Here is a 226,665-nt window from a genome sequence, read left to right on the forward strand (position 1 = left end):
CCGTGCCGCCTCCGGATACGGGCCCCGGACCGGGGCTCACTGCGCCGCCGCGAAGACCTCCCACGCGAAGCCGGCGACCCGGATCACGGGCCCACCGGTCGCCTTACTGTCCCGGACGGCGACGGTGCCGACCACGTTGGTGGCCACCTCCACGCAGTCGGAATCGATCCTGTCGCCGCTGTAGCTGGACTTCACGAACTCGAACTCGGCCATACCCACACACCTCCGGTGAATGCTGCCCAAGCGTTCGGGGCCAGGCGAAGCACAGGCCCGTTGTTCCTCTTACTGTCCCGCACCGCGACGGTGCCGACCACGTTCGTGGCTACCTCCACGCACTCGCCGCTGGAAGCGCTGTAACTGGACTTCACGAACTCGAATCCGCTCATGCCCGCACACCTCCGGTGAAAGCCACCCAAGCCTCCGGCGCCACACGAAGCACAGGGCCCCCGGTGCTCTTACTGTCCCGCACGGCCACGGTGCCCGCCACGTTGGTGGCCACCTCCACGCAGTCGGAATCGATCCTGTCGTCGCTGTAGCTGGACTTCACGAACTCGAACTCGCTCATGGGCTTACATACCTTTGCTGATGGCATCGATCAGGTTCACGGAATCGTGCGGTGCAAGGCTCAGGCGTGACACACGGTTGAACGACTGGCTGTATGCCTCGTTGGTCTCCGCCCCTTCCGCCCACACAGTAGCGACGATGCCTTCGGCGTACCCGACATCCAGCGCCCCGGGTTCCGCGAACGACACGATGTTGAACGCGCCCCCAGCACCATGGTTCGCCCCTGCCCGAAACGGCAGTACCTGTACATGGACGTTAGGCAGCCTGGCCATCTCCACCAAGTGATTGAGCTGCGAGCGCATCACTTCGGGACTGCCAATCTGCTGGCGCAACGCGGCTTCCCAGAGCACCACGTGGAACTCCAACGGGCTGTCGTCCCACAACCGTGATTGCCGCTTGAGTCGGGTCTCCACCAGCACCTCGATCTCGTCGGGGTGCGTCCAGTCCGACGTGACACCCAGTGCCCTTACATAGTCCGCGGTCTGGAGCAGTCCAGGTACGAGCGCAAGCTGCCACGTACGGATGTGGGTCGCGATCTCCTCCATCGCGATGTACTCACCCAGACTTCCTACCCGAGGCACTTGCTGCCACCACCCCTTCGCCTTGCGGCGCTCCCGGTCCAGCCGGGCCAGGCTCAGCAGGCCGCTCACCACCTGCGGGTCCGTCACGCCGTAGAACTCGCACAGCACGCGGAGGTCCGGGTCCCGCATGGGGACCCAGCCGCTCTCCATCTTCACGACCTTCGTCGGCGTCGCGGTGATCTCCAGGGCCGCCTGTTGCTGCGTTCTGCCCGCCGCCGTACGGAGTTTGTACAGCTCTCCGCCCAGCCTGCGTCCCAGCACGGTCGACACCCGGTTGCCCCGGTCTTCTCGCATCCCACGGTTCACGGCGCCAGTTTCGCGGCATGCGGCGGCGAAAGTCGAGACAGTCATCCGTTCGGGGAACATCTTCCCCGAACCACTTGTCGCTTTGACTCCTCAGCTCTACCTTCGGTGACGAACTGCTCACTGAGCAGCGCCAGTTGGCGGAAGCGCACCGGGCTGCCCGCACGGCACCGGCATGCCACCGCCCGCACAGGAGGTGCACGGATCATGGACATGGACGTGAACATGGACGACGAGCCCACGCGACGCGACGTACGGAACTACCCGCCCCGGCAGGACTCGGTGCCCAAGGCGCGGCGGCGGGCGGCGTGGCTGGCCGTGGCCTGGGGGTGGCCCGAGCTGGCGGCGGACGCGGCACTGCTGACCAGCGAGCTGACCACCAATGCCCTGGTCCACGGCTCGCTGCCGGACCGGCAGCTGCGGGTGGAGCTGCGGCTCACGGGGGCGGTGCTCCGGATCGAGGTCACCGATCCGAAAGGCGAGCGGCTGCCCGAACCGCGGGAGGCCGCCGACGACGAGCAGTGCGGGCGCGGCCTCCAGATCGTCAGCGCACTCGCGGACCGGTGGGGTGCCTCGGACCGGATCGTGGGCAAGACCATCTGGGCCGAACTGCCCCTGCGCCCTCCGGTCTGACCCCGGGCGCGCAAGGCTCCGTACAACGGCTGTCGCCCATGCCGTCCCGTACGGCCTCACGGCCTCCGCAGCCGCGGGGCCACGCCCCGGAACGCCCCGCGCGGGCCCCCGTATAGGGTCCCGGTATGGATGGCTGGACGGCGCCGAGCGCGATCGAGCGAGAGCTGTACGGGGCGAAGGCGCGCGGCGACTGGGCGGCGTACCTCGACGTCCTGGCCCGCGCCGAACTCTTCCTCCCCCAGTCCCGCGCCCAGGTGGACGCCGAGCCGCAGCAGGCCCGGTTCCACCCCGGACCGGGCGGCGCCTCGCTCGCCGTCTACACCCGGGGCATGCTGCCCGCGCCCACGGACGGCACCGTCTTCCTGCGGCAGAGCCTCGCCTGGTTCGCGAACGCCTGGGACGCCGGGGACCCCGCCCACCTGGCCGTGAACCCGGGCAGCCCCTCGGAGGCGTACCTCACCACCACCCCCGCCGACCGCGACCGCTGGCGCGCGCACTGGGACGCCGCCCCCGCCTGGGGCCTGACCCCCGGCGCCGTGCACGCCCTGCACACCGGCGGCGCGCTGCACGGGCCCGTCGCCCACGGGCTCGCCGTGGGCGCCCACCTCGCCGTCTCCAACGGCGAGTTCTGGAACGCCCTCGCCTACCACGGCACCGGCTACACCCGCGAGCGCGAGCGGCTCCGCAAGGCGTGGGGCATCACCGGCCGCGAGGGCTGGCTCGACGTGCTCCACCGCATGCTGGGCGCCGAGATCGTCAGCCCGGTCTGGGAGTTCGCCCTGCGCGTGCGCCGGGTGCTCGCCTCCGACTTCGCCGGGCCCGTCGACGTCGAGCACTGGCGGCACGCCGCCGAGACCGGGCTGCGCCGCAGCGCCGAGCGTTCCGCCGAACCACAGCTCACCCCGGACGGTGTCACGGTCGCGCAGCCGCGCCCCGCCGCCGAGGTGGAGGGCGAGATCGCCGGCGTGCGGCGGCTGATCGGACGCATCACCCGCTACGAGCAGCGGTTCCGGGCGGACGGGCTGCTCCCCGAGGACGGCTGGGTCCGGTCCGTGGAGGGCTGGGACCACGGCCGGGCCTCGCAGATGGCCCGCTGGGGCGTCGGCACCCGGTACGGGAGCATCGACGAGGCCGAGCGCGCCGTCCTGCGCGCGAGCGGCGCGGCGCGGGAGACGTACCGCTCCTGGGAGGAGTTCTCCGCCGGGTACCTGCTCGGGCGGTGCCTGCACTTCGACGAGGAGGAGTTCGGCGAGTGGTACGCGACCTCCCTCGCCACCCACCTGACGCTGACGACGGACCCGGCGAGCCCGTGGGTGCACATCCCCTGGCGGTGACGCGGACCGTGCGGACCGGGCGGTGGGCCGGGCTTCGGACCAGATGCCGGACCGGGTGGTGGGCCGGGTGGTGGGCCGGGCCTCGGCTGTCCTCGGCTGTCCTCGCGTGCCGCTCGAACCCCGGCGTACGGGCAACGGACGGCGACGGGCGGCCAACTACCCTTTCCGGCATGACGATTGCACTGAACGACACGGTCCGCGAGCTGCTCGACGCCCCGCACCCGGCGGTCCTCGTGACCCTCGATCCCGACGGCAGCCCGCAGAGTTCGGTGGTCTGGGTGATCCGCGACGGCGACGAGCTGCTGGTCTCCACCGAGCGGAGCCGCCGCAAAGCGCGCAACGCCGTCCGTGACGCGCGGGTCGGCCTGACCGTCTTCGACCTCGCCGACCCCTCCCGCTACGCGGAGATCCGGGGCACCGCCACCGTCACCGAGGACACCGGCCGCGCCACCGCCGTCCGCATCGCCGAGTCGTACACCGGTCCGGGCGGCGGCAAGCCCTTCCTGGAGGCCCCGGCGGACCAGGTCCGCGTGATCGTCCGCATCACCCCGGCCAAGGTGCTGGGCAGCGCCGCCGCGTGAGGGGGCGAGGGCCGGGGCGAGGCGGGCTGGGCGGGCACTCTGCTGCGGGTCGCGTAGGGCGGGTGGCCGCCGGACGCCTCCTCAGGCGACGGTCGACCGGCGCTGGTGCGGCATGTTCCAGCCCTCGGCGAGTCTCGACGGGTGAACGTTGTGTCCACCGCCGAAGAACTCGCAGAACTTCATGATCAACGGGTCCCAGCCGAGCGGGTCCACGTAGTGCGTCCCCGGGATGACCAGGTCCTCCTCGACATGGGCGCGAAGGACCTCGACCTCGAAGGCGGTGGCGTGCGGCTCGGTACCGCCGAAGGGGCGGGCCGAGACGACCTTGCATTCCAGCTGGACCGGACATTCCGCGACCCTGGGGGCCCGGACCAGGTCCGATGCCTGCTCGGTCAGCCGTGCGGTCGAGAACTTGTCCGGCTCGTGCCGGTAGCCCTGCTTCTCCTTGTAGTCCGGCACGGCCCGCTTCCCGGTGGTGAGCGCGATCCGGTCCACGGCGTCGACCATCGCCGACGAGGGCAGGTTGAGCACGCATTCGCCTTCTCGCAGCAGGTTCACGGTGGTCTGGGCGTTGTTGCCGAGACCGAGCATGCACGACTGGCCCAGCCACCACACCGAGGACATCGGCGCGAGGTTCGCCGTGCCGTCCTCGTTGAGTGAGCTGATCAGCACCACCGGAGTTCCGAAGTACAGGACCTTGAGTCCGGGGACGACGTGCATGCGCTTGCCTTTCGCAGAGTGCCGGACGGCAAGGCCCGCGATCCATCAGGAACAGGAACACGGGCCTCGCCTGACCCTCTCGTGAGCGGGACACCGGCGCTGGCCGGAATGCGACATCACGTTTCGGACGAGCGGAGCGATCGACCGATGACAGAACCAACCCGGCGCTGATCACCGGAACACACCCCCGCCGGATCAGGACCAGTTCAGCACCAGGTAGCCGCCGGTTCCGGGGGACCCGGCGTTCGCAGGCTCGCCCGGGTATCCGTTCCCACCACCCCTACCGCCGGTCGCGAGGGTCCGGGGGTTGACCGTGCCCAGGTTCACGGGAAGACCCCCGGCTCCGTTGCTGACGGAGCCGTAGGAGCCATCGCCTCCGGGGCGGACATAGCCCCCGCCGCCCACCTCCGTGTCGGCGGGGGCGGTACCCGACCCACCCTTCCCTGGCAAGCCGAAACCACCGCCACCACCACCCGCCGTAAGTAGTACAGACGTGTCGCGCTGGATGGTGGTGGATGTTCCTTCGGCGCCCGAAGCAGCACGTTTGTCCTTGGAGTCAGTCCCGGCACCCCCCGCGCCTCCGGTACCGATGGTGAGGGTGAGGGTTTCACCGGGGGTGACGGTGATCGCTCCGTGGACGTATCCACCGGCGCCACCACCTGCCCCACCACCGGTTTTTTCGCTACCTGGTCTCCTCAGCGAGCCGCCCTCACCCCCACCGCCCGCACCCCAGGCGTCGATGGTCAGCCCGGTGACGTCCGCCGGGACGACGAAGGTGGCGGTCGTGGTGAACTCGCGGACGCCGGAGGTCGGGATGGCGGCTCCAGCCGGGGTGAAGCCCGCCGAAGTGGTGAGGGCGGTGAGCGCCAGGACGGCGGCGCCCGAGGCCAGCCTCCGCCGGAGGTGGTGGTGGCGGTGGTCCGGTGCGGCGGCGGCGAGGGTCATGGCGGGCCTTCCGGTGCGGGTACGGATGCGGTTTCCGGAACGACGGGGACGCCCACCCCACGACGGACACAGGGTGATCGCCCCTCACCCGGAGCATCCGTTCGTCCCCCTGCGCCCGGCAACCGGACAGACCCACCCGGACCTGCCGAACGACCCGCCCGGGGGCCATCGCCTCACCCCGCGTCAGGGCAGCAGGTGACGGACGGCCGCCCAGGCGTCGACCGTGCGCGCCAGCGGCCCGGCGGGCGGGAGGTGGGGGCGGACGAGGACCATCCAGGGGATCAGGTTCTTGACGCGGCGCAGGTGGACGATGCGGGCGCGCGGCAGCTCGCGCCAGACGCGGGCCTCCCGCGCCGCCGCCTCGGGGGTCAGCCCGACCAGGATCAGCAGGTCGCGGCAGAGCGCCACAGGGTCCCGTACCGGATCGGCCGGGTCCGGGGCCGGGTCGGGGCCGAAGGTGTCGATCAGGTACCCGCGTACCTGTCCCTCCAGCGCGGCCCTGGCGAGCGCGTCCCCGCTCCACAGAACGGCCCCCACGAGCCGGTTCCCGCCGCACGGCCCGTCCTCGCTCCCCAGCCGGGGAGCGGTGAAGCCGTCCGCCGGCCCGGATGTCCGGCGGATGGCGGCCAGCGCGACCCGGCCCCAGCGCAGCCGCACCGCGTCCGGGAGCCGGTCCGACCGCATCCGGCTCACAGCCAGGATGCGCAACGGCACCGGAAGCGGCTCGTCCAGCAGCGGCGGGCCGGTGGCCAGCCACGCCTCCAGCTCCTCCAGCGCGTGCCCGTCCGGCGGGACGGAGGTCAGCACCTGGCCCCGGGTCAGCAGCGCCACCACCGCGCCGGCCAGGTGGACCCGGGCCGCGTGCCCGGCGTCGAAGAAGGCCACGGGCCGCCCGTACCGCTCGATCCGGCGCAGGCTCAGCCGCAGCTCGCCCACCGCGTAGACCTGCCCGGCCCGCGCCACCCCGCCCACGCACCGGACCACGCACACGCCACCCGTGACATCGGCCTCCTCTACGGAGTACACCTGCAACTCGGCGATGGCCACCGCGCCCCCTTCCCGCGCCCCTCAGTGCGCGAGGCTACCGCCCCCGTCGGCGAGGTTTCACGTGAAACCTCGGCCCGTGTTTCACGTGAAACACGGGCCGGATCAGCCGCCGAGTTGGGCGAGCGCCTCGGTGGCGATCGCCTCGAAGACGTTCTGGTCGGCGGCGAAGTCGGAGTCGGGGATCGGCGCGTGGATCACCAGTTCGGTGAAGCCCAGCTCAAGGTGGCGGCCCGCGAAGTCGACGAACGCGTCCACGGACTCCAGCAGGGTGTTGCGCTCGGGGGTGAAGCCGGTCAGCAGGATCTTCTCCACCGCTCCGGGCTCCCGCCCGATCTCCGCGAGCGCGTGATCGAGCCGTCCGAGCTGGCCGCGCAGGGCCTCCAGCGACTGGTCGGGCGTGCCGTCCTCGAACAGCTTCGGGTCACCGGTGGTCACCCATGCCTGGCCGTGGCGGGCCGCGAGCTTCATCCCGCGGGGCCCGGTCGCGGCCACCGCGAACGGCAGCCGGGGCCGCTGCGCGCAGCCGGGAATGTTGCGGACCTCTTCGGCGGAGTAGCGGGTGCCGTGGTGGCTCACCACGTTCTCGGTCAGCAGCCGGTCCAGCAGCGGTACGAACTCGGCGAAGTGATCGGCGCGCTCACGCGGGGTCCAGGGCTCCTGGCCCAGGGCGGTCGCGTCGAAGCCGTTGCCGCCCGCGCCGATCCCGAGGGTGATCCGCCCGCCGGAAATGTCGTCCAGGGTGATGAGTTCCTTGGCGAAGGGCACCGGGTGGCGGAAGTTCGGCGAGGTGACGAGGGTGCCCAGGCGCAGTGTCCCGGTGGCGGCTGCGGCAGCGGTCAGGGTGGGTACGGCGCCGAACCACGGGCCGTCCCGGAAGGTGCGCCACGACAGGTGGTCGTAGGTGTACGCCGTGTGGAACCCGAGCTGCTCGGCCCGCAGCCACTGGTCACGACCGCCCTCGCGCCACGGGCGTACCGGAAGGATCACAGTGCTCAGGCGCGGAGTCATGGCTTCGAGCCTACGGGGGCCGCGGACGGGCCGCGTCTACCGGACCCACGGCCCCGGGGCCGTGCCGCACCAGGGCGGGTGTTTCACGTGAAACATCACCTCCGGGCCCGTGTTTCACGTGAAACACGTCCGTCCAGCTCGTGTTTCACGTGAAACACCAGCCGTCCCTGCGTGCTCTCCCGGCCATGATCGGGCCGAGGTCCGGCCGTCCGGGGCCCATGGGCGAAGATGGAGCGGTGACCCCGGCTTCCCAGCGCCCGGACGGGCCCGTGCCCGCTCCCCGGCTCATCGCCACCGACCTCGACGGCACCCTGCTGCGCGACGACCAATCCGTCTCGCTCCGCACGGTCGCCGCGCTCGCCGCCGCCGAGGAGGCCGGGATCGAGGTCTTCTTCGTCACCGGCCGCCCGGCCCGCTGGATGGATGTGGTGAGCGACCATGTCCACGGCCACGGCCTGGCGATCTGCGCGAACGGCGCCGCCGTGGTCGATCTGCATGCCGGTCGGAAGTTCGTCCAGGTCAGGGCATTGCCCCGGGCCGCCGCGCTCGCCGTCGTGAAGGCCCTGCGGACGGCTGCGCCGGGCAGCTCCTTCGCGGTCGAGCTGACGACCGGGATCAACTACGAGCCGACGTACCCACCGTTCTTCCAGGACCCGGGGGCCAACGTCGCCGTCGCCGAGAAGCTCCTGGACGAGGAGACGGACGACAGTGCCGCCCCTGTGCTCAAGCTGCTCGCACACCACGCCGAACTGGCCCCGGACGAGTTCCTGACGCTGGCCCGCTCCGCCGCCGGCGCGTACGCCTCGATCACCCGGTCCAGCCCCACCTCCCTCCTGGAGATCAGCGGGCCGGGTGTCTCCAAGGCGAGCACGCTGGCCCTGTGCTGCGCCGAACGCGGCATCTCTCCGGCCGAGGTCGTCGCCTTCGGGGACATGCCGAACGACGTGGAGATGCTCAGCTGGGCGGGAACCTCCTACGCCATGGGCAACGCGCACCCGGATGTGATCGCGGCGGCGTCCGGCCGCACCACCGCCAACAACGAGGACGGGGTCGCCGTCGTCATCGAACGCATCCTCGCCGAGCGCGCCGCACGGCTGCCGTAGCGCGCCGCGCCGCAAGGACCGGGACGGGAAACCGGACAGGCGGAACCGGACGCGCGGGACAGGGCGCGGGGCAGGGCCCCCGGTGCGGTGCGCGGGGGATTCACCGGCCTGCGGGTCTTCCGGCCACGGTCTACAGCGGGGCCTCCCAGACCAGGGTGGTCCCGCCGCCGTCCTCACCGATGCCCGGGCCGTAGCAGCTCGCGCCGCCCAGCGACTCGGCGCGACGGCGCAGGTTCCGCAGCCCGCTGCGCCGCCCGCCCTCCTGGATGCCCACACCGTCGTCGGCGACCTCCAGCCGTACCCCGGGCCGCCCGTCGGCGAGGGTGACGGTGGAGTCCACGACCACCTCGATCCGGGACGCCCCGGCGTGGCGGAACGCGTTCGACAGGGCTTCGCGGAGCGCGGCGATCAGGTTCTTGCCCACCAGCTCGCCGACGATCGCGTCGACCGGGCCCAGGAACCGGTGCGCGGGTTTGAAGCCCAGGGGTACGGCAGCCATGTTGATCTCCCGCAGCACCCGGGTGCGGAGCCCCGACGGGGCCTCGGCCGGGCCCTGCTGAAGGGCGAAGATCGCGGTCCGGATCTCCTGGATCGTCACGTCCAGTTCGTCCACGGCCTTGCCGACCCCGTCGCGGACCTCGGGGACGATGGAGCGGCGCTGGGCGCCCTCCAGCATCATCCCGGTGGCGAACAGCCGCTGGATCACCAGGTCGTGCAGGTCGCGGGCGATGCGGTCGCGGTCCTCGAAGACGGCGAGCCGCTCCCGGTCGCGCTGCGCCTCGGCCATCATCAGCGCGAGCGCCGCCTGCGAGGCGAACTGCGTGGCCAGGGTCCGTTCGGCCTCGCTGAACGGGCGCCTGCCACGGGCCCTGGGCGTCACCAGCGCGCCCAGCACCCGCCCGCCGCTGTGCAGCGGCAGCATCATGCAGGGCCCGTACTGGTCGGTCAGCCGGCTGACCATCCGGGGGTCCGAGGCGAGGTCGTCCACGAAGACCGGTTCGCCCCGGAGCAGTTTCTCCACCACCGGGCTGTCGGCCGGGATCATCACGCCGAGCGAGGTGGCCGGGTTGTCGGCGGAGACGGCGACGATCTCCATGCCGCCGTCCTCGGACGGCAGCATCACGATCCCGGCGGAGGAGTCGGCCAGGCGGCGGGCCTGCTCGGCCACCACCGAGAGGGCGTCGTCCGCGTCCCCGCCGGACAGCAGGGCGGTCGTGACGGCCACGGAGCCGTCGATCCAGCGTTCGCGCTGAGTGGCGGCCTCGTAGAGCCGGGCGTTGCCGATGGCGATGCCCGCCTCGGTGGCCAGGACCCGGACCATGTGGACGTCGTAGTCGTTGAACTCCCCGCCACCGTTCTTCTCGGCGAGGTACAGATTGCCGAAGATCTCGCCCTGCACCCGGATGGGGACGCCGAGGAAGGTCTTCATGGGCGGGTGGTGGGCCGGGAAGCCGGCCGCGCGGGGGTCCTTGGTCAGGTCGGTGAGCCGCACCGTGTCCGGATGGGAGATCAGGGCGCCGAGCAGCCCCCGCTTCCCGTCCGGACGGTGCCCGATCTTCCGGGCCAGTTCGGGGCTGATCCCGTACGTGACGAAGTCCGAGAGCCCCCGGCCCTCGGTGTCGACGACGCCGATGGCCGCGTAGCGGGCGTCCGCGAGCTCGGCCGCGGTCTCGCAGATACGGTCCAGCGTGGAGTGCAGTTCGAGGCCGGTCCCGACCGATCGCATGGCCTCCAGCAACTGGGGCACCCGGGCGGTGAGCTCGGTGGAGAGGCCCTGGAGACTTCTGGTGGCCTGGGTGGCGGCCTCCAGCGGGTCCGGTGTGTGAGGTGGTTCCGGTGGTGGCTCCGGCGATTCCTGAGACTCCTGCACTGACATGCCCTTGAGCCTAGTTAGTCCCTTTTACTGGGGAAAGTCGGCCAACCTTCGCTCCACCCCCTGTTCCCGCTCCAGCAACCGCCGCAACGGCCCGTCGGTACCGGCCAGCTCCGCGTACCCGCCGCGCTGGACGACCTCGCCTCGGTCCAGCACGATCACCTCGTCGACGGCCTCCAGACCGGCCAGCCGGTGGGTGATCAGTACGGTGGTGCGGCCCTCCGTGGCGGCCAGCAGATCGGCCGTCAGGGCGTCCGCGGTGGCCAGGTCCAGATGCTCGGCCGGCTCGTCCAGGACCAGGACGGGGAAGTCCGCGAGCAGCGCGCGGGCCAGGGCCAGCCGCTGACGCTGGCCGCCGGAGATCCGTTCGCCGTGCTCGCCGACCAGCGTGTCCAGCCCGTCCGGCAGTCCGTCGGCCCACTCCAGGAGCCGGGCCGAGGCCAGTGCCCGCCGCAGTTCCGCGTCGCTCGCCCCGGGCCGGGCCAGCCGCAGGTTCTCCCGTACCGAACTGTCGAAGAGGTGCGCGTCCTGGGCGCACAGGCCCACGACGGCGCGTACCTCGTCGCTGTCGAGGGCGCGCGCGTCCGTCCCGCCCAGGGTGTACGTCCCTTCGTGCGGGTCCAGGAACCGCAGCAGGACCTGGGCCAGTGTGGTCTTCCCGGAGCCGGAGGGGCCGACGACCGCGATGCGGCGGCCGGGCTCCAGGGTCAGGTCCAGCGCGTGCAGTGCGTCGCGCTCCTGGCCGGGATACCGGGCGGCGAGCCCCGTCAGCCGCAGCGGGAACGGCGAGCCGGGGAGCGCGGACGGCTGCTCCGGCTCGACGACCGGGACGGGCGCGTCGACGACCTCGTAGACGCGCTCGGCGCTGCGGCGGACCCGCTGGCGGTACTGGACGGCCAGCGGGAGCCCGTTGACGGCCTCGAAGGCGGCCAGCGGGGTCAGTACCACGACCGCCATGACCACTCCGGACAGCCTTCCGTCCACGACGGCCCCGGCCCCGGCGGCTGCGGCGAACACCACGGTCAGCCCGCAGACGAGGGCGGACAGTCCGCTGCCGAGCCCGGTCACGGCGGACCCGCGCGCGGTGATCGCGGTCAGTACCCGGTCGCTCGCGCGCACGCGGCCCCTCCGCTCGTCCAGCGCGCCGGCGACGGTCAGTTCGGCCGTGCCGGTCAGCAGGTCGGCCACCTGGGTCGCGAGTTCGCCCCGGGCGGGCGCGAGCCGCCGCTCCGCGCGGTGGGCGCAGGCGGCGCTGACCAGCGGCACCCCGATGCCCGCGGCGAGCAGTCCGACGGCGAGCGCGGCTCCGGCCTCGGGCAGCAGCCAGGCGGTGAAGGCGACCGACCCGGTGCCGACGAGCACCGCGGTGCCGACCGGCAGCAGCCAGCGCAGCCAGTAGTCCTGGAGGGTGTCGGCATCGGCCACCAGACGGCTGAGGAGGTCCCCGCGCCGCTGCTCGCGCAGTCCGGCGGGCGCGATGCGCTCCAGCTGTCGGTACACGGAGACCCGCAGGTCGGCGAGGATGCGCAGCACGGCGTCGTGCGACACCAGCCGCTCGGCGTACCGGAAGACGGCCCGGCCGATCCCGAAGGCCCGGGTCGCCGTGACGGCCACCATCAGGTAGAGCACGGGGGGCTGTTCCGAGGCGCGTGAGATGAGCCATCCGGAGACGGCCATCAGGCCGACACCGCACCCGACGGCGAGCGCTCCGAGCAGCAGGCCCAGCCGGAACCGGCCCTGCCAGGCCCTGGCCACCGCGCGGACCCGCCGCAGCGGGTCGGCGCCGCCCGTGTCGGTGCCCCCGTCGGCCCGTGCCCGCTCCGGCACGGGCCCGAGAATCCACTCGCCCGGATCGGCGGGGCCGGTGCCGGCGGCGGGTGCGCTCCGGGGCGGCGCGACGGCACGTGAGGCGGCGGCGGGGGACGCCCCGGGGCGGGGGCCCACCGGCACCACCCGGTCCGCGACCGCCAGCAGCGCCGGCCGGTGCACGACCAGCAGCACGGTCCGTCCCGCCGCCAGCCGCCGGACCGCGTCCACGATCCCCGCCTCGGTCTCGCCGTCCAGCGCGGCCGTCGGCTCGTCCAGCAGCAGCAGTGGCCGGTCCGCCAGGAAGGCCCGGGCCAGGGCCAGCCGCTGACGCTGGCCTGCGGAGAGACCGGTTCCGCCCTCGCCCAGCGGTGTCTGCGCACCGTGCGGCAGCGCGGCCACGAACTCCCGGGCCCCGGCGTCCTCCAGTGCCCTGGCCACGGCGTCGTCGGACGCGTCCGGCCGGGCCAGTCGTACGTTCTCCGCGATCGTGCCCGCGAACAGGTGCGGGCGCTGCGGGACCCAGGCGATCCGGCGGTGCCAGTCCTCCCGCGACAGTTCGGCCAGGTCCACCCCGCCGATCCGCACCCGGCCCTCGGCCGGGGTCACGAAGCCGAGCACGACCTGGAGCAGGGTGGACTTGCCCACGCCGCTCGGCCCGGTGAGCGCCACGCACTCCCCGGGCTCGACCGTCAGCGAGAACGGTCCGGGGGAGTCCTCAGCGCGGCCCTCGTAGCGGACGGCGACCGCGTCGAACTCGATGCGCGGCCCGGCCTTCCCGTCCGGGACGGCGGCCGTCGCGCCCGTGGCGTCCGCCGGGGTCTCCAGGACCTCGAAGATCTCCTGCGCCGCCGCCAGCCCTTCGGCGGCGGCGTGGTACTGCGCTCCCACCTGACGCAGTGGCAGGTACGCCTCGGGTGCCAGGATCAGGATGACCAGCCCGGTGTAGAGGTCGAGTTCCCCGTGGACCAGCCTCATCCCGATGGTGACGGCGACGAGCGCCACCGACAGGGTCGCCAGCAGTTCCAGCGCGAAGGAGGAGAGGAACGCGATCCGCAGGGTCCGCATCGTCGCGTGCCGGTAGTCGTCGGTGATCTTCCGGATCGATTCGGCCTGGGCCTTGGCCCGTCCGAAGACCTTCAGGGTCGGCAGGCCCGCGACCACGTCGAGGAAGTGTCCCGACAGCCGTGACAGCAGCCGCCACTGGCGGTCCATCCGGGACTGGGTGGCCATGCCGATGAGGACCATGAAGAGCGGGATCAGTGGCAGCGTGACCACGATGATGGCCGCCGACACCCAGTCCTCGGTGACGATCCGGGCGAGGACCGCCACCGGTACGACCACCGCCAGGCCCAGTTGGGGCAGGTAGCGGGAGAAGTAGTCGTCGAGCGCGTCCACGCCCCGGGTGGCCAGTGCCACCAGCGATCCGGTCCGCCTGCCGCTCAGCCAGCCGGGCCCGAGCACGGTCGCGCGCTCCAGCAGCCTGCCCCGCAGTTCCGACTTGACCGCCGCGCCGGCCCGGTGCGCGGCCAGCTCGGTCAGCCAGGCGACCAGTGCGCGTCCGAGCGCCACCGCCGCGAGCAGCAGCAGTGGCGTCCGGAGCGCCTGGCCGTCCATCCCCTTCTCGAAGGCGCCGACCACGATCTCGGCGATCAGCATCGCCTGACCGACGACCAGCCCGGCCCCGGCGAGCCCCAGGGCCACCACCGCCCCGAGGAAGAGGCGGGTGGAGCGGGCGTACCGCAGCAGGCGCGGGTCGATCGGTTTCACGTGAAACATCCCCCAGGCAGGGTCAGGCGGTCGGGTCGGGCGCGGTGGACGTCAGGCTGCGTCGACGATGTGCTGGGTGCCGATCCGCTTGCGGAACACCCAGTACGTCCAGCTCTGGTAGAGCAGGACGAGCGGCGTCGCCACTCCCGCGCACCACGTCATGATCTTCAGCGTGTACGGGGTGGACGAGGCGTTGGTGACCGTGAGGTTCCAGGCGTCGTTCAGCGAGGAGGGCATGACGTTCGGGAAGAGCGTCAGGAAGAGCATCGAGACGGCAGCCGCGATGGTGACTCCGGAGAGGGCGAACGCCCAGCCTTCGCGGCCGGCCAGGTTGAACCCGAGGGCGCCGACGAGCGCCACCACCGCGACGGTCATCGCGATCAGGCTCCAGCCGTCACCGTGCGCGAGCTGGGTCCAGATCAGGAAGGCCAGTGCCAGCACGGCCGTGACCACGCCCAGCCGGGCCGCGAGCTTGCGCGAGCGGTCCCGGATGTCACCGACCGTCTTGAGCGAGGTGAAGACCGTGCCGTGGAAGGTGAACAGGGTGAGGGTGACCAGGCCGCCGAGGATCGAGTAGACGTTGAGCAGGTCGAAGAGGTTTCCGACGTACTCCATGTCCTGGTCGATCTTCACGCCCCGCACGATGTTGGCGAAGGCGACGCCCCAGAGGAACGCGGGGATGAGGGAGGTCCAGAAGATCGCGTGTTCCCAGTTGGTCTGCCACCTGTCCTCGGGCCGCTTGTGCCGGTACTCGAAGGCGACCCCGCGGACGATGAGGCAGCCCAGGATGATCAGCAGCGGCAGGTAGAAGCCGGAGAAGAGGGTGGCGTACCACTCGGGGAAGGCGGCGAACATGGCACCGCCCGCGGAGAGCAGCCAGACCTCGTTGCCGTCCCAGACGGGCCCGATCGTGTTGATCAGGACCCGCTTCTCCTTGCGGTCGCGGGCGAGCAGCTTGGTCAGTACGCCGACCCCGAAGTCGAAGCCCTCCAGGAAGAAGTAGCCGATCCACAGGACGGCGATGAGCACGAACCAGACGTCGTGGAGTTGCATGGTGTGGTCTCCTCAGCCTCAGTACGAGAAGGCCATCGGCCGGTCGGAGTTCTTGTCGTCCCCGCCGATCTTGGTGGGCGGGTTGAGGTCGGACTCGGTGAGCTCGGGCGGCCCGAGCTTGACGTACTTCACCAGCAGCCTGATCTCGATGACCGCGAGGACAGCGTAGAGAAGGGTGAAGCCGATCATCGAGGTGAGCACCTCGCCCTGGGACACGTTGGGCGAGACCGCGTCCTTGGTCCGCAGGACTCCGTAGACCACCCAGGGCTGGCGGCCCATCTCGGTGAAGATCCAGCCCCAGGAGGTGGCGATCAGCGGGAAGCCCAGGGTCCAGAGCGCGAGGTTCCAGTACCAGCGGGTGAACCTGGAGCCGAGCGGTTTCTTGAAGAGGACCAGGTGGGGGACTTCGCTCTCACCGGTCCGCAGCGCCGAGGGGAGCAGGAACTTCCTGCGGGTCAGCCAGAGCCCCAGCAGGCCGATGCCGACGGAGGTCATGCCGAAGCCGATCATCCAGCGGAAGCCCCAGTAGGCGACGGGGATGTTGGGCCGGTAGTCGCCGGGCCCGAACTTCTCCTGCTCCGACTTGTTGACGTCGTTGATGCCCGGGACGAACGAGGTGAAGTCGCCGTTGGCCAGGAAGGACAGCAGCCCCGGGATCTCCAGGGCGACCGTGTTGTGGCCCTTTTCGACATCGCCGTAGGCGAAGAGGGAGAAGGGCGCGGGCGCCTCGCCGTCCCAGAGCGCCTCGGCGGCGGCCATCTTCATCGGCTGCTGCCTGAACATGACCTTGCCGAGCAGGTCCCCGCTGATGGCGGTGCCCAGTCCGGCGATGATCAGGGTGACCAGGCCGAGGCGCAGCGAGGTCCGCATCACGGCGATGTGCTTCTTGCGCGCCAGGTGGAAGGCGGAGATTCCGACCAGGAACGCGCCGCCGACCAGGAAGGCGGCCGTGATGGTGTGGAAGAACTGGGTGAGGGCGGTGTCCTGGGTCAGCACGCGCCAGAAGTCGGTCAGCTCGGCCCGGCCCCGCTCCTCGTTGATGCGGTAGCCGACCGGGTGCTGCATCCAGGAGTTCGCCGCCAGGATGAAGTAGGCGGACAGGATGGTGCCGATGGACACCATCCAGATGCAGGCCAGGTGGATCTTCTTCGGGAGCTTGTCCCAGCCGAAGATCCACAGGCCGATGAAGGTCGACTCGAAGAAGAAGGCGATCAGCGCCTCGAAGGCCAGCGGGGCCCCGAAGATGTCACCGACGAACCGTGAGTAGTCGGACCAGTTCATACCGAACTGGAACTCCTGGACGATTCCGGTGACGACGCCCATCGCGATGTTGATCAGGAAGAGCTTCCCCCAGAACTTCGTGGCCCTGAGGTACTTCTCGTTCTCACTGCGCACCCATGCGGTCTGCAGGCCGGCCGTGAGGGCGGCGAGCGAGATCGTCAGGGGGACGAAGAGGAAGTGATAGACGGTGGTAATACCGAACTGCCATCGCGCCAGCGTCTCCGGCGCCAAAGCTTGGTCCACGTCGTCGTCTCCTTCGGGTCGCCGTGGTCACAGCGGCAGTCTGCCTGTTGTGTCCCACTCAATCCGGGAGGAAGCGGGACACGCTTGTGAACGCGTTCACATTCACAAGCATTATGTCGTACCGAGATCCCACCCTTTCAGGCGGGGTCCCCTGCGGACGGCGGCACAACCGGGCACGCCGGGCACGGCGGACGGCCGCGCCGGGCACGCCCGCCACACCGGCGAAGGCGCGTTCCCCGCTCACCCGCCCGGCGCCCCCCGCACGGACGGGGGGCGCGCGCCGGGGACTACAGCTCCTTGAGGAACGCCTGCGCCGCGCTCAGGAAGATGTCGTTCGCCTCGGTCTCGCCGATCGTGACCCGAAGGCCCTCGCCCGCGAAGGGCCGGACCACCACACCGGCCTTCTCGCAGACCGCCGCGAACTCCGCGGTCCGCTCCCCCAGCCGCATCCACACGAAGTTGGCCTGCGTCGGCGGAACCACCGTCCAGCCCTGCGCGAGCAGCGCCCCGTGCACCCGCTCCCGCTCGCACACCAGCGACCCGACCCGCCCCATCAGCTCGTCCTCCGCGCGCAGCGAGGCCACGGCCGCGTCCTGGGCGAGCTGGCTGACACCGAACGGCACCGCCGTCTTGCGCAGCGCCGCGGCCACCGGCTCGTGCGCCACCGCGAACCCGACCCGCAGCCCGGCGAGCCCGTACGCCTTGGAGAACGTCCGCAGCACCGCGACGTTCGGCCGGGTCCGGTAGAGCTCGATCCCGTCCGGCACCTCGGGGTCCCGCACGAACTCGCGGTACGCCTCGTCCAGGACCACCAGGATGTCCGAGGGCACGCGGTCCAGGAAGCGTTCCAGCTCGGCACGGTGCACGGCGGTACCGGTGGGGTTGTTGGGGTTGCAGACGAAGATCAGCCGGGTCCGGTCCGTGACCGCGGCGGCCATGGCGTCCAGATCGTGCACATCGTCCGAGGTCAGCGGGACCCTCACGGACGTGGCGCCCGAGATCTGCGTGATGATCGGATACGCCTCGAAGGAGCGCCAGGCGTAGATGACCTCGTCACCCGGACCGGCCGTCGACTGGATCAGCGACTGCGCCACGCCCACCGAGCCGGTGCCGGTGGCGATGTGCTCGACCGGGACCCCGAACCGCTCGGCGATCTCGTTCACCAGGCCCGTGCAGGCCATGTCGGGGTAGCGGTTGAAACTGCCGGCCGCCGCCACCGCGCTCTCCAGCACCCCCGGCAGCGGCGGGTACGGGTTCTCGTTCGAGGACAGCTTGTAGGCGACCGGCCCGCCCGCCGCGGCGGGCCTGCCGGGCTTGTAAGTGGGGATTCCGTCCAGCTCGGCGCGCAGCTTCGGGCTCTTCTCGCTCACCGCAGGTCCTCCTCGACCGTCCCGTACGACGTCGCCGTCGACTCAATGCTCCTCACCTTATGAGGATTCCGGCCGCCCGAGAACGGCGGACGCCAGGATTACGGGGGAGCGCACGCATATATGCACGCGCTGGTGGCCTGCGCCGTGGCGCGCGTCCCTCGTACAGGTGAGTTGAGACCCCTCCCGGACCCCACTGTTTTGGCATGCCCGTACCCGTCTATGGGCGCCCCCCGCCCTCACAGCGATCAAATACCTTCATTTTCAAGGTCATTGAGGGAGACGAACCATGCAGAATCGTGTCTGTCAACGCGTGCATATGCATCCGGACCACCCCGCACTCAGAGCCCTACTATCGGCACGCCATGACAGCAGCAGGGAAGCACCAGGTGAGCCGGACCGAGACCACCCGGCGGGCCGCCGGCCGACAGAGCCGGGCCGGCATCAGGGACGTGGCCGCCGCGGCGGGCGTCTCCATCACGACCGTCTCCGACGCGCTCAATGGCAAGGGACGGCTGCCGGACGCCACCCGACGCCATGTCCGTGAGGTCGCCGACCGGCTCGGCTACCGGCCGTCGGCCGCCGCCCGCACCCTCCGTACCGGCAAGTCCGGCCTCATCGGCCTGACGGTGACGACGTACGGGGATGAACCTTTCACCTTCACCGAATTCGCGTACTTCGCCGAAATGGCCAGGGCCGCCACCTCCGCGGCGCTCGCCCGCGGATACGCCCTCGTCATCCTCCCCGCCACCTCACGACACGACGTCTGGTCCAACGTGGCCCTCGACGGCACCGTCGTCATCGACCCCTCCGACCACGATCCCGTCGTCAGCGAACTGGTCCGCCAAGGACTCCCCGTGGTCTCCGACGGCCGCCCGGCCGGCTCCCTCCCCGTCACCGCCTGGGTCGACAACGACCACGAGGCCGCCGTACTCAACCTGCTCGACCACCTCGCGGCCGCCGGTGCCCGCCGGATCGGACTGCTGACCGGCACCACCACCGACACCTACACCCGGCTCTCCACCACCGCCTACCTCAGCTGGTGCGAGCGCGTCGGCCAGGACCCCGTCTACGAGTCCTACCCCGCCCACGACCCGTGCGCGGGGGCCGTCGCCGCCGACCGGCTGCTCGCCCGCCCCGACCGGCCCGACGCCGTCTACGGGCTCTTCGACCCCAACGGCACCGACCTGCTCGCCGCGGCCCGGCGCTACGGCCTGCGCGTCCCCGAGGACCTGCTGCTCGTCTGCTGCAGCGAGTCCACCGTGTACGCGACCACCGAGCCGCCCATCACCACGCTCTCCTTGAAACCGCGCCGCATCGGCACCGCCGTCGTGCAGTTGCTGATCGACGCCATCGAGGGAGTCGACACCGGACGCCCCGTCGAACAGGTCATCCCGACCGAACTCATCATCCGCACCTCCTCCCAGCGCAGGCAGCCCCGTACGACCGTCAGCCCTCCCCGCTCCCCGGCCCAGGACTGACCGCCCCGGCGGGGCCCGCCGCCCCGCCGGGCATTTCCGCAACACCTATTTCGGGAGAAAACGGCTGGAAGGACCGGCTCCGGCCAGGATTCACCACCCCTGGTGCGTCACAGAGCGCGAGCCGCATTCCTATGATGGGCGCACGACATCACGGACCCTCCGCCCCGGAGGTCAGGAAGGTCCGCAGATGTACGGCAGCGCGACGGTGGTGGAGGGGTCGATGACTCAGGGGGCCGGTCAGGGACCCGCGACGCGGACGGAGACGCTGCGGGACTTCCAGGTCCCGGTCACCGCACCCGCCCTGTACGCCGTATCCGACGGGCATTCCGGCGAACCACCCGTGTACGGCGAGTACCCGGCGTACTACGGCCAGACCTCGCCGCCCGTGCCCCCACGGCCCGACTACGCCCCGGAGCCGGCCCCGGCGCACCCCGCGGCCGTGAGCCAGGAAGCGCCGGAGAGCCACCCCGAGGGGTACACCCCCACGCAACGCGACCTTCCCGTCATCGGCCGCGGCGCGGAAGGCGACACCGTCCAGCTCCACCACGTCCCCCAGGACTCCGCGGCGACCGGCCCCGGCCCGCTCTACGTCGTCGGCGACGTCCACGGCTACCTCGACGAACTCGTCACCGAACTCCACGCCCAGGGGCTCATCGACGCCGACCGCCACTGGTCCGCGGGCAACGCCCGGCTCTGGTTCCTCGGCGACTTCACCGACCGGGGCCCCGACGGCATCGGCGTGATCGACCTCGTCATGAGCCTGTCCGCCGAGGCCGCCGCCGCCGGCGGCTACTGCAAGGCGCTCATGGGCAACCACGAACTGCTGCTCATCGGGGCCAAGCGGTTCGGCGACACCCCCGTCGCCTCCGGTGCGGGCACCGCCACCTTCCAGGCCGCCTGGCTCCTCAACGGCGGACAGCGCACCGACATGGAGCGCCTCCAGGACGTCCACCTGCAGTGGATGTCGCGCCTGGACGCGGCCGTCCTGGAGGAGGGGCACCTGCTGCTCCACTCCGACACCACGGCCTACCTGGACTACGGCGACTCCGTCGAGGACGTCAACGACACCATCCACGAGCTGCTCACCCGCAACGACGCCGACGTCACCTGGGACCTCTTCCGCAAGTTCACCAGACGGTTCGCCTTCCGTGACGAGGAGACCGGCCCCCAGGCCGTCCGCGAACTCCTCGGGACCTACGGCGGCAGCCGCGTCGTGCACGGTCACAGCCCCATCCCCTACCTGCTCGGCGAGGCGGGGGCCGAGGACGGGGACCACGCGCACGGCCCGGAGTCGGTGGACGGCCCGCACGTGTACGCGGAAGGCCTCGCCATCGCCGTGGACGGCGGAGTGACGATGGCGGGCAAGCTGCTCGTCGTACGACTCCCCCTGAACGACTGAGTCTCAGCGGAGCGGGGTATCTCAAGAAAGTCCCTGTCACCTCGTGGCGTGGGCGCTCTACCATCGCTCTGTCCGTAGCAGGCTCTCCTCCGTCTGTGCCGACGCCCGCCCCCATCGGGCACACCGGCCCCACGGAGCATCGGGGGACGCACATGACCAGCGCTCCGCATCTGCTGACCGAAGACCGACCGGAGTTCGACCGGATTCTCGACGAGGTACTGCGCACCGCGGACGAACGGCCCGAGCTCGCCACCCTGGGCGAACGGCTGAACGCCGAACAACTGCGCACGATGGCCATGGAAGCCAGCGCTCTGCTGACCGCCGCGGCGGCGGCCGAGTACGACCACTACGTGAAGATCCGCGAGGAACAGCGCGACGAGACCCTGACCTCCCCCGGGCCCCCGGGAGAGGAGGACGGCGGCCGGGGCCGTCGGGGGAAGGGCGCCGGCGCCGCGGTCGTCGTCCTCGCCCCGGTCCTGGCGGGCACGGCCATGCTGATCTTCCTGCTGGTGGGCTACGCCCTGAAGATGGTGGAGCCGGAACCGGCCTTCGCCACGACCATCCTGACGACGGGCTGGTTCTTCGGCGCGCTCACCGCGGCGGCCCTGCTCCTCGCGGTGGCCGGACTGCTGGTGACCGCTGTCCGCAACAGCTCGACCGAGGTGGTGGCCCAGGAGGCGCAGACCGTCCCGGACGAGGTCGCGCGGGCCCGCGAAGCCTGGCGGAACGCGCTGCTGGAGCGGGGCATCGTCCCCTTCCTCCGGGATGCGCTCGCCGACCCGGGCGCGGGCCTGGGCTATCCGGTGCCCCTCCATCCCGGCGACCGGGCAGCGGGCCCGGGACACTCCTCACCCGGCTCCACCGGTCCCGGGACCTCCCAGGACCCACGGACCGGCTTCGGCTCTCCGGACTTCACGAGCCCGGACTTCGGGGGCCCCGGGCGCGAGCCGGAGTAGCCGCCCGGACGCCCGCCCGGCATGTTTCACGTGAAACGTCCGTCCATGTTTCACGTGAAACACGTCGGCGCCCGTGCCCGTGTACCCACCGGGGACGGGTCGACGGCCGCCGCTCCCGGTGCATGGGACCGGGAGCGGCGGCGTCCTTCACCGGTGCGTCAGTCGGCCAGCGGCAGGTAGACCCGGTTGCCCGCGGCCGCGAATTCGGCGGACTTCTCCGCCATGCCCGCCTGGATCTCGTCGGCCTTCAGATCCCCTCCGTGCTCACGGCGGATGTCGTGCGAGATCTTCATCGAGCAGAACTTCGGACCGCACATCGAGCAGAAGTGCGCGGTCTTGGCGGGCTCGGCCGGCAGGGTCTCGTCGTGGAACTCGCGTGCCGTGTCCGGGTCGAGGGCCAGGTTGAACTGGTCCTCCCAACGGAACTCGAACCGCGCGTCCGACAGGGCGTCGTCCCACTCCTGGGCACCCGGGTGCCCCTTGGCGAGGTCCGCCGCGTGTGCGGCGATCTTGTAGGTGATGACACCGGTCTTCACGTCGTCACGGTTGGGCAGGCCGAGGTGCTCCTTGGGCGTCACGTAGCAGAGCATCGCCGTACCCCACCAGGCGATCATCGCGGCGCCGATGCCCGAGGTGATGTGGTCGTACGCGGGCGCGACATCCGTGGTCAGCGGGCCGAGGGTGTAGAACGGCGCCTCCTCGCAGATCTCCTGCTGGAGGTCGATGTTCTCCTTGATCTTGTGCATCGGGACATGGCCCGGACCCTCGATCATCGTCTGGACCTGGTGACGCTTGGCGATCGTGTTCAGTTCACCCAGCGTCTTCAACTCCGCGAACTGCGCCGCGTCGTTGGCGTCCGCGATCGATCCGGGGCGCAGACCGTCACCGAGGGAGTAGGTGACGTCGTACGCCGCGAGGATCTCGCAGAGTTCCTCGAAGTTCGTGTAGAGGAAGTTCTCCTTGTGGTGCGCCAGGCACCACGCGGCCATGATGGACCCGCCGCGCGAGACGATGCCGGTCTTGCGCCGGGCGGTCAGCGGCACGTACGGCAGCAGCACGCCGGCGTGGACCGTCATGTAGTCGACGCCCTGCTCGGCCTGTTCGATGACCGTGTCCTTGTACGTCTCCCAGGTCAGGTCCTCGGCGCGGCCGTCGACCTTCTCCAGCGCCTGGTAGAGCGGCACGGTGCCGATCGGCACCGGGGAGTTGCGGAGCACCCATTCACGCGTGGTGTGGATGTTGCGGCCCGTCGAGAGGTCCATGACCGTGTCGGCGCCCCACTTGGTCGCCCAGGTCATCTTGTCGACCTCCTCCTCGATGGAGGAGGTGACGGCGGAGTTGCCGATGTTGGCGTTGACCTTCACCAGGAACCGCTTGCCGATGATCATCGGCTCGATCTCCGGATGGTTGACGTTCGCCGGCAGCACCGCGCGGCCCGCCGCGATCTCCTCGCGCACCACCTCCGGGGAGACGTTCTCGCGGATCGCGACGTACTCCATCTCCGGAGTGATCTCCCCCCGGCGTGCGTACGCGAGCTGCGTGACGGCGACGCCGTCCCGTCCCCGGCGGGGCTGGCGGGGACGGCCCGGGAAGACCGCGTCGAGGTTCTTGAGGCCACCGCGCGGCGAGGTGTGCTTGATGCCGTCGTCCTCGGGGCGCACGGGACGGCCCGCGTACTCCTCGGTGTCCCCGCGGCCGATGATCCAGTTCTCGCGCAGCGGGGCCAGTCCCCGGCGCACGTCCGTCTCGATCTGGGGGTCGGTGTACGGCCCGGATGTGTCGTAGAGCGTCACGTCCTTGCCGTTGGTGAGATGTACCTGGCGGACCGGCACCCGGAGGTCGGGGCGGGAGCCCGCCACGTACCCCTTGTGCCAGCCCGGCTGGCGCTCGGCCCGGCCGTCGGCGTCCTGGCTGACGGCAGGCGTGCGTGCGTCCTGAACGGTCATGAGACCTATCTCCCTACGCCGGCATTACCCGGTAACAGGTTCGGCGGTCGACGCAGCCTCGTTCCGTACGCAATTGCTGTGGTGCGTACGGTGGTCAGCGCCCTCTCAGCCCGGTGCTCCGAGCTCCCGCGATGTGCAAAGGTGCCCCCACGCTAGCGCCATCTGTGGCGTGCTGAACAGTGGCCCCTCTCATCTCTTGCGATGATCGGCCGGTGACGTCCTCGCCGCATCCTCCCACTGAGCCCACATACCCCACTGGTCACACAGGCCACACGGACCCGGGCCATGCGTCCTCCGGTCCCGGGCACACCTCTGGGCACTCCCACGGGCACAGCCACAGCCATGGCCCGGCCGCCCCCGTCTCGAAACACCTGCGCAAGGTCATCGCCGCCGTACTCATCCCCTTCGCCACGGCCGTTCTCGTCGGCATGGCCGTGCTCTGGCCCGGCGGCACCCCCGCTCACGAACGCAGCGGCGTCGGCTTCGACCGGCAGACCCAGCAGGGCAAGGTGGTCTCGCTCGCGCGGGTCGACTGCAAATCCGTCAACGCCGCCCAGGTACCGCCCACCGGCGACACCTCCACCCCGCAGGGCCGCGAGGCGGTGGCCGCGCAGAACGGGGAGTGCAAGAAGGCCACCGTCGAGGTCGGCACCGGCCCGGACAAGGGCCGCACCTTCGTGGAGATCGTCCAGCCGGGCGCACCGAGACAGCTGGCGGACGGCCAGGAGGTGGTGGTCGCGTACGCGCCGAACGCGCCGCACGACCTCCAGTACTCGGTGATCGACGTGAACCGGAAGCTGCCGATGGCGCTGCTCGCCGGCATCTTCGCCGTCGCGGTCGTCCTGGTCGGCCGGATGCGGGGGCTGTTCGCGCTCGTCGCGCTCGTCATCAGCTTCGCCGTGCTGACCCTCTTCATCCTCCCGGCCATCCTGCAGGGGTCGAACCCCCTGGTCGTCGCGATCGTCGGGGCCAGCGCCATCATGCTCATCGCGCTCTACATGTGCCACGGCCTGACCGCGCGCACCTCTGTGGCCGTCCTCGGCACACTCGCGTCCCTGCTGTTGATCGGCCTGCTGGGCTCGCTGTTCATCGGCTGGGCGTTCCTCAGCGGCAACACCGACGACAACACCGGGCTGATCCACGGGCTGTACCCGGAGATCGACATGAGCGGCCTGCTGCTCGCGGGCGTGATCATCGGATCGCTGGGCGTGCTGGACGACGTGACGGTCACCCAGACCTCGGCCGTGTGGGAACTCCACCAGGCCGACCCGTCGATGGGGCCGCGCGCCCTCTACCGGGCGGCCATCCGGATCGGCCGGGACCACATCGCGTCGGTGGTCAACACCCTGGTGCTGGCCTACGCGGGCGCCGCGCTCCCCCTGCTGCTGCTGTTCTCGATCGCGAACAGCAGCATGGGGTCGGTGGCCAACAGCGAACTCGTCGCGGAGGAGATCGTACGGACCCTCGTGGGCTCGATCGGGCTCGTGGCCTCGGTGCCCATGACCACGGCACTGGCCGCGCTGGTGGTCTCCGCGGACCGTCCGGGCTCCCCGGGCGCCGCTCCGGCGGCCGGGCCGGCCCGCGGTGGCCGGGGCCGGCGCCGGCGCAAGCGCTGAGGAGGCCGGCAGGTACGGGCGGGCCGCGCCTCAGCCCGCGTTCTGCTCGTTCTGCTGCTGCGACTCGGTGAGGATCTTGGAGAGTGCCTCGTCGAGGTGGTCCTCGAAGTCGCCCGAGTTGCGCTCCTGACCGAGCGGAACAAGCCGGTCGGTGCGGTCGAGGAACGCGACGAGGGGTGCCGCGCTGGCGCGGAACAGGGCCCGGTCACCACCGACCTGAAGCCGGATGTGGACGTCGGACAGCTCCTCGGGGTCGGTGGGTGCGATGCGTACGTCGCCGTCACCGCACGGCTTGTTGATGCCGTCGAGGAGGAGTTCCCGGCCGAACGCCCAGGTCACAGGGGCATCGCCGGGAAGGTGGAAGGTCAGACGGATGGCGTAGGGGTCACGCGCGTCGTACCGGAGTTCCACGGGAATCCGGAACGAGAGCTCCTCGGAAACGAGGAAACTCATCATGACCTCTGCCTGTACCGACTCGCGCATTGCCTACCCCGCTGTAGTGGAAGTGGCCAGGAATGATCCCCCAAAGCCCTCTTGACAAGAGTGGTGGAAGCGCCAGCAGATCACAAGGAGTGAGTTTTCAGATACTGATAGAGAGCGGAAGGGTGTTCAGCAAAGTATCCACTTCGATCCGTAGCTGATCAATTGCAGTCAGCAACCGGTCTTCCTGGTGCAAGGGGAGGGAAATCGCCAGGGTCGCGGCCGTATCACCGGTGGCGACCGGGATGGCCGCGCACACCGTGCCGAGCGCGTATTCCTGACGCTCGGTCACGGGCCGCGTCCGTTCGAGGGAGCAGATCCGGCGCTCCAGTGACCGGAGATCCCGCACGGTGTAAGGGGTGACGGCCTCGACGGGATGACGTTCGTAGTGGTCCCTGCGCGTCTTCTCGTCGAGCTGGCCGAGCAGGCACTGGCCGACGGCGTGCGCGTGGGCGGTCTCCCGGAAATCGGCCCACTCCTCGCAGGCGGGGGCGGCCTCGGAGGCCGAGACGCCCAGGACCTCGATCTCACCCTCGCGGTAGACCGCGAAGTAGACGGGGGCCCCGACCGCGTCGCGCAGGCGTGCGAGGGAGTCGAGGATCATGCCGCGACGTTTCTGCTGGAGTCCGCCGCCGACGAGCCGCCCGGCGGCGGCGCCCAGCACGAAGACCCCGGCCTCCCGGCGCAGATAGCCCTCGTGCGTCAGGGTCCGCAACAGGTGGTACGCGGTGGACAGCGGCAGCCCGGCCTCGCGCGCCAGCTGTTTCGCCGGGGCTCCCCCGTCGTGGGAACCCGCTGCTTCGAGCAGCCTCAGCGCCCTGCGCACCGAACCGATCAGAGTCGGCACACCGGCGTTGTGAACCGGAGACAAAGCTCACCCCCAGGCGTGGCGGCGGGCATCGGGGGCCCGCCTTGCGGGGGCCGCCCCCGCGTGTGCCGTGGCCCCTGGGGTCGTACTCGGCGATTGTTGTGCATCACCGCAGTTCAAAGCGGTGTCACCAGCGTTCGGTGCCCAGGTGGCGGCAGAGAGCGCCACTCTATCCACCGGCTCTTGAGGTGGAGGTGGTTTAACACCGTACGTTCCCTCGGCTGGCTCAACGCCGGAGCCGACCGGCCCGGACCGCCCCGCCCGCCGCTCCTACCACTGGCCGGAGGAGGACTTCTCACCACCGCTCTTGACCTTCTTCACGACGAAGACCAGACCACCGACGAGCGCGACGAAGAGCAGCGCCTTGAAGGCCAGACCGATGATGGCGCCGAGCACGCTGGTGATCACTCCACCGAAGACGAACAGCGCCAGCAGCGGTACGGCGACCCACCTGACCCACCAGGGCATGCCCGCGAATGTCTTCCGGATGCCGTCCATGTCCATCTCCTCGTCCTCACCCTCGTCCGTGACTTCCTGCTCACGAGGGTAGGAGGCCACGGCCCGGGGCGGGGGCCCGTGAGCCCCCGGACTCCCCTGACCCGCCCCCTAGGGGGATCGGGGGAGCGACCCTCAGCCGACGGCCCGGTCAGCCGGCCCGGTCAGCCCTCCGGAGGGGAGAAGACCACCATCACCCGCAGGTCCTCGGAGATGTGGTGGAACTTGTGCGCCACCCCCGCCGGGACATAGACCACGCTGCCCCGCGCGACCGCCGTCGTCTCCTCCCCGACCGTGATCGCGGCCCGGCCGCTCACGACGAAGTACACCTCGTCCTGACGGTGCGGCTGCTGCGGATCGACCTGCCCCGCGTCGAGCGCGTACAGCCCGACCGACATGTTCCGCTCACGCAGGAACTGGAGGTAGGCGCCGTCGTTCGCGACGCGCTCCGCTTCGAGCTCGTCGAGCCGGAATGCCTTCATCGTCGTTGTGCCCCTTGTGCTCGTGCTGTGCTGCGGCATCCACTGATGTGCTGATGTGCCACCAGGATCTTCTCTGCAACGATCAGACACATGACGAATTTCGTAGTCAAGACGCTCGCCAACGCGGCGGCCCTGGCCGTAGCGGTCTGGCTGCTCGCCGGCATCACCCTCGACGACGGCAGCCTGGGCCGCCAGACCCTCACCCTGATCCTGGTCGCGCTGGTCTTCGGCCTGGTCAACTTCATCGTCAAGCCCGTGGTGAAGCTGCTCTCGCTGCCGCTGTTCATCCTCACCCTCGGCCTGTTCACCCTCGTCGTGAACGCCCTCATGCTGCTCCTCACCTCCTGGCTGGCCGAGCAGTTCGACCTCAGCTTCCACGTCGACGGTTTCTGGACCGCGGTCGTCGGCGGCCTGATCATCTCCGTCGTCTCCTGGGCCGTGAACATGGTCCTGCCCGACAAGGACTGAACGGACAGCCCCGCACGGCGTCCCGGCAGCCGCCCGGTAAGGGCCACCACCACCGGACCGGTGGCTTCCGCCCTCCGGGACGCCGGGGCGCGAGGCCCTGAAGGAGCCCAGCACGTGAACACGTACGACCACGAACAGGCCACACCGGGCAGAGCCACCGGAGCCCCGGGGGCCACCCCCGCCCACCGGCTCGGCGACAGCACCCTGGCCGTCCGCGCCGGACTGCCCGAGCCCGTCAAGAACGAACCGACCCTGCCCGGCCCCGTCTTCGCCGCCCACTTCCACCTCCCCGGCGACGTCGAGGGCCCGTACACCTACGGCCGTGACACCAACCCCACCTGGACCCTGCTGGAACGGGCCGTCGGCGAGCTGGAGGCCCCCGGCCAGGAGGTCGACACCGTCGTCTTCGCCTCCGGCATGGCCGCGATCTCGGCCGTCCTCCTCTCCCAGGCACACACCGGCGACACCGTCGTCCTGCCCGACGACGGCTACCAGGCGCTGCCGCTGCTACGGGACCAGCTGGAGGCGTACGGCATCCACGTACGCACCGCCCCCACCGCCGGGGAAGCCCAGCTCGCAGCGCTCGACGGAGCCCGGCTGCTGTGGATCGAGACCCCCTCCAACCCCGGCCTCGACGTCTGCGACGTACGGTGCCTCGTGGACGCCGCGCACGCGGGAGGGACCCTGGTCGCCGTCGACAACACCCTCGCGACCCCGCTCGGGCAACGCCCCCTGGAACTCGGCGCGGACTTCTCCGTCGCCAGCGGCACCAAGGGCCTCACCGGCCACGGCGACCTGCTCCTCGGCTACGTCGTCTGCCGCGACCGGCAGCTCGCCGCCCGCGTCCGGCAGTGGCGCAAGATCGTGGGAGCGATCCCGGGTCCGATGGAAGCCTGGCTCGCCCACCGCTCCCTGTCCACCCTCCGGCTGCGCGTCGAACGCCAGTGGGCCAACGCCCTGTCCGTCGCCGAGGCGCTGGCCGGCCGGCCCGACGTGAGCGGGCTGCGCTACCCGGGCCTGCCCGCGGACCCCGCCCACACCACGGCCACCCGCCAGATGCGGGGCTACGGGTCGGTGGTCTCCTTCACCCTGCCCGACCGCGCGCACGCGGAACGCTTCATGACCGCCCTGCACCTGGTCGAGGACGCCACGAGCTTCGGTGGCGTACGGTCCACCGCGGAACGGCGCGGACGGTGGGGAGGCGACGCCGTACCGGAGGGATTCATCCGCTTCTCCGCCGGGGCCGAGGACGCCGAAGACCTCGTCGCGGATGTCCTGCGCGCCCTTGACCGGGCAGGTCACCACCACTGACAACCGCGAGGAAGGGCGGTCCGGGCCTCCCCCCTGGTGACTCGGACCGCCTCGGGTTCCGCACGTGAAGAACCACGCGGTCAAGGCTAATTGACTCTGCGTCAGAGTCCAATCACGGTAACGACAGGGGTCTATCGGCATATTTATAGTTGAAGGCCCCACCGAGAGGGCCCGCCATGGACCTCGCCCTGCTGCGCACCTTCATCGCCGTGCACCGGGCCGGCTCGTTCACCCGCGCCGCCGCGCTCCTCGGGCTGTCCCAGCCCGCCGTCACCTCCCAGATACGCACCCTCGAACGCCAGCTGGGCCGACCCCTGTTCCACCGCCGCCCCCGCGGCGTCACCCCCACCGCCGTCGGCGACGAACTCGCCCACAAGACCGCCCCTCACCTCGACGCCCTGCTGCGGATCACCGAGGCCGAGCAGGAGGCCGCCGGCGCGTCACGCACCCTGCACATCGCCGGGCCGCCGGAGTTCCTGTGCCTGCGCGTACTCCCCGCCCTCGCACCCCTCGTCGGCCAGGGCCACACCCTGCGCACCACCCTTCGGGCCGACGCCGAGGAAACCCTCGACGGACTCGCCGCCGGACACCACGACCTCGTCGTCACCACCGCCCACCCCCGCGGCGGACTGTTCACCGCCACCGCCCTGTGCGACGAGGAACACGTTCTGGTGGCCGCGCCCTACTGGGCCGCCCTCGTCGACCCGGACCAGCTGCGCGACAAAGGACCCGCCGCCGTCGACGGCATCCCGCTCGTCGAGGTCCACGAGAGCCTGCCGCTCTTCACCCGCTACTGGACCGCCGTCTTCGACACCCCGCCCGAGGCCGCCGCCACCGTGGTCGCCCCCGACCTGAGAGCCGTACTGGAATGCGTACGGGCCGGCGCCGGACTCGCCGTCCTGCCCCGCTACCTCTGCCAGGGCCCCCTCTCCCGCGGCGAGATCGTCGCCCTGCTGGAGCCCCCCGTACCACCGCTGCGCACCTGGTTCCTCGTCGTACGGACCGGCGGTCTCGCCCTCGCGCACCTCGCCCGGGCCCACGACCGGCTGCTGCGCGCCTCCGTGCACTGGTGAGCCCCTCCGGTTTCCGGCCCTGGCGCGTTTCAGAACCGGAGCCACGGGCCACTCTTCTCCCATGACCGAACGTCCCGTGGTCAAACGCACCGCCCGCGCGATCCTGCTCGACGGTGACGACCTGATCCTCATCAAACGCACCAGGCCCGGCGTCGATCCCTACTGGCTCACCCCGGGCGGAGGGGTGGAGCCCTCGGACACCACCGTCGTCGACGCCCTCCACCGGGAGGTCCACGAGGAACTCGGCGCGAAGATCACCGATGTGGTGCCCTGTTTCGTCGACACCGTCGAGCACATCGCCGACGGGGGAGTGACCGGCGTGAAGGTGCAGCACTTCTTCGTCTGCCATCTCGAATCGATGGACCCGGACCAGCGTCACGGCCCCGAGGTGGAACAGCCCGAAGGCGAGTACGAGATCGTCCGCGTGCCCTTCAGCCGGATCGGCATCGCCGCCGTCCACCTCGTCCCGCTGTCCCTGCGCCACTACCTCGACGGCAACATCGAGGGCGTGCGCGCCATGCACGCGCCCGACCTGGGCTGAACTCCACCGGCCCGCACCACGGACGGCCCCCGGCAGGCGGATCAGCGGCTTCCCCGAGGGGGAACGGGGATGTTCCCGCGCTCAGCCGGCGACGCCCGCCAGCTCCTCGACCGCGTCATGCCGAATCCGCTCACCCGGTATCCCGATCCGCTTGAGCTCGTCCACACCGCTGCGGATCATCGCGGCGGGCCCCGACACGAACGCGTCGTACGAACTCCACGGCCCGTGCTCACCGACCGCCTGCGGAAGTTGCCCGGCCAGCCCGTCCCCGACCACCGGACGCACCGAGAGCCAGGGGTGCGAACGCTGCAACTCCAGCAGCGTGTCCTTGTCGTACAGCCCGTTGTCGCTGCGCGCCCCGAAGAACACCTCCATCGGACGCCGCGCCCCGTGCTCGGCCACATCTTCGATCAACGCCTTGATCGGGGCGATCCCGGTGCCGCCGCCCAGACAGAGCATCCCGTTGTCCGTGCTGTGGTCCACCACCATCGACCCGGTCGGCGGCCCTAATCGCAGCACGTCCCCGGGCCGGGCCCGGCGCACCAGCGCGTTCGAGACCCAGCCCGCCGGAACGGCCTTGACGTGGAAGGACAACAGGCCGTCCGGGCGCGGGGCCGAGGCGAAGGAGTAGTGCCGCCACACCCTCGGCCACCAGGGCGTCTCCAGGCTCGTGTACTGGCCCGCCAAAAACGCGTACGGCTGGCCGGTCCGGACCGTCAGCACCGCGATGTCCGGCGTGCGCAGTTCGTGGGAGACCACTTCCGCGTGCCACCACGCCGGGGCCCGCATCTCGTCCTCGGCCGCCGCGTCGATCATGATCTGGGAGATCGCGGTGTACGCCCGCACCCACGCGGCCTGCGCATGCGGCCCCCAGCTGACCGTCGCGTACCGGGCCAGCGCCCCGATGAGGGCCTCGCCCACCACCGGATAGTGGCCCGCCAGTGTGCCGTACTTGCGGTGCCCGGCGCCCAGCCGGCGCAGGTAGGGGACGAGCACGGCCGGGTTGTCGATGTGCTCGGCCGCCGTCAGCAGGGCCTTCAGCAGCCGGTCGCGCTGCGCGTCCATCGCGACGGGGAACAAGCCGCGCAGGTCCGGGTACCCGGTGAAGACCAGGGCGTAGAAGTACGAGGTCACCCTGTCGGCGACGGGCGCGACCTCCGCGAGGGTCCGGCGGATGAGCAGGGCGTCCGGGGAGGGGTCGGCCGCGCCGCCTCCGGAAGGTACGCGGGCCGTCTCCCATCTGTCCGGTCTGGTGGGCGGAGCGTCCATGGGGTGCCTCGCTTCGAACATCTCGGTCAGTCTGCACGCGCCACGGCCTTCGGCTCCGTGGTTCCGGGTTCCACAGCGTGCCAGCCGGTCCGGAGGGCCACAGGCAAACACCGAAAACCAGGTTTCGAACCCGCTTTCCCCTTAAAATGCCTCCACTCCCCGACACTCCCGGCGTCGAAGCTCCGCACCGGTGGGCACCCGTAGCTCCCGGCCGGCCCCGCAGACCGGGCGAAGTACCCGTCCTGGCGGGCCGCGTCATCCCCGGCCGGTGTTTCACGTGAAACACACCGCCGGTTTCACGTGGAACACCGGCCGGGGCGGTTCCGGGGCCGCCGCACTCCACGTGGAAGCCGTCGTGTTTCACGTGAAACACGAAGGCTGAACGGCACTGTCACCCGATGCCACGCCAGCCCTGCGGGTCCGTCCCGCCGGGCACCGGAGCCTGTGCGTCGTACGGCTCCCTGGTGAACACGAAAGAGCCGAGATCGAGATGGCTCACCGAACCGTCCGGCCGACGCACGGCCCGCAGCACCTCACCCGCGTAGTAACCGGACAACCCCGTCCAACTGCCGTCCGGCTCCGCCCGGAAACGGGCCGTGCGCCCGGCCGCACCCATCGGACCGAGCTCCAGCAGCCCGTCAGCCGTCAGCCGCACCGCGTACGCCGTCGTCCCCCAGTACCAGGGCCCGCACAGTTCCAGCGCCACCGGACCGGCCCCGGAGAACGGCCGCCACGGCTCCGGGAACCGCGGTTCCGCCTCCGCCACGATCGCCATCAGCTCGGCGGCCACCGCCGTGACCGGCAGCCCGGACGTGCAGTTCGCCAGGACCACCACCGCCACGTCGTCCGCCTCGCTCAGCCACAGACCCGCGAGGAACCCCGGCAGCGAACCGCTGTGGCCCACGAGCCGACGCCCGCCCCCGTCCATCAGCTGCAGGCCCAGCCCGTACCCGGCCTCGGCGACACCCGGCTCCGGAGGAGAGGCCGCGGTACGCATCTCCCGTACCGTCTCCGCGCTCAGCACCCGCTCGTCGCCCCGCAGCAGGAACTCCGCGAACCGGGCCAGGTCCCTCGTCGTGGACCACAACTGACCCGCCGGAGCCATCAGCCCCAGATCCTCCACCGGCTCCGCCATCATCACGTCCGCCCAAGGGTGCACCGCCCACCCGTCCTCATGGGGGGCCTGCGGGTCCGGCGTCGTACGGTCCAGCCCGAGCGGTTCGAGCACCTCGGCCCGCAGCACTTCGCCCCACGGCTTCCCGCGTACCGCCTCCACGAGCGAACCCAGCACCGTGTAGCCCGGGTTGGAGTAGTGATGGCGCCGTCCGGGCTCGTGCCGGAACGGCTCCTCACCCAGGACGTCGGCGAGTCCGGGCCTCAGCAACCCGGGCGTCCGCTCCCACCAGGCCCCCGGAGTCTCCGCCGCCAACCCGCCGGTGTGAGCCAGGAGCTGACCCACGGTCACCTCTCCCACACCCGTCCCCTGCAGGTGCTTCTCCACCGGATCACCCAGGGCCAGCAGCCCCTCGTCACGCAGCCGCAGCACCAGAACCGCGGTGAAGGTCTTGGTGATCGACCCGATCCGGTACTGCACGCCCCCGGCCGGGCCCCGGCCCTCGGCAGAACCCCGGGCCCCTTCCCAGAGCACCCTCCCGCCCCGCGCCACGGCAGCGACGACCGACGGCGCCCGCCCCTGACTCTGGGCGACGGCGATCCGGTGCCGCAGCGCGCGCCGGGTGGCAGGGAGCAGTTCCAGTTCTTCAGAGAGAGCATCCATGACCGGATGCTACGTGTTGGCCATGTCCACGAAACGGGAGTAATGCCCCTGGAAAGCCACCGTGATCGTCGCCGTGGGACCGTTTCGGTGCTTCGCCACGATCAGGTCGGCCTCACCCGCGCGGGGGGACTCCTTCTCGTACGCGTCCTCACGGTGCAGCAGGATCACCATGTCCGCGTCCTGCTCGATCGAGCCCGATTCACGCAGGTCGGAAACCATCGGCTTCTTGTCGGTGCGCTGCTCCGGACCACGGTTCAGCTGGGAGAGCGCGATCACGGGGACCTCCAGCTCCTTCGCCAGAAGCTTGAGGTTTCGGGACATGTCCGAGACCTCCTGCTGACGGCTCTCGGGACGGCGCGAACCGCCCGACTGCATCAGCTGGAGGTAGTCGATGACGACGAGCGACAGGTCGTTGCGCTGCTTGAGCCGCCGGCACTTCGCCCGGATCTCCATCATCGACAGGTTGGGGGAGTCGTCGATGTACAGCGGGGCGGCGGAGACGTCCGGCATCCTGCGGGCCAGCCGGGTCCAGTCGTCGTCCGTCATCGTGCCCGAGCGCATGTGGTGCAGTGCCACCCTGGCCTCCGCCGAGAGCAGACGCATCGCGATCTCGTTGCGCCCCATTTCGAGGGAGAAGATCACGCTGGGCAGGTTGCTCTTGATGGAACAGGCCCGCGCGAAGTCCAGCGCGAGCGTGGACTTTCCCATGGCCGGGCGGGCGGCGATGACGATCATCTGCCCGGGGTGCAGGCCGTTGGTCAGCGAGTCGAGGTCCGTGAAGCCGGTCGGGACACCCGACATCTGGCCGCTGCGCGACCCGATCGCCTCGATCTCGTCGAGGGCTCCCTCCATGATGTCGCCCAGCGGCAGGTAGTCCTCGGAGGTCCGCTGCTCGGTGACGGCGTAGATCTCGGCCTGGGCGCTGTTGACGATCTCGTCGACGTCCCCGTCGGCCGCGTAGCCCATCTGTGTGATCTTCGTACCGGCGGCGACCAGGCGGCGCAGGACAGCCCTCTCGTGAACGATCTCCGCGTAGTACTCGGCGTTCGCGGCGGTCGGCACGGACTGCACCAGGGTGTGCAGGTAGGAGGCTCCGCCGACCTTGCTGATCTCGCCGCGCCGGGTCAGTTCGGCGCCGACGGTGATCGGGTCGGCCGGCTCGCCCTTCGCGTACAGGTCGAGGATGGCCTGGTAGATCGTCTCGTGCGAGGGACGGTAGAAGTCGTGGCCCTTCAGGACCTCGACCACGTCGGCGATCGCGTCCTTCGAGAGCAGCATTCCGCCCAGCACGGACTGCTCGGCGTCGAGGTCCTGCGGAGGGACGCGCTCAAAGCCGCCGCCCCCGTCCCAGGAGCCGCCTCCCTCGCGGCCGCGGTCCTGCTGTCCGTCCCCGCCGCCGTTGCGGCGCGGACGGGCGGGCAGACGGTCACCTGGACCGCTGTCGGCCCAAGGGTCGTCCATGGGCTCGGGCATGTTCACCGGGCCACCTCCTCCCGTCCGCAACGCGGACCTCGCCGTGGCACTCTTTCTACGACACGGCTCTGACATTTGGGACACCCGGATCGGCTCTCGGCGAGTCGGGCAACGAACCACGGTAGAGCCGGGAGCGGCGTCAGCCAATCTTGTTATCCACAGGCTGTGTGGATGAGGTGTGGACGACCACGCCAATGCTGTGGGTAAGTGCCGGGAAGCTGTGCACGGACCGGGGGACGACACTGTGGACAAAATCACCTGCCCCACCCCGTTACCCCACCTGACCTGGACTTTCTTTCTCCACCCCCTGTGGGGAAGAAATTTCTTGCCCGTAGTTCCGAGATCGCCTCGAACGGGGTGCGAGGAAGACGCACGTCAGCACCCCAGTAAGGGTTCAGACAGCCTTGTATCTATTACCTGTGGAAGATTAGGTTGAGCGCATGACACAGGTGTCCGACCCACCGAAGGCCACACCGGGCCGACACGACCGGGAGATCATCGCACTCGCCGTCCCAGCCTTCGCCGCGCTGGTCGCCGAACCCCTCTTCGTGATGGCCGACAGTGCCATCGTGGGGCACCTCGGCACACCCCAGCTGGCCGGCCTCGGCATCGCCGCCGCTCTGCTCACCACCGCCGTGAGCGTCTTCGTCTTCCTCGCCTACGCCACCACCGCGGCCGTCTCCCGGAGGGTCGGGGCGGGAGATCTCCAGGCGGCTGTCCGGCAGGGCATGGACGGCATCTGGCTCGCCCTCCTCCTCGGCGCGGCCGTCATCGCCGTGGTCCTGCCCACCGCGCCCTGGCTGGTCTCGCTCTTCGGGGCCTCCGACACGGTCACCCCGTACGCGGTCACCTACCTGAGGATCTCCGCCCTCGGCATCCCGGCCATGCTCGTGGTGCTCGCCGCCACCGGAGTCGTACGCGGCCTCCAGGACACCCGCACCCCGCTCTACGTCGCGGTCTGGGGCTTCACCCTCAACGGGGTCCTGAACGTCGTCCTCGTCTACGGCGCGGACCTCGGCATCGCCGGATCGGCCTGGGGCACGGTCATCGCCCAGTGCGCCATGGCCGCCGCCTACCTGCTCGTCGTCCTCCGCGGCGCCCGGCGCCACGGGGCCTCTCTGCGCCCCGACCCCGCGGGCATCCGGGCCTGCGCCCGGGCCGGCGCACCGCTGCTGGTCCGTACCCTGTCGCTGCGGGCCGTCCTGATGACCGCGACGGCCGTGGCCGCCCGGCTCGGGGACGCCGACATCGCCGCCCACCAGATCCTGCTCTCGCTCTGGAGCCTGCTGGCCTTCGCCCTGGACGCCATCGCCATCGCCGGACAGGCGATCATCGGCCGCTACCTGGGAGCGGGCGACACCGAGGGCGCCAGAGCGGTCTGCCGCCGCATGGTGCGCTGGGGGATCGTCACCGGCACCGTGCTCGGTCTGCTGGTCGTTCTGGCCCGCCCGGTGTTCATCCCGCTGTTCACCAGCGATCCGGCGGTCGAGGCCGCCCTGCTGCCCGCCCTGCTCGTGGTGGCCGTCTGCCAGCCGGTCTCCGGCATCGTCTTCGTCCTCGACGGAGTTCTCATGGGCGCGGGCGACGGCCGTTACCTGGCCTGGGCCATGCTCCTGACCCTCGCCGTGTTCGCCCCGGCCGCACTGCTCGTCCCGGCCGTGGGCGGAGGCCTGACGACGCTCTGGTGGGCCATGACCCTGATGATGCTGGTCAGGATGGTCACCCTCCAGCTCCGTGCCCGCTCCGGACGGTGGCTGATCACCGGGGCCAGCCGCTGAGGGCGTTGTTTCACGTGAAACAGCGTCGCCGACCCCGTTCTCCGCACCGTTTCACGTGAAACATCCGCGCCGTTTCACGTGAAACAACGCCCTCGGTCCGCCCGGAGAACGGCGAAGGGCCGCACCCCAGCGGGGTGCGGCCCTTCACGTGCGGCACTCAGGCGGCGATGACCTCGACACCCAGGTTCGCAACGACCTCGGCGTGCAGACGCACGGAGACCTGGTACGAACCGAGGGTCTTGATCGGGGACGCCAGCTCGACGCGACGCTTGTCGACCTTCGGACCACCGGAAGCCTCGATCGCCGTGGCGATGTCGGCCGGGGTCACGGAACCGAAGAGGCGGCCGGTGTCACCCGAGCGGGTGGCCAGACGCACCTTCACGGTTTCGAGCTTGGCCTTGAACTCGTTGGCCTGCTCGATGGTCGCGATCTCGTGGATCTTGCGGGCGCGGCGGATCTGCGCCACGTCCTTCTCGCCACCCTTGGTCCAGCGGATCGCGAAACCACGCGGGACCAGGTAGTTGCGAGCGTAACCGTCCTTGACGTCGACGACATCGCCGGCGGTGCCGAGGCCAGAGACCTCGTGGGTAAGGATGATCTTCATTATTCGGTCACCCTTCCTTATCGCGCGGTGGACGTGTAGGGCAGCAGCGCCATCTCACGGCTGTTCTTCACGGCCGTGGCGACGTCACGCTGGTGCTGCGTGCAGTTGCCGGTGACGCGGCGGGCACGGATCTTGCCGCGGTCGGAAATGAACTTCCGCAGCATGTTCGTGTCCTTGTAGTCCACGTACGCGGTCTTGTCCTTGCAGAAAGCGCAGACCTTCTTCTTAGGCTTGCGCACAGGCGGCTTCGCCATGGTGTCTCTCCTGTGTGATCAAGAAGTGGGGGTGCGAGCTGCCCTAGAAGGGCGGCTCGTCCGAGTAGCCACCGCCGGAGCCGCCGGAGCCGCCGGAGCTTCCGCCCCAGCCGCCACCGCCGCCGCCGCCCTGCGGCTGACCGCCGGCCGGCGCGCTGGACGCCCACGGGTCGTCGGAAGGTGCTCCGCCGCCCTGCGGGGCGCCGCCACCGGGGGTTCCGCCCCAGTTGCCGCCGCCGCCCTGCGGCTGACCGCCGCCGTACCCGCCCTGGCCACCCCGGCCCGTGGTCTTGGTGACCTTGGCCGTGGAGTTCTTCAGGCTGGGGCCGACTTCCTCGACGTCCAGCTCGTAGACCGTGCGCTTGACACCCTCACGGTCCTCGTACGACCGCTGCTTCAGCCGGCCCTGCACGATGACGCGCATGCCCCGCTGAAGGGACTCGGCGACGTTCTCCGCCGCCTGACGCCAGACCGAGCAGGTCAGGAACAGGCTCTCGCCGTCCTTCCACTCATTGGTCTGCTTGTCGAAGGTGCGGGGAGTGGACGCGACACGGAACTTCGCGACCGCCGCACCCGAGGGGGTGAAGCGCAGCTCGGGGTCGTCGACGAGATTGCCGACGACCGTGATGACGGTCTCGCCTGCCATGGGTGAACCTCTCGGCGGGGATTGCTGCTGGGCTGCTGTGCTACTCGATCCCGATTACCGCTGAACCGAAGTTCAGTGGGTCTCGGGGCGAAGGACCTTGGTCCGGAGAACCGACTCGTTCAGGTTCATCTGCCGGTCGAGCTCCTTGACGACCGCAGGCTCGGCCTGAAGGTCGATGACCGAGTAGATGCCCTCGGGCTTCTTCTTGATCTCGTAAGCGAGACGACGACGGCCCCAGGTGTCGACCTTCTCGACCTTTCCGTTGCCCTCACGGACGACGGAGAGGAAGTTCTCGATCAGCGGGGAGACAGCGCGCTCCTCGAGATCGGGGTCGAGGATGACCATCACTTCGTAGTGACGCATGTGGAACCCACCTCCTTTGGACTCAGCGGCCACGGTCGTTCCGTGGCAGGAGGGTCGTGATGCGTGCCGCACGATGTCCGAGAACAGACACCGCGCAGACCGTACAGACTACCTGCTCACCTCCTTCCGGTTGAAATCCGGCGGTGGAAGGCCACAATCTGTATCCATCGGGTGTGCTCGGTGCTATGCCCCCGGCTCCTCCGGAGGCGGCCCCGCAGCACCGCTCTGCTTCAGCCAGGAGGTGCCTTCCGATGGCACAGGCAATGCGACGCCAGTCCTCCATCTCGCTCTTCGCGACCGACGGCAAGCCTCACCCGCTGCAGGACGCCCTGCTCGCGGTCACCCTGATCCTCGGCGCCGTGGCGTTCGTCACGGCGTTCTTCCACAATCTGCACCTGCTCAGCTCCTGGACCGGGCTGATCGGAATCCTGACCGGCGCGTACGGACAGTTCATCTCCGTCACGACACGCGAGCGCTTCGCACTGATCGTCGGCCTTGGCGCCTCTGCCATCGGCTTCTTCCTCGGCATGGCGCACGGCGGCCTCTTCGGCGGCGTGCTGGGCTGACCCGGGACACCTCCGCGACGGGAGCGCCGGCCGACGCCCGGCCCGGGCCCCCGGCCCGTCCCCCAGATGGGTGGCGCCCCCGTCGCAGTAGGCTTCGCGCCATAGCCAGCGAAGCCGCCGGAGGAGACGCCCCGCATGAGCCTGTCCCTGAGGACCATCAGCCGAGAGCAGCATCTGGGTTACCTCCAGAGCCTGCCCTCGGCGAGCCACTGCCAGGTCCCGGCGTGGGCCGACGTGAAGAACGAGTGGCGTTCGGAGAACCTCGGTTGGTTCGACGGCACCGGCGAACTCGTCGGCGCCGCCCTCGTGCTGTACCGGCAGCTGCCCAAGGTGAAGCGGTACCTGGCGTACCTTCCGGAGGGCCCGGTCATCAACTGGTACGCCCCGAACCTGAACGAGTGGCTCCAGCCGATGCTGGCGCACCTCAAGCAACAGGGCGCCTTCACCGTGAAGATGGGCCCGCCGGTCGTCATCCGCCGCTGGAACGCGACCGCCATCAAGGCCGGCATCCAGGACCCCGACGTCAAGCGCCTGCGTGACGTGGAGGCGTCGGTCATCGAGCCCCGCGCCTTCGAGGTATCCGACAAACTCCGCCGCATGGGCTGGCAGCAGGCCGAGGACGGCGGCGCCGGTTTCGGTGACGTCCAGCCCCGCTACGTCTTCCAGGTACCGCTGGCCAACCGCTCGCTGGACGACGTCCTCAAGGGCTTCAACCAGCTGTGGCGCCGCAACATCAAGAAGGCCGAGAAGGCCGGCGTCGAGGTCTTCCAGGGCGGCTACGACGACCTGCCGACCTGGCAGCACCTGTACGAGATCACGGCCGTGCGCGACAAGTTCCGCCCGCGCCCGCTCAGCTATTTCCAGCGCCAGTGGACGGCCCTCAACTCCGAGGACCCCAACCGGATGCGGCTCTACATCGCCACGCACGAGGGGGAGCCGCTGGCCGCCGCCACGATGCTGACCGTCGGCCAGCACGTCTGGTACTCCTACGGCGCCTCCGCCAACCACAAGCGCGAGGTCCGGCCCTCGAACGCGATGCAGTGGCGCATGCTCCGCGACGCGTACGCGCTCGGCGCCGGGGTCTACGACCTGCGCGGCATCTCTGACACTCTGGACGAGAACGACCACCTGTTCGGGCTGATCCAGTTCAAGGTCGGCACGGGCGGCGAGGCCGTCGAGTACGTCGGCGAATGGGACTTCCCGCTCAACAAGATGCTGCACAAGGCGCTCGACATCTACATGTCGCGCCGCTGACCCCCTTCACCCCATCCCCACACACCGCTGCACCACGCAGCCACCCACGAGAGGTCCCGGACGGGCATGGCGCTCACGCTCTACGTCGACACCGCGCGCTGGCGTGCACACCAGAAGCAGATCCAGGACCAGTTCCCCGGGATGATCCCGGTCTGCAAGGGCAACGGCTACGGCTTCGGCCACGAGCGGCTGTGCGAGGAGGCGACCCGGATGGGCGCCGACGTACTGGCCGTCGGGACGACGTACGAGGCCGCCAGCATCAAGGACTGGTTCAGCGGCGACCTGCTCGTCCTCACCCCGTTCCGGCGGGGCGAGGACCCGGTTCCGCTGCCCGACCGGGTCATCCGCTCGGTCTCCTCGGTGGACGGGGTCCGCGGCCTGGTCGGCGCCCGGGTGGTCATCGAGTGCATGTCCTCGATGCGCCGCCACGGCATCTCCGAGCAGGACCTGGGGCAGTTGCACGCGGCGATCGAGGACGTCCGCCTGGAGGGCTTCGCCCTGCACCTGCCGCTGGACCGCCCGGACGGCTCGGACGCCGTCGAGGAGGTCATCGGCTGGATGGACCGGCTGCGGGCGGCCAGGCTGCCGCTGCACACCATGTTCGTCAGCCACCTGCGCGCCGCTGACCTGGCAAGGCTCCAGCAGCAGTTCCCGCAGACCCGCTTCCGGGCCCGGATCGGTACCCGGCTGTGGCTGGGCGACCACGAGGCGACCCAGTACCGCGGTGCGGTCCTCGACGTCACCCGTGTCGCCAAGGGGGACCGGTTCGGCTACCGCCAGCAGAAGGCCGCGTCCGACGGATGGCTGGTCGTGGTCGCCGGCGGCACCTCGCACGGAGTGGGGCTGGAGGCTCCCAAGGCGCTCCACGGGGTGATGCCCCGTGCCAAGGGCGTCGCCCGCGCGGGCCTGGCCACCGTCAACCGGAACCTGTCGCCGTTCGTGTGGGCGGGCAAGCAGCGCTGGTTCGCGGAGCCGCCGCACATGCAGGTCTCGATCCTGTTCGTGCCTTCGGACGCGACCGAACCGAGGGTCGGCGACGAACTGGTCGCCCACCTGCGCCACACCACCACGCAGTTCGACCGGGCACTCGACAGCTGAGCCGCCCCGGCAGACCGGGCCCGGCCCGCCGGATCACTTCCGGGAGCCGGTGCCCCAGTCGACCCGCTGTCCCCCCGAGGGCGCCGCTTCCCGCGGCGCCCTCGCCGCGTCCGACAGCACGAACACGTCCTCGGCCCCGTCCAGGACACCGCCGGACGGGTCGTCCGAGCCGTCCCGGCGCACGACGTCGCGTTCGGGCATCAGGATGTCGCGGACGACGACCGCGCACAGGTAGAGGGTGGCCAGCAGATGGGCGGCGATCGCCAGCTGGTAGCCCTCCACGGGCAGCCCCTGGTGCTTGTCCCCGCTGGTCGTGTAGGCCAGGTAGAACCAGATCCCGAAGAAGTACACGACCTCGCCGGCCTGCCAGATCAGGAGGTCCCGCCAGCGCGGCCGGGCCAGCGCCGCGAGCGGGATGAGCCACAGCACGTACTGGGGCGAGTAGACCTTGTTGAACAGGATGAAGACGGCGACGACCAGGAAGGCCAGCTGCGCGAAGCGCGGGCGGCGGGGGGCGGTCAGGGCGAGCAGTCCGACGGCCGCGCACAGCAGCAGCGTCAGGCCGGTCGCGTAGGTGTTGGCGTCCTCCAGGGGGTTGCCCGAGCGCTGGGAGATCAGCAGCCACACGGACCCGAAGTCGATCGGCCGCTCCTGGCTGAAGGTGTAGAACTTCTTCCAGCCGTCCCAGGCGAAGATCATGACCGGCAGGTTCACCACCAGCCAGGTACCCGCCGCGCCGAGGACGGCGGCGCCGAACTCGCGCCACTTCCCGGCCCGCCAGCACAGGACGAACAACGGCCCGAGCAGCAGGACGGGGTAGAGCTTGGCGGCGGTGGCGAGGCCGATGAGGACGCCGAAGAGCACGACCCGGCCACGGGACCACATGAGCATGGCGGCGGCGGTCAGGGCGATGGCCAGCAGATCCCAGTTGATCGTCGCCGTGAGCGCGAAGGCGGGCGCGAGGGCGAAGAGCAGGGCGTCCCAGGGCCGGTGGCGGTGGGTGCGGGCGACACAGACGGCGATGACCGCGACGCAGGCCATCAGCATGCCCGCGTTGACCATCCAGTAGATCTGCTCGCGGTACTGCAGCGATCCGCCGCCCGGGGTCATCCAGGAGGCGATCTCCATGAAGAACCCCGTGAGCACCGGGTACTCCAGGTACTCCATGTCTCCGGGGAGCCGGTCGAAGTAGGGCGTCAGGTTGTCGGCGAAGCCGCGTACGGCGTACAGGTGCGGGATGTCGGAGTAGCAGGCGTGGGTGTACTGCGAGCCGGCCCCCTGGAACCACGCCCAGTTGTAGCAGGGCAGCTTCTGCACCATGCCGAGGGCGAACATGCCGAGGGCGACGAGGGCGACGACGCGCACCGGGTTCAGCCAGTGGCCGCCGAGGCGGGCATGGCGGCCGAGCGGGCCTCCGATGAGTTCGCTGCCCGCCGCGGCGACCTCGTCCTGCCGGGTGGGCGTTACCGGGCGGTCCTCGTGCACCTTCGTCATGCGCTCATCCTGCCGTACCCGGCCGGACACGGGGCGAGGGCCGCCGCACGGATGCGACGGCCCTCGTGGACCGGCCCTCGTGGGGCGGAGGGAGCGGGCGGACGGACGGATCAGCCGAGGCCACCGGTGGGCACCCAGCCACTGGCGCCGCCCGGCCGGCCGGGCGGACGGCCCGAGTTCGACGGGGACGGGTGCCCGGTGGGGCGGCCGTCGCCGCCGCCGATGAGCCCGCCTTCGTCACCGTCGTCACCGCCGCCGGTGTTCCCCCCCGTGGGGTTCTCCGGGTCGCAGTACAGCTCCCACGGCTTGCAGGACGGCGTGGCGCCCTTGGAGGGGGTCGGGGTCGGCGAGGGCGTGGAGGGCGTCGGGGTCGGCGAGGGAGAGGAGGGGGAGGGCGTCGGGGTCGGCGAGGGGCTGGGCGAGGGTGCGCCGGAGGCGTCCGCGGTGACGCCGATGGCCTCGGCCTTCGGGAACGATCTGACCGGGGTGCCCTTGAGCGCGGCGCGCATGTACTCGGTCCAGATCACGGCCGGGATGTCGCCACCGTGGATGGAGTCGGTGCCGCCGACCCCGTTCATCGAGATCAGCTTCTTGTCCGCCGAGTTGGGGTCGGTACGGAACAGGGTGACGGCGGTGGAGAGCTCCGGGGTGTAGCCGACGAACCACGCCGACTTGTTCTTGTCGGTGGTGCCGGTCTTGCCGGCGGCGGGCCTGCCGAGCTTCTTGACCTTGATGCCGGTGCCCTTCTGGACGACGTTCTCCAGGACCTCGGTGAGGTTGTCCGCGACGGAGTTGTCCATGGCCCGTTCGGGCTTGGGGGCGTCGAAGCCGGGGAGCTCCTTGCCGTCCTTCTCGACCTTGGTCACCGAGTACGGCTCGTGGTGGGTGCCGGAGGCCGCGAAGGTGGCGTACGAGCTGGCCATCCGGATCGCGCTGGGGGTCGAGGTGCCGAGGGCGAAGGACGCGTTGTTGTTCGGGTCCATCGACGCGTCCAGGATGCCGGTGGACCGGGCCACCTCACGCACCTTGGAGTGGCCGACGTCGAAGACGAGCTGGGCGAAGGGCACGTTGATGGACTTCTCCATCGCCGTGTCGAGCGTCACGTACCCGAAGGAGGAGGGGTCCTCGTTCTTCTGCCGGAACGGCTTGCCGGAGGCGTCGAGCAGCGGCTTGCCCTGGCGGTTGTTGATCACGGTGAGGTCGTCGGCGTTGTACTTGCTGGCGACCGACAGGCCGCGGCCCTTGGAGTTCTGGGTGCCGTACTCCATCGCCGCCGCCAGCACGTAGGGCTTCCAGGTCGAGCCGACCGGGACGCCGGTGGTGTTGGCGTTGTTGGAGAAGTACTTCTTGTCCATGCCCGGTCCGCCGTACAGGGCGACGATCGCCCCGGTCCTGACGTCGATGGAGGCCGCCCCGAACTGGACGAAGGTGTCCAGTTCGGGGCGCTTCTTCTCGTCGAGGAAGTCGTTGCGGGTCTCCTCGACGGCCTTGACCAGGTCGTCCACCTTCGGCTTCTGGAAGGTGGTGTGGATCCGGAAGCCCCCCCGGGCCATCTCGTCGGCCGTGCCGCCCTTGGCCTTCATCACGTACTGCTTGGCCGTCTCGACGAGGTAGCCGGTCTGGCCGGACAGGCCCCGGGCCTGCTCGGACTCGACGCGTGCGGGGAACTCCTTGTGGGTGTCCCGTTCGGTCCTGGTCATCCGGCCCACCGCGACCTCGCGGTCCAGCACCCATGCCCAGCGCTCCCGGGCCCGCTTCTCGTTGGCCTCCGGGGTGGCCGCCGTACCGATGCCGCCGTCCGGGTTGTACAGGTTGGGGCCCTTGAGCATGGCGGCGAGGAAGGCGCTCTCCGAGGGGTTCAGGTCGATGCAGTCCTTGCCGAAGTAGGCGCGGGCGGCGGCCTGGATGCCGTAGGCGTCCCGGCCGTAGTAGGCGGTGTTGAGGTAGCCCGCGAGGATCGTGTTCTTCTCCTCGGAGACGCCCAGTTTGATCGAGATGAAGAGTTCGGTGACCTTGCGCTTGAGCGTCTGGTCGGGGTCCAGGTAGGTGTTCTTCACGTACTGCTGGGTGATGGTCGAGCCGCCCTGGGTGGAGCCGCCCTTGGCCATGTTCACCACGGCCCGCGCGATGCCCATCGGGTCGACGCCCTTGTCCGTCTCGAAGGACTCGTTCTCCGCCGCGATCACGGCGTCCTGCATCGACTTGGGGATCTTCTCGATGGGGACGATCTGCCGGTTCATCGAGCCGCCGGTCGCGACCATCTGGCTGCCGTCGGCCCAGTAGAAGACGTTGTTCTGTGCCTGGGCCGCCTTGTTCGCGTCGGGCGTGTTCACCATGGCGATGCCGATGCCCGACCCGGCCGTGATGATCGCGAAGCAGCCCAGGGCCGTGCCGCCGACCAGCTTCCAGGACGGCATGAAGCGCTTCCAGCCGCCCTTGTCGGACCGCGGGTAGTTGATGAAGCGCTGGTCCGGGCCGCCCCCGGCCCCGGTCGGCCCCCGGCCCGGCCGGCCGCCGCCGCGTCCTCGGCCACCGGACCCCCGGCGGTCGGCGAGGCGGGCCTCGGCGCGGCTTCCGCGGGGGGGGTGTGCCGCGTACGGGCCGCCGGGGGACGCGGTGGGAACGTCGCGTCCGGTCCCGGCATCACGGTCCGGGCGCTGCTGGGCGGCCCGGCGGGCCGCGGCGCGTCCGCCGCCTTGGGGCTGTGGCGGCTTACGACGGTGCTCGCTCATCGAACGACTACTCCTCGGGCAGGCCAGTGGCCTGGAAGCGGCAGGTGAGTTCCGGTTCCCCCGGTGTCATGGCGCACAGACTACGCACGCTCAAAACCCGATCAGTGCCGAAGTTCACCCCAAATCAGGCAACTTGCCTCGTCCGAATTGATGATGTGACGCCGGTCACCACGCCACCTCTTGTCGCCGGAGGTCACCCGTTCTATCGTCTGGATGTATCGAGCCGATACATCAGCTCGGAATAAAGACTTCAGAGGCGGAGGAGGGGCGGGCGGATGAGCAGACGCTCAGGCATCCTCGAATTCGCCGTCCTCGGCCTGCTTCGCGAATCCCCCATGCACGGCTACGAGCTGCGCAAGCGGCTCAACACCTCGCTGGGGGTGTTCAGAGCGTTCAGCTACGGAACGCTCTACCCCTGCCTCAAGATGCTGGTCGCCAACGGCTGGCTGATCGAAGAGCCGGGCAACGCACCGGAGGACGCCCTCGCCGCTTCACTCGCAGGGCGCCGCGCCAAGATCGTCTACCGGTTGACGGCCGCGGGTAAGGAGCACTTCCAGGAGCTCCTCACCCACACGGGTCCCGACGCCTGGGAGGACGAGTCCTTCGCCGCCCGCTTCGCCTTCTTCGGCCAGACCGAACGAGACGTACGCATGCGGGTGCTGGAGGGCCGCCGCAGCCGGCTGGAGGAGCGCCTGGAGAAGATGCGCGCCTCACTGGCCCGGACGCGGGAGCGGCTCGACGACTACACGCTCGAGCTGCAACGGCACGGCATGGAGTCCGTGGAGCGCGAAGTGCGCTGGCTGAACGAGCTCATCGAGAGCGAGCGGGCGGGACGGGATCGCAGACGACCCGGGCCGCCCGACGGAACCACGAAATGAGGTCCTGCGCCTCGCAGGCCTCGTCCGAGAACAAACAGGGAGCAACCGGAATGGGTTCGGTTCGCGTAGCCATCGTCGGCGTGGGCAACTGCGCCGCCTCACTGGTGCAGGGCGTCGAGTACTACAAGGACGCCGACCCGGCGGCCAAGGTCCCCGGTCTGATGCACGTCCAGTTCGGCGACTACCACGTGCGTGACATCGAGTTCGTCGCCGCGTTCGATGTCGACGCGAAGAAGGTCGGCCTCGACCTCTCGGACGCCATCGGCGCCAGCGAGAACAACACCATCAAGATCTGTGACGTCCCGAACGCGGGTGTCACCGTGCAGCGCGGCCACACCCTGGACGGTCTGGGCAAGTACTACCGCCTGACCATCGAGGAGTCGGCCGAGACCCCGGTCGACGTGGTCCAGATCCTCAAGGACCGTCAGGTCGACGTCCTGATCTGCTACCTGCCCGTCGGCTCCGAGGCCGCGGCGAAGTTCTACGCCCAGTGCGCCATCGACGCCAAGGTCGCGTTCGTCAACGCCCTCCCGGTCTTCATCGCCGGTACCAAGGAGTGGGCGGACAAGTTCACCGCGGCCGGTGTCCCGATCGTCGGCGACGACATCAAGTCGCAGGTCGGCGCCACCATCACGCACCGCGTGATGGCGAAGCTGTTCGAGGACCGCGGTGTCCGTCTTGAGCGCACCATGCAGCTCAACGTCGGCGGCAACATGGACTTCAAGAACATGCTGGAGCGTGACCGGCTGGAGTCGAAGAAGATCTCCAAGACGCAGGCCGTCACCTCGCAGATCCCCGACCGGGACCTCGGCGAGAAGAACGTCCACATCGGCCCGTCCGACTACGTCGCGTGGCTCGACGACCGCAAGTGGGCCTATGTCCGCCTTGAGGGCCGCGCCTTCGGAGACGTCCCGCTGAACCTTGAGTACAAGCTGGAGGTCTGGGACTCCCCGAACTCCGCGGGTGTCATCATCGACGCCCTGCGCGCCGCGAAGATCGCAAAGGACCGCGGCATCGGCGGCCCGATCCTGTCGGCGTCGAGCTACTTCATGAAGTCCCCGCCGGTGCAGTACTTCGACGACGAGGCGTACGCGAACGTCGAGAAGTTCATCACGGGCGAGATCGAGCGCTGACCGAACCCCAGGGTCCTTTCGGACACCTGGACTTCGGCCGGTCTTCCGCGGAGGGTCCCCGGGCAATGTGCCCGGGGACCCTCCGCGTATGTGACCCTTGCCCTCATGCCTGTCGTACGTGATCTGCGCGTACTCCTGCGCCTGAAGGACTTCCGCGACCTGCTCGCCGTACGGCTGCTCTCCCAGGCGGCGGACGGCGTCTACCAGGTCGCGCTCGCCACCTACGTCGTGTTCTCCCCGGAGAAGCAGACCTCTCCCGCGGCCATCGCCTCGGCCATGGCCGTACTGCTGCTGCCCTACTCCCTCGTCGGCCCCTTCGCCGGAGTGCTCCTGGACCGCTGGCGCCGCCGCCAGGTCTTCCTCTACGGCAACCTGCTGCGGGCCTTCCTCGCCTGTGTCACCGGTGTCCTGATCGTCACGCACGTCCCCGACTGGCTGTTCTACGCCTCGGCGCTGTCCGTGACGGCCGTCAACCGCTTCGTCCTCGCCGGGCTCGCCGCCTCCCTTCCCCGGGTCGTCGGCCCCGGCCAGCTCGTCACGGCGAACGCCCTGTCCCCCACCGCGGGCACCCTCGCGGCGACCGCGGGCGGCGGGCTGGCCTTCCTCGTCCAGCTGCTGGCCGCCGACTCCAACACGCTCGTCGTCCTGCTCGGAGCCGGCCTCTACCTGTGCGCGGCCCTCGCCTCGCTGCGCCTGCCCGCCGCCCTCCTCGGACCCGATCAGCCTCCCGGCCGGGTCCATCCCTCCCTCGCCGAAGGCGCCGCCCTGACCGTCCGGGGCATGGTGGAGGGCTTGCGCCACCTGGCGGCCCGCCGGGAGGCCGCCCGGGCTCTCACCGCGATGACCATGATGCGGTTCTGCTACGGGGCCCTGACCGTCATGCTGCTGATGCTCTGCCGCTACTCCTGGTCGGACGACGAGGCCGGCGGTCTGGCCCTGCTCGGGGTCGCCATCGGTGTCTCCGGCGCCGGATTCTTCGCGGCGGCGGTCATCACGCCCTGGGCCGTCGGCCGGCTGGGCACCCGCGGCTGGATCGTCGTCTGCGCCGCCGGGGCAGCGGTCCTGGTCCCCGCGCTCGGCCTGTTCTTCGCTCCCGGCCCGATGCTGGTGGCGGCTTTCGTGCTCGGCCTCGCCACCCAGGGCGCCAAGATCTCCACCGACACGGTCGTCCAGTCCCGGGTCGACGACGAGTTCCGGGGCCGGGTCTTCTCCGTCTACGACGTCCTGTTCAACATCGCGTTCGTCGGCGCGGCGGCGGTGGCCGCCCTCATGCTCCCCGCGGACGGACGGTCCGTGCCGCTGGTCCTGTGCGTCGCCGCCCTCTACGCCGCGACCGCGGTGCTCCTGGGACGCCCCCGGCGTGTTTCACGTGAAACGAGCCGACGACGTTTCACGTGAAACCGGGAGGCGGCGGTGTTTCACGTGAAACACCGCCGCCTCCCGCCCCGTGTCACGCCTGCGCGGCCCACCATTGTCTGAGGGCCGCGACCGCCACGTCACGGTCCATCGGGCCGTTCTCCAGCCGCAGCTCCAGCAGGAACGCGTACGCCTTGCCGATCACCGGGCCGGGGCCGACGTCCAGCACCCGCATGATCTCGTTGCCGTCCAGGTCGGGCCGGATCGCGTCCAGCTCCTCCTGCTCCTGGAGCTGCGCGATGCGCTCCTCCAGCCCGTCGTAGGTGCGGGAGAGGGCGTTGGCCTTGCGCTTGTTGCGCGTGGTGCAGTCCGACCGGGTCAGCTTGTGCAGGCGCTCCAGCAGGGGACCGGCGTCGCGGACATAGCGCCGCACCGCGGAGTCGGTCCACTCCCCGTCCCCGTAGCCGTGGAAGCGCAGGTGCAGCTCCACCAGCCGGGACACCTCCTTGACCAGGTCGTTGGAGTACTTCAGCGCGGTCATCCGCTTCTTGGTCATCTTCGCGCCCACCACCTCGTGGTGGTGGAAGGAGACCCGGCCGTCGTGCTCGAACCGGCGGGTACGGGGCTTGCCGATGTCGTGCAGCAGGGCCGCCAGCCGCAGCACCAGGTCGGGGCCGTCCTCCTCCAGCGCGATCGCCTGTTCCAGCACGATCAGCGAGTGGTCGTAGACGTCCTTGTGCCGGTGGTGCTCGTCGCTCTCCAGCCGCAGCGCGGGCAGCTCGGGCAGGACCCGGTCGGCCAGCCCCGTGTCCACGAGCAGACCCAGGCCCTTGCGCGGGTGGGCGGAGAGCAGCAGCTTGTTCAGCTCGCCCTGCACCCGTTCCGCCGAGACGATCTCGATCCGGCCGGACATCTCCTTCATCGCCGCCACGACCTCGGGGGCGACCTCGAAGTCCAGCTGCGCGGCGAAGCGGGCGGCCCGCAGCATCCGCAGCGGGTCGTCGGAGAACGAGGCCTCCGGGGTACCGGGGGTCCGCAGGACACCCGCCTGGAGATCCTCCAGGCCACCGTGCGGATCGACGAACACGTTGCCGGGCAGCGCGACGGCCATCGCGTTCACCGTGAAGTCCCGGCGGACCAGATCCTCCTCGATCGAGTCGCCGTAGGAGACCTCCGGCTTGCGCGAGGTCCGGTCGTACGCCTCCGAGCGGTAGGTGGTCACCTCGATCTGGAAGCCCTGCTTCTGCGCACCGACCGTGCCGAAGGCGATACCGACGTCCCAGACCGAGTCGGCCCATGGCCGGACGATCTTCAAGACCTCCTCCGGACGCGCGTCGGTGGTGAAGTCGAGGTCGTTGCCGAGACGCCCGAGCAGCGCATCGCGGACGGACCCTCCGACCAGGGCGAGGCTGAAGCCCGCCTCCTGGAATCGGCGGCCGAGCTCGTCGGCGACAGGGGCGACCCGCAGCAGTTCACTCACCGCGCGGCGCTGCACCTGACTCAGGGCACTGGGGTTGTCTTCGTTGGCGTTCGGCACAACAGAAAAGGGTACGTGCCCGGCCCGGCCGGAGCTCACTCGTTTCCCGGCGACCCCGGCACACGGCGCCCGAAGGGCTGTGCCGATCATGTGGGGCAAGGCGCGGCACTCGCGCACAGCGCGTCTCGTTACCATGCGTGGACGCACAGACGACGACCACTGACACTTCGAGGAACGGGCGAGCGCGTGGCCGAGGCGGCAGAGATCCAGGGGGCGGTCCCCGTCCTCGTCCGGCGCCGATGGCTGCGGCGCACGGCCGTCCTGCTCGCCGGGACGCCGGTGCTCGCCGCTCTCGTCTGCTCTCCCGTTCCACCGGCCCAGGCCGCCGAGGCGGCCGGCGTGGACGTCCAGCTGGTCTCCATGGCCCCCACCGCCCCGGTCAAGGGCGACACCCTCACCCTCTCCGGCACCGTGGTCAACAACGGCCGCGAGACGATCACCGAGGCCCGTGTGGGGCTGCGGGTCGGCCAGCCGCTGGCGGACCGGTCCGCCATCAACGACGTCACGGAGAAGCAAGGGTTCCGGGCCGGTTCCGACCCGGGCGAGATCGATCGCGCCTATGCCGTGAAGATCCCCTCGCTGCCCTCGAAGAGCAGCCAGGAGTTCACCCTCAAGGTGCCGGTGAACAATCTGCCCCTGGGCAAGGACGGCGTGTACCCGCTCGGCGTCTCCCTGTCCGGGACCAGCGAGAGCCGCCCGTCCGAGCAGGTCCTCGGTATCAAGCGGACCTTCCTGCCCTGGCAGCCGGAGACCTCTTCCAAGCGCTCCCAGCTCACCTACGTGTGGCCGCTGATCTCCACCACCCGGGTGACCGCGGAGACCGGCTCGGACGAGCAGCAGACACCCGTCTTCCTCGACGACTCCCTCGCCGACGACCTGCGGCCCACCGGACGCCTGGGCCAGATGGTCGCTCTGGGCAGGGAGCTGCCCGTCACCTGGGTCATCGACCCCGACCTGCTCTACACGGTCGACGCGATGGCCAAGGGCTACCGGGTCCGCAGCCCTGACGGGAAGCCCGTCCAGGGCAGGAACAAGGCCGTCGCCGAGGAGTGGCTGAGCTCCCTGGAAAACGCCGTCCAGGGCAAGAAGGTCGTCGCCCTGCCCTTCGCCGACCCCGACATCGCCTCTCTCGCCCATCACGGCAAGGACGTCTCGGGCACGCTGGGCCAGCTGCGGCCCGCCACCGACAAGGCGAAGCAGGCCGTCGAGACGGTCCTGCACGTACCCGCCTCCACCGACTTCTCCTGGCCGGTGGAGGGCGCCATCGACCCGTCGATCGTCAACGTCGCCACCTCGGCCGGCGCCCACAACATCCTGACGCGCAGCGACAGCCTCCAGGAGACCGGAGCCCTGGGCTACACGCCCTCGGCCGCCCGCCCCATCGGCGCGGGCACCACCGCCGTCGTCGCCGACACCGCGCTCTCCACCGCCTTCGAGGGCGACATGCTCCGCGCCGAACCCTCCACCCTGGCCGTGCAGCGGTTCCTCGCCCACAGCCTCGCCCTCAACCTGCAGAACACCGACGAGCAGCGCAGCTTCGTCATCCTCCCGCAGCGGATGCCGTCCGCCGGTCAGGTCCAGTCGATGGCCACCGCCCTGCGGGGCCTCCAGGCCGGCCGCTGGACCCAGCCCTCGGACCTCGAAGCCGCTGCCGCCGCCAGGCCCGACCCCGGCGCCGCCACCCAGGTACCGGGCGCGGGCCAGTACCCCGAGGCCCTGCGCAAGCAGGAGCTGCCGGTCTCCGCCTTCGAGGAGATCCGCACCACCCAGACCACCCTCGACCACTTCAAGGTGATCCTCGCCGCGCCCGACCGCGTCGAGATCCCCTTCGGCAACACCACCAACCGGGAGATGTCCACCTCCTGGCGGGGCCGCCCCGAGGAGGCCCGGCTCTACCGGGCCCAGGTGCAGGCGTACCTGATCGGCCTCACCGAGAAGGTCAAGGTCATCCCCAAGTCCGACGCCACCCTGTCCGGACACAGCGCCACGATCCCGGTCAGCGTCCAGAACAGCCTCGTCCAGGACGTCCACAATCTCGTCCTGCGGGTGAAGTCCGCCAACCCCACGCGCCTGATGTTCGGCAACAGTGGTCAGGCCGAACAGGAAGTCACCGTCCAGGGCGGGCACAGCCAGGCCGTAAAGTTCACCGCGAACGCCACCGCGAGCGGCCCCGTAGAGGTCACCGCGCAGCTCTTCACCAAGGACGGCAGCCCCTACGGCAAGGCACGGACCTTCACCGTCGATGCCACCGAGATCACCCCGACCGTCATGCTCGTCATCGCCGGCGGCGTGCTCCTCCTCGTCCTGGCGGGCATCAAGATGTACGCCAGTCGCAAGCGTGTCGCAGCGCGCGCGGCCTCCGAGGAGAACACGCAGCAGAGTGACGAGTCCCCGGACACCGGACCGCAAAGCGCCGACGGGTCCGGGACGGGTGAGACAGTGGACCGTTGAGCGATGCCGTGGCCGGTCGGCCTGGGGACGATGAGGTGGGGTTTCGATGAACGCGCCGTACGACGGTGACCGTGCGCAGGGCACCGGTGGGCCAGCGCCCTACCAGGGTGCTGCCCCGGGTGCCCCGGTGCCCGGACAGGTTCCCGCGCCTGTGCCCGCGCCGGAGCGTGACCCGTATGTCCATGACGCCTACGACCACGACCCGTACCGGTCGCAGGACCTGTCGGCGCAAGACCCCGTCGCCGAGGTCCTCTACGACCGGGCCGCGCACCCCCCGCCGCCGCCCGGCACCTACCAGGAGCCCGGCCCGCTCTACGCGGCCCCGGCCACCCCCTCGTACACCCCCGACCCGCGCGTCTGGGCCCAGACCCCGCCGCCCGAGCCGGACGGCCCCTCACGTCATCTGCCCTACGGCGACCACGCCACCACCACGCAGTTCGTCGGCGTGGACTCCCTCGTCACCAAGGCCGCGGACCCGCAGCCCGGACCCGATGCCTTCACCCATCTCTACCGGGACCAGCAGACGGCCCCCCGTACCCCCGTCGAGGACGCCCCGGTCGCCGCACCGGCCCCGGGCAAGCCCGCCGGCCGGGCCTCCGGCCTCCTCAAGTCCAGCGCCCTCATGGCCGCCGGCACGATCGTCTCCCGCATCACCGGCTTCCTGCGGACCCTGGTCATCGCCGGGGCCATCGGCGTCGGCACCTTCAACGACACGTACCAGATCGCCAACACCCTGCCCACGATGATCTACGTCCTCGTGGGTGGAGGCGCCCTCAACGCCGTCTTCATCCCGCAGCTGGTACGGGCCATGAAGAACGACAGCGACGGAGGGGAGGCGTACGCCAACCGCCTCCTGACCCTCGTCGTGGTCCTGCTCGCGGCCGTCACCACCGTCTGCGTGCTCGCCGCACCGGTGTTCATCACGATGATGTCGCCGAAGATCGCCTCCGACCCCCACCAGATGGAAGTCGCGGTCGCCTTCGCCCGCTACTGCCTGCCCACCATGTTCTTCATGGGCGTCCACGTGGTCCTCGGCCAGATCCTCAACGCCCGGGGCCGCTTCGGCGCGATGATGTGGACCCCCGTCCTCAACAACATCGTCGTCATCGCCACCTTCGGCGCCTTCATCTGGGCCTTCGGCGGCTTCACCACCTCCGGCGTGAACGCCGCCACCGTCACCACCGACGGCATCCGCCTGCTGGGCCTGGGCACCCTCCTGGGCCTCACCGTCCAGGCCCTCGCGATGCTCCCCTACCTGCGTGACGCCGGGTTCACCCCGCGCCTGCGCTTCGACTGGAAGGGCCACGGCCTCGGCAAGGCCGCCCGCCTGGCCAAGTGGACCTTCTTCTTCGTCCTCGCCAACCAGGTCGGCCTCGTCGTCGTCACCCAGCTCTCCACCTGGGCCGGAGCCGTCGCCGAGAAGCAGGGCCACCCCGGCACCGGCATCACCGCCTACAACTACGCGCTGCTGCTGTGGCAGATGCCGCAGGCCATCATCACCGTCTCCGTCATGACGGCCGTCCTGCCCCGCATCTCCCGCTCCGCCCACGACGGGGACGCCGCCGCCGTACGCGACGACATCTCCTACGGACTGCGCACCTCGGCCGTCGCGATCGTGCCCTGCGCGTTCGCCTTCCTCGCCCTCGGCGTCCCCATGGCCACCCTGCTCTACGCGGGATCGGGCGCGGGCGCCCAGAACATCGGCTACGTCCTGATGGCCTTCGGCCTCGGACTGATCCCGTACTCCGTCCAGTACGTCGTCCTGCGCGGCTTCTACGCCTACGAGGACACCCGGACCCCCTTCTACAACACCGTCATCGTGGCCGCCGTCAACGCCGCGGTCTCCGCCGCCGCCTTCTTCGTGCTCCCCGCGCGCTGGGCCGTCGTCGGTATGGCCGCCGCGTACGGTCTCGGCTACGCCGTGGGCGTCGGTGTCGCCTGGCGCCGCCTGCGGACCCGTCTCGGCGGTGACCTCGACGGCGCCCACGTGATGCGCACCTACGCCCGCCTCACCGGCGCCTGTGTTCCCGCCGCCGTCGTCGCGGGCGCCGCCGCCTACGCGGTCACCCAGTGGCTGGGCAGCGGAGTCACCGGCTCCGCCGCGGCCCTCGCGGCCGGCGGTGTCGCGCTGGTGGCCGTCTTCCTCATCGCCGCCAAGCGGATGCGGATCGAAGAGCTGAACGCCATGGTCGGGATGGTTCGCGGACGACTGGGGCGCTGATGCGCACAACCGTCACCCCCCATCATGTGTCGTGCATAGGGGCGGACTGTGGGCACAATTGGCTTGGCTTCGCAGACTGGCCGACAGCGTGCAACGGATGGGGAGGCAGGAACGACGGTGGCGGAACGTAGCACGGCTGCCGTCGACGTGGCCGACAACAGCGGCGATGAGCCGCCGGCCGCGCAAGCGGCCCAGGCCACGGCCGACGGGGTGGACACCCAGGACGGACGAGCCGCGGACGGACCCGTGCCCGAGAAGGACGGCGAGCACAAGAACGCGGCCCCCGCAGCCGCACCCGAACTCCACAGCGGCCACAAACTGGCCAGGCGCTACCGCCTCGAAGAGTGCGTCACCCGCTTGGACGGATTCAGCAGCTGGCGCGCGATGGACGAGAAGCTGCGCCGCGCCGTCGGGGTCCACCTCCTGCCCTCCGACCACTCCCGGGCCCGCGCCGTCCTGGCCGCCGCCCGCTCCTCCGCCCTGCTCGGCGACCCCCGGTTCGTCCAGGTCCTGGACGCCGTGGAGGAGAACGACCTCGTCTACGTCGTCCACGAGTGGCTGCCCGACGCCACCGAACTCACCACGACCCTGGCCGCCGGCCCCCTGGAGTCCCACGAGGCGTACCAGCTCGTCAGCCAGATCTCCCAGGCCATGGCCGCCGCGCACCGCGAAGGTCTCTCCCACCTGCGCCTGACGCCCAGCGCGATACTGCGCACCTCCACGGGCCAGTACCGCATCCGCGGCCTCGCCGTGAACGCCGCCCTGCGCGGCATCACCAGCGACACCCCCCAGCGCGCCGACACCGAAGCCATCGGCGCGCTCCTGTACGCCGCCCTCACCCAGCGCTGGCCGTACGCGAACGACGCCTACGGCCTCACCGGCCTGCCCAAGGGCGTCGGCCTGATCGCACCGGACCAGGTCCGCGCCGGCGTCCACCGGGGTCTGGGCGAACTCGCCATGCGCGCCCTCGCCAACGACGGCGCCACCGCGTCCCGGCAGGAACCCGCCTGCACCACCCCGGAGGAGCTGGCCAAGGCCGTCGCCGCGATGCCCCGCATCCGGCCGCCGGAGCCCGCGTTCACCGCCCCGCCGGAGTATCAGCACACCACGTACCAGCAGGGCGCCTACGGCCGCCCCACGACCCCCGGCATGGCCTCCGCCAAGCCCCTCCCGGTCGTCCCCCCGCCGCCCCCGCTGCAGAGCCGTACCGGCCGGGCCCTCAAGTGGGGCGTGGCCGCTCTGCTGATCGCCGCGCTCGGCCTGGGCAGTTGGCAGCTCGCGGACACGCTTCTGGACCGCATGAACCAGGGCAGCAGTACCAGTGAACAGCCCCCGGCCCCCAAGGGTGACGACGCTCCGAAGAAGGAACCGACTCCGCTCACCGTCAAGACGGCCGTCGAGTACTACCCCGACGGCAAGGCTCAGAACCCGGACCTGGTCCCCAGGTCGTACGACGGGGACACCTCCAGCTACTGGCGCACCAAGAGTTTCAAGAACGGTCCGGAGATCCAGCTCAAGCCCGGCGTCGGGATCATCTATGACCTCGGCGCGGAGCACGAGGTCAGCGACGTTTCGATCGGGCTCAAGTTCCCGGGGAACCACACCACCCTGGCGCTGTACGCGGCAGACTCCCTGCAGCCGAACAAGTCGGTCGGGGAGATGAAGAAGATCACGGGCACCAAGACCGAGGAGACAGAGGTGCACCTGACCGCGGAAACCCCGGTCAAGACGCGCTACGTGCTCCTGTGGATCACCGCGATGCCGGACGCCCCGTACGCCGATTACAGTGACGCCGGCTACAAGCAGGGCATCACGGACGTGAAGTTCAAGGGCTGACGCACGCCAGGGGGGCTCACCGTTGGACGAAGCCGCGACCGGCGACCGCAGTGACCAGGAACTCCTGGCCCTGCACGTCGCCGGGGACCCCGACACCTTCGGTGAGCTCGTACGCCGCCACCGCGACCGGCTGTGGGCCGTGGCCCTGCGCACCCTCGGCGACCGGGAAGAAGCCGCCGACGCCGTCCAGGACGCCCTCGTCTCCGCCTACCGGGCCGCGCACACCTTCCGCGGCGAGTCCGCCGTCACCACCTGGCTGCACCGCATCACCGTCAACGCCTGTCTCGACCGCGCGCGCAGGACGGCCTCCCGCAGAACCTCCCCCCTGGACGACACCGACCGCCTGGAACACCTCCTGGAGCCCCATGAGTCCGCCGCGGCTCCGGCGGAGCGCCGGGACCTCCACCGCCAGCTCCTGGCGGCGCTCAACACCCTCCCGGCCGAACAGCGGGCCGCCCTCGTCCTCGTCGACATGCAGGGCTACCCCGTCGCCGAAGCCGCCCGCGTCCTCGACGTGCCCGTCGGCACCGTGAAGAGCCGGTGCGCCCGCGGCCGGGCGAAACTCGCCCCGATCCTCACCCATCTGCGCATGAATGCCGGGGATAAGACCGCCGCCGAGCGGGGAAGGAACCGGACGCCGGGGACACCCGTCCCACCAGCGGCAGAACCCAGGGACCCCGACACAGTGAAGGGCGGAGGTGGACGGCCGTGAGCCCCACACCCGGTACGACCGGCACGATCCGGCACCCGGACGTCTCGGAGATCTCCGACCTGACCGAAGGACTCCTCCCCCCGTCCCGGACGGCGGAAGTCAGCCGCCACCTCGGCGACTGCGCCCTGTGCGCCGACGTCCGCACCTCCCTGGAGGAGATCCGGTCCCTCCTCGGCACCCTCCCGGGACCCCCCAGAATGCCCGCCGACCTGGTCGGCCGTATCGACGCGGCGCTCGCCGCCGAGGCACTCCTCGACGCCACCTCACCCCGTGACCGGACGACGCCTCCTCTGCGCCTGCGCACGGAAGACCACGGTGTTTCACGTGAAACATCGCCCTTCCCCCTCACCGGACAGGCCGTCCGGAGGCCCTCCGGACGGCCCCACGGCGTGGGCGGCCCCGGTCGGCGCCGGGCCCGCCGCCGTATCGCCGTGATCGCGGGCACGGCCGGAGCCGCCGCCTGCGCCCTCGGGATCTTCCTGTTCAGCGGCTTCTCGGGAACCCCCGCACACCACGCCACCTCCCGCAGCAACGCCGCGAGTGCCGCCGCCCAGCCACCCTCCGACGGCGCGTACACCTCCCAGAGCCTCCGGAGCAGCGTCCACCGGCTCCTGGCCTCCGGGCCCGGCGCCCGGAAGGCCGCCCCCGAGGAGCGGAGCAGCACCTACGGGGAGAACACCGGACCCGCCTCCGGACTGGCACCCGAAGACGCCCGGACATCCCCGGTCCCCTCCTGTGTCCAGGCCGCCACCGGCCGCTCCGACACCCCCCTCGCCACCGAGCGCGGAAGCTACCAGGGCACCGACGTCTACCTCCTCGTCCTCCCCCACACCGGCGACCCCACCACGGTGGACGCCTACCTCGTCGACGCCCACTGCGGGAACAGCACCCCCGCCACCCCCGGAAAGACCCTTCTGACCAGTAGCTATCCCCGAAGTTGACACGTTGGGACCGGGACAGGAACGGGCAGGGAATGCATGCGCCGTAGGATCAGTTGGGGTGGATGAGAGTCCACACCGGCCCCCGGTAGGCAGCAGGCAGTCCGCAGAGACGAGGAATTAACCCGTGAGCGACGTACGAAACGTGATCATCATCGGCTCCGGGCCGGCCGGCTACACGGCTGCCCTGTACACCGCACGCGCCTCGCTCAGCCCCCTGGTCTTCGAGGGCGCCGTCACCGCCGGTGGCGCGCTCATGAACACCACCGAGGTCGAGAACTTCCCCGGCTTCCAGGACGGCATCATGGGCCCGGACCTCATGGACAACATGCGCGCCCAGGCCGAGCGCTTCGGTGCCGAGCTGGTCCCGGACGACATCGTGGCCGTCGACCTCACCGGTGACATCAAGACCGTCACCGACACCGCCGGTACCGTGCACCGCGCCAAGGCCGTCATCATCACCACCGGCTCCCAGCACCGCAAGCTCGGCCTGCCCAACGAGGACGCGCTCTCGGGCCGCGGCGTCTCCTGGTGCGCCACCTGCGACGGGTTCTTCTTCAAGGACCAGGACATCGCCGTCGTCGGCGGCGGCGACACCGCGATCGAGGAGGCCACCTTCCTCTCCCGGTTCGCCAAGTCCGTCACGATCATCCACCGCCGGGACAGCCTGCGCGCCTCGAAGGCCATGCAGAACCGTGCGTTCGCCGACCCGAAGATCAAGTTCGCCTGGGACAGCGCGGTCGCCGAGATCCACGGCGAGAAGAAGCTCTCCGGCCTCACCCTGCGCAACACCAAGACCGGTGAGACCTCCTCGCTCCCCGTGACCGGCCTCTTCATCGCCGTCGGCCACGACCCGCGCACCGAGCTGTTCAAGGACCAGCTGGAGCTCGACGACGAGGGCTACCTCAAGGTCACCGCCCCCTCCACCCGTACCAACCTCACCGGCGTGTTCGGCGCAGGCGACGTCGTGGACCACACGTACCGTCAGGCCATCACCGCCGCGGGCACCGGCTGCTCCGCCGCCCTCGACGCGGAGCGCTTCCTCTCCGCCCTCGCGGACGTCGAGCACGCCCACGCGACGGTCTGACCCCGTACCACCCCCGCACCACACACCCCGCAGGAACAAGAAGGAGGCCGCTGTGGCCGGCACCCTGAAGAACGTGACAGACAAAGACTTCGACGAGAAGGTCCTCCAGAGCGACAAGCCCGTCCTGGTGGACTTCTGGGCCGCCTGGTGCGGCCCGTGCCGCCAGATCGCCCCGTCTCTTGAGGCCATCGCGAAGGAGTACGGCGACCAGATCGAGATCGTCAAGCTCAACATTGACGAGAACCCGGCCACGGCCGCCAAGTACGGCGTCATGTCCATTCCGACGCTCAACGTCTACCAGGGCGGCGAGGTCGCCAAGACCATCGTCGGTGCCAAGCCCAAGGCCGCCATCCTGCGCGACCTCGACGGCTTCATCGAGGTCAAGACCGCCTGACAGCAGCAATGTTTCACGTGAAACGGGGCCGCTCCCTCTGACGAGGGGACGGCCCCGTTCTCATGTCCGCTCACAGCGGGCGCAGCACCGGCTCCTTGCGGGCCCCGCCCAACAGCCGGTCCAGAGCCAGCTCCACGTCTTCCTTCCATGACACCGCCGACCGCAAATCCAGCCGCAACCGTGGGTGCACGGGATGCGGCCGGACCGTCTTGAAGCCCACGGCCAGCAGATGGTCCGCCGGAAGCAGACAGGCCGGCCCCTCCCACCGCGCGTCCCCGAACGCCTCGATCGCCCGGAACCCCCGCCGCAGCACATCCTTCGCCACCGTCTGGACCATCACCCGCCCCAGGCCCTGCCCCTGGTAGCCCGGCGCGATCCATGCCGTGATCAGCTGCACCGCGTCCGGCGACACCGGACTCGTCGGGAACGCCGTGGCCCTCGGCACGTACGCCGGTGGCGCGTACAGCACGAATCCCACCGGAACCTCGTCCACGTAGACCACCCGCCCGCACGAACCCCACTCCAGCAGGACGGCGGAGATCCACGCCTCCTTGTCCAGCGCCGGAGTACCCGCCTTCACGGCGGCCTCACCACGGACCGGGTCCAGTTCCCAGAACACACAGGACCGGCAACGCCGGGGCAGATCCTTGAGGTTGTCCAGCGTGAGCGGTACCAGCCGACGACCCATGACCGCATCGTATCCACTGCCCGAATCAGCCGAAACCGCAGCACGGCAAAGGGCGGGCCGTACCGGTTCCCACCGGTACGGCCCGCCCTCGGCAGACCGGGGATCACTCCCCGGGAACGCCCGGCTCCAGTACCCGGCCCTCACCCGGCGCCAGCGTCCCCAGAATCCGCTCCAGATCGTCCATCGACGCGAACTCGACCGTGATCTTGCCCTTCTTCTGGCCCAGATCCACCTTCACCCGGGTCTCGAACCGGTCCGACAGCCGCGTCGCCAGCTCACTGAGCGCCGGAGCCACCCGGGCACCCGCCCGCGGGCCCCTCGGCTTCACCCCGCTCGACGACTGCGAACCCAGCAGCGTCACGATCTCCTCGACCGCACGCACCGACAACCCCTCGGCCACGATCCGGTGGGCCAGCCGGTCCTGCTCCCCGGAGTCCTCCACCGACAGCAACGCCCTCGCGTGCCCCGCCGACAGCACCCCGGCCGCCACCCGGCGCTGTACCGAAGGCGACAGCCTCAGCAGCCTGAGCGTGTTCGACACCTGCGGACGCGAACGCCCGATCCGGTCCGCCAGCTGATCGTGTGTGCAGCTGAAGTCCCGCAGCAGCTGATCGTAGGCCGCAGCCTCCTCCAGCGGATTCAACTGTGCCCGGTGCAGGTTCTCCAGCAGCGCGTCCAGCAGCAACTTGTCGTCGCCCGTGGCCCGGATGATCGCCGGAATGAACTCCAGCCCGGCCTCCCGGCAGGCCCGCCAGCGGCGCTCGCCCATGATCAGTTCATAACGGCTCGCAGCCGCCTGCCGCACCACCACGGGCTGAAGCAGGCCGACCTCCTTGATCGAGGCCACCAGCTCCGCCAGCGCGTCCGCGTCGAACACCTCACGCGGCTGCCGCGGGTTCGGTGTGATCGCGTCGATCGGAAGCTCCGCGAAAGCCGCTCCCGCCGCGCCCGACCCGGCCACGGCCGTCGGCTCTCCCGCCGAGGCCGGTGTTTCACGTGAAACATCGGCCTGAGCCAGCGCAGCGAGCTTCGCCGCTGTCGTCCCACGCTCCGACGTCAGCGTCGGCACCGCCGACGGAGACGTCGACCCCGCGCCGATCGCCGATGTCGCCCTCTCCTGCGGAGCTGCGGGAATCAGCGCACCGAGCCCCCGTCCCAGCCCCCTGCGTCGCTCGCTCACTGGATCCCCTCCACCGCACTCTGCGTGCTGTTCATGCCCGCGCCCAGATGGACGTGACGGGCGTCGTACTCCATCCCGACCCCTCGGAACGCGATCTCCCGCGCCGCCTCCAGATAGGAGAGGGAACCACTGGAACCCGGGTCATACGTGAGCACCGTCTGCCCGTAGCTCGGCGCCTCCGAGATACGCACCGACCTCGGGATGCTCGTCCGCAGCACCTCCTTGCCGAAGTGGCTGCGCACCTCCTCCGCCACCTGCGAGGCCAGCCGGGTCCTGCCGTCGTACATCGTCAGCAGGATCGTCGACACATGCAGCGACGGATTCAGATGAGCCCGCACCAGATCGACATTGCGCAACAGCTGCCCCAGCCCCTCCAGTGCGTAGTACTCGCACTGGATCGGGATCAGCACCTCCGCACCGGCGACCATCGCGTTCACGGTCAGCAGGCCCAGCGAGGGCGGGCAGTCGATCAGGATGTAGTCGAGCGGCTGCTCGTACGCCTGGATCGCCCTCTGGAGCCGGCTCTCCCGTGCCACCAGCGACACCAGCTCGATCTCCGCACCCGCAAGATCGATCGTGGCCGGAGCGCAGAACAGCCCCTCCACGTCCACCACCGGCTGGACGACCTCCAGCAACGGCCGGCTGTCCACGAGAACGTCGTAGATCGACGGCACATCCGCATGGTGGTCGATACCCAGCGCCGTGGACGCGTTGCCCTGCGGGTCGAGGTCGATCACCAGGACCCGGGCGCCGTTCAGGGCCAGTGACGCCGCCAGATTCACGGTCGTCGTGGTCTTGCCCACGCCGCCCTTCTGGTTGGCGACCACCATGACCCGGGTCTGCCCCGGCCGGGGCAGCCTTCCACCGGAACGCCCCGGCCCAGCCGCGTACGGATGGGCCGGCCGGCCGATGGGTTCGTTGTCCACCAGGGGCGGAGACGATGTTTCACGTGAAACATCCTCGCCCGGTGATTCGGATCGGGGACCGGGGACCGGATCGGCCATCGGCCCCGCGAGGTTGGCTTCGGACCGCACGGTGTCACTCTCCTCGGCATCAGGCTCGCGATGAACAGAGCCTGCCATGGCGCCCGGGCCACGAACCAGCGGGGCCCGTACTTCTGTGGATGAATCCCCCGTTGTGGACAACTCCGTCCCCCCCAAGGGCCTACGCGGCCGGGGGGACGCAGCCGCACGACCGCGGCTGATGATTCCGTGCAGCAGAGAGCGACGTTTCACGTGAAACACGATGCCCGGACGGAGACAGCAGGCCGCTACGACACTCCGAAATCCGTACCTATAGGACCCGACCCACCCAGAACTCCGCCATCCGCCAGAAGATCCCGGAAGATCAGCGACGTCGGCGCGTACGGCTCACCCGGGCCGCCTTGGCCCGCTTGGCCGCGAACCTCACCCCACCGGGGCTCTCCCCGACCTCGACGCGCACCACCGTCGACAGCGGATCGACCACGCCCTCGCCCACGTGCAGCACCGAGGTCTTCACCACACCGAGCTTCGTCAGCGCGGCCTTCGCCGCCACCAGCTCCTCATCGGCGGTGTCGCCCTTCAGCGCCAGCATCTCCCCGTACGGACGCAGCAGCGGCACACCCCAGCCCGCCAGCCGGTCCAGCGGAGCCACCGCGCGCGCCGTCACCACATGCACGGGCTGCAGCTTGCCGAGAACCTCTTCGGCCCGCCCACGCACCACCGTGACATGGTCCAGTCCGAGCAGCTCCACGACTTCCTGAAGGAAGTTCGTCCGCCGCAGCAGCGGTTCCAGCAATGTGATCTTCAGGTCCCGCCGGACCAGGGCCAGCGGGATACCGGGCAGGCCCGCGCCCGAGCCCACGTCGCACACGGTGACGCCTTGGGGCACCACCTCCGAGAGCACCGCGCAGTTCAGCAGGTGCCGCTCCCACAACCGCGGCACCTCACGCGGCCCGATCAGGCCCCGCTCGACTCCCGCGTCCGCGAGCAGCTCCGCGTACCGCACAGCTTCCGGGAAAAACTCACCGAACACCGCACGCGCCTCTTCAGGCGCCGGGGGAAGCTCCGCTGCCTCCGTCACGGGGACCGTCCTTCCGTACCGCACTGTTTCGAAACTGGCTGGAGCCCCGTCGTCCTCAGGAACGTCGCACCCCCACGGCCAGGCTGACAAACTTCGGCCCCGTCTGCGACACAGACGGGGCCGAACACTCGTGTCTTCCGGTCAGGCCGGGAGCACAACGACGAAGCGCTGCGGCTCTTCACCCTCGGACTCGCTCCGCAGACCGGCCGCCGCCACCGCGTCGTGGACGACCTTCCGCTCGAACGGGGTCATCGGCGCCAGCTCCATCGGCTCGCCCGACTCCTTCACGTCAGCCGCCGCCTGCGCACCGAGCGCCGCCAGCTCCTCACGCTTCTTCGCCCGGAACCCGGCGATGTCCAGCATCAGCCGGCTGCGGTCCCCGGTCTCCCGGTGCACCGCGAGGCGGGTCAGCTCCTGAAGAGCCTCCAGGACCTCGCCGTCGCGGCCCACGAGCTTCTGCAGGTCACGGCCGGAGTCGCTGACGATGGACACTGCGGCCCGGTCGGCCTCGACGTCCATGTCGATGTCGCCGTCCAGGTCGGCGATGTCCAGCAGACCCTCAAGGTAGTCGGCCGCGATCTCCCCCTCCTGCTCGAGGCGGGTCAGGGTGTCGCCGCCCTCAGCGGCAGTGGTGGTGGTGCCTTCCGTCACGGGAGAGACTCCTTCTTACTTCTTGGGAGAGGGCTTGCTGGGCGTCTGACGCTGCGACTTCGACTGCCGCTTCGGCTGCTGCCGCTTCGCGGCACTGCCGCTGCTCGCCGCGTCCGAGTCGGCCGTGGCCTCAGAACTCTTGATCACAGAGCCGTCCGCCTGCGCGGCCATACCCTGCTTCGTCAGCGCGGTGATGAACTTGCGCTCGTTGTCGTTACGGTCCGGTCCCTTGGCCACGATCGCCGCGACGATCTTCTTCCGGCCCCGGCCCTTGACGTCACCGTGCGAGCTGACGCGCTTCAGCAGACGGGTCAGGTACTGGTCCTGCGCCGTGCTGCCCGGCGTCGGGTTCTGGCTGATCACGTACATCTGCTGGCCCATGGTCCACACGTTGGTGGTCAGCCAGTAGACGAGGACACCGACGGGGAAGTTGACACCCATGACGGCGAAGATGACGGGGAAGATGTACATCAGCATCTTCTGCTGCTGCATGAACGGCGTCTTGACCGAGAGGTCGACGTTCTTCTGCATCAGCTGGCGCTGCGTGTAGAACTGCGACAGCGACATCAGGATGATCATGATGGCGGTCACGATGCGCACATCGGTGATCGAGGCGTTCAGGCCGGCGACCTTCTCGGCGCTGTCCGTGAACTTCGCCGCCAGCGGGGCACCGAAGATGTGCGCCTGACGCGCGCTCTCCAGCAGCGACTGGTTGATCACACCGATGGTCTTGCCGCTCGCGATGGACGAGAGCACGTGGTAGAGCGCGAAGAAGAACGGGGACTGCGCCAGGATGGGAAGGCACGAGGAGAGCGGGTTGGTACCCGTCTCCTTGTACAGCTTCATCATCTCTTCGGACTGACGCTGCTTGTCGTTCTTGTAGCGCTCCTGGATCACCTTCATCTTCGGCTGGAGCGCCTGCATGCCCCGTGTCGCCTTGATCTGCTTCACGAAGAGCGGGATCAGACAGATACGGATCAAGATCACCAGGGACACGATGGACAGGCCCCAGGCCCACCCACTGTCCGCTCCGAAGACCGCGCCGTACAGCTTGTGGAACTGAACGATGATCCACGAGACGGGTGTGGTGATAAAGCTGAACAGACTGGCAATCGTGTCCACTAATCAGGCTCCTTGAGCATTGCGAGATCTACGCAACGCACTGCGCAGCTGCTCGTGCCAACGCGGGCGTTTACGGGGTGGGACATGGTCCACACCACCCGGGGACCACGGATTGCACCGCAGAATCCGCCAGGCGGTCAGAACCGTCCCCTTCACCGCACCATGCCGGTCGATGGCCGCGTACCCGTAGTGCGAGCACGACGGGTAGTAGCGGCACACCGGCCCGAGCAGCGGACTGATCGTCCACTGGTACAGCTTGATCAAAGCGAGCAGCGGGTACTTCATCGAGCTACGCCTCCCAGAAGCCGCGCCAGAGCGGCATCCAGGTCCCGGGCCAGTTCGTCGGGACCGGCGTCACCCGCTCCGGGCAGGGCACGTACCACCACCAGGCTACCGGCGGGCAACTGGGAGAGCCGTTCGCGCACGAGATGGCGCAGACGGCGCTTCACCCGGTTACGGACGACGGCGATGCCGACAGCCTTGCTGACGACGAAACCCGCACGCGTCGAGGGATCGATCTCCCCCGGCTCGTGCGGGTCCGTTGCACCGCGTGTACGTAGATGGACGACGAGGAGCGGGCGACCAGCCCGACGACCTCGGCGTACCGCGCTCGCGAAGTCCTCGCGCCGCCTCAGCCGATGATCGGGAGACAGCACGACGTCACGACCTGCGCGCGGTTACGCGGAAAGGGCGGCGCGGCCCTTGCCACGACGGTTCGCGAGGATCGCGCGACCGGCACGGGTACGCATCCGCAGGCGGAAGCCGTGGGTCTTGGCACGACGGCGGTTGTTCGGCTGGAAGGTGCGCTTGCTCACTCGGGGGCTCCAGAGAATGAATCGTTGTGGCGGGACATCGCCTGGCTGTCACCGTGCGCCCACGAGGAAACTCGCGTGTACGCCCGAGTGGCACCGCTAAATGATCACGACTAGTGACCTTCGCCCATCGGTAGGCAGGCGGCAGCAGCCATCGACAACTCGACCTCGTTACGGTACGCGCGGCTACGCCATCCGGTCAAACCGAGTCGATGCGGCCCCACACTGTGCACAGGCTGTGGACAACGACTTGAACCGTACCCGCCGCCCTGACTACCGTTGTCTGATCCCGGATTTTTGTCCCGACCGTCCCAAAGAACCACACATTCGTGGGACCCCCACCCCCCTGTGAGAGAGCGTGCTCTGTGGCTGACGTACCTGCCGATCTTGCCGCAGTGTGGCCAAGGGTGCTCGAAAAGCTCCTCGGGGAGGGACAGCAGGGCATCGAGCCCAAGGACAAGCAGTGGGTCGAACGCTGCCAGCCCCTGGCCCTCGTCGCCGACACCGCACTGCTCGCCGTCCCCAACGAGTGGGGCAAGCGGGTCCTCGAAGGCCGGCTCGCCCCGCTGATCAGCGACGCGCTCAGCCGGGAGTGCGGCCGTCCCATCCGGATCGCCATCACCGTCGACGACTCCGCCGGCGAACCCTCGCCCCCGGCCCCGCCCGGCCCGCAACGCGACGCGTACGAGCCCTACGGCGGCCAGCGCGGCGACGACGACCAGCTCCCCACCGCCCGCCCCGCCTACCCGGACTACCAGCAGCCGCGCTCCGAGCCCGGCGGCTGGCCCCGCGGCGGCCAGCAGGACGACTACGGCTGGCAGCAGCCCCGCCTCGGCGGCTTCCCCGAGCGCGACCCGTACGCCTCCCCGCAGCCGGGCTACCTCCAGCAGCCCGAGCCCTCCGGCTACGACCAGGGTTCGTACGAACAGCAGAAGTACGAGCAGTCCCCGTACGAACCCCAGCACTACGAGCAGCCCGCGCCGCGCCAGCCCACCGGCCGGCCCGCGCCGCCCCCGGCCCCGTCCGGCGGTTCCACCTCCGGGCCGCTGGAGCCGACCGCCCGGCTGAACCCCAAGTACCTCTTCGACACCTTCGTCATCGGGGCTTCCAACCGCTTCGCGCACGCCGCCGCGGTGGCCGTCGCCGAGGCGCCCGCGAAGGCGTACAACCCCCTCTTCATCTACGGGGAGTCCGGACTCGGCAAGACGCACCTGCTGCACGCCATCGGGCACTACGCGCGGAGCCTCTACCCCGGCACCCGCGTGCGGTACGTGAGCTCGGAGGAGTTCACCAACGAGTTCATCAACTCCATCCGCGACGGCAAGGGCGACGCCTTCCGCAAGCGGTACCGCGAGATGGACATCCTGCTCGTCGACGACATCCAGTTCCTCGCGAGCAAGGAGTCGACGCAGGAGGAGTTCTTCCACACCTTCAACACGCTCCACAACGCCAACAAGCAGATCGTGCTCTCCTCCGACCGGCCGCCCAAGCAGCTCGTCACCCTGGAGGACCGGCTCCGCAACCGCTTCGAGTGGGGCCTGATCACCGACGTCCAGCCGCCCGAGCTGGAGACCCGCATCGCGATCCTGCGCAAGAAGGCCGTCCAGGAGCAGCTCAACGCCCCTCCGGAGGTCCTGGAGTTCATCGCCTCCCGGATCTCGCGCAACATCCGCGAGCTGGAAGGGGCGCTGATCCGGGTCACGGCCTTCGCCAGCCTCAACCGGCAGCCGGTCGACCTGGGGCTGACCGAGGACGTCCTCAAGAACCTCATCCCGGGCGGCGAGGACAGCGCCCCCGAGATCACCGCGTCCGACATCATGGCCGCCACCGCCGACTACTTCGGCCTCACGGTGGACGACCTGTGCGGCTCCTCGCGCAGCCGGGTCCTGGTCACCGCGCGGCAGATCGCCATGTACCTGTGCCGGGAGCTCACCGACCTCTCCCTGCCCAAGATCGGGGCCCAGTTCGGCGGGCGGGACCACACCACGGTCATGCACGCGGACCGCAAGATCCGGGCGCTGATGGCCGAACGGCGCTCCATCTACAACCAGGTCACGGAGCTCACCAACCGCATCAAGAACGCCTGAGCGGGCTCCTCAGGAGCCGCGTCAGGGCCCCTTCACGCACGTTCAGAGGGCGCTCCCGGACCGCAACGGGGGCGCCCTTCTTCGTCCGCGCGCCCCTGACCTGTTCGAATACGCCCCCCAGACCCGAAGTTGTCCACAGATTCGCCGACTTTCTTCCGTCCACACCCTGGGGACGGTCTCCGTCATCCACAATCTGTCCACAGGCAAGGCGGGTGATTCGCCATCAGGGCAGTTCAGGCCCCTGTGGAATTGTGAGCATCCTCTGTCCACAGGCTGTGGACAGAGGAGGTGCGCACAGGGCGGTCCGCAGCTCTGTCCACCGTCGACCCACAGGTTCCCGGATGCTGTGCACAGGATCCGATGACTTCTCCACACCGTTGTCCACTGTTCGGCAACATCGGGCCCTCTGTCACCGCCCCGAGTGAAAGCGGTCACACGGAGGTGGACGTTTGGGCTGTGGACTACTGGGGAAAAGCTGGGGACACACCTGTGGAGTAGTCCGGGTCACCTGGGGACAGCCTGTGCAGAACTTTTTGTTCTCCACAGACCCACTGAGTTATCCACCGGCTCCACCCACAGGCCCGGTGGATAAAAAACGGGGTCTGACCTGCGAAAATGGGGTTATCCACTGTATCCACAGCCCCTACTACTACCTCCATAGATAGAGAGCCCGGAATCGGTTTTCAAGCAGGTCCTGTGCACAACTCGGCGGTCGGCCTCCCCGACACCTCGCTCCCGACTTGACCTCCGGCCGCACCGACTGTCGGCGCCGTACGTCAGACTGGTCACCGGCATCGAGTCATCGAGCCGACGACGAAGGCCGGCAGACGAGCGAGCAACAGCAGGAGGCGGTTCCGGTGAAGATCCGGGTGGAGCGCGACGTACTCGCGGAGGCGGTGGCCTGGGCTGCTCGTAGCCTCCCGGCCCGGCCGCCGGTGCCCGTTCTCGCGGGACTGCTGCTGAAGGCCGAGGAGAGCACGCTGTCCCTCTCCGGCTTCGACTACGAGGTCTCGGCCCGTGTCTCCGTCGAGGCCGACGTCGAGGAGGACGGCACCGTCCTGGTCTCCGGCCGGCTGCTCGCCGACATCTGCCGCGCCCTGCCCAACCGCCCGGTGGAGATTTCCACGGACGGTGTGCGGGCCGTCGTGGTCTGCGGTTCCTCCCGGTTCACCCTCCACACGCTGCCGGTGGAGGAGTACCCCGCGCTGCCGCAGATGCCGACCGCGACCGGGACCGTCCCGGGTGAGGTCTTCGCCTCCGCCGCCGCCCAGGTCGCCATCGCCGCCGGCCGCGACGACACGCTTCCCGTGCTCACCGGTGTCCGCATCGAGATCGAGGGCGACCGCGTCACCCTCGCCTCCACCGACCGCTACCGCTTCGCGGTCCGCGAGTTCCTCTGGAAGCCGGAGAACCCGGACGCCTCCGCCGTGGCCCTGGTGCCCGCGAAGACGCTCCTGGACACCGCCAAGTCGCTCACCAGCGGTGACACGGTCACCCTCGCCCTGTCGGGCTCCGGCGCCGGTGAAGGTCTGATCGGCTTCGAGGGCGCGGGCCGCCGTACCACCACCCGCCTGCTCGAAGGCGACCTGCCGAAGTACCGCACGCTCTTCCCGACGGAGTTCAACTCCATCGCGGTGATCGAGACCGCCCCGTTCGTCGAGGCCGTCAAGCGCGTGGCCCTCGTCGCCGAGCGCAACACCCCGGTCCGTCTCAGCTTCGAGCAGGGCGTCCTGATCCTGGAAGCCGGTTCCAGCGACGACGCACAGGCTGTGGAGCGCGTGGACGCGATCCTGGAGGGCGACGACATCTCGATCGCCTTCAACCCGACCTTCCTGCTGGACGGCCTGAGCGCGATCGACTCGCCGGCCGCGCAGCTCAGCTTCACCACCTCCACCAAGCCCGCGCTGCTCAGCGGGCGCCCGGCGGTGGACGCCGAAGCGGACGAGGCATACAAGTACCTGATCATGCCGGTGCGTCTGTCCGGTTGATTCTTCGCAGGTCAGGCCCGGTCCCGCTGCCCGCAGGACCGGGCCTGACCGCGTCCCGGCCGCACCGCGCCCGTGGGGCCGGGCGGCGCGGCCGGGCGTAGGCTCGGGGCCGAGGGGTGTCCCCGGGAAGCGGGGAAACCCCGGCACAGACGGCCACAACGCTTAAGGAACCACCTGATGGAGCTTGGTCTCGTCGGTCTCGGCAAGATGGGCGGCAACATGCGCGAGCGCATCCGCCGCGCAGGCCACACCGTCATCGGATACGACCGCAACCCGGACCTCGCCGATGTCCACAGCCTGCGGGAACTCGTGGACGGCCTGCAGGCCCCCCGCGTGGTGTGGGTGATGGTCCCGGCGGGCGCGGCGACCCAGTCCACCGTCGACGAGCTCGCCGAGCTGCTCTCGCCCGGTGACATCGTCGTCGACGGCGGGAACTCGCGCTGGACCGACGACGAGAAGCACGCCGAGGAGCTGGCGGCCAAGGGCATCGGCTTCGTCGACTGCGGCGTCTCCGGCGGCGTGTGGGGCCTGGAGAACGGCTACGCGCTCATGTACGGCGGCTCCACGGAGGACGTCGCCCGGGTCCAGCCGGTCTTCGACGCGCTCAAGCCCGAGGGCGAGTTCGGCGCCGTGCACGCGGGCAAGGTCGGCGCGGGCCACTTCGCGAAGATGGTTCACAACGGCATCGAGTACGCCATGATGCAGGCGTACGCCGAGGGCTGGGAGCTCCTGGAGAAGGTGGACTCGGTCACCGACGTCCGCGAGGTCTTCCGCTCCTGGCAGGAGGGGACGGTCATCCGTTCCTGGCTGCTGGACCTGGCCGTGAACGCCCTCGACGAGGACGAGCACCTGGAGCGGCTGCGCGGCTACGCGCAGGACTCGGGCGAGGGCCGCTGGACGGTGGAGGCGGCGATCGACAACGCCGTGCCGCTGCCCGCGATCACCGCCTCGCTGTTCGCGCGGTTCGCCTCGCGCCAGGACGACTCCCCGCAGATGAAGATGATCGCCGCGCTGCGCAACCAGTTCGGTGGCCACGCGGTGGAGAAGAAGTAGCCGTCGTCACGGCTCCACAGCACCACGCAGAGCAGTAGGAAGCCGGGGGAGGTCGGCGCTGTATGCATGTCTCGCATCTCTCGTTGGCCGACTTCCGCTCGTACGTCCGGGCCGAGGTTCCCCTCGACCCGGGCGTGACGGCTTTCGTGGGCCCCAACGGGCAGGGGAAGACCAATCTCGTCGAGGCGATCGGCTATCTGGCGACCCTGGGCAGTCACCGGGTCTCCTCCGACGCCCCGCTGGTGCGGATGGGCGCGGAACGGGCGATCGTCCGCGCGGCCGTCATCCAGGACCAGCGCCACCAGCTGATCGAGCTGGAGCTGAACCCGGGGCGGGCCAACCGTGCCCGGATCAACCGGTCCTCGCAGGTCAGGCCCCGGGACGTGCTGGGGATCGTCCGGACGGTGCTGTTCGCGCCGGAGGACCTGGCCCTGGTGAAGGGCGATCCGGGCGAGCGGCGCCGGTTCCTGGACGAGCTGGTCACGGCGCGTTCGCCGCGGATGGCGGGGGTCCGTTCGGACTACGAGCGGGTGCTGAAGCAGCGCAACACCCTGCTGAAGTCGGCGGCGATGGCGCGACGCCACGGCGGCCGGTCGATGGACCTGTCGACGCTGGACGTGTGGGACCAGCACCTGGCCCGTACCGGTGCCGAGCTGCTGGCGCGGCGGCTGGACCTGATCGCGACGCTGCTGCCGCTGGCGGACAAGGCGTACGAGCAGCTCGCGCCCGGCGGCGGCCCGCTGGGGATGGCCTACCGGTCCTCGGCGGGCGAGGCCGGCGAGAGCGTGGACAGCGGTGCGGCGCGGACGCGGGAGGCGCTGTACGAGGTGCTCCTCGCGGCCCTGTCGGAGGTGCGCAAGCAGGAGATCGAGCGGGGCGTGACCTTGGTGGGCCCGCACCGGGACGACGTGCTGCTGCGGCTGGGGGAGCTGCCGGCGAAGGGGTACGCGAGCCACGGGGAGTCCTGGTCGTACGCGCTGGCGCTGCGGCTGGCCTCGTACGAGCTGCTGCGCTCGGAGGGTTCCGAGCCGGTGCTCGTCCTGGACGACGTCTTCGCCGAGCTGGACGCGCGGCGCCGGGAGCGGCTGGCGGAGCTGGTGGCTCCGGGCGAGCAGGTGCTCGTGACGGCGGCGGTGGGCGAGGACGTCCCGGGCGTGCTGACGGGGACGAGGTTCGGGGTGTCCGGCGGTGAGGTGACCCGGTTGTGAGCGAACGGCGCAAGGAGCCGCCGGCGGCGGACGGGCCGGGTGGGGCGCGTGAGCCGGGCGGGAGCGGTGAGCCGCGCAAGGCGCCGGAGCCCTCCGGGGTGGATCTGGCGCGGCAGGCGCTGGCGGCGGCGCGGGAGCAGGCGCGGGCCCGGGGCACGGCGCCGGGCGGGAAGAGGCGTCACCAGCAGCCGGGGCTGCGTTCGGGTGCCCGTGCGGACGGCCGGGACCCGATGCCGCTGATGGCGGCGCTGGACCGGTTGCGGACGGAGCGCGGCTGGGAGATGCCGATGGCGGTGGCGGGTGTGATGGAGCGCTGGCCCGAGATCGTCGGTCCGGAGATCGCGGCGCACTGCGTGCCGGAGCGGTACGAGGACCGTGAGCTGGTGGTGCGGTGCGATTCCTCGGCGTGGGCGGCGCAGCTGAAGCTGCTGGCCCCGCAGCTGGTGGCGCGGCTCAACGCGGACCTGGGGCAGGGCACGGTGCGGTTGATCAAGGTGCAGGGGCCGGGCGGACGGCCGAAGAGCTACGGGGCGTGGCGGGCGCCGGGGAGCACGGGTCCGGGCGACACGTACGGATGAGCCGCGGGGCGGGCGCGGTGGCCCCTCCGTCCCGGCCGTGAGGGTGTCCGGCCGCGGCCGCGGCCGGTCGTGGGCGGGGCCCCGGGCGGGGTGTCGGCGGGCCGGTGGTGCCTGGTCGCGGGTGGTGTCCCTCACGGTAGCGGGAAGTTGACAGGCCGAAGCGCTGGATGCCCGTGTGAGCCTCTTTGAGCCCCTTCCCGGATATGGGGAGTCGGAGAGTGGAGGTTCAGGGCGGCACATGCGGACTCAGGTACCGGCAAACCCCCATTCATGTCGGTGGTACCGGTAGACTGGAAGCAATCCCGCCCGCTTGCGGGATTCCGCTGACAAACGCTGACAACGCAGATCGACGCAGCCGCTCCTGCTTGCATGCCTGCTGGCCCGGAGTACGGCCTGTGCTGTGCCAGAAAGGGCGCTTCGTGGCCGATTCCGGCAACCCCAACGAGAACATCCCGTCCACTGACGTCGAGAAGAGCGAGGGCAAGGCGTACGACGGCGATGCCATCCAGGTTCTTGAGGGCCTGGACGCGGTCCGCAAGCGGCCCGGCATGTACATCGGTTCGACCGGTGAGCGCGGCCTGCACCACCTGGTGTACGAGGTCGTCGACAACTCCGTCGACGAGGCGCTGGCCGGGCACGCGGACACCATCGACGTGACGATCCTGGCGGACGGCGGCGTCCGCGTCATCGACAACGGCCGTGGCATCCCCGTCGACATCGTCAAGTCCGAGGGCAAGCCGGCCGTGGAGGTCGTGCTCACGGTCCTGCACGCGGGCGGCAAGTTCGGCGGCGGCGGGTACGCCGTCTCCGGTGGCCTCCACGGCGTGGGCGTCTCCGTGGTGAACGCCCTGTCGAGCAAGGTCGCGGTCGAGGTCCGGCGTGACGGCTACCGCTGGACCCAGGACTACAAGCTGGGCGCGCCGACGGCCGAGCTGGCGCGGAACGAGGAGACGTCCGCGACCGGCACCACGGTGACGTTCTGGGCCGACGGCGACATCTTCGAGACGACCGAGTACTCCTTCGAGACGCTTTCGCGGCGCTTCCAGGAGATGGCCTTCCTGAACAAGGGCCTGACCCTGACGCTGACGGACGAGCGCGAGTCGGCGAAGGCCACGGTGGGCGCGGACTCGGCGGACGAGGCCGACGACGGCCGTCCGCGGACGGTGTCGTACTTCTACGAGGGCGGCATCGTCGACTTCGTGAAGTACCTGAACTCGCGCAAGGGTGAGCTGATCCACCCGACCGTCATCGACGTCGAGGCCGAGGACAAGGAGCGCATGCTCTCGGTCGAGATCGCGATGCAGTGGAACTCGCAGTACACGGAGGGGGTCTACTCCTTCGCGAACACGATCCACACGCACGAGGGCGGTACGCACGAGGAGGGCTTCCGGGCCGCGCTGACGGGCCTGGTGAACCGTTACGCGCGCGAGAAGAAGCTGCTGCGCGAGAAGGACGACAACCTGGCGGGCGAGGACATCCGCGAGGGTCTGACGGCGATCATCTCGGTGAAGCTGGGCGAGCCGCAGTTCGAGGGCCAGACCAAGACCAAGCTGGGCAACACGGAGGCGAAGACCTTCGTGCAGAAGGTCGTGCACGAGCACCTGAACGACTGGTTCGACCGCAACCCGGTCGAGGCCGCGGACATCATCCGCAAGTCGATCCAGGCGGCCACGGCGCGCGTCGCGGCCCGCAAGGCGCGTGACCTGACCCGCCGCAAGGGGCTGCTGGAGAGCGCTTCGCTGCCGGGCAAGCTCAGCGACTGCCAGTCGAACGACCCGACGAAGTGCGAGATCTTCATCGTCGAGGGCGACTCGGCCGGCGGCAGCGCGAAGTCGGGCCGCAACCCGATGTACCAGGCCATCCTGCCGATCCGCGGCAAGATCCTGAACGTCGAGAAGGCGCGGATCGACAAGATCCTCCAGAACACCGAGGTCCAGGCGCTGATCTCGGCGTTCGGCACGGGTGTGCACGAGGACTTCGACATCGAGAAGCTCCGCTATCACAAGATCATCCTGATGGCGGACGCCGATGTCGACGGCCAGCACATCAACACGCTGCTGCTGACGTTCCTCTTCCGTTTCATGCGTCCGCTGGTCGAGGCCGGGCACGTCTACCTGTCCCGCCCGCCGCTGTACAAGATCAAGTGGGGCCGCGACGACTTCGAGTACGCGTACTCGGACCGTGAGCGCGACGCCCTGGTCGATCTCGGCAAGCAGAACGGCAAGCGGATCAGGGAAGACTCGATCCAGCGCTTCAAGGGTCTGGGCGAGATGAACGCCGAGGAGCTGCGGATCACCACCATGGACGTGGACCACCGCGTGCTCGGCCAGGTCACCCTGGACGACGCCGCGCAGGCCGACGACCTGTTCTCGGTGCTGATGGGTGAGGACGTCGAGGCGCGGCGCTCCTTCATCCAGCGCAACGCCAAGGACGTCCGCTTCCTCGACATCTGAGTCGGCTCCCACTGACCGCCCGAAAGGACTTCTGACCGGCAATGGCCGACGAAACCACCCCCACCGCGGAGAACCCCGCACCGGAGCAGCCCGTCATGCGGATCGAGCCCGTCGGGCTCGAGACGGAGATGCAGCGCTCCTACCTCGACTACGCGATGTCCGTCATCGTCTCGCGTGCGCTGCCCGATGTCCGGGACGGCCTCAAGCCGGTCCACCGGCGCGTGCTGTACGCGATGTACGACGGCGGCTACCGGCCCGAGAAGGGCTTCTACAAGTGCGCCCGTGTCGTCGGTGACGTCATGGGCACCTACCACCCGCACGGCGACTCCTCGATCTACGACGCGCTGGTCCGCCTGGCCCAGCCGTGGTCGCTGCGGATGCCGCTGGTGGACAGCAACGGCAACTTCGGCTCCCCGGGCAACGACCCGGCCGCCGCGATGCGCTACACCGAGTGCAAGCTGATGCCGCTGGCCATGGAGATGCTCCGGGACATCGACGAGGAGACCGTCGACTTCACGGACAACTACGACGGCCGCAACCAGGAGCCCACCGTCCTTCCGGCGCGGTTCCCGAACCTGCTGGTCAACGGCAGCGCCGGTATCGCGGTCGGGATGGCCACCAACATCCCGCCGCACAACCTGCGCGAGGTCGCGGCGGGTGCGCAGTGGGCGCTGGAGCACCCGGGGGCCTCGCACGAGGAGCTCCAGGACGCGCTGATCGAGCGGATCAAGGGCCCGGACTTCCCGTCCGGTGCGCTGGTCGTGGGCCGCAAGGGCATCGAGGAGGCGTACCGGACCGGGCGCGGCTCGATCACGATGCGCGCGGTGGTGGAGGTCGAGGAGATCCAGAACCGCCAGTGCCTGGTGGTCACGGAGCTGCCGTACCAGACCAACCCGGACAACCTGGCGCAGAAGATCGCCGACCTCGTGAAGGACGGCAAGATCGGCGGCATCGCCGACGTCCGGGACGAGACCTCCTCGCGCACCGGTCAGCGTCTGGTGATCGTCCTGAAGCGGGACGCCGTCGCCAAGGTCGTGCTGAACAACCTGTACAAGCACACCGACCTGCAGACGAACTTCGGCGCGAACATGCTGGCGCTGGTGGACGGCGTGCCGCGGACGCTGTCGATCGACGCGTTCATCCGGCACTGGGTGCAGCACCAGATCGAGGTCGTCGTCCGGCGGACCAGGTTCCGGCTGCGCAAGGCGGAGGAGCGGGCGCACATCCTGCGCGGCCTGCTCAAGGCGCTGGACTCGATCGACGAGGTCATCGCGCTGATCCGGCGCAGCAACACGGTCGAGATCGCGCGCGAGGGCCTGATGGGCCTGCTGTCGATCGACGAGATCCAGGCGAACGCGATCCTGGAGATGCAGCTGCGGCGCCTGGCGGCGCTGGAGCGGCAGAAGATCGTCGCCGAGCACGACGAGCTCCAGGCCAAGATCAACGAGTACAACGCGATCCTGGCCTCGGAGGAGCGGCAGCGCTCGATCGTGAGCGAGGAGCTGGCGGCGATCGTCGACAAGTTCGGCGACGACCGGCGCTCCAAGCTGGTGCCCTTCGACGGCGACATGTCCATGGAGGACCTGATCGCCGAAGAGGACATCGTCGTCACGATCACGCACGGCGGTTACGTCAAGCGGACCAAGACCGAGGACTACCGCTCGCAGAAGCGCGGCGGCAAGGGCGTGCGCGGGACGAAACTGAAGCAGGACGACCTGGTCGACCACTTCTTCGTCTCCACCACCCACCACTGGCTGCTGTTCTTCACGAACAAGGGCCGGGTCTACCGCTCCAAGGCGTACGAGCTCCCGGACGCCGGGCGCGACGCGCGCGGGCAGCACGTGGCGAACCTGCTGGCCTTCCAGCCGGACGAGAAGATCGCGCAGATCCTCGCGATCCGCGACTACGAGGCGGCGCCCTACCTGATCCTGGCCACCAAGGCCGGCCTGGTGAAGAAGACGGCGCTGAAGGACTACGACTCGCCCCGTTCGGGTGGTGTCATCGCCATCAACCTCCGGGAGACGGACGACGGCGGTGAGGGCGCGGCCGACGAGCTGATCGGCGCGGAGCTGGTCTCCGCCGAGGACGATCTGCTGCTCATCAGCAAGAAGGCGCAGTCGATCCGCTTCACGGCGACCGACGAGGCGCTGCGTCCGATGGGCCGTGCGACCTCGGGCGTGAAGGGCATGAGCTTCCGCGAGGGCGACGAGCTGCTCTCGATGAGCGTGGTCCGGCCGGGTACGTTCGTCTTCACCGCGACCGACGGCGGCTACGCCAAGCGGACCCCGGTCGACGAGTACCGCGTCCAGGGCCGTGGTGGTCTGGGCATCAAGGCGGCGAAGATCGTGGAGGACCGCGGGTCGCTCGTCGGGGCGCTGGTGGTGGACGAGACGGACGAGATTCTCGCCATCACGCTCGGCGGTGGTGTGATCCGTACGCGCGTCAACGAAGTCAGGGAGACCGGCCGTGACACCATGGGCGTCCAGCTGATCAATCTGGGCAAGCGGGATGCCGTCGTCGGCATCGCCCGCAACGCCGAGGCCGGTCAGGAAGCTGACGAGGCCGACGAGATCGAGGCGGTCGCAGGACAGGCCGCCGAGGCCGCCGAGGGCACGCCGCCCTCGGCCGGGGAGCACGAGGAGTAAGCGTGAGTGGAGCCACGGGCGCCGGACCGGCAAAGACTGGAGCGGACGGTGCCCGTGGCCCCGCCGCGGACTCCCAGGGGGGAACCGTGACGGACACCCGAGGACCGAAGCAGAAGGGCGGGGCCGGTACTGACACCAGTGCCGACGCCGGCCAGGACCGGTCCGCACCGCCGTATCAGCCGCCGCAGGCCCACCCGACGCCCTCGGGCCCGGGTGCGCCGCGCGGCGGCGGGGGAACCGGTACGCAGCACAAGCCGCGTACGGGGGCCCATCCGACGCCCAGGACGCGCAAGGCGCGGCTGAGGGTGGCCAAGGCCGACCCGTGGTCGGTGATGAAGGTCAGCTTCCTGCTGTCGATCGCGCTGGGCGTCTGCACGATCGTGGCGGCTGCCGTGCTGTGGATGGTCATGGACGCCATGGGCGTCTTCTCGACCGTCGGCGGCACGATCAGCGAGGCGACCGGGTCGAACGAGAGCAACGGTTTCGATCTCCAGTCGTTCCTGTCGCTGCCGCGCGTACTGATCTTCACCTCGGTGATCGGGGTGATCGACGTGGTGCTGGCGACGGCGCTGGCGACGCTGGGCGCGTTCATCTACAACCTGTCCGCAGGCTTCGTCGGCGGCGTCGAGCTGACGCTCGCCGAGGACGAGTGACGGGCTGAATGACCTGCGGGGACACCCTTCGGGAGCGTCCCCGCAGGGCCCGCGCCAGAGGATTTTGGCGTGACCGGCTCCGTGCGCTAATCTTCAGAGGTCAGCGCGCAGCGCAGATGGGGCTATAGCTCAGTTGGTTAGAGCGCATCCCTGATAAGGATGAGGCCACAGGTTCAAATCCTGTTAGCCCCACAGTGTCGAAGGCCCCCGGACCTCACGGTCCGGGGGCCTTCGTCGTTCCGGCGACGGACGGGCTCCCAGGTCACCGATCGGTATCGGTCGGTGTGTATTGTTGGGCGCCAGAAGTCCCCTACGTCAACGAAAGACGAGGTCGCGCGGTGAAGAAGCTGCTCCTGGTCGCACTGGCCGCCATCGGCGGGCTCCTCGTGTACCGCCAGATCCAGGCGGACCGCGCCGAGCAGGACCTGTGGACGGAGGCAACTGACTCCGTGCCTTCTGGTTCCGGTGTGTGAGACCCAAAGCTGATCTCATGAAGCCCCGGTCGCCGCTGCGGCCGGGGCTTTGTGCTGCCCCGTGACGGATTGTTTCGCTATGCGAATCGTTTGGTTGCGTTGGTGAATTCGGGGTGGGGTGGGGTGGGGTGGGTGTCGCGGGGCGGTTCGGCTGCCGTCCGGGCGCGGGGTGCGCGGGGTGCGCGGGTGTGCGTGGACGAGGGGCGAGCGGGGGTGGCGGCCCTGTGGCCTCCGCAAGGGCCGTGCGGGGCCCTGTGGGCGCCCGGAGCCCGACCCGGCGGTTGCGGGGCCGTACCGCGGGGACGGCGCCCCAGCGCGGCGTGGGTGGCCTCGGGGGTGGGGGCGGTGCGGGGTGTCCACGGAGTGTTCGTGGGGTGCCCGCGGGGTGTCCGTGGGGTGTCCGCGGGGTGTCCGTGGGGGCGGAAGTCGGCTCCGGCGCCGGGAAGTTGTCCGGGGGCGGCGGGCCGGGTGCGCGGCGTTCGAGCCGCAGGGCCCGCTCCCGTGCGAGCCGCAGGGGGCGCGGGTGCCGTTCCGGCGGTGGGGACGGGAGCGGGCCCTGCGGCGGGCGGTCGGCGGCGAGGCGCCCGTACCGCCGCCTTCGGTGGTCCCGGGCCCGTCGTGCGGTGCCCGGGCCGCCGTGCCCGGCCGGATCGGCCAACTCGCGGCGGGAGGCGAGGGTCTGACCCCTCACCGCGCCGTCCGGCCCGCCCGTTCCCCCGTTCCCCCGTTCCGCCTGTCTCCCTGTCTCCCTGTCTCCCTGTCCCCCGTCCTCGCGTGTCGTGCGTGTGGTGCGCGGGTCAGTTCTGGTGGGCCTCGTAGTGGGAGACCGCGTCGGCGGTGCGACCCGCGCCGTACACCCGGAGGAACTCGGCCAGTTCCGGGTGGCTGGGAGCGAGGGTGTCCGCCGCGTCGATGATGTCGCCGGCCGCGGAGACCGAGCGCAGCAGCGACTGGATCTCGCGGACGACCCGCTTGACGGTGGGTGCGCCGGAACCGGTGGCGCTCTGGGCGGTGTTGCTGAGGACGGACCCTCCCTGGGTCTTCTTGATCTCGTCCATCCGGTCGGTGGCCTCCACCGCGCTGACACTGCCGTCCGCCACCTGGCCGGCGAGATCCTGGAGTGCCTGGACGCGCTGGACCACGGCCGGATTCCCGATCTTGGCGCGCTGGCCGCTCATCAGCTGGGACAGCATGGGTGCCGACAGTCCGAGGACGGCAGCGAGGCGAGCCTGGTTCAGGCCGAGGTCATCTATGAGCCTGCGGAAGAGCGCTCCGAGCGGTTCCCCGTACCAACTGCGCTGAAGCTCTCTGGCTCTGGCCGTGGCCTCTTGCTGTACTGCGTCCACTCTTACTACTCCCCTTCGCTGGTGCGAACCTCGCGAGCATCTTACGGAGCGTGGTCGCGGGGCGGGAGTCCCTATCATTTTGCGGGATGAGGGGGTACACCCGGTACTCTGTTCTGCGGAACGGCCTCTCCTTCCGAGGGGACGGTCGCGTCCATTTCCTCGGGGCCTTAGCTCAGTTGGTAGAGCGCTGCCTTTGCAAGGCAGATGTCAGGAGTTCGAATCTCCTAGGCTCCACAGCGAAACTCCCCCTGACCTGCGTAGATGCGGGTCAGGGGGAGTTTTTTCGTCAGGCTGTCTTTGTCAGGCTGTCTTTGTCAGGCTGTCTTCGTCGGGCGGCGAGGTGGCGGTGGGGGCTGTTTCACGTGAAACAGCGGTCCGGGTCCGGCGGAGGGGGTGCTCCGCTGCGGAGGGGCCGTGCCCGTCGCGAAGCGGGCCCTGCCGGGCGCCGGTGGGTCAGAGCGGCCTGTCCTCCGGGGCTGTTCCCGGCTCCGTCTCCCGTTCCTTCTCCGCCAGTTCGTCGTCGAAGTTCGCCGGTTCGCCGTCCCGCGCCGACAGCTCGGTGGCCTCCGGGGGCTCGACGAGCCAGTCCGGGTTCGACTGCGTGTCCCACCACTTCCACGCCGCGAAGGCGACGCCCGTCAGGACGCCGGCCAGGGCGACACCGCGGAGCACCCGGCCCGTGCGGGCCCGGCGCTCGTGGCGGCGGATCAGCTTCCGGACCTCTTTCGCGGACACCTGGCCGCGCAGGGCCGCCAGCGCCGCCGTGGAGCGGGAGGCGGCCTCCTCGGCGACCGGTGCGGCCGCCGCGATCGCGCTCTCGATCCGGGGCTGGGTGGAAGCGACGGCCTGCTGCGCCGCCCGGCACGTCTGCTGCACGGCCTTCGTCGCCGCCCGGTCCACCTGGGGCGGCACATGGGAGCGGGCCGACGAGAGCAGGGGATGCACATGGCTGTCGTAGGTCGTGCGTGCGTGCCGCGCTGCCTCGGTGGCCGCGTGCGAGACCTTCGGCACCAGCCGTTCGTTCGCCTCGTGCGCGTAGTGCGCAGCGGCGCACCTGGCGGATTCCGCGTACGGTGCCACCGCCTCCGCCGCGTACCGCACACTCTCCCTGGCGCTCTCGGCGGCCAGGCGCGCGCTGTCCTTGCGGGTCACGGGATTCCTCCTCCTCGGTGGCGGACACAGTTCACCTTTCCACCCTCTGTCGGATCATGCCTGTGATCCGGTCGACCGGCATGCGTGACGGGGCATACGGGTGGACGATTTCCGTGCGGTGGGGCCCTCCGTGGGAGGATCGGGGACCGACAGTGACGACTATGGAAGGCAGAACCGTGGCCGAGAAGCTCTACGCCACCCTGAAGACCAGCCACGGCGACATCGAGATCGAGCTGCTGGAGAACTTCGCCCCGAAGACCGTGAGGAACTTCGTGGAGCTCGCCACGGGCGCCCGTGAGTGGACCCGTCCCACGGACGGCCAGAAGACCACGGACCCGCTGTACGACGGCACCGTCTTCCACCGGGTCATCAGCGGCTTCATGATCCAGGGTGGCGACCCGCTCGGCAACGGCACCGGTGGCCCCGGCTACCAGTTCGCCGACGAGTTCCACCCCGACCTGGCCTTCACCAAGCCGTACCTGCTGGCGATGGCCAACGCCGGTCCGGGCACCAACGGCTGCCAGTTCTTCATCACCGTCGCGCCGACCGCCTGGCTGACGCGCAAGCACACCATCTTCGGCGAGGTCACCGACGCGGCCGGCCGGAAGGTCGTGGACGCGATCGCGGCCGGTGCCACCAACCCGCGCACCGAGCGTCCCCTCGACGACGTGATCATCCACTCGGTCGCCGTCGAGAAGCGCTGACCGCACGGCCGCCGGGAACTTTTCCGCCCCGCCCGTCCGTCCTGGATACGTACCGGACCGGTGGGGTGCCCCGTGTCCCGCCGCCGACCGAGGGGACCGATGGACACCGACCGTCTGCCGGGCTGCTACCGCCACCCGGACCGTGACACGGGGATTCGCTGCACCCGCTGCGAGCGTCCCATCTGCCCCGAGTGCATGATCAGTGCCTCGGTCGGCTTCCAGTGCCCCGAATGCGTCCGGGAGGGCTCCGGTACGGGCCACCGTCCGGCCCTGGGGCCTCTTCGCCGGGGGCAGGGGAGCAACGCACCGCGCACCCTCGCGGGCGGGGTGGTCGCCGCGGACCCCCACCTGGTCACCAAGGTCCTGATCGGGATCAACGTGGCGGTGTTCCTCGCGGCTCTCGCCGTTCCCGGGCTCGTGATCCAGCTGGAGCTGCTGGGCCGGTACGTCGAATTCTTCGGCGCTCCGCTGGAAGGGGTCTCCACCGGCCAGTACCACCGGCTGCTGACCTCGGTGTTCCTGCACGTCGAGTGGTGGCACGTGATCAGCAACATGGTCGCGCTGTGGATCATCGGCGGCCCGCTGGAGGCGGCGCTGGGACGCTCCCGCTATCTCGCCGTCTATCTGCTGTCGGGCCTGGGCGGCAGCGCCCTCGTCTATCTGCTGACCGCGCCGAACACCGCGACCCTCGGTGCTTCGGGCGCCGTCTTCGGGCTGCTCGGGGCCACCGTCGTCCTGGTGCGCCGGCTGCGGTACGAGATGCGGCCCGTGATCATCATGGTCGTGCTGATGCTGGTGCTGACCTTCGTCCCGTTCGGCGGCGCGCTCACGGTGTCCTGGCAGGCCCATGTCGGTGGTCTGGTGACCGGTGCGCTGCTGGGGGCGGGCATGCTGAGTCCGGCCACCGGCAGGCGCCGCGCGTTCGTCCAGTGGGGGAGCTGCGCGGCGGTGTTCCTGCTGGCAGTCGTGGTGATCATGGTCCGGACGGCCGAACTCACCTGATCACACCGGCGTCAACCCTCCACAGAGTTATCCACAGATCTTCTGTCTTTTCCTCAGGTGTGGATGACGCTGTGGATAACTCATGGGAGAGGTTGTCCGGACCCGCCCGGAACCGGCTGTCGTGCCGGTGTCATCCGGTGCGGTCCGGGTGTGTCGGCGTTACTTCCACTGCGTGGAAACGCCGAATCCCGCCGCGATAAATCCGAAACCAACCACAATGTTCCAATTGCCCAGTGCCTCGACGGGCAGCTGGGTATCGGTCACGTAGAAGATGACGATCCAGGCGAGTCCGATCAGGAAGAGCGCCAGCATGACCGGGGCGACCCAGCTGCGGTTCGTCAGCCTGATGGCCTGCGGCTGCCTCGTCGGCGGCGGCGTGTAGTCGTCCTTCTTGCGGATACGTGACTTCGGCACGAGGGGCTCTCCTGTCGATGCGCTGGGGATCTTGCCTCCCCCGGGCGTCCGTTAGCGTAGTGGACCTGTGGCGTTGAAGGAGAAGGGTACGTTGAGCAATTCCGACGGCTCCTCCGCGGGTACCCGTCCCCGCCGCCGGTTCCGGCCGGTCAGGCTGCTGACGGCCGGTGTGTTCGCCCTGGCCGGTCTGATCTTCGTCACCAGCTTCAACACCTCCAAGGGTACGAACATCCGCACGGACGCGTCACTCCTGAAACTCTCCGATCTCATTCAGGAACGCAGCCACGACAACGCGGAGCTGGAGGCGAGCACGTCCACCCTGCGGCGCCGGGTGGACGCCCTCGCCGACCGCGACGACGGCAGCACCCGGGCCGAGGACGCCGAGCTGGCCGCCCTGCGCACGGCGGCCGGCACCGAGCAGCTGACCGGCCGGGCCCTGACGGTCACCCTCGACGACGCCCCGCCGGACGCGACCGCCCGCATCCCGGGCGTGCCCGAGCCGGCCCCCAACGACCTGGTGATCCACCAGCAGGACCTCCAGGCCGTGGTGAACGCCCTGTGGCAGGGCGGCGCCCAGGGCGTCCAGGTCATGGACCAGCGGCTCATCTCCACCAGCGCGGTGCGCTGCGTCGGCAACACCCTGATCCTCCAGGGCCGCGTCTACTCGCCCCCGTACAAGGTGACGGCGGTCGGTGACCCGGGGGTGCTGCGCAAGGCGCTCGCGGCCTCCACGGCGCTCCAGAACTACCAGCTGTACGTGGACGCCTACGGGCTCGGCTGGAAAGTGGACGAGCACAGGGCGCTGACGCTGCCCGGCTACTCCGGCACGGTGGACCTCCACTACGCGAAGCCGGTGGCGTCCGCCCCCTGAGCGGGCCCGCCCGGACGTCCTGCCGCGCGGGCGCCGGTCGTCCGGGCGGGAACCGGCGGTACCGGGGGTTTGCCCGGCCGACCCCGCGGTCGGGGCCGCTGCCTTTAGGCTGTTCGCGTACCGCTCCTGCGGTGCGTGGGACGAAAGGGACGCGGACGGCATGTACGGCTGGATCTGGCGGCATCTGCCGGGCAACGCGTGGCTACGCGCGCTGATCTCCCTCGTACTGGTCCTCGCGGTGGTCTTCGTGCTGTTCCAGTACGTCTTCCCGTGGGCCGAGCCGCTCCTTCCGTTCAACGATGTGACGGTGGACGAGGGATCGGGAGCCACTCCGTGAGCGCGCGCATTCTGGTGGTCGACAACTACGACAGCTTTGTCTTCAACCTGGTCCAGTACCTCTACCAGCTGGGCGCCGAGTGCGAGGTGCTGCGCAACGACGAGGTCGCGCTGGAGCACGCGCAGGACGGCTTCGACGGCGTCCTGCTCTCGCCCGGCCCGGGAACCCCGGAGGAGGCGGGCGTCTGCGTCGACATGGTCCGCCACTGCGCGCGGACGGGCGTACCGGTCTTCGGGGTGTGCCTGGGCATGCAGTCGATGGCGGTGGCGTACGGCGGAGTCGTGGGCCGGGCTCCGGAGCTGCTGCACGGCAAGACCTCGCCGGTGTCGCACGAGGGGCTGGGGGTGTTCGAGGGGCTGCCGTCGCCGTTCACCGCGACCCGCTACCACTCGCTCGCGGCCGAGCCCGACAGCATCCCGGACGTGCTGGAGGTCACGGCGCGGACCCAGGACGGGATCATCATGGGGCTGCGGCACCGGGAGCACGACGTGGAGGGCGTGCAGTTCCACCCGGAGTCGGTGCTGACCGAGTGGGGGCACCGGATGCTCGCGAACTGGCTGGTGCGCTGCGGTGACGCGGACGCGGTGCGGCGCTCGGTGGGGCTGGCCCCGGTGGTGGGCAAGGCCGTCGCGTGACGACGCTCGCGCCGTCCGCGCCCGCAGAGGGCCGGGCCGCGCGGCGCAGGGCGGCGCAGGAGGCCGCGAAGCGGGCCCGCAGGCGCGGTGGCGGACGGCGCCGCAGGCGGCCGTCGTCGGGCGGCCCGGTGGTCGTCGCGAGCCGGCTGGCCGGGGAGCTGTGCATCACGCTGGGCCTGGTGATGCTGCTGTTCGTCACCTACCAGCTCTGGTACACGAACGTGCTGGCGGAGCGCACGGCCAACGGGGCCGCGGGCTCGCTCCAGCAGACCTGGGAACGCGATCCGGGCGGGGCCGCCGCGCCCGCGGCGGCGGCGTTCGAACCGGGTCAGGGCTTCGCGATCCTCTCCATCCCGAAACTGGACGTGAAGGTGCCGGTGGCGGAGGGGATCAGCAAGCCGAAGGTGCTGGACAAGGGGCTGGCCGGGCACTACGGCGAGGCTCCGCTGAAGACGGCCATGCCCGCCGACAAGGAGGGCAACTTCGCGGTGGCGGGGCACCGGAACACGCACGGTGAGCCGTTCCGCTACATCAACCGCCTGGTGCCCGGGGACCCGATCGTGGTCGAGACGCGGGACGCGTACTACACGTACGAGATGACCTCGGCGCTGCCGCAGACACCGCCGACGAACGTGTCGGTGCTGAAGCCCGTGCCGGAGGGGTCCGGGTTCACCGGGCCGGGGCGGTACATCACGCTGACGACCTGCACTCCCGAGTTCACCAGCACCTACCGGATGATCGTATGGGGCAGGATGATCGACGAACGCCCCCGCAGCCAGGGCCCGCCGCCCGCGCTGGCCAGCCCGTAGCCGCACAGCCCCATAGCAGCCGTAGTCCCGTAGCCGCCGTAAGGACGAATCAGCAGTGTCTCGTGCCCGCCGTCGCCGCGCCGCCCCGCCCCGCAACCGCAGTGTGCTCGCCGGGGCGCTCGGTCTGCTGGGCGAAGTCCTGATCACGCTGGGGCTGGTGCTGGGCCTGTTCGTGGCGTACTCGCTGTGGTGGACGAACGTGCTCGCGGACCGGCAGGCGTCGGCGCGCGGCGACGTGGTCCGCCAGCAGTGGCAGGCGGACCCCTCGGCCCGGCCGAAGCCCGTGGAGCCGGGGGCACTGGACACCAGGGACGGCATCGGCTTCCTGCACGTACCGGCGATGAAGAACGGCGAGGTGCTGGTGAAGCCGGGCACGACGCCGGGAATCCTGAACGACGGAGTGGCGGGGTACTACACGGACCCGGTCAAGTCGGCGCTGCCGTGGGACCCGACGGGGAACTTCACGCTCGCGGCGCACCGGGACGGGCACGGGGCGAAGTTCCACAACATCGACAAGCTCACGAACGGCGACGCGATCGTTTTCGAGACGAAGGACACCTGGTACGTGTACAAGGTCTTCGCGGAGCTGCGCCAGACGTCGAAGTACAACGTGGACGTGATCAACCCGGTGCCGAAGGAGTCGGGGAAGACCGCTCCGGGGCGCTACATCACGCTGACGACGTGCACGCCGGTGTACACGTCGAAGTACCGGTACATCGTCTGGGGCGAGCTGGTGCGGACGGAGAAGGTGGACGGGAAGCGGACGCTCCCGGCGGAACTGCGCTGACCCCGGTCACCGCAGCACCTGGAGCCGGACTCCGGCGCTCCACGCCTCCAGGAGGCCCCTGTGGACGGCCGTGACCCCTCCCTGGGCGGCGATGGCCAACGCTTCGCGGGTGAAGGCGCAGGTGGCCACGTAGAGGGCCACCTCGGCCCGGTGGAGGACCTTGGAGGAGCCGAGGAACTTCTGCATCTCGCCACTGAGGACATGGCGGAAGGGCGCGAAGTTCTTGCACTGCACGGCGACGGTGCGGCCGTCGGCGGTCCTGGCGGTGATGTCGGTCCCGCGGTCGCCGCCGTGCCCGCCGTGCACCTCGACACCGGTGCAGCCGTCACGGCGCAGCAGCCCGGCGACGTGGAGCTCGAACTCCTTCCCGTTCATGGCGTCGACGGTCCCGATGACCCCGGTGAGGGCCTTCGCCTCCTGGCCGCGCTGGAGCCGGCTGAGCTGGAGGTCGTGCTCGACGAGCCGCTGCTGGATCTGCTCGACGTCCTGGCGCAGGGAGAGCAGCTCCCGGCGCTGTTCGCCGGAGGTCTCGACGAGGGCGCCGATCATCGGGACGACGGTTCTGCTCAGCAGCCGGGTGAAGCCTTCCTCGCTGAGCCTGCTGATCCGCTCGTCGAGCGATTCGACGTCGTCGGCGTGCGGGCCGGGGCCGGGGTAGGGGTCGGCAAGGGCGACGGGCCGGGGCCGGGACGCCTGCTCGCGGTCCAGCAGGTAGGTGCGGACCCTGCGGGCGACCTCGCTGTCGCGCAGGAGCATCGCCATGTCGAGGATGGTCCTGCGGGTGTAGACGGCCAGGTGGGCGCGCCCCTGTGGATAACTTCCGTTTGAAAGGTACAGGTTGTCACTTTCAAACCGTTGCAGGTCAGCGCCCCGGAGTGTGCGCATGCCGTTCTCGGTGAGTTCCTCGCGGTGACGTTTGACCACCTGCCGGACCGCGTTCTCCGCGACCTCGAAGTACGCCGCCACCATCGCCGTGGTCACGTGCAGGTCGTCCGGCAGCAGGGACAGGGTCTTGACCTTGTCCAGGGCGTGGGTACGGTCCAGGACGCTGGTGCGCAAGGTCCGGGACTCCAGCAGCACCGTTTCGTTGATCATGGTCCGTCCCTCCCGGGAGTGATCCGGGCGGAGTCCGGTGCCCCGCCCCGTCCGGGTCAACGAATTCGTACGTATGGAAGACACGTACGAAGACATGAAAAGGTCCGGCCCCCTCCCGTCGGGGAGGGGGCCGGACCTTTCACGAGCCGTGGAGCCGTGCCCGCCGTGGAGCCGGGTCGGTGGCGTCCGGTCAGCGGCGTCCGCCGATCAGACCTCCGAAGAAGTCGTCGCCGTTGTTGCCGTTCCCGTTCCCGTTGTTGCCCTGCTGGCCGTCGACGGTGCGGACGTTGACGACCGTGCCCGTCGTGACGGGCGAGCCGAAGACCGGGTCGGAGAAGAGGACCACCGCGTTGTCGTCCGACGGGCCCGCGAGGACCGCGCCGAAGGACAGGCCCTTGTTCGCGAGCTCGGCCTTGGCCTGGGCGACGGTCTTGCCCGCCAGGTTCGGGACCGCGGTCTGCTGCGCCGCCTTGGCGATGGTGACGTTGACCGCCTTGCCGACGTCGAGCTGCTGGCCCGGTTCGTACTGCTGCGCGATGATCGTCTTCGGTACGGAGCCGGGCGACTCCTGCTCCGTCGTGCTGCCGAGCTTGAGCCGGGCGTCCTGGAGCGCCTTGACGGCCTGCTCCTTCGTCTTGCCGCGCAGGTCCGGGACCTCGGCCTTGGAGATCTCCTTGGCGACGGTCAGGGTGACGACGGAGTTGTGTTCGGCCTCGGTCCCGGCCTTGGGGTTCTGGTCGAGGACGGTTCCGGCGGGGCGGTCGGACTCCTGGGTCTTGCGCTCGACCTGGAAGCCCTTCTCCTTGAGCTGCTTCTCCGCGTCGTCGTAACTCATGCTGAGGACGTTGAGGACGGGCGACTTGGGCGCGCCCGCGGAGATCTTGACCCTGATGCTGGAGCCCTTGGCGACCTTGGTCTTGGCGACCGGGTCCTGCGAGCAGATGGCGCCCTTGGGCTGGCCCTCGCAGGGGACGTCGGCCTCCTTCTCCACGGTGAGGTCGACGGCCTCGACGCTCTTCTGCGCCTGTTCGAGGGTCTGGCCGACGAGCGTGGGGGCGGAGGGGCGGTTGTCGGCGGTCTTGTCGAAGAGGGCGCGGCCGATGAGGATCGCGCCGACCAGGACGAGGAGGCCGGCGGCGACGAGCAGGATCGTCGAGGCCCGGCTCTTCTTCTGGCTCGGGCGGCGGCCGTGCCCGCCCTGGTCGTAGCCGCCGTGGCCCTGGTCGCCGTACCCGTACCCGCCGTCCCCGGGGGGCGTGGGCGGGATCATGGCCGTCTGGCCGGGGTCCGTGCTGCGCAGGGCGGTGGTGGGCTGGTCGTAGCCCTGGTAGCCGTAGCCGCCGTTCGGGTCGGGGTAGCCGTAGCCGGACGTGCCCATGGCGGCGGTGGCGGCGACGGGCTGGCCTTCGAGGCACGCCTCGATGTCGGCGCGCATCTCGTCGGCGGACTGGTAGCGGTAGTCGGGGTCCTTGACCAGGGCCTTGAGGACGATGGCGTCCATCTCGGGCGTGATCTCGGGGTCGAAGTTGCTCGGCGGCTGGGGTTCTTCCCGTACGTGCTGGTAGGCGACGGCGACCGGGGAGTCGCCGATGAACGGCGGCCGGACGCTGAGGAGCTCGTACAGGAGGCAGCCGGCGGAGTAGAGGTCGGAGCGCGCGTCGACCTGTTCGCCCCTGGCCTGCTCGGGGGAGAGGTACTGGGCGGTGCCGATGACGGCGGCGGTCTGGGTCATGGTCATGCCGGAGTCGCCCATGGCGCGGGCGATGCCGAAGTCCATGACCTTGACCTGGCCGGTGCGGGTGAGCATGACGTTGGCGGGCTTGATGTCGCGGTGGACGATGCCGGCGCGGTGGGAGTACTCCAGGGCCTGGAGGATGCCGATGCACATCTCCAGGGTGCGCTCGGGCAGCAGCTTGCGGCCGGAGTGCAGGAGCTCGCGCAGGGTGGACCCGTCGACGTACTCCATCACGATGTAGGGGATGGAGATGTTGTCGACGTAGTCTTCGCCGGTGTCGTAGACGGCGACGATCGCCGGGTGGTTGAGCGAGGCGGCCGACTGGGCCTCGCGCCGGAACCGGGCCTGGAAGGACGGGTCGCGGGCGAGGTCGGCGCGCAGGGTCTTGACGGCGACGGTACGGCCGAGCCGGGTGTCGTGGGCGAGGTAGACCTCGGCCATGCCACCGCGGCCGAGCACGTGGCTCAGCTCGTACCGGCCGCCGAGGCGACGCGGCTCTTCCATAACGTTCCAGCCCTCTCCGTCAGTCCCGACCGCACCTGTGTGTGGTCCGGCGGTGTGCTGTTCGCGCAAAGGCTACCGGCCGATCGTCGGTGATCGGTTCGTGGCCACAGGCTGATACCGGACCGGTACCGTACGCTCCGGCCCGGCCGGGACCGGTGGCCCGGTCGGCCCCGCCCCGGTGGGTCCTGTTCCCGTCGGCCCCGCTCCGGTGGGCGCTGTCCCGGCCGGTCGTCACGGGTTCTTCAGGACGGCTTCCATGACGGCCTTGGCGACGGGGGCGGCGAGGCCGCCGCCGCTGATGTCCTCGCGGCTGGCTTCGCTGTCCTCGATGACGACGGCGACGGCGACGGGGCTGGTGCCGTCGGGGTTGTCGACGTAGGAGATGAACCAGGCGTACGGGCGCTTCGAGTTGCCCTCGCCGTGCTGGGCGGTGCCGGTCTTGCCGCCGACCTTGAAGTCCTTGATCTTCGCGTTGCCGCCGGTACCGGTGTCGACGACGTTGATCATCATCTTCTGGAGCGTCTGCGCGTTGGCGGCGGAGAGGGGCCGGCTCATCTCCTGCGGTTCGTGCTTCTCGATGATGTCGAGGTTGGGCGAGGTGAGCTGGTCGACCATGTAGGGCTTCATCAGCTTGCCGTCGTTGGCGATGGCGGCGGTGACCATGGCCATCTGGAGCGGGGTGGCGGCGGTGTTGAACTGGCCGATGGCGCTCTGGGCGTTGCCGTCCTTGCCCATGGTCTTGTCGTAGACGCTGGCGAAGGCGCGGACCGGGGTGTCGATCTTGTCGTTGTTGAAGCCGAACTTCTGGGCGGTCTCGACCATCTTGTCGCGCCCCACCTTGTCGCCCAGGTTGGCGAAGACGGAGTTGCAGGAGACTTCGAGGGCCTTGTTGAGGCTGGCCCGCTCGCAGCCCTTGGCGTGGTTGACCATCGGGGTGCGGGTGCCGGGCAGGATGTAGGGCTCGGGGGTGTCCGTCGGGGCGTTGATGTCGGTGACGACGCCGTGTTCGAGGGCGGCGCCCGCGGTGACGACCTTGAAGGTGGAGCCGGGCGGGTAGGTCTCGCGCAGGGCGCGGTTGACGAGGTTCTTGTTCTCGCTGTCCTTGAGCGCGACCCAGGCCTTCTCGTCGTCCTTGGAGTTCCCGGCGAAGCTGGAGGGGTCGTACGAGGGGGTGGAGACCAGGGCGAGGATGGCGCCGGTGCGCGGGTCGATGGCGGCGACCGCGCCCTTCTTGTCGCCGAGCTTGTCGAAGGCGGCCTTCTGGGCGGCGGGGTTCAAGGTGGTGACGACGTTGCCGCCCTGGCGCTTCTCACCGGTGAACATGCCGATGGTGCGGTCGAAGAAGAGCCGGTCGTCGTTGCCGGTGAGGATGCCGTCCTCAAGGGATTCGAGCTGGGTGGCGCCGAACGCCTGCGAGGCGTAGCCGGTGACGGGGGCCCAGAGGGGGCCGTCGAGATAGGTCCGCTTGTACTTGTAGTCGCTGCCGTCGGTGACCGCGGAGCCCGTGATGGGGTTGCCCTTGACGATGATGTTGCCGCGCTCGGTGGCGTACTGGGCGATCTGGACCCGGCGGTTCTCCTTGCGGGTGCTGAGCTCCTCGGCCTGGACGTACTGGAGCCAGTTGGTGCGGATCAGCAGCGCGAGGACGAGCAGCCCGCAGAAGAGCGAGATGCGTCGCAGGGGCTTGTTCATGACGGACGGACCACCTGGGTCATCTCGGAGTCGGGGGACGGAGCGGGTGCCGGGGCGGGGCGGCGTGCGGTGTCGCTGATCCGGATGAGGATGCCGATGAGGGCCCAGTTCGCGAGGACGGAGGAGCCGCCGGAGGCGAGGAAGGGCATGGTCATGCCGGTGAGGGGGATGAGCCCCATGACTCCGCCGGCGACCACGAAGATCTGGATGGCGAAGGCGCCCGAGAGGCCGATGGCGAAGAGCTTGCCGAAGGGGTCGCGGGCGGCGAGCGCGGTGCGCACGCCCCGTTCGATGATGAGCCCGTAGAGGAGCAGGAAGGCCATGACGCCGGCGAGGCCGAGTTCCTCGCCGACGGTGGAGAAGATGAAGTCGGAGTTGGCGGCGAAGAGGATCAGGTCGGAGTGGCCCTGGCCGAGGCCGGTGCCGAGGACCCCGCCGGAGCCGAAGCTCATGAGGGACTGGCCGACCTGTTCGCAGGCGCCGGAGGTGGTGTAGCAGGCGAAGGGGTCGAGCCAGGCGGTGACGCGGGCCTTGACGTGGCTGGCGAAGGAGGCGACGACGACGGCGCCGCCGACCGACATGAGCAGGCCGATGACGATCCAGCTGGTCCGCTCGGTGGCGACGTACAGCATGATCACGAACATGCCGAAGAAGAGGAGCGAGGTGCCGAGGTCGTTCTCGAAGATGAGGACGAGCAGGCTCATGGCCCAGATCATCAGGATGGGCCCGAGGTCGCGGCCACGGGGCAGGTAGAGGCCCATGAAGCGGCGGCTGGCGAGGGCCAGGGCGTCGCGCTTGACCATGAGGTAGCCGGCGAAGAAGATCGCGATCACGATCTTCGCGAACTCGCCGGGCTGGATCGAGAAGCCTCCGACGTTGATCCAGATCTTGGCGCCGAAGACGTCGGCGCCCAGGCCCGGGACGACGGGCAGGATCAGCAGGAACAGGGCGCCGGCCATGGAGATGTACGTGAAGCGCTGCAGGACGCGGTGGTCCTTGAGCAGCAGCAGCACGGCGATGAAGAGGGCGATGCCGACGGCGGTGTACAGCATCTGGTTGGGCGCCGAGGGGGAGAAGGCGCCGTACTGCCGTTTGGCCAGGTTCTGGAGGCGTTCGGACTGGTCCAGCCGCCAGATGAAGACCAGGCCGAGCCCGTTGAGGAGGGTGGCGAGGGGCAGCAGCAGCGGGTCGGCGTACTTGGCGTACCGGCGTACGACGAGGTGGGCGACGCCCGCGAGGGCGCCGAGGCCGAGGCCGTAGGACAGCATGCCGGGCGGCAGCGTGCCGTTGATCGCGAGACCTACGTTGGCGTAGGCGAAGACCGGGATGACCACGGCGAAGGCGAGCAGCATGAGCTCGGTGTTCCGCCGGCTCGGCAGCTCGATGGCGCCGATGGTGGTCGTGTTGGTGACAACGCTCATGGTGTGGCAGGCCCCCTGTGCCCGCGGGTGTCTACTGCTTTCCGCACAGGCTGACCAGCTGCTGCTCCGCAGGGGTCAGGCTGGGGCCGGGTGACTGGGTGTTCTGCGTTTCGGCGTTCCGGCGTTCTTCGTCCTTCTTGCAGGCGGAGACCTGCACGCCGAGTTCGTCGATCTTCGCGCGGGCGTCGGCGAAGCTGCCTTGGCTGATGGTGGCCTCGACCAGCTTGCGCTTGAAGGGCGGAAGGTACTTCAGTTCGATATCGGTCCGGTCGGTCTCCACCCGGGAGAGTTCCATGGGCCCGAGGTTCTGGCTGATGCCGCGGAAGAGTGCGACGTGCTCGCCCTTGACGCCGACGTAGTACTGGGACTGGGTCCAGCGCCAGCCCGCGTAGAGGCCGCCGCCGATGACGCCGGCGACGAGGAGCAGGCCCAGCGTGCGCGTGGCCCATCGGCGGCCCGCGCTGTGGCGTCTGCGGGGGTGGTCGTAGGTGTCCTCGTAGCGGGAGTCGGCGTCGTAGCCGTCGTTCCCGTCGTAGCCCCCGTACCCGCCGTCCTGGCCGTAGCCGGGGCCCTCGCCGCTGCCGGGGGGGCCGAAGGCGCCGGCGGGCGGCGGGACCCGGCGGCCCAGGCCCGAGGCGCGGCCGGCCGGGGTCTGCATGGCGTTGCCGCCGTCGAAGAGCTGGTGCTGGTTCTCGGCGACGGCGCCGACGACGACGGGGGTGTCGTTGAGCTGGGCGGCGACGGTGTCGCCGCTGTCGGTGTCGAGGACGTCGGCGACGATGCAGGTGATGTTGTCGGGTCCGCCGCCGCGCAGGGCGAGCTGGATGAGGCTCTGCACGGTCTCGTGGGGGCCGTGGTAGTCGGCGAGGGTCTCTTCCAGGGTCTGGTGGGAGACGACGCCGGAGAGCCCGTCGGAACAGATGAGGTAGCGGTCGCCGGCGCGGACCTCGCGGACGGAGAGGTCGGGTTCGACGACGTCGCCGCTGCCGAGCGCGCGCATGAGGAGGGAGCGCTGCGGGTGGGTGGTGGCTTCCTCTTCGGTGATGCGGCCCTCGTCGACGAGGCGCTGGACCCAGGTGTGGTCCTGGGTGATCTGGGTGAGGAGGCCGTCGCGGAGCAGGTAGGCGCGGGAGTCCCCGACGTGGACGAGGCCGAGGCGGCTGCCGGTCCACAGGAGGGCGGTCAGGGTGGTGCCCATGCCTTCGAGCTGGGGGTCCTCCTCGACCATGACGCGCAGCTGGTCGTTGGCGCGCTGCACGGCGGTGCCGAGGGAGGTGAGGATGTCGGAGCCCGGGACGTCGTCGTCGAGCTGGACGAGGGTGGAGATGACCTCGGAGCTGGCGACCTCGCCGGCGGCCTGGCCGCCCATGCCGTCGGCGATGGCGAGGAGGCGGGGGCCGGCGTAACCGGAGTCCTCGTTGCCCTCACGGATCATGCCCTTGTGCGATCCGGCGGCGAACCGCAGGGACAGACTCATGCGCACCTCGCCGGTCGGCTCCGGGTACAACCGGTCTTGAGCCACACTGCCCGCCCTCCGGTCGGGAGCGCGCCGCGGTCCGTCTCCTCGGGAGGACGGACCGCTGCGGCTCGCTCGCTCCGCTCGCTCATTCTCGTACTACTTCCGCAGCTCGATGACGGTCTTGCCGATGCGGATCGGGGCGCCCGGCGGGACGGGCGTCGGGGTGGTCAGCCGGGTCCGGTCGAGGTAGGTGCCGTTGGTGGACCCGAGGTCCTCGACGATCCACTGGCCGTCACGGTCGGGGTAGATCCTGGCATGGCGGCTGGAGGCGTAGTCGTCGTCCAGCACGATCGTGGAGTCATGGGCGCGGCCCAGCGTGATCGTCTGGCCGGCGAGGGTCACGGTGGTGCCCGTGAGGGTTCCCTCGGAGACGACGAGCTTGGTGGGCGCGCCGCGGCGCTGGCGCTGCTGCGGTGGCGCGGCCTGGCGGCCGGCCTGCTGCGGGGCGCTGTTGGCGCCGCCGCGGCGGGAGCCGCGCTGGGTGACTCTCGTGCCGAAGAGATCACTGCGGATGACCTGGACGGCCACGATGACGAACAGCCACAGAACGGCCAGGAAACCCAACCGCATGACCGTCAGGGTCAGCTCTGACATTGCCCCCGCTTCACCCTTCGGCTTGCCGGTAAATGATGGTGGTACTGCCCACGACGATCCGCGAGCCGTCGCGGAGCGTAGCGCGGGTGGTGTGCTGCCCGTCCACCACGATGCCGTTGGTGGACCCGAGATCCTGGATCGTCGAGGGCGTTCCGGTCCGGATCTCACAGTGCCGGCGCGATACGCCGGGGTCGTCGATCCGCACGTCGGCTTCGGTGCTTCGGCCGAGTACGAGCGTGGGGCGCGAGATCTGGTGGCGGGTGCCGTTGATCTCGATCCAGTGGCGCGGGGCGCCGCCGGTGGTGGGTGCGGGGGCGGGTCCGCCGGGGGCGGGCCTGCGGGTGCCGGGTCCGCCCGGCGGCGGGCCCGCGGGCATGGGCGGGGCGGCGGCCGGCGGGTAGCCGTAGCCGCCCTGCTGCGGGCCCTGCGGGGCCTGGCCCTGGGCGGGCTGGTCGGCCTGCGGCTGGGAGGCGCTGGAGGCGAGGGTGCGGCTGCGGACCCGGTAGAGCCCGGTGTCGAGGTCGTCGGCCTTCTCCAGGTGGACCTTGACGGGGCCCATGAAGCTGTAGCGCTGCTGCTTGGCGTAGTCACGGACGAGGCCCGCCAGCTCGTCGCCGAGCTGGCCGGAGTAAGGGCTCAGCCGCTCGTAGTCGCCGGCGCTCAGTTCGACGATGAAGTCGTTGGGGACGACGGTCCGCTCGCGGTTCCAGATGGTGGCGTTGTTGTCGCACTCCCGCTGGAGGGCGCCGGCGATCTCCACCGGCTGGACCTCGGACTTGAACACTTTGGCGAAGGTGCCGTTCACCAGACCTTCGAGTCGCTGCTCGAACCGCTTCAGAACTCCCATGGGGCACCTCCTCCGTCGTTGTCGCCCTGTACTGCTTACTGATCGTATCCACGCGTGGCGGATTCGGCTGGTTCCCCATCGCTCCTGTGTGCAGGAGTGTTGGTGCTCACAAGGGATCGTAGGGGCGTCCCAGGGACAGTGTCCCGCACCCGGAGCGGAGTGCGGGAGGGGCCGTCCCCGCGGGGCTGGGGGGTGCGGGGAAAGGGATGTGATTCCACCCCTCCCCACGTGCTAATGTTCCGATGTCGCCAGGGGAAAGACCCGCAAGGGAAGACCACTGGGGCGCTGCTCGGGCGAGTGGCGGAACGGCAGACGCGCTGGCTTCAGGTGCCAGTGTCCTTCGGGACGTGGGGGTTCAAATCCCCCCTCGCCCACCTCGGACGGTCCTCGTGATCGGCCAAGTCGAATTGACAGAACCCCCGCTCCGGAGAGATCCGGAGCGGGGGTTCTTCGTTGTGTCCTGACTCTCGTGGCGCGGGGAGCCGGGGGAGCCCCGGGGCAGGGGCGCCGTCCCACTTTCGTCGGGACCGGCGCGACGAAAGTGGGCGGCGCCCGGCGGGGCCGGATGTCTAGGGTCGGTGGCGTGGATGCGACGGCGAAGACACGTGCGGGCCTGGAATGGCTGAAAGGGCCGGAGCCCTGGACCCGGCGGAGGCTGGCCGGGGACCTGACGCTCTGCGGGGTGCTGGCCGTGCTCGGGCTGGGCGTCGAGGAACTCACCGACGGTTCGGTGCGGCGGATGGTGGCCGGGACCGTGGTCGTGGTGGTGCTCACGTTGCTGCGCCGTCGGCTGCCCGCGCTGACGCTGGTGCTGGGGTCGGCGGTCGGCGCGCTCCTGGCCGGCGCCTACCTGGTCATGATCCTGCTGGGCTGGTCGGCGGGGCGCCGGATCGTCGGGGTGGGCAGGGCGCTGACGGCGTTCACGCTGGCCTTCGTGGTGGCGGTCGCCCTCAGCGTGTGGGACCAGCGGGACCAGATGCGGCCGCTGCTGGTGATCGTCTTCTCCACGCTGATCTTCCTGGCGGTGACGGTGATGCCCGGGCTGGCCAGTCGGTACTGGTCGCAGCGCCACACGCTGCTGCGGGCGCTCCAGGAACGCAACGGGCAACTGCTGCGGGAGCGCGCCATGGTCGCGGGGCAGGCCCGGCTGCGGGAGCGGCAGCGGATCGCGCAGGACATGCACGACAGCCTGGGCCACCAGCTGGCGCTGATCTCGGTGCACACCGGCGCGCTGGAGGTGGACCCGGAACTCACCGGCCGCCAGCGCGAGGCGGTGGGGGTGCTGCGCAACGCCTCGGTGGCGGCGATGCACGAGCTGCGGGAGGTCGTCGGCATCCTGCGGGACGGGGTCGAGGCGCCGCTCGCGGTGGAGGAGGCGGCGCAGCCCGCCGCACGCGGGGTGGCCGGGATCGCGGGGGTCGTGGAGACGGCGCGGGCCGCGGGGACCGACGTACGGATGACCAGTTCGGGGCGGCCGAGGCCACTGGTCGCGGCCTGTGACCACGCGGTGTACAGGATCGTGCAGGAGGCGCTGACGAACGCGTACAAGCACGCTCCGGGGGCGCCGATCTCGGTCGCGCTGCGGTACGAGGACGACTCGCTGGTGGTGGAGATCGCCAACGGGCCGGCGACCGGTACGGGTGCCGGGGAGGTGGTCTCCGGCGGGCAGGGGCTGACGGGACTGCGGGAGCGGGCGCGGCTGGTCGGCGGGATGGTGCACGCGGGCGGGACCGGTGACGGCGGGTTCCGGGTGGCGGGTGTCCTGCCGTACGGGGCGGAGCCGGCCGGGGTCGAGGAGATCGCCGACGACTTCGGCCAGCGGGTCCAGGCGCGGGAGGAGCCGCTGGCGCCGATGGACTGGGCGGCGGTCGACCGGGAGCTGGCCCTGCCGATACAGAGCCGTACCCGGGCCGGGGGGTTCGCGCTGGGCTGTGGGATCGCCTTCGCGGCGGTGGTGCTGCTGGTGATCGTGCTCGGTGCCGGGGCGGTGCTGCTGGTGGGTTCGGCGGGTGACGTGATGATCGACCGGGCCGATTACGACGCGGTGAAGGTGGGCGCGTCCGAGCAGACGGTCCGCGCCGGGCTGCCCAGCGGGGACAGCCTCTTCACCTCGGGGCTCGAACGGAAGGGTCCGGCCAGGCCGGAGGGCGCGCGGTGTCTGGCCCTGCTCTCCTCGGAGGGTTCGGTGCCGACGTTCACCGACCGGGTTTTCCGGTTCTGCTTCAAGGACGGCAAGCTCGTGGACAAGCAGGTGTACGACGTCAAGCAGTAGGAGCGCGGGTGACAGCCGAAGTGGTCCGAGTGGTGATCGCTGATGACGAGCCGCTGATCCGGGCCGGGATCAGGATGATCCTGACCTCGGCTCCGGACATCCAGGTCGTCGCGGAGGCGGCGAACGGCCGGGAGGCGGTGGAGCTGGCCCGTGCGCACGGGCCGGACGTGGTGCTGCTGGACATCCAGATGCCGGTGATGGACGGGCTGACCGCGCTCGGGGAACTGTGCCGTGCCGTGCCGGAGGCGCGGGTGCTGATCCTGACGACGTTCGGGGAGAAGGAGAACGTGCTGCGGGCGCTGGGCGAGGGCGGTGCGGGGTTCCTGCTGAAGGATTCGGCGCCGGGCGAGCTGATCGGCGCGGTCCGGGCGGCGGCGGCCGGGGCCGCCTATCTGTCGCCGGGGGCGGCCCGGCACCTGGTGGACCAGTTCGCCTCGGGGCAGACCGCCGGGCGGGGCGAGGCCCGCAGGCGGGTGGCGGAGCTGAGCGAGCGCGAGCGCGGGGTCCTCGCGCTGCTGGGCGAGGGGCTGTCGAACGCGGACGCCGGGCGGCGGCTGCACATGAGCGAGGCGACGGTGAAGACGTACGTGAGCCGGATTCTGGCGAAGCTGGGGTGCGAGAACCGGGTCCAGGCGGCGTTGCTGGCCAGGGACGCCGGCCTGTAGGTACGGTCGGGCCGGATCATGTCGGCCGGGTGGTACGGGTACGGGCGGAGGCGGCGGGGGATGACGGCGGTGGCGGGGCAGCGGATACCGGTGGTGGCGGGGTTCGCGGAGCGGGCCGTGACGGGCTCGGCCAAGGAGGCCGGCCGGGCGCTGCGGACGCGGGTGCCGAGGTCGGCGCACGCCCGTTTCAAGGTGCCGGCCGGGCGGCCGGACGCGGTCCGCGCGGTGGAGGAGTCCAATGCCGGCCGGGTCGCCGAGCTGACGCCGATACGGGTGGGGCGGATGGCGGCGAACCCCTTCGCGTTCCTGCGCGGGGCCGCCGCCCTGATGGCCCACGACCTCTCCGCAGGCCCGGTGACGGGGGTCGGGGCGCAGCTCTGCGGGGACGCGCACGCGGCCAACTTCGGTCTGTACGGGGATGTGCGCGGGCGGCTCGCCATCGACCTGAACGACTTCGACGAGACCGTGTTCGGCCCGTGGGAGTGGGACGTGAAGCGGCTGGCGGCCTCGCTGGTGCTGGCCGGGCGGGTGGCGGGCGCGGACGAGGACACCTGCCGGGCCGCGGCGCTGGACGCGGTGGGCGCGTACCGGCGGACCCTGCGGCTGCTGGCGAGGCTGCCCGCGCTGGACGGGTGGCACGCGAAGGCCGACGAGGAGCTGCTCGCGCGGATCGACGCCCGGGATCTGGCGGGCACGCTGGAGCGGGTCGCGGAGAAGGCCCGCAACAACACTTCGGCCCGGTTCGCGGCCAGGTCGACCGAGGCGGTGCCGGACGGCGGACGCAGGTTCGTCGACGCGCTCCCGGTGCTGCGCCGGGTCGGGGACGGGGAGGCGGCGGCCGTGGCGGCGGCGCTGGGCCCGTACCTGCGGACGCTGCCGGGCGACCGGCTGCCGCTGCTGGCCCGGTACGCGATCCATGACGTGGCCTTCCGGGTGGTGGGGACCGGGAGCGTGGGTACCCGTTCGTACGTGGTGCTGCTGCTGGACCACCGGGGCGAGCCGCTGGTGCTCCAGGTGAAGGAGGCGCGGCCGTCGGTGCTGCTGCCGTATCTGCCCGCGCTGGGCTTCGCGCCGCCCGTGGTGGAGCACGAGGGCCGCCGGGTGGTGGCGGGGCAGAAGCAGATGCAGGTCATCTCGGACAACCTGCTGGGCTGGACCACGGTGGAGGGGCGGCCCTTCCAGGTGCGGCAGTTCCGCAACCGCAAGGGCAGCGTGGACCCGGCGGCGCTGGCCGTGGACCAGATCGACGACTACGGGCGGATGACCGGGGCGCTGCTGGCCCGGGCCCACGCGCACAGTGCCGATCCGCGACTGCTGGCCGGGTACTGCGGGAAGAGCGACGAGCTGGACCAGGCGGTGGCGTCCTTCGCGGTGACCTACGCCGACCGGACCGAGGCCGATCACGCGGATCTGGTGGTGGCGGTGCGGGCGGGGCGGATCGCGGCGGAGACCGGGGTCTGAGGACGTACCGGGGTCTGAGGACGTCCTGTCCGGTCCCGGGGGTGCGGGCGCCGGGTGGTGCCCGGTGAATGTTTCACGTGAAACGGCTTCCGTCGGCCCACGTGAATGTTTCACGTGAAACCGTCCTCCGTGGTGAGTGCCGGCCCGGAGCGCCCCGGGGACGGCGGGGTGTCCGCGAGGGTGGTGTTTCACGTGAAACACGCCCGGAGCGGCCGGGCCGTAGGGTGGCCGGGTGAGTGAGCAGACTGAGCAGACCGCGCCGGGCGACTCCGGCGACGAGCGGCCCGAGGCGCGCCTGGAGCGGGCCGTGCGCGCCGCCGAACAGGCGCTGATCGAGTTCGAGATCGCGGTGGAGACCTTCCGGGTCGAGGTGGAGAACTTCTCCCGGCTCCACCACCAGAAGCTCGGCCCGATGTACTCGCGTCTCGACGAGCTGGACGCGCTGATCGCGGAGGCGAAGGCGGCGCGCAGCGGTGACGCCGAGGATCTGAGGCGGGCCCGGGAGGCGCGCTCGCTGGTCATGCCGATGCCCGGGGTGGACGAGCTGTTCCACGACTGGCTGGACTCGGACGGGCTCTCCGACGGTGCGGCGGCGATGCTGACGGACCGGACCGTGAGCCCGCCACAGCGGGTGCGTCCCTCGGAGGAGGTGCGTCGGCTCTACCGCGAGCTGGTCCGCCGGGCCCACCCCGACCTGGCCCAGGACGAGGCGGAGCGCGGGCGCCGGGACGCGTTCATCGCGCGGGTCAACGCCGCGTACGGGCGGGGCGAGGAGGGTCTGCTGCGCGAGCTGGCCGAGGAGTGGGCGGCCGGACCCGTGCCGGAGACCGCCGCGCCGGGCGGGAGCGGGGAGCTGTACGCCCGGCTGGAGTGGCTGACACGGCGCAAGGAGCTGCTGTCGGTGGTGGCCCGGGAGCTGGAGGACAGCGCGATCGGGTCGATGCTGCGGATGGCTCCGGAGGACCCGGACCGGCTGCTGGAGGAGATCGCGGAACAGCTTCTCGGGCAGGTTTCCGCGCGCGAGGCGGAGCTGGCGGCCCTCGCCGCCCTCTGAGCGGGCGGGCCCCGTCGCCTGCTGTTCCTGGCCGCTGCTCTGGCCGCTGCTCTGGCCGCCGGAGGGGTGGCTGCCCGGGGTCCGGGCTCTGGGGCGGGGCGGGTCCGGTGCTGTCGGATAGGTTGCGGGGAGGGCTGCCGGGCCACGAGCCGGGTCGCCCTTCCGACCTGCGACGAGAGAAGGCGACAGCTATGAACTTCGGACAGCTTCCCTCGGTGGGCGCCGCCGCGGTGCCCTCCGAAGGCTTTGTCCTCGACGTCCGTGAGGACGACGAATGGGCGGCCGGTCATGTCGAGGGCGCTCTGCACATCCCGATGGGCGATTTCGTGGCCCGCTTCGGTGAGCTGGCGGAGGCGGTCGAGGACGGCCGCCGGGTGCACGTGATGTGCCGGGTGGGCGGGCGCTCCGCGCAGGTCACCCAGTACCTGGTGCGCCAGGGTGTCGACGCCGTGAACATCGACGGCGGGATGCAGGCGTGGGAGAGCGCCGGGCGCCCGATGGTGACGGACAGCGGGAACCCGGCCTTCGTGCTCTGAGGCCCCTGAGGACCCGGTCCGGGCGGGGCGTCCTTGCCGGGCCCGGACCGGGGGTCAGCCGAGGGGGTGGGCGGCCAGCAGGTCGCCGAGTGCCTCCTCGTGCGCGGCGGCCGGGCCGAGCTGGAGCTCCAGTTGCTTGGCCCAGGCGTGGTAGCGGTGGAGCGGGTAGCCGGTGTCGGCGCCGAAGCCGCCGTGCAGGTGCTGGGCGGTCTGCACGACCCGGCGTACGCCCTCCGAGGCCCAGATCTTGGCGACCGCTACGTCACCGGCGCTCGGCAGCGGGCCGCCCGCGCCGCCGGTCGCCGCGTCGAGCCGCCAGGCCGCCTGCCAGAGGGTGACCTCCATGGCGCGCAGGTCGATGTACCGGTCGGCGGCCTGCACGGCGACGGCCTGGAAGGTGGCCACGGGGTGGCCGAACTGTTCCCGCTCGCCGGTGTACCGGCTGGTCATGGCGAGGACGTTCTCACCGAGGCCGAGCGCGAGCGCGCAGGTGCCGGTGGTGAGGAGCTGGCGGAGCCGCTCCCAGGCGCCGGGGTCCTCGACGAGGTGGTCCGCGGGCACGCGTACGCCGTCCAGGGTGAGTTCGGCGAGCCGCTCGCCGCTGGTGGAGCACTGGTCGGTGAGGGTGAGGCCCTCGGCGGTGCGGGGGACGAAGGCGAGGAGGGCCCTGCCGTCACCGGTGTGGGCCGGTACGGCGATCCAGTCGGCGTTCTGTGCCCAGGGCACGGCGGTCTGGATGCCGTCGAGCACCCGGACCGTGCTGTTCGTGCCGACGGCGCCGTCCGTGCTGGTGCTGGTGCTGGTGCTGGTGCGGTGGGCGGTGACGGCGAGTTCGGCCGGGTCGTGGCCGGTGCGGCCGTGTGGGGCGGCGGTGAGGACGAGCGTGCCGAGCCCGGCTCCGGGCAGCAAGGCGGCGGCCAGGGCGGGGCTGCCGTGGGACTGGACGGCCATGGCGGTGGCACAGTGCTCCAGCAACGGGACCCGGGCCAGCACCCTCGCCGCCTCGCGCAGGACCAGGCAGAGGGCGATGGTGTCGAGCCCGGCGCCCCCGTGTTCCTCGGCGAGGACCAGGCTCAGCAGGCCCGACGCGGCGAGCCCGGTCCACAGGGGGCGGTCGAAGTCGTCGGCGACGGCTCCGGGGGTGAGCGCGGGACTGGGCACCCGGTCGGGTGCCACGTCCGCGAACACGGCCCTCGCGGCCTCGACGGCGGCCTGCTGTTCCTCGGTGAAGGTGAAGTCCATTGCCTGTCCCTCCCACGCGCCCTGCCCTGCCCGGGTCCCGGACAGGGCCCCGACCTGTTCTGATTCTGACGGTGCGTCAAGATAGAGCAGGTTCCCGGAAGGGGACAGACGGAGACCAGGACAGGGGACGGATCAGGGGCGGAAACGGGGATGGACCAGGGTGGTCCGGCGGCCGGGTCCAGCGGCCGAGATACGAGGTCGGGGTCTGCGGGCGGGGTTCGGCAGTCGTGTCCGACAGTCGCGTCCGGCGGGCGGGGTTCAGCGGTCGAAGTCGATCTCCACGTCCTCCGTCACCGCGTGCGACTGGCAGGCCAGCACGAACCCCGCCTCGGTCTCCTCCGACTCCAGGGCGAAGTTCCGGTCCATCCGGACCTCGCCCGTCACCAGGAACGCCCGGCAGGTGCCGCAGACGCCGCCCTTGCAGGCGTACGGGGCGTCGGCGCGGCTCCGGAGCACCGCGTCCAGCAGGGATTCGCCGTCCCGTACCGGCCAGGTGCCGGAGCGGCCGTCGAGCCGGGCGGTGACCCGCCGGGACGCGGCGCCCGCAGGAGCCGCCGCGGGGACGCGCGGTGCGGCGTCCTCGACGTGGAAGATCTCCTCGTGCACCCGGGTCCGGGACACGCCCAGGGCGCCGAGCGCCCGCTGCGCGCCCTGCACCAGGCCGTAGGGCCCGCACAGGAACCATCCCGTCACCCGGCTGACCGGCAGCAGCGCGGGCAGCAGTTCCGTCAGCCGCTCCTCGTCCAGCCGCCCGGAGGGCAGCCCGGCCTCCTGCTCCTCCCGGGACAGGACCGTCACCAGCTGGAACCGGTCCGGCCAGCGGTTCTTGAGGTCGGCGACCTCCTCCAGGAACATCGTCGACGCCGCCGTGCGGTCGCTGCGGACGAGGCAGAACCGGGCATCGGGCCGGGCGGCCAGCAGGCTCGCGACGATGGAGAGCACCGGGGTGATCCCGCTGCCGCCGACGATCGCCGTGTAGTGCCCGCCCGCCGGGGCGGCGGAGGGTTCCAGGACGAACCGTCCGGCCGGGACCATCACGTCCAGGACGTCCCCGGCGGCGATCTCCTTGTGCGCGAAGGTGGAGAACTCCCCGCCCTCCACCAGCCGGACCCCGACCCGCAACAGCTCCGGGCCCGGCCCGTCCGGCGCCGGGGCGGGGGAACAGATCGAGTAGGTGCGCCGGGTTCCGGTGGACCCGGGGGCCTTCCTGCGCAGGGTGAGGTGCTGGCCGGGGGCGTGCCGGTACTCGGCGCGCAGCTCCTCGGGGACCCGCAGGGTCAGGGCCACCGAGTCGTCGGTGAGCCGGTCGACCGCTGCCACCGTCAGGGGGTGGAACGCGCCGTGCCGCGCGGAGCGCACGGGCGCGGACGGCACGGACGGCGGGGACACGGCCATCTACAACTCCTTGAAGTGGTCGAACGGTTCACGGCAGTCGGTGCAGCGGCGCAGCGCCTTGCACGCGGTGGAGGAGAACCGGCTGAGCAGTTCGGTCGCGGTCGATCCGCAGTGGGGGCAGCGGACCGACAGGGTGAGCGCGACGGGTCCGTCCGCCGCGTGCGGGCGCGGCGGGGCGATGCCGAACGCGGCGAGCTTGCGGCGGCCCTCGGCGCTGATGTCGTCGGTCGACCAGGCGGGCGCGAGCACGGTGCGCACCCGGACCTCCGGTATGCCGTGGTCGGTCAGGACGCGGACGATGTCGGCGGACATGGCCTCGATGGCCGGGCAGCCGGTGTAGGTGGGGGTGAGGACGACTTCGGCGTGGCCGTCCTCGTGCATCCGCACCCCGCGCATCACGCCCAGCTCGGCGAGGCTGAGGACGGGCAGTTCGGGGTCGGGGACGGAGCCGGCGAGTTCGGCGAGCTCCGCCTCCAGCCGGGTCGTGCTGCCCCCGGCCGGGGGCCCGGTGGTGGCCTCCGCGTCCGTGGCGCCGCGGCCCGTGGGGGAGCCGGTGGCACGGCCGGTGGAGGCGTCGGCTCCGGGGGCTGGGGAGGCGCTGGTGCCGGTCACCATGATGCCCCCGGGTGGCTGCGGTGCAGGTGCTGCATCTCGGCGAGCAGCAGGCCGAACGGCTCGGTGTGCAGGCCCTGGCGCCCGGCGCCCGCCGCCCAGGCCCCGGTGCGCGGCCCCTCGGGCAGCGCGAGCCCGGCCCGCTCCAGTACGGCTTCCAGCGCGGCCAGCCAGCGCGTCTCCAGCGCGGGCCAGTCCACCCCGTCGACCCCTTCCACCGGCTGGAACAGTTCTCCGGTGTACTTCCAGAGGCCGTCCAGGGCGGCCTGGGTGCGGCGCCGGCTCTCCTGCGTGCCGTCTCCGAGCCGCAGGGTCCACTGTTCGGCGTGGTCGCGGTGGTAGGCGGTCTCCTTGACCGCCTTGGCCGCCAGCGGCCCGAACGGGCCTTCCCCGGCGGCCAGGTCGCCGTAGAGCTCGTGCTGGTAGAGGGAGAAGAAGAGCTGGCGGACGATGGTGTGGGCGAAGTCGCCGTTCGGCTGTTCGACGAGCTGGAGGTTGCGGAAGGACCGTTCCTCGCGCAGGAACGCCAGCTCGTCCTCGTCCCCGGTCATCGAGAGCAGGATGCGGGCCTGGCCGAGCAGGTCGAGGGCGATGTTGGCGAGGGCGACCTCCTCCTCCAGGACGGGGGCGTGGCCCGCCCATTCGCCGAGGCGGTGGGAGAGGATCAGCGCGTCGTCCCCGAGGGCCAGCGCGGCCGTACGCGGTGTTCCGGTGCTGGTCACAGGTGCTGCACTCCCTCGGGGATCTCGTAGAAGGTGGGGTGCCGGTAGGGCTTGTCGGCGGAGGGGGCGAAGAACGGGTCCCGCTCGTCGGGCGAGGAGGCGGTGATCTCGGTGGAGGGGACCACCCAGATCGAGATGCCCTCACCGCGCCGGGTGTAGAGGTCGCGGGCGTTGCGCAGGGCCATCTCCGCGTCGGGCGCGTGGAGGCTTCCCGCGTGTGTGTGCGAGAGGCCGCGCCGCGAGCGGACGAACACCTCCCACAGGGGCCAGTTCTGCGTCATGCCCGTGCCTCCTCGTTCTCCGCGCCGGCCGGTGCCGGGGTCGTGGCCGTGCCCGTGGCCGCCGGTATGTCCGCCCCGGACGGGCCGCCGGAGTGTTTCGCGGCATACGCCGCAGCCGCCTCGCGCACCCACGCGCCCTTCTCGTGGGCCGTGCGCCGCTGGTTGATCCGCTGTTCGTTGCACGGGCCGTTGCCCTTGAGCACCTCCCAGAACTCCGTCCAGTCGAGCGCGCCGAAGTCGTGGTGCCCGCGCTCCTCGTTCCACCTCAGCTCCGGGTCGGGCAGGGTCAGGCCCAGGGCCTTCGCCTGCGGTACGGCGATGTCCACGAAGCGCTGGCGCAGGTCGTCGTTGGAGTGGCGCTTGATCCGCCAGGCCATCGACTGGGCCGAGTGCGACGAGGCGTCGTCCGGGGGGCCGAACATCATCAGCGAGGGCCACCACCAGCGGTCGACCGCGTCCTGCGCCATCGCGTGCTGGGCCTCGGTGCCCCGGGAGAGGGCGAGGAGGAGCTCGTACCCCTGGCGCTGGTGGAAGGACTCCTCCTTGCAGATGCGGACCATGGCGCGGGCGTAAGGGCCGTAGGAGCAGCGGCACAGCGGCACCTGGTTGGTGATCGCCGCGCCGTCCACGAGCCAGCCGATCGCGCCCACGTCGGCCCAGGTCAGGGTGGGGTAGTTGAAGATCGAGGAGTACCTCTGCTTCCCCGCGTGGAGCTTGTCGAGCAGCTCGTCGCGGCTGGTGCCGAGGGTCTCGGCGGCGCTGTAGAGGTAGAGGCCGTGGCCCGCCTCGTCCTGGACCTTGGCCATCAGGATCGCCTTGCGGCGCAGCGAGGGCGCGCGGGTGATCCAGTTGGCCTCGGGCTGCATGCCGATGATCTCGGAGTGGGCGTGCTGGGCCATCTGGCGGACGAGCGAGGCGCGGTACTCCTCCGGCATCCAGTCGCGCGGCTCCACGCGCTCGTCGGCCGCCACCGCCGCGTCGAAGGCGGCGAGCAGTTGCGCGCCGAGCCCGGACCCGCGCTCCGCCGCGCCGGTCACCGTGCGCCCCGCCGTGGCGCCCGGGACGGTGCTCGTCATGCCGTTCGCCGTCGTATCCGTCGCGGTACCCGTCGCGCCGTTCGTCATGGCGCGGCTCGCGGCCGTATCCGTCCCGAGGGCCATCTCCTGCCCCGTCCCCGGGGTCACTGCTGTCATCCCGGCCCCCTGTCAGAGTCCGCCGTCCGCCCGACCGACCGATCGTTCGGTTCATCCGCTTCAATGGTGGGACGACGGCCCGTAGGGTGTCAACCTCTGTGGTCAACCCTGTGGATACCGGAGGATCGGGGCGGGATGGATTCCAACGAGCACGAGCCCGCGGAAGGAGCCGTTCCACCACCCCGGGCACCCGGAATCGCGGGCCTGTCCACCCCGTACCGCGTGGTCACCGCCCTGGCGCTCGGTGTCGTCGCCGTCGCCACCTGCACGCACCTGGCGTTCGTCTTCCTCCACGTGGCCCCGTCCAACACGGTGAGCAAGCAGTACGCGCGGACGGTCGACGGCTGGATCTACCCCGAGTTCGAACAGAACTGGAAGCTCTTCGCCCCCAACCCGCTCCAGCAGAACATCGCGGTTCAGGTGCGCGCGGAGGTGCGCGACACCGGCGGTGAGCCGGTCACCACCGGCTGGCGCGACCTGTCCGAGGAGGACGGCGCGGCCATCCGGCACAGCCTGCTGCCGAGCCACACGGAACAGAACCAGCTGCGCCGGGCCTGGGACTTCTTCACCGGCTCCCACGACGAGGACGGCAAGCCGGACGGCGAGCGGGGCGAGCTGTCCGAGGAGTACCTGCGGCGGATCGCGGTGGCCCGGCTCGCCGAGGACCACCGCGGCGCGCACCTCCTGCGGATTCAGCTGCGCTCGGCGACGACGGCGGTGGCGGCGCCGGAGTGGAGCACGGAGAAGACCGACACCCGGACGTACTACCGGGAGCTGCCGTGGTGGAGGGCGTGAGCCGGGTGACGGGCGTGGGGGGTGCGGCGGGTACGTCGGGAGCGGCCAGTACGACGGGTGGGTCGAATGAGCCCGGTGTGGTTGGAGTGGCTGGAGCGGTGGGTGAGTCCCGCGTAACGAAAGTGCCCGGTGCGTCGGGGACGGCCGGTGCGGGGCGCGTGCGGCGGGCGCGTGCGGCGGCCGGGCGGGGGCTGGCGAAGATCACCGGGCAGGCGCTGGGCCCGTACCAGAGCGCCGTCATCCGTATCGGTTTCGCCGGGACCTGGCTCTTCTTCCTGCTGCGGGAGATCCCGAACCGCCACGAGATGTACGGGCCGGACGGGCCGTGGAGCTGGAGTCTGGCGGAGCGGCTGATCGCCTCGAACCGGGCGTTCACGGTGCTGATGTGGTCGGACTCGGCGCTGTGGTTCGAGACGGTCTACGCGGTCTCCGTGCTGGCGAGCGCGGCGCTGCTGCTGGGCTGGCGGACGCGGGCGATGTCCGTGGTGTTCATGGTCGGGGTGCTGTCGCTGCAGAACCGCAGCGTGTTCATGGGGGACGGCGGGGACAACGTCATCCACCTGATGGCGATCTACCTGGTGCTGACGCGGTGCGCGCAGGTGTGGTCGCTGGACGCGCGCCGGGCCGCCCGTCCCCGTGCGCGCGCCCTTGCCGGTGGCGGAGCGGGTACGGGGGCGAGCGCGGGCGGGTCGGCGAGTGAGGGCGGTGCCGCAGGGCCGGTGCTGTGGGGCGTGCTGGGCGCGGTGTTCGCGTACGGGGCGGTGACCGGGCGGTTCAGCTACGGCTGGCTGGCGGCCCTCGCGGCGGTGTGGGTGGTCCTCGGGCTGTGGTGGACCGTCGACCGGTACGACCCGCGGGGCGAGGGGCGGGCGGTCCTGGACGTACTGGCCAACCTGCTGCACAACGCGGGGATGCTCGTGATCATGGCGGAGGTCTGCCTGATCTACGCGACGGCCGGCTGGTACAAGATCCAGGGGTCGCGGTGGCAGGACGGGACGGCGCTGTACTACCCCCTGGGGCTGGACTACTTCACCCCGTGGCCGGGGCTGTCGGCGCTGGTGGCGGGCAGCGGGACGCTGGTGATGCTGCTGTCGTACGGGACGGTCGCGGTGCAGGTGGCATTCCCGTTCACGCTGTTCAACCGGCGGATCAAGAACGTGCTGCTGGGCTTGATGATGCTGGAGCACGTGGGGATCGCGGTGCTGCTGGGGCTGCCGTTCTTCTCGCTGGCGATGATCGCCGCCGACGCGGTCTTTCTGCCGACGGTGTTCCTGGTCTGGCTGGGGGCGCGGGTGGCGGGGCTTCGGCCGGGGCGTGCCGCCGGGGCCGCCGGGGCGGTGGGGGCGGTGGGGGATGCCGGGGCCGGGGTGGCTCCGGCGCGGCCCGTGCCGGGTCCGCGCTGACGGTCCGGGGGGTACGGGGCCCTGCCGGGCGGGGCCGCGAAGGCCGGGGCGGCGGCTGCGCCCGGCCTCGCGGGGCTCCGCCCCGCACCCCGCGCCTCAAACGCCGGCGGGGCTGGATGGAGGCGGGGGACGACAGGGGCTCCGCCCCAGGTCCCGGGTCTCAAGCGCCGGCGGGGCTGGACGGGGGCGGCGGGGGCGGAAGGCGGCGATGGGGCGGGGCCGTGCCGCGCTCTGCCCGGGCTGCGCCCCCTGCCCGACACAGAGCCGGGCGGGCTGCGCCCCACCTGCACCCGCCCCGCCCGAGGAGCGGTCGGGGCTGGACAGGGGCTCCGCCCGGGCCCTGCACCGTGCCCCGCCCGAGGAGCGGGCCGGTACGGGGGCTTCGCCCAGGCCGTGCCGGGCCCGGTGGGGCGGGGCCCGGTGGGGCGGGTCGTAGGGTCGGGGGTATGAGCGAGCCTGGGTGTGGGGACGAGACGGTGCGGCGGTGGCGGGAAGCCGCCGGGCGGGAGGATCTTGTCCTGCTGGACGGGTTCCACGCGCTCAAGCACGCCCTGCGCTTCGGGGCGCACGTCCACCTCGCCGTCGCCGACGACCCGGCGGCCGTGCGCGGGCTCGCGGCCGAGCTGGCTCCGGACGTCGAGGCGGACGTGGTCCGGCTCGTCGCCGGGGCACCGCTGCGGACGCTGCTCCCCCGGGTCCATCCCACCGGGGTCGCGGCCCTCGCCCTGCGGCCCGACCGCGCGGCCGGACGCGAGGCGCTGGGGCGGATGCCGCGGCCCGCGCCCGTCGTCGTGCTCGACAACCCCCGCAACCTCGGCAACCTCGGAGCCGTCGTCCGCCTCGCCGCCGGGTTCGGGGCCACCGGAGTCGTGACCCGGGGCGATCTCGACCCCTGGCACCCCAACGTGGTCCGGGCCGGGGCCGGGCTGCACTACGCCACCACCGTGGACCGGCTGGAGCTGGAAGAACTGCCCCCCGGGCCGCTCTACGCGCTCGACCCCGAGGGCGAGGACATCCGTACCCTCACCCTTCCGGACGACGCCCTGCTCGCCTTCGGCTCCGAACGCCACGGCATCTCGCCCGAGCTGCGGGCCCGCGCCGACCACCTGGTGTCCCTGCCGATGCGCCCGCAGGTCTCCAGCTACAACCTGGCCACCAGCGTGGCCATGACCCTCTTCCACTGGGGAGGCCCGCAGCCCGCCCCGGCCGTGACGGACCGAGCCGGGACGGACTGAGCAGGGCCGGACTGAGCAGGGCCGGGGCCGGACGCCGCCCGGGTGCTACGCCTGGCGGCGGACCTCCACCACCCGGAAGCGGTTCGCGACGAACGCGGCGTCGCACAGGGCCGCGTTCGCCGCCGGGTTGCCGCCCGAGCCGTGGAAGTCCGAGAACGCGGCGGTCTGGTTGACGAAGACCCCGCCCGTGAGGTTCAGGGAGAGCTGCGCGGACTCCTCCAGGCAGACCTCCTCGACGGCCCGCTCGGTGTCGGCGGACGTGGTGTACGCGCCCACCGTCATCGCGCCCTTCTCCCGCACCGTGCGCCGCAGCAGCTCCAGCGCGTCCGCCGTGGAGTCGACGGCCACCGCGAAGGCCACCGGGCCGAAGCACTCGGAGAGGTAGGGGGCCTCCGGGTCCGGCTTGGCGGCGTCGAGCTTGACCAGGACCGGCGTGCGCACCACCGCGTCCGGGAACTCCGGGTTGAGGACCTCGCGGGAGGCGAGCGCCACCTCGCCCAGCCCGGCCGCCGCCTCCAGCCGCGCCCTGACCTCCGGGTTGACCAGCGCGCCCAGCAGCGCGTTGGCCCGCGCGTCGTCGCCCAGCAGGCCACCGACCGAGGCGGCGAGGTCCGCGACGACCTCGTCGTACGTCTTGTGCCCGGCGTCGGTCGCGATGCCGTCGCGCGGGATCAGCAGGTTCTGCGGGGTGGTGCACATCTGCCCGCTGTAGAGGGAGAGGGAGAAGGCCAGGTTGGACAGCATCCCCTTGTAGTTGTCCGTGGAGTCCAGGACGACGGTGTTGACGCCCGCCTTCTCCGTGTAGACCTGCGCCTGGCGGGCGTGGGTCTCCAGCCACTCCCCGAAGGCGGTGGACCCGGTGTAGTCGATCAGCCTGATCTCGGGGCGCACCGCGAGGGACTTGGCGATGCCCTCGCCGGGCCGCTCGGTCGCCAGCGCCACCAGGTTCGGGTCGAAGCCCGCCTCCGAGAGCACCTCCCGGGCCACCCGCACGGTCAGCGCGAGCGGCAGCACGGCGCGCGGGTGAGGCTTGACCAGCACCGCGTTGCCCGTGGCCAGCGAGGCGAAGAGCCCCGGGTAGCCGTTCCAGGTGGGGAAGGTGTTGCAGCCGATCACCAGGGCGATGCCGCGCGGGACCGGGGTGAAGGTCTTGCCGAGCTCCAGCGGCTCCTTCTTGCCCTGGGGCTTGGACCAGTGGGCCTGCCCGGGGACCCGGGTCTGCTCCGCGTACGCGTACGCGACGGCCTCCAGGCCGCGGTCCTGCGCGTGCGGGCCGCCCGCCTGGAACGCCATCATGAACGCCTGGCCGCTGGTGTGCATGACCGCGTGCGCGAACTCGTGCGTCCGCGCGCCGATCCGGGCCAGGATCTCGATACAGACCAGGGCCCGCGTCTCGGGCCCGGCGTCCCGCCAGGCGCCCATGCCGGCCCGCATCGCGGGCAGCAGGACGTCCGGGTCCACGTGCGGGTACTCGACGCCCAGTTCGGGGCCGTACGGGGAGACCTCCCCGCCGGTCCAGCCGTCGGTGCCGGGCTGTCCCAGCTCCAGCCGGGTGCCGCGGACGGCTTCGAAGGCGGCGAGCCCCTCGGCCGGGGCGTTCTCGCCGTACGCCTTGGGGTGTTCGGGGTGCGGGGACCAGTAGGCGCGGCTGCGGATGGCCGCCAGTGCCTGGTCCAGGGTGGGCCGGTGCCGGTCCGACAGCTGGGCTGCGGACAGTGCGGCGGTGGACAGGTCGGCGGTCATCGGGACCAACTCCTCGGTGAGCCGGGCGGAGAAGAGCAGACTGGAGTTAGAGTAACCGAACGATCGGTCGGGACAAGAGGGCCCGGCGGGCCTGTGGACAAGTCGGTGCGGGAGGATCTGGGCATGACAGCAATCGAGCGGTCCAGCACTGTGGCGGTCGTCGGCGCCGGCACCATGGGGCAGGGCATCGCCCAGGTCGCCCTTCTCGCGGGTCACCCCGTGCTGATCTACGACATCGACGGGGATCTCGCCCGTGACGGCCGTGACCGGGTGCGGGAGCGCGTCGAGCGGCTGGTCGTCAAGGGCCGCCTCGGCCGCGCCGAGGCCGACGGGGCGATCGGCCGGATCGAAGCGGCCCACGACCTCGCGGCCCTGGCCGGCGCGGGTCTGGTGGTCGAGGCGGTCGTCGAGGACGCCGCCGTCAAGCGTGCGCTCTTCGCCTCCCTCGAAGAGGTGGTTTCGCCGGACGCGCTGCTGGCCACCAACACCTCCTCCCTCTCCGTCACCGAGATCGCCGCCGGTCTCGCGCACCCCGGCCGCTTCCTCGGCCTGCACTTCTTCAACCCGGCCCCGCTGCTCCCTCTCGTCGAGGTGGTCAGCGGCTCCGCCACCGACCCGGCCGCCGCCGAGAGCGCGTACCGCACCGCCTTGAGCTGGGGGAAGACGCCGGTCCGCTGCGCGGACACCCCCGGGTTCATCGTCAACCGGATCGCCCGCCCCTTCTACGCCGAAGCCTTCGCGGTGTACGAGGAGCAGGGCGCCGACCCGGCCACCATCGACGCCGTGCTCCGCGAGAGCGGCGGCTTCGCGATGGGCCCGTTCGCCCTGACCGACCTGATCGGGCAGGACGTCAACGAGGCCGTCACCCGCTCCGTCTGGGAGTCCTTCTTCCGGAGCCCGAAGTTCACGCCGTCCCTCGCGCAGCGCCGCCTGGTCCAGTCCGGCCGTCTCGGCCGCAAGTCGGGGCAGGGCTGGTTCCCGTACGGCCGGTCCGGCCCGGATGCCGTGGAGCCGCTGCCGCACACGGCCGCCCCCGAGAAGGCCCCGGAGAAGGTCACCTTCGTCGGTGACCTCGGGCCCGCCGCCGCCTTGGCCGAGCTGGCGCGGGAGGCCGGGATCGAGGTCGGCGCCACCGAGCACGGGGGCCCGTACGTCCTGCTGCCCGGTGAGGGGCAGCTGGTGCTGGCGGACGGCAAGACCTCCGTGGAGTTCACGGACGTCGTCTACTTCGACCTCGCCTTCGACTACCGCGACGCCACCCGGATCGCGCTCTCCGTCAGCGCGGACACGAGCGAACGGACCCTCGCCGAGGCCGTCGGCCTCTTCCAGAAGCTCGGCAAGAAGGTCTCCGTCATCGGCGACGTGCCCGGCATGATCGTCGCCCGGACCGTGGCGATGCTGATCGACCTCGCGGCGGACGCCGTCGCCCGCGGGGTGGCCGACGCGCGGGACATCGACACCGCGATGCGGCTGGGCGTCAACTACCCGGCCGGCCCCTTGGCGTGGCACGAGCGGCTCGGCCAGGACTGGGCCTACGACCTGCTGCACCACCTCGACCAGCGGTGTCCCGGCGGCCGGTACGCGCCCTCGCTGGCGCTCTTCCGGCTCGGCTACGCCGCGGGCGACGAGGGGCAGGCCGGATGAGCACCGCCAAACGGGACACGTACACGCCCGAGAGCCTGCTCTCCGTCGCCGTCCAGGTCTTCAACGAGCGCGGCTACGACGGCACCTCCATGGAGCACCTCTCCAAGGCCGCGGGCATCTCGAAGTCCTCGATCTACCACCACGTCACGGGCAAGGAGGAGCTGCTGCGCCGGGCCGTCAGCCGCGCCCTCGACGGGCTCTTCGCCGTCCTGGAGGAGCCGGGGGCGGTCCAGGGCCGGGCGGTCGAGCGCGTCGAGCACGTGACCCGGCGCACGGTCGAGGTGCTGGTGCGCGAACTGCCTTACGTGACGCTGATGCTGCGGGTCCGGGGCAACACCCGGACCGAGCGCTGGGCCCTGGAGCGCCGCCGCGAGTTCGACCACCGGGTCGCCGACCTCCTCAAGGCCGCCGCGGCCGAGGGCGACCTCCGCGCGGACGTGGACATCAGGCTCGCCACCCGGCTGCTGTTCGGCATGGTGAACTCGCTGGTCGAGTGGTACCGCCCGCACCCGGGCACCAGCCACGAACAGCTCGCCGACATGGTGGTCCGGATGGCCCTCGACGGGCTCCGCACCGCCCCGTGAGGCCCCGGCGTCACCGGCCGGTGAAGCGCCGCGCCACCGCCCCGTGAGGCCCCTGACGGCCTGGGCGGCGCGCCCCTGACGGCCTAATCCTCCGGGCCGGGGACCGGCTCCCGGGGCGGGGACGGGTCCAGCAGATCCGTTTCCTCGAACACCAGCAGGGTGCGGGTGGAGAGGACCTCCGGGATGGACTGGAGGCGGGTCAGGACCAGTTCGCGCAGGGTCCGGTTGTCGGGGGTGTGGACCAGCAGGAGGACATCGAAGTCCCCGCTGACCAGGGCGATGTGGGCGGCGCCCGGGAGCTCGCGCAGCTGTTCGCGGACCGTGCGCCAGGAGTTCTGGACGATCTTCAGGGTGATGTACGCGGAGGCGCCCTGGCCCGCGCGCTCGTGGTCGACGCGCGCCGTGAAGCCGCGGATCACCCCGTCGTCGATCAGCCGGTTGATCCGGGCGTAGGCATTGGCCCGGCTGACATGGACCTGTTCGGCGACCGACCGTATCGACGCCCGGCCGTCCGCCTGGAGCAGCCGCATGATCGACCGGTCGATCGGGTCCAGGGTGCGGTGCGGCGCCGCCGGGGCCCCGGCGGCGCCGCCCGGCGCGGCCGGGGGGGGGCGGGGGGGGGGCCGGGGGGGGGCGGGCGGGGAGCCCGGCCTTCCTCTCCTGGACGTCCTGCCCCCATCCCACGGCCCCGGCGCCACTTTGTCCACAGCCTGGAGCCGCCTGTAGCCAAATTGCGCGGACAACCGAACAATCGGTAGGTGAGGCGCCTCACATCCGGGGCACTCCCCGCCCGCTTCCCACGAGGAGGTGTACGCCGCCATGACGGTCCAAGAGCTGCCCGGTGCCGGTGCGTCCCACCGTCTTGCCCCGCCCGCCTGGAGGCCCCGTACGGAGGCCGCCCCGCTGCTGCCGGACGCCGAGCCGTACCGGGTGCTGGGCACACCGGCGGCGGCCCGGCTCGACCCCGCGCTGATGCGCCGCTGCTACGCCGAGCTGGTGCGTGGCCGCCGCTACAACGCGCAGGCCACCGCGCTGACCCGGCAGGGCCGTCTCGCCGTGTACCCCTCCACCGTCGGGCAGGAGGCGTGCGAGATCGCCGCCGCGCTGGTCCTCCAGGAGCAGGACTGGCTCTTCCCGAGCTACCGCGACACCCTCGCGGCCGTGGCGCGCGGACTCGACCCCGTACAGGCCCTCACCCTGCTGCGCGGCGACTGGCACACCGGTTACGACCCCCGGGAACACCGGATAGCCCCGCTGTCCACCCCGCTCGCCACCCAGCTGCCGCACGCGGTGGGCCTGGCGCACGCGGCCCGGCTGCGCGGGGACGACGTCGTCGCCCTCGCCATGGTCGGCGACGGCGGCACCAGTGAGGGCGACTTCCACGAGGCGCTGAACTTCGCCGCCGTCTGGCGGGCCCCGGTGGTCTTCCTGGTGCAGAACAACGGCTTCGCGATATCGGTCCCGCTGGCCAAGCAGACCGCCGCCCCCTCGCTGGCCCACAAGGCCGTCGGGTACGGGATACCGGGCCGGCTGGTCGACGGCAACGACGTCGCGGCGGTGCACGAGGTGCTCGCCGAGGCCGTCCACCGGGCCCGTACCGGCGGCGGCCCGACCCTGGTCGAGGCGGTCACGTACCGGATCGAGGCCCACACCAACGCGGACGACGCGACCCGCTACCGGGGCGACGCCGAGGTCGAGGCGTGGAAGGCGCACGACCCGGTGGAGCTGCTGGAGCGCGAGCTGACCACGCGCGGGCTGCTCGACGAGGCGGGCGTCCAGGAGGCGCGCGAGGCGGCCGAGGAGATGGCCGCGGCGCTGCGCGAGGCGATGAACGCGGAGCCGGTGCTGAACCCGATGGACCTCTTCGCGCACGTGTACGCGGAGCAGACCGGGCAGCTGCGCCAGCAGGCGGAGCTGCTCCGTGCGGAGCTGGAAGCGGAGGACGGGGCATGACCACGGTGGCGGCGCGGCCGGCGGCGAAGCCGGCCACGATGGCCCAGGCGCTGGGCCGGGCCCTGCGCGACTCCATGGCCGAGGACCCCACGGTCCACGTCATGGGCGAGGACGTCGGGGCGCTGGGCGGGGTCTTCCGGATCACGGACGGCCTCGCGAAGGAGTTCGGCGAGGACCGCTGTACGGACACCCCGCTCGCGGAGGCCGGCATCCTGGGCGCCGCGGTGGGCATGGCCATGTACGGGCTGCGGCCGGTGGTGGAGATGCAGTTCGACGCCTTCGCCTACCCGGCCTTCGAGCAGCTGATCTCGCACGTCGCGAAGATGCGCAACCGGACCCGGGGCGCGATGCCGCTGCCGATCACCATCCGGGTGCCGTACGGCGGCGGGATCGGCGGGGTGGAGCACCACAGCGACTCCTCCGAGGCGTACTACATGGCGACGCCCGGACTGCACGTGGTGACCCCGGCGACGGTCGAGGACGCGTACGGGCTGCTGCGCGCGTCCATCGCGAGCGACGACCCGGTGGTCTTCCTGGAGCCGAAGCGGCTGTACTGGTCGAAGGCCGACTGGTCGCCGCGGTCCCCGGCGGCGGTGCCGGGCATCGGGAAGGCGCTGGTCCGGCGGACCGGCACGAGCGCGACGCTGATCACGTACGGCCCTTCGCTGCCGGTCTGCCTGGAGGCGGCCGAGGCGGCGTGCGAGGAGGGCTGGGACCTGGAGGTCGTGGACCTGCGCTCGCTCGTCCCGTTCGACGAGGAGACGGTCACGGCCTCGGTACGCCGCACCGGGCGCGCGGTGGTCGTCCACGAGGCCGGCGGTTTCGGCGGGCCGGGCGCGGAGATCGTCGCCCGGGTCACGGAGCGGTGCTTCCACCACCTGGAGGCGCCGGTGCTGCGGGTGACCGGGTTCGACATCCCGTACCCGCCGCCGATGCTGGAGAAGCACCATCTGCCCGGGGTGGACCGCATCCTGGACACCGTGGCGCGTCTGCAGTGGGAGAACTGATGCCGCAGGTCATGGAGTTCAAACTGCCCGACCTCGGTGAGGGGCTGACCGAGGCGGAGATCGTCCGCTGGCTGGTGGCGGTGGGTGACGTCGTCGTCGTGGACCAGCCGGTGGTCGAGGTCGAGACGGCGAAGGCCATGGTCGAGGTGCCGTGCCCGTACGGCGGTGTGGTCACCGCGCGGTTCGGGGAGGAGGGGACGGAGCTTCCGGTGGGGGCGCCGCTGATCACCGTGGCGGTGGGCGCGGGCACCGCGGAGTCGGCCGGGGTTGCCGCAACGGCTCCGGACGCGGCCGTTCCCGAGCCCGGGCCCGCCTCCTCCGAGCCCGCCTCCTCCGGGTCCGGGAACGTCCTGGTCGGCTACGGGACGGACCACTCCCGGCCGACGCGGAGGCGGCGCATCCGGCCGGTCGCCGCGCCGGTCACGGCGCGGGTCGAGGCCCTGGCCCCGGCCGTCCCGGCCCCGCCCGTTCCTGCGGCGGCGGTGCCCGCCCGTACCGGGCCGGTGGCGGTGATCTCGCCGCTGGTGCGGAAGCTGGCCCGGGACCACGGGATCGACCTGCGCGGGCTGCGCGGGTCCGGGCCCGAGGGCCTGATCCTGCGCGCGGACGTCGAGACGGCGCTGCGGGCACCCGCCCCGCCCGCCGTACCCGCCGCCTCCCCCGCCACGGCTTCCGTCACGGCCGTCGCCGCACCGGAGGGGGCCACCCGGATTCCGCTCAAGGGGCTGCGCGGGGTCGTCGCCGACAAGCTGTCGCGCAGCAGGCGCGAGATCCCGGACGCCACCTGCTGGGTGGACGCCGACGCCACCGAGCTGATGGCGGCGCGGGCCGCCATGAACGCCGTGGGCGGGCCGAAGATCTCGGTGCTCGCGCTGCTGGCCCGGATCTGCACGGCCGCGCTGGCCCGTCACCCGGAGCTCAACTCCACCGTGGACCTGGCGGCCAACGAGATCGTCCGGCTCCCGGCCGTGCACCTGGGGTTCGCGGCGCAGACCGAGCGCGGGCTGATGGTCCCGGTGGTCCGGGACGCCCAGCACCGCAGCCCCGAATCGCTGTCGGCCGAGTTCGCCCGTCTGACCGAGCTGGCGAGGGCGGGCAGGCTCGCCCCGTCCGACCTCACGGGCGGGACCTTCACCCTGAACAACTACGGGGTGTTCGGGGTGGACGGCTCCACGCCGATCATCAACCACCCCGAGGCGGCCATGCTCGGCGTGGGACGGATCGTCCCCCGGCCCTGGGTCCACCAGGGTGAGCTGGCCGTCCGTCAGGTGGTCCAGCTCTCGCTGACCTTCGACCACCGCGTCTGCGACGGCGGCACGGCGGGCGGCTTCCTGCGGTACGTGGCCGACTGCGTCGAATCCCCGGCGGTGCTGCTGCGCAGCCTGTGACGGGACTCCGGGACTCCGGGACTCCGGGACTCCGGGGCGCCCCGGACTTCGCAGCCGGGTCCGGTCCGGGGTCCGGTCCGGGGTCCGGCGGGAACCAGGGAACGGGGCCTCACGGGGGTGGGCCCGGTCCGTGGCGGCGCCGCCCGCCGCCACGGCCGAGGGGGCTCACCCCCTCCCCGGCCGGTGGCGGCGGCTCACGCGGTCAGCAGCAGCTTGCCCACGTGCGTGCTCGACTCCATGACCCGGTGAGCCTCCGCTGCCTGGGCCATGGGGTACGTGGCGTGCACCACCGGTCGCACCCGCCCCGCCGCCACCAGGGGCCACACGTGCTCGCGTACCGCCGCCACGATGGCGGCCTTCTCCTCCAGCGGCCGGGCCCGCAGCGAGGTGGCGGTGATCGCCGCCCGCTTGGCCAGGAGCGCGCCCAGGTTCAGTTCGGCCTTGATCCCGCCCTGGAGCCCGATCACCGCGAGCCGCCCGTTGACGGCCAGGGCGTCCAGGTTCCGCGCGAGGTACTTGGCACCCACGATGTCCAGGATCACGTCCGCCCCGGCTCCGCCCGTCGCGGCCCGCAGCTCCGTGACGAAGTCCTGTTCGCGGTAGTCGATCAGGATGTCCGCGCCGAGTTCCGCGCAGCGCGCCAGTTTCCCGGGGCCGCCCGCCGTCACCGCCACCGTCGCGCCCACCGCCTTCGCCAGCTGGATCGCGATCGTCCCGATGCCGCTCGACCCGCCGTGCACCAGCAGGGTTTCGCCGGGACGCAGCCCGGCCACCATGAAGACGTTCGACCACACGGTGCAGACGACCTCCGGCAGGGACGCCGCCGTCACCAGGTCCACGCCCGCCGGGACCGGCAGCAGCTGTCCCGCCGGGACGGCCACCCGCTCGGCGTACCCGCCGCCGCCCAGCAGGGCGCACACCTCGTCGCCCACCGACCAGCCGGCCACCCCCGGACCGACCGCGGTGATCCGTCCGGAACACTCCAGTCCCGGGTAGGGGGAGGCGCCGGGCGGGGGGTCGTAGAACCCCTGCCGCTGGAGGAGGTCGGCGCGGTTCACGGCGCTCGCCGCGACCTCGACCAGGACCTCTCCCTCGCCCGCCACCGGGTCGGGTACGTCGCTCCAGACCAGGGCCTCGGGGCCGCCGGGCTGCTCGATGGTGATGGCATGCATGGCCCGGAGGCTACGCGAACGAGCCACCCGGACCCAGCACCCCCGGACCCAGCATCCGCGACCCCGCCCGGTGGGGCCCGCCCGGCCTCCGCCGCTGCCCGCCCTCTGTCCGTCCGGCTTACTCGGCCGGGCCCAGCGTCACCGGGGGCGAGGTCGGCGGCACGGCGCGGACGATGGTGATGACACGGTCCGTCAGCTGCAGCGGGCTCGCGCTCGGGTCGTGGTACGGCAGCAGCCGGTGCCCTCGGAGCACGCTCACCACCAGGTCGTCGGTCTCCCGCACCGACTTGCCGACCTCGGAGCGGTTCACGGGCCGCTCGATGAGATCGAGGCCGCTGCCCTGCTGGATCAGGTCCTCCATCACGGTGCCCGCGCTCGGGCTGAGCACCGAGAGCCCCAGCAGCCGGCCGGCCGCGCTCGCGCTCGTGATGACCGCGTCCGCGCCCGACTGGCGCAGCAGCGGCGCGTTCTCCTCCTCGCGTACCGCCGCGACGATCTTCGCCCCGCGGTTCAGCTGCCGCGCCGTCAGCGTGACCAGTACCGCCGTGTCGTCCCGCTGGGTGGCGATGACGACCTGACGGGCCTTCTGGAGCTCGGCGCGGAGCAGTACGTCGGAGCGGGTGGCATCGCCGACCACGCCCGTGAACCCCTCCGCGTTGGCGATGTCGATCACCTTGGCGCTGGGGTCCACGATGACGACCTGCTCCTTGGGCAGCCCGGTGGCCAGCAGCGTCTGCAGGGCCGACCGGCCCTTGGTGCCGAAACCGACGACGACGGTGTGCTCACGCAAGTTCTTCCTCCAGCGGCTCAGCCGCCACTCTTCCCTGGTGCGCTCGGTGAGGACTTCCAGGGTGGTACCGACCAGGATGATCAGGAACAGCACCCGCAACGGTGTGATCAGCAGGACGTTGACCAGCCGCGCGCTGTCGCTGTGCGGGACGATGTCTCCGTATCCGGTGGTCGACAGGGTCACGGTCGCGTAGTAGACGCAGTCGAGGAGATCGACCTCGTCGTTGGCGTTGTCGTGATATCCGGCGCGGTCGAGCCAGACGATCAGGACGGTCAGGCAGAGCACGAACAGCGCCATCAGCAGCCGTTTGGTGACCTGGAGGAGCGGTTTCTCGACGATGCGCTTGGGCAGCTTGATGCGCCGGGAGACGAGTTTCTCGTCGGCGCCTCGCGCCATGGCGTCCTGGCCGTGGAGTTTCACGTGAAACATCCTCCCGCAGCCCAGGGCAGATCGAGGATTTCCAGCTCCTTCCCGGACGGGGCGCCCTGGGGCGGGACGACGGCCAGCGCGTCGGCGGCGGCCACCCCGCGCAGCATCGCGGGCCCGTGGTAGCGCAGCGGCACCGCGTGCTCGTCGGTCAGCAGGACGGGGACCAGCCGGGTGTCGTACGGGTGGCCCGGTACGTCGCCCTGCACCGCCGCCGTGTACCGGGGGCGACGGCGTCGGCCGGCGAGGGCGCGCACCAGGGGGTCGACGAGGGTCAGCAGCCCCGAGACGGCGGCGAGGGGGTTGCCGGGCAGCCCCACCAGGTGCCGGACTCCTTCGCCGGAGCCCGTCGCGGCGCCGAGGCGGGCCAGCAGCATCGGGTGCCCGGGCCGGACGGAGACCCCGTCGACCAGCAGTTCGGCGCCCGCCGCCCGCAGGACGGGGTGGACGTGGTCTACGGGTCCGGCGGCGGTGCCTCCGGTGGTGATGACGAGGTCGGCGGTGGAGGTGGTGACGGCCTCCAGCAGGGCGTCGGCCCCGGCGGGGTCGTCGCCGAGCCGCCGGATGCCGGTGACCTCGGCGCCGAGCCGGGTGAGCCAGGGGCCGAGCATGGGGCCGAGGGCGTCCCGGATCAGGCCGTCGTGCGGGCGGCCCCCCGAGAGCAGTTCGTCGCCGAGGACGAGGATCTCCACGCGGGGCCGGGGCCGGGTGGTCAGCTCGTCGTACCCGGCGGCGGCGGCGAGGCCGAGCACGGCCGGGGTGACCAGGGAGCCGCTGGGCAGCAGCAGGTCGCCGGAGCGGCACTCCTGGCCGCGCGGGCGGATGTCCTGGCCGGTGGGGACGGGCCGGTCGGCGTGGAGCTGGGTGCCCGCCGTACGGGAGTGCTCGCTGCGGATCACGGCGGTGGTGCCGACGGGGACCCGCGCCCCGGTGGCGATCCGTACGGCCTCGCCGTCCGCGAGGGGCTCGGGCGGTTCGTGCCCGGCCAGGACCCCGTCCCCGGCGCGGACGGTCCAGGGGCCGGGTCCGGCGACGGCCCAGCCGTCCATGGCCGAGCTGTCGAAGGACGGCAGGTCGGTGAGGGCGTCCAGGGGCTCGGCCAGGACTTCGCCGAGGGTGTCGGCGAGGACGGCCCGGTGGGTGCGGGCGGGGGCCCTGGCCCCGGCGCGGGTAGCGGTCTCCCGGGCCGGGGACCAGCCCGTGGCGCGGTGGCCGCCGCTGCTGTCGGGACGGCGGCTGACCAGGGCCAGGGCCTCCTCCACCGCCTGCTCGGTGGTGGCCGCCGGACGCGGGGCCGGGCCGCCGGACGCGGTTCCGGCGACGGGGGTGACGGCCGCGCGGGCGCTGTCCGAAGTGGGGCCGGCCGGGGTGGGGCCGGCCGCGCCGGTCAGCGCCTCGTCCAAGGCGTGATCGGCGTCGGTGGGGATCACCGGGGGCCGCTCTCATCGGGTCCGGCGGCCTGGGCGCCGGCGTCGGCCCCGGACGGGACGGCCGCGTCGGCCGGGGCCCCGGACTCCGCCTCGGCCGCCCAGCGCAGCGCCAGCTCGGCGGCCTTGCGGGAGGCGTCGGCGACGGCCCGCGCCGGATCGGCGCCGGTGGCGGCGGCCTGGGCGGCGGCGTAGCCGACCAGGAAGGTGGTCAGCGGCGCGGCGGGACGGGCGACGCCGTGGGCGGCGTCACGGGCGAGGTCGAGCAGGATCGTGGTGTCGACGGCGACGTCGATGCCCAGCTCGTTCTTGACGGTCGTGATCCATTGGTCCAGCACTGTTCCATGCTCCCTGATCCGGGCCCGGGCGGCAGCGAGATCGTCCCAGGTGTCGCAGTCGAAGGAGGCCAGCGGCGCGGCAACCGTCAACTTGGCCAGGTCGAGCCCAGCGGTGAGCGTGCGCAACGGCAGTCCGGAGAGACTCCCGTGCGCGGCGGTGAGCAGGGCGAGTTCCCTGCGCAGGGCCCCGGCCCGATAGGCGGCCACCAGCGGCTGGTCCCGCCCGGCGGGGTCGCGCAGCAGCGTGCCGTCCATGCCGTCCGTGCCGTTCACGTCCAGGAGGGTTCGTACGGTCTCCCGGTCCAGGAACGGCAGGTCCGCGGAGAGGACGAGGACCCGCCCGGCCGAGGTCTGCCGCAGCCCGGCCTCCAGCGCGGCGACGGGGCCGCCGCCGGGCGGGTCCTCGCGGGTCCAGCGCACCGGCCGCGCCGTGGCCCGGGGGTCGCCGACCACGACGGTCTCCCGGGCGTCCGCGCAGGCGTCGAGCACCCGGTCGAGCAGGGCCCGGCCGCCGACGCGCAGGCCGGGCTTGTCCGCACCGCCGAGACGCCGCGCGGCGCCCCCGGCCAGGACGATCGCGTCGAAGGTCATGCCCCGAGTATGCGGGGCCCCGGCCCGGGGGCGGGGCCCTTCCGGCTCGCGCCGGGCCCCCGCCCACGGGCCGGAACAGGGGCGGGGCCCCGATGCCCGAAAGCACCGGGGCCCCGCCCCTGTTCGTGTCCTGTCCCGCCGCCGAAGGCCAGAGGCCACCGAAGGCCGGAGGCTAGAGGTACGGGCCGGAGCGGATCGCGCCGTGGCCGCCGTCCTCGTCGTCCTCGTCGTGGGAGAGGCCGGGCGGGAGCGCGCGACGCATCTGCTCCAACTGGGCACGTGCCGCCATCTGCTGGGCGAACAGCGCCGTCTGGATGCCGTGGAAGAGCCCTTCCAGCCAGCCGACCAACTGGGCCTGCGCGATGCGCAGCTCCGCCTCGGAGGGGATCGCCTCCTCGGTGAACGGCAGGGAGAGCCGCTCCAGTTCCTCGACCAGCTCCGGTGCGAGCCCGTCCTCCAGCTCCTTCACCGACGCGGCGTGAATGTCCTTGAGCCGGACCCTGCTGGCCTCGTCGAGAGGCGCGGCGCGTACCTCTTCCAGGAGTTGCTTGATCATGCTTCCGATCCGCATGACCTTGGCGGGCTGTTCGACCATCTCCGTCACCGGGACCTCGCGCGACTCGTCATCGGCGCCGCCGACCGCCATCCCGTCCTGTCCCACGATCAGGACGTGCGGGGGGCTGTCCTGCGACCGTTCACTCCTCGGCATCTCCATGCCGTCATTGTCTCGCACACCTTCGTCCTCCCACGGTGTGCCCCCGCACGGGCGTGATCCACCCTGTACGGGGGCTCCGGTGCGACCGTGCGGCCGGAACCCGGGCCGTGGCCAGCGCGGAGCGCGCCGGGCCGGGACCCCGCCGGAGCGGGTGACCACGGCGTCCCGCAGCGCGAGGCGCGGGAGACGGCGAGCACGCCCTTGGCGTTGATCTCCTTGACCATGTTTCACGTGAAACCATCGCCGCCGGCCTTGACGAGGGAGCTGTCCGTGCGTGGTGTGGACCTTGGCGCTGCCGAGGCCGATCCTGACGGACTCGGCGCCGGCCGGAATCGCGGACCTGACGTGGTCCGGGACCGCCTCGGGCGGCTCCTGCGAGGAGTGCCCGCCGACCGGCGCGTGGGCGTGGCCCTCGGGGTGCTGGTGGACGGGGCCGCCGGTGTCCGCGGGGCTGAGCGAGGCCGTCGGCACCGCCGATCTCCCGGTCCAGTTTCTGCGCGGCAACCACCTCCGGGGACCTGGCGGAACCAGTCAGAGCCCTCGCCGCAGCCGCACTCCGAGGTAGCCCAGGCCCAGCCCCATCAGGGCGCATCCCGTGCCGAGCGCCAGGATGTGCGCGGCCAGGTCGGCGGAGCGCTCGCGTCCACCGGCGCCGATCGCGCCGACCGTCTTCGGCGGGCTCGGCGCCGTCCGGGGCGGTACGGGTACGGGGCCGTCGGAGGGGACGGCCGGGAGACCGGCCCCGGGGTCGGAACCCACGTCGGAACCCGGGTCGGTTCCGGTGCGGGGGCGGGCCGGGCGGGCCGGAGGAGCGGGCGCTTCCGGTCCCACCGGTCCTACCGGCAGCCCGGGCCCCACAGGTCCCACGGGCGGTGGCCGGACGGCGGCGGGTGCCTGCGGCTCCTCCGGGTCGTCGACCGCGGCCTCCGGATCGGCGGGCTCGGTCACGGGCCGCCCAGGACGTTCCCGCCCGACCCCGGCGGCGCTCCCGGCCAGCTCCTCATACCCCTCTTCCGGCGCGGCGGAAGAGGGCGCATACGCGGGACCGTAGGCGGTAACAGGAGGGGAATCGGACGCGGAACCAGGCGGGTGAACGGGCGCGGAGTCAGACGCGGGCGTGGGCCTGGGACGCGCGGGGACGACGACGGCGGGCCCGGAGAGCGGGACCGGCACGGCCCCCGGGTACGAGGGCCCCGGGTGCGGCGGCTCCGCCCGGGTGAGCGCCGGATGCGCGGTTCTGGCGTACACGGGTTCGGCGTACGCAGCGCTTGTGGACCCGGCGCTCGTGGGCCCGGCGTTCGCGTACCCGGCTCCGGCGGATGTCAGCGCGGCGGCGGCCAGTGCGGCGCAGGCCAGCGGGTGCCACGTGCGCAACAAGGCCCGGCTCCGGCGTGGCGGGCGGAAGCCTTGAGACAAGGAGAGCCCCTCCCGAGCGACCGAGACGACTCGCTCAGGCTGACACAACCGGGCGGAACCGGCATGCCGGGCAGGCCCGTCGGACGGGCCGTCGGCGAAACGGTGACCCACCCGGCCGGACCGCCGGCCCCCTGTCGGGCCGTCCGCCACCCCGGCCCACCCCTCGCGGGCCGCTCCCGCAACCGGCGGCCCGTGGCCCGTCTCCTGCGGTCGGTCCGTCTACTGGGGGTCGCCCGTGGAGACCACCAGGGTGAACTCGGTGCCGGTCTTGTCGACCTTGGAACCCGCCGCCGGCAACTGCTCCAGCACGGTGTCCTCGCCGTACACGGCCTCGTCGCGGTCCTCGATCTTGTACTTCCACCCCGCCGCCTGGAGGCACTCCTTCACCGAGCGCAGGTTCTTGTAGCGCAGGTCCGGGGCGTTGACCTTGGTGGCGTCGTCGTACGCCTTCGACGCCTCCTTGCACTTGGCCGGGTCGATCGTGCGCGAGATGTCCGGTCCCTTGTGTCCCGCCTTGGCGGTTGCTCCGGGGGAGGGGGCAGAAGCGGTGGCCGTGGCGGAGGAGGAGGGCTTGCGGCCTGAGGCGGCGGGCGTCGGGGCCGAGGAGGCGGTGGCCCGTCCGGAAGGGGCGGCGGCCGGGGCCGAGGCGGGGGGAAGGGGGTCGTTGGCGGCGGCGCCCGGGTCCTTGTCCTTGCCCACGTACTGCGCCGCGATCACACCGCTGACGGCCAGGACGGCCACCACGCCCACCGCCACGGCCACCGGTCCGAACCGGCGGCGCTCGCCCCTGCCCGCACGGTCCGTGCCACCCGGATGCCCTGCGTACCCCGTGTGTCCCGTGCCGCCCGCCTCGTACGCGGCCGTGGTGTGCTGCTGCGGGACCGCGTACGGCGGCGGGGCCTGCGGGGCGTACTGCTGCTCGTACTGCTCGTACTGCTCGTACTGCTGTTGCTGCGGCGGGTAGGCGTAGCCGCCCCGGGTCTGCTGCGGGGCGGGCGTGGGCGCGTACGGGGACGGCGCCGGGGTGTGCGGGGCCGGATAGGGCTGGTGCCCCTGCGGGTGTCCCTGCGGGTGCGGGGTCCGGGGCGGCGGTGACGGGAAGCCGGAGCGGACGGGCGGGAACACGGTCGAGGCCACGCCCGCCCCGCTGTCCGGGGGCGCCGCGCCGCGCCGGACGGCCGGGGCGGCGCCCGCGTGTCCGCCCGACAGCACCCGTACGACCTCGTCGCGCATGGCCTCGGCCGTGGCGAAGCGCTCGTCGGGGTTCTTCTTCAGGGCCCGTGCCACCAGCGCGTCCATCGCCGGGGTCACCGACCGGTTCAGGGAGGACGGCGCGACCGGCTCCTCCTGGACGTGGGCGTAGACGATGGCCAGCGGCGCGTCCGCGTCGAACGGGATGCGCCCGGTCAGGAGCTGGAAGAGCATGATGCCCGCCGAGTACAGGTCGGAGCGGGCGTCGACCGGACGCCCCAGCGCCTGTTCGGGCGAGAGGTACTGCGGGGTGCCGACGACCATGCCGGTCTGCGTCATCGAGGCGACCCCGGACTGCATGGCCCGCGCGATGCCGAAGTCCATCACCTTGACCAGACCGCGCTTGGTGATCATCACGTTGCCCGGCTTGATGTCGCGGTGGACCAGGCCCATCTCGTGGCTGGTCTCCAGCGCGGAGAGCACATCGGCCGTGATCTTCAGGGCCTTCTCCGCGGGCATCGCCCCGTACTGGCGGACGTCCGTGGCGAGCACCGCGCCGAGCGGCTGCCCCTCCACGTACTCCATGACGATGTACGGCATCACTGCGGCGCCGCCGCCCGTGCCGCCCGCACCACCCGTGCCGCCTCCGCCGAAGGTCACCTCGCCCTCGCCGGTGTCGAAGACCGAGACGATGTTCGTGTGCGACAGTTTGGCTACAGCCTGTGCCTCACGGCGGAACCGCTCCCGGAAGGACGCCTCGCGGCCCAGCTCGCTGTGAAGGGTCTTGACGGCGACCTGCCGGTCGAGCGCGGAGTCGTACGCGAGGTACACGGAGGCCATGCCGCCCTCCCCCAGCAGATCCCTCAGCTGGTAACGGCCACCGGCCAGCATGCCGCCCGCGTACTGGCCCTGTGTGCCGTCCTGGCTCATGACTGTCGCTCCCCCTCGGGATGTGTTCCTACGCCGTTGCCCGAGCGCATGTCGCGCCCAGTCTGCCGGAGGGCAACCACACGTCAAGCGGGGTACCCGTTCCGTGACCAGGGGGCCGGGGCCGCTCCGGCCCGACCGGCGACCGGTTGCGAGGCTGTAGCGTTCATCGGTAGCACCAGGAAGAGGACCTACCGCTGAGCGGCGGCCGAGAGAGACGACGGCGAGGACTGATGGCACCCGAACCCGAGGGAAACGGCGCCGGGACGGCCGATGGTCCTGAGCACTGGGGCGCCGGCGGGCTGGTGGGCGACGGCCGTTACCGGCTCACCCACCGGCTGGGCCGTGGTGGCATGGCCGAGGTGTTCGCCGCTGAGGACGTACGGCTGGGCCGGACCGTCGCCGTGAAGCTGCTCCGCGCCGACCTGGCCGAGGACCCCGTCTCCAAGGCCCGTTTCACGCGCGAGGCGCAGTCCGTCGCCGGGCTCAACCACCACGCCGTCGTGGCCGTCTACGACTCGGGCGAGGACCGGGTCGGTCCGAACACCGTCCCGTACATCGTCATGGAGCTGGTCGAGGGCCGCACCATCCGTGAGCTGCTGATCAGCGCCGAGGCCCCGGGCCCCGACCAGGCGCTGATCATCGTCTCGGGCGTGCTCGAAGCGCTCGCCTACTCGCATCAGCACGGCATCGTGCACCGTGACATCAAGCCCGCCAACGTCATCATCACCGACGCGGGCGCGGTGAAGGTGATGGACTTCGGCATCGCCCGTGCCCTGCACGGCGTGCAGTCGACGATGACCCAGACCGGCATGGTCATGGGCACCCCGCAGTACCTCTCGCCCGAGCAGGCCCTCGGCAAGGCCGTGGACCACCGCTCCGACCTGTACGCGACCGGCTGTCTGCTGTACGAACTGCTCGCGCTGCGTCCCCCGTTCACCGGGGAGACCCCGCTGTCGGTGGTCTACCAGCACGTCCAGGACGCGCCGGTGCCGCCCTCGCGGCTGCCGGAGGGCGGGCACATCCCGCAGGAGCTCGACGGGCTCGTCATGCGCTCCCTCGCCAAGGACCCGGACGACCGGTTCCAGAGCGCCGAGGAGATGCGCGGGCTGGTCCAGTACGCGCTCCAGATGCTCCAGGAGCGGGGCGCGAACACCGGCACCTGGAACACCGGACCGGTCACCATGGCCCTGCCCCACGGGCCGGGCGGTGCCACCAGCGTCATGCCCGTGGGCGGGCCGGGCGGGCCCGGCGGCCAGCAGGGGCACCCCGCGCACGCGACGACCTCGCAGTTCCAGCGTCCGATGGTGCCGCCGCTGAACCCGGACGACGGTTCGGCCTTCCCCGGTGGCGGCAACGGCGGTCCGGGCGGCCCCGGCGGCTATGACGGGTACGACGGCTACGACGGCCGGCGCCGGGGAGGCCGCTGGAAGATGTGGCTGTTCGCGGTGCTCGCGGTCGTCGCGGTCGCGGGCGGCGTCGCGTACGCGGTCAGCAGCATCGTCCCCCCGGACAAGGGCACCACCCCGCCGGGCGCCTCCCAGACCACCCCCGTCGGGCAGCAGAGCACCCCGGGCACCCAGGACAGCCCGTCGCCCCACCCGAGTACGGAGCCCACCTCCGCCCCGGGGACCACCCAGCCCACGGCGAACCGCACCCGGACGACGAGCCCCACCCCGACGCCCTCGTCGACGACGACCTCGTCGCCGACCCCGACGGGGACGACGAGCCCCACCCCGACGGCGACGGAAGCAGCCACCACGCCGCCGGTCACCACCACGCCGCCGCCGACGCCGCAGACGAAGCCGCCGAAGCCGACCACCGGAGCCGAGCCGGAGTAGCGGCGCGAAGCGTGTGACCACGGCTACGGGTCACGGTCACGTTCGCGGTCACGTTCGCGGGAACGGGCCACGGTCACGACAACGGGCCCGGCGGAATCCATTCCGCCGGGCCCGTTCCCGTACCTGCGTGGGTACCTGCGTACGTGGCTTCGTATGTGCTGGTCAGAGGGCGTGCTGGTACTGCGGGGCCGGATTTCCGGCGAGGGTGTGCACGGTGACGAACTGGGGGTCGATTCGCATGTAGACGGGGTCGAAGACCGTTCCGTCCACGAAATGCGGACCCGGACCGAAAAGCTCCAGTTCGGTGGTGGTCGGTTCGACTATCTGAGCGGTTCCGGTGAACTGCACGGACCACAGCTCGGGGTCCCGGGAATTGAAGTTGTCCGCCCCGTAGGAGACCACGCTGCCGTTGCACGCCTGGTGGTAGCCGAAACCGGCGTGCATTCTCAGGACGACCTTGCCGTCGACCACGATGTGGCGGGCGAGGGCGAGGAAGGGCAGCGCGCGCATGCTCGTGGCCACCCGGCCGTACTGCACCCGGCACAGCAGTTCGATGGCGTGGTGTTCCTCAGGGGACATGGCGTCCACTGTGCGCTACCACCACCGTGCACGGAAAGAGGAACCAGCCCCAATGATCGGGGACGTTGGTCCCGAATAGGAGCGAAGAGCCTGTAACCGCCCCTAAGGACCCCGTAAGGCCTCTGATCCCTCGAAGAGGGCTCGAAAGGGACCGGGGAAGTGCTCGGGAAGCACTCGGGAGGTGCTCGGGAAGTGCTGGTACGGGCGGGTGCGGGGGCCTGTACGGGGCCCGGCGTCACCCCCGCGCCCCCGCATCACCCGGACGGGCGACCGGAGGTCGCGGGTCCGGGCGTGTCGGGCGGGCCGTGGAGCCGGTCGGGTACGGGTCGGTCCCGACCGGGCACGGGTCGGTCAGGACGTCGGCTGGCGCTTCTCGGCCTGGAGCCGGGCCACATAGGCGGCAGCCTGGGAACGGCGCTCCATGCCCAGCTTGGAGAGGAGGCTGGAGACGTAGTTCTTGATCGTCTTCTCGGCCAGGTGCAGCCGCTCGCCGATCACGCGGTTGGTCAGGCCCTCACCGATCAGGTCGAGGATCTTCCGCTCCTGGTCGGTCAGGTTGGCGAGGCGGTCGTCGCCCCTGCCGTTCTTGCCGTCCCGCAGCCGCTCCAGCACCCGGGCCGTGGCGACCGGGTCCAGCAGCGACTTCCCGGCCGCGACATCGCGCACGGCGCTGAGCAGCTCGTTCCCGCGGATCGCCTTCAGGACGTAGCCCGAGGCGCCGGCCATGATCGCGTCGAACAGTGCCTCGTCGTCGGAGAACGAGGTCAGCATCAGGCACTTGATGTCCTCGTTCTGGGAGCGCACCTCGCGGCACACCTCCACCCCGCTGCCGTCCGGCAGGCGGACGTCGAGCACGGCCACGTCGGGGCGGGTGGCGGGGATGCGGACCAGGGCGTCGGCGGCCGTACCGGCCTCGCCGACGATCTCGATGTCCTCTTCGACCGACAGCAGCTCATGGACACCCCGGCGTACCACTTCGTGGTCGTCCAGGAGGAATACCTTGATTTTTCCGTCTTCGCGCACGGATTCAGTTTCCCACACTCACCTCTTCCCTGCCGCTGGTGAGCGGGATAACGTGCCGTTGTTCCGGCCCCCTGCAAGGCTGTGACCAGTGGTTGTTCCCGCCTCTGCGGATTTACTTGGAAATCCAAGCAAAATCGCAGGTCAAACGGGGTTTCGCAGTTATGCGGCGCACTGGGTAACGTGCATTGCGCAGGGCACTCGCCGGGGCACCTGTCACGCCTGAATCCCTGCGGAACGCGCGCCCACCCCGCGCGCGGGCAGAGATCCGGGTGAGCCGCACTGGACCCCGGAGAACCCGGGTGCCGGACCGACGGAGGAGCACACGTGACCGTGGAGAGCACTGCCGCGCGCAAGCCGCGACGCAGCAGCGGCACCAAGCGGGCGGCAGGCGCGGCGAGCGCCCGCAAGACCGCTGCCGCCACCGCGCAGACGCAGGACACCGGGCCCCAGCTCGTACAGCTGCTGACGCCCGAGGGGGACCGGGTCGAGAACGCGGAGAACGCGGAGTTCGCCCCCTTCGTCGCCGACATCACCACCGAGGACCTGCGCGGGCTCTACCGCGACATGGTCCTCACCCGCCGCTTCGACGGCGAGGCGACCGCCCTCCAGCGCCAGGGTGAGCTGGGTCTGTGGGCCTCGCTGCTCGGCCAGGAGGCCGCCCAGATCGGCTCCGGCCGGGCGCTGCGGGACGACGACTACGTCTTCCCGACCTACCGCGAGCACGGGGTGGCCTGGTGCCGCGGGGTCGACCCGACCAACCTCCTCGGCATGTTCCGCGGCGTGAACCACGGCGGCTGGGACCCCACCACCAACAACTTCCACCTCTACACCATCGTCATCGGCTCGCAGACGCTGCACGCGACCGGTTACGCGATGGGCGTGGCCAAGGACGGCGCCGACTCGGCGGTCATCGCCTACTTCGGCGACGGTGCGTCCAGCCAGGGCGACGTGGCCGAGGCGTTCACCTTCTCGGCCGTCTACAACTCCCCCGTGGTCTTCTTCTGCCAGAACAACCAGTGGGCGATCTCCGAGCCCACCGAGCGGCAGATGCGCGTACCGCTCTACCAGCGCGCCCAGGGCTTCGGCTTCCCCGGCGTCCGCGTCGACGGCAACGACGTGCTGGCCTGTCTGGCCGTGACCCGCTGGGCCCTGGACCGGGCGCGCCGTGGTGAGGGCCCGACCCTGGTCGAGGCGTTCACGTACCGGATGGGCGCGCACACCACCTCCGACGACCCGACCAAGTACCGGCGGGACGAGGAGACGGCGGCGTGGGAGGCGAAGGACCCGATCCTGCGGCTGAAGACGCACCTGCTGGCGGGCGGCGGCGCCGACGAGGCGTTCTTCGCCGGGCTGGAGGAGGAGAGCGAGGCACTGGGCAAGCGGGTGCGCGAGGTCGTGCGCGCCATGCCCGACCCGGACACCATGGCGATCTTCGAGAACGTCTACGCGGACGGGCACGCGCTCGTCGACGAGGAGCGCGCGCAGTTCGCCGCCTACCTCGCGTCCTTCGAGTCCGAGGAGGGCCGCTGATGGCCGCCGTGAAGATGTCGATCGCGAAGGCGCTCAACGAGTCGCTGCGCAAGGCCCTGGACACGGACCCCAAGGTCCTGATCATGGGTGAGGACGTCGGCAAGCTGGGCGGGGTCTTCCGGATCACCGACGGCCTGCAGAAGGACTTCGGCGAGGAGCGGGTCATCGACACCCCGCTCGCGGAGTCCGGCATCGTCGGCACCGCGATCGGGCTCGCGCTGCGCGGCTACCGCCCGGTCGTGGAGATCCAGTTCGACGGGTTCGTCTTCCCGGCCTACGACCAGATCGTCACGCAGCTCGCGAAGATGCACGCACGGGCACTGGGCAAGATCAAGATGCCGGTCGTCGTCCGTATCCCGTACGCGGGCGGCATCGGCGCGGTCGAGCACCACAGCGAGTCCCCCGAGGCGCTGTTCGCGCACGTACCGGGGTTGAAGGTGGTCTCGCCGTCGAACGCGAGCGACGCGTACTGGATGCTCCAGCAGGCGATCCTCAGCGACGACCCGGTGATCTTCTTCGAACCGAAGCGGCGCTACTGGGACAAGGGCGAGGTCGACGTCGAGTCCATCCCGGGCGGGCTGCACATCGCGCGGGTGGCCCGGGAGGGCACGGACCTGACGCTGGCCGCCTACGGCCCGATGGTCAAGGTCTGCCTGGAGGCAGCCGCGGCGGCGGCCGAGGAGGGCAAGTCGGTGGAGGTCGTGGACATGCGGTCGATGTCCCCGGTCGACTTCGACGGGATTCAGGCGTCGGTGGAGAAGACCCGGCGGCTGGTGGTGGTCCACGAGGCCCCCGTCTTCCTGGGCGTGGGCGCGGAGGTCGCCGCCCGCATCACGGAGCGGTGCTTCTACCACCTGGAAGCCCCGGTGCTGCGGGTGGGCGGTTTCCACGCCCCGTACCCGCCGGCCCGCCTGGAGGACGAGTACCTGCCGGGCCTGGACAGGGTGCTCGACGCCGTCGACCGCTCGCTGGCGTACTGAGGAGAGCCCTGTGACGATCCGCGAATTCAAGATGCCCGACGTGGGCGAGGGCCTCACCGAGGCCGAGATCCTCAAGTGGTACGTCCAGCCCGGTGACACCGTCACCGACGGCCAGGTCGTCTGCGAGGTCGAGACGGCCAAGGCCGCCGTGGAACTGCCGATCCCCTTCGACGGTGTCGTGCACGCCCTGCTCTTCGGGGAGGGCACGACGGTCGACGTCGGCCAGGTGATCATCTCGGTCGCGACCGGCGGCCCCGACGAGACCCCGGCCGGGGCCGCTGCCACCGCAGCCGCCCCGGTCGCCGCCGAGGCGCCTGTCGCCGTCGCCGCTGCCGCTGCCGAGGAGGCCGCGCCGGCTCCCCGCCAGCCGGTCCTGGTCGGCTACGGGGTCTCCGAGGCCTCGACCAAGCGCCGCCCGCGCAAGACCGCCCCGGCGGGCGTGCCCGCGCAGAACGGCTCGGCCCCGGCTCCCGTGGCTCCGGCCGCCCCCGTCGTGAACGGGACGGGTACGGGTACGGGTGCGAGTGCAGGTGTGGGCGCGGGTACGGGTACGGGTGCGGCCGAGGGGCGGCCGTTGGCCAAGCCGCCGGTCCGCAAGCTCGCCAAGGACCTCGGGATCGACCTGGCCGCCGTGATCCCCACCGGCGACGGCGGGGTCGTGACCAGGGAGGACGTGCACGCGGCGGCAGCCTCCGCGATCACCCCGCAGCCCGTCCCGGCCGTGGCCGAGACCCCGGCTCCGGCCGTGGCGGCGGCGCCCGTCCAGGTCGTCCCCGGGGCGCGGGAGACCCGTATCCCGGTCAAGGGGGTCCGCAAGGTCACCGCACAGGCCATGGTCGGCTCCGCCTTCACCGCGCCGCACGTCACCGAGTTCATCACCCTCGACGTGACCAGGACGATGAAGCTCGTCACCGAGCTCAAGGCCGATCCGGACCTGGCCGGGCTGCGGATCAACCCGCTGCTGCTCATCGCCAAGGCGGTCCTGGTGGCCGTCCGCCGCAACCCGGAAGTCAACGCGTCCTGGGACGAGGCGGCCCAGGAGATCGTGCTCAAGCACTACGTCAACCTGGGCATCGCGGCGGCCACGCCGCGCGGCCTGATCGTCCCGAACATCAAGGACGCCCAGGCCAAGACGCTGCCGGAGCTGTCCGAGGCGCTGTCCTCGCTCGTCGCCACCGCCCGCGAGGGCAAGACCTCCCCGGCCGACATGCAGAACGGCACCCTCACCATCACCAACGTCGGCGTCTTCGGTGTCGACACCGGCACGCCCATCCTGAACCCCGGCGAGTCCGCGATCCTCGCGGTCGGCGCGATCAAGCTCCAGCCGTGGGTCCACAAGGGCAAGGTGAAGCCGCGTCAGGTCACCACCCTGGCCCTCTCCTTCGACCACCGCCTCGTCGACGGTGAACTCGGCTCCCGCTTCCTGGCCGACATCGCGGCGGTCCTGGAACACCCCCGCCGCCTGATCACCTGGTCGTAACCCGCCTTCCCCGCCCCCGCCCCGCCCACCGGTCGGCCCCCACCTCGGGGACCTGCCGGTGGGCGGGACGGGCCCGGCACGTCACGCAACCGGCCGGGCGGTGGGGACAACCCCTCCGTTTCCCACAGGTGTCACTGAGTTGTCCACAGCACTTTGGGGGGATTTCGCCGACAACCTCATGATCCGCCCTGTGGACTACGGATCACGGATCACGGATCACGGGTTAGGGGTCAGGGCTACGGATCATGGACCATCGGCCCCCGCCGGGCCAGTTCGTTCGTCGTCCGGAGGCCCCGGCCGCACCCGCCCCGGCCGGGAGCGCGCCCACCCGCCGCGGTACCCGGCCCCGGACCCGCCGCGGTGCCCGGCTCACCGTGGCGGCTCCAGCCTCGCGATGGCCCGCAAGGTGCGCGGGGCGAAGCGGGACATCCACCGGGCACCCTTGGACTCGGGGGTCACCGGCACCACGGCCTCGTTGCGCGCCACCGCCCGCAGGATCGCGGCGGCGACCTTCTCCGGCGGGAAGCCGCGCAGCCCGTACAGCCGCGAGGACCGCTCCTGGAGCCGCTTCTCCTCCGCCTTGTCCACCCCGGTGAACCGTGTGGTGGCGGTGATGTTGGTGGCGACGATGCCCGGACAGATCGCGGAGACACCGATCGACTTCGCCGCCAGCTCCACGCGCAGGCACTCCGAGAGCATCAGCACCGCCGCCTTCGAGGCGCTGTACGCGGGCAGTGACTTGGAGGGCAGGTAGGCCGCGGCGGAGGCGGTGTTGACGATGTGCCCGCCCTGGCCGCGCTCGGCCATCTGCTTACCGAAGACCCGGCAACCGTGGATGACGCCCCACAGGTTGACGTCGAGGACCTTCTTCCAGTCCTCGGAGCTGGTGTCGAGGAAGGCCCCGGACAGCCCGATCCCGGCGTTGTTGACGAGCACGTCCACGATCCCGTACTCGGCGGCGACCTTGACCGCGAGCTTCTCCATCGCGTGCTCGTCACTGACGTCGACGCACTCGCCCCAGGACCCGGGCGCACCGGCCAGCCGGGCCGCCTCGGCCGTGCGCGCCGCGCCTTCGCCGTCCCGGTCCACGGCCACCACCCGCGCCCCGGCCGCGGCGAACGCGAGAGCGGTGGCCCGGCCGATGCCGCTGGCCGCGCCGGTGACCAGGACCAGCAGACCGCCGAACCGGTCGGCGTACTTCACCGGCCCCCGCTGCCCCGGCCCCCGCTGCCCAGGCCGTGTCTGCCCGGGACCCTTCCGTTCCGGGGTCCGGGCGGCCGGTGCCTCCCGGGCGGTGACGAACTCGCCGATCCACGCGGCCAGCCGGTCGGGCCGGCTCCGGGGAACCCAGTGCTTGGCGGGCAGGGTCCGCCGCACCAGGTCGGGGGCCCACTGCTCCAGCCCGTCGTAGAGCCGCTCGGAGAGGAACGCGTCACCGGTCGGGACGACCAGCTGGACCGGTACGTGGCTGTACGCGTCGGGCCGCGGCCGGCGCAGGCGTTGCCGGACGTTGTCCCGGTAGAGCCAGGCACCGTGCGCCGCGTCCGAGGGCAGCGAGGCCGTCGGGTAGGGGCCGGCCGGGAGTCTCTCGACGCGCCGCAGGATGCCGGGCCACCGCTTGCCGAGCGGCCCGCGCCAGGCGAGTTCCGGCAGGACCGGAGTGTGCAGCGCGTACACGTACCAGGACTTGACGCCCTGGCCCAGCAGCTGGGCGACCCGGCCCGGGGTGGGCCGCGTCGCCCGCTTCTTGATCCAGTGTCCGAAGTGGTCGAGCGAGGGCCCCGACACCGAGGTGAAGGAGGCGACGCGCCCCCTGGTCCGGGCGACCGTCACGAACTCCCAGCCCTGGACGGAACCCCAGTCGTGGCCGACCAGGTGCACCGGCCGGTCCGGACTGACCGCGTCCACCACGGCCAGGAAGTCGTCGGTCAGCTTCTCCAGGGTGAACCCGCCGCGCAACGGCCGCGGGGCCGTGGAACGGCCGTGGCCGCGTACGTCGTACAGCACCACGTGGAACCGCCCGGCGAGCCGCCCGGCCACCTCCGACCAGACCTCCTTGCTGTCCGGGTACCCGTGCACCAGCACGACGGTGGGCCGGTCCGCCTCACCGAGCTCGACGACGCACAGCTCGACCCCGCCGGTACTCACCCGGCGCTCCCGTGCCCCGGCCGGCCACGGTGACCCCGCCGCTCCTGCTCCGCTCATTGCGCTCATGCCGCCCTCTCCTCAGCCCAGCGCCGCACGTGCGGCGGATCGCCGTCCGGCCGGACCACGCGCCCGGAGCCCGGGAACCCGCCACGACCGGCATCGCGTCGGCCACGACCAGCATCTCCTCGAACTCCGCGCCGGTCCCCCCGGGGCCCGGACGCGAACCGAGTAGCCGTACGTGTCCGTAACGTGACACTGATGAATGTGACAACGGCCGGAGATCGCGTCAAGGCCCGCACCCGGGCCTGTGGACAACATCGTCAAAGTTGTCCGGTCCACATCAGCCTCCCGTACGGGTATGTACGCCGGAAGGCGGAGACCGGGTCCAGCTCCAGGTCTGACGATTCGCGCGAACCACGCCACTAACGTCGGACTCGTGACTGTCATCGCGACCGAAAGCCTGAGCAAGCGGTACCCCCGAGTGACCGCCCTCGACCGGCTCTCCCTGGACATCGGGCCTGGTGTGACCGGCCTCGTGGGTGCCAACGGAGCCGGCAAGTCCACGCTGATCAAGATTCTGCTGGGACTGTCCCCCGCCACCGAGGGCAGCGCCGCCGTGCTCGGCCTCGACGTCGCCACGCATGGCAGCGCCATCCGTGAACGCGTCGGCTACATGCCCGAGCACGACTGCCTCCCGCCCGACGTGTCGGCCACCGAGTTCGTCGTCCACATGGCGCGCATGTCCGGCCTCCCGCCCACCGCCGCCCGCGAGCGGACCGCCGACACCCTGCGCCACGTAGGGCTCTACGAGGAGCGCTACCGACCCATCGGCGGTTACTCCACCGGCATGAAGCAGCGCGTCAAACTCGCGCAGGCGCTCGTCCACGACCCCCAGCTCGTCCTGCTGGACGAACCCACCAACGGTCTCGACCCGGTCGGCCGCGACGAGATGCTCGGCCTGATCCGCCGCGTCTACACCGACTTCGGCATCTCGGTCCTGGTCACCTCCCACCTCCTCGGCGAGCTGGAACGCACCTGCGACCATGTCGTCGTCGTCGACGGCGGCAAACTGCTGCGCTCCAGCTCCACCAGCGACTTCACCCAGACCACGACGACCCTCGCGGTCGAGGTCACCGACTCCGACACCCACCCGGACGGCACCGCCGCCCTGCGCGGGGCGCTCACCGAGGCGGGCATCACCCTCCACCCGGGCGAGGAACAGGGCCTGCCCGGAGCGGGCCACATCCTCCTCGTCGAGGCCACCGGCGACCAGACCTACGACACCGTCCGCGACACCGTCGCCGCGCTGGGCCTCGGCCTGGTCCGCATGGAACAGCGCCGCCACCACATCGCCGAGGTCTTCCGCGACAACGACCAGAACCTCCAGCAGCTCCCGTACGCGCACATCCCGCAGACCACCCAGCAGAAGGGAGCCGGTTCCGATGGCGCCTGACACCTCGACCCAGATCCACAACATCGGCTACCGGTCCTACGAAGGCGCCCGCCTCGGCCGCGCCTACGCCCGCACGTCGCTCTTCTCGCAGTCCCTGCGCGGGGCCTACGGACTCGGCCGCTCGGCCAAGTCCAAGGTCCTCCCGATGATCCTCTTCGCGGTGATGTGCGTTCCCGCGCTGATCATCGTCGCGGTGGCCATCGCGGTCCCCGGCTCCACCGACCTGCCGATCAAGTACACGACGTACGCCCTGACCACCCAGGTGGTCATCGGCCTCTACATCGCCTCCCAGGCACCCCAGTCGGTCTCCCGCGACCTGCGCTTCAAGACCGTGCCGCTCTACTTCTCGCGGCCCGTCGAACGTGTCGACTACGTCCTGGCCAAGTACGCGGCCATGGCCTCGGCCCTGTTCATCCTCACCGCCACCCCACTGCTGATCATGTGGATCGGCGCACTCCTGGCGGAATTCGACTTCGCCCACCAGACCAAGGGATTCGGGCAGGGACTGGTGTCCGTACTGCTGCTTTCACTGCTCTTCGCCGGCCTCGGCCTGGTCATGGCCGCACTCACCCCGCGCCGCGGGTTCGGTGTCGCCGCCGTCATCGGCCTGCTGCTCATCCCCTACGGCGCCGTCTCCACCGTGCAGGCCGTCGCCGTCTCGACCGGCTCCGACGGGGCGGTCGAGTGGATGGGCCTGTTCTCACCGGTCAGCCTCATCGACGGAGTCCAGGCCGCCTTCCTCGACGGCACCTCCGCCTTCCCCGGCGGCGAGGGCCCCGGGACCGGCGTCGGAATCGTCTACCTGCTGGTCGTCCTCGGCCTCATCGTCGGCTCCTACGCCGCCCTGATGGCCCGCTACCGGAAGGCCGGGCTGTGACCATCATCGACATCGACCACACCTCCCGCTGGTTCGGGAACGTCGTCGCCGTGAACGACGTGACCATGCGCATCGGTCCCGGCGTCACCGGGCTGCTGGGCCCCAACGGCGCCGGAAAGTCCACGCTCATCAACATGATGGGCGGCTTCCTGGCCCCCTCCACGGGCACCGTCACCCTCGACGGCGTCCCGATCTGGCGCAACGAGCAGGTCTACAAGCAGGTCGGCGTCGTGCCCGAGCGCGAGGCCATGTACGACTTCCTCACCGGCCGGGAGTTCGTCGTCGCCAACGCCGAACTCCACGGACTCGACGACGAGGACGCCCGGCGCGCCCTCGCCACCGTCGAGATGGAGTACGCCCAGGACCGCAAGATCTCCACCTACTCCAAGGGCATGCGCCAGCGCGTGAAGATGGCCTCCGCCCTCGTCCACGACCCGTCCGTGCTCCTTCTCGACGAGCCCTTCAACGGAATGGACCCGCGCCAGCGGATGCAGCTCATGGACCTGCTCCGGCGCATGGGCGACGAGGGCCGCACGGTCCTGTTCTCCTCCCACATCCTGGAAGAGGTCGAACAGCTCGCCTCGCACATCGAGGTGGTCGTCGCCGGCCGGCACGCCGCCTCCGGCGACTTCCGCAAGATCCGCCGCCTGATGACGGATCGCCCGCACCGCTACCTCATCCGTTCCTCCGACGACCGGGCGCTCGCCTCGGCCCTGATCGCCGATCCCTCCACGGCCGGCATCGAGGTCGACCTCAAGGAGGGCGCGCTGCGCGTCCAGGCCGTCGACTTCGGCCGCTTCACCGAGCTGCTGCCGCGGGTGGCCCGGGAACACGGCATCCGGCTGCTGACGGTCTCGCCTTCCGACGAGTCCCTCGAGTCGGTCTTCTCCTACCTCGTCGCGGCCTGAAAGGAGCTGGTACCCGATGTACAACCCCACCGTCGCCCGGCTCACCTACCGGGCCCTGCTCGGCCGCCGCCGCGCGCTGATCCTCTTCGCGCTGCCCGCCCTGCTGATCGTCATCTCCCTCGCCGTCCGCACCTTCAGCGGCGTCGACGACAGGGTCGCCGCCGACCTCCTCGGAGGCTTCGCCCTCGCCACCATGGTCCCGCTGATCGGCGTCATCGCCGGTACCGGTGCCATCGGGCCCGAGATCGACGACGGCTCGATCGTCTACCTGCTCGCCAAGCCGGTGAAGCGTCCGACGATCATCATGACCAAGCTGATCGTCGCGATCGCCGTCACCATGGCCTTCTCCGCGATCCCCACCCTGATCGCCGGATTCATCCTCAACGGCAACGGTCAGCAGATCGCCGTGGCCTACACCGTCGCCGCCCTCGTCGCCTCGATCGCCTACAGCGCCCTGTTCCTGCTGCTGGGCACCGTCAGCCGGCACGCGGTCGTCTTCGGCCTGGTCTACGCCCTGATCTGGGAGTCGCTCTTCGGCAGTCTGGTCGACGGGGCGAAGACCCTCAGCGTCCAGCAGTGGGCCCTGGCCCTCGCCGAGAAGGTCGCCGGCCAGGGATATGTGGACGCCACCGTCGGCCTGTCCACCGCCGCGGTGCTCCTCGTCGTCGTCACCGTAGGCGCCACCGTCTGCGCGGGCCAGAAGCTGCGCCGCCTCACCCTGGCCGGCGAGGAGTAGCCCGCCCGGGCTATGCCCGCGTCCGTGGCACCGGGAAGGTCACGGGCACCCGTTCCCGGCAGATTCTGTTTCACGTGAAACAGAGGCGGAATCCCTCCGCTCTTCCTGTTTCACGTGAAACAGGAAGAGCCGCCCTCCGCTTCGCCGGATTCACGGCTCATGCGGGGAAAATCACTGGTACGCGAGGTCCGTCCCGGGCAGAGTGAGCCGTGCGGGGAGCAATAAAGGTCCGGGGCAGCCACTTCGAGCGCGCCGTGCGGCGCGGGCTGTCCCGGACCTCTCTTGGTCGTCTGTCCTTGTCCTTCTGCCCGCAGGTGACGGGTGCGGCCCCGCCCGGACGTGACGGGCACGGCAGGTGTCGCGGGTGCGGCTACGCGGCGCCCAGCAGACGCTCCAGCACCACCGCGATGCCGTCCTCCTCGTTGGAGGTCGTCACCTCGTCCGCCACCGCCTTCAGCTCCGCATGAGCGTTGGCCATCGCGACGCCGTGCGCCGCCCAGCCGAACATCGGAATGTCGTTGGGCATGTCACCGAAGGCGATCGTCTCCGCCGCCTTCACCCCGAGCCGCCGCGCGGCCAGCGACAGGCCGGTGGCCTTGCTCAGCCCCAGAGGCAGGATCTCCACCACACCGGGCCCCGCCATCACGACGTCGACCAGGCTGCCCACGGTCTCCCGGGCCACCTTGGTGAGCGCGTCGTCGTCCAGGCCCGGGTGCTGTATGTACAGCTTGTTCAGCGGGGCCGTCCAGACCGCGGTGGTGTCGTCCAGGTAGAGGGCCGGCAGACCCTCCTGCACCTGGTAGCCGGGGCCGATCAGTACCTCGCCGTCCACCCCGTCCCGGCTGGCCGCCAGGGCCAGCGGTCCGATCTCGGCCTCCAGCTTCGACAGCGCGAGTCCGGCCAGCTGCCGGTCGAGCGTCACCGAGGTCAGCAGGCGGTGGGTGCCCGCGTCGTAGACCTGCGCACCCTGCCCGCACACGGCGATCCCCCGGTAGCCGAGATCGTCCAGGACGTGCCGGGTCCAGGGCACGGCCCGGCCGGTGACGATGATGTGCGCCGCGCCCGCCGCGGTGGCCGCGACGAGCGCTTCACGGGTGCGTTCCGAGACGGTGTCGTCGCCACGCAGCAGCGTGCCGTCGAGATCGGTCGCGACGAGCTTGTACGGGAACGGGACCGGACTCACTTGGTGATCGGCTCCAGGAACTCACGGCCGCCCAGGTACGGACGGAGCACCGCGGGCACCCGTACCGAACCGTCGGCCTGCTGGTGGTTCTCCAGGATCGCGACGATCGTGCGCGGGACGGCGCACAGCGTGCCGTTCAGCGTGGAGAGCGGCTGGGTCTTCTTGCCCTCGCGGTAGCGGATCGACAGGCGCCGGGCCTGGAAACCGTCACAGTTCGAGGCGGAGGTCAGCTCGCGGTACTTGCCCTGGGCCGGAATCCACGCCTCGCAGTCGAACTTGCGCGAGGCGGACGAGCCCAGGTCACCGGTGGCGACATCGATCACCTGGAACGGCAGCTCCAGGCTGGTCAGCCACTGCTTCTCCCACTCCAGGAGCCGCTTGTGCTCGGCCTCGGCCTCCTCCGGCGCGACGTACGAGAACATCTCGACCTTGTCGAACTGGTGGACGCGGAAGATGCCCCGGGTGTCCTTGCCGTACGTACCGGCCTCGCGGCGGAAGCACGGGGAGAAACCGGCGTACCGCAGCGGCAGCTTGTCCGCGTCGATGATCTCGTCCATGTGGTACGCGGCGAGCGCGACCTCGGAGGTGCCGACCAGGTAGTAGTCGTCCTTCTCCAGGTGGTAGACGTTCTCCGCGGCCTGGCCGAGGAATCCGGTGCCTTCCATGGCGCGCGGGCGGACCAGCGCGGGGGTCAGCATCGGGATGAAACCGGCCTCGGTGGCCTGTGCGATCGCCGCGTTGACGAGGGCCAGCTCCAGCAGCGCGCCCACACCGGTCAGGTAGTAGAAGCGCGAGCCCGACACCTTGGCGCCGCGCTCGACGTCGATGGCGCCCAGGGACTCGCCGAGCTCCAGGTGGTCCTTGGGCTCGAAGCCCTCGGCGGCGAAGTCGCGGATCGTGCCGTGCGTCTCCAGGACGGTGAAGTCCTCCTCGCCGCCGACCGGGACGTCCTCGTGGACGATGTTGCCGAGCTGGAGGAGGAGCCGCCTGGCGGCCTCGTCGGCCTCGTTCTGCTCGGCCTCGGCCGCCCGGACGTCCTGCTTCAGCTGCTCGGCCTTGGTCAGCAGCTCGGCCCGCTCCTCGGGGGACGCCTTCGGGATGAGCTTGCCGAGCGTCTTCTGCTCGTTGCGCAGCTCGTCGAAGCGCATGCCGGAGGACCTGCGGCGCTCATCGGCGGAGAGCAGTGCGTCGACGAGCTCGACGTCCTCTCCACGGGCGCGCTGCGAAGCGCGGACACGGTCAGGGTCTTCACGGAGCAGCCGGAGGTCAATCACCCCTCCAGGCTACCGGGCCGGGCTTCCCGGGCTCACACCGATATCACGCTGCGTGTCGCTATGTCCTAATTGCGATGAATGGAAAACTCGCGGAGGCTGGCCGAAAGCGATCGACCTTCACTGGTCGATAAAAACGGTGCCATTCTCCGAAAAGGGGCACGGTGTCAGGGTCCGGGCCGGTTCTGGACGGGGCTGGAGGGGGTTCCTTGTCCACAGGAATTCCCCTTCTCGGTGAAGTTGTCCACAGGCTGTGTGTCATGTCTGTGGATGCGGCAATAGATCATTCCTGATCGGAGGGCAGCTGAGGTCGATCGCCACTCAAACCGCCCTCGCGCACTCATTCGGGTGGGAATGGCTCGCCCCAAAGAGTTGATCCGCGATGTCCGGGTGACGCCGCCCACCTTCGGTGTCCCGACGCGAAACCCAGCCCACTGACCGATTTGTCGACCTTGTCGGGGACGCCCTGTCGACTTGTCCCCAGGGCGCCCCTCCGGCCTGTGGATAACTTCACGGGGTGCGGGCGGTGTCCTACGCCCGGCCGTCGAGACAGCGTGTCAGCCAGTCGGACGCAGCCGTGAAATCGCCGTCGGAGGTTCCCTGCCGGGGTGTGCGGACATCACCCTGAGCGACCCCGGCACGCGGGTAGGAGCCGAGGAAGCGGACCTGCGGGCAGGTGCGCCTGAGACCCATCAGGGCCTCGCCGACCCTTCGGTCGGAGACGTGTCCCTCCGCGTCGACGGCGAAGCAGTAGTTGCCGATGCCCTCGCCGGTCGGCCGGGACTGGATCAGCATCAGGTTGACCCCGCGCACGGCGAACTCCTGGAGGAGCTCCAGCAGCGCACCGGGGTGGTCGTCACCGAGCCAGAGCACCACCGAGGTCTTGTCCGCGCCGGTCGGGGCGGCGGGCCGGGCGGGCCGTCCGACGAGCACGAACCGGGTCTCGGCGTTCTCCGCGTCGTGGATCTCGGTGACCAGCGGCACCAGCCCGTAGGTGGCGGCGGCGAACTCGCCGGCGAAGGCGGCGTCGAAACGGCCCTCCTGGACCAGCCGGGCGCCGTCCGCGTTGGAGGCCGCCGACTCCCACACCGCGTCGGGCAGGTTCGCCCGCAGCCAGTTCCGCACCTGCGGCTGCGCGACCGGGTGCCCGGTGACGGTCTTGACGTCCGACAGCGTGGTCCCGGGCCGCACGAGCAGCGCGAAGGCGATGGGCAGCAGCACCTCGCGGTAGATCATCAACGGTTCGCCGGAGGCCAGCTCGTCGAGGGTGGCGGTGACACCGCCCTCCACCGAGTTCTCGATCGGCACCAGGGCCGCCGCGGCCTCGCCGTTGCGTACGGCGTCCAGCGCGGCCGGGACCGACACCATCGGGACGAGCTCCCGGGTCGCGGCTTCGGGGAGGGTGCGCAGGGCGGCTTCGGTGAAGGTGCCCTCGGGACCGAGATAGGTGAAGCGGGTGGCCGACATGCGGTCAGCCTAATACCGGGGCGCCGCCCACCGTGGGCTGTTCATCCTTCGAGCAGCCGCTGCCCGACGTACTCCCCGGTGCGGGGGCCGGGCGGGACCGCGTACAGGCCGCTGGACTCGTGCCGGATGAACGCCGACAGAGCGTCACCACGGTCGAGTTTGCGCTGGACGGGGACGAACCCGCGCAGCGGATCGGCCTGCCAGCAGACGAAGAGCAGCCCGGCGTCCGGGGCGCCGTCAGGGGCCGTCCCGTCGTGGAAGGAGAAGGGGCGCCGCAGCATGGCGGCCCCACCGTTCTGTTCGGGGGCGGAGATCCGGGAGTGGGCGTTGGCCGGGATGACGGGTTTCCCGTCCGGGCCGAGCTTGTCGAGTGCCATCGGGGTCTTCTCGGTGCCACCGGTCAGCGGCGCGCCGCTGACCTTGGTGCGGCCGATGACCTGCTCCTGCTGGGTGAGGGACTGCTGATCCCAGTCGTCGAGGAGCATCCGGATGCGCCGGACGACGGCGTACGAGCCCCCGGCCATCCACGCGTGCTCGGCGGGCCCCGGTCCGGTACCGGGGACGAAGACCCGCTTGTCGAAGTCGGGCTCGGAGGGCTTCGGGTTCGCGGTGCCGTCGACCTGACCCATGAGATTGCGGGCGGTCATCGGCGAGCCGGTGGCGCCGGGCGACCGGTTGAAGCCGTTCATCTGCCAGCGGACGCGGGCGGCGCCCCCGGTGTCCTTCTGGACGGCGCGCAGGGCGTGGAAGGCGACCAGGGCGTCGTCCGCGCCGATCTGAACCCACAGGTCGCCGTCGCTGCGCCGGGCGTCGATCCGGTCGGCGGAGAACTCCGGCAACGGATCGAGGGCGCCGGGGCGGCGGGCGATGAGGCCGGTGCGCTCGAAGAAGGAGTGGCCGAAGCCGAAGGTGACGGTGAGGGAGGACGGCCCGGCGTCGAGGGCGATGCCGGTGTCCGCGGTCGCGGAGGTTTCGCCCGCCATGAGCCGCCGGGCCGTGTCGGACCAGCGCCGCAGCAGTGCGGCGGCTTCCGTGCGCCCGGCACCCGGGGCGAGGTCGAAGGCGACGAGGTGGCCCTTGGCCTGCAAGGGGGTGGTGATGCCGGCCTGGTGTGCGCCGTGGAAGGCGACCTGGGTGGAGCCGAGGGAGGCCAGGCTCCCGGCGGCGCCGGGAGCCTGGCCCGCAGGGTCGGCGAGCGCGGAACGGGCCAGGGCGCCGCCGGTGGCGCCGAGCGCGAGCCCGGTGGCGCCTGCGGCACCGACGGTGCCCAGCAGCCGGCGCCGGGAGATCTCGATGTCGGGGTTGCTCTGGGTCACGCGGTCAGCCGATCTTCACGTTCTTCTGCACGGTCGTCTGGTCGATGTCGGAGGTACGGACGGTCACGTCGATGCGCCAGTCACCGGCCAGCGGCAGCTGTACACCGGTTGCGCTCCAGTGCCCGGGGGAGGCGCGGTCGGGCAGCAGCGGCAGCGGGCCGATGTCCTTGGCGGGGAGGGTGAAGGCCACCTTGACCTCGGGGAGGTCGAGGGGCTGCCCGTCCGGGGCGTCGGCCCAGAGGTGGAGGGTGTTGGCCCCGACCCGGCCCGGGTCGAGTTCGAGGCGGACGGTCCCCTTGCCGTTCGGGCCGCCGGTGTCGAAGGGCAGGGTGATCTTGACGGCGCGGTCCGGTACGGCGGTGGCGGTGGAGCCCCGGCCGGTCTCCTGTTGCGCCGCGCGGCCGGGTTCGGTGCTGGTGAGGACGGTGGTGACGGCGAGCAGCACCACGGCGACGCCCGCTTCGGCGAGGACGGAACGGCGCAGACCCGACCGGCCGGGGTCGGCGTCCCGGACCTGCTTCGCCCGCGCGTTCTCACGGGCGGCCCGCTGCCGGGCCAGCTGTGCGGCGCGCCGGGGGTCGGCGGGATCGTCGGCGGACTCCGTTTCACGTGAAACATCGCGTGAAACGGAGTCGGTGGTGGGTGCTGTTTCACGTGAAACGTGGGCGGCGAGTCCGACGGGGGCGGTGGCGGGTTCTGTTTCACGTGAAACACCGCTGTGCGTTTCACGTGAAACATCGCGTCCCTCGGCAGTCCCGGTCCGCTCTTCCGCCGGGGTGTCGGCGAGCCGTGCGGTCCATTTCCGGGAGAGGCCGGCGACGGCGACGAGGACGGCGACGAGGGCGATCTTGACGAGCAGCAACTGCCCGTAACCGGTCCCGGTGAAGGCGGACCAGCTGCCGAGCTGACGCCAGGACTGGTAGATGCCGGTCACGGCGAGCACCAGGACGCTGACGAAGGCGACCTTGGAGAAGAGCCGAACGGCTTCGCGCTCGATCCCCGGAACCTTGTGGAGGGCGACGAGCAGCGCGGTGAGGCCACCGAGCCAGGTGGCGGCGGCCAGCAGGTGCAGGATGTCGACGGGCATGGCGATGCCCGGCTGGATACCGGTGGAGGCGTGTTCGGCCAGGGCCCAGGTGGCGGCGATCCCCCCGGCGACGACGCTGCCGCCGATGGCGAGGCCGAAGCCGAGGTCACGGGTGTCCTTCGCGTTCCGCGCCTGCGCCGTGTCCGACGTATCCGCTGTATCCGCCGTGTCCGGGGCCTGCTGGGCTCCGGTGGACGGGGACGCAGAGTCCTGCCGGCGCCGGGCGTACGCGCCGAAGAGCACGGCGATGAAGAGCGCCGCGGCCCCCAGCAGCAGCAGCCGGGAGACGAGGGAGGCGCCGGTCTTGGTCTCCAGGACGGCCTTCAGCCCGGCGAGGTCGAACACGTCGGAGAACGTCCCGGAGCCGGTGTACGGGCTGCGCAGCACCAGCATGGCCAGGGTGGCGGCGGTGAGGGTGACCCAGGCGCGCAGGACGAGCTTCTGCAGGGACCGCTCGGCCACGCCCCGGCGCCAGCACAGCAGGATGAAGGCGGCGCCGCCGACGAGGACGACGAAGCCCGCGTAGGCGGCGTAGCGGGCGATCCCGTAGGCGATGCCGACGGGCCCACCGCCCGCCTGCGCGGTGGGGAGGGAGACCGCGGTGGCCGAGGGAGCGCCCACGGAGAAGGTGAACGCGCCGGAGATCGGGTGGCTGTCCGCGGAGACGGCCTGCCAGGCGACGGTGTAGGTGCCGTTGGGCAGACCGGGGTGGAGGGCGGTGCCGTAGCGGATGACGGAACCGCTGCACATGTCGCGCAGCTCGCCGGTGTCGACCCGTCTGCCCTGGGGGTCCAGGACCCGGATGGAGTCGTCGCCCATGGCGACCTGCTCGGAGAAGGAGAGGGTGACCTGGGCGGGAGCTGTGGCGACCACCGCCCCGTCCGTGGGGTCGCTCGCGGTGAGCGCGGCGTGTGCCGTGGCCGGGGCGGCCCCGGCGAACAGGGCCGCCAGCAGAGCTGCGAGGACCAGCGCGAGCCGTGGCAGGAGTGCCGTGGCGCGGGCGCGGGCGCGGGCCGTGGATGGGGTGGTGGCCGTCATGGCGTGTCAGTCCCTCGGTCCGTCAGTGGGCGTTGCCGCCGGTGGATGTCGGAGCCTGTGCGGTGTACGTCCGTTCCTTCACGTCGAGCTCGACCTTGACGGGGCCGGACTTCTCGAAGCGCAGCTCGACGGTGACCTTGTCGCCGACCTTCGGCGTGTTCTTGAGGCCCATGAACATGAGGTGGTCGCCGCCGCGCGCCAGCTTCAGTTCACCGTTGGCGGGCACGTCCAGGGACGGGACCTGCCGCATCTTCTGGTCCTTGGTCTCGTGGATCTGCAGATCGTCGGAGAGCGGGGAGGTGACGCCGGTGAGCTTGTCGGCCGTCCTGGAACCGTTCTTGATGACCATGAACGCGCCGGCCATCTTGTCGTTGACGGGTTCGGGCATGAAGGCGCCGCTGACCGAGAGCGCGGCACCGGCCGCCCCGGACCCCTCGCCGGAGTCGGAGGAGCAGCCGGATATGGCGAGCGCGGCCGTCAGGGAGAGGGCGGCGAGGGAGCGGGTGGTGCGGGCGTTCACGGGTTCTCCCCCTTGACGAGCTTCGGCAGGTCCTTGGTGTAGTCGTCGACGGTGGTGCCCTCCCCGTAGAGGACGTAGCCCTCGTCGGTCTTGGGCGAGAACGCGACGACCTGGGCGCCGTGCATGGAGACGACGCTGCCGTCGGCCTCCTTCTTGGGGGCCTCGATGCCGATGCCGAGCGCGCGTGCGGCGGTCTGGATGGTGGCGAAGTCGCCGGTGAGTCCGGTGAAGGCCGGGTCCTGCGACTTCAGCCACGAGCCGAGGGATTCGGGGGTGTCCCGCTCCGGGTCGGTGGTGACGAAGACGACCTGGAGGTTGTCCCGGTCGGCCTGGGGGAGGGCCCTCTTGGCGACGGCGATGTTGCTCATCGTCAGCGGGCACACGTCGGGGCAGTTGGTGTAGCCGAAGTAGATGAGTGTCGGCTTGCCCTTGGTCTGCTCGCGCAGGTTCCACGGCTTGCCGGTGGTGTCCGTGAGGACGATCTCCGGCTTGTCGAAGGGGCGGTCCAGGACCGTCGCGGCCTTGGTCCTGTCCTGGCCGGAGAGCTGGGTGACTCCACCGGTCTTGGCGGTTTCACCACCGCAGGCGGTGAGGGCGAGCGCGGCCGCCGCGACAAGGGCGGCGACCGTCACACGTGTGGTGCGCATGGAGAGATGTCCCTGGGGTCGGGGTGTTCGTTGGCGTTCGTGGTGCCGTAAGGGTCGCGGTGGGTCAGGCGGAGCGGCGGCGGGAGACGACGCCGAAGGCGACGCCGCCGAGGCCGATGACGATGCCGGTGATGCCGAGGGCGCGCGCGGTCGTGTCGGAGCTGCTCGCGGCGGCCTCGTCGGTGTGCTCGGCCCCGTGGGCCGTGGTCCCCTCGGCCTTGGCTCCGGCGCCGTGCTGGTCGTCGCCCTTGGCGGCGGTCAGCTTCAGGACGGGCGCCGGGCTCTGCGGTTCTTCCGCGCCTTCCTTGGTCTCCTCGATCCAGCGGACGACCTCGTTGTTGTCGTACGTCTGGATCGCCTTGAAGACCATCTGGTCGGCGGTCTCCGGCAGCTTGCCCACGGAGAGCGGGAACTGCTGGAACTTGCCGGGTTCGATCTTGCCGCCGGACCAGGTGACCTTGGTGACGGCTTCGTTGATCTGCTTGCCGTGCACGGTCAGCGGCTTGTCGAGCTTGCTCTTCTCGACGGTCACGGTCCAGCCGGGCACGTCCTGCGGCATGACGGAGGTGAGCGGCTGGTCGGTGGGGAAGCTGACTTCGAGCCGCGTGGTCGAGGCGTTGTCGCGCTCGTTGGGGACCTTGAAGCTGATCGTCGCGTAGCCGCCCTTGGTGGCCTCGCCGGGCTGCACGCTGACGTGGGCGAAGGCGGGTGCGGAGAGGACGAGGACGGTTGCGGCGGCAAGGGCGGCGGCGAGGGGGAGGCGCGAGGTCTTCATGGCGGAAACACTCCACGGAAGCGGTGGTGACGACGGCTCCGCGCACGGGCGCACGCGGAGGATCGCGGCACCGGTGCTCCCACCGTGTGCTCCGGGTGTGAGGGTGCCGCGTCAGGCTGCGAGGGCGAGGAGCATGGGCGGCCCGCGTCTGATCACCGTGTGCTGGAGGGTCTCCCGGCCGGTGGAGGCGGCGGGGTCCGCGGCGGTCCGGGGCGTCTGCGGGGCGCCGACGGGCGTGCCGGAGACGCCGGTGCCGAGGGTGCGTACGAGGGCCAGCGCGGTGCGCAGCGCGCGTACGGGGGTGGCCTCGGTGCCGAGCCGGGACAGTTCGAGGAGCCGGAAGAGCGCGGCGTCGCCGCGGCCCAGGAGCCAGCCGGCGGCCAGTGCGGCCAGCAGGTGGCCGAGGAGCATGGGCGGGCTGAACAGCCCGGTCGCGGGTTCCCCGGCGGGGGCCGGGTACATGTGCGCGTGGGCGCTGTGGGCCTGCGCCGTGGCCTGTGCGGCCAGGGCGGCCGGGTCCAGGCCGACGTTCTCCAGGATCTGCCGGGCGTCGGCCGGGCTGAGCGGTACGGAGTTGCCCCCGCACACCAGCCGGGCGGCGAGTGCGGCGAGCGAGGCGTCCGACTCGGCGGACGCCCGGGCGGTGGCCGTGGCGCCGTGCTGGCCGAGGCCGAACAGCGCGTGCAGTGCGAGCTGCCCGGCGGTGAGCCCGGCGCCGATGCCGGGCAGGGTGCGCGGGCGTCCGGCGAGCGGGGCGGCGACGGCGAAGACGGCGAGGAAGCCGAGGCCGAGGGACCACCAGGGCACGGTGGCACAGGATGCCAGGGCGTGCCCGGCCGCGGACAGCACGACACAGACCGCGGTGAACACCGCGGCCCGGATCAGCCGCAGGCCGGTTCCGGCCTGCGTCGCGTGGGGGGCAGTCATGGCCGGGCCATCATCGCACTGCCCCTGTGCCTTGCCCACGGCAGGTACGGGGGTCTTTTCGGTCCTCTTCGGGGGCGGCGGGGTCCGGTGGCCGGGCCGGGGATGTTCCGAAGAGCCGTATCGGCCGAATGAGGGCTCCGACGGACGCCCGGGGCTTACGGTCCGCCATGGGCGGCAATAGGTACCCGTATGAGCATCTGGTGGTCTCTCCACTTGAGGCGCGAAGCCGCGAGCGTGCCGCTCGCCAGGCGACTGCTGCTGGGGACGATGGAGACCGTGGGGGTGGACCCGGACATCTCCTTCGACCTGTCGGTGGCGCTGAGCGAGGCGTGCGCGAACGCGGTGGAGCACGGCGGTGGCGGCGGTGGACCGGGCCGGAGCGAGGCGTACCGCGTCACGGCCTACCTGGACGGGGACCGCTGCCGGATCGAGGTGACCGACTCGGGTCCGGGGTTCCCGCCCGCGACGGTGGCCCGCCACAGACCCTCCCTGGCCGAGCACGGCCGGGGGCTGCACCTGATCGAGGAACTCGCCGACCACGTCCGGTTCCGCAACCGGCCGGGCCGGGGCGCCGTGGTGAGCTTCGACAAGACGCTGAAGTGGCGTGACGGGGCGCTGCTGAAGGTCTCGTGACCGGCCGGACGCGCCGGTGGGCGGGACCTCGTACGAGATCCCGCCCACCGGCGGCGGAAAACGGGGCCGGAAACGGGGCCCGGGCCGAAGGAGCGGCCGGGCGGCGTCCGGGACGGGTTCGTCCGGGCGTGGCGGTGTCGGCCCTTCGCGGTGGTGTCAGCCCTTGAGGCGTGCCATCCAGGCCTCGACCTCGTCCGAGGCGCGGGGCAGAGCGGCCGACAGGTTCCGGTTGCCGTCCTCGGTGACGAGGATGTCGTCCTCGATCCGGACGCCGATGCCGCGGTACTCCTCGGGCACGGTCAGGTCGTCGGCCTGGAAGTACAGGCCGGGCTCGACGGTGAGGCACATGCCGGGCTCCAGTGTGCCGTCGACGTACGCCTCGGTGCGCGCGGCGGCGCAGTCGTGGACGTCCATGCCGAGCATGTGGCCGGTGCCGTGCAGGGTCCAGCGGCGCTGGAGGCCGAGTTCCAGGACGCGCTCGACCGGGCCCTCCAGGAGGCCCCACTCGACGAGCTTCTCGGCCAGGACTCGCTGGGAGGCGTCGTGGAAGTCGCGGAACTTCGCGCCCGGCCTGACGGCGGCGATGCCGGCTTCCTGGGAGGCGTGCACCGCGTCGTAGATCTTGCGCTGGATGTCGGTGTACGTGCCGTTGATCGGCAGGGTGCGCGTGACGTCCGCGGTGTAGAGGGAGTGGGTCTCCACGCCGGCGTCGAGCAGCAGCAGGTCGCCGGAGCGGACGTCGCCGTCGTTGCGGACCCAGTGCAGGGTGCAGGCGTGCGGGCCGGCGGCGCAGATGGAGCCGTAGCCGATGTCGTTGCCCTCGACGCGGGCGCGCAGGAAGAAGGTGCCCTCGATGTAGCGCTCGGACGTGGCCTCGGCCTTGTCGAGGACCTTCACGACGTCCTCGAAGCCGCGGACGGTGGAGTCGACGGCCTTCTGGAGTTCGCCGATCTCGAAGTCGTCCTTCACCGCGCGGGCCTCGGAGAGGTAGACGCGCACTTCCTCGTCGCGCTCGGCGGTGACCTTGTCGGTCAGGGCCTTCTCGATGACGGCGTCGTGGCCGCGGACGACGCGGACCGGGCCGGTGGCCTCGGTGAGGGCCTCGGGGAGTTCGCGGACGTCCTTGGCGGGGATGCCCAGGAGCTGCTCGGCCTCGGTGAGGGAGTGGCGGCGGCCCACCCACAGCTCGCCCTGGCCGGAGAGCCAGAACTCGCCGTTCTCGCGGTCGGAGCGGGGCAGCAGGTAGACGGCGGCGGTGTGGCCGCCCGCCGCGGCGGGCTCCAGGACCAGGACGCCGTTCTCGGTCTGGTCGCCGGTGAGGTAGGCGTACTCGGTCGAGGCGCGGAAGGGGTACTCGGTGTCGTTCGAGCGGGTCTTCAGGCGGCCCGCGGGGACGACGAGCCGCTCGCCGGGGAAGCGCGCGGACAGCGCGGCGCGGCGGGTGGCGGTGTGCGCGGCCTGGGGGATCGGCTCCAGGCCGTGCAGCTCGGTGTCGGCCCAGCCGGTGCGCATGCTCTCGGCGAGCTCGTCGCTGACGCCCGGGTACAGCCCGTTCTTGCGCGGCTTGTGCGTCTTCTGGGGCTGCTCTTCTTCCGGGGTCTCCGGGGTGAGCTCGTCAGCCACGTCTTCTCCTCAGCTACTACGGACACGGACCGGGTGTGGACCCCGTCCATCGTATGGGTGAGGGGAAGGCGACCGGAGAGCTGTGTGCCATATCGCACAAATGCCCTGGTCGGCCCTGATGGCCCCGGTTCAGTCGAAACGGACGGCGAGCAGCACCACGTCCTCCACCGTGTCCGGGGGACCGCCCTCGGCGCCGCCCTCCTCGGTGGTCTCCGCGGGCAGGACGGTCCGCAGGATGTGGTCGCAGAGGGCCGCCGGGTCGTCCCGGGCGGTCCGGGGAACCCCCGAGGCCGCCGCGTGCAGCCGGGCGTAGGCCAGGTCCATCGGGTCGCCGGTGCGGCGCAGCAGCCCGTCCGTGTAGAGCAGCACCGTTTCTCCGGGTGCGGGTTCGAACTCCACGCTCGGCGCCTCCCAGCAGGACAGCATCCCCAGGGGTGCGGAGAGCGAGGTCTCCACGTACTCGGTGCGGCGCTCGCCGATGAGCAGGGGCGGGGTGTGTCCGGCGCCCGCCAGGACGATCTTGCGCTGGGCGGGCTCGCAGTAGGCGAAGAGCGCGGTCGCCGAGCGGGCGGGTTCGGTCAGGCGCAGCAGCAGTTCCAGGTCGGACAGGACCGCGACGGGGTCCTCGCCCTCCATGACGGCGTACGCGCGCAGGGAGGCCCGCAGCCGGCCCATCGCGGCGACGGCGCCGGGTCCGGAGCCGGTGACGGAGCCGACGGCCAGGCCGAGCGCCCCTTCGGGCAGGGGCAGGGCGTCGTACCAGTCGCCCCCGCCGCGCGGTCCGGTGCGGTGGCGGGCGGCGAGGCGGACCCCGGGGAGCCGGGGCAGCCTGCTGGGCAGCAGTTCCTCGGCGAAGGTGGCCAGGCTCGCGCGGGCGCGTTCCACCTCCAGCATCCGGGCCAGGTGTTCGGCGGCGTGCCGGACGTAGAGCCCGGCGAGGTCGCGGCGGCGGTCGCCGGGCCCGGTCCGTTCGTCGTAGAGCCAGACGGCCGCGCCGAGCCGGCCGGTGCTCTGGGCGGTCAGGGGCAGGGTGTAGCTGGCGGTGTAGCCGAGGCGGGCGGCGACCTCGCGGTGGCGCGGATCGGCCGGGCCGGGGGCGCCGGTAGCGGGGGTGGCGGGGGTGGTGAAGCCGGTCGTCACCGTGCTGGCAGTGGCAGTGGCAGTGGCAGTGGCCGGGCCGGGTTCGGGGAGCACCTCGGAGCCGCCGTGGGCGCCGGGGTGTCCGTCGAGGATGCGGCCGTGGGCGGTCGCGCCGCGCGGGACGGTCTCGATGTGGCCGAGGTCGGCCCGGCTGAGGCCGAGGCCGGTCGTGACGGTGGGGCCGAGCCCGTCGGAGGGTTCCAGGACGACCAGGCCCCGGCGGGCGCCGACCAGGGCGGCTCCGGCGCGGAGGAACTCGTGGAGGGAGGAGTCGAGGTCCCGGGCGCGGGTCAGGCGCTCGGTGAGTTCGTGGAGCGTGGTGAGGTCCGAGACCATGCCCGCGAGCCGGTCCTGGATGAGGGAGCCCGGCCCGGGCGGAGGGACCGGGGCAGGGGTGGTGTGTACGGGTGTGGGCGCCACAGTGTGCGGTGACGTGGTAACTGCTGGATCGATTCCAGCCACTTTCGGCAGATGCGGGGCGCTCATGGCGTCCGCCTTTCCACCTGGTGCGATTCGCCACATAGCATCGCAAACCCCCAGATCGTGCTGCGCCGCCATCAAGAGACCCACATCTACACGCAGACACGGAGCGATGTCCAGCATTGCCCAGGTGGGAATCCTGGTGTCCACGAGGTGGCAACTCACGGTCCGGCCAAGGCTAGAACTTGGCCGGAAAAAGCCCGAAGCGAATGGTTTTTGCGGTCGACTGGGCGGGTGCCGGAGGGGGTTCGGGTACGTAATCGGCAGTGCCCGAGGTGAAGTTGACGCCTCCGGCGCTCGCGGGAGCCGCCACGGCGCCCGCCGGGAACCGTCCGGTGCGACGGCGTCGTCCTCGATGGCGGCGGCAGCGGTCGGGCGCGATGCCGGTACGGGCCGCGTTCCGCCCCGCCGGACGTTCGACGAACCCGTAAGAAAACTGCACGAACCGTGTGAACCTGCTCCCAGCAGACAGTGACGCGAAACGTGTACGTGTGGTGAGACACCACTCACATGGTGTGATGTGGCCCTTCGGCGTTCAACGGAAAGGAACGAGCGCTCATGCGCGAGATCCTCGGAAGGCGTCTCCAGCGGTTCCGCGATCGCTTGCACTCCCTGCGCCCCGCCCCGGGACGGAGCGGCCCGCCGTCCCTCCTGGACGCGGCGCTCACCGGCGCCACCGTATGGCGGTGGCCCGTACTGCCCGGCGTCGGCCGGTCCGGTACGGACGGTTCGCGGTGCGCCTGCCCCGACCCCGACTGCGTCGTCCCCGGCGCCCATCCCTGCGACCCGGGGCTGCTCGCGGCCACCACCGACCCCCGGATGGTGACCTGGTGGTGGACCAACCGGCCCACCGCCCCCCTGCTGCTGGCCACGGGCGGGGCCGCGCCCTGCGCGGTCAGCCTGCCGGCCACCGCCGCCGCGCGGGCCGTCGTCCGGCTGGAGGCGCAGGGCCTGCGGCTCGGCCCCGTCGTGGCCACGCCCACCCGGTGGTCACTGCTGGTGGAGCCGTACTCGCTGGAGCGGCTCGGCGAACTCCTCTACGCCAAGGACCAGGTGCCCTCCTCGCTGCGCTTCCACGGCGAGGGCGGCTACTTGCTGCTGCCGCCCTCCGCCGCGTCCGGCGGCGGGCAGGTGCGCTGGGAGCGGGAGCCGGTGGCCGACGGGGCGGCGGGCCCCTGGCTGCCCGAGGTCGAAGCGGTCGTGGACGCGCTGGTCGAGGCGAGCACCGGAGCGCCCGGCGGCGGCAGCCGCCTCGCGTACTGAGGCCCCCGGTGGTGACGGATCACTCGTACGGGTGCGGGCGCGGAGAGTTTCCTGGGAATTGGGTGAGGGGATCTCCGGACCCCATTCCCGCGCCGCTATCTTCGGCGAATGAATCCCCGTCCGATCGGTATCGGCACCGGTGTGTTGATCATCTTGTCGCTCCCGCTCACGGGAGCGATCGGCGGACCGGATTCCGCCGGTCAGGATGACGGAAAAAGCGTCGGGCCGCTCTCCTCGCCCGGACTTCCGGACTCTTTGCGCACGTCATCCCCCGCATGCGTCACCTCCGTCCGGGGCGCCGACGGGTGCGGGGGCGGCCGGGCCCGGCCTGTCCGGGCGGCCCCGTACGGATCGCCGGTACGGCCCCGCGCTGCCTTCGTCGCGGGCGGTGCGGGCGCAGGCCCGTGTTCTGGTCGGTGAGGGTCTTTCCTGGGGCGGGAGTTACTGAAGCAACACCGGTGGCCACGCCCTGGACGCTGTGCCGACGCCGATGGGACGTCGCGGAGTTTGCAGTTCCGGACGCCGGGAAGTTGCTCTTGAGGTCCGGGAGCAACTCGACCGGACCGAACGACCGTTGAACGGTGTAGGAAATTGAAGCGCCCGGTCGCTGGCGACGGGGGATGCACCAGCGACCGGGCTACCAGAACGGTAACAAGAGATCGCCTGTTCGCAAATTCGATCTCTGATATTCAGACACCGATTTGCAGGCGATTAGCGGGAGTTGTGACTCCCGTCACCGGACCCGCGCGTGTGTGCGGGTCAGCTGAGAGTGACCTGACGGTTGGTGAGTCCGCCGCGTGCCCGGCGCTCCTCCGTGGTCAGCGGGGAGTCCGCGGCCAGGGCCTCGGCGAGCCGCTCCGCGAACTCGGCCGCGGGCTTCTCCACGTCGTCCGCCGTGACCCCGGTGGGGAGGTCCCAGACGGGGACCATCAGGCCGTGCGCGCGGAAGGAACCGACCAGCCGGGTGCCCTCGCCGAGGGAGGACGTGCCGGCCGCGTGCAGCCGCGCGAGGGCGTCGAGCAGCTTCTCCTCTGCGTGCGGCATGACCCACCGCAGGTGGTTCTTCTCCGGGGTCTCGCACCAGTAGGCGGCGTCCACGCCGGTCAGCTTGACGGTCGGGATCGCGGCCTCGTTGGCGCGTTCCAGCGAGGCGGCGATCTCGGGGGAGGCGCTCTGGGCACTCTCCGAATCCGGAATCCAGAATTCGAAGCCACTGTGCACAACCGGCTCGAAAACGCCGTCGGGGTCGAGGAGGTCCTGGAGGCGGGTGCCCTCGGCCGGAACCCGGCGCGCCGCGACCGGAGTACCCGGGTCCGCTACGAGGGCACGCTCCAGGGTGTCGGCCATGTCGCGGCCGAGGTCCCCGGTGGTGGAGTCGTTCTGGAGGCCGAGCAGGACCGAGCCGTCCTCGCGGCGCAGCGCCGGCCAGGCCATGGGCAGCACGGTCACCAGCGTGACGGACGGAACGCCCTCGGGCAGGCCGCCCTTGAGGGTGAGGGGAACGGTCGCGGCGGGCACGAGCTCGCGCAGCGCCACCCAGTCGCCCTCGCCGGGCAGCCCCTCGAACGGCCGCCGCACGTGCTCGGTGACCGCGTGCGCGGCGGCTGCGCCGTGGCATGCCTTGTAGCGGCGCCCGGACCCGCAGGGACAGGGCTCGCGGGCGCCCACCACCGGGATCTCCCCGTTGTTGAGCTGCGGCTTTGCAGTCTTCGCTGCGGGGCGCTTCTTGGCCATCGTGGGTGTCTCCCGGTTGCGGCGGTACGGCGTGTTCTCTGGGCGCGAGCCTAAGGGCTGTCCGGCTGTCCGGGCCGCCGCGTCCGCCTCACCTCACCGGACGCGGCGGTGAGGCGCGGGGAACCGGCCCCGGAGCAGGCCCCGGCCCCGGAACACGACCGGCGGGCTTGCCGGACGGCCACCGCTCCGCCCGCCCGGCGGTCAGTGCCGGAGGCCGCCGAAGGCGCTGCCGAAGCCGATCGCCGGTGATGTGACGCGCGTAGCGAAATCCTCGTGACGGTGCCCCGCAGCCACGATCACCCACACGGTGACCTCGCCCTCCGCTCCGTCCCGGACGCCCCAGTCCTGGGCCAGGGCGCTGATGATGTTCAGCCCCCGGCCCCCGTGCGCGGTGACCGAAGGGGTCGACGGGACCGGCCTGGTGGGGCCTCCCCCGTCCGTGACCTCGACCGTCAGCCGCCCCGCTCCGTCGACGCGCCACGCGGCGCGGATCTCCCCGTCGCCGACCTCCCGCGCGCCCAGGGGCCTGCCATGGCGGCAGGCATTGCTGAGCAGTTCGGAAAGGATCAGTACGGCATCGTCCACGACCGGTTCGGACACTCCGCCGATGCGCAATTGCTCACGCATGCGGCGCCTCGCCTCGCCCACGCCCGCAGGACCATGGCGTACGTCCATGCACGACGACGTGGGCACTTCCTGTGCCACCATCAACGCCACCCCCGGAACCTCCTTAGCCCCACGCATGGTCTGGATGCCCCATTGGACTGGACCGGAAACCGCCGTGGCGGAGCCCGGTGACGTACGCGTGTCGCATTCCGGACGGCCGGATGCGGAGCGGATGCGCCGGGGCACACCCCGTCACGGGCGGGGCGCCCGTGACGGGCGGGCAAAAGGGGACGTCAGCGCCCCAGCTGTGACAGAACCTGACGGGGCCTGTTCGTAATGATCGCTTCTACACCCAGATCAGCGCAGAGCTGAACATCCTCGGGTTCGTTCACGGTCCACACGTGTACGGCGTGCCCCGCGGCGTGGAGCTTTCGGACGAAACCGGGATGGCTGCGCACGATCCGCATCCCCGGCCCGGCGATCCGCACCCCGGCCGGGAGCCGCCCGTCCCGCATCCGGGGCGAGATGAACTGCATCAGGTACACGGTCGGGAGCGTCGGCGCGGCGGCCCGCACCCGGTGCAGGGAGCGCGCGGAGAAGCTCATGACCCGGACCGGGTGCGGGCCGGTGGCGGGCGGGGCGTCCAGGCCGAAGCGCTTGAGGAGGAAGAGGAGCCGCTCCTCCACCTGTCCGGCCCAGCGGGTCGGGTGCTTCGTCTCGATGGCGAGCTGTACCGGGCGTCCGGCGTCGGAGACCAGTTCCAGCAGCCGTTCCAGCGTGAGCACGGAGGTCCGCTCGGGGTCGGCGTCCCAGTCCGGGGACTCCTCGCGGTCCTTCCAGGAGCCGAAGTCGAGGGCGGCGAGATCGGCCAGCTCCAGGGCGGAGACGGCGCCGCGGCCGTTGGAGGTGCGGTTCACCCGGCGGTCGTGGACCAGGACCAGATGGCCGTCGGCGGTGAGCCGGACATCGCATTCGAGGCCGTCGGCGCCGTCCTCGATGGCCTTGCGGTAGGCGGCCAGGGTGTGCTCGGGGGCATCCTCCGAGGCGCCGCGGTGGGCGACGACCTGGATGGGGCGCGGCGTTGCGTGGGTCACCGGGTCATGGTGCCACCGAGAGGTGCGGGGTGTCGGGCCGGGTCCTGCGAGCCAGGTCGAAATGTCGGATATAAAGAATGGGGGGAGATGCACAGGTCCGGCTTACAGTGCTCTGACGGGTGATGGGAAAGGCTTCGCCCAGGAACTTGTACGGCACGTCGAACGTTCAGTCGGACCGATATTGCCTATCGCCAGAGACTTCTGCAGCCGTGTGTGACGAGGAGAGAGCGCTGTGAGCACCGAGAACGAGGGCACCGCGGCCCCGACACCCCCCGCGGCCCCGTCCGTACCCCCTGCTCCGGCCTCCGAGACGCGGGCGCCGGCGCCCGGCCCGGTCCCGCAGCCCGCCGACGCACCGCCCGCCGACGCACCGCCCGCGCCCGCTGTCCCGGCCCACGCGCCCGGCACCGAGCCGACCCAGCAGCTCCCGCCCGCCCCGGCCCCGGCCTCCGCGCAGGCCCCTCCCGGCCCGTACGACGCCGCCCCGGCCCAGCCCCCGGCTCCGGCCGGGTACGGGGCCGAGGGCTGGCCGCCGCCTCCGCCCACGATCCCGGCGTACGGCGCGGGCGACGGTCACGGCGGCGGTGGCTGGGGCGCTCCCCCGGCCCCGGACGGCACCCCGCCGCCCAAGCGCAAGGGCAAGGGGGGCCTCGTCGCGAGCGTGCTGGTGGCGGCGCTCCTGGTGGGCGGTGTCGGCGGTGGGGTCGGCTACTGGGCCGCCGAACGCAGCCGGAACGGCACCGGGTCGACCACGATCACCGCCAGCACCCCCAAGGACCTCAAGCGCGAGGCCGGCTCCATCGCGGGCCTCGCCGCGGGGGCGCTGCCCAGCGTGGTCACCATCGAGGCGTCGGCCGGTGACGGCGAGGCCGGCACCGGCACCGGCTTCGTCTACGACCAGCAGGGCCACATCCTCACCAACAACCACGTCGTGGCCTCCGCCGCGAACGGCGGCAAGCTCACCGCGACCTTCTCGGACGGCAAGAAGTACCCGGCCGAGGTGGTCGGCCGGGCCCAGGGCTACGACGTCGCCGTGCTCAAGCTGAAGAACCCGCCGTCCGGTCTCAAGCCGCTGCCGCTCGGGGACTCCGACAAGGTGGCGGTCGGGGACTCGACCATCGCGATCGGTGCCCCCTTCGGCCTGTCCAACACGGTCACCACCGGCATCGTCAGCGCCAAGAACCGCCCGGTGGCCTCCGGTGACGGGTCCAGCGGCAAGAACTCGTACATGAGCGCCCTCCAGACGGACGCCTCGATCAACCCGGGCAACTCCGGCGGCCCCCTGCTCGACGGCCGGGGCGCGGTGATCGGCATCAACTCCGCGATCCAGTCGGCCGGCAACGGCAGCTTCGGCGGCGGCCAGGCCGGTTCGATCGGCCTGGGCTTCGCCATCCCGATCAACCAGGCGAAGAACGTCGCCGAGTCGCTGATCAAGACGGGCCAGCCGGTCTACCCGGTCATCTCGGTCTCCGTGGACCTCCAGTCCAAGGTCGACGGCGCCAAGATCTCCGAACAGGGCGCCTCCGCGAACGAGCTGGTCGACCCGAACGGTCCGGCGGGCAAGGCGGGACTCAAGCCCGGTGACGTCATCACCGAGCTCGGCGGCAAGCCGATCGACAGCGGCCCGACCCTGATCAGCGAGATCTGGACGTACAAGCCGGGTGACACCGTGAAGCTGACCTACCTGCGCGGCGGCAAGCCCACCACGGTCGACATCACGCTCGGCTCGCGGGTCGGCGACAAGTGACACGCGGCAGGTGACATCGAGCAGGCGCCGCGCGACTGGTGACACCCAGTAGCTGACACCCAGCAGGTGACGTGCGGCCGGTGACGTGAGGGAAGCCGCGGGCGGCGGGCCGAAGGCCGGGGAGCGCGGCGGTGCGGGGCCGCCCGGAGGGGCGGGTGGCTCGATGGGGAGGGGCCGTAGGCGGGAATCCGGCTACGGCCCCTCCCCAACGTCCGCTTATGCTTCGCTCGTGTTCGATTCCCGGCACATACGGACGTTTCATGAAGTGGTCGCCTGCGGTTCGTACTCCGCGGCGGCCCGTGTCCTCGGCTACACCCAGCCCGCCATCACCCAGCAGATGAAGGCGCTCGAACGTGCCGTGGGCACACCGCTCTTCACCCGCGTGGGCCGCAGGATGCAGCTCACCGAGGCCGGCGAGTCCCTCTCCCGGCACGCCGAGGCCATCCTCGGCAGCCTCTCCGCCGCCGAGGCCCAGCTGAAGGCGTACGCACGCCTGCGCACCGGCCGGGTCCGGCTGTGCGGCTTCCCCAGCGCCAACGCCACCCTGGTCCCGGAGGCCCTGAGCAGCCTGGCCAAGGACCACCCGGGCATCCAGGTCGAACTGCTGGAGGGGGAGCCCCCGGAGTCGCTGCACCGGCTGGAGCGCGGGGAGTGCGACATCACCCTGGCCTTCACCTATCCCGGGCTGCACGAGGAGGTCCCGGAGGAGGTCGCCGAGGTCAGGCTGTTGGAGGACCAGCTGACGGTTCTCCTCCCCACCGGTCACGCGCTGGCCAGGCGCCGGGCCGTGAACCTGGCCGACCTCTCCGAGGAACGGTGGATCGCGGGCTGCCCGCGCTGCCGGGCGAACCTCCTGCACGAGTGCGCCGAGCTGGGCTTCGTCCCCGACATCCGGTTCGCCACCGACGACAACCTGGTGGTGCAGAGCCTGGTCGGGCAGGGGCTCGGCGTCGCGATGATGCCCGCGCTGGTACTGCCCTCGCTCTCCTTGAGCCGGGTCTGCGGGCGGGCGCTCCAGCCCGTCGCGCGCCGCCACATCGCCGCCTACGTGTACCGCGACCATCTGCGGATACCGGCGACGGCCGCGGTGCTCGACTCGCTGAGACAGGTGGCGTCGAACCGGGTCGGCTGCTGACCCGGACGCGTTCCGGGCGCCTTTCCGGACGGGTTCCGGGCACGCTCCTGACCGCACTTCCGGACGCACTCCGGGACGGGCCGCTTCCGGCCCTTCCCGGGCTTTCCATAAGCGGTACTTGGGATTTCGGGTCAAAACTGTCGTTGGACGTGATGGATGGGCTGCCCCGACGCTGCCCGTATGACCACCACCACACCGGCCCGTACCACCACGAGGATGGCCGCCCTCGTCAGTGAGATCCGTTCGGTCGTGGACCGGGGGCTGGCCCCCGACCTGACCGCCTACCTCGTCGGGGAGCGCGTCGCCCCGCACCTGGGGACGCCCGATCTGCTCACGCCCGAGCAGCGCGAGAGCCACCTCGACCGGTACCGGCAGCACATCCTGCACGCGGAGCCGGACGGCAGCTTCTCGGTGGTCGCGCTCGTCTGGCTGCCCGGTCAGGAGACCGCCATCCACGACCACGTCTCGTGGTGCGTGGCCGGGGTGCACGAGGGCGAGGAGAGCGAACTCCGTTACCGGCTGGCCCCGGCCACGGCGGCGGCCGGGGCCCGGCTGGTGGCGACCGAAGAGGTGGTCAACGGGCCCGGAGACGTCTGCGGGTTCGCTCCCCCCGGTGACATCCACAAGGTCCGCAACTCCTGTCGTACGACGGCGATATCCCTCCACGTCTACGGCGCCGACATCGCCCGCCTCGGCAGCAGCGTCCGCCGCGTCTACACCCTCCCGACCGACTGATGGCCCTGCTGAACCGTCCTGTCCAGCGGACGGCGGACACCCGGCATGTTTCACGTGAAACAGCGACCTCATGGCCCGGACTCGGCCTCGCCGTCGCCGGGGCCCTCACGGCGTGGTGCGTGCACCGGCTCGTGCCCGCCGTTCCCGTGCTGACGGCGTCGGTGGTGCTGGGCATCGCGGCGGCGCACCTCCCGCGCCTGCGGGTGTTCGTCCGCGGCACCGCACGCCCCGGTCTCTCCCTGGCGGGCCGGCGGCTGATGCGGATCGGGATCGTCCTGCTGGGTCTCGGCCTGGGGCTGGACCAGGTGCTCCGGCTGGGCTGGGCGACGGTGGCGATGGTGGTGGCGGTGGTCGCGGCCACCTTCTTCGGCACCCTCTGGCTCGGCCGACGGCTCGGTCTCCCCGGCGACCAGCCCCTGCTGATCGCCACCGGCTACTCGATCTGCGGGGCCTCGGCGATCGGTGCGGTGAGCGAGGTCTCCGGGAGCGACGAGGAGGACGTGGCCGCCTCGGTGGCGCTGGTGACCTTGTGCGGAACCCTGGCCATCGCCGTACTCCCGCTCCTCCAGGGGCCGCTGGCCCTCTCCGACCTGGCCTTCGGGCACTGGGTGGGCGCGAGCGTCCACGACGTCGGCCAGGTGGTCGCGACCGCCCAGACCGCGGGCCCCGGTGCGCTCGGCGAAGCCGTGCTGGTGAAGCTGATGCGGGTGGCGCTGCTCGCCCCGCTGGTGGCGGCGGTCGCCTTCTCCGTACGGGCCCGGCGGCGCGGGGTCCGTACGGCCTCGGGGCGCCGGCCCGTTCCCGTCCCGCTGTTCGTGGCCGGGTTCCTGGCCGCCGCCGCCCTGCGCACCACCGGGGTACTGCCCGACGCGGCCCTGGAATGGGCGCACACCGCGCAGGAGGCGCTGCTGGCGGCGGCCCTGTTCGGGCTCGGGAGCGCGGTACACCTGCCGACGCTGGCCCGGACCGGCGGACGGGCCGCGGTGCTGGGTCTCGCGGCATGGGTGGTGGTGGCAGGCGTCTCGTACGTGGGTGTGGTGCTGACCATGTGACGCGGGTGGCCCTGTGGCGCCGGGTGGGCGGGAGTTGGCCATTTCCTGGCCGGAACCGACCGGCGCCCCGACTGCCCACTGACATCGACGCCCGGCCGTGCCACTCTGCCCCGGCACATCGAACGAGCGCCCGAACATCCGGCTGCCCGAGCAGCTGGACGCCCGGCTCCCCGCGCGTCCGGCTGCCCGCGCGTCCGGCTGCCCGCGCGTCCGGCTCCCCGCGCGTCCGGCAGGCCGAGCGGCCGGCGGCCTCGGCGCCCCGAAGACCGCACGACCGATCCGCACCGACAGTTCTTCACCCCCACCCTGCCCGGGCCGGCCGACGGACCGGGCGCGGAAGAAGGAGTCCTGCGTGAAACGTCATCGCACGGCCTTGTCCGTCCTCCTGGCCACCGGCGCGCTGCTCGCGGGCGCGCTGACGGCGGCCGTCCCCTCCGCGGCGGCGGATGCCCCCGCCTCGTTCCGGCAGCAGCACGTCCAGGGCTTCTGGACCGCCGAACGGATGCGCGCCGCCGCCCCGCTCGACATCACGGCGGTCCCCGGGACGGGCCGCACCCGGGCCACCGCCGCGCAGCGCCCCACCACGGTCCCGCCGACCCCCGCCTCCGTCGCCTCGCCCACGGCCTTCCCACAGCCGGGCGGTGCCTGGACCGGTGGTGGCGCGGTGGTGCGGACCTCGGGCCGGGTCTTCTTCACCATGGGCGACCGGACCGCCTCCTGCTCCGGTGACTCGGTCACCAGTGCCAACGGCAGCACGGTCGTCACGGCCGGCCACTGCGTGAAGTACCAGGGGACCTGGCACACCAACTGGGTCTTCGTCCCGGCCTACGACAACGGCGCCGCACCCTACGGCCAGTGGACCGCCACCAAGACCTTCGCGACCGACCAGTGGGCGGCCTCCGAGGACATGAACATGGACGTGGGCCTCGCGGTCGTGGCCCCGCTGAACGGCCGGACCCTCAGCCAGGCCGTCGGCGCCCAGGGTCTCCTCTTCAACGGCGGCTACAACAAGAAGATGTACGCCTTCGGCTTCCCCGCCGCCGCCCCCTACGACGGCAGCAAGCTGGTCTACTGCAGCGCCAACAGCGGCAAGGACTTCCTGCTGACGAAGGACCACAGCCTGGCCTGCAACATGACCGGCGGCTCCAGCGGCGGCCCCTGGTTCCAGGACTTCGACGAGACGACGGGCCTGGGCACCCAGGTCTCGGTGAACAGCTTCGGCTACACCTTCCTGCCGAACCGGATGTTCGGCCCGTACTTCGGCGCCGAGGCGAAGGCGGCCTACGACAGGGCCCAGACCGCCTGACCCGCCACGGCCCTCCGCGTACTCCCACCGCCCGGTACTCTGTACCGGCCAGGTGGGTTGCCCGAGCGGCCTAAGGGAACGGTCTTGAAAACCGTCGTGGCAGCGATGTCACCGTGGGTTCAAATCCCACACCCACCGCCAGATCAGAGTGTGTGCAGGTCAGAGGGCGTGACCCCGGTCGGGGGTCACGCCCTCTCTGCTACCCCGGTCTCACCTCGGCGCACTCGTATCCCGGTGTCGACCAGCGCGTACGGGCCATGTGTGGGCCAGGATCACGGGACTTGCCCGCCGCTCAGGCCCTTCCCGACGAGCTCGTTCGCGCGGGGCTGCCGGCCCTTCAGGATCTTGGCGTAGAAGGCGTAGAAGGCGTAGAACCGGAGGAGCACCGCGAGGCTGTGCCCGGCGCGGTGCGCGACCTCCACCGGGTCCGCACCGGAGTCGATCCACGTACTCCGTCGACCGGCCCGGCCCGGCCCGGACATGAGAGCGCACCGCGTGGGCGTGGGCTATCCCTGGAGTCCGATGCGTCCGCGGGCCACTTCGTGTGCCGCGCGCAGCATCTCCCGCTGGTCCTCGTCCAGGCTCTGGGGCTGAGGGGTGAGTGTGCTCGTGGCGAAGAAGGAGATGGGCCCGTGGAACGGTCCGTCGTGGCAGTCGAGCAGGCGCAGCATCTCGTCAGCGACGGGGTTGGGACTCTCGGACGAAGCGGTGACCAGCTCTGCCACGTAGGCGTGGACGGTGGACGGGGAGGGCAACCAGATCCGGTCGACGACCCCGGCGCCGGACGAACCCACCTGGTCGCGCATGCCATCGACCGGGGCGGTATGGAACTCCAGCCCCCCTTCCGGGGTGACCAGGGCGTAGGTGATCGCGAGACCACTCGGCTCTTGCCTACGGCCGGCCCTCAAGTCGTCGAGGAAGGACTCCATGGTGTGGTCGGTCTGGCTGCCCTGGAGGTCGGCCATGGCGTCATCGAATCCGGCGGTCTCCAGCGGCCGGGCTTCGGTGCGCTGCTTCAGGGTGAGGAAGCGGCTGAGTGCCTCGATCTCCGCGTCGTGCTGTTCCAGGAATCGCAGGGCGGGGCCCAGGGTCGCTGGGCGCGCAACCCAGTTCGGCAGGTCGTACTCCTCGATGCGGCGGTCGTGCAGGAAACCGATGCGTCGACCGACGTTGGTGACAGCGGCCGCCGACACGTTGCCGGGTTTCAGCCCGGGCGTGCGCTGACCCCATGCCACCGCCGAGGCCGCCGCGCTCCATGCGATGGCGATGAGCTGTCCGAGCGTGAAGCCTTCTCGCAGTGCTCCCAGGAACGTCTCGTAGGCGTCGGGCAGACGATGCTCCGGGACGGGCTCTTCCTGGTAGGTGCGGATCAGCAAGCCGTCGAGGTAGGCCACAGCCATACCGGCCTGAAGGTTGTGCACCTGCTGCCGGACTTCGTCTGCCCGGCTGATCGGCATGCGGCCCAGCAGGGACGTGATCTCACGGTGCGCCGCTGTCCTGCCGCCCAGGGAGGGCGCCAGACGCCACGGGATCTGCTGGATGTACACGCCGCGGACGGTGCCGTCGTCGTCAAACGCGAAATCCCCGGTCGCAGCCGGCAGGGTCGGACAGATCCACCGCTCCTGGTACAGGCTGCGGAACACCTCCACGTCGATCTCCGCAGACGCCGCCAGCGAGTAGTCCAGGCTCTGCAGCGGCCCGATCGTCTCGGTGCCCCTCCGCTGCATGATGTCCACCATGGACACCAGTGTCAGCGCGTTCACCACGCTCGGATGACTGCTGGGGAAGTCTCGTCCTGCCTGCTCCCGCAACCACGACGAGGCCGCATCGACGCGTGCCCGGTTCTGCTGCCGATGCCCTTCCGCAACCCGCTGCGCTTCCTGGGCCGCCTGCTCTGCCGCAGCCGCCTGACAGTCGTGGCACAGGCCGTCCGTGACGGTCTCCTCGCTCGGGAACACGTCCGGCGTCCACTTTCGAGTCGCGGCCATGTCCGAGCGGCTGTGAATGGTCTTCGGTCCGGCACAGTCGGAGCAGACGATGGTGAGCAGATCCGCGTGGCAGGACGCCTTCACCGTCCGAAGGACCGAAGGAGTGGCCCCGATTTCAGCGACCTTGTACGACCAGGTTCCGGGTTGGACGAACGACCAGTAGTCCAGGCACAGGGCCTTGTCCTGGTCGGACACATCGGGCTTGAACACGACCTCCAGTAACGGATGGTCCGTACTCGGGATGAGATGCCGAAGCTGTGGCTGCTGCTGCTGCTGCTGCTTGGTGGTGGTGGTCTTGGGCTGCTGCTGACGATTGCGTCGGCGCTGACGCTTCCCCATGGCGTCTCCTCCCTGGTGGATCGTCAGAATACGGCGGCCGGTGACACGAGGAGACGGAATCCGGCATACCCGACCGCGACCCGGTTGGCCAGGTCTTTTTAAGGCCGTTCGGCTGGGCTCCCCGGAACGGCGCCGGGTACGGGCAGTCAGTGGACCAGGGGCGGACCGCAGGCCCGGCAGAAGAGCCCAGGAACTCGTGAATGCGCAGGTCAGGCATGAAGGGGTCGCCTCAACCAGGACTCTCTTGAGAACCGTCGTGGCAGCGATGTCACCGTGGGTTCACACCGATGGACTGGTCAGGGGCCGTCGCCGTGAGGGCGGTGCGGTGGGCGGGTGCTCTAGGTCTTTCGAGTGGTGTTTGTCGGAAGATCGGCGCGGGTGGTGGGGGCGGTGCGGTTGCGCACACATCATGACGAATGTATGCAGATCCGCCCGTCGGAACATTGCGAAACGAGGCACCTCGTCATGGCTCACCGCACCACCGTCACCTCGGTCTGGACCGCCGTCCTCTCGGCGCTCATGGCCCTTCTCGGCGCCCTGGGCCTCGGTGGCAAGGCCGCTGCGGTCGCGGTCTCCGCCTCGGCTCCCGCAGCCGTTCCCTCCGTTCCGGTTCCCGACGCCACTGCTGTCGCTGTCCGCAGGGCCGCCGCGCGAGGCCGGAGGAGCTGGCGGGCGATGATGCGGGGCGGTGCGCTCCCGCCGACCATCAAGCAGCGGATTTGCGCCGAGGCCCACGGCAGGACCCCGTCCGTCCGCCGCTCGACCACTGCCGCCGCGCTGGGAGCCGGTTCAGGTTCCGGTTCTGGTTCTGGCTCCCGCTCTCGTTCCGGTTCCGAGGTCGGGGTCGTGCGCTCCGCCGCCGCTGTCGCCTCGCCGGCCGGAGCCCACGCCCACGCCTTCACCCGCGCGGTCCGTCCGGCCCGGGGCCGGCTCGCGCTCGCCGCGTAGCTCCGTTCGTCCCTGTGGTGCGGAGGGTGCAGCCGTTCCAGATGTGGCAGGACGGTTCCGGTCCGGTCCGGTCTGGTCCGATCGGGTCTGGGTCTGGGTCTGGGTCTGGGTCTGATCCGGATCTGGTTCCGATGATTTTCACTGATCCTCGATGTGTTCCAACGGGTTTCGGACGGTCGTGGGCAAGGCCCCGCGGCAGTGCGCGCCGAGGCGGGCGCGGGAGGACGTACGGACGCGGGCGCTGGAGCCAGGTCAGCGATGACCGAGGATCGCGCCGCGTGGCGTCCCGGGCGGGGTGCAGAGGGATCGACCCGGCGGGCGCCGGGGGCGTACCGGGGGCGTGAAGCTTGATACGGCAGGGCCGCAGGCCCGGGAGACGGTGGGGTCCCGGATGGCGCGGCCCGTTTCGGCATGTCCGGGCGCGGTGGCGTGGCGGAACGTTTCCCCCCTCGCGTCGCAAGGATTTCGCCGGTTTCCGAGGCGCTGACCTGGGGCGCCGGGGGCGCGAAGGGGGTTTATCCGATGGTGCTCATACTTGCGGGGGAATCGAGGGCTCCGGGGTGGTTCATGGAGGGCCCGGTGGGCAACTCTGAGGTCGCGACGTCGTCACCGCACAGAACGACCGAGGCGGTCGGCCAACTGCCTTGTGGAGAACCCCACTTCGGTTTCTGGAGGAAACGAATGGCAAGCATCCGTACCGCCCGCGTCATCGCCGCTGTCGCCGCTCTCCCCCTCGCTGTCGCCCTCTGCGGCGGGGTGGCCTCGGCTGCGGACGGCTCCTTCGCGAACGACGGATCGAATGCGAGCGTCGCCGGCGTCATCGGCAGTGGCGTGGGCGGGGACAACCACGGCAACTCGTCCACCTCGCAGCAGGTGGCGACCGGCGCCGGTGCGTCCAACCAGAACAACACCGCGCAGGTGAACGGCTCGGCCTTCACGGCGATCGACCAGCACAACACCAACATCGTGGTGAACTTCCACCACTGGTGGTAGCCGTCCCTGAGCCCATGTGAACGATGAGGGCGCCTGTGCGACCGGACCGGCTGGGGTCCGGTAACGCAGGCGCCCTCGCGCATGCCCGGACCCGGCGCTCCCCCCGGCCCCCCGGACCCGGCGCTCCCCCCGGCCCCCGGGCCCCGCACCGCCGGGGCGCCGCGCCGTCCCGCCCGCCGGTATCCACAGCCTTGACACCACACATAAATCTGACGGACAGTCAGTTCCGTATCGACGATGTGATGCCGGGAGGCCAGCGCCGTGCACCTCGCCCCGACGCAAGCCCAGTCACGGCTCCGCGCCGAGCTGCGGCAGTACTTCCACGCACTGCTTCCGGACGGGCCGCCCGAGGACCCGGTCCGTCGGCGCGCGCTGCTGCGCCGCATCGGCGCCGACGGCCTGCTCGGTCTCGGCTGGCCGGTCGAGTACGGCGGCCGGGGCCGCGGCCCCGACGAACAGTTCGTCTTCTTCGACGAGGCCCACCGGGCCGGCGCCCCCGTCTCCATGGTCACGCTCAACACCGTGGGACCGACCCTGATGCGGCACGGGACCCAGGAACAGAAGGCGTACTTCCTCCCCCGCATCCTCGCCGGGGACCTGGTCTTCGCCATCGGCTACTCGGAGCCCGGAGCCGGTACGGACCTCGCCTCGCTGCGCACCCGAGCCGTCCGTGAGGGCGCGGACTGGGTGATCGACGGACAGAAGATCTTCACCTCCAACGCCCAGCACGCGGACTGGATCTGGCTCGCCTGCCGTACGGACCCGCAGGCCCCCCGGCACCGGGGCATCTCGATCGTCCTGGTCCCCACCGACGCCCCCGGTTTCTCCTGGACACCGATCGACACGGTCGGCGGGCTCACGACCACGTCGACGTACTACGACGCCGTCCGGGTGCCCGCTGCCAACCTCGTCGGCCCCGAGCACGGCGGATGGGGGCTGATCACCGACCAGCTCAACCACGAACGCGTGGCCCTCGCCGCCCTCGGCATGCAGGCCGAGGAGTTCTACGAGGCCGCGCTCGCCCACGCCCGCACCCCCGACCCGGCCACCGGGGAGCGCCCCGCCGACCGCCCGTGGGTGCGCTCCCGGCTCGCCGAGGCGCACGCGCGGCTGGCCGCCGTGCGCCTCCTCAACTGGCGCCTCGTCCAGGACGTGGCCGGCTCCGCCCTGGCCCCCGGCGACGCGAGCGGCGTGAAGTTCCTCGGTACCGAGTCCGCCGTCGAGGTGTACCGGATGTGCCAGGAGGTGGTGGGCGAGGAGGCCCTTGTGCGGGGGCCGGGGCCTGCGGCCTTCGCGGGCGGCGAACTGGAGCGCATGAACCGGGCCGCGCAGATCAACACCTTCGGGGGCGGGGTCAGCGAGGTCCAGCGGGAGATCGTCGCCATGATGCGGCTCGGCATGAAGGGGCGGAAGCGATGACCGCCCCGGCGGACCGGACCGACGGGCCGGACACCACCGGTGAGACCGGTGCCGGTGCCGTCCGGCCCGATACCGGTGCCGTCGGGCCCGAATCCGCCTCCGAAGCACGGTTCCACACGCTGCTCACGGCCTTCGAGGGGCTGCCCGCCGCCATCGCCGTCCGGGGCAAGGACCTCGTCAACGAGCCCATGATCCGGCACTGGTGCGAGGCGATGGGCGACACCGGCCCCGCCTACACGGGGCCGGACGCCGTCGCCCCGCCCACCATGCTCCAGGCATGGACGATGGGCGGACTCTCCGGTCACACCGGCCGCTCCGGTGCCTACGAGGAGCTGTCCACCCTCCTCGACGGCGCCGGTTTCACCTCCGTGGTGGCCACCGACTGCGAGCAGGAGTACCTGCGTCCGCTGCGCCCCGGCGACGCGATCACCTTCGACGCCGTCATCGAGTCCGTGTCCCCCCGCAAGACGACCCGGCTGGGCACCGGTCACTTCGTGACGACCCGCACGGACGTCCGGGCGGACGGCGAGCCCGCCGGGACCCACCGCTTCCGTGTCCTGCGGTACCGGCCCGCCGCACCGGGCACCGCGACACCCGCACGGCCCCCGGCGCAGCGCCCCCGCCCCGTGATCAACCGCGACAACCAGGGCTTCTGGGACGGGGTCCGCGCCCACCGGCTGCTGATCCAGCGCTGCGTCTCCTGCGCGGCCCTCCGCTTCCCCTGGCTCCCCGGCTGCAACACCTGCGCCTGCCCCGACTGGGACACCGTCGAGGCGAGCGGCGCCGGCACGGTCTTCAGCTACGTGGTCATGCACCACCCGCCCTTCCCCGCCTTCACCGCGCACGAACACCTCACCGAGCACTCCACCGAACACCCCACCACGCTGGGCGGACCGTACGCGGTCGCCCTCGTCGAGCTCGCCGAGGGCGTCCGGATGATCACCGGCATCACGGGCGTCCCGTACGACAAGGTGCGCATCGGGCTCCCCGTCGAGCTGGAGTTCCTGCGGGTCGACGCCGGTCTGGAGCTTCCCGTCTTCCGCGCGAGTGAGGGCTGATGGACTTCCACCCCACCGGGGAACAGGCCGCCGCGGCCGGTCTCGCCGCCCGGATCTTCCGCGATCTCGCCACCCATGAACGCCTCGCCGCGGCCGGCACCGGAAGCGACGCCGAACTGTGGAAGGCCCTCACCACCGCCGGTCTGACCACAGCGGTCGAGGAACTCGGTCTCCTCGGCCTGGTGCTGATCCTGGAGGAGCAGGGCCGCACCACCGCGCAGGTCCCGTACGCCGCCACCTGCGTCTACGGGATTCTCCCCGTCGTCACGCACGGCAGCGCCGCACAGCGCGCCCGCCTGCTGCCCGCCCTGGGCACCGGCGAGACGGTGGCCACCGGAGCCTTCCCGGCCCGCGGCCGGTTCACGGCCGCGGGCGCCCGCCTCACCGGAACGGCCCCGGTCGTGCCCTGGCTGCGCGATGCCACCCACGTCCTGGTCCCGGACACGGACCGGGCGCTGTGGCTGGTACGGGTGGATGCGCCTGGCGTGACGACCTCGGCGGTGGAGACCACCGCCCCCTGGTCGGCGGGCCGGCTGACCCTGACCGGCGCGGAGGCGGAACGCCTCGGGACCGGGGGAGCCTACGAGGCGACGCTCGCCGCCGCCCGCACCGCCTTCGCCGGCCTCCAGGCGGGGGTCTGCGCGGGCTCGCTGGCACGGGCCGTCGCCCACACCTCCACCCGCGAGCAGTTCGGCCGGCCGCTCTCCACCCACCAGGCGGTCATGCTGCGCGCGGCCGACGCGTACATGGACACCGAGGCGATCCGGGTGACCGCGTACGAGGCGGCCTGGCGCATCGACCAGGGGCTGGCGGCGCGCGAGCACGCCCTGACGGCGGCCTGGTGGGCCTCCGAGGCGGGCAAGCGGGTCGTGCACGCGGGCCAGCACCTGCATGGCGGCACGGGCGCCGACCTCGCCCACCCCGTCCACCGGCACTTCCTCTGGGGACGGCAACTGGACGCGTACCTGGGCTGCGGCAGCGAGCTGCTGGCCGAACTGGGCGCCGTACTGGCGCGGGAGGGATGAGCGATGAGAGCCGGTGAGGAACTGCCGCCCCTGGAGATCCCGGTCACCCGCACGCTGATCGTCGCGGGCGCGATCGCCTCCCGTGACTACCAGGACGTGCACCACGACGCCTCGCTCGCGCGGGAGAAGGGCTCCCCGGACATCTTCATGAACATCCTGACCACGAACGGGCTGGTCGGCCGGTACATCACCGACTGCCTCGGGCCCCGCGCCGTCCTGCGCAAGGTGGCCATCCGGCTCGGCGTCCCCAACTACCCGGGCGACACCATGACCCTCACCGGCACGGTCCTCACCGTCGACGGGGGGACCGCCGAGATCCGGGTCGTCGGTGCGAACGGCATCGGCCACCACGTCACCGGCACCGTCACGGTCACCCTTCCGGCCGCTCATGCCACGCCTCCCGGCTCCGGGACGACCGCCACCGTGCCGGAGCCGGGAGGCGTGGCATGAGCGGCCGCACCCGCGACGGGCTCGGTGGCCGCGCCGCCATCGCCGGCATCGGCGCGACCGAGTTCTCCAAGAACTCCGGCCGCAGCGAGCTCCGGCTCGCCGTCGAGGCCGTGCACGCGGCCCTGGACGATGCCGGACTCACCCCCGCCGACGTCGACGGCATGGTCACCTTCACGATGGACACCAGCCCCGAGATCACCGTCGCCCAGGCGGCCGGCATCGGCGAGCTCTCCTTCTTCTCCCGGGTCCACTACGGCGGCGGCGCGGCCTGCGCCACCGTCCAGCAGGCTGCCCTCGCCGTCGCCACCGGGGTCGCGGAGGTCGTGGTCTGCTACCGCGCCTTCAACGAGCGCTCCGGCCGCCGCTTCGGCTCCGGTGTCCAGCAGCGGGAGCCCTCGGCCGAGGGGACGGCGCTCGGCTGGGCACTTCCCTGGGGACTGCTGACCCCGGCCTCCTGGGTGGCGATGGCCGCCCAGCGCTATCTCCACAGCCACGGTCTGACCCCCGAGGTCTTCGGGCACGTCGCGGTCACCGGCCGCCGGTACGCCGCGAACAACCCGGCCGCCTACTTCCACGGCAGGCCCATCACCCTCGCCGACCACGCCGCCTCGCGCTGGATCGTCGAACCGCTGCGGCTGCTGGACTGCTGCCAGGAGACGGACGGCGGCCAGGCCCTCGTCGTCACCAGCACCGAGCGGGCCCGGGACCTGCGCCGGGCCCCCGCGGTGATCACGGCAGCCGCCCAGGGCGCCGGCCGCCGCCAGGAGGCCATGACCTCCTTCTACCGCGACGGTCTCACCGGACTGCCGGAGACGGGCGTGGTCGCGCGCCAACTGTGGCGGACCAGCGGGCTGCGGCCCTCGGAGATCGACGTCGGCATCCTCTACGACCACTTCACCCCCTTCGTGCTGATGCAGCTGGAGGAGTTCGGCTTCTGCGGGCCCGGTGAGGCCGCCGGATTCGTCGCGGCCGACGCGCTGCCGCTCAACACCCACGGCGGCCAGCTCGGCGAGGCGTACCTGCACGGCATGAACGGCATCGCCGAGGCCGTGCGGCAGCTGCGCGGCACCTCCGTCAACCAGGTCACGGACGCCGCACACGTCCTCGTCACGGCCGGTACCGGGGTGCCGACCTCCGGGCTGATCCTCGGAGCGGACGGCCGCTGATCGGGGAACCGGCGCCAGTACCAGGCTCCCGGTGCGGCCCCGGCCCCTCCACCTACAGGAGGTGAGGCATACCCCACCCCTACAACCTGAGGCGGACCTGTCTTCGGCACCTGCGGCCGATCCCAGGCCCCACGTCCGCTTCTAGCGTGGAGCCATGACCACGTCTGTGTGCACGCTCGCCTCGAATCCGACGCCGTACCCGTCGTTCTCGGCGTACGTCCGGACCCGGGGCACGGTTCTCCTGCGCACCGCCCGCTCGCTCACGGCCAACCCGTTCGACGCCGAGGACCTGCTCCAGACGGCCCTCACCAAGACCTACACCGCCTGGGACCGCATCGAGGACCACCGGGCCCTGGACGGGTACGTCCGGCGGGCCCTGGTCAACACCCGTACCTCCCAGTGGCGCAAGCGCAAGGTCGACGAGTTCTCCTGCGACGAGCTGCCGGAACCCGAGGCGGTCCAGGCCACCGACCCGGCGGAGGCCCAGGCGCTGCGCGACGCGATGTGGCGCGCGGTGACCCGGCTGCCCGACCGGCAGCGGGCCATGGTCGTGCTGCGGTACTACGAGGACCTGAGCGAGGCGCAGACCGCCGAGCTGCTCGGAGTGTCGGTCGGCACGGTCAAGAGCGCCGTCTCACGCGCCCTGGGAAAGCTCCGCGAGGACCCGGAACTCACCCCGGTCCGCTGAACCACCACGGCGGACCGCCCCTCCACCCGCCCGGGTTCCGCCCCCGCGTGTTTCACGTGAAACGGGCCCGGGCCGACCGGGTGTTTCACGTGAAACAGGTATCGGGTCCGGTCGTGTTTCACGTGAAACACGCAGGGGGCCGGTCGCTGTTTCACGTGAAACAGCGACCCGGCTTCTACTCCCGGGTAGTGACATGCCGACCGGCACGTGCGCAGAATCGGCAGCATCCGTAGCCGCCGCAGCCCCGCAGCGCCCACCGGGAGGACGCTTTGCTGAGCACCATGCAGGACGTACCGCTCCTCGTCACCCGCATACTCCAGCACGGGATGACGACGCACCCGAAGTCCCGGGTCACGACCTGGACCGGGGAGGCGGAGCCGCACCGCCGCAGCTTCGCCGAGATCGGTGCCCGCGCCAACCGTCTCGCCGGCGCCCTGCGCGACGAGCTCGGCGTCCGGCAGGACGACCGTGTCGCCACCCTCATGTGGAACAACGCCGAGCATGTCGAGGCGTACTTCGCGATCCCTTCCATGGGCGCGGTCCTGCACACGCTCAACCTGCGGCTCCCTCCCGAGCAGCTGGTCTACATCGTCAACCACGCCGCCGACCGGGTCGTGCTGGTCAACGGCACACTGCTGCCGCTCCTCGTCCCTCTGCTGCCGCACCTGCCCACCGTCGAACACGTCGTGGTCTCCGGCATCGGCGACCGCTCCGCACTCGTCGGCAAGGGGGTGCGCGTCCACGAGTACGAGGAGCTCCTCGCGGGCCGCTCCGACAGCTACGACTGGCCCGCGCTGGACGAGCGTCAGGCCGCCGCCCTGTGCTACACCTCGGGCACCACGGGGGAACCCAAGGGCGTCGTCTACTCCCACCGCTCGATCTACCTGCACTCCATGCAGGTCAACATGGCCGAGTCGATGGGTCTGAACGACAGGGACACCAGCCTCGTCGTCGTCCCGCAGTTCCATGTGAACGCCTGGGGCCTGCCGCACGCCACCTTCATGACCGGCATCAACCTGCTGATGCCCGACCGGTTCCTCCAGCCCGCCCCGCTCGCCGAGATGATCGAGCGGGAGAAGCCCTCGCACGCCGCGGCCGTCCCCACCATCTGGCAGGGGCTGCTGGCCGAGGTCACCGCCCGCCCGCGCGACCTCTCCTCGATGAGACAGGTCATCATCGGCGGTGCGGCCTGTCCGCCCTCCCTGATGGAGGCGTACGACAAGCTCGGCGTCCGCCTCTGTCAGGCATGGGGCATGACCGAGACCTCCCCGCTCGGCAGCATGGCGCACCCGCCCGCCGGGCTGGGCGACGAGGAGGCGTGGCCGTACCGGATCACCCAGGGCCGCTTCCCGGCGGGTGTCGAGGCCCGGCTGGCCGGACCCACCGGCGCGATCCTGCCCTGGGACGGCGAGTCGGCGGGCGAACTGGAGGTGCGCGGCCCCTGGATCGCGGGTGCCTACTACGGCGGTGCCTCCGGCGAACCCTCCCGCCCGGAGGAGAAGTTCAGCGCGGACGGCTGGCTCAGGACCGGCGACGTCGGCGTCATCAGCCCGGACGGCTACCTCACCCTGACCGACCGGGCCAAGGACGTCATCAAGTCCGGTGGCGAGTGGATTTCGAGCGTGGCGCTGGAGAACGCGATCATGGCCCACCCCGAGGTGGCGGAGGCGGCCGTGGTCGCCGTGCCCGACGCCAAGTGGGGTGAGCGCCCGCTGGCCACCGTCGTCCTCAAGGAAGGCGCGACCGTGGACCACACGGAGCTGCGGGCCTTCCTCGCCCGGTCGGTCGCCAAGTGGCAGCTGCCCGAACGGTGGGCTTTCGTCGAGGCGGTGCCGAAGACCAGCGTCGGCAAGTTCGACAAGAAGGTGATCCGCAGGCAGTACGCGGACGGTGCGCTGGACGTCACCGAACTGACCCGGCCCGCCTGACCCGGCCCGCCTGACCCGGTCGCCTGGTCCGACCGGCCACGGTCCGGGCACCACGTCGCCGTCGCCCGTAGGAGGCTGCCCGCGGGACGTGCTGCCCGGCCGGGCCCTACTGGTCGGTGCCGATCTTGGCCAGCAGATCCACGATGCGGCCCTGCACGTCCGCGGTGGTGGACCGCTCGGAGAGGAAGAGCACGCTCTCGCCCGAGGCCAGCCGGGGCAGTTCGGCCGGTTCGATGCCGGCCGTCGTGTAGACGACCAGCGGGGTCCGGTTCAGCTGCCCGTGGGCCCGCAGCCAGTCCACGATCCCGGCCCGCCTGCGGCGCACCTGCATCAGGTCCATGACGACCAGGTTGGGCCGCATCCGCCCGGCCAGTTCCACGGCGTCGGGGTCGGCGCCCGCGCGGGCGACCTGGAGACCGCGCCGCTCCAGGGCGGCGGTCAGCGCGATCGCGATCGGGTCGTGCTCCTCGATGAGCAGGACCCGGGAGGGGTGCTGCTCGCTGTCACGGGGTGCGAGCGCCTTGAGCAGCACGGCCGGGTCGGCGCCGTACGCCGCCTCCCGTGTGGCATGGCCCAGTCCGGCGGTGACCAGCACGGGCACCTCGGCGGCGACCGCGGCCTGGCGCAGTGACTGGAGGGCGGTCCGGGTGATCGGACCGGTCAGCGGGTCCACGAACAGTGCGGCGGGGAACGCGGCGATCTGCGCGTCCACCTCCTCGCGGGAGTGCACGACCACCGGACGGTAGCCGCGGTCGCTGAGCGCCTGCCGGGTCTGCGCGTCGGGCGCGGGCCACACCAGGAGCCGACGCGGGTTGTCCAGCGGCTCCGGCGGCAGCTCGTCGTCCACGGGCCGTGGCACGGGCCGCTGGACCACCTCGACGGCGCCGCCGGGGCCGTCCAGTGGCTCGGGACCCTCGTCGGAGCCCGCTTCAGGGGCGCCTATGGCGAAGGCGCGGCCCTGGGGGGCGGGTTCGGAGAGCCGGCGCCGTCGGCCGGAGCCGGTGGTGTCGATGCCCTGGCCCAGGGTGCGCACGCTGATCGGCCGGCCGGGATCGGCGGGTGAGTCCTGCGGCTGCCGGGCCCCGGGAACCGCCGCCTGACCGGCGGTGTCGTCGTCCTCGGCGGTCCGGGCCGCCGGGACCGGCCAGGCCGGGGTGGCGGGCAGCGCACGCCGCTTTCCGGTCGGGTGCAGGGGTTCCCCGGCGACCGCGGCGGGCGCCACGGCGTCGGCTTCGGGCTCGCCGCCGGGCGCGCCCAGCACCCGGCGGCCACGCCGCCCGCCCGGAGCGTCGGCATCGGCCTCGGCGGGTGCCGGGGCCGAACCGGCCATGGCGGGAGCCTGCGGCGCAACGGCCGCGGCGGACGGGCCGGCCGGAGCGGGGGCCGTGCTCGGCCCGGCGGGCAGTGCGAAGCCGCCCTCCGGGGCGACGGGCCGTACGGGAGCCTGGGCGGGCGCGGGCACAGGAGTGCCGGGCCGTGCCGGACCCAGCGTCCGCCGCCGCACGGCGGCGGGATGTTCGGTCACCGGGACCGGCGGGAGCGCGGGCACGGCGCCGCTCCGGGCGGGTGCGGGCCGGCCGGGGGCTGCCTGGCCGCCTTCCTCACTGCCGTCACCGTCCCGGCCCCGGCGGCGTCCGGTGCCGAGCCCGGCGGGGCTCACCGGGGACTGGGCGAGCCCGCCGCCCGCGTCACCGGGAGCGTCCTCGCCCGCCCGCCGCCGCCCGGACGGCAGCGCCAGCGCGCCCGCGCCCTCGGGGGTCCTGGCGGCGGCGGGAGCCGCGGCCTCGTCGTCCAGGAAGGAATCCACCCCGCGCCGGGGCCTCCCGGCGGCGGAGCGGGCCGTCCCGGCCGTCCCGGTCTCCTCCGCCCCGTCGCCCTCGGGCTCCTCGGCGGGCTCCGGGAGGGTCACCGTCCCGGCACCCGCCCCCAGCGGGAGTTCCAGTACGTACGCCCCACCGGGAGCGCCCGGAACCTTCACCGTCTGGAGCACGCCCCCGTGCGCGGCCACGATGCCCCGCACGACCGGCCCGTGCACCGGGCTGCCGCCTTCGTACGGCCCGCGCACCTCGATCCGCACGACGTCACCGCGCTGCGCGGCGGCCACCACGATCGTCGAGTCGCTGTACCCGCTGCCCTGGCGGGTCTTGCCGGTGGCGTCGACCCCGGCGACGTCCGCGACCAGGTGCGCGAGCGCGATCGCGATGCGTTCCGCGTCCACCTCGGCCTCGATGGTCGGCGCGTGGACGGCGAACTGCGCGCGGCCGGGCCCGATCAGCTCGACGGCGCCGTCGACACCGGCCGTGACGACCCCGTCGATCAGTACCTTCTTCTTGGAGAGCCTGCCGCCGCCCGCGTCCAGGCGCTGGAAGCCGAGCACGTTGTCGACGAGGGTGGTCATCCGGGAGTACCCGGCGGCCAGGTGGTGCAGCAGCTGGTTGGCCTCGGGCCACAGCTGTCCTGCGTCGTCGGCGGCGAGCGTCCCCAGTTCGCCGCGCAGCTCTTCCAACGGCCCGCGCAGGGACTCGCCGAGAACCGCCAGCAACTGTGCGTGCCGCGCGGCCAGGGCGTCGTAGGGCCGGCGGTCGGTGAAGGTCATGACGGCGCCGACGAGCTGTTCCCCGTCCCGTACGGGTGAGGTGGTCAGGTCGACGGCGACCGGCTGCCCGGTCTTGTTCCACAGCACCTGGCCGCGCACCCGGTGCTTGCGTCCGCTGCGCAGGGTGTCGGCGAGCGGGGACTCCTCGAAGGGGAACGGCGAGCCGTCGGCGCGCGAGTGCTGGATCAGCCCGTGCAGTTCGCGGTTGCCGAGGTCAGTGGCGCGGTAGCCGAGGATCTGGGCGGCGGCCGGGTTGACCAGCACCACCCGGCCGTCGGTGTCGGTTCCGACGACGCCTTCGGCGGCGGCCCGCAGGATCATCTCGGTCTGCCGCTGCGAGCGGGCCAGTTCGGCCTCGGTGTCGACGGCCCCGGAGAGGTCCCGTACGACGAGCATCAGCAGCTCGTCACCGGTGTAGGAGGGCTGCGGCTCGCGATAGGCGTCGCGCCCGTCGAGATGGGCGCTGGTGACCTCGACGGGGAATTCGGTGCCGTCGGTGCGGCGCGCGACCATCCGCGTGGGCTTGGTCCGGCCGCCCTCGGCCTCGCCGGGCCGGCGCATGGAGCCCGGGATCAGCTTGGAGTCGAAAGCGGGCAGGAGGTCGAGCACGCCCCGGCCCACGAGCCCGGTACCGGGGCTCTCCATGACCTCAAGGGCGATCGAATTCGCGTTGACGACCGTGCCGTTGGCGTTGACGAGCAACAGCGCGTCCGGAAGAGCGTCGAGTATTGCTGCGAGGCGAGCAGCGCCTCGGGATGGCCTGCTGCTCACGACGAGCTTCCTCCCTGACCACAACTACCGGCATGTCACGGGAGGAGTCTAAGGCCACAGCTCCGTGCCGGGGTGGCGGATGCACGGTGTCCGCCACGCAACCGCCACATCCTCCCTGTTCAGGAACGCCCACTCGGAAGCAGAGGTTCCAACTCGTCCCAGCGATTGATCTCGCATCCGTTCGTCCGCCGGAAGGTCGAGTCCACCCTGTGCCCGTGCCAGGTCCCGGTGATCCGGGCGGTGGCCGGGCCGCCGTGCTGCAGGGTGCAGATCTGCCGCTTGGAGACGGGGGCGAAGGGGTCCTTGCCCTCCTCGGCGAGCTGTTCCAGCCGGGCGCAGGCCCCGCCGGCCTCGGGGTGGTCACCGCCGACGGGGTCGCATTCGAGGCGGTACTCCCGGTCCAGCTGGGGGTTTCCGGTGTCGGCCATGTCGATGGTGAGGCGGTCGGGTGTCGCCAGCAGCCGGCCCAGGGGCAGTGGGGGCAGCGGCCCCACGGCCGCGGCGGCCAGGGCGGAGGTGACGGCGAAGGCGGCGAGACGCAGCATGGGGCACTCCAGGTCGTCCGTACGTCGTACGCCTGACCAACGACGGGCGCGCGCCGATGTTGCGTGTCCGGAGGGCTGAAAGGCTTTGCCCTCCACCCGCCCCTCCTTGTACCGTGGGAGCGGATTGGTGACGGGCCCCGAGCCTGTGTCATCATCTGCACGCACCTTCGTACGCGAGGGTGTGCTGGAGGCGTCGCCTAGTCCGGTCTATGGCGCCGCACTGCTAATGCGGTTTGGGGTTTACCCCCCATCGAGGGTTCAAATCCCTCCGCCTCCGCACCTCACCGAAGCCCCGGTCCTCGCGGACCGGGGCTTCGGTGCTTTCCGGCCCGTGCGTGGCCCGCGCCGCCTTCGCGCGGCTTCTCCAGGACCCAAGCGGATGATCTTCTTCCGCCATGTTTCCGCAGGTCAGTCATGGTCTGGCCAATGGATTTCGCGTCCCGGCGAGGTCCATGTATTGTTGTTCTCGCAAGGCCAACGGGGCGCAAAACCCCAGCAAGCCAAGCACTCGTAGCTTAACGGATAGAGCATCTGACTACGGATCAGAAGGTTGCAGGTTCGAATCCTGCCGAGTGCACAGCAGGTCAAAGGCCCCGGACGAAGAGTCCGGGGCCTTTGTCGTTTTTCCGTACAGCAGCGAAGTACCGCAACCGCACCGATCTTGGTCAGCTGGTCCCGCCCATCGCCTCGGAGAGTCGGCCGATCGCGGCGCGCACCTGCTTCTCGCTCGCCTCTGCGTAGACCTCCATCGTCATGGCGATCTGCGAGTGCCGCAGAATCCGCTGGGCCACCTTCGGGTGGACCTTGAGCGCGACCAGGAGCGAGCTGCACGTGTGCCGGGTGTTACGTAGCGGGATGGCCCGCAGACCGGCGCGCTGGGCCCGCAGGGCGAACATCCGGGTCAGGTTGCCCGGCTCGATCGGCGTGCCGTACTTCGTGGTGAAGATCAGGTCATGGCGGTCCTGCCAGAGATCCCCGGCCGCCTTCCGGTCCCCGAGCTGCTGGGCGCGGCGCATCCGCAGGGCCTTGAGGCAGAGCGACGGCAGGGGGAGGAAGTCGTCCGAGTCCTCCGTCTTGGTCTTGCGGTGCAGGAGCTGGCGTCCGGCGCGCTGGATCTGGTGATCCACGTACAGCTCGCCCATCTCGAAGTCGACCGATTTCCATGTCAGACCCAGCACCTCACCCCGGCGCAGGCCAAGACAGAGCACGAGCACCCAGGCGGCGAGGAGGTGGTCCTCCCGGGCGGCGGCGTCGGTCAGGAACCGGCCCGCCTCGGCGACGGACCACGGCTTGATCCGGCGGCGTCGAGGCTTGGGCACCTTCACCAGCGAGGCGACGTTCTTGCTGATCTCCTCCTCGGTGACGGCGTGGGTGAGGGCGGCCCGCAGGGCATCCCGGGACCCCTGGATCACGCGCCGGGACGGGTACGTCTCGCAGCATTCGCCAGCGGCGCAGCATCGGCGGCGGCCGGGGTCACGCTTCGCGTCCTTGCCCTGGGCGCAGCACTGGCAGATGACCGCCAGCTTGGTCAGCCACTCCCGTACGTCCCGGACCGTGAGCTTGTCGAGCTGCTTCGTGCCGAGATGCGGGGCGATGTAGAGGCGGACGTAACCCTCGTACGAGACGTAGGAGAGCGGGGCCAGGTTGGGCTTCACGATCGAGTCCAGCCAGTAGGAGAGGAAGGCGACGACCGTCCGGTGCCGAGTGGCTACGGGTCCCTTCTTCGCCTCCGCGTGCAGGTTGAGCCACTTCTCGTGGACCTCCTCGCGGGTCTTGCCGTAGGCGTACTTCCGGGCGCGCGTGCCGTCCGGCTTGGTGACCCAGACGTAGGCGGCGTAGCCGTTCTTGTACGGGTAGATGGAGCCTTCGCCGTTGCCGCGTTTCCCGCTCATGCCGCCCGCCCTTCGGCGCCGACGGTGACGCGTTCGACGTACTCGTCCACCCAGGCCGGGAGGATGCGGCGGTTGCGGCCGACCTTGACGGAGCGGATCTCGCCGGTGAGCACGAGCATCTTCGTCTTGGAGAGCCCGAAGCTGAGCATGACGGCGACCTCGGCGGTCGTGTGCCACTTGGGCTGGATCACGGTCGTGGTCATGCTGTCCCCTCCAGTGCGAGTTGGTCGTGCAGGGCTTCGCGGGCGGTCTGGCGGTTGAGGTGGATGGCGTGGGCGATGGTGGCGGCGAGGGCGGATTCACCGGGGGTGTGGCCGTGGCCTGCGTACTGCCAGGAGGCGAGGACGAGGGTGGTGTCCGGGTCGGTGGTGGGGAGGCCGCGGGCTTCGCGTTCCTGGGCGGCGCGGTAGTCGGCGCGGGTCTGGCGGAGGGCGCCGAGGGTGGTGGAGTACTGCCTCGACTTGGTGGAGAAGTGGCCGCGGAAGCCGAGCATGTGGGACCAGGTGGCGATGCGGCGGTCCGGGTAGAGCGGGTCGAGGTCGAGGCAGGCCGTGATGAGGCGGGCGGTGTGGTCGGGGACGCCGAGGAGGGCGAGGGCTTCGCGGTTGCCGATCCGGCGGTCGAGGGTGCCGGTGTTCTCAGCGGCCTTGGTCGCGTACTTGGCGACGTAGGAGGCGACGGCCTGCTCCGTGATGTCGGAGCCGTCGCCGAAGGCGGTGATGGGGCGGACGTCGAGCTGGGTGCCCCAGCGGAAAGTGCGGGCGGGCTGGTCCGTGGCGGGCGGGAGGCTGACCGAGGTGTAGGGGTGGGTGGCGGCGGCCCGGACGGAGCGGTCGAGGAGTTCGGTGGTGGCCCAGGCGGGCGGCGGGGTGTCGGGCCCCTCCGGTCCGTCGATGCGGATGACGGCGTGGAAGTGGATGGCACCGCGTTTCTGGAACTCGGCGACCTTGCCGTAGGAGATCCGGGCGATGTCCTTGAGCTGCCGTTGGGTGAGCCCGGCGCAGGCGGCGATCTCGCGGCGGAGGCGTTTGGCGAAGCGGTCCCAGAGGGCGCCGGCCATGTTGTTGAAGAGGACGGCGGCGGCGTAGTCGTAGGTGGCCGGGTCGAGGGCGGTACCGAGTTCGGGGGCGTCGTCCTGGTGGTGGGTGCCGCAGCGGCAGGGGCGCCCGGCGGGCCGGTTGTGGACGGGGCCGAAGGAGGGGGCGGTGAGGGTGGCGAAGACGCGAGGGTGTTCGCGGACGGTGGCGGGGATCTCGCGGCGGTCGTCTCCGGCTAGTCCGGCGCGGATGAGGTGGTAGGTGTCTCCGGCGTAGGTCCAGGCGCAGGAGGGGCAGCGGGAGGCTCGGCGGTTTCCGCAGGCGATCCGGAGCCGGGCGCCGGGTTCGGTCCCGGTGGAGTAGTGGTGCAGGGTGGCGCCGGTGGTCTTGTCCTTGGTGAGGGTCCAGCCGGTGATGTGGATGGGGTCGGAGCAGCCGCCGGTACGGCGGATCTGGTCTTCCCAGCGGGCGTAACCGGGAGCCCCGGCCACCCTCAGCATATCGCCGAGGAGACCGGGGTCCAGGTCCGCGAGGGTCGCGGGGTCGGTCACGCCTTCACCGTCCGGCGGCGGGCGGTGTGCCGGGTGCCGGTGCCGTGGCAGGCGGGGCAGTGCGCGGTGATCGTACGGAGGTGGCCCGCCGGGGTGCGTCCGCCGAGGGTGACGGCGGCGGAGGCGTGGCCGTCACAGTTCGGGCAGATCTGCCCCCGGGCGGGGATGTGCTGGGTCATGATGGTGCTTCCTTCCGGATCGTCTGGTTCGGGCAGGAGCACGGCTCCGGGACGGCGGAAACTTGGCGGTGGAAGCCGTCCCGGGGCCGGTTCAGCGGCGGTTGCGCCGAGGCTTGGAGTAGGCGGGCGGGATCGCGTCGTACGCCTGGGCGCCCTCGGCGAACGAGGACAGGTTCCCGTCGCTGGCGTCGACCTGGCGCTTGATCTTGTTCATGGTTTTGCGGTCCCCGTGGCGGCGGGCGTTGGCATACTCGCGGCCGAGTTCGGTCATGGCCGGGTCGCTCGGGGTGGAGTCGGACGTCTTGCGGCGGAACAGGCCCATGGCAGGTCCCCTTTCAGCGGCGGATGTCGGTGTTGTTGAGTAGCGAGCGCAGGACGACGGCGCAGACGGCGACCGAGGCGCCGGTGATGGCGACGGCCAGGAGCATCGAGACCAGGACCGTGCCGATGACCAGGACGGCGCCGGTACCGGCGGCGACGGTGACCAGTCCGGCCGGGGTGAGGCGGATACCCGCGACCTGCATGCCGGACGCCGTAGTAGCCGGGGCCGGGGTGTGGTCGCAGCCGCAGGCCGGGACGGCGGAGGTGTGGTGGGGCTCGATGCCGGTGGCGGGTGGCTGGACGAGCGGGATGACGCGGCCGGTCGGGAGCGGGTTGGTCGGGATCTTCGGGCGGATCATCAGGGGTTCCCCTATCTCGGTCGGGTTACTTGATGGCGGCGTCGATGACGGTCGAGATCAGGCTGTCGGCGAGGAGGTAGCCGCCGAGGAGGAGTACGGCGACGAGCCACCAGGGCGGGCGGATGAGCTTGAGGGCCAGGGCTCCGATGACGATCACGGCGAGCCAGAGCGGTACGTCCATGACGGTTCTCCTTCCGGGTCAGCGGGCGCCGCAGCGGTGGGTACGGGCGGCGAGTTCGGCGGCGGCGCGGCTGGAGTAGTCGGCGGACCAGTCGCAGCGCGGGGCGGTGCAGGCAGCGGCGTGGGCTTCGCGGCCGTAGCGGTCGGTGTAGGTGCCGACCTCGACGGGGCCGATCCGGCGGACGTCGCGGAAGCGGTAGCGGGGCATGGGCTGTTCTCCTTCTCAGGTGAGCTGGAGGGCGATGGCCTCGGCCATCGGGGCAGGGACGCCAAGCCGGGTGCGCAGGGTGTCGGGATCGATCGGGCCGCCGGTGCGGGCGTGGTGCTCGTCGGCGGCCTTGCGGGCGTACTCCAGGAGCGCGGCCGGGACGGAGGCCGCAGGAGTTGCGGGCAGTGCGGGCGCGGGTTCCGGGGCCTGGATCTCCGTGACCGGCGGGACGGGTTCGGCCGGAGCGGGCGGGGTGGGCGGGGCCGGTTCGATGCCCAGGGAGACGATCTCGATGTCCGGGGCGACGGTATCGGGGTCCGGGGCGGCGGGGCCGGGTTCGTCCACGGGTGTGGAGGACGGCTCTGTCGGGGCGTGGACGAGGAGGGTTCCGCCGAGGAAGGCGAGGGCGGGCCATCCGGCGACGAGGATGCGGAGCCAGGCCGGGACGTCGTTCAGGTCGAGAAGGCCGGCGGTGGCGACGTTGGCGCCGAGGGACGCGGCCAGGGCGACGGCGAACCAGGTCCAGGCCGAGCGGGTCGGTTCCCCGGCATCACGCAGCAGGCGGAGTCGGCGCCAGGAGGCGACGAGGAGCAGGTCCACGCTGATCGGGTAGGCCCATGCCTTCCAGCCGTCCTGTCCGGCGGCTTCGGCGAGGTCGTGGAGGTGGGCGAAGGACAGGGCACCGGCGATCACGGCCTGCACGAGGACGGCGTCCGGCCGGATTCTGGCGGGCATGCGGTCACCGGGCCGTTTCGCCGGGTGCCTGCACGAAGTCGTCGTGGTGGTCGGTCAGCCACTGCTCGATCTCGCGGTGCTCGGCGTAGTCGGCCTTCTCGAAAGCGGTCTCGGCGACCTGCACCGCCTTCACGAACTGGTTGTTCCGGGTGAGTTCGGCCGACCGTTCCAGAGCGCGGCGGATGGAATCGCGCATGAGGATCACTCCTGTTTCGGGCATGGCGGGGGTAGGGACACGGCGCGAGGCGGTCGCGCCGACCAGGTGGGACGAGGAGTCAGACGTTCTGCTTGGCCTGGGCCGGGATGTCGGCCGGGGCGGGGTGGTGGGGGCGGAAGGCGTCCAGGGACGGGATGTCCGGGGTGAGGCCCTCGTGCTCGGCGCAGGCCGCCGCGGCTTCGTCCAGGGAGACGAACGGGGCGCGGATGCGGGCCCAGCCTCCGGTGACGAGGCCGATCACGGCCGTGCCGGGGCGTTCGGCGGCGATCGAGGTAGCTGCCCCGACGGCCCTCATACTGATGTCGCCGAGTGCCATCTTGGCGGAGGCTTCGTCGTTGACGCGGTGGGTGACGCGGCCGGTGAGCTGGGCACGTAGGGCGGTGGCGCCGGTGCCGAGTTCGGAGCCGAAGCGCTGGCCGCAGACTTCCAGGTAGATGGCGGCGGCGCGGCCGAGCTGGGCCAGGCGGACGAGTTGGGTGACCATGTGGTCCCGGCGTTTCTCGTCGGCCTTGTTGGCGATCAGGAAGAGTTCGGCGACTTCGTCCACGATCAGGACGAGCGGCACGGGGCGGATGTCTGCGGGCAGGCCCCAGACGTCCGAGGTGATCGACTCCGCCGGGGTGTCGGGCGCCAGGTGCTGGGAGGCGCGGATCAGTGCGTACCGGTCGGTCATCTCGTTCACGAGGACGTCGAGGAGGACGGTGGCGTGTTCCGGGGTGTAGGCGAGGGCGGAGAGACGGCGGGAGAACGGGGCGAGCTCCACGCCCCACTTGCAGTCGATCCCGACCAGCGCGACCCGCTGTGACGCCAGCCCTTTGACGAGTCCGCGCAGGTAGACGGATTTCCCCGACTCCGTCGCACCGATGACCAGTTCGTGCGGACTGGCCCGGAAATCCCGGATGTGCGGGGCACCGTCCGCACGCAGGGCGACGGGGACCTTGAGCAGCTCCGAGGGCAGCTTGCGCGGCATACACACCCGGCGCAGGACGTCGTAACCGATCAGCCGCACTTCCAGGAACCCGGGCTTCACCGCCTTGACGTGGACTCCGTGCATCCGCCACGAGTGGCGTAGCCGCTCCGTCGCGGCGTCGAAGTCGAGGAGTTCTTGCCCCGGCAGGATGGTGATCCTGAGGACCAGCCCCGACCGGGTGATCCGTACCCGGCGCAGCTTCGGCACCGCACGGGCCGGAATCCGGTCCAGCGCGGACGCCAGGATCACCCGGGACCGGGACGGTTCCTCGGTCAGCCCGCACGCCCCCATCACCGAGCGGTACGACCAGGCCAGCCGGACCACGGTGACCAGCCACCCGAAGCCGAGCCAGTACCAGTCCGGCCGCTTCCACCTCAGCCACCCGAGCCCGGCGGCGACCACACCTAAGCCGACCAGGACGACGATCTCTCCCCCGGACACCGGGATCAGACCTTGGCCGGAGCGGCGAGGGCGGTGACGGCGGCGGCCCGGAAGCTGATCCCGTGCCGCTTCTGCCCGTTGAACTCGTTCTCCCACGGCCGGGCCACCAGACCGGTCAGCGCCACCGGCGTGCCCATCACCAGGTCACTGGCGACACCCGGCTTCGGCACGGCCACGGACAGGACCTCGGCCTCACCGTTCGCGGCGAACAACACGTCCACCGTCATCATCGGCGCCCCGGTCTCCAGGTCCATGGCGATCTCACCGGTCCGCCGGTCCTTGATCTTCGGAGCCGGGGGCAGGGCCACCATCACCAGCGCGGCCGACGTGTCAACGGGGATCTGACGCATGGGTGCGTCTCCTTCACGTAGCGGGGAAGCCGCCCCGACGACTTGGGGTAGCAGCTTGACTACGAAGTTACTCGCAGAGTTTCTGCGAGTCAAGAGAAACTGCTACTCGCAGGAAGTCTGCGCACCTGCGAGACTGGGTGTGACCGAAAGGAGCACATATGAGCGAGGGATTCGGCCTGGTTGTGCGCTTCGCACTCTGCGATCAGGAAGCCGCAGCAGCTTTCGACGAGCTGTGCGCGACGACCCTGGTCGGCATCAAGGCCGCAGAGCCGGGCACGCTGACCTACGTCGTGCATGTGCCGGAGGGTGAACCGCTGGTCCGCGTGTTCTATGAGCTGTACGCAGATCGCGCTGCGTTCGAGGCCCACGAGGCGCAGGCGCACACACAGCGCTTCCTCGCCGAGCGCGAGCAGTACCTTGCCGGTGTTGAGGTCACGTTCCTCAACGCGATCAGCGGGAAGGTGGCAGTACAGCAGTGAGTTCCGAGGAGCGGCGCGTCTTTGGTACGCGCGTGGCCAATCTGCGCAAGCAGAAGGGCATGACGCAGGGGGAACTTGCCGCGGCCATCGGCCGTACGGCTAGCTGGCTGTCCCAGGTCGAGCGGGGAATCCAGCCGGTGAACCGCCTGGACGTGATGCGACTCCTGGCCGATGGCCTCGGCGTGCCGCTCCAGGTGGTTACGCCTGACGCCCCGCCGCCGGCGGAAGCCGAGCCGACACCGCAGCCGGAAACCAACGACCTGGACCAGGCCAGGCTTGTACTGTCCGGGCACCCTGCGCTCGATGTTCTTCTCAGCCCCCGCCAGGACTTCCGTCCCGACACCCTGGATGACCTCCGGTCGTCGGTTTCCAAGATCTGGGAGCTGACCCATGGTGACCACTTTGCCGAGCTGAGCGCTGCGATCAGCATCTTGGTGCCGAGGCTGGAACGAGCCAGCCGGACGGCATCGGCGAAGTACTCGCCTGAACTGCACGCCTTGCTGGCGAGAACGTACCAAGCCCTTGCAGCCTCATTCGTCCGCCAGAACGAGGCCGATGCCGCATGGGTAGCAGCTGACCGGGCCATCCGTGAGGCGGAACTGTCCGGCGAACCGCTCGGTGTCTTCGCAGGCATCTACCGGTTGTGTCACGCGTTCGTCCGCCTGAACCATCTCGACCAGGCCGAGCACGCAGCCGAGACGGCCGTCAACGCCCTCCAACACCACGTCGAGACGAACGAGCCCACTGCTCAGCACCTCTCGGTTCTGGGGTCGCTCCATCTGATGCTGGCCCTCGTCCACGCTCGGTCGGGCGAGAGGGCGGCAGCACGTCATCAGATCGAGGCCGCCCGTTCTGTCGCCCAGCAGCTCGGCGAGGACCGGAACGACTTCAACCTTGAGTTCGGCCCGACGAACGTGGAGATCCAAGCTGTTTCCACAGCAGTCGATCTAGGTGACGCGGGCGAGGCTCTCGACATCGCCAAAGGCTTGAGCACAGCTGGCCTGTCCTCCGAGCGGCAAGCGCGCCTGCTGATGGATCTGGGGAGGGCCCATGCCCAGCGACGCCAGTACGCTGATGCTCTCGACAGTCTTCTGCGCGCCGAGGAACTCGCTCCCGAGATGATCCACACACATGTCGCGTCACGGGCAGTCGTGCGGGACCTCGTACTCGTCGCAGGCCGCGGCGCGTCCGACGAACTGCGTGCTCTGGCCGAGCGGACCGACAGTCTCGGATAGGCGAAGCGGTCTGGCTCAGGAGCCGAGCCAAGCCCTTCGGTGGCGTGCCACCGCGTAGACGATCTCGACCTGTTCCGGCGTGAGTCGGCCGGTGAGGGGGCCAAGGGCGGCAACTTCCCGTTCCCGGTACACGCGGACCTGGAGTTGTGTCGCCCCCTTGGGCAGCTCGTTCACTCCCACGAACACGAGGACCGGCTCCACCTCGACGGGGAAGGGACAGTGGCGCTCAAGGACACCACGCGCGTACTTGGCCTCAGCCCTGCTCTTGGCCGGGTAGGGATGAGGTGGCCCGTGGTTGACCTTCACCATGTCGTTGCCGACCCACACGGACTTACCCCGGAAGTTCTTGGTGTTGACGGTGAAGACGCCGCCGGGTCCGACGAGCAAGTGGTCGATGTCCCCGCCGCGGGTCAATGGAATCGAGTGCAGAACCTTCCACCCCTGGGCAGTCAGACGGTCCAGTTCACCACCAGCGATACGCTCCCCGGCCAGTCCCTTGAACCAGGAGTCCCACTCGGTCTGCCTACGCATCACCCGGTCAAGGGCCCTGCGCAGGCGATTCGGCCCCTTCGAGCGAAGCATGTCCTGTATCCCGGAGCCAGGCCGGTTGAGGGCCAGGTCATCGGGTGATGTCAGCGGCGGCAGCTTCCGAGGGGCCCGGCCCGCCGGCCTCGGCGGACCAGCCTTGGACCGGTCCTGCGGCTTGGGCTGCGGAACCAGGGGTGCTGGCGGGTCGGCGAGATGACGTCGCAGAAGGGCCAGAGCCTCCTTACGGTACTTCTCGACCACCACTGTCACCTTGCCGGTACGGCAGTCGGCCCATGCAACGGTGGTGCCATCCGGCAGGTTCACGTACAACCGGTCGTGACCAGGCTTCCGCCAACGAGAAACCTTCAGCTCATCCATGCCGCCCCCTGACACATCGCGCCCCGAGACCATGGGAACAGTCGAATCGTGACGCCACAAGATGACCTCTGCACAGGCCAGAAGCCCGGCAACCCGGGCCCACGTCACTCCGCATCGGTAGCGGGTGTGGCGGTGCGGGAAGGCGGTCGGCTCCTGGTGCTCCGGCGAGCGGACAACGGGACCTGGGAGCTACCGGGCGGGGTGCTGGAGCTGGCGGAGGCGCTGGAGGACGGGGTGCGGCGGGAGGGTCTTGGAGGAGACGGGAATCCACGTCGAGGTGGACGAGCTGACCGGGGTCTACAAGAACGTCGTCGTCGGAGTCGTCGCCCTGGTGTTCCGGTGCAAGCCCTTCGGGGGCACCGAGCGCACGTCCGACGAGACCATGGCGGTCCAGTGGCTCACGTCCGAGGAGGTGACCGAGCGGATGTCCGAGGTCTACGCGATCCGGTTGCTGGACTCCCTGGACGGGACGGGCCCCACCTACGGAGCCATGACGGACGCCAGTTGCTCACGGTGCGGTGAGAGTTTCCCTACTTCATCAAGGCACCCGCCGCGCAAGCGCGGCGCGCGCGGCCCGGCTTGCCGGGCCTGCGCTCCTGTCTGCGCCCCGCTCCAGCCCGCCCGCCAACCGCGCGCCTGACAGCTCGGATGCATGGTGGGAACCCCGCTGTGGCTGAGGCGGTCGGCTCCACGGATTTAGCCACCTCCCCGGATCGGGGCCCACGTCGAGCAAGACCAGGGGGCCACTCGATCAAATTCCGGGCAGGAGCAAAGCCTGCCCGAGTTGCCGGCCAGCGTACGGCCCCCTGATCATGCTCGACCCCAACCCGGGCAGGACACCGGCCAAACCCGTCCACCGACCTAACGCGCGACACGATGCGGTTTGCGATCTTAGCGACACAACGGAAACATGGGCTACAACTATGAGGAGTTACAAGTGAGCCACCAGGTCACTGGCATGACCCCGACACCGTACGAAAATTTTCCGTCCAGTCAGCTAGAGCCCGCTTTTCGTACAGACCTTGGAAAATTGTTCCAGGCTGACTGCTTGGAAGTCATGCGGAGCATGCCCTCTGGATCAGTTGACTTGATTTTCGCAGACCCCCCGTTCAACCTCGGGAAAATGTACGGTAAGCACTTCACGGATGCCATGGCGGAGGCCGATTATGTGAATTGGTCAAAAGTGTGGATCAAAGAAGGGCTTCGATTGTTGAGCCCTGGTGGCGCCTTCTTCTTGTACAATATCCCTAAGTGGAATATGGCCAACGGTGCATACATGCAAAGCCTCGGCATGAATTTCCGTCACTGGATTACTATCGATATTAAATTCAGCTTGCCAATCTCCGGCAAGCTATACCCGAGCCACTACAGTCTTCTGTATTTTACCAACGGCAAGCCGAGAAGCTTCACCCGCCCCCGCACTCCTATTCAGGTGTGTCGCCATTGCGGAGGGGATGTCAAAGATTACGGCGGGCATCGTAATAAGCTTCATCCGGATGGTATCAATCTGACTGACGTTTGGAACGACATCCCACCCGTCAGACATCGCGGTACGAAGAATCGGCAGGCTAACGAGTTGAGCGAAAAGCTCCTTGAGCGCGTGCTTGAAATCGCCAGCGATCCCGGGGATGTGGTACTGGACCCATTCGGCGGCAGTGGTACTACTTATGCCGTATCCGAGGGAATGCATCGGCAGTGGGTGGGGGCTGAGCTCGGCGATGTAGAGCCCATTGTCAACCGACTTACGGGGGTGGGCAATCAGGTAGAGCTCCCCGGTCTCGGAGATGCAGGAAAGGGTCGCCGAACGTAACGGTGCCTCCGCAGCCTGGAGTGATCGTGCCAGCCTAGTCGTCGGCGCACTAATTCCAGGCTGCGGGAGCGTCGGCAGGCACTTTTACTGTTCGGCGCGCCCGTCTTTTCCTTTTGGAATTCGAGGAACGTCACGGGATTCACTATCGTGCTCTACTGTGACAATGCCAAGATAGCCGAATTTTTGGAAATTCCACTGTTCCCATAGCGGGTGATATGGGAGTAGCTCAGGGGCATTTCCGATGCGATCGGTCAGGTACTTTGCCAGTGAAGCGCTAGGAACGACTAGGGCCCCTCCCGAGAGATATCCCAGCTTCATCCCGAGCCCAATGCGATTGATGGCTCTGTGGCTGGAGGAAATGTTTCCTGTCTCCCATTCTACCGCGAATGGGAGGGGTGTGCCACCTGGGAAGGATAGATGCCCATCGAAGGCTCCGGGGTGCGACCCCTTAATCAGCTTCTGCTCTTCGCTGCTGGAGCGAGGAGCTCTTTTCTCCAACTCCCAACCGTGTTGGGATAGGGCCTCAGCGAAGTTTTTCTTGATCGGAACAACTCCGTTCCCTTCGCCTCGCTTCTTCCCAAATTCCGGGAAGATGGTGAACCTGTCACTCCCGGGAGGCCAAACAACCTCGCCAACGGAGGCGTGTATGTCGGCATTCACTTTCTGGAAGGCTGGGCTGTCGCTGTAGCCGCCCTGGTCTACCAAGGTTTTCCACTCAGTGATCTTCACGCGCGTAGCGTACAGTGACCGATCTTTGTGGGCCGAATCCATAGGTAAGAACAGATGCCATCCGTGTAGCCTCGAACTGACGTGCGATATTACGTGGACGTCCTGTGTGCTGTGGATCAGGAGTGGACGAACCTACCTCCACATTGCACCTGTGTGTCGACCCGGGTGTGCCTGGTCAACGCTCGCCCTCTGGGGCCCTGGCTGTACAGCAGCGTGGTACAGCAACCTGAGCACCCACCCCCAACTGGTACCGCCTCTCCGGGGGCTCGTGGCAGCCGGTATGACCGTCGCTAACCCATCCGGCTAGAGCTACGGATCAGAAGGTTGCAGGTTCGAATCCTGCCGAGTGCACAGCCGAAGAGGCCCCCCGGTTCACCGGGGGGCCTCTTGCGTTGTCCGGCAAGGCGTCACGGGGCGTGCGGCACAGGGGTGCGTTCCGGAGGGCGGGCGTCTCTGTGGCGCGGTGCGGCTGAATCAGATTCGGCCTGGTGAGGGAAAAGCCGGATACGGTACCGTCTCCGTTCAGGACCGACCGGTCCGCGGGCGAAGGCGCCTACGGGAGGAAGATCGCGTGGACGGTATCGACCGGGCGCTCCTCCTGCGTCTCCAGCAGGACGCGGGCCAGTCGTACGCGGCCCTCGGCACCGCCGTCGGACTCTCGGCCGGGGCCACCCACGAGCGCGTACGCAAGCTGCGCGAACGCGGGGTCGTCCGGCGGACCACCGTCGATGTCGACCCGGCCGCCGTCGGCAGCAAGGTCCTCGCCTACGTGATGGTCGACTCCAGCACGTGGATGGGCGAATCCGGGGCCGCCTTCGAGGCGATCCCCGAGATCCAGGAGGCGCACGTCATCGCGGGCAGCGCGTCCGTCCTGGTCAAGGTCCGTACGGCCTCCACCGAGACACTGCAGGACGTCCTGCGCCGCCTCTACGCCATCGACGGCGTCAGCGGCGCGCACGTCACCGTCGTCCTGGACACCTTCTTCGAGCGCCCGCTCCCGCTCCCGCTGTGACCTGGCGGTGCACCGGGATGCGGTGGAGCGACGGCCTCCCGGCCATCGGCTGGTACGGGGAAGAGCGCGGGGAGCGGGTCAGCGTGCTCGCCCCCGGGCAGCGGCTGGCCTTCGCCGCGTACGGTGAGCGGCGCTGCCTCGGTGTGCTGCGGGCCGGGAGGCGCACCGCGTGTCCCACGGCCGCCGTCGTCCCCGGCCGGACCGGGAGCGCCCAGTGCCCCGGGTGCGCCCGCCTCGACCGCTCGTTCTCGGTGGCCGCCGACACCAACGCCGCAGACCCGCGCACCTACCGCGTCTACCTCGCCTGGTTCGGGCCCGGCCTGGTCAAGGTCGGTATCACCGCCGAGGAGCGTGGCACGGCCCGGCTGCTGGAGCAGGCCGCCGTCACCTGGGCCTGGCTGGGGCGCGGCCCGCTGATGGCCGCGCGGCGCACCGAGGAACTGCTGCGGGCCGCCCTCGGGGTGCCCGACCGCATCGCCTACACCCGCAAGCGCGCCGTACGGTCCCACCTGCCTCCCGCGCCCGAGCGGGCACGGGAGGTCGCCGAGTTGTACGGCCGGGCCGCCACGCTGCCCGGCTGGCCGGAGTCGCTGGAGCCGGTGCCCTGCGAAGTCGTCGACCATGCGGGGCCGTTCGCGCTGGAGGCCCTGGCCGGACTGCCGGGCCCCGCACGAACGATCACGGAGATGGTCCCGGGCGGGGCCGTGACGGGCCGGCTCGCGGGCGCGGCCGGCCCCGACCTGCACCTCATGGACGGGCTCGTCGTGGACACCCGGCTGCTGGCCGGCTGGGAGCTCCTCGCCCCCGCCGAAGGGACCGTCACCGGCGTACCCGTGGTACAGGTTCCCTCCGTCGGCCCTTCCGCCGCGGGGCAGGACGGGCTGTTCTGATCCCGGCGGTCCACGGACCGCCACCGGCCGGGCGGGCCGCCGGCTGCCCCGACTGCCCCGGCCGGACGGGGATGGACAGGCCGGACGCGCGCCGCCGAAGGTGTGGGCATGAGCATCCAGCCCGTACCCGTACCCGTACCCGTACCGCCTCGCCCGGCGGGAGCGGTCCGTGCCTTCTGGGAACGGCTCGGGCTGCCCGGGCTGATCGACGTCCACACCCACTTCATGCCCGAACGGGTCCTGGACAAGGTGTGGGAGTACTTCGACGCGGCGGGTCCGCTGACCGGGGTCGAGTGGCCCATCACCTACCGCCACGAGGAACGGGAACGCGTCGCGCTCCTGAGGGGGTTCGGGGTCCGCGCCTTCACCGCCATGCTCTACCCGCACAAACCGGCGATGGCCGCCTGGCTCAACTCCTGGTCCGCGGATTTCGCCGCCCGGACCCCCGACTGCCTGCACACCGCGACCTTCTTCCCGGAGGAGGGCGTGGGCGCGTACGTCCGGCGGGCGGTCGACGACGGGGCCCGGATCTTCAAGGCCCACCTCCAGGTCGGCGGGTACGACCCGCACGACCGCCTGCTCGATCCGGTCTGGGGGCTGCTCTCGGACGCCGGGATACCGACCGTGATCCACTGCGGTTCGGGACCCGTCCCCGGCCGGCACACCGGGCCCGCTCCGATCGCCCGGCTGCTGGCCCGGTACCCCCGGCTGCCGCTGGTCGTCGCCCACATGGGCATGCCCGAGTACACCGAGTTCCTCGATCTCGCCGACCGCTACGCCGAGGTGCGCCTCGACACCACCATGGCCTTCACCGACTTCTCCGAACAGTTCAGCGGCTTTCCGCCGCAGGAACGCGGACGGCTCGCGGACCTCGGGGACAAGATCCTGCTCGGAACCGACTTCCCGAACATCCCCTACCCCTACGAGCACCAGCTCGACGTTCTCGAACGGCTCGGCCTCGGTGACGACTGGCTGCGCGCGGTCTGCCACGACAACACCGCCCGGCTCTTGCGTCTCGACGGCTGAGCGTGGTTTCTCAGGAGAATCACAGGAACGGACAAGAACGCTCTCAGAGGCGACGGACAGCGTGGTCGCATGACTGCGACGACCACCTCCCACGCGTCCACGTCCACCAGCAGCCCCACGGCCCTCCTGCGACAGGACGGCGGGCCCTGCCGGGTGCTCGTCGTCGACGACGAGGCAGCCTTCTCCGAGCTGCTGTCCATGACCCTGCGCTACGAGGGCTGCGAGGTCCGCGGTGCCGGTGACAGCGCGGGTGCGGTGCGGGTCGCACGGGAGTTCCGGCCCGACGTGGTGATCCTCGACATCATGCTTCCGGACATGGACGGACTGGCCGTCCTCGGGAAGCTGCGCCGGGAGCTCCCGCAGGTTCCGGTCCTGTTCCTGACCACCGAGGACCCGGCCACGAACGCGGCCACGGACTCCGTCAAGGGCTCCGTCGAGGACCGGATCGCGGGTCTCACGGCGGGCGGTGACGACTACGTCACCAAGCCGTTCAGCCTGGAGGAGGTCGTGGCCCGGCTGCGTGGTCTGGTGCGCCGTTCGGGCGCGGCGCAGGCGGCGCGCGGCGGCTCCGTGCTGGCCGTCGGTGACCTGCGGCTCGACGAGGACAACCACGCGGTGACCCGGGGAGGCCGGAAGTTCCACCTGACCGCCACCGAGTTCGAGCTGCTGCGCTATCTGATGCGCAACCCCCGGCGGGTGCTGAGCAAGGCGCAGATCCTGGACCGTGTGTGGTCCTACGACTTCGGCGGCCAGGCCAATGTGGTCGAGCTGTACATCTCCTACCTGCGCCGGAAGCTGGAGAGCGGGCCGGGCCTGGCACCGATGATCCACACCAGGCGTGGTGCGGGTTACCTGATCAAGCCGGCCGAGTAGCGTCACTCCACTCCACTCCACTCCACCCGCCGTCGCCGTCACCGGCAGCGGTACTACGCGTGTTTCACGTGAAACGTGGATTGCCATGGGACCGGATCACCGCCGCCACGGTGCGGCTGCTCGACGCCGAGGGGCCGGCCCGGTTCTCGATGCGCAGGCTCGCCGCCGGGCTCGGGGTCACCGCGATGTCCCTGTACTGGTACGTGGACACCAAGCACGATCTGCTCGAACTCGCCCTGGACCGGGCCCTGGGCGAACTTGCCCTGCCGGACGGTTCGGACGGGGCGGGGTGGCAGGACCGGCTGCGGCTGCTGGCCTGCGGCTACCGGCGGCTGCCGGCCCTCCGTCCGTGGGTGGCCCCGCTCGTCGCCGTGTACCCGAACATCGGCCCGCGCGCCCGGTCCTTCGACGCCGCCCTCCAGCGGCTGCTGGACGGCGCCGGTCCCTCGGACACCGCCCGGAGCGGTGCGCACCTGGCGGTCTCGCAGTTCCTGCACGGCTGCGGGTCCACGGTCCGGCGGGTCCCCGAGCGGGACTTCGGTCGCGCTCTCGATGTCCTGATCGCGGGAATCGAGGCGGGGGCCGCCGACCGGGAGTGAATCCCGGCCACCGGCCCCCGCTCCCGGCCCCGCCCCCGGTCCCTGTGGCCCTCAGCCCTTGGGCCGGGCCTCCGTCGCCGCGTCGGCCGGAGCACCGGCCTGGGCCGGGACGGAGGCCGTGGCCGCGGTGGCCGCTGTCGCCGTCGTGATCGGCGCCGCCTCCGCGGTCCCGTCCGTCACCGGGACGTGCGCGGCGGGTTTCGACCGCAGCGCGACCTCCTTGATGAAGACCACCAGGACGAGCGCGAGGAACGCGGACGGGGCGGCGTAGAGGAAGACGTCGCCGACGCCGTGCCCGTACGCGGACTCGATGACCTCGCGGAACGGCGCGGGCAGCTTGTCGAGGTCGGGGATCGCGCCACCGGCGGTGCCGCCGTGCCCCAGGGCCTCGGCCTGGGGGCCGAGCGCGGTCAGCCCGTCCTCGACGTAGCGCGTGACCCGGCCGGCCATGACCGCGCCGAGCGCGGAGACGCCCACGGCGCCGCCGAGGGAACGGAAGAAGGTGACGACCGAGCTGGCCACGCCCAGGTCCTCGGGGGCCACCTGGTTCTGGGTGGCGAGGACCAGGTTCTGCATCATCATGCCGAGGCCGAGGCCGGTCAGCGCCATGTAGACCGCGATGTGCCCGTACGGGGTGTCGTACCGCAGGGTGCCCAGCAGACCGAGTCCGGCCGTCAGCAGCACACCGCCGGAGACGAGCCACGCCTTCCACCTGCCGGTCTTGGTGATCACCTGGCCGGAGAGCGTGGAGGAGACGAAGAGACCGCCGATCATCGGGATCGTGAGGAGACCGGACATCGTCGGTGACTCGCCACGGGCCAACTGGAAGAACTGGCTGAAGAACACCGTGCCCGAGAACATCGCGATGCCCACGAAGAGCGAGGCCGCCGAGGCGAGGCTGATGGTCTTGTTGCGGAACAGCCGCAGCGGGATGATCGGGTCGCTCGCGCGGGACTCCACGAGGACGAAGAGCAGCCCGAGCGCGACCGCGCCACCGGTCATCGTCCAGGTCTGCCAGGAGATCCAGTCGTAGGAGGTGCCCGCCTGGGTGACCCAGATCAGCAGCAGGGAGACGGCGCCGCTGATCAGCAGGGCGCCCAGCCAGTCGACCTTGACGTCGCGCCGTACCACCGGTAGCCGCAGCGTCTTCTGGAGCACGATCAGCGCGATGACGGCGAAGGGCACGCCGACGTAGAAGCACCAGCGCCAGCCCAGCCAGTCGGTGTCGGTGATGACTCCGCCCAGCACCGGGCCGCCGACGGTGGCGACGGCGAAGACCGCGCCGAGGTAACCGCTGTACCGGCCGCGCTCACGCGGTGAGATCATCGCGGCCATCACGATCTGGGCGAGGGCGGAGAGGCCGCCCACGCCGATGCCCTGGACCACGCGGCAGGCGATGAGGGTGCCGGTGTTCTGGGACAGTCCCGCGACCACGGAGCCGAGGACGTAGATCACCAGTGATATCTGGACCAGCAGCTTCTTGCTGAAGAGGTCGGACAGCTTGCCCCAGAGGGGGGTGGACGCCGTCATCGAGAGCAGGGCCGCGGTGACGACCCACGTGTACGAGGACTGGGTGCCGCCGAGGTCGCTGATGATCTCGGGCAGTGCGTTGGAGACGATCGTGGAGGACAGGATCGCCACGAACATGCCGAGCATCAGCCCGGACAGCGCCTTCATGATCTGCGGGTGGGTCATGGACGTGCTGCCGGACGTGGTTTCCGGCCGGTCGTCGCCTCCCCGCACACCCGGGGGTGTGGTCGTCGCCATGTGTTTCCTTCGTCTAGAAGCTCGATCGGAGCCGGGCCAGCAGGGTGCTGAGCGCGTCGATGTCCTCGGTCGGCCAGTCGGCCAGCGCGCTCCCCAGCGCGGCCGTGTAGCGGGTGCCGAGTTCGGTGAGCAGGGCGCGGCCGGCCGGGGTCAGCCGCAGGATGCGGCAGCGGCCGTCGCCCGGGTCGGTCTCGCGCTCGATCCAGCCGCGTTCGGCGACCTGGGCCACGTGCCGGCTGGTCACCGAGATGTCGACGGCCAGGAACGCGGACAGTCGGCTCAGCCGCATCTCGCCGTGCCGGCCGAGCACGGCGAGGACGGCGGCGGAGCCGGCCGGGCAGTCCGGGGGCAGAATCCGCGCGAGGTCACGGATGACCACCCCGATTCCGGTGAGCCGGCGGGCCAGCTCCTCGTACCGGGTGTCCGGTGTGGTCGGAGTGGTCACGGGACGCCCCCATCTCGTTGCTTCGAGCAACCATAGAAGCGGATGGTTGCTGCAAGCAAATGAATCCGGGGTCGGCGCGGTAAAGGAATCGGAAAACCCGCTAGGGTCCTGCTCCATGGCTGAGAACCACAACTCGCGGGCCCCCGAAGGCGGCTACGACGCGGCGGGCAGCACGCAGATGTTCCGGGCGTTCGTGGAGGATGCCGAGCCGGCCGGGCGGACGTCCCCCGGGGCGCGCGGGCAGCGCCGGGCCCGGCGGCGGTCCGGCTCGAAGGCCGGGGCGTGGCTGCTCGCGGGGCTCGGGCTGGTGGCCGTGGCCGGCGTGGCCCTCTGGCTCGTCCTGCGCTGAGCCCGCACGCTCCTCATGTCCCGCGGGCCGGTCCCGGGCGGCCGTGCGCCGACGGTCGGACGCGGCCGGTCCGGACGGGGGCGCTCGGCCGCCCGGCGGATGCGGCCGGAGCCGGGTGCGGAGTCCGCCACGGGGGCGGGCCCGGCGGCGTCCCGCACGCGAGGGCATGGCCCTTGCCCCGCGGGACCGCCGCAGCCGGAGAGGCCTGCGACGGCCGTGCGCAACCGGGCGAGCGGGCCGCTCGGGCCGGTGGTGGCGGCGCGCGATCCCGTTCACGGCGTGCCGGTTCTCCCGGCGCCTCGTCACATCGGGACGGGGCGGCGCCCGGTCACTCCCCGATGAGCCCCGTGCGCAGTTGCGCGAGCGTGCGGGTGAGCAGCCGGGAGACGTGCATCTGGGAGATGCCGACCTCCTCGCCGATCTGCGACTGCGTCATGTTCGCGAAGAACCGCAGCATGATGATCTGCCGCTCCCTGGGCGGGAGTTTGGCCAGCAGCGGCTTGAGGGACTCGCGGTACTCGACGCCTTCGAGCGCGGTGTCCTCGTAGCCGAGGCGGTCCGCGAGCGAGCCCTCGCCGCCCTCGTCCTCGGGGGAGGGCGAGTCGAGCGACGAAGCGGTGTAGGCGTTGCCGACGGCGAGACCGTCGACCACGTCCTCCTCCGAGACGCCGAGGACGGCGGCCAGCTCCGGCACGGTCGGCGAGCGGTCGAGCTTCTGGGCCAGCTCGTCGCTGGCCTTGGTCAGCGCGAGGCGCAGCTCCTGGAGCCGGCGCGGGACGCGGACCGACCAGGAGGTGTCCCGGAAGAACCGCTTGATCTCGCCGACGACGGTCGGCATCGCGAACGTCGGGAACTCCACGCCGCGTTCGCAGTCGAACCGGTCGATCGCCTTGATCAGGCCGATGGTGCCGACCTGGACGATGTCCTCCATCGGCTCGTTGCGGCTGCGGAAGCGGGCCGCGGCGTACCGCACGAGGGGCAGGTTCAGCTCGATCAGGGTGTCGCGTACGTACGTTCGATCGGGGCTGTCCGCGTCCAGAGCGGCAAGTCGCTTGAAGAGGGAGCGGGACAGGGTGCGGGTGTCGATGGCTTCCGAGCGGTCGGATGCAGCCGGCGTCGCGCTCTTGACGAGCGTGAGCACCTTGGAGCTGCCCTGGTCTACGGACATGCCACCCCCTTGAGGTCGCGGACGGTCGCGTTCGGCGCGCCCGTCGGAGGAACGCAGCCTCCACCTGAATACCGGAGGCGGGGCTGCGGCAAACGCGGTTCCAGCAGAATGTCACATGTCGGCAACACGCTGTAGCGCCAAGTCGACATATATCTCCAGCGACAGAAGAGGAAGCATCCGTTCTGTCGGGAAACGTTCGGGAAACGCGTGGGCGGGTGCCACTCGTTCCGGTTACGCCTCGATCCTGTTTGCGGATCGTAGCCGCGCGAAGCTCCGGGCGAGCAGCCGGGAGACGTGCATCTGGGAGACTCCCAGCTCGGCGCTGATCTGTGACTGCGTCAGGTTGTTGTAGTACCGCAGGAGCAGAATCCGCTGCTCACGCTCGGGGAGCTGGACGAGGAGGTGCCGGACCAGGTCGCGGTGCTCGACCCCGGCCAGCTCGGGGTCCTCGTAGCCGAGGCGGTCCAGCAGCCCCGGCATTCCGTCACCTTCCTGGGCGGCTTCGAGCGAGGTTGCGTGGTAGCTCCGCCCGGCCTCGATGCAGGAGAGCACCTCGTCCTCGCCGATCCGCAGCCGCTCGGCGATCTCGGCGGTGGTGGGGGTGCGGCCGTGGAGGGTGGTGAGGTCCTCGGTGGCCGCGTTGACCTGCACCCACAGCTCGTGGAGCCGGCGCGGTACGTGGACGGTGCGGACGTTGTCGCGGAAGTACCGCTTGATCTCGCCGACGACGGTCGGCATCGCGAACGTCGGGAACTGGACACCGCGGTCCGGGTCGAAGCGGTCGATGGCGTTGATCAGGCCGATGGTGCCGACCTGGATCACGTCCTCCATCGGCTCGTTGCGGCTGCGGAAGCGGGCCGCGGCGTACCGCACGAGCGGGAGGTTGGCCTCGATGAGGGCGCCGCGCACCCGGGTGTGCTCGCCGGTGCCCGGCTGGAGCCCCTTCAGCTGCCCGAAGAGCACCTGGGTCAGGGCCCGGGTGTCGGCGCCCCGGCTCTGCGGTCTCGGCGCGACCGGGGATTCCCCGGGGGGCTCCTGCTGCGGTGGCACCTGAGGTTCCTGCTGGGGTGGCACCTGAGGCGCAGTACTGGCCGGCACGGTCACGCCACCCCTTCGGTTAACTCGGTCAACTCAGCCAACTCGGTCGATGCAGTCGATTCATCCATCAAAAGCGGTCATAGCATCACAAGACATGTGCACTGTGTGCAAGCACCGTATATCGCCGTGTTGACCGCAAGTTGGGTATATTGGGGCATTCCACCTGGTGGGGTGAGCGCGAAAAGCCCCCCACCCGTCGGAGTGGGGGGCCGGAGTCTCCGGAAGTCGCTTCAGCGTACGGGCTCAGCTCACCAGTTCGGTCATGAACTCGCCGATACCGGACGCGGCATCCGAGATGCCCTGGAAGCCCATTTGGACGAAATCTGCGGCTTTGACCGGCTGGGTGATGATCACGTAGAGCACGAACACCACCAGTGCGCCCACGACGATCTTCTTGGTGTCCACGAGCGGTGTCGGCCTCCCCAACCGGTCCTGCAAAGTCGGGTGAGTCTAACCGGTCATGTTTGGATGCTCACCCGCCCTTTAAGGACCAATGGCCTCGCAGTCCAGGTCCTTTGCCGGTGGGTACGCGGTTGCGGGAGGCGCAGGATTGTTCATGAGCCCACCGGTTCTGGCAGGAAATCGGTGGGTGAGGGACTGGACCTCACTGCGGGGTCCGCGCCGCGACCTTCCCCCCTGACTGCGGCTCGGACCGGCAGGTTCCGTCCTCGTCGGGGGAAGTGGCTTGTCCCCCCGATGCCACTTCCCCCGTCCAACGCGAAGAAGGCCCCGACCTCGGTCGGGGCCTTCTTCGCGTTCTTCCCGTGCTCCGTGGTTCAGCCGGTGGTGGCCGTCCCGGTGGTCACTCGATGCCGCCGAGCAGGCCCACCACCGGCTGAACCGGGTCGACCAGGGGCGCCAGCTGGTTGGGCAGCTCCATCAGCTGGTTGAGCTGGTTCAGCTCGTTGAGCTTGGAGCCGATCTCCTTGACGGAGCCGGGCTGGGCGCCGGCCGGCATGCCGGGCGCGGCCATCGGCAGGTCCGGGAGGGCGAGCGGGGTGAGGGGGAGGGGGGCGGCCATGGCGGCGGGTGCGGCGAAGCCCGCGGCGGCCCCTGCGAGGGAGAGGGCGGCGAGGATGCGCTGGGTCCTGGTCATGCCGTGACAACGGCCGAGGAGGCGGCCGGTCACGCGCCGGTCCTCCGGACGTACGCCGAGAGCCCCGACCCTTGCGGGGCGGGGCTCTCGGTTTCGGAGCGGTAGCGGTGGGATTTGAACCCACGGATAGCTTGCACCATCACACGCTTTCGAGGCGTGCTCCTTCGGCCGCTCGGACACGCTACCGAGAGAGAGCTTAGCCCAAGGTGCCCCGTGGGCCGAAATCCGGATCGGGAGAGCCCGCCCGGGACGGACCGCCGCCCCGGGACCCTGGCGCCGGCCGGTCGACCACCCTGCCGCCTGCTGGCCAGCCGGAGACAAACGGATCAGAGATTCCGGAAGAAGTCCGTCAACTGGTCCGCGCACTCCTCGGCGAGCACCCCGCGGATCACCTCGGGCCGGTGGTTGAGCCTGCGGTCCCGTACGAGGTCCCACAGGGACCCCGCCGCGCCCGCCTTGTCGTCGTCCGCGCCGTAGACGACCCGGGCCACGCGCGCCTGTACGAGGGCGCCCGCGCACATCACGCACGGCTCCAGGGTCACCACCAGCGTGCACTCCGGGAGCCGCCACCGGCCCAGCGCCGCCGCCGCCCGGCGCAGCGCCAGTACCTCGGCGTGCGCCGTCGGGTCGCCGGTCGCCTCGCGCTCGTTGTAGCCGGTGGCGAGCGGCTTCCCGTCCGGGCCGAGGACGACGGCGCCGACCGGGACGTCACCGGCCGAGGCCGCCCGCGCGGCCTCCCGGAGCGCGAGGCGCATGGGGTCCCGCCACGGGTCCCGTACGGGATCGGGGCCGGTTCCCTGCGTCTCGCGCGTCCGGTGGGCCGCGCGGGCCTGGTGCGCGTCGTCGTGCGTGTGGTGCGTGTCGTGCGTACGGGTCACTAGCGGACGGCCTCCAGGACCTCGGTGGCGCCGAGCGAGTCGGCGATCTCCGAGAGGGCGTCCCCGTCCAGGTCCAGCAGTGCCTTGTGGGTCACCCCGAGGTCGTCCAGCAGCCGGGGGTCGCCGAGCGGGCCGGACGGCACCGGTTCCGCGCCGGTCCCGCCCACCGCGTCCTGGTCGTCGTCCTCGTCCGAGAACGCCGAGATCCGGGACTCCTCACCGTCCTCGGTGCCGTCCAGGTCCAGTTCGTCGAGTTCGTTGTCCTCCTCGTCGCTGCCCAGCAGCTCTTTGGTCAGCATCGAGCCGTAGGAGCTGCGGGAGGCGGCGGAGGCGTTCGATACGAAGTACCGCGGGTCCTCCTCGCCGTCCACGCGGACGACGCCGAACCAGGCGTCCTCCTGCTCGATGAGGGCGACCACCGTGTCGTCGTCGACAGCGGCGGAACGGGCGAGATCGATCAGATCGGTCAAGAACTCGACACCGTCGAGTTCCATGTCGCTCGCTTCCCACCCGTCTTCGGTGCGCGCGAGCAGTGCGGCGAAATACACCGTGACTCTCCCACTGGTCATAGGCGTGCCGGTGGGAGGTCCCCCCGGCCGGAGGATGAGGGGGAACGGCTGTGCTGCCGACCGTTCCTTACCCCGCCCAATCGGCATCGTGGCAGAAACAGCGCCATTGCGAGAGGTCTTCCGCGCTTGCGTCGTGCCGCGCCGCCCGCCGCGCGTGCCGTCCGGAGGCTGCCGGACAACGCTGTCACGACCTCCCGGAGCCGGCCCCGCGGGCATGGCGCGGGGAGCGGCTGGCCCCGCGGCGGGGAGTGTGACGGAGGGCGTGACGGAGGGTGCGGCGGACGGTTCGTGAGGCCGTCGCCGCCGGTCCGTGCCGCGGGCGCGGACCGGCGCACGCCCCCTCCGCGTCCGGTGCGCGCCGGGCCCGCTCACCAGCGGAAGGTGCGCATCCGCATCTGTTGGCGCATCCGGGCCGCGCGGGCGCGCCGGGGCTGGACCCGGTCGCGCAGCTCGCGCGCCTCGTGCAGGTCCCGCAGGAACTGCGCGCGCCGCGCCCTGCGCTGCACCGCCGTCTCCGGTGCCGCGTACGCGCGGTACGCGCCGTACTCGCTGTTCTCGTCGCTCTCTTCGTTCGGTCGGCTCTCGGGCATCGGCCACCACCCCGGGCTGGTCCGTTCGTCCCACTTCGCAGGCGCGAAGCAGGCCCCCCGCACCCACCTTCCCCCGGACGGCCCCTTTGATGCCACCCCGCAGCAGGTCAGAGCGTCGGTACGACGGCGACCGGACCGTGGGCGTGGTGGAGCAGGGCGTTCGCCACGGAGCCGATGAACAGGTTCCTGGGGCTGCGCCGGGGATGGTGGCGGCCGACCACGACCAGGGCCGCCGAACGGGAGGCGGTGACCAGCCGGCCCGCCGCGTCCCCCGGCACGGACGCCTGCTCGACGGGGACGTCCGGGTAGCGGGCGCGCAGCGGTTCCAGCCGCTCCGTCTGGGAACGCAGCATCTCCCGCTCGGCCGGTACGGCGTCCCCGTCGTCGGGCAGCCCTTCCGGCGGGACCACCGTGAACGGGCTGTCGATCAGCAGCAGCGGCGAGGGCGGGACGGCGTACGCGGAGACCACCTGGACGGCGGTCCCCCGCGCGGCGGCCTCCGCGAAGGCGAAGTCGAGTACGGAATCGGGTGTCTCCGCGGCGTGCAGCCCGAGCACCACCCGGCCGGCCGAAGGCTCCGCGGCGGCCTCGACCCCCCGGTCCGCGTGCGGGACCACGACCACCGGGCAGGGTGCGGTGGTGGCCACGGCGCGGCTGTTGGAGCCGAGCAGCAGGCTGGCGAAGCCGCCGCGCCCCCGGGAGCCCAGGACCAGCATCCGGGCCCCCGGCGCGATCACCCGCAGGGCTTCGGGGACGGAGCCCTCCAGCGACTCGTACGCGATCTCGGCCGGCCGCTCGGGGGCGGCGGCGAGGAAGGCGCGGGCCCGGTCCCCCGCCGGGTCGGCGAACGGTTCCGCCTGCGCCGCGTCGTGCAGCTCGGAGCGGAGCCCCGCGTACAACTGGGTCTCGTCGGGCAGGACATGGGCGACGAGGAGCCCGGCGCGGTGGCGCAGGGCCGCCGTCCGGGCCCATTCCAGGGCCCGCAGGCTGTGCTCCGATCCGTCGACCGCCGCGATCACCACTGCGTTGCTCATCACCCCAGGGTCCCGGGCGGCCGGGCGCCCCGCATCCTCAGCGGCTCGCCGGGCGTGGCCGCCGCCGCGGACGCGAAGGGGTCGTTCCAGCGCGTAGCCTTTTGGGTGTGGGTCGCGCCCTGCGGCAGTTTTCGCAGGTCGCAGATGGAAACCCGGAAGCTGAGTCTTGGAGGATGTTGTGCGTTTGCAGGTCGTCGATCACCCCTTGGTGGCGCACAAACTCACCACCCTGCGTGACAAGCGCACCGATTCCGCCACCTTCCGGCGCCTCGCCGACGAACTGGTGACCCTGCTCGCGTACGAGGCCACCCGGGCCGTACGGACCGAACAGGTCGACATCGAGACGCCGGTCTGCCCGACCACGGGCGTGAAGCTCTCGTACCCGCGCCCGCTGGTCGTACCGATCTTGCGCGCCGGTCTGGGCATGCTCGACGGCATGGTGCGGCTGCTGCCGACCGCCGAGGTGGGCTTCCTGGGCATGGTCCGCAACGAGGAGACCCTGGAGGCGTCCACGTACGCGACGCGCATGCCGGAGGACCTCTCCGGGCGCCAGGTCTACGTCGTGGACCCGATGCTCGCCACGGGCGGCACGCTCGTCGCGGCGATCCAGGAGCTGATCAAGCGCGGCGCCGACGACGTCACCGCCGTGGTGCTGCTGGCCGCGCCCGAGGGCGTCGAGGTCATGGAGCGCGAGCTCGCGGGCACGCCGGTGACGGTGGTGACGGCCGCGGTGGACGAGCGGCTCAACGAGAACGGGTACATCGTGCCGGGGCTGGGCGACGCGGGCGACCGCATGTACGGCTCGGCCGAATAAGCCGAATAACCGGTCCGTACGGCTGTACGGCTGTACGGCTGTACGGCTGTACGGCCGAACAGCCACTCAGCCGTACGGTACGGCCGGTCCGCATGACGGTTCACCGGAAGGGCCGGGCGGGAGGCCGATCAGCCTCCCGCCCGGCCCTTCCGCGGCTCTCAGCAGCTCCGGGCGGGTGCGGGGCGCGGGTCGGCCAGTGCGGCCAGGGCCTTGTCCGCGTCCGGCTTCGCGGTCAGTTCCTTGAAGGCGTCGCCCAGGATCAGGTCGATGTCCGCGCTCTCGCGGGCGTCGTTCTGCTGCTCGGCGCCGGCGAGCTGGGTGCCCAGGACGGCGAAGGCCGCCTTGTCGGTCTTGGGGGAGCCCAGCAGTATCCCGGTCCCGAGGACCTTCTTGTCGAAGTCGGCCGGGGCGTTGCCCACGTTGCCGATGACGAAGCCGCGCTTGCGCAGTTCGTCGCCGACGGCCTTGGCGAGGCCCGCCCGGGGCGTCGCGTTGTAGACGTTGACGGTGATCTGGCCGGGCTGGGGCAGGGCGACCGCCGGGGTCGGCGCGCCGGAGGCGCCGGGTGCGGCGGCCGGTACGGCACCGGGTGCGGCCGGGCCGCCGCGCGCCGTGCCGGGCGTCGCCGTGGGGCAGTTGCCCGAGGCCGTGTCCCGTGGGGCGTCGCCCCGGAACACGCCGATGAGCTGCAGTGTCCCGTAGCCGAGCAGGGCGAGCGCGAGGAACGACCCGAGCGCGGCGAGGACGATCCGGCGTCGGCTCCGCCTCCGGCTCATGCGGGGGTAGGCGGCTCCTGTGACGCGGTACTTTCCGCCCATGCCGGGTGGAGTGAGCATGCTCATGGGCGCAGCGTAGTGCGGGCCGATGGTGATGCCCACTCAATGATCTGCTGATAGGGCAAGACTGACTCGAAAGGCGCAATCCGGGCGGAGCGGAAGCCGTCGAAGTGCTGACGCCCGCCCCCGCGCCCGGCGTGTCGGCTCGTGCCGGAGACGGATCGGGCGCGGATCGGCCGGGACCGGATGCGGTCCGGCCGGCCGGGGGCCGGACCGGGACCGGTGCGGTGGGTCAGTCCATTTCGAGGACGCGGGCGTGCAGCACCTGGCGCTGCTGGAGGGCCGCGCGCACGGCGCGGTGGAGCCCGTCCTCCAGGTAGAGGTCGCCCCGCCACTTCACGACATGGGCGAACAGGTCGCCGTAGAAGGTGGAGTCCTCGGCGAGCAGCGTTTCGAGGTCCAGCTGTCCCTTGGTCGTCACCAGCTGGTCGAGCCGGACCGGGCGCGGCGCGACGTCCGCCCACTGCCGGGTGCTTTCCCGGCCGTGGTCGGGGTACGGCCGACCGTTTCCGATGCGCTTGAAGATCACACGGAAAGCCTACCGGGCCGGTGGCTGCGGGCGCAGCCTCGCTATCTCGGTGCAAAAGTGGCAAACAGCGCCAATTCGGGAGGGACCCATGAGCGAGAGCACCGACCCCGCCGACCCCGCCGACCCCGCCGCCCCCGTGGACCCCGCCGCCCCGGCGGACCCGGCCGCCCGGATCGCCGCCGGTTACGCCTTCACCGGACCCGCGCTCGACCTGGGGGCCCTGCTCCGGGACGGCCGGTGCCTGCCGGAGCACCGGGTGCGGGTCCCGTTGGCCATGCTCAACCGGCACGGTCTGGTCGCGGGCGCCACCGGCACCGGCAAGACCAAGACCCTCCAGCTCATCGCCGAGCAGCTGTCGGCCCAGGGCGTCCCCGTCTTCCTCGCGGACGTCAAGGGCGACGTCTCCGGGATCTCGGTGCCCGGTACACCGGACGGGAGGACCGCGGAGCGGGCACGGGAGGTGGGCCAGGAGTGGCGGGCCACCGGGTTCCCCACCGCGTTCTACTCGCTCGGCGGGATCGGTCCGGGCATCCCGCTGCGGGCCACGGTGACGGACTTCGGCCCGATGCTGATGTCCAAGGTGCTCCAGCTCAACCAGACGCAGGAACAGTCCCTCGGCCTGATCTTCCACTATGCCGACAGCAAGGGCCTGGAACTCGTCGACCTCAAGGACCTGCGGGCGGTCGTCGCCTTCCTCGTCTCCGACCAGGGCAGACCCGAGCTGAAGGGCATCGGCGGGCTCTCCACGGTGACGGCCGGGGTGATCCTGCGGGCGCTCACCGCCTTCGAGCAGCAAGGCGCCACGGAACTCTTCGGAGAGCCCGCTTTCGACACCGCCGAATTCCTCCGGACGGCCCCGGACGGGCGGGGGCTCGTCTCCGTACTGGAACTCCCGGCGGCCTCGGACCGGCCGAGGCTCTTCTCCACCTTCCTGATGTGGCTGCTGGCCGATCTCTTCAACGACCTGCCCGAGGCCGGCGATCTGGAGCGGCCCCGGCTCGTCTTCTTCTTCGACGAGGCGCACCTGCTCTTCAACGGTGCCTCGAAGGCGTTCCTGGAGTCGGTCACCCAGACCGTGCGGCTGATCCGGTCGAAGGGGATCGGCGTCTTCTTCGTGACGCAGAGCGCCAAGGACGTGCCGGCGGACGTGCTCGGCCAGCTCGGCAACCGGGTGCAGCACGCGCTACGGGCCTTCACCCCGGACGACGAGAAGGCGCTGCGGGCCACGGTACGGACCTTCCCCCGCTCGGAGTACGACCTGGAGGAGCTGCTCACCCAGCTGGGCACGGGCGAGGCGGTGATCACCGTCCTCGGGGAGAAGGGCGTCCCGACCCCGGTCGCGGCGACCCGGCTGCGCGCCCCGGAGTCGCTGATGGGGCCGGTGGAACCGGCGGCCCTGGAGCGGGCGGTGCGGGAGTCGCCGCTGTATGCGCGCTACGCGGAGCCGGTGGACCGGGAGTCGGCGTACGAGCGGATCAGCGCGGAGCAGGCCGCCGCCGAGGGGGCCGCGGAGGCGGCTGCCGCTGCCGCGGAGGCGGACCGGCGGGCGGAGCGGCAGGCCGAGGAGGCGGCGCGGACGCCACGCGGCGGGCCGGGGCCGGGGCCGGAGCCGTCGCTGGCCGAGCAGGTGGTGGGGAGCGGTCTGTTCCGCTCGCTGGCCCGGTCGGTCGGGACCCAGCTGGGCCGGGAGATCTCCCGTTCGATCTTCGGCACGGCGCGCCGCCGGAAGTGACCGCGCGTCCGCCCGTCCGGCCCGTCCGACCCCGAACCCGTACCCCCCTTCGGCCCGTCCCCGGCCCGTCCCCCGCCCCGTCTCCCGCCCCGTCTCCCGCTCGGTCCTCGCGAGGTGACGGACCCGGCGGGCCGAGGTGACGGACTCCCCGCCTCCGCGGGCCGTTCCAGCCGGAATCGAGCGCACCGGGTGCCGGGATCGGGGTGTGCGCTGACAGACTCGGGCCCATGCGGACCGAACTCACCGACACCACCTCCAGCAAGGTCGACCGGGCCCTGCTCGCCGCCCGCCGGGCCATAGGCAGCCCCACCATGGGGCTCGTGCTGACGCTCGTCGTCGTCACCGACGAGGAGAACGCGTACGACGCCGTGCGCGCGGCCTCCGAGGCGTCGCGGGAGCACCCGTGCCGCATCATCGCGGTGATCAAGCGGACCTCGCGCGGCCCGTACAAGCTCCGCCAGACCCGGCTGGACGCCGAGCTGCGGGTCGGTTCGGACGCCGGGAGCGGGGAGATCGTGCTCCTGCGCCTGCACGGGGCGCTGATCGAGCAGGCCGGTCCGGTGGTCCTGCCGCTGCTCGTGCCCGACGCGCCGGTGGTGGCGTGGTGGCCGGTCGACGCGCCCGCCGACCCGGCGCGCGATTCGCTGGGCGCGCTGGCGCAGCGCCGGATCACGGACGCGGGATCGGCCGCGGACCCGGTCGCCGCGCTGGACGAGCGGGCCGCCGCCTACGCGCCCGGCGACACCGACCTCGCCTGGACCCGGCTGACTCCGTGGCGGGCGCTGCTGGCCGCCGCCCTGGACCAGAAGCCGCTGCCGGTGACCGGAGCGACGGTGGAGAGCGAGGGCGAGAACGCGAGCGCCGAGCTGCTGGCGCGCTGGCTGGAGGACCGGCTCGGGGTGGCGGTGACCCGGGTGACGACGGAGGGTCCGGTGATCACGCGCGTCCGCCTGGAGACCACGGGCGGCGAGATCAGGGTGGACCGCCCCGAGGGGGCCCTCGCCACGCTGATCCTGCCGGGGCGGCCCGACCGGAAGGTGGCGCTGAAGATCCGCAGCGGTGCCGAGCTGATCGCGGAGGAACTGCGCCGGCTCGACGCCGACGAGGTCTACGGCTCCGCGCTGCGGCGGCGTCCGCTCCAGACCGCGCTCTCGGCGTAGTGGTTGTCGTACTTCTCGGAACTGTCCTTGATGTCCTGGACGGGGGCCTCGCCGGCGCTGACCCGGCCCAGGAGCCGGTAGTACTCGAAGCGGTCCATGCCGGGCGTGAACCCGACGAAGACACTGGCCGAGTGGCCGGGCGAGGGCGCGAAGGCGTGGGTGACGCCCGGCGGCACCGCGAGGAAGTCGCCGGCGGCGAGGGTCCTGATGTGCTCGCCGACGAGTACGTCGAGCCGTCCCTCGGTGACGAGGAAGAACTCGGTCGCCTTGGTGTGGAAGTGCGCGGGGGCGCCGGTCGCGCCCTCCTCGAAGGTCGCCGTGTTGCAGGTGAGCGGGGCCGTGTCGGCGAGCAGGGTGATCAGGCTGCCCGGGGCGTCGGAGACGGCTTCGGCGGTGGCTGCGCGGGTCAGGATCTCGTTCATACCTTGACTGTACGAGGATGGTTGACCGATGGCTGGGGTCAATTGGCCGCTGCTTTCACCAGTCAATTGACGTCGGTGGAGAGCCCGGCGGGAGGCCCGGAGGAGGGGCGTTCCGTGGGTCCGCCGGAGGGCCCGGCCACGGCCTCCGTGCCGGGTCATGAGCGGGTCCCGGCCGCGGTCGTCTTCCCGGAGGCGGCCCCGGACGGGTTCCCCTTCCCGGTCGCCGCGCCCGCCTTCGCCCCGGCCTTCCGCTGCTGCTTGTACGCGCGCACCTCGGCCAGGGACTCCGGGCCCGTGATGTCGGCCGCCGAGCGGTGCACACCCGCCGCGCCGTACCCGCCCGCCGCCTCCCGCCAGCCCTTCGGGCGGACGCCGAACCGCTTGCCCAGCAGGGCCAGGAAGATCTGTGCCTTCTGCTCGCCGAACCCCGGCAGCGCCTTCAGCCTGCGCAGCAGCTCGGCGCCGGTGGGCACGTCGGCCCAGACGGCCTCCGCGTTCCCGCCGTAGTGCTCGACCAGGTGCGCGCACAACTGCTGCACCCGCTTCGCCATGGACCCGGGGTACCGGTGCACGGCGGGCTTCTCGGAGAGCAGGGCGGCGAACGCCTCCGGGTCGTACGCGGCGATGACGTGCGCGTCCAGGTCGTCCGCGCCGAGCCGCCGCGCGATCGTCCACGGCCCCGAGAACGCCCACTCCATCGGCACCTGCTGGTCCAGCAGCATGCCGACGAGCGCGGCGAGCGGGCTCCGGCCGAGCAACTCGTCGGCCTCCGGCTGCTGGGCGAGGTGGAGGGTGATGTGCTTGTCCATGGCTCCAGGGTCCCCCGCGCCCGCGCTCCCCGCGCGCGGTGCGGGCGTCGGCCCCGCGCATGCCTGCCGCCCCGCGCGCGGTCGGCGTCCCGCGCACCTAGCGTGAGAAGGGCAGGACAGAGCAGGCGCACACGACACAGGAGTCGATCGATCATGGCTGAGTTCCCTGAGGGCGCACCGTGCTGGATGGACGCGATGTTCACCGACCTGGAGGGTGCCAAGGAGTTCTACGGATACGTGCTGGGCTGGACCTTCGGCGAGTCCAGCACCGAGTACGGCGAATACACGCAGGCGTACTCGGACGGCAAGGCCGTGGCCGCCATCGTCCCGCCGATGCCGGGGGCCGACGCGCAGTCGGCGTGGTGTCTGTACTTCGCCTCACCGGACGCGGCGGCCACCGCGGAGAAGATCAAGTCGGCCGGCGGCGAGTTGCTGATGGAACCGATGCAGGTCGGCGTCTTCGGCACGATGGCGATCGCGAAGGAGCCGAGCGGCGCGGTGTTCGGCGTCTGGCAGCCGGGTGACCATAAGGGGTTCGAGAAGACCGGAGAGCCGGTCTCGTTCGCGTGGGCGGAACTCTGCACACGGGACGCGGCCACGGTGGACGCCTTCCTTCCCCAGGTCTTCCCGTACCGGGCACGGCAGATGGAGACCCCCGGTCCGGACGGCGAGGGGATGGACTTCAAGATCTTCAGCCTGGGCGAAGGGGAGAGCCCGGTGCTGGGCCGGATGACGATGGGCGAGGAGTTCCCGCCGGAGATCCCCGCCTACATCCAGGTGTACTTCGCGGTCCCGGACTGCGACGAAGCCGTCTCCAGGGCGAGGCGGCGCGGCGGGATGCTGCACTTCGGCCCGATGGACAGCCCCTTCGGCCGCTTCGCGGCGCTGACGGACCCGCAGGGCGCGGCGTTCGCGGTGATCGACGGGTCGACGCGGGTCGGGGAGATGCCGGACCTGACGTAGGGGGCGTCCCGCAGGCACGGTGCGGGTGCGGGTGTAGGTACAAGGGGGTACGGATGCGAGGCCGCCACGGCGGCCTCGCACGCATGTCCGGCGGGGAAGAATTGAACATTCACCTCACGCGGTGTGTCTGTGCGTGCGTACGCTGCGAACTTCCGGGGGCCTCCTGTCTCAGTGCTGTCCGATTCGGTCGGGACTGTTCGACGGGGCTGCCCGGGTACGGGAGTTCAGCAGGTTCGGTTCGTCGGAAGTGGGCGCGCATGAGCGTGGACAGTGACGGTGTGGAAGAACACAGCTGGTCCGTGGACCCGGAGGACGAGCAGGGCGCGGCCGTGGTCGCGGCGCTCGGCCGGCAGATGCGGGCGAGGCGGGAAGCGGTGGGGATGAGGGCCGTCGAACTGGCGGCGGCCATCGGCTACAGCGACGACCTCGTCCGCAAGGTCGAGAGCGGCAAGCGGATCGCGAAACCGGAGTACCTGGCCGGGGTGGACGAGGTCCTGAAAGCCGGTGGGCTGATCAAGGCGATGCGGGAGGACCTGGCACAGGTCCGGTACCCGAAGAAGATCCGCGACCTGGCGAAGATGGAGGCCAACGCGATCGAGATCGGCGGGTACCACACGCACAACATCCACGGGCTGCTGCAGACGGCCGAGCACGCGCGGGCGCTGTTCGAGATGCAGCAGCCCGCGTATACGGAGGAAGAGGTGGAGCGGGGCGTCGCGGGAAGGATGGCGAGGCGTTCCGTCTTCGAGCGCGAGTCCGTACCGACGATCAGCGTTGTCCAGGAAGAGGCTCCACTCCGGCGGCGTATCGGAGGCACAATGGTGTGGCGTCAGCAGCTCGAACGAATCCTGGATCTCATGCAGTTGAGGAATCTGGTGGTGCAGGTGATGCCGATCGCCTGTGAGGCCCACGCCGGAATGCCAGGAGGGATCGAGTTGCTGAAGTTCGCGGACGGTACGGCGGTGGGCCGGTCCGAAGGCGCGTTCCACGGGCGTCCTGTCACCCACCCCAAGAGGCTCCAGATACTGGAGCTGCGGTACGGAATGATCCGATCCCAGGCCCTGACGCCAGGGGCGTCCCGGGCCTTCATCGAGGACTTGCTGGGAGAGACATGATCCATACGTCTGAGCTGGACTGGTTCAAGAGCAGCTACAGCAGTAGCAGTGACATCAACGACTGCGTCGAGGTGGCGGCTGCTCCCGGCGTGATGCATGTCCGGGACTCCAAGTGCGTTGCCGGGCCGCAGCTCGCGGTCGGTGGCGGGGCCTGGGCGGGGTTCGTCTCCTACGCCTCGGAGGGCTAGAGGATGACTGGCGAGCTGGACTGGTTCAAGAGCAGCTACAGCGACAGTAGTGACATCAACGATTGCGTCGAGGTGGCGGCTGCTCCCGGCGTGATGCATGTCCGGGACTCCAAGTGCGTTGCCGGGCCGCAGGTCGCCGTCAGCGGCAGCGCCTGGGCGGGGTTCGTCGGGTACGCCTGCGACCTGGGGTAACCGTAGGGAATTGACGCGGCGGACGGTGTTTCACGTGAAACGAGGGTCGTGTTTCACGTGAAACACGACGCGGCCCGGCGAGCGGCTGCTGCTCCCGGACGCGTTCCCGCGTTCCCGGACCACTCCTCGCCCGGACTTACTTCCCGGCGGAGGGCTTCTCGGGCCTCTCGGCCTGTTCGGGAGGCCGTCCGGTCGGCAGGGGGTCGCTGTAGTGGAAAGAGGCGATCCGCTGGGCGTGCTGGGTGTTGAGCCGGTGGATCAGGAACGAGCCCACGATGATCAACAGGATGATCACGGCTGTGGAGATGAGACCGTTCATGCCCGCGCCTCCTTCGTTCCCCCGGACCCCTCCACGGTACTCCGGCCCCCGCCAGGCCGCCCTGACCGGCCGCTTCCCGCCCGGGACACCCGGAGGCGGGGTTCACCCGACCGGCCCGCTGCGGATGCCCGGGGGCCCGGTGTGCGGTCGACTGGCGGGACGTCGACAGCCGCAGGCGTACCACCGGCCTGCCCGTACGCGCGGGGGCCGAGCATGGACAGTGACACCGGGAGGACCGGCATCCCGAGGTCCGGGCGCCACCCGGGCGCCCGGATGCTGCACGGCCCGCACCGCACCATCGGCGGCGTCGAGGCGTGGACGGTCTGGCTGCTGTGCACGGCGTTCGTGGTGTGGCTGTTCTCGATCCAGACCGGGTACGGGATCGTCTCGCCCGAGATCCAGAAGTCCGCGTCCCTGACGGTCGCCCAGATCGGACTGGCCGGTTCGGTCTACACCTGGGCCTTCGCCTGCTGCCAGTTCTTCAGCGGAGCGCTCCTGGACCGCTTCGGCTCCCGTCCGCTGCTGACCGTAGCCGTCGTCTTCGTGACCGCCGGGGCCTTCCTCTACGCACGGACCACCAGCATGGCCACGCTGGTCGGCGCGCAGGTGGTGATCGCGGTCGGGGCCTCGTTCGGGTTCGTGGGTGCCGGCTACATCGGCGGGCAGTGGTTCCCGGCGGCCCGCTACGGCCTGATGTTCGGCCTCGTCCAGTCGCTCGCCTCCTTCGGTTCGGCCGTGGGCCAGCCCGCGATCTCCTGGCAGCTGGGCCACACCACCTGGCAGCAGCTCCTGAACGGCTTCGGCGCGCTGGGCGTGCTGCTGATCGTGCTCTTCGCGCTGCTGGTCCGGAACCCGTCCCCTGACCCCGGGCTCCTGGGGCCCGTCACCGCCCGTCCACCGCTGCTCCCCTCGATCCTGCGCGAGCTGCGGACCTGCTTCGCCAACCGCAACGTGGTCCTGGCCGCCCTGCTGGCGGGCGTGTCCTTCGGAACGATGATCGCGATGGGCTCGCTGTGGGGACCACGGCTGATGCAGGCCCAGGGCGCGGGAAGTTCACTGGCGGCGGTGATGAGCGCGATGTCCTGGCTCGGGGTGGCGATCAGCGCGCCCCTCTACAACCTGCTGTCCGACCACTGGCACGACCGCCGCACCCCGGCCGTGGCCGGCGTCCTGCTCCAGGCGGTGGCGGTGACGCTCCTGATCTACCTGCCCGGCTCCACGCCCGGCGTCGCCACGGTGGTGATGTTCGCGGTGGGCCTCTTCGCCGGGGCGCACATGCTCGGCTTCACCATCGCGGGCGAGTCGGTGCCCGGCGCCCTGGTCGGCAGCTCGGCGGCGATCGTCAACGGAGTGTGCTTCGTGCTCGGCGGCGTCCTGGAGGCGGTGCCCGGCCGGCTGCTGCCGGACGTCCCCCAGCTCTCGGACTACCGCGGCGCCTTGGTGATCATGCCGGTGCTCCTGGTCGCCGGAGCCGTCGCCGGGCTGTTCATCAAGGACACCGGCCACCTGTCCACCCGTACCGAGGCGGCCCCCGCCCCGGACCCCGGCCCGCGCTGAATCCCGAGCCCGGCCCGCACTGAACCCGGGCCCGGCCCGCACTGAACCCGGGCCCCGCACTGAACCCGGGCCCCGCACCGAATCCGGGCCCGCACCCGATCCGGCCCCGCGCCGAGCCCGGCACCCTGCCTGAATTCCCGCCCTTTCACCCGAACGGCCCCTCCCCGACTGCGCCGGACGGCCCCGAGGGGTCGACTGGCCTGACCGCCCCTCGGACCAGCGCGGAGGTACGTGTGCCATGACAGCCGGAATGCAGGGGACCACCACGGCGGTACGAGGGCCGATGATCTGGTTCCGCGGCGACCCGTTCCTGACCAGCCGCGAGGACGCCTTCGTCCACGAGCCCGACGGCCTGCTCATCTGCGAGGACGGGAAGATCACCGCCGTCGGTGACCACACCGCCCTGCGCGCCCGGATACCCGACGGGGTCACGCCCGTCCACTATCCGGGGCACGTCATCAGCGCCGGGTTCATCGACACCCACATCCACTACGTGCAGACCGGGATCATCGCCGCCTTCGGTTCCCAGCTCATCGACTGGCTGAACCACTACACCTTCGTCGAGGAACAGCGCTTCTCCGACGGCGCCTACGCCACGAAGGTCGCCTCCGCCTTCTGTGACGAGCTGCTGCGCAACGGCACCACCACCGCGCTCACCTTCTGCGCCGTCTACCCGCAGTCGGTGGACGCCCTGTTCGAGGAGGCGTCCCGGCGCAACCTGCGGATCGCGGCCGGCAAGGTCCTGATGGACCGCAACGCCCCCGACGCGCTGCTGGACACCGCGCAGAGCGGCTACGACGACTCCAAGGCGCTGATCGGACGCTGGCACGGCAAGGGCCGCAACCTCTACGCGATCACCCCGCGCTTCGCCCCGACCAGTACCCCCGACCAGCTGGAGGCGGCCGGGGCGCTCTGGCGGGAGCACCCGGAGACGCTGATGCACACGCACGTGTCCGAGAACACCGGCGAGATCTCCTGGGTCCGCTCGCTCTTCCCGGACCGGAGCGGCTACCTGGACGTCTACGACCACTTCGGGCTCCTCGGCCGGGGCTCGGTCCTCGCCCACGGCGTCCACCTCACCGGCCGGGAACGGGCGCGCTGCGCCGAGACGGGCACGGCGGTCTCGCACTGCCCGACCTCCAACCTCTTCCTGGGCAGCGGACTCTTCCACGTCCACGACGCCAAGGACCCCCGGCGGCCGATGCACGTCGGCCTGGGCACGGACATCGGCGCGGGCACCAGCTTCTCGATGCTCGCGACGATGAACGAGGCGTACAAGGTCGCCGAGCTGACCAACTACCCGCTGGACTCGATCAAGGCCTTCTACCTGGCCACGCGCGGCAGCGCGCAGGCGATGGGCCTGGCGGACACGGTCGGTTCGCTCGACCCCGGCCACGAGGCCGACTTCGTGGTCCTGGACCCCCGGGCCACCCCGCTGCTCGCCCAGCGCACCTCCCGCGTGGAGGACATCGAGGAGCTGCTGTTCGTGCTGGCGGTGATGGGTGACGACCGTGCCGTCCGCGCCACCTACATCGCCGGCGCGCTCGCCCACGACCGTGACGCCCCCCTGGACCGTGGCACCCCCACGGCCACCGCCGCGGTCTGACCCGGAGGTCCCCATGTCGAGTCTCAGCTCCCCGGTGCCCGAGAGCGCGGGTGTCGGGCCCGAGTACAAGAAGCACCCGGGCGCCCGGATTCTGCACGGCCCGCACCGCACCATCGGCGGTGTCGAGGCATGGCTGATCTGGTCGCTCTGCACGGTCTTCGTGATCTGGCTGTTCGCGATCCAGACCGGGTACGCCGTCGTCTCCCCGGACATCCAGCGGACGGCGTCCCTGACCGTCGTCCAGATCAGCCTGGCCGGTTCCGTCTACACCTGGGCCTTCGCGCTGTGCCAGTTCTTCAGCGGCGCGCTCCTGGACCGCTTCGGCTCGCGTCCGCTGATGGCCGTCGCCGTCGCCTTCGTCACCGCGGGCGCGTTCCTGTACGCGCAGACCACCAGCATGGGCACCCTGGTCGCCGCCCAGATCGTCCTGGCCATCGGTTCCTCCTTCGGGTTCGTGGGCGCCGGCTACATCGGCGGGCAGTGGTTCCCGGCGGCCCGCTACGGCCTGATGTTCGGCCTGGTGCAGACCCTGGCCTCGCTCGGCTCCGCCTTCGGCCAGCCCGCGATCTCCTGGCAGCTGGGCCAGATGACCTGGCAGCAGCTCCTGAACGGCTTCGGCGCGCTGGGCGTGCTGCTGATCGTGCTCTTCGTGCTGCTGGTACGGAACCCCACCCCGGGGCCGGAACAACTGCGCGGGACCACCGCCACCGCGCGCCCGCCACTGCTGGCCGGCATCTTCACGTCCCTGGGCCGGTGCTTCTCCAACCGCAACGTGGTCCTGTCCGCGGCCCTGGCCGGCGTCTCGTTCGGCTCCATGCTCGCCATGGGTGTCCTGTGGGGCCCGCGGCTGATGCAGGCGCGCGGCGCGGACGCCTCCCTGGCCGCCGTGCTGACCGCCGTGTCCTGGCTCGGCCTGGCGGTCGGAGCGCCGCTGTTCAACCTGCTGTCCGACCACTGGCACAACCGCCGCGTGCCCGCCATCGTCGGCGTGCTCCTCCAGGCCGTGGCCATCTCCGTACTGATCTACCTGCCGAAGGAGACCAACAGCGTCTCGATGGTCGCCATGTTCGCCGTCGGTCTTTTCGCCGGGGCGCACATGCTCGGCTTCACCGTCGCGGGCGAGTCGGTGCCCGGCGCCCTGGTCGGCAGCGCCGCGGCGATCGTCAACGGCGTCTGCTTCATCGTCGGCGGTGTCCTCCAGGCCGTCCCCGGCAAGCTCCTCCCCGAGAACCCCGTCCTGTCCGACTACGGCGGGGCCCTGGTGATCATGCCCATCCTGCTGCTCGTCGGCGCCGCGGCGGGCTTCTTCATCAAGGAAACCGCCCAGCCCGGTTGAGGCGGTTGGGTCGCTTCCCATGCGGCTGATCGCGACGTCATGAGGGTTCAACGCTCGTCGGAAAGAGCTTCGTTCAGTCCGCGCGCGTCCACACGGTAGAGGCCATCGATGATGGCGAGGCACTGGGCCCGGATCGCAAGATCACCCTGCCGGTACAGACGCAGCACCGTCTCGATCAGGTACCGCTGAATCAGGGCGTACCCGCGGCGTCCCTCCCTGCGGCCTTCTTCCGAGACCGCTGCCAGTTTCTGACACGCCTCAAGCGTCTGGGAGGGCAGCCGCAGTGTCGACCGGGAGAGTGACTGAGCCAGGGTTTCGGGGTGCTCGGAGAAGGCCGGGCTGGTGAGGAAGGAACCGATGAGGTCATCCGCGATTTCCGGTGGCATCGAGGCCACAGCGCGCATGGAGCGTGCTGCCGCTTTACGCACCGCCGTATCACTGTCGTGGAACATGGCCCGGAGCAGCGGTGCGCCATGCACGGGATCGCCGGCAGCAGTCTTGGCGGCTCCCTGACGTGCCGCCGCGGTGAGTGCGTCCGGTCCTACCGGCAGGCAGGGGACCAGGCGTCCTTGCATCGCCAGGACGGACCAGGTCGCTCCAGCGTGTCGTGCTGCTCCTACGGGGCCTTCGAGCGCCCGGATCAGTTCCGGTGCGAAGCGCTCTGTGTCGTGGAGCAGGGCCCAGGTGAGCAGCGTGTGGGTGGTCTGAGCATCGTGGATGTCCACCGGGGCTGCGGTGAAAAGGCGTTCTGCGAGATCCAGGGCGTCCTCCGGAGCATGGTGTATGAGTGCGGTCACCGGCTCCGCGGCGCACACCCGGACGGCCATGATCGGGTCCTGGACAAGCCGGTCGATCAGTGGGAGGAGAGCCCGTACAGGGGCGTCTGCTGCCCGGAGGAGAGCGCCGATGGCGAGGGCAGCCTCCCCCCGTGTGGAGTTCATCCCCGCTGTCAGGAGGTCCCCGTCGTAGTACTGCCCCCCTGAGCCCGAATCGGTTCGCGCCGATTCAGAAGAGGGATCGGGATCGTCGACACAGCTGTGCAGCAGGCTGATCGCGGCAGGGTGCGCTGCGGCTTGCGGTGCTGCGGTGAGGATCGCCCTGCAAATGACTCGGCCTACGTGCTCCCCGGCGAGGCGGCGGGCATGGGCGCAGAGGTCCAACAGGCTGCTGACCTCAACCTTCCCGGCGACCCCGTTGATCAGGGCGCTGAGCGCAGGCAGCGGGATACTTTCGTCGAACGAGTGACCCAGCCGGACGAATCGCTCCGGTTGGCGACTGGCCAGCGTCTCCAGCAGGGACGCCAGTTCGGTGGCTCCGCCCGTCGGGAGGTCCCCGCTCCAGTCGATGCCTTCCTTGGCGTACTTTCTCAGTGCGCTCAGCCAATGGGCATCCGTCATGCACTCCCCGGCGGACGAGGCGATCGGGGGTCCGACCCAGTGGGCCTCCTCATGCCGAGGCCCAGTCGGGGGGTACCGTGCGAACTTGCGTTCCAGCTCGCCGAGGCGTCTCTCCACCTCCGGGCTTCGGCGCCTCTCATCTACTGCTCCGAGAAGCACGTACTGGGTGCGTCCGAACAAGTAGCGGTGCTCCGGGTGACGCTCCCAGCTCGGGTAGTGGCGCAGGAGCATCCGGACGAGCCGGATCAAGGTGTCGTCCCGGCAGTCCCGCGTCGCCTCGGCGATGAGCTCACGCGAAGCCCAGCACGCGCTGTCCGGCCAGCCGAGACGCAAGTGCGCGGGGTCCGACATCAGCCACGCGAGTGCTTCGTCCGGGCGATTCCACACCGTATAGGTCCGGCAGGCGAGGAAGCTCAGGGCCCACCCGCCACTCGCTGCCAGAACGGCTGCCATGGCTTCTGCGACAGCAGAGGGATTCTGCTGGGCCAGTGCGCGTAGGGCGTTATGTGCCGCTGCGTACAGACCTTTATCGAGGTCGGAATCGAACGGGGAGGGGGGATGGGACCACCGGGGGTACAGCGTGTCCTTGTCCGCACATGCTGTGTGGCTCGCCTCAGCTACGGCGATCACGAACGGCAGAACGTGGTTGAGCACTTCCCCAGGGGCCGCTGCGGCCGTTTCGGAGACGAGGGTGCCCACACGGGAGCCTCCGAGCATGGACAGATGATCGGAATCGAACGGATCACCGTGCCCGGCTGCTACGGCCCGCTGGAGCCCCCGTGCGAGGAAGGCTCCCAGCAGGCGGGTCGCGGAGGCCGCTTCCTCCTCGGCGAGTTGTTCGAAGATGTGCCAGAAGTCCACATCGGCGCGAGAGGTCCCGTCAGGTCCTCTGTCGAAGTCGCCGCGGTCGATGAGCGTGCGGACCAGGTCCACGGAGAGCGCCGAAGGCCACTTGCAGACCCAGTCGAGGAGA

209 protein-coding genes, 7 tRNA genes, 3 pseudogenes and 1 riboswitch (1 of these 220 only partly in view) are annotated in these 226,665 nt (G+C 71.1%); of the genes and pseudogenes, 105 read left to right on the forward strand and 114 right to left on the reverse strand.

All coding sequences use genetic code 11. From position 1 onward, the window contains the following. Positions 1-36: 36 nt before the first annotated feature. The 4 genes from ACIA5F_RS00795 to ACIA5F_RS00810 are packed head-to-tail and all read right to left on the reverse strand — an operon-like array spanning position 37 to position 1,496. Entirely contained in the window at positions 37-213 is a 177-nt protein-coding gene (locus ACIA5F_RS00795) for a DUF397 domain-containing protein (RefSeq protein ID WP_399347656.1), read from the reverse strand. Beyond that, entirely contained in the window at positions 192-386 is a 195-nt protein-coding gene (locus ACIA5F_RS00800) for a DUF397 domain-containing protein (protein ID WP_399347658.1), read from the reverse strand. Before ACIA5F_RS00800 ends, ACIA5F_RS00795 begins: the two co-directional genes overlap by 22 nt. Beyond that, the gene (locus ACIA5F_RS00805; protein ID WP_399347660.1) at positions 383-565 is read right to left on the reverse strand and encodes a DUF397 domain-containing protein; all 183 of its coding nucleotides are present in this window, start codon (positions 563-565) and stop codon (positions 383-385) included. Before ACIA5F_RS00805 ends, ACIA5F_RS00800 begins: the two co-directional genes overlap by 4 nt. Positions 566-569: 4 nt before the next feature. Then, entirely contained in the window at positions 570-1,496 is a 927-nt protein-coding gene (locus ACIA5F_RS00810) for a helix-turn-helix domain-containing protein (RefSeq protein ID WP_399347662.1), read from the reverse strand. Positions 1,497-1,655: 159 nt separating this feature from the next. Here ACIA5F_RS00810 and ACIA5F_RS00815 point away from each other — a divergent pair, with 159 nt between their 5' ends. The 3 genes from ACIA5F_RS00815 to ACIA5F_RS00825 all read left to right on the forward strand — a co-directional run bounded on the left by ACIA5F_RS00815 (position 1,656) and on the right by ACIA5F_RS00825 (position 3,996). Next, positions 1,656-2,081 (forward strand): ATP-binding protein, encoded by a 426-nt coding sequence (locus ACIA5F_RS00815; protein ID WP_399347664.1) that lies wholly within the window; start codon positions 1,656-1,658, stop codon positions 2,079-2,081. A gap of 125 nt (positions 2,082-2,206) precedes the next feature. Continuing rightward, entirely contained in the window at positions 2,207-3,415 is a 1,209-nt protein-coding gene (locus ACIA5F_RS00820; RefSeq protein WP_399347666.1) for a DUF1266 domain-containing protein, read from the forward strand. 170 nt (positions 3,416-3,585) lie between these two features. Next, entirely contained in the window at positions 3,586-3,996 is a 411-nt protein-coding gene (locus ACIA5F_RS00825) for a PPOX class F420-dependent oxidoreductase (RefSeq protein ID WP_399347668.1), read from the forward strand. Positions 3,997-4,077: 81 nt separating this feature from the next. Here ACIA5F_RS00825 and ACIA5F_RS00830 read toward each other — a convergent pair whose 3' ends face one another. The 4 genes from ACIA5F_RS00830 to ACIA5F_RS00845 all read right to left on the reverse strand — a co-directional run bounded on the left by ACIA5F_RS00830 (position 4,078) and on the right by ACIA5F_RS00845 (position 7,716). Then, positions 4,078-4,716: a flavin reductase family protein gene (locus ACIA5F_RS00830; protein WP_399347670.1), complete on the reverse strand. Its 639-nt coding sequence runs from the start codon at positions 4,714-4,716 to the stop codon at positions 4,078-4,080. Between the two features lie 195 nt (positions 4,717-4,911). After that, positions 4,912-5,661, reverse strand: coding sequence for a glycine-rich domain-containing protein (locus ACIA5F_RS00835; protein WP_399347673.1), 750 nt, complete (start codon positions 5,659-5,661; stop codon positions 4,912-4,914). Positions 5,662-5,844: 183 nt separating this feature from the next. Next, on the reverse strand, positions 5,845-6,708 hold the full coding sequence (locus tag ACIA5F_RS00840) for a hypothetical protein (protein WP_399347674.1): 864 nt from the start codon (positions 6,706-6,708) through the stop codon (positions 5,845-5,847). Positions 6,709-6,810: 102 nt separating this feature from the next. Beyond that, entirely contained in the window at positions 6,811-7,716 is a 906-nt protein-coding gene (locus tag ACIA5F_RS00845) for an LLM class flavin-dependent oxidoreductase (RefSeq protein WP_399347677.1), read from the reverse strand. 218 nt (positions 7,717-7,934) lie between these two features. On the opposite strand from ACIA5F_RS00845, the gene ACIA5F_RS00850 reads away from it, so the two are divergent. After that, on the forward strand, positions 7,935-8,819 hold the full coding sequence (locus ACIA5F_RS00850) for a Cof-type HAD-IIB family hydrolase (protein WP_399347679.1): 885 nt from the start codon (positions 7,935-7,937) through the stop codon (positions 8,817-8,819). 130 nt (positions 8,820-8,949) lie between these two features. On the opposite strand, the gene ACIA5F_RS00855 is transcribed toward ACIA5F_RS00850, so the two are convergent. The 5 genes from ACIA5F_RS00855 to hisC all read right to left on the reverse strand — a co-directional run bounded on the left by ACIA5F_RS00855 (position 8,950) and on the right by hisC (position 18,215). After that, the gene (locus ACIA5F_RS00855) at positions 8,950-10,695 is read right to left on the reverse strand and encodes a GAF domain-containing sensor histidine kinase (protein WP_399347682.1); all 1,746 of its coding nucleotides are present in this window, start codon (positions 10,693-10,695) and stop codon (positions 8,950-8,952) included. Between the two features lie 24 nt (positions 10,696-10,719). Beyond that, positions 10,720-14,268 carry a thiol reductant ABC exporter subunit CydD gene (gene cydD / locus ACIA5F_RS00860; RefSeq protein WP_399347685.1) on the reverse strand — a complete coding sequence of 1,183 codons (3,549 nt, stop codon included), beginning with the start codon at positions 14,266-14,268 and terminating at the stop codon, positions 10,720-10,722. Between the two features lie 51 nt (positions 14,269-14,319). Then, the gene (gene cydB, locus ACIA5F_RS00865; RefSeq protein WP_399347687.1) at positions 14,320-15,321 is read right to left on the reverse strand and encodes a cytochrome d ubiquinol oxidase subunit II; all 1,002 of its coding nucleotides are present in this window, start codon (positions 15,319-15,321) and stop codon (positions 14,320-14,322) included. A gap of 18 nt (positions 15,322-15,339) precedes the next feature. Then, a complete protein-coding gene (locus ACIA5F_RS00870; RefSeq protein ID WP_399347690.1) occupies positions 15,340-16,845 on the reverse strand; it encodes a cytochrome ubiquinol oxidase subunit I in 1,506 nt (501 codons plus the stop codon). Positions 16,846-17,132: 287 nt separating this feature from the next. Further along, positions 17,133-18,215: a histidinol-phosphate transaminase gene (gene hisC, locus ACIA5F_RS00875; protein ID WP_399347692.1), complete on the reverse strand. Its 1,083-nt coding sequence runs from the start codon at positions 18,213-18,215 to the stop codon at positions 17,133-17,135. A 362-nt stretch (positions 18,216-18,577) separates the two neighbouring features. Here hisC and ACIA5F_RS00880 point away from each other — a divergent pair, with 362 nt between their 5' ends. The 3 genes from ACIA5F_RS00880 to ACIA5F_RS00890 all read left to right on the forward strand — a co-directional run bounded on the left by ACIA5F_RS00880 (position 18,578) and on the right by ACIA5F_RS00890 (position 22,048). Then, a complete protein-coding gene (locus tag ACIA5F_RS00880) occupies positions 18,578-19,693 on the forward strand; it encodes a LacI family DNA-binding transcriptional regulator (protein WP_399347695.1) in 1,116 nt (371 codons plus the stop codon). A 187-nt stretch (positions 19,694-19,880) separates the two neighbouring features. After that, positions 19,881-21,092: a metallophosphoesterase gene (locus ACIA5F_RS00885; protein WP_399347697.1), complete on the forward strand. Its 1,212-nt coding sequence runs from the start codon at positions 19,881-19,883 to the stop codon at positions 21,090-21,092. A 152-nt stretch (positions 21,093-21,244) separates the two neighbouring features. After that, on the forward strand, positions 21,245-22,048 hold the full coding sequence (locus ACIA5F_RS00890) for a hypothetical protein (RefSeq protein WP_399347700.1): 804 nt from the start codon (positions 21,245-21,247) through the stop codon (positions 22,046-22,048). Positions 22,049-22,206: 158 nt separating this feature from the next. On the opposite strand, the gene thiC is transcribed toward ACIA5F_RS00890, so the two are convergent. Next, the gene (thiC, locus tag ACIA5F_RS00895; protein WP_399347702.1) at positions 22,207-23,994 is read right to left on the reverse strand and encodes a phosphomethylpyrimidine synthase ThiC; all 1,788 of its coding nucleotides are present in this window, start codon (positions 23,992-23,994) and stop codon (positions 22,207-22,209) included. Then, positions 23,988-24,134, reverse strand: a riboswitch (TPP riboswitch). It overlaps the preceding gene by 7 nt. Positions 24,135-24,173: 39 nt before the next feature. On the opposite strand from thiC, the gene ACIA5F_RS00900 reads away from it, so the two are divergent. Further along, positions 24,174-25,610 (forward strand): YibE/F family protein, encoded by a 1,437-nt coding sequence (locus ACIA5F_RS00900; RefSeq protein WP_399347704.1) that lies wholly within the window; start codon positions 24,174-24,176, stop codon positions 25,608-25,610. A gap of 30 nt (positions 25,611-25,640) precedes the next feature. Here the strand turns inward: ACIA5F_RS00900 and ACIA5F_RS00905 are convergent, their stop codons facing one another. The 4 genes from ACIA5F_RS00905 to ACIA5F_RS00920 all read right to left on the reverse strand — a co-directional run bounded on the left by ACIA5F_RS00905 (position 25,641) and on the right by ACIA5F_RS00920 (position 27,935). Beyond that, a complete protein-coding gene (locus ACIA5F_RS00905) occupies positions 25,641-26,093 on the reverse strand; it encodes an SsgA family sporulation/cell division regulator (protein ID WP_399347705.1) in 453 nt (150 codons plus the stop codon). A 97-nt stretch (positions 26,094-26,190) separates the two neighbouring features. Further along, on the reverse strand, positions 26,191-26,928 hold the full coding sequence (locus ACIA5F_RS00910) for an IclR family transcriptional regulator (RefSeq protein WP_399348150.1): 738 nt from the start codon (positions 26,926-26,928) through the stop codon (positions 26,191-26,193). A gap of 300 nt (positions 26,929-27,228) precedes the next feature. After that, positions 27,229-27,456, reverse strand: coding sequence for a DUF5326 family protein (locus ACIA5F_RS00915; protein ID WP_399347708.1), 228 nt, complete (start codon positions 27,454-27,456; stop codon positions 27,229-27,231). A gap of 161 nt (positions 27,457-27,617) precedes the next feature. Beyond that, a complete protein-coding gene (locus ACIA5F_RS00920) occupies positions 27,618-27,935 on the reverse strand; it encodes a cupin domain-containing protein (protein WP_399347709.1) in 318 nt (105 codons plus the stop codon). Between the two features lie 90 nt (positions 27,936-28,025). Between ACIA5F_RS00920 and ACIA5F_RS00925 the strand changes: the two genes are divergently transcribed. The 4 genes from ACIA5F_RS00925 to ACIA5F_RS00940 all read left to right on the forward strand — a co-directional run bounded on the left by ACIA5F_RS00925 (position 28,026) and on the right by ACIA5F_RS00940 (position 31,328). Then, the gene (locus ACIA5F_RS00925; RefSeq protein ID WP_399347711.1) at positions 28,026-28,403 is read left to right on the forward strand and encodes a phage holin family protein; all 378 of its coding nucleotides are present in this window, start codon (positions 28,026-28,028) and stop codon (positions 28,401-28,403) included. 114 nt (positions 28,404-28,517) lie between these two features. Further along, positions 28,518-29,714 (forward strand): cystathionine gamma-lyase, encoded by a 1,197-nt coding sequence (locus ACIA5F_RS00930; RefSeq protein WP_399347713.1) that lies wholly within the window; start codon positions 28,518-28,520, stop codon positions 29,712-29,714. A gap of 176 nt (positions 29,715-29,890) precedes the next feature. Continuing rightward, on the forward strand, positions 29,891-30,787 hold the full coding sequence (locus ACIA5F_RS00935) for a LysR family transcriptional regulator (protein ID WP_399347715.1): 897 nt from the start codon (positions 29,891-29,893) through the stop codon (positions 30,785-30,787). 61 nt (positions 30,788-30,848) lie between these two features. Beyond that, positions 30,849-31,328 (forward strand): NUDIX domain-containing protein, encoded by a 480-nt coding sequence (locus ACIA5F_RS00940; protein WP_399347717.1) that lies wholly within the window; start codon positions 30,849-30,851, stop codon positions 31,326-31,328. 81 nt (positions 31,329-31,409) lie between these two features. Here the strand turns inward: ACIA5F_RS00940 and ACIA5F_RS00945 are convergent, their stop codons facing one another. The 3 genes from ACIA5F_RS00945 to dnaB all read right to left on the reverse strand — a co-directional run bounded on the left by ACIA5F_RS00945 (position 31,410) and on the right by dnaB (position 35,835). Beyond that, positions 31,410-32,618, reverse strand: coding sequence for a globin domain-containing protein (locus ACIA5F_RS00945; RefSeq protein ID WP_399347719.1), 1,209 nt, complete (start codon positions 32,616-32,618; stop codon positions 31,410-31,412). 370 nt (positions 32,619-32,988) lie between these two features. Beyond that, positions 32,989-34,374, reverse strand: a complete 1,386-nt coding sequence (locus tag ACIA5F_RS00950) for a serine hydrolase domain-containing protein (RefSeq protein ID WP_399347721.1) — start codon at positions 34,372-34,374, stop codon at positions 32,989-32,991. 9 nt (positions 34,375-34,383) lie between these two features. Further along, positions 34,384-35,835: a replicative DNA helicase gene (gene dnaB, locus ACIA5F_RS00955; RefSeq protein WP_399348152.1), complete on the reverse strand. Its 1,452-nt coding sequence runs from the start codon at positions 35,833-35,835 to the stop codon at positions 34,384-34,386. A gap of 452 nt (positions 35,836-36,287) precedes the next feature. Between dnaB and ACIA5F_RS00960 the strand changes: the two genes are divergently transcribed. Continuing rightward, the gene (locus ACIA5F_RS00960) at positions 36,288-37,625 is read left to right on the forward strand and encodes an MATE family efflux transporter (RefSeq protein WP_399347723.1); all 1,338 of its coding nucleotides are present in this window, start codon (positions 36,288-36,290) and stop codon (positions 37,623-37,625) included. A 157-nt stretch (positions 37,626-37,782) separates the two neighbouring features. Here ACIA5F_RS00960 and rplI read toward each other — a convergent pair whose 3' ends face one another. The 4 genes from rplI to rpsF form a co-directional block, all read right to left on the reverse strand. Next, positions 37,783-38,229 (reverse strand): 50S ribosomal protein L9, encoded by a 447-nt coding sequence (rplI, locus tag ACIA5F_RS00965; RefSeq protein WP_399347725.1) that lies wholly within the window; start codon positions 38,227-38,229, stop codon positions 37,783-37,785. A 17-nt stretch (positions 38,230-38,246) separates the two neighbouring features. Further along, positions 38,247-38,483 carry a 30S ribosomal protein S18 gene (gene rpsR, locus ACIA5F_RS00970; protein ID WP_005315025.1) on the reverse strand — a complete coding sequence of 79 codons (237 nt, stop codon included), beginning with the start codon at positions 38,481-38,483 and terminating at the stop codon, positions 38,247-38,249. 43 nt (positions 38,484-38,526) lie between these two features. Beyond that, positions 38,527-39,129 carry a single-stranded DNA-binding protein gene (locus tag ACIA5F_RS00975; protein ID WP_399347727.1) on the reverse strand — a complete coding sequence of 201 codons (603 nt, stop codon included), beginning with the start codon at positions 39,127-39,129 and terminating at the stop codon, positions 38,527-38,529. A 72-nt stretch (positions 39,130-39,201) separates the two neighbouring features. Then, positions 39,202-39,492 (reverse strand): 30S ribosomal protein S6, encoded by a 291-nt coding sequence (gene rpsF, locus ACIA5F_RS00980; protein WP_004950685.1) that lies wholly within the window; start codon positions 39,490-39,492, stop codon positions 39,202-39,204. A 251-nt stretch (positions 39,493-39,743) separates the two neighbouring features. Between rpsF and ACIA5F_RS00985 the strand changes: the two genes are divergently transcribed. The 3 genes from ACIA5F_RS00985 (at position 39,744) to ACIA5F_RS00995 (ending at position 42,410) form a co-directional block, all read left to right on the forward strand. After that, on the forward strand, positions 39,744-40,058 hold the full coding sequence (locus ACIA5F_RS00985; protein WP_399347729.1) for a hypothetical protein: 315 nt from the start codon (positions 39,744-39,746) through the stop codon (positions 40,056-40,058). Between the two features lie 135 nt (positions 40,059-40,193). Next, the gene (locus ACIA5F_RS00990; protein ID WP_399347731.1) at positions 40,194-41,312 is read left to right on the forward strand and encodes a lipid II:glycine glycyltransferase FemX; all 1,119 of its coding nucleotides are present in this window, start codon (positions 40,194-40,196) and stop codon (positions 41,310-41,312) included. 66 nt (positions 41,313-41,378) lie between these two features. Then, complete coding sequence (locus ACIA5F_RS00995) at positions 41,379-42,410, forward strand: alanine racemase (RefSeq protein ID WP_399347733.1); 1,032 nt, start codon at positions 41,379-41,381, stop codon at positions 42,408-42,410. Between the two features lie 33 nt (positions 42,411-42,443). Here ACIA5F_RS00995 and ACIA5F_RS01000 read toward each other — a convergent pair whose 3' ends face one another. Both ACIA5F_RS01000 and ACIA5F_RS01005 read right to left on the reverse strand, forming a co-directional pair. After that, the gene (locus ACIA5F_RS01000) at positions 42,444-43,904 is read right to left on the reverse strand and encodes a glycosyltransferase family 87 protein (protein ID WP_399347735.1); all 1,461 of its coding nucleotides are present in this window, start codon (positions 43,902-43,904) and stop codon (positions 42,444-42,446) included. 110 nt (positions 43,905-44,014) lie between these two features. Continuing rightward, positions 44,015-46,636 carry a transglycosylase domain-containing protein gene (locus tag ACIA5F_RS01005; protein WP_399347737.1) on the reverse strand — a complete coding sequence of 874 codons (2,622 nt, stop codon included), beginning with the start codon at positions 46,634-46,636 and terminating at the stop codon, positions 44,015-44,017. Positions 46,637-46,911: 275 nt separating this feature from the next. Here ACIA5F_RS01005 and ACIA5F_RS01010 point away from each other — a divergent pair, with 275 nt between their 5' ends. The 3 genes from ACIA5F_RS01010 to ACIA5F_RS01020 all read left to right on the forward strand — a co-directional run bounded on the left by ACIA5F_RS01010 (position 46,912) and on the right by ACIA5F_RS01020 (position 50,045). Further along, entirely contained in the window at positions 46,912-47,514 is a 603-nt protein-coding gene (locus tag ACIA5F_RS01010; RefSeq protein ID WP_399347739.1) for a helix-turn-helix transcriptional regulator, read from the forward strand. Between the two features lie 50 nt (positions 47,515-47,564). Then, positions 47,565-48,647 (forward strand): inositol-3-phosphate synthase, encoded by a 1,083-nt coding sequence (locus ACIA5F_RS01015; protein ID WP_399347741.1) that lies wholly within the window; start codon positions 47,565-47,567, stop codon positions 48,645-48,647. A 105-nt stretch (positions 48,648-48,752) separates the two neighbouring features. Further along, positions 48,753-50,045, forward strand: a complete 1,293-nt coding sequence (locus tag ACIA5F_RS01020; RefSeq protein ID WP_399347743.1) for an MFS transporter — start codon at positions 48,753-48,755, stop codon at positions 50,043-50,045. A gap of 52 nt (positions 50,046-50,097) precedes the next feature. Here the strand turns inward: ACIA5F_RS01020 and ACIA5F_RS01025 are convergent, their stop codons facing one another. After that, positions 50,098-51,540: a CCA tRNA nucleotidyltransferase gene (locus ACIA5F_RS01025; protein WP_399347745.1), complete on the reverse strand. Its 1,443-nt coding sequence runs from the start codon at positions 51,538-51,540 to the stop codon at positions 50,098-50,100. A 186-nt stretch (positions 51,541-51,726) separates the two neighbouring features. Here ACIA5F_RS01025 and ACIA5F_RS01030 point away from each other — a divergent pair, with 186 nt between their 5' ends. The 7 genes from ACIA5F_RS01030 (at position 51,727) to trxA (ending at position 61,179) form a co-directional block, all read left to right on the forward strand. After that, positions 51,727-53,991: a DUF6049 family protein gene (locus ACIA5F_RS01030; protein WP_399347747.1), complete on the forward strand. Its 2,265-nt coding sequence runs from the start codon at positions 51,727-51,729 to the stop codon at positions 53,989-53,991. Between the two features lie 46 nt (positions 53,992-54,037). After that, a complete protein-coding gene (gene murJ / locus ACIA5F_RS01035) occupies positions 54,038-56,212 on the forward strand; it encodes a murein biosynthesis integral membrane protein MurJ (RefSeq protein WP_399347749.1) in 2,175 nt (724 codons plus the stop codon). 117 nt (positions 56,213-56,329) lie between these two features. Continuing rightward, positions 56,330-58,048: a protein kinase family protein gene (locus tag ACIA5F_RS01040; RefSeq protein WP_399347751.1), complete on the forward strand. Its 1,719-nt coding sequence runs from the start codon at positions 56,330-56,332 to the stop codon at positions 58,046-58,048. A 22-nt stretch (positions 58,049-58,070) separates the two neighbouring features. Then, complete coding sequence (gene sigM, locus ACIA5F_RS01045; RefSeq protein WP_399347753.1) at positions 58,071-58,760, forward strand: RNA polymerase sigma factor SigM; 690 nt, start codon at positions 58,071-58,073, stop codon at positions 58,758-58,760. Further along, a complete protein-coding gene (locus tag ACIA5F_RS01050; RefSeq protein ID WP_399347755.1) occupies positions 58,757-59,701 on the forward strand; it encodes an anti-sigma factor family protein in 945 nt (314 codons plus the stop codon). Before sigM ends, ACIA5F_RS01050 begins: the two co-directional genes overlap by 4 nt. A 124-nt stretch (positions 59,702-59,825) precedes the next feature. Further along, positions 59,826-60,785 carry a thioredoxin-disulfide reductase gene (gene trxB / locus ACIA5F_RS01055; protein ID WP_399347757.1) on the forward strand — a complete coding sequence of 320 codons (960 nt, stop codon included), beginning with the start codon at positions 59,826-59,828 and terminating at the stop codon, positions 60,783-60,785. 52 nt (positions 60,786-60,837) lie between these two features. Further along, positions 60,838-61,179, forward strand: coding sequence for a thioredoxin (gene trxA / locus ACIA5F_RS01060; protein WP_399347759.1), 342 nt, complete (start codon positions 60,838-60,840; stop codon positions 61,177-61,179). Between the two features lie 70 nt (positions 61,180-61,249). Here the strand turns inward: trxA and ACIA5F_RS01065 are convergent, their stop codons facing one another. From ACIA5F_RS01065 to rpmH, 9 genes are all read right to left on the reverse strand, one after another. Continuing rightward, a complete protein-coding gene (locus ACIA5F_RS01065; protein WP_399347761.1) occupies positions 61,250-61,867 on the reverse strand; it encodes a GNAT family N-acetyltransferase in 618 nt (205 codons plus the stop codon). A 103-nt stretch (positions 61,868-61,970) separates the two neighbouring features. Continuing rightward, on the reverse strand, positions 61,971-63,047 hold the full coding sequence (locus ACIA5F_RS01070) for a ParB/RepB/Spo0J family partition protein (RefSeq protein ID WP_399347763.1): 1,077 nt from the start codon (positions 63,045-63,047) through the stop codon (positions 61,971-61,973). Continuing rightward, the gene (locus ACIA5F_RS01075) at positions 63,044-64,129 is read right to left on the reverse strand and encodes a ParA family protein (RefSeq protein WP_399347765.1); all 1,086 of its coding nucleotides are present in this window, start codon (positions 64,127-64,129) and stop codon (positions 63,044-63,046) included. The genes ACIA5F_RS01070 and ACIA5F_RS01075 overlap by 4 nt, the downstream gene beginning before the upstream one ends. Positions 64,130-64,394: 265 nt before the next feature. Beyond that, on the reverse strand, positions 64,395-65,111 hold the full coding sequence (gene rsmG / locus ACIA5F_RS01080) for a 16S rRNA (guanine(527)-N(7))-methyltransferase RsmG (protein ID WP_399347767.1): 717 nt from the start codon (positions 65,109-65,111) through the stop codon (positions 64,395-64,397). Between the two features lie 141 nt (positions 65,112-65,252). Next, positions 65,253-65,762, reverse strand: a complete 510-nt coding sequence (locus tag ACIA5F_RS01085) for a protein jag (RefSeq protein ID WP_399347769.1) — start codon at positions 65,760-65,762, stop codon at positions 65,253-65,255. 15 nt (positions 65,763-65,777) lie between these two features. After that, positions 65,778-66,884: a membrane protein insertase YidC gene (gene yidC, locus ACIA5F_RS01090; protein WP_399347771.1), complete on the reverse strand. Its 1,107-nt coding sequence runs from the start codon at positions 66,882-66,884 to the stop codon at positions 65,778-65,780. A 3-nt stretch (positions 66,885-66,887) separates the two neighbouring features. Beyond that, positions 66,888-67,169, reverse strand: a complete 282-nt coding sequence (gene yidD, locus ACIA5F_RS01095; protein ID WP_078904056.1) for a membrane protein insertion efficiency factor YidD — start codon at positions 67,167-67,169, stop codon at positions 66,888-66,890. Continuing rightward, positions 67,166-67,540, reverse strand: coding sequence for a ribonuclease P protein component (gene rnpA / locus ACIA5F_RS01100; RefSeq protein ID WP_399347774.1), 375 nt, complete (start codon positions 67,538-67,540; stop codon positions 67,166-67,168). Before rnpA ends, yidD begins: the two co-directional genes overlap by 4 nt. Positions 67,541-67,561: 21 nt before the next feature. Then, positions 67,562-67,699, reverse strand: a complete 138-nt coding sequence (gene rpmH / locus ACIA5F_RS01105; RefSeq protein ID WP_008741645.1) for a 50S ribosomal protein L34 — start codon at positions 67,697-67,699, stop codon at positions 67,562-67,564. Between the two features lie 362 nt (positions 67,700-68,061). Here rpmH and dnaA point away from each other — a divergent pair, with 362 nt between their 5' ends. The 10 genes from dnaA to ACIA5F_RS01155 all read left to right on the forward strand — a co-directional run bounded on the left by dnaA (position 68,062) and on the right by ACIA5F_RS01155 (position 80,834). Continuing rightward, positions 68,062-69,783 (forward strand): chromosomal replication initiator protein DnaA, encoded by a 1,722-nt coding sequence (gene dnaA / locus ACIA5F_RS01110; RefSeq protein WP_399347775.1) that lies wholly within the window; start codon positions 68,062-68,064, stop codon positions 69,781-69,783. Between the two features lie 857 nt (positions 69,784-70,640). Further along, positions 70,641-71,771, forward strand: a complete 1,131-nt coding sequence (gene dnaN / locus ACIA5F_RS01115; protein WP_399347777.1) for a DNA polymerase III subunit beta — start codon at positions 70,641-70,643, stop codon at positions 71,769-71,771. Between the two features lie 177 nt (positions 71,772-71,948). Then, positions 71,949-72,824: a phosphogluconate dehydrogenase (NAD(+)-dependent, decarboxylating) gene (gnd, locus tag ACIA5F_RS01120; protein ID WP_399347779.1), complete on the forward strand. Its 876-nt coding sequence runs from the start codon at positions 71,949-71,951 to the stop codon at positions 72,822-72,824. 62 nt (positions 72,825-72,886) lie between these two features. Beyond that, the gene (recF, locus tag ACIA5F_RS01125; RefSeq protein WP_399347781.1) at positions 72,887-74,032 is read left to right on the forward strand and encodes a DNA replication/repair protein RecF; all 1,146 of its coding nucleotides are present in this window, start codon (positions 72,887-72,889) and stop codon (positions 74,030-74,032) included. Continuing rightward, entirely contained in the window at positions 74,029-74,610 is a 582-nt protein-coding gene (locus ACIA5F_RS01130; protein ID WP_399347783.1) for a DUF721 domain-containing protein, read from the forward strand. Before recF ends, ACIA5F_RS01130 begins: the two co-directional genes overlap by 4 nt. Positions 74,611-75,005: 395 nt before the next feature. Next, positions 75,006-77,063 carry a DNA topoisomerase (ATP-hydrolyzing) subunit B gene (gene gyrB / locus ACIA5F_RS01135; RefSeq protein ID WP_399347785.1) on the forward strand — a complete coding sequence of 686 codons (2,058 nt, stop codon included), beginning with the start codon at positions 75,006-75,008 and terminating at the stop codon, positions 77,061-77,063. 41 nt (positions 77,064-77,104) lie between these two features. After that, positions 77,105-79,708 carry a DNA gyrase subunit A gene (gene gyrA / locus ACIA5F_RS01140; RefSeq protein WP_399347787.1) on the forward strand — a complete coding sequence of 868 codons (2,604 nt, stop codon included), beginning with the start codon at positions 77,105-77,107 and terminating at the stop codon, positions 79,706-79,708. A gap of 2 nt (positions 79,709-79,710) precedes the next feature. Beyond that, the gene (locus ACIA5F_RS01145; RefSeq protein ID WP_399347789.1) at positions 79,711-80,361 is read left to right on the forward strand and encodes a DUF3566 domain-containing protein; all 651 of its coding nucleotides are present in this window, start codon (positions 79,711-79,713) and stop codon (positions 80,359-80,361) included. A gap of 118 nt (positions 80,362-80,479) precedes the next feature. Beyond that, a tRNA-Ile gene (locus ACIA5F_RS01150) sits at positions 80,480-80,553 on the forward strand. A 146-nt stretch (positions 80,554-80,699) separates the two neighbouring features. Continuing rightward, on the forward strand, positions 80,700-80,834 hold the full coding sequence (locus ACIA5F_RS01155; protein WP_208809277.1) for a DLW-39 family protein: 135 nt from the start codon (positions 80,700-80,702) through the stop codon (positions 80,832-80,834). A 797-nt stretch (positions 80,835-81,631) separates the two neighbouring features. Here ACIA5F_RS01155 and ACIA5F_RS01160 read toward each other — a convergent pair. Continuing rightward, positions 81,632-82,180, reverse strand: coding sequence for a DNA-binding protein (locus ACIA5F_RS01160; RefSeq protein WP_399347791.1), 549 nt, complete (start codon positions 82,178-82,180; stop codon positions 81,632-81,634). A gap of 161 nt (positions 82,181-82,341) precedes the next feature. Here ACIA5F_RS01160 and ACIA5F_RS01165 point away from each other — a divergent pair. Next, positions 82,342-82,414 (forward strand) — tRNA-Ala (locus ACIA5F_RS01165). A gap of 219 nt (positions 82,415-82,633) precedes the next feature. Here ACIA5F_RS01165 and ACIA5F_RS01170 read toward each other — a convergent pair. After that, entirely contained in the window at positions 82,634-83,332 is a 699-nt protein-coding gene (locus ACIA5F_RS01170) for a DUF5324 family protein (protein WP_399347793.1), read from the reverse strand. A gap of 176 nt (positions 83,333-83,508) precedes the next feature. On the opposite strand from ACIA5F_RS01170, the gene ACIA5F_RS01175 reads away from it, so the two are divergent. Both ACIA5F_RS01175 and ACIA5F_RS01180 read left to right on the forward strand, forming a co-directional pair. Then, positions 83,509-84,036, forward strand: coding sequence for a peptidylprolyl isomerase (locus tag ACIA5F_RS01175; RefSeq protein ID WP_399348154.1), 528 nt, complete (start codon positions 83,509-83,511; stop codon positions 84,034-84,036). Positions 84,037-84,135: 99 nt separating this feature from the next. Next, positions 84,136-85,038: a rhomboid family intramembrane serine protease gene (locus ACIA5F_RS01180; RefSeq protein WP_399347795.1), complete on the forward strand. Its 903-nt coding sequence runs from the start codon at positions 84,136-84,138 to the stop codon at positions 85,036-85,038. A gap of 159 nt (positions 85,039-85,197) precedes the next feature. Here ACIA5F_RS01180 and crgA read toward each other — a convergent pair whose 3' ends face one another. Continuing rightward, complete coding sequence (gene crgA / locus ACIA5F_RS01185) at positions 85,198-85,452, reverse strand: cell division protein CrgA (RefSeq protein WP_399347797.1); 255 nt, start codon at positions 85,450-85,452, stop codon at positions 85,198-85,200. A 91-nt stretch (positions 85,453-85,543) separates the two neighbouring features. On the opposite strand from crgA, the gene ACIA5F_RS01190 reads away from it, so the two are divergent. From ACIA5F_RS01190 to ACIA5F_RS01210, 5 genes and pseudogenes are all read left to right on the forward strand, one after another. Continuing rightward, positions 85,544-86,323 carry a DUF881 domain-containing protein gene (locus tag ACIA5F_RS01190; RefSeq protein ID WP_399347799.1) on the forward strand — a complete coding sequence of 260 codons (780 nt, stop codon included), beginning with the start codon at positions 85,544-85,546 and terminating at the stop codon, positions 86,321-86,323. A 160-nt stretch (positions 86,324-86,483) separates the two neighbouring features. After that, entirely contained in the window at positions 86,484-86,660 is a 177-nt protein-coding gene (locus ACIA5F_RS01195; protein ID WP_397732720.1) for a hypothetical protein, read from the forward strand. Then, positions 86,657-87,295, forward strand: a complete 639-nt coding sequence (locus ACIA5F_RS01200) for an aminodeoxychorismate/anthranilate synthase component II (RefSeq protein WP_399347801.1) — start codon at positions 86,657-86,659, stop codon at positions 87,293-87,295. Before ACIA5F_RS01195 ends, ACIA5F_RS01200 begins: the two co-directional genes overlap by 4 nt. Beyond that, a pseudogene (locus tag ACIA5F_RS01205) lies at positions 87,241-88,104 on the forward strand (class E sortase); the annotation flags it as partial. The gene ACIA5F_RS01200 and the pseudogene ACIA5F_RS01205, both read left to right, overlap by 55 nt. A gap of 55 nt (positions 88,105-88,159) precedes the next feature. Continuing rightward, positions 88,160-88,891: a class E sortase gene (locus ACIA5F_RS01210; protein ID WP_399347803.1), complete on the forward strand. Its 732-nt coding sequence runs from the start codon at positions 88,160-88,162 to the stop codon at positions 88,889-88,891. A gap of 6 nt (positions 88,892-88,897) precedes the next feature. On the opposite strand, the gene ACIA5F_RS01215 is transcribed toward ACIA5F_RS01210, so the two are convergent. From ACIA5F_RS01215 to ACIA5F_RS01245, 7 genes are all read right to left on the reverse strand, one after another. Further along, positions 88,898-89,986: a restriction endonuclease gene (locus ACIA5F_RS01215; protein WP_399347805.1), complete on the reverse strand. Its 1,089-nt coding sequence runs from the start codon at positions 89,984-89,986 to the stop codon at positions 88,898-88,900. Between the two features lie 190 nt (positions 89,987-90,176). Continuing rightward, complete coding sequence (gene pknB / locus ACIA5F_RS01220) at positions 90,177-92,225, reverse strand: Stk1 family PASTA domain-containing Ser/Thr kinase (protein ID WP_399347807.1); 2,049 nt, start codon at positions 92,223-92,225, stop codon at positions 90,177-90,179. A gap of 231 nt (positions 92,226-92,456) precedes the next feature. Further along, positions 92,457-93,917 carry a peptidoglycan D,D-transpeptidase FtsI family protein gene (locus ACIA5F_RS01225; protein WP_399347809.1) on the reverse strand — a complete coding sequence of 487 codons (1,461 nt, stop codon included), beginning with the start codon at positions 93,915-93,917 and terminating at the stop codon, positions 92,457-92,459. Beyond that, positions 93,914-95,338 carry an FtsW/RodA/SpoVE family cell cycle protein gene (locus ACIA5F_RS01230; RefSeq protein WP_399347811.1) on the reverse strand — a complete coding sequence of 475 codons (1,425 nt, stop codon included), beginning with the start codon at positions 95,336-95,338 and terminating at the stop codon, positions 93,914-93,916. The genes ACIA5F_RS01225 and ACIA5F_RS01230 overlap by 4 nt, the downstream gene beginning before the upstream one ends. Before the next feature lie 31 nt (positions 95,339-95,369). Then, on the reverse strand, positions 95,370-96,860 hold the full coding sequence (locus ACIA5F_RS01235; protein WP_399347813.1) for a PP2C family protein-serine/threonine phosphatase: 1,491 nt from the start codon (positions 96,858-96,860) through the stop codon (positions 95,370-95,372). Between the two features lie 93 nt (positions 96,861-96,953). Beyond that, a complete protein-coding gene (locus ACIA5F_RS01240; protein ID WP_399347815.1) occupies positions 96,954-97,451 on the reverse strand; it encodes an FHA domain-containing protein in 498 nt (165 codons plus the stop codon). A 10-nt stretch (positions 97,452-97,461) separates the two neighbouring features. Further along, a complete protein-coding gene (locus ACIA5F_RS01245) occupies positions 97,462-98,298 on the reverse strand; it encodes an FhaA domain-containing protein (RefSeq protein WP_399347817.1) in 837 nt (278 codons plus the stop codon). 291 nt (positions 98,299-98,589) lie between these two features. On the opposite strand from ACIA5F_RS01245, the gene ACIA5F_RS01250 reads away from it, so the two are divergent. The 6 genes from ACIA5F_RS01250 (at position 98,590) to ACIA5F_RS01275 (ending at position 104,286) form a co-directional block, all read left to right on the forward strand. Further along, a tRNA-Leu gene (locus ACIA5F_RS01250) sits at positions 98,590-98,672 on the forward strand. Positions 98,673-98,863: 191 nt separating this feature from the next. Beyond that, positions 98,864-100,570, forward strand: a complete 1,707-nt coding sequence (locus ACIA5F_RS01255; RefSeq protein WP_399347819.1) for a sensor histidine kinase — start codon at positions 98,864-98,866, stop codon at positions 100,568-100,570. A gap of 8 nt (positions 100,571-100,578) precedes the next feature. Next, positions 100,579-101,235 (forward strand): response regulator, encoded by a 657-nt coding sequence (locus ACIA5F_RS01260; protein WP_399347821.1) that lies wholly within the window; start codon positions 100,579-100,581, stop codon positions 101,233-101,235. 60 nt (positions 101,236-101,295) lie between these two features. Beyond that, positions 101,296-102,696, forward strand: a complete 1,401-nt coding sequence (locus ACIA5F_RS01265; RefSeq protein WP_399347823.1) for a DUF2252 domain-containing protein — start codon at positions 101,296-101,298, stop codon at positions 102,694-102,696. Between the two features lie 232 nt (positions 102,697-102,928). Further along, positions 102,929-103,750, forward strand: a complete 822-nt coding sequence (locus ACIA5F_RS01270; RefSeq protein ID WP_399347825.1) for a J domain-containing protein — start codon at positions 102,929-102,931, stop codon at positions 103,748-103,750. Between the two features lie 191 nt (positions 103,751-103,941). Next, positions 103,942-104,286, forward strand: coding sequence for a rhodanese-like domain-containing protein (locus ACIA5F_RS01275; protein ID WP_399347827.1), 345 nt, complete (start codon positions 103,942-103,944; stop codon positions 104,284-104,286). A gap of 54 nt (positions 104,287-104,340) precedes the next feature. Here ACIA5F_RS01275 and ACIA5F_RS01280 read toward each other — a convergent pair whose 3' ends face one another. The 6 genes from ACIA5F_RS01280 to paaA all read right to left on the reverse strand — a co-directional run bounded on the left by ACIA5F_RS01280 (position 104,341) and on the right by paaA (position 109,614). Next, positions 104,341-105,528, reverse strand: coding sequence for an acyl-CoA dehydrogenase family protein (locus tag ACIA5F_RS01280; protein WP_399347829.1), 1,188 nt, complete (start codon positions 105,526-105,528; stop codon positions 104,341-104,343). Between the two features lie 258 nt (positions 105,529-105,786). Beyond that, on the reverse strand, positions 105,787-106,923 hold the full coding sequence (locus ACIA5F_RS01285) for a 2Fe-2S iron-sulfur cluster-binding protein (protein ID WP_399347831.1): 1,137 nt from the start codon (positions 106,921-106,923) through the stop codon (positions 105,787-105,789). Continuing rightward, a complete protein-coding gene (gene paaD, locus ACIA5F_RS01290; protein ID WP_399347833.1) occupies positions 106,924-107,538 on the reverse strand; it encodes a 1,2-phenylacetyl-CoA epoxidase subunit PaaD in 615 nt (204 codons plus the stop codon). After that, positions 107,532-108,257, reverse strand: a complete 726-nt coding sequence (gene paaC, locus ACIA5F_RS01295) for a 1,2-phenylacetyl-CoA epoxidase subunit PaaC (RefSeq protein WP_399347835.1) — start codon at positions 108,255-108,257, stop codon at positions 107,532-107,534. The genes paaD and paaC overlap by 7 nt, the downstream gene beginning before the upstream one ends. Next, on the reverse strand, positions 108,254-108,538 hold the full coding sequence (paaB, locus tag ACIA5F_RS01300; RefSeq protein WP_243331024.1) for a 1,2-phenylacetyl-CoA epoxidase subunit PaaB: 285 nt from the start codon (positions 108,536-108,538) through the stop codon (positions 108,254-108,256). Before paaB ends, paaC begins: the two co-directional genes overlap by 4 nt. Next, entirely contained in the window at positions 108,535-109,614 is a 1,080-nt protein-coding gene (gene paaA, locus ACIA5F_RS01305) for a 1,2-phenylacetyl-CoA epoxidase subunit PaaA (protein ID WP_399348156.1), read from the reverse strand. The genes paaB and paaA overlap by 4 nt, the downstream gene beginning before the upstream one ends. A 252-nt stretch (positions 109,615-109,866) precedes the next feature. Here paaA and ACIA5F_RS01310 point away from each other — a divergent pair, with 252 nt between their 5' ends. From ACIA5F_RS01310 to ACIA5F_RS01320, 3 genes are all read left to right on the forward strand, one after another. Continuing rightward, positions 109,867-110,526: a DUF5819 family protein gene (locus ACIA5F_RS01310; RefSeq protein ID WP_399347837.1), complete on the forward strand. Its 660-nt coding sequence runs from the start codon at positions 109,867-109,869 to the stop codon at positions 110,524-110,526. 158 nt (positions 110,527-110,684) lie between these two features. Next, on the forward strand, positions 110,685-111,929 hold the full coding sequence (locus tag ACIA5F_RS01315; RefSeq protein ID WP_399347839.1) for an HTTM domain-containing protein: 1,245 nt from the start codon (positions 110,685-110,687) through the stop codon (positions 111,927-111,929). A gap of 446 nt (positions 111,930-112,375) precedes the next feature. Continuing rightward, positions 112,376-113,164 carry a TrmH family RNA methyltransferase gene (locus tag ACIA5F_RS01320; RefSeq protein WP_399347841.1) on the forward strand — a complete coding sequence of 263 codons (789 nt, stop codon included), beginning with the start codon at positions 112,376-112,378 and terminating at the stop codon, positions 113,162-113,164. Positions 113,165-113,209: 45 nt separating this feature from the next. Here ACIA5F_RS01320 and paaN read toward each other — a convergent pair whose 3' ends face one another. Then, the gene (gene paaN, locus ACIA5F_RS01325) at positions 113,210-114,907 is read right to left on the reverse strand and encodes a phenylacetic acid degradation protein PaaN (RefSeq protein WP_399347843.1); all 1,698 of its coding nucleotides are present in this window, start codon (positions 114,905-114,907) and stop codon (positions 113,210-113,212) included. Between the two features lie 123 nt (positions 114,908-115,030). Between paaN and ACIA5F_RS01330 the strand changes: the two genes are divergently transcribed. Beyond that, positions 115,031-116,551, forward strand: coding sequence for a 3-hydroxyacyl-CoA dehydrogenase (locus ACIA5F_RS01330; RefSeq protein WP_399347845.1), 1,521 nt, complete (start codon positions 115,031-115,033; stop codon positions 116,549-116,551). After that, on the forward strand, positions 116,548-117,135 hold the full coding sequence (locus tag ACIA5F_RS01335) for a TetR/AcrR family transcriptional regulator (protein WP_399347847.1): 588 nt from the start codon (positions 116,548-116,550) through the stop codon (positions 117,133-117,135). The genes ACIA5F_RS01330 and ACIA5F_RS01335 overlap by 4 nt, the downstream gene beginning before the upstream one ends. 83 nt (positions 117,136-117,218) lie before the next feature. On the opposite strand, the gene ACIA5F_RS01340 is transcribed toward ACIA5F_RS01335, so the two are convergent. Then, entirely contained in the window at positions 117,219-117,833 is a 615-nt protein-coding gene (locus ACIA5F_RS01340; protein WP_399348158.1) for an Lrp/AsnC family transcriptional regulator, read from the reverse strand. Between the two features lie 121 nt (positions 117,834-117,954). On the opposite strand from ACIA5F_RS01340, the gene pdhA (ACIA5F_RS01345) reads away from it, so the two are divergent. From pdhA (ACIA5F_RS01345) to ACIA5F_RS01355, 3 genes are read left to right on the forward strand one after another with little or no spacing between them, the layout of a single operon-like run. Then, the gene (pdhA, locus tag ACIA5F_RS01345) at positions 117,955-119,088 is read left to right on the forward strand and encodes a pyruvate dehydrogenase (acetyl-transferring) E1 component subunit alpha (RefSeq protein WP_399347849.1); all 1,134 of its coding nucleotides are present in this window, start codon (positions 117,955-117,957) and stop codon (positions 119,086-119,088) included. Further along, positions 119,085-120,095: an alpha-ketoacid dehydrogenase subunit beta gene (locus ACIA5F_RS01350; protein WP_399347851.1), complete on the forward strand. Its 1,011-nt coding sequence runs from the start codon at positions 119,085-119,087 to the stop codon at positions 120,093-120,095. The genes pdhA (ACIA5F_RS01345) and ACIA5F_RS01350 overlap by 4 nt, the downstream gene beginning before the upstream one ends. Beyond that, positions 120,095-121,483 carry a dihydrolipoamide acetyltransferase family protein gene (locus ACIA5F_RS01355; RefSeq protein WP_399347853.1) on the forward strand — a complete coding sequence of 463 codons (1,389 nt, stop codon included), beginning with the start codon at positions 120,095-120,097 and terminating at the stop codon, positions 121,481-121,483. Before ACIA5F_RS01350 ends, ACIA5F_RS01355 begins: the two co-directional genes overlap by 1 nt. Positions 121,484-121,677: 194 nt before the next feature. On the opposite strand, the gene ACIA5F_RS01360 is transcribed toward ACIA5F_RS01355, so the two are convergent. From ACIA5F_RS01360 to ACIA5F_RS01390, 7 genes are all read right to left on the reverse strand, one after another. Continuing rightward, entirely contained in the window at positions 121,678-122,655 is a 978-nt protein-coding gene (locus ACIA5F_RS01360; RefSeq protein WP_399347855.1) for an NAD(P)H-quinone oxidoreductase, read from the reverse strand. Between the two features lie 118 nt (positions 122,656-122,773). Further along, entirely contained in the window at positions 122,774-123,874 is a 1,101-nt protein-coding gene (locus tag ACIA5F_RS01365; protein ID WP_399347857.1) for a potassium channel family protein, read from the reverse strand. Further along, the gene (locus ACIA5F_RS01370; protein ID WP_399347859.1) at positions 123,862-125,301 is read right to left on the reverse strand and encodes a molybdopterin molybdotransferase MoeA; all 1,440 of its coding nucleotides are present in this window, start codon (positions 125,299-125,301) and stop codon (positions 123,862-123,864) included. Before ACIA5F_RS01370 ends, ACIA5F_RS01365 begins: the two co-directional genes overlap by 13 nt. Then, the gene (locus ACIA5F_RS01375; RefSeq protein ID WP_399347861.1) at positions 125,298-126,227 is read right to left on the reverse strand and encodes an NTP transferase domain-containing protein; all 930 of its coding nucleotides are present in this window, start codon (positions 126,225-126,227) and stop codon (positions 125,298-125,300) included. Before ACIA5F_RS01375 ends, ACIA5F_RS01370 begins: the two co-directional genes overlap by 4 nt. Before the next feature lie 172 nt (positions 126,228-126,399). Continuing rightward, positions 126,400-126,942 (reverse strand): bacterial proteasome activator family protein, encoded by a 543-nt coding sequence (locus tag ACIA5F_RS01380; protein WP_399347863.1) that lies wholly within the window; start codon positions 126,940-126,942, stop codon positions 126,400-126,402. A 531-nt stretch (positions 126,943-127,473) separates the two neighbouring features. Next, positions 127,474-127,701, reverse strand: coding sequence for a hypothetical protein (locus ACIA5F_RS01385; RefSeq protein ID WP_399347865.1), 228 nt, complete (start codon positions 127,699-127,701; stop codon positions 127,474-127,476). A gap of 876 nt (positions 127,702-128,577) precedes the next feature. Beyond that, positions 128,578-130,479, reverse strand: coding sequence for a protein kinase (locus ACIA5F_RS01390; protein WP_399347867.1), 1,902 nt, complete (start codon positions 130,477-130,479; stop codon positions 128,578-128,580). Between the two features lie 230 nt (positions 130,480-130,709). Between ACIA5F_RS01390 and ACIA5F_RS01395 the strand changes: the two genes are divergently transcribed. Then, positions 130,710-132,317 (forward strand): protein kinase, encoded by a 1,608-nt coding sequence (locus tag ACIA5F_RS01395; protein WP_399347869.1) that lies wholly within the window; start codon positions 130,710-130,712, stop codon positions 132,315-132,317. Between the two features lie 162 nt (positions 132,318-132,479). Here the strand turns inward: ACIA5F_RS01395 and ACIA5F_RS01400 are convergent, their stop codons facing one another. Beyond that, positions 132,480-132,896, reverse strand: coding sequence for a pyridoxamine 5'-phosphate oxidase family protein (locus tag ACIA5F_RS01400; protein WP_399347871.1), 417 nt, complete (start codon positions 132,894-132,896; stop codon positions 132,480-132,482). A gap of 351 nt (positions 132,897-133,247) precedes the next feature. Then, the gene (locus tag ACIA5F_RS01405) at positions 133,248-133,919 is read right to left on the reverse strand and encodes a response regulator (protein ID WP_399347873.1); all 672 of its coding nucleotides are present in this window, start codon (positions 133,917-133,919) and stop codon (positions 133,248-133,250) included. A gap of 324 nt (positions 133,920-134,243) precedes the next feature. On the opposite strand from ACIA5F_RS01405, the gene pdhA (ACIA5F_RS01410) reads away from it, so the two are divergent. Genes pdhA (ACIA5F_RS01410) through ACIA5F_RS01420 form a run of 3 tightly spaced genes read left to right on the forward strand, consistent with a single transcriptional unit; the run spans position 134,244 to position 137,909 of the window. Then, the gene (gene pdhA / locus ACIA5F_RS01410; protein ID WP_399347875.1) at positions 134,244-135,449 is read left to right on the forward strand and encodes a pyruvate dehydrogenase (acetyl-transferring) E1 component subunit alpha; all 1,206 of its coding nucleotides are present in this window, start codon (positions 134,244-134,246) and stop codon (positions 135,447-135,449) included. Next, entirely contained in the window at positions 135,449-136,429 is a 981-nt protein-coding gene (locus ACIA5F_RS01415) for an alpha-ketoacid dehydrogenase subunit beta (protein WP_399347877.1), read from the forward strand. The genes pdhA (ACIA5F_RS01410) and ACIA5F_RS01415 overlap by 1 nt, the downstream gene beginning before the upstream one ends. A 31-nt stretch (positions 136,430-136,460) precedes the next feature. Continuing rightward, a complete protein-coding gene (locus tag ACIA5F_RS01420; protein WP_399348160.1) occupies positions 136,461-137,909 on the forward strand; it encodes a dihydrolipoamide acetyltransferase family protein in 1,449 nt (482 codons plus the stop codon). Between the two features lie 369 nt (positions 137,910-138,278). Here the strand turns inward: ACIA5F_RS01420 and ACIA5F_RS01425 are convergent, their stop codons facing one another. After that, on the reverse strand, positions 138,279-140,114 hold the full coding sequence (locus tag ACIA5F_RS01425; protein ID WP_399348162.1) for an SDR family oxidoreductase: 1,836 nt from the start codon (positions 140,112-140,114) through the stop codon (positions 138,279-138,281). A 379-nt stretch (positions 140,115-140,493) separates the two neighbouring features. Between ACIA5F_RS01425 and ACIA5F_RS01430 the strand changes: the two genes are divergently transcribed. Genes ACIA5F_RS01430 through ACIA5F_RS01445 form a run of 4 tightly spaced genes read left to right on the forward strand, consistent with a single transcriptional unit; the run spans position 140,494 to position 144,031 of the window. Continuing rightward, the gene (locus tag ACIA5F_RS01430; protein ID WP_399347879.1) at positions 140,494-141,510 is read left to right on the forward strand and encodes an ABC transporter ATP-binding protein; all 1,017 of its coding nucleotides are present in this window, start codon (positions 140,494-140,496) and stop codon (positions 141,508-141,510) included. Beyond that, positions 141,500-142,387, forward strand: a complete 888-nt coding sequence (locus ACIA5F_RS01435; RefSeq protein ID WP_399347881.1) for an ABC transporter permease subunit — start codon at positions 141,500-141,502, stop codon at positions 142,385-142,387. The genes ACIA5F_RS01430 and ACIA5F_RS01435 overlap by 11 nt, the downstream gene beginning before the upstream one ends. Beyond that, entirely contained in the window at positions 142,384-143,295 is a 912-nt protein-coding gene (locus ACIA5F_RS01440; RefSeq protein WP_399347883.1) for an ABC transporter ATP-binding protein, read from the forward strand. Before ACIA5F_RS01435 ends, ACIA5F_RS01440 begins: the two co-directional genes overlap by 4 nt. Positions 143,296-143,311: 16 nt before the next feature. Beyond that, entirely contained in the window at positions 143,312-144,031 is a 720-nt protein-coding gene (locus ACIA5F_RS01445; protein ID WP_399347885.1) for an ABC transporter permease, read from the forward strand. A gap of 370 nt (positions 144,032-144,401) precedes the next feature. Here ACIA5F_RS01445 and ACIA5F_RS01450 read toward each other — a convergent pair whose 3' ends face one another. The 9 genes from ACIA5F_RS01450 to ACIA5F_RS01490 all read right to left on the reverse strand — a co-directional run bounded on the left by ACIA5F_RS01450 (position 144,402) and on the right by ACIA5F_RS01490 (position 154,262). Continuing rightward, a complete protein-coding gene (locus ACIA5F_RS01450) occupies positions 144,402-145,214 on the reverse strand; it encodes an HAD family hydrolase (protein ID WP_399347887.1) in 813 nt (270 codons plus the stop codon). Next, entirely contained in the window at positions 145,211-146,488 is a 1,278-nt protein-coding gene (gene serS, locus ACIA5F_RS01455) for a serine--tRNA ligase (RefSeq protein ID WP_399347889.1), read from the reverse strand. The genes ACIA5F_RS01450 and serS overlap by 4 nt, the downstream gene beginning before the upstream one ends. A 528-nt stretch (positions 146,489-147,016) precedes the next feature. Beyond that, positions 147,017-147,952, reverse strand: coding sequence for a prephenate dehydratase (gene pheA / locus ACIA5F_RS01460; protein WP_399347891.1), 936 nt, complete (start codon positions 147,950-147,952; stop codon positions 147,017-147,019). 41 nt (positions 147,953-147,993) lie between these two features. Then, positions 147,994-149,268, reverse strand: coding sequence for an iron uptake transporter deferrochelatase/peroxidase subunit (gene efeB, locus ACIA5F_RS01465; RefSeq protein WP_399347893.1), 1,275 nt, complete (start codon positions 149,266-149,268; stop codon positions 147,994-147,996). Between the two features lie 4 nt (positions 149,269-149,272). Then, positions 149,273-151,393: a copper resistance protein CopC gene (locus ACIA5F_RS01470; protein WP_399347895.1), complete on the reverse strand. Its 2,121-nt coding sequence runs from the start codon at positions 151,391-151,393 to the stop codon at positions 149,273-149,275. A 22-nt stretch (positions 151,394-151,415) separates the two neighbouring features. Next, a complete protein-coding gene (locus tag ACIA5F_RS01475) occupies positions 151,416-151,913 on the reverse strand; it encodes a copper chaperone PCu(A)C (protein WP_399347897.1) in 498 nt (165 codons plus the stop codon). Next, the gene (locus ACIA5F_RS01480) at positions 151,910-152,560 is read right to left on the reverse strand and encodes an SCO family protein (protein ID WP_399347899.1); all 651 of its coding nucleotides are present in this window, start codon (positions 152,558-152,560) and stop codon (positions 151,910-151,912) included. The genes ACIA5F_RS01475 and ACIA5F_RS01480 overlap by 4 nt, the downstream gene beginning before the upstream one ends. A gap of 64 nt (positions 152,561-152,624) precedes the next feature. Next, on the reverse strand, positions 152,625-153,335 hold the full coding sequence (locus ACIA5F_RS01485; protein WP_399347901.1) for a YcnI family protein: 711 nt from the start codon (positions 153,333-153,335) through the stop codon (positions 152,625-152,627). Between the two features lie 111 nt (positions 153,336-153,446). After that, positions 153,447-154,262, reverse strand: a complete 816-nt coding sequence (locus tag ACIA5F_RS01490) for a hypothetical protein (protein ID WP_399347902.1) — start codon at positions 154,260-154,262, stop codon at positions 153,447-153,449. A 189-nt stretch (positions 154,263-154,451) separates the two neighbouring features. Between ACIA5F_RS01490 and ACIA5F_RS01495 the strand changes: the two genes are divergently transcribed. Next, positions 154,452-154,895 (forward strand): ATP-binding protein, encoded by a 444-nt coding sequence (locus ACIA5F_RS01495; protein ID WP_399347904.1) that lies wholly within the window; start codon positions 154,452-154,454, stop codon positions 154,893-154,895. Positions 154,896-155,051: 156 nt separating this feature from the next. Here the strand turns inward: ACIA5F_RS01495 and ACIA5F_RS01500 are convergent, their stop codons facing one another. Then, positions 155,052-156,518 (reverse strand): aminopeptidase P family protein, encoded by a 1,467-nt coding sequence (locus ACIA5F_RS01500; RefSeq protein WP_399347906.1) that lies wholly within the window; start codon positions 156,516-156,518, stop codon positions 155,052-155,054. Between the two features lie 129 nt (positions 156,519-156,647). Beyond that, a complete protein-coding gene (locus ACIA5F_RS01505; protein WP_399347908.1) occupies positions 156,648-158,261 on the reverse strand; it encodes a PP2C family protein-serine/threonine phosphatase in 1,614 nt (537 codons plus the stop codon). Between the two features lie 435 nt (positions 158,262-158,696). Here ACIA5F_RS01505 and ACIA5F_RS01510 point away from each other — a divergent pair, with 435 nt between their 5' ends. Next, positions 158,697-159,401 carry a bifunctional DNA primase/polymerase gene (locus ACIA5F_RS01510; protein WP_399347910.1) on the forward strand — a complete coding sequence of 235 codons (705 nt, stop codon included), beginning with the start codon at positions 158,697-158,699 and terminating at the stop codon, positions 159,399-159,401. A 759-nt stretch (positions 159,402-160,160) separates the two neighbouring features. Here the strand turns inward: ACIA5F_RS01510 and ACIA5F_RS01515 are convergent. From ACIA5F_RS01515 to ACIA5F_RS01525, 3 genes and pseudogenes are all read right to left on the reverse strand, one after another. After that, positions 160,161-161,135 (reverse strand): DUF5926 family protein, encoded by a 975-nt coding sequence (locus ACIA5F_RS01515; RefSeq protein ID WP_399347912.1) that lies wholly within the window; start codon positions 161,133-161,135, stop codon positions 160,161-160,163. 201 nt (positions 161,136-161,336) lie between these two features. Continuing rightward, positions 161,337-161,989: pseudogene (locus ACIA5F_RS01520) on the reverse strand (ATP-binding protein). 45 nt (positions 161,990-162,034) lie between these two features. Next, positions 162,035-162,835: a glycerophosphodiester phosphodiesterase gene (locus ACIA5F_RS01525; RefSeq protein WP_399347914.1), complete on the reverse strand. Its 801-nt coding sequence runs from the start codon at positions 162,833-162,835 to the stop codon at positions 162,035-162,037. A 232-nt stretch (positions 162,836-163,067) separates the two neighbouring features. Here ACIA5F_RS01525 and ACIA5F_RS01530 point away from each other — a divergent pair, with 232 nt between their 5' ends. From ACIA5F_RS01530 to ACIA5F_RS01555, 6 genes are all read left to right on the forward strand, one after another. After that, the gene (locus ACIA5F_RS01530; protein WP_399347916.1) at positions 163,068-164,582 is read left to right on the forward strand and encodes a S1C family serine protease; all 1,515 of its coding nucleotides are present in this window, start codon (positions 163,068-163,070) and stop codon (positions 164,580-164,582) included. Positions 164,583-164,811: 229 nt separating this feature from the next. Continuing rightward, on the forward strand, positions 164,812-165,717 hold the full coding sequence (locus ACIA5F_RS01535; protein WP_399347918.1) for a LysR substrate-binding domain-containing protein: 906 nt from the start codon (positions 164,812-164,814) through the stop codon (positions 165,715-165,717). Positions 165,718-165,897: 180 nt separating this feature from the next. Next, positions 165,898-166,452: a cysteine dioxygenase gene (locus ACIA5F_RS01540; protein WP_399347920.1), complete on the forward strand. Its 555-nt coding sequence runs from the start codon at positions 165,898-165,900 to the stop codon at positions 166,450-166,452. Continuing rightward, the gene (locus tag ACIA5F_RS01545) at positions 166,452-167,504 is read left to right on the forward strand and encodes a YeiH family protein (protein WP_399347921.1); all 1,053 of its coding nucleotides are present in this window, start codon (positions 166,452-166,454) and stop codon (positions 167,502-167,504) included. The genes ACIA5F_RS01540 and ACIA5F_RS01545 overlap by 1 nt, the downstream gene beginning before the upstream one ends. A gap of 352 nt (positions 167,505-167,856) precedes the next feature. Continuing rightward, positions 167,857-168,810: a trypsin-like serine peptidase gene (locus ACIA5F_RS01550; protein WP_399347923.1), complete on the forward strand. Its 954-nt coding sequence runs from the start codon at positions 167,857-167,859 to the stop codon at positions 168,808-168,810. Positions 168,811-168,861: 51 nt separating this feature from the next. Beyond that, positions 168,862-168,951: transfer RNA gene (locus ACIA5F_RS01555), tRNA-Ser, on the forward strand. Positions 168,952-169,082: 131 nt separating this feature from the next. Here the strand turns inward: ACIA5F_RS01555 and ACIA5F_RS01560 are convergent. After that, positions 169,083-169,292, reverse strand: a complete 210-nt coding sequence (locus ACIA5F_RS01560) for a hypothetical protein (RefSeq protein WP_399347925.1) — start codon at positions 169,290-169,292, stop codon at positions 169,083-169,085. Positions 169,293-169,316: 24 nt separating this feature from the next. Beyond that, entirely contained in the window at positions 169,317-171,137 is a 1,821-nt protein-coding gene (locus ACIA5F_RS01565) for a hypothetical protein (protein WP_399347927.1), read from the reverse strand. A gap of 465 nt (positions 171,138-171,602) precedes the next feature. Here ACIA5F_RS01565 and ACIA5F_RS01570 point away from each other — a divergent pair, with 465 nt between their 5' ends. The 9 genes from ACIA5F_RS01570 to ACIA5F_RS01610 all read left to right on the forward strand — a co-directional run bounded on the left by ACIA5F_RS01570 (position 171,603) and on the right by ACIA5F_RS01610 (position 180,812). Continuing rightward, positions 171,603-172,085 carry a DUF6344 domain-containing protein gene (locus ACIA5F_RS01570; RefSeq protein WP_399347929.1) on the forward strand — a complete coding sequence of 161 codons (483 nt, stop codon included), beginning with the start codon at positions 171,603-171,605 and terminating at the stop codon, positions 172,083-172,085. 681 nt (positions 172,086-172,766) lie between these two features. Beyond that, positions 172,767-173,078: a hypothetical protein gene (locus ACIA5F_RS01575; RefSeq protein ID WP_399347931.1), complete on the forward strand. Its 312-nt coding sequence runs from the start codon at positions 172,767-172,769 to the stop codon at positions 173,076-173,078. Positions 173,079-173,339: 261 nt separating this feature from the next. Further along, the gene (locus tag ACIA5F_RS01580; protein WP_399347933.1) at positions 173,340-174,497 is read left to right on the forward strand and encodes an acyl-CoA dehydrogenase family protein; all 1,158 of its coding nucleotides are present in this window, start codon (positions 173,340-173,342) and stop codon (positions 174,495-174,497) included. Then, the gene (locus ACIA5F_RS01585; protein WP_399347935.1) at positions 174,494-175,555 is read left to right on the forward strand and encodes a bifunctional MaoC family dehydratase N-terminal/OB-fold nucleic acid binding domain-containing protein; all 1,062 of its coding nucleotides are present in this window, start codon (positions 174,494-174,496) and stop codon (positions 175,553-175,555) included. Before ACIA5F_RS01580 ends, ACIA5F_RS01585 begins: the two co-directional genes overlap by 4 nt. Beyond that, complete coding sequence (locus ACIA5F_RS01590; protein WP_399347937.1) at positions 175,555-176,580, forward strand: acyl-CoA dehydrogenase family protein; 1,026 nt, start codon at positions 175,555-175,557, stop codon at positions 176,578-176,580. Before ACIA5F_RS01585 ends, ACIA5F_RS01590 begins: the two co-directional genes overlap by 1 nt. 3 nt (positions 176,581-176,583) lie before the next feature. Further along, positions 176,584-177,030 carry a MaoC family dehydratase gene (locus ACIA5F_RS01595; RefSeq protein ID WP_399347939.1) on the forward strand — a complete coding sequence of 149 codons (447 nt, stop codon included), beginning with the start codon at positions 176,584-176,586 and terminating at the stop codon, positions 177,028-177,030. Next, positions 177,027-178,196, forward strand: a complete 1,170-nt coding sequence (locus ACIA5F_RS01600) for a lipid-transfer protein (protein WP_399347941.1) — start codon at positions 177,027-177,029, stop codon at positions 178,194-178,196. Before ACIA5F_RS01595 ends, ACIA5F_RS01600 begins: the two co-directional genes overlap by 4 nt. Before the next feature lie 154 nt (positions 178,197-178,350). After that, positions 178,351-178,884, forward strand: a complete 534-nt coding sequence (locus ACIA5F_RS01605; RefSeq protein ID WP_399347942.1) for a SigE family RNA polymerase sigma factor — start codon at positions 178,351-178,353, stop codon at positions 178,882-178,884. 269 nt (positions 178,885-179,153) lie between these two features. Then, positions 179,154-180,812: a long-chain fatty acid--CoA ligase gene (locus tag ACIA5F_RS01610; protein ID WP_399347944.1), complete on the forward strand. Its 1,659-nt coding sequence runs from the start codon at positions 179,154-179,156 to the stop codon at positions 180,810-180,812. A 106-nt stretch (positions 180,813-180,918) separates the two neighbouring features. Here the strand turns inward: ACIA5F_RS01610 and ACIA5F_RS01615 are convergent, their stop codons facing one another. Next, complete coding sequence (locus ACIA5F_RS01615; protein ID WP_399347946.1) at positions 180,919-184,179, reverse strand: PAS domain-containing protein; 3,261 nt, start codon at positions 184,177-184,179, stop codon at positions 180,919-180,921. Between the two features lie 119 nt (positions 184,180-184,298). Further along, positions 184,299-184,724, reverse strand: coding sequence for an SSI family serine proteinase inhibitor (locus tag ACIA5F_RS01620; protein ID WP_399347948.1), 426 nt, complete (start codon positions 184,722-184,724; stop codon positions 184,299-184,301). 186 nt (positions 184,725-184,910) lie between these two features. Between ACIA5F_RS01620 and ACIA5F_RS01625 the strand changes: the two genes are divergently transcribed. Next, a tRNA-Ser gene (locus ACIA5F_RS01625) sits at positions 184,911-185,001 on the forward strand. Between the two features lie 227 nt (positions 185,002-185,228). After that, positions 185,229-185,301, forward strand: a tRNA-Arg gene (locus ACIA5F_RS01630). 88 nt (positions 185,302-185,389) lie between these two features. Here ACIA5F_RS01630 and xerC read toward each other — a convergent pair. From xerC to ACIA5F_RS01690, 12 genes are all read right to left on the reverse strand, one after another. Beyond that, the gene (gene xerC, locus ACIA5F_RS01635) at positions 185,390-186,616 is read right to left on the reverse strand and encodes a tyrosine recombinase XerC (RefSeq protein ID WP_399347950.1); all 1,227 of its coding nucleotides are present in this window, start codon (positions 186,614-186,616) and stop codon (positions 185,390-185,392) included. Further along, positions 186,613-186,819: an excisionase family DNA-binding protein gene (locus ACIA5F_RS01640; RefSeq protein ID WP_399347952.1), complete on the reverse strand. Its 207-nt coding sequence runs from the start codon at positions 186,817-186,819 to the stop codon at positions 186,613-186,615. The genes xerC and ACIA5F_RS01640 overlap by 4 nt, the downstream gene beginning before the upstream one ends. Continuing rightward, positions 186,816-188,204 carry a replication initiator protein RepSA gene (gene repSA / locus ACIA5F_RS01645; protein ID WP_399347954.1) on the reverse strand — a complete coding sequence of 463 codons (1,389 nt, stop codon included), beginning with the start codon at positions 188,202-188,204 and terminating at the stop codon, positions 186,816-186,818. The genes ACIA5F_RS01640 and repSA overlap by 4 nt, the downstream gene beginning before the upstream one ends. Beyond that, on the reverse strand, positions 188,201-188,383 hold the full coding sequence (locus ACIA5F_RS01650; RefSeq protein ID WP_399347956.1) for a hypothetical protein: 183 nt from the start codon (positions 188,381-188,383) through the stop codon (positions 188,201-188,203). Before ACIA5F_RS01650 ends, repSA begins: the two co-directional genes overlap by 4 nt. A gap of 91 nt (positions 188,384-188,474) precedes the next feature. Next, positions 188,475-188,705 carry a hypothetical protein gene (locus ACIA5F_RS01655; RefSeq protein WP_399347958.1) on the reverse strand — a complete coding sequence of 77 codons (231 nt, stop codon included), beginning with the start codon at positions 188,703-188,705 and terminating at the stop codon, positions 188,475-188,477. Positions 188,706-188,718: 13 nt separating this feature from the next. Continuing rightward, positions 188,719-189,063 (reverse strand): SpdD-like protein, encoded by a 345-nt coding sequence (locus ACIA5F_RS01660; protein WP_399347960.1) that lies wholly within the window; start codon positions 189,061-189,063, stop codon positions 188,719-188,721. Positions 189,064-189,088: 25 nt separating this feature from the next. Continuing rightward, on the reverse strand, positions 189,089-189,244 hold the full coding sequence (locus ACIA5F_RS01665; RefSeq protein ID WP_399347961.1) for a hypothetical protein: 156 nt from the start codon (positions 189,242-189,244) through the stop codon (positions 189,089-189,091). Positions 189,245-189,262: 18 nt separating this feature from the next. After that, on the reverse strand, positions 189,263-189,451 hold the full coding sequence (locus ACIA5F_RS01670) for a mobile element transfer protein (RefSeq protein WP_399347963.1): 189 nt from the start codon (positions 189,449-189,451) through the stop codon (positions 189,263-189,265). Positions 189,452-189,466: 15 nt separating this feature from the next. After that, the gene (locus tag ACIA5F_RS01675) at positions 189,467-190,186 is read right to left on the reverse strand and encodes a DUF2637 domain-containing protein (protein ID WP_399347965.1); all 720 of its coding nucleotides are present in this window, start codon (positions 190,184-190,186) and stop codon (positions 189,467-189,469) included. Positions 190,187-190,190: 4 nt separating this feature from the next. Next, positions 190,191-190,382 (reverse strand): hypothetical protein, encoded by a 192-nt coding sequence (locus ACIA5F_RS01680; protein WP_399347967.1) that lies wholly within the window; start codon positions 190,380-190,382, stop codon positions 190,191-190,193. Between the two features lie 79 nt (positions 190,383-190,461). Further along, entirely contained in the window at positions 190,462-191,814 is a 1,353-nt protein-coding gene (locus ACIA5F_RS01685) for an FtsK/SpoIIIE domain-containing protein (protein WP_399347969.1), read from the reverse strand. Between the two features lie 5 nt (positions 191,815-191,819). Further along, positions 191,820-192,164 (reverse strand): hypothetical protein, encoded by a 345-nt coding sequence (locus ACIA5F_RS01690; RefSeq protein ID WP_399347971.1) that lies wholly within the window; start codon positions 192,162-192,164, stop codon positions 191,820-191,822. Positions 192,165-192,322: 158 nt separating this feature from the next. On the opposite strand from ACIA5F_RS01690, the gene ACIA5F_RS01695 reads away from it, so the two are divergent. Beyond that, a complete protein-coding gene (locus ACIA5F_RS01695) occupies positions 192,323-192,643 on the forward strand; it encodes a putative quinol monooxygenase (protein WP_399347973.1) in 321 nt (106 codons plus the stop codon). After that, entirely contained in the window at positions 192,640-193,878 is a 1,239-nt protein-coding gene (locus ACIA5F_RS01700) for a helix-turn-helix domain-containing protein (protein WP_399347975.1), read from the forward strand. Before ACIA5F_RS01695 ends, ACIA5F_RS01700 begins: the two co-directional genes overlap by 4 nt. 15 nt (positions 193,879-193,893) lie before the next feature. Here the strand turns inward: ACIA5F_RS01700 and ACIA5F_RS01705 are convergent, their stop codons facing one another. Continuing rightward, positions 193,894-194,784, reverse strand: a complete 891-nt coding sequence (locus ACIA5F_RS01705) for a nuclease-related domain-containing protein (RefSeq protein WP_399347977.1) — start codon at positions 194,782-194,784, stop codon at positions 193,894-193,896. Between the two features lie 48 nt (positions 194,785-194,832). Between ACIA5F_RS01705 and ACIA5F_RS01710 the strand changes: the two are divergent. Both ACIA5F_RS01710 and ACIA5F_RS01715 read left to right on the forward strand, forming a co-directional pair. Further along, positions 194,833-195,306, forward strand: a pseudogene (locus ACIA5F_RS01710) (NUDIX hydrolase). Between the two features lie 388 nt (positions 195,307-195,694). Next, positions 195,695-196,594 carry a DNA-methyltransferase gene (locus ACIA5F_RS01715; protein ID WP_399347979.1) on the forward strand — a complete coding sequence of 300 codons (900 nt, stop codon included), beginning with the start codon at positions 195,695-195,697 and terminating at the stop codon, positions 196,592-196,594. 84 nt (positions 196,595-196,678) lie between these two features. Here ACIA5F_RS01715 and ACIA5F_RS01720 read toward each other — a convergent pair whose 3' ends face one another. Beyond that, positions 196,679-197,323, reverse strand: coding sequence for a hypothetical protein (locus ACIA5F_RS01720; protein WP_399347980.1), 645 nt, complete (start codon positions 197,321-197,323; stop codon positions 196,679-196,681). Positions 197,324-197,894: 571 nt separating this feature from the next. Here ACIA5F_RS01720 and ACIA5F_RS01725 point away from each other — a divergent pair. The 5 genes from ACIA5F_RS01725 to ACIA5F_RS01745 all read left to right on the forward strand — a co-directional run bounded on the left by ACIA5F_RS01725 (position 197,895) and on the right by ACIA5F_RS01745 (position 201,723). Then, positions 197,895-198,335, forward strand: a complete 441-nt coding sequence (locus ACIA5F_RS01725) for an Lrp/AsnC family transcriptional regulator (RefSeq protein WP_399347982.1) — start codon at positions 197,895-197,897, stop codon at positions 198,333-198,335. Between the two features lie 17 nt (positions 198,336-198,352). Next, positions 198,353-199,225 (forward strand): DUF2797 domain-containing protein, encoded by an 873-nt coding sequence (locus ACIA5F_RS01730; RefSeq protein WP_399347984.1) that lies wholly within the window; start codon positions 198,353-198,355, stop codon positions 199,223-199,225. Between the two features lie 108 nt (positions 199,226-199,333). Beyond that, positions 199,334-200,251: an amidohydrolase family protein gene (locus ACIA5F_RS01735; protein ID WP_399347986.1), complete on the forward strand. Its 918-nt coding sequence runs from the start codon at positions 199,334-199,336 to the stop codon at positions 200,249-200,251. 69 nt (positions 200,252-200,320) lie between these two features. Next, positions 200,321-201,124 carry a response regulator transcription factor gene (locus ACIA5F_RS01740; protein WP_399347988.1) on the forward strand — a complete coding sequence of 268 codons (804 nt, stop codon included), beginning with the start codon at positions 200,321-200,323 and terminating at the stop codon, positions 201,122-201,124. 68 nt (positions 201,125-201,192) lie between these two features. Further along, positions 201,193-201,723: a TetR/AcrR family transcriptional regulator gene (locus ACIA5F_RS01745; protein ID WP_399347990.1), complete on the forward strand. Its 531-nt coding sequence runs from the start codon at positions 201,193-201,195 to the stop codon at positions 201,721-201,723. A 51-nt stretch (positions 201,724-201,774) separates the two neighbouring features. Here the strand turns inward: ACIA5F_RS01745 and ACIA5F_RS01750 are convergent, their stop codons facing one another. Continuing rightward, a complete protein-coding gene (locus ACIA5F_RS01750) occupies positions 201,775-203,490 on the reverse strand; it encodes an MDR family MFS transporter (RefSeq protein ID WP_399347992.1) in 1,716 nt (571 codons plus the stop codon). A gap of 13 nt (positions 203,491-203,503) precedes the next feature. Continuing rightward, positions 203,504-203,935 (reverse strand): MarR family winged helix-turn-helix transcriptional regulator, encoded by a 432-nt coding sequence (locus tag ACIA5F_RS01755; protein WP_399347994.1) that lies wholly within the window; start codon positions 203,933-203,935, stop codon positions 203,504-203,506. Positions 203,936-204,050: 115 nt separating this feature from the next. On the opposite strand from ACIA5F_RS01755, the gene ACIA5F_RS01760 reads away from it, so the two are divergent. Continuing rightward, the gene (locus tag ACIA5F_RS01760; protein ID WP_399347996.1) at positions 204,051-204,284 is read left to right on the forward strand and encodes a hypothetical protein; all 234 of its coding nucleotides are present in this window, start codon (positions 204,051-204,053) and stop codon (positions 204,282-204,284) included. A 328-nt stretch (positions 204,285-204,612) separates the two neighbouring features. On the opposite strand, the gene ACIA5F_RS01765 is transcribed toward ACIA5F_RS01760, so the two are convergent. The 9 genes from ACIA5F_RS01765 to ACIA5F_RS01805 form a co-directional block, all read right to left on the reverse strand. Next, the gene (locus ACIA5F_RS01765; protein WP_399347998.1) at positions 204,613-205,452 is read right to left on the reverse strand and encodes an RNA polymerase sigma factor SigF; all 840 of its coding nucleotides are present in this window, start codon (positions 205,450-205,452) and stop codon (positions 204,613-204,615) included. Between the two features lie 231 nt (positions 205,453-205,683). Further along, positions 205,684-206,550 carry an RNA polymerase sigma factor SigF gene (locus ACIA5F_RS01770; RefSeq protein WP_399348000.1) on the reverse strand — a complete coding sequence of 289 codons (867 nt, stop codon included), beginning with the start codon at positions 206,548-206,550 and terminating at the stop codon, positions 205,684-205,686. A gap of 243 nt (positions 206,551-206,793) precedes the next feature. Beyond that, positions 206,794-206,955 carry a hypothetical protein gene (locus ACIA5F_RS01775; protein ID WP_399348002.1) on the reverse strand — a complete coding sequence of 54 codons (162 nt, stop codon included), beginning with the start codon at positions 206,953-206,955 and terminating at the stop codon, positions 206,794-206,796. A gap of 397 nt (positions 206,956-207,352) precedes the next feature. Next, the gene (locus ACIA5F_RS01780) at positions 207,353-207,679 is read right to left on the reverse strand and encodes a hypothetical protein (protein WP_399348004.1); all 327 of its coding nucleotides are present in this window, start codon (positions 207,677-207,679) and stop codon (positions 207,353-207,355) included. 66 nt (positions 207,680-207,745) lie between these two features. Continuing rightward, positions 207,746-207,832 (reverse strand) — tRNA-Ser (locus ACIA5F_RS01785). Between the two features lie 140 nt (positions 207,833-207,972). Next, positions 207,973-208,401 (reverse strand): tRNA adenosine(34) deaminase TadA, encoded by a 429-nt coding sequence (gene tadA, locus ACIA5F_RS01790; protein ID WP_399348164.1) that lies wholly within the window; start codon positions 208,399-208,401, stop codon positions 207,973-207,975. 122 nt (positions 208,402-208,523) lie between these two features. Further along, positions 208,524-209,072, reverse strand: coding sequence for a hypothetical protein (locus ACIA5F_RS01795; RefSeq protein ID WP_399348166.1), 549 nt, complete (start codon positions 209,070-209,072; stop codon positions 208,524-208,526). Between the two features lie 389 nt (positions 209,073-209,461). Next, positions 209,462-209,683 carry a hypothetical protein gene (locus ACIA5F_RS01800; protein ID WP_399348006.1) on the reverse strand — a complete coding sequence of 74 codons (222 nt, stop codon included), beginning with the start codon at positions 209,681-209,683 and terminating at the stop codon, positions 209,462-209,464. Between the two features lie 107 nt (positions 209,684-209,790). Further along, on the reverse strand, positions 209,791-210,717 hold the full coding sequence (locus tag ACIA5F_RS01805; RefSeq protein ID WP_399348008.1) for a universal stress protein: 927 nt from the start codon (positions 210,715-210,717) through the stop codon (positions 209,791-209,793). A 178-nt stretch (positions 210,718-210,895) separates the two neighbouring features. Here ACIA5F_RS01805 and upp point away from each other — a divergent pair, with 178 nt between their 5' ends. After that, complete coding sequence (gene upp, locus ACIA5F_RS01810) at positions 210,896-211,531, forward strand: uracil phosphoribosyltransferase (RefSeq protein WP_399348010.1); 636 nt, start codon at positions 210,896-210,898, stop codon at positions 211,529-211,531. A 158-nt stretch (positions 211,532-211,689) separates the two neighbouring features. Here the strand turns inward: upp and ACIA5F_RS01815 are convergent, their stop codons facing one another. Together ACIA5F_RS01815 and ACIA5F_RS01820 are read right to left on the reverse strand one after the other, a co-directional pair. Beyond that, positions 211,690-212,373, reverse strand: a complete 684-nt coding sequence (locus ACIA5F_RS01815) for a LytR C-terminal domain-containing protein (protein WP_399348012.1) — start codon at positions 212,371-212,373, stop codon at positions 211,690-211,692. Positions 212,374-212,599: 226 nt separating this feature from the next. After that, positions 212,600-212,896 carry a type II toxin-antitoxin system VapB family antitoxin gene (locus ACIA5F_RS01820; protein WP_009067182.1) on the reverse strand — a complete coding sequence of 99 codons (297 nt, stop codon included), beginning with the start codon at positions 212,894-212,896 and terminating at the stop codon, positions 212,600-212,602. A gap of 88 nt (positions 212,897-212,984) precedes the next feature. Between ACIA5F_RS01820 and ACIA5F_RS01825 the strand changes: the two genes are divergently transcribed. After that, a complete protein-coding gene (locus ACIA5F_RS01825; RefSeq protein ID WP_399348014.1) occupies positions 212,985-214,628 on the forward strand; it encodes a helicase HerA-like domain-containing protein in 1,644 nt (547 codons plus the stop codon). A 227-nt stretch (positions 214,629-214,855) separates the two neighbouring features. Beyond that, a complete protein-coding gene (opcA, locus tag ACIA5F_RS01830; RefSeq protein ID WP_399348016.1) occupies positions 214,856-215,788 on the forward strand; it encodes a glucose-6-phosphate dehydrogenase assembly protein OpcA in 933 nt (310 codons plus the stop codon). Here the strand turns inward: opcA and ACIA5F_RS01835 are convergent. Further along, positions 215,737-216,210, reverse strand: coding sequence for a cupin domain-containing protein (locus tag ACIA5F_RS01835; RefSeq protein ID WP_399348018.1), 474 nt, complete (start codon positions 216,208-216,210; stop codon positions 215,737-215,739). The two genes, opcA and ACIA5F_RS01835, sit on opposite strands and share 52 nt — an antisense overlap. Positions 216,211-216,365: 155 nt before the next feature. After that, entirely contained in the window at positions 216,366-217,019 is a 654-nt protein-coding gene (locus tag ACIA5F_RS01840; RefSeq protein WP_399348020.1) for an HhH-GPD-type base excision DNA repair protein, read from the reverse strand. 153 nt (positions 217,020-217,172) lie between these two features. Between ACIA5F_RS01840 and ACIA5F_RS01845 the strand changes: the two genes are divergently transcribed. The 4 genes from ACIA5F_RS01845 to ACIA5F_RS01860 all read left to right on the forward strand — a co-directional run bounded on the left by ACIA5F_RS01845 (position 217,173) and on the right by ACIA5F_RS01860 (position 219,477). Further along, the gene (locus ACIA5F_RS01845; protein WP_399348022.1) at positions 217,173-217,982 is read left to right on the forward strand and encodes a VOC family protein; all 810 of its coding nucleotides are present in this window, start codon (positions 217,173-217,175) and stop codon (positions 217,980-217,982) included. 257 nt (positions 217,983-218,239) lie between these two features. Beyond that, positions 218,240-219,097, forward strand: coding sequence for a helix-turn-helix domain-containing protein (locus tag ACIA5F_RS01850; RefSeq protein ID WP_399348024.1), 858 nt, complete (start codon positions 218,240-218,242; stop codon positions 219,095-219,097). Next, the gene (locus ACIA5F_RS01855; RefSeq protein WP_399348026.1) at positions 219,094-219,285 is read left to right on the forward strand and encodes a DUF397 domain-containing protein; all 192 of its coding nucleotides are present in this window, start codon (positions 219,094-219,096) and stop codon (positions 219,283-219,285) included. The genes ACIA5F_RS01850 and ACIA5F_RS01855 overlap by 4 nt, the downstream gene beginning before the upstream one ends. Before the next feature lie 3 nt (positions 219,286-219,288). Beyond that, complete coding sequence (locus ACIA5F_RS01860; protein WP_399348028.1) at positions 219,289-219,477, forward strand: DUF397 domain-containing protein; 189 nt, start codon at positions 219,289-219,291, stop codon at positions 219,475-219,477. Between the two features lie 136 nt (positions 219,478-219,613). Here ACIA5F_RS01860 and ACIA5F_RS01865 read toward each other — a convergent pair whose 3' ends face one another. Then, positions 219,614-219,796, reverse strand: a complete 183-nt coding sequence (locus ACIA5F_RS01865; RefSeq protein WP_399348030.1) for a hypothetical protein — start codon at positions 219,794-219,796, stop codon at positions 219,614-219,616. A gap of 213 nt (positions 219,797-220,009) precedes the next feature. Between ACIA5F_RS01865 and ACIA5F_RS01870 the strand changes: the two genes are divergently transcribed. From ACIA5F_RS01870 to ACIA5F_RS01880, 3 genes are all read left to right on the forward strand, one after another. After that, entirely contained in the window at positions 220,010-221,353 is a 1,344-nt protein-coding gene (locus ACIA5F_RS01870) for an MFS transporter (RefSeq protein WP_399348032.1), read from the forward strand. A 238-nt stretch (positions 221,354-221,591) separates the two neighbouring features. Next, complete coding sequence (gene guaD, locus ACIA5F_RS01875; RefSeq protein WP_399348034.1) at positions 221,592-222,959, forward strand: guanine deaminase; 1,368 nt, start codon at positions 221,592-221,594, stop codon at positions 222,957-222,959. Between the two features lie 13 nt (positions 222,960-222,972). Further along, a complete protein-coding gene (locus tag ACIA5F_RS01880; RefSeq protein WP_399348036.1) occupies positions 222,973-224,295 on the forward strand; it encodes an MFS transporter in 1,323 nt (440 codons plus the stop codon). A gap of 47 nt (positions 224,296-224,342) precedes the next feature. On the opposite strand, the gene ACIA5F_RS01885 is transcribed toward ACIA5F_RS01880, so the two are convergent. Then, positions 224,343-226,665 carry the 3' portion of a hypothetical protein gene (locus ACIA5F_RS01885; RefSeq protein WP_399348038.1) on the reverse strand. The gene runs 1,520 nt beyond the window's last position, so the window shows 2,323 of its 3,843 coding nt (coding positions 1,521-3,843); its start codon lies off the right edge, out of view; the stop codon is at positions 224,343-224,345.

The sequence above is a fragment of the Streptomyces sp. NPDC051567 genome, assembly GCF_044454165.1.
GTDB lineage: Bacteria > Actinomycetota > Actinomycetes > Streptomycetales > Streptomycetaceae > Streptomyces.

Coding starts and splice junctions, on each gene's coding strand:
- ACIA5F_RS00795 (WP_399347656.1), bottom strand. CDS start 213: ATGGCCGAGTTCGAGTTCGTGAAGTCCAGCTACAGCGGCGACAGGATC.
- ACIA5F_RS00800 (WP_399347658.1), bottom strand. CDS start 386: ATGAGCGGATTCGAGTTCGTGAAGTCCAGTTACAGCGCTTCCAGCGGC.
- ACIA5F_RS00805 (WP_399347660.1), bottom strand. CDS start 565: ATGAGCGAGTTCGAGTTCGTGAAGTCCAGCTACAGCGACGACAGGATC.
- ACIA5F_RS00810 (WP_399347662.1), bottom strand. CDS start 1,496: ATGACTGTCTCGACTTTCGCCGCCGCATGCCGCGAAACTGGCGCCGTG.
- ACIA5F_RS00815 (WP_399347664.1), top strand. CDS start 1,656: ATGGACATGGACGTGAACATGGACGACGAGCCCACGCGACGCGACGTA.
- ACIA5F_RS00820 (WP_399347666.1), top strand. CDS start 2,207: ATGGATGGCTGGACGGCGCCGAGCGCGATCGAGCGAGAGCTGTACGGG.
- ACIA5F_RS00825 (WP_399347668.1), top strand. CDS start 3,586: ATGACGATTGCACTGAACGACACGGTCCGCGAGCTGCTCGACGCCCCG.
- ACIA5F_RS00830 (WP_399347670.1), bottom strand. CDS start 4,716: ATGCACGTCGTCCCCGGACTCAAGGTCCTGTACTTCGGAACTCCGGTG.
- ACIA5F_RS00835 (WP_399347673.1), bottom strand. CDS start 5,661: ATGACCCTCGCCGCCGCCGCACCGGACCACCGCCACCACCACCTCCGG.
- ACIA5F_RS00845 (WP_399347677.1), bottom strand. CDS start 7,716: ATGACTCCGCGCCTGAGCACTGTGATCCTTCCGGTACGCCCGTGGCGC.
- ACIA5F_RS00850 (WP_399347679.1), top strand. CDS start 7,935: ATGGGCGAAGATGGAGCGGTGACCCCGGCTTCCCAGCGCCCGGACGGG.
- ACIA5F_RS00855 (WP_399347682.1), bottom strand. CDS start 10,695: ATGTCAGTGCAGGAGTCTCAGGAATCGCCGGAGCCACCACCGGAACCA.
- cydB (WP_399347687.1), bottom strand. CDS start 15,321: ATGCAACTCCACGACGTCTGGTTCGTGCTCATCGCCGTCCTGTGGATC.
- ACIA5F_RS00880 (WP_399347695.1), top strand. CDS start 18,578: ATGACAGCAGCAGGGAAGCACCAGGTGAGCCGGACCGAGACCACCCGG.
- ACIA5F_RS00885 (WP_399347697.1), top strand. CDS start 19,881: ATGTACGGCAGCGCGACGGTGGTGGAGGGGTCGATGACTCAGGGGGCC.
- ACIA5F_RS00890 (WP_399347700.1), top strand. CDS start 21,245: ATGACCAGCGCTCCGCATCTGCTGACCGAAGACCGACCGGAGTTCGAC.
- thiC (WP_399347702.1), bottom strand. CDS start 23,994: ATGACCGTTCAGGACGCACGCACGCCTGCCGTCAGCCAGGACGCCGAC.
- ACIA5F_RS00905 (WP_399347705.1), bottom strand. CDS start 26,093: ATGCGCGAGTCGGTACAGGCAGAGGTCATGATGAGTTTCCTCGTTTCC.
- ACIA5F_RS00915 (WP_399347708.1), bottom strand. CDS start 27,456: ATGGACGGCATCCGGAAGACATTCGCGGGCATGCCCTGGTGGGTCAGG.
- ACIA5F_RS00920 (WP_399347709.1), bottom strand. CDS start 27,935: ATGAAGGCATTCCGGCTCGACGAGCTCGAAGCGGAGCGCGTCGCGAAC.
- ACIA5F_RS00925 (WP_399347711.1), top strand. CDS start 28,026: ATGACGAATTTCGTAGTCAAGACGCTCGCCAACGCGGCGGCCCTGGCC.
- ACIA5F_RS00935 (WP_399347715.1), top strand. CDS start 29,891: ATGGACCTCGCCCTGCTGCGCACCTTCATCGCCGTGCACCGGGCCGGC.
- ACIA5F_RS00940 (WP_399347717.1), top strand. CDS start 30,849: ATGACCGAACGTCCCGTGGTCAAACGCACCGCCCGCGCGATCCTGCTC.
- ACIA5F_RS00945 (WP_399347719.1), bottom strand. CDS start 32,618: ATGTTCGAAGCGAGGCACCCCATGGACGCTCCGCCCACCAGACCGGAC.
- ACIA5F_RS00950 (WP_399347721.1), bottom strand. CDS start 34,374: ATGGATGCTCTCTCTGAAGAACTGGAACTGCTCCCTGCCACCCGGCGC.
- dnaB (WP_399348152.1), bottom strand. CDS start 35,835: ATGGACGACCCTTGGGCCGACAGCGGTCCAGGTGACCGTCTGCCCGCC.
- ACIA5F_RS00960 (WP_399347723.1), top strand. CDS start 36,288: ATGACACAGGTGTCCGACCCACCGAAGGCCACACCGGGCCGACACGAC.
- rplI (WP_399347725.1), bottom strand. CDS start 38,229: ATGAAGATCATCCTTACCCACGAGGTCTCTGGCCTCGGCACCGCCGGC.
- rpsR (WP_005315025.1), bottom strand. CDS start 38,483: ATGGCGAAGCCGCCTGTGCGCAAGCCTAAGAAGAAGGTCTGCGCTTTC.
- ACIA5F_RS00975 (WP_399347727.1), bottom strand. CDS start 39,129: ATGGCAGGCGAGACCGTCATCACGGTCGTCGGCAATCTCGTCGACGAC.
- rpsF (WP_004950685.1), bottom strand. CDS start 39,492: ATGCGTCACTACGAAGTGATGGTCATCCTCGACCCCGATCTCGAGGAG.
- ACIA5F_RS00985 (WP_399347729.1), top strand. CDS start 39,744: ATGGCACAGGCAATGCGACGCCAGTCCTCCATCTCGCTCTTCGCGACC.
- ACIA5F_RS00990 (WP_399347731.1), top strand. CDS start 40,194: ATGAGCCTGTCCCTGAGGACCATCAGCCGAGAGCAGCATCTGGGTTAC.
- ACIA5F_RS00995 (WP_399347733.1), top strand. CDS start 41,379: ATGGCGCTCACGCTCTACGTCGACACCGCGCGCTGGCGTGCACACCAG.
- ACIA5F_RS01000 (WP_399347735.1), bottom strand. CDS start 43,904: ATGACGAAGGTGCACGAGGACCGCCCGGTAACGCCCACCCGGCAGGAC.
- ACIA5F_RS01005 (WP_399347737.1), bottom strand. CDS start 46,636: ATGAGCGAGCACCGTCGTAAGCCGCCACAGCCCCAAGGCGGCGGACGC.
- ACIA5F_RS01010 (WP_399347739.1), top strand. CDS start 46,912: ATGAGCAGACGCTCAGGCATCCTCGAATTCGCCGTCCTCGGCCTGCTT.
- ACIA5F_RS01015 (WP_399347741.1), top strand. CDS start 47,565: ATGGGTTCGGTTCGCGTAGCCATCGTCGGCGTGGGCAACTGCGCCGCC.
- ACIA5F_RS01020 (WP_399347743.1), top strand. CDS start 48,753: ATGCCTGTCGTACGTGATCTGCGCGTACTCCTGCGCCTGAAGGACTTC.
- murJ (WP_399347749.1), top strand. CDS start 54,038: ATGAACGCGCCGTACGACGGTGACCGTGCGCAGGGCACCGGTGGGCCA.
- ACIA5F_RS01065 (WP_399347761.1), bottom strand. CDS start 61,867: ATGGGTCGTCGGCTGGTACCGCTCACGCTGGACAACCTCAAGGATCTG.
- ACIA5F_RS01075 (WP_399347765.1), bottom strand. CDS start 64,129: ATGGCAGGCTCTGTTCATCGCGAGCCTGATGCCGAGGAGAGTGACACC.
- yidD (WP_078904056.1), bottom strand. CDS start 67,169: ATGAAGTACCCGCTGCTCGCTTTGATCAAGCTGTACCAGTGGACGATC.
- gnd (WP_399347779.1), top strand. CDS start 71,949: ATGGAGCTTGGTCTCGTCGGTCTCGGCAAGATGGGCGGCAACATGCGC.
- recF (WP_399347781.1), top strand. CDS start 72,887: ATGCATGTCTCGCATCTCTCGTTGGCCGACTTCCGCTCGTACGTCCGG.
- gyrA (WP_399347787.1), top strand. CDS start 77,105: ATGGCCGACGAAACCACCCCCACCGCGGAGAACCCCGCACCGGAGCAG.
- ACIA5F_RS01180 (WP_399347795.1), top strand. CDS start 84,136: ATGGACACCGACCGTCTGCCGGGCTGCTACCGCCACCCGGACCGTGAC.
- ACIA5F_RS01195 (WP_397732720.1), top strand. CDS start 86,484: ATGTACGGCTGGATCTGGCGGCATCTGCCGGGCAACGCGTGGCTACGC.
- ACIA5F_RS01215 (WP_399347805.1), bottom strand. CDS start 89,986: ATGATCAACGAAACGGTGCTGCTGGAGTCCCGGACCTTGCGCACCAGC.
- pknB (WP_399347807.1), bottom strand. CDS start 92,225: ATGGAAGAGCCGCGTCGCCTCGGCGGCCGGTACGAGCTGAGCCACGTG.
- ACIA5F_RS01225 (WP_399347809.1), bottom strand. CDS start 93,917: ATGAACAAGCCCCTGCGACGCATCTCGCTCTTCTGCGGGCTGCTCGTC.
- ACIA5F_RS01230 (WP_399347811.1), bottom strand. CDS start 95,338: ATGAGCGTTGTCACCAACACGACCACCATCGGCGCCATCGAGCTGCCG.
- ACIA5F_RS01240 (WP_399347815.1), bottom strand. CDS start 97,451: ATGTCAGAGCTGACCCTGACGGTCATGCGGTTGGGTTTCCTGGCCGTT.
- ACIA5F_RS01245 (WP_399347817.1), bottom strand. CDS start 98,298: ATGGGAGTTCTGAAGCGGTTCGAGCAGCGACTCGAAGGTCTGGTGAAC.
- ACIA5F_RS01255 (WP_399347819.1), top strand. CDS start 98,864: ATGTCTAGGGTCGGTGGCGTGGATGCGACGGCGAAGACACGTGCGGGC.
- ACIA5F_RS01265 (WP_399347823.1), top strand. CDS start 101,296: ATGACGGCGGTGGCGGGGCAGCGGATACCGGTGGTGGCGGGGTTCGCG.
- ACIA5F_RS01275 (WP_399347827.1), top strand. CDS start 103,942: ATGAACTTCGGACAGCTTCCCTCGGTGGGCGCCGCCGCGGTGCCCTCC.
- ACIA5F_RS01280 (WP_399347829.1), bottom strand. CDS start 105,528: ATGGACTTCACCTTCACCGAGGAACAGCAGGCCGCCGTCGAGGCCGCG.
- ACIA5F_RS01285 (WP_399347831.1), bottom strand. CDS start 106,923: ATGGCCGTGTCCCCGCCGTCCGTGCCGTCCGCGCCCGTGCGCTCCGCG.
- paaD (WP_399347833.1), bottom strand. CDS start 107,538: ATGGTGACCGGCACCAGCGCCTCCCCAGCCCCCGGAGCCGACGCCTCC.
- paaB (WP_243331024.1), bottom strand. CDS start 108,538: ATGACGCAGAACTGGCCCCTGTGGGAGGTGTTCGTCCGCTCGCGGCGC.
- paaA (WP_399348156.1), bottom strand. CDS start 109,614: ATGACGAGCACCGTCCCGGGCGCCACGGCGGGGCGCACGGTGACCGGC.
- ACIA5F_RS01310 (WP_399347837.1), top strand. CDS start 109,867: ATGGATTCCAACGAGCACGAGCCCGCGGAAGGAGCCGTTCCACCACCC.
- ACIA5F_RS01320 (WP_399347841.1), top strand. CDS start 112,376: ATGAGCGAGCCTGGGTGTGGGGACGAGACGGTGCGGCGGTGGCGGGAA.
- paaN (WP_399347843.1), bottom strand. CDS start 114,907: ATGACCGCCGACCTGTCCACCGCCGCACTGTCCGCAGCCCAGCTGTCG.
- ACIA5F_RS01330 (WP_399347845.1), top strand. CDS start 115,031: ATGACAGCAATCGAGCGGTCCAGCACTGTGGCGGTCGTCGGCGCCGGC.
- ACIA5F_RS01335 (WP_399347847.1), top strand. CDS start 116,548: ATGAGCACCGCCAAACGGGACACGTACACGCCCGAGAGCCTGCTCTCC.
- pdhA (WP_399347849.1), top strand. CDS start 117,955: ATGACGGTCCAAGAGCTGCCCGGTGCCGGTGCGTCCCACCGTCTTGCC.
- ACIA5F_RS01350 (WP_399347851.1), top strand. CDS start 119,085: ATGACCACGGTGGCGGCGCGGCCGGCGGCGAAGCCGGCCACGATGGCC.
- ACIA5F_RS01355 (WP_399347853.1), top strand. CDS start 120,095: ATGCCGCAGGTCATGGAGTTCAAACTGCCCGACCTCGGTGAGGGGCTG.
- ACIA5F_RS01360 (WP_399347855.1), bottom strand. CDS start 122,655: ATGCATGCCATCACCATCGAGCAGCCCGGCGGCCCCGAGGCCCTGGTC.
- ACIA5F_RS01365 (WP_399347857.1), bottom strand. CDS start 123,874: ATGTTTCACGTGAAACTCCACGGCCAGGACGCCATGGCGCGAGGCGCC.
- ACIA5F_RS01375 (WP_399347861.1), bottom strand. CDS start 126,227: ATGACCTTCGACGCGATCGTCCTGGCCGGGGGCGCCGCGCGGCGTCTC.
- ACIA5F_RS01380 (WP_399347863.1), bottom strand. CDS start 126,942: ATGGAGATGCCGAGGAGTGAACGGTCGCAGGACAGCCCCCCGCACGTC.
- ACIA5F_RS01390 (WP_399347867.1), bottom strand. CDS start 130,479: ATGAGCCAGGACGGCACACAGGGCCAGTACGCGGGCGGCATGCTGGCC.
- ACIA5F_RS01395 (WP_399347869.1), top strand. CDS start 130,710: ATGGCACCCGAACCCGAGGGAAACGGCGCCGGGACGGCCGATGGTCCT.
- ACIA5F_RS01400 (WP_399347871.1), bottom strand. CDS start 132,896: ATGTCCCCTGAGGAACACCACGCCATCGAACTGCTGTGCCGGGTGCAG.
- ACIA5F_RS01415 (WP_399347877.1), top strand. CDS start 135,449: ATGGCCGCCGTGAAGATGTCGATCGCGAAGGCGCTCAACGAGTCGCTG.
- ACIA5F_RS01420 (WP_399348160.1), top strand. CDS start 136,461: ATGCCCGACGTGGGCGAGGGCCTCACCGAGGCCGAGATCCTCAAGTGG.
- ACIA5F_RS01425 (WP_399348162.1), bottom strand. CDS start 140,114: ATGAGCGGAGCAGGAGCGGCGGGGTCACCGTGGCCGGCCGGGGCACGG.
- ACIA5F_RS01435 (WP_399347881.1), top strand. CDS start 141,500: ATGGCGCCTGACACCTCGACCCAGATCCACAACATCGGCTACCGGTCC.
- ACIA5F_RS01445 (WP_399347885.1), top strand. CDS start 143,312: ATGTACAACCCCACCGTCGCCCGGCTCACCTACCGGGCCCTGCTCGGC.
- pheA (WP_399347891.1), bottom strand. CDS start 147,952: ATGTCGGCCACCCGCTTCACCTATCTCGGTCCCGAGGGCACCTTCACC.
- ACIA5F_RS01470 (WP_399347895.1), bottom strand. CDS start 151,393: ATGACGGCCACCACCCCATCCACGGCCCGCGCCCGCGCCCGCGCCACG.
- ACIA5F_RS01480 (WP_399347899.1), bottom strand. CDS start 152,560: ATGCGCACCACACGTGTGACGGTCGCCGCCCTTGTCGCGGCGGCCGCG.
- ACIA5F_RS01485 (WP_399347901.1), bottom strand. CDS start 153,335: ATGAAGACCTCGCGCCTCCCCCTCGCCGCCGCCCTTGCCGCCGCAACC.
- ACIA5F_RS01490 (WP_399347902.1), bottom strand. CDS start 154,262: ATGACTGCCCCCCACGCGACGCAGGCCGGAACCGGCCTGCGGCTGATC.
- ACIA5F_RS01495 (WP_399347904.1), top strand. CDS start 154,452: ATGAGCATCTGGTGGTCTCTCCACTTGAGGCGCGAAGCCGCGAGCGTG.
- ACIA5F_RS01505 (WP_399347908.1), bottom strand. CDS start 158,261: ATGCTGGACATCGCTCCGTGTCTGCGTGTAGATGTGGGTCTCTTGATG.
- ACIA5F_RS01510 (WP_399347910.1), top strand. CDS start 158,697: ATGCGCGAGATCCTCGGAAGGCGTCTCCAGCGGTTCCGCGATCGCTTG.
- ACIA5F_RS01515 (WP_399347912.1), bottom strand. CDS start 161,135: ATGGCCAAGAAGCGCCCCGCAGCGAAGACTGCAAAGCCGCAGCTCAAC.
- ACIA5F_RS01540 (WP_399347920.1), top strand. CDS start 165,898: ATGACCACCACCACACCGGCCCGTACCACCACGAGGATGGCCGCCCTC.
- ACIA5F_RS01545 (WP_399347921.1), top strand. CDS start 166,452: ATGGCCCTGCTGAACCGTCCTGTCCAGCGGACGGCGGACACCCGGCAT.
- ACIA5F_RS01560 (WP_399347925.1), bottom strand. CDS start 169,292: ATGTCCGGGCCGGGCCGGGCCGGTCGACGGAGTACGTGGATCGACTCC.
- ACIA5F_RS01565 (WP_399347927.1), bottom strand. CDS start 171,137: ATGGGGAAGCGTCAGCGCCGACGCAATCGTCAGCAGCAGCCCAAGACC.
- ACIA5F_RS01570 (WP_399347929.1), top strand. CDS start 171,603: ATGGCTCACCGCACCACCGTCACCTCGGTCTGGACCGCCGTCCTCTCG.
- ACIA5F_RS01575 (WP_399347931.1), top strand. CDS start 172,767: ATGGCAAGCATCCGTACCGCCCGCGTCATCGCCGCTGTCGCCGCTCTC.
- ACIA5F_RS01585 (WP_399347935.1), top strand. CDS start 174,494: ATGACCGCCCCGGCGGACCGGACCGACGGGCCGGACACCACCGGTGAG.
- ACIA5F_RS01590 (WP_399347937.1), top strand. CDS start 175,555: ATGGACTTCCACCCCACCGGGGAACAGGCCGCCGCGGCCGGTCTCGCC.
- ACIA5F_RS01595 (WP_399347939.1), top strand. CDS start 176,584: ATGAGAGCCGGTGAGGAACTGCCGCCCCTGGAGATCCCGGTCACCCGC.
- ACIA5F_RS01600 (WP_399347941.1), top strand. CDS start 177,027: ATGAGCGGCCGCACCCGCGACGGGCTCGGTGGCCGCGCCGCCATCGCC.
- ACIA5F_RS01605 (WP_399347942.1), top strand. CDS start 178,351: ATGACCACGTCTGTGTGCACGCTCGCCTCGAATCCGACGCCGTACCCG.
- ACIA5F_RS01620 (WP_399347948.1), bottom strand. CDS start 184,724: ATGCTGCGTCTCGCCGCCTTCGCCGTCACCTCCGCCCTGGCCGCCGCG.
- xerC (WP_399347950.1), bottom strand. CDS start 186,616: ATGAGCGGGAAACGCGGCAACGGCGAAGGCTCCATCTACCCGTACAAG.
- ACIA5F_RS01640 (WP_399347952.1), bottom strand. CDS start 186,819: ATGACCACGACCGTGATCCAGCCCAAGTGGCACACGACCGCCGAGGTC.
- ACIA5F_RS01650 (WP_399347956.1), bottom strand. CDS start 188,383: ATGACCCAGCACATCCCCGCCCGGGGGCAGATCTGCCCGAACTGTGAC.
- ACIA5F_RS01655 (WP_399347958.1), bottom strand. CDS start 188,705: ATGGGCCTGTTCCGCCGCAAGACGTCCGACTCCACCCCGAGCGACCCG.
- ACIA5F_RS01660 (WP_399347960.1), bottom strand. CDS start 189,063: ATGATCCGCCCGAAGATCCCGACCAACCCGCTCCCGACCGGCCGCGTC.
- ACIA5F_RS01665 (WP_399347961.1), bottom strand. CDS start 189,244: ATGGACGTACCGCTCTGGCTCGCCGTGATCGTCATCGGAGCCCTGGCC.
- ACIA5F_RS01670 (WP_399347963.1), bottom strand. CDS start 189,451: ATGCCCCGCTACCGCTTCCGCGACGTCCGCCGGATCGGCCCCGTCGAG.
- ACIA5F_RS01675 (WP_399347965.1), bottom strand. CDS start 190,186: ATGCCCGCCAGAATCCGGCCGGACGCCGTCCTCGTGCAGGCCGTGATC.
- ACIA5F_RS01680 (WP_399347967.1), bottom strand. CDS start 190,382: ATGCGCGATTCCATCCGCCGCGCTCTGGAACGGTCGGCCGAACTCACC.
- ACIA5F_RS01690 (WP_399347971.1), bottom strand. CDS start 192,164: ATGCGTCAGATCCCCGTTGACACGTCGGCCGCGCTGGTGATGGTGGCC.
- ACIA5F_RS01695 (WP_399347973.1), top strand. CDS start 192,323: ATGAGCGAGGGATTCGGCCTGGTTGTGCGCTTCGCACTCTGCGATCAG.
- ACIA5F_RS01705 (WP_399347977.1), bottom strand. CDS start 194,784: ATGGATGAGCTGAAGGTTTCTCGTTGGCGGAAGCCTGGTCACGACCGG.
- ACIA5F_RS01715 (WP_399347979.1), top strand. CDS start 195,695: ATGGGCTACAACTATGAGGAGTTACAAGTGAGCCACCAGGTCACTGGC.
- ACIA5F_RS01730 (WP_399347984.1), top strand. CDS start 198,353: ATGCGGTGGAGCGACGGCCTCCCGGCCATCGGCTGGTACGGGGAAGAG.
- ACIA5F_RS01735 (WP_399347986.1), top strand. CDS start 199,334: ATGAGCATCCAGCCCGTACCCGTACCCGTACCCGTACCGCCTCGCCCG.
- ACIA5F_RS01740 (WP_399347988.1), top strand. CDS start 200,321: ATGACTGCGACGACCACCTCCCACGCGTCCACGTCCACCAGCAGCCCC.
- ACIA5F_RS01750 (WP_399347992.1), bottom strand. CDS start 203,490: ATGGCGACGACCACACCCCCGGGTGTGCGGGGAGGCGACGACCGGCCG.
- ACIA5F_RS01760 (WP_399347996.1), top strand. CDS start 204,051: ATGGCTGAGAACCACAACTCGCGGGCCCCCGAAGGCGGCTACGACGCG.
- ACIA5F_RS01765 (WP_399347998.1), bottom strand. CDS start 205,452: ATGTCCGTAGACCAGGGCAGCTCCAAGGTGCTCACGCTCGTCAAGAGC.
- tadA (WP_399348164.1), bottom strand. CDS start 208,401: ATGCGCCTCGCGCTCCGGGAGGCCGCGCGGGCGGCCTCGGCCGGTGAC.
- ACIA5F_RS01800 (WP_399348006.1), bottom strand. CDS start 209,683: ATGCCCGAGAGCCGACCGAACGAAGAGAGCGACGAGAACAGCGAGTAC.
- ACIA5F_RS01805 (WP_399348008.1), bottom strand. CDS start 210,717: ATGAGCAACGCAGTGGTGATCGCGGCGGTCGACGGATCGGAGCACAGC.
- ACIA5F_RS01815 (WP_399348012.1), bottom strand. CDS start 212,373: ATGAGCATGCTCACTCCACCCGGCATGGGCGGAAAGTACCGCGTCACA.
- ACIA5F_RS01825 (WP_399348014.1), top strand. CDS start 212,985: ATGAGCGAGAGCACCGACCCCGCCGACCCCGCCGACCCCGCCGCCCCC.
- opcA (WP_399348016.1), top strand. CDS start 214,856: ATGCGGACCGAACTCACCGACACCACCTCCAGCAAGGTCGACCGGGCC.
- ACIA5F_RS01835 (WP_399348018.1), bottom strand. CDS start 216,210: ATGAACGAGATCCTGACCCGCGCAGCCACCGCCGAAGCCGTCTCCGAC.
- ACIA5F_RS01840 (WP_399348020.1), bottom strand. CDS start 217,019: ATGGACAAGCACATCACCCTCCACCTCGCCCAGCAGCCGGAGGCCGAC.
- ACIA5F_RS01845 (WP_399348022.1), top strand. CDS start 217,173: ATGGCTGAGTTCCCTGAGGGCGCACCGTGCTGGATGGACGCGATGTTC.
- ACIA5F_RS01850 (WP_399348024.1), top strand. CDS start 218,240: ATGAGCGTGGACAGTGACGGTGTGGAAGAACACAGCTGGTCCGTGGAC.
- ACIA5F_RS01855 (WP_399348026.1), top strand. CDS start 219,094: ATGATCCATACGTCTGAGCTGGACTGGTTCAAGAGCAGCTACAGCAGT.
- ACIA5F_RS01860 (WP_399348028.1), top strand. CDS start 219,289: ATGACTGGCGAGCTGGACTGGTTCAAGAGCAGCTACAGCGACAGTAGT.
- ACIA5F_RS01865 (WP_399348030.1), bottom strand. CDS start 219,796: ATGAACGGTCTCATCTCCACAGCCGTGATCATCCTGTTGATCATCGTG.
- ACIA5F_RS01870 (WP_399348032.1), top strand. CDS start 220,010: ATGGACAGTGACACCGGGAGGACCGGCATCCCGAGGTCCGGGCGCCAC.
- guaD (WP_399348034.1), top strand. CDS start 221,592: ATGACAGCCGGAATGCAGGGGACCACCACGGCGGTACGAGGGCCGATG.
- ACIA5F_RS01880 (WP_399348036.1), top strand. CDS start 222,973: ATGTCGAGTCTCAGCTCCCCGGTGCCCGAGAGCGCGGGTGTCGGGCCC.